Source organism: Rhodoferax koreense (assembly GCF_001955695.1).
GTDB lineage: Bacteria > Pseudomonadota > Gammaproteobacteria > Burkholderiales > Burkholderiaceae_C > Rhodoferax_B > Rhodoferax_B koreensis.
Genome location: NZ_CP019236.1, coordinates 2,364,587 through 2,589,380, shown reverse-complemented (window position 1 = coordinate 2,589,380; position 224,794 = coordinate 2,364,587). Strand labels below are relative to the sequence as shown.

Below are 224,794 nucleotides of genomic sequence, written 5' to 3'. Positions count from 1 at the left end.
TAATGTAGCAAGCAGAACCTTTTCGATCGGCCGGCTGCGGCTGTAACCAACTGTGCACCGTGGTGGCCCCGACCCTCGCCGTGGATTGGTGCAGCCCGATCTTGAATGCACCAGCTGCCACACCGAAATGGGCGATATCGGTGCATCAATCTTGTATATCAGTTGGCACATTTTCTGCATGGCAGTGGGCATGAGCAGCGCCGCCGAGATCAGTGAACGCATCGTTGAAGCCGTGATGGCGCAAAAGCTGGCGCCCGGCGCCCGCCTGGGCGAGCAGCCGCTGGCGATGCTGTTCGACTGCAGCCGCACCGTGGTGCGCGAGGCGCTCACCCGGCTGGCCGCGCGGGGCATCGTGACGGTGAGCGCGCGCCGTGGCTGGTACGTGATCGAACCCTCGCAGGAAGAAGCCCGCGAGGCCTTCGAGGCCCGCCGCGTCATCGAGACCGGGCTGATCCGCAACCTGCCGGGCATCGGCAAACCGGCGCTCAAACGCCTCAAGCAACATCTGGCGCGCGAGAAGGCGGCGCTGGCCAGCGACGACATCGGCACGCGCAGCTTCCTGCTCGGCGACTTCCACGTCTGCCTGGCCGAATGCCTGGGCAACAACCTCCTGGCCGACACGCTGCGCGACTTCACCGCGCGCACCACGCTGATCGCGATGCTCTACCAGTCGTCGCACAACGCCGCGCAGTCTTGCGAAGACCACGTGCAGATCGTCGCCGCACTCGAACGCGGCGACATGGCGCTGGCCGAGCAACTCATGTCGGCGCACATCGGCACGGTGCACGACGCGCTGCGCCTGCCGGTGAGCGCCGACCCGCTGGCGCACCTGCGCGACGCGCTGGCACCTGTGGGGAAAAAGGCCGCCGATGCGGCGCGACCCAAACGCCTCGCCCCGGCCAAAGCCGGTGCCACCCATCCATCACCCGAAGACCCATCCACTTACCTAGGAGCCCTGTTATGAAATTCACCAAGCGCCAATTCACCACCGGCCTGGCCGCCGTCGCCCTGCTGGCCGGCGTCGCCGCCTCCGCGCACGCGCAGACCGCGCTCGACGACGTGATGAAGGCCAAGAAGATCGTCATCGCCATTCCCACCGACTTCCCGCCCTACGGCTTCGTCGGCACCGACATGGCGCCCCAGGGCCTGGACGTGGACATGGCCAAATACATCGCCACCAAGCTCGGCGTGGCCATCGAGCTCGCCCCGGTGACCAGCGCCAACCGCGTGGCCTACCTGCAGACCAAGAAGGCCGACCTGGTGATCTCCACGCTCGGCAAGAACCCCGAGCGCGAGAAGGTGATCGACTTCACCGCCGCCTACTCGCCTTTCTTCCAGGCCGTGTTCGCGCCCAAGAGCATGAACATCAAGAGCTTCGCCGACCTGGCCGGCAAGACCGTCGGCGTGACGCGCGGCGCGATCGAAGACCAGGAGCTGACCAAGCTCGCGCCGCCCACGGCCGACATCAAGCGTTTCGAAGACAACAACGTGACCGTGTCGTCCTTCGTCTCGGGCCAGGTGCAGCTGATCGCCACCGGCGCCTCCGTCGCCGGCAACATGATGGCGAAGAACCCGCAACTCAACACCGAATACAAGCTGCTGCTCAAGGATTCGCCGAACTTCATCGGCGTGGCCAAAGGCGAAGACAAGCTGCGCGCCAAGGTCAACGAAATCATCGCCGAAGGCAAGAAGAGCGGCGACCTGGACAAGCTGGCCGTGAAGTGGCTGGGACGTCCGGCGGGCGATCTTCCGCAGTAACTTGCGTGGCTCCCTCGTCGGCCGGGCGGGGGAGCAAGTCAACCCAACCGAAACCAACGCACCCATGAGAATCCAACTCGATTTCTGGTCCGTCCTCAGCCAGTGGCCGCTGCTGGTCAAGGGCGTGGTCTGGACCCTCGCGCTCACGCTGATTGCCACGCTCATCGGCGTGGCCTTCGGCATCGCCTGCGCCTGGGTGCGCAGCCAGAACACGCGTGCGCCGGTGTGGCTGCAATGGGTGGTGGGCACCTATGTGGAGCTGATCCGCAACACGCCGTTCATCGTGCAGCTGTTCTTCATCTTCTTCGGCCTGCCGGCCGCGGGGGTGAAGCTGACACCCGAAGTCGCCTCCATCATCGCGATGGTGATCAACCTCGGCGCCTACTCCACCGAGATCATCCGCGCCGGCATCGACGCCACGCCCAAGGGCCAGATCGAGGCGGCGGCCAGCCTGGCCATGGACCGCATGCAGACCTTCACCCGCGTGATCCTGCCGCCGGCGCTGAAGAAGGTATGGCCCTCGCTGGTGAGCCAGATCATCATCGTGATGCTCGGCTCGGCGGTCTGCGGGCAGATCTCGACGCAGGAGTTGAGTTACGCGGCCAACCTGATCCAGAGCCGCAACTTCCGCGCCTTCGAGGCCTTCATCATCGCCACGCTGATCTACCTGTCGCTGTCGGTCGGCGTGCGCCGGCTGCTGAACTGGCTGGGTCCCCGTTTCCTGTTCGGTCGCTGAAGGACTCACCATGGTTGAATTCTCCGTCTGGGACATCCTGCGCAACCTGCTGGGCGCGGCGCAGTGGACCGTCTACCTCTCGCTGATCGCCTTCGTCGGCGGCGGCATCGTCGGCATGCTGCTGCTGGTCCTGCGGCTGTCCAAGCTGCGCGGCGCCGACACCTTCGTCGGCGGCTACGTCCAGCTGTTCCAGGGCACGCCCTTGCTGATGCAGCTCTTCCTCGCCTACTTCGGCATCGCGCTGTTCGGCGTCAACACCTCGGCCTGGGTCGCGGCGTCGGTGGCGCTCACGCTCTACACCAGCGCCTTCCTCACCGAGATCTGGCGCGGCTGCGTGGCGGCGATTCCCAAGGGCCAGTGGGAAGCCTCGAGCAGCCTCGCGCTTACCTTCGGCGAACAACTGCGCCACATCGTGCTGCCGCAGGCCGTGAAGATCGCCATCCCGCCCACCGTGGGTTTCCTGGTGCAGGTGATCAAGGGCACGGCGCTGGCCTCGGTGATCGGCTTCATCGAGCTCACCAAGGCCGGCACCATGATCTCCAACGCCACCTTCAAGCCTTTCGTGGTCTACAGCTGCGTGGCGCTGATGTACTTCGTCCTGTGCTTCCCGGTCAGTCTCTATGCGAAATCGCTCGAAAGGAAAATGAATGCCGTCCGCCGCTAACCCCACGACGCCCACGACCGCCATGAAGCCCTCCATCGTCGAGATCAACGGGCTGCGCAAATCCTTCGGCACGAACGAGGTGCTCAAGGGCATCGACCTGCATGTCCAGCCGGGCGAGGTGATCGCCATCATCGGCAAGAGCGGCTCGGGCAAGAGCACGCTGCTGCGCTGCATCAACGGGCTCGAAGTGTTCCAGGCCGGCACGCTGTCGGTGGACAGCAAGCCGCTGCTGCACGACAACGCGCAGGCCATGCGCGCGCTGCGCCAGCGCGTGGGCATGATCTTCCAGGGCTTCAACCTGTTCCCGCACCTCACCGTGGGCAAGAATGTGATGCTCGCGCCCAAGCTCGTGAAGCAGCAGGCCGAGGCGCCCGGCATCGCGCAGGCGAAGAAGCTGTTGACGCGCGTGGGCCTGGCCGAGAAGTTCGACGCCTGGCCGGATCAGCTCTCGGGCGGCCAGCAACAGCGCGTGGCGATTGCCCGCGCGCTGGCCATGGAGCCGGCCGTGCTGCTCTGCGACGAGATCACCTCGGCACTCGACCCCGAACTGGTGGGTGAAGTGCTGCGCGTGGTGGAAAGCCTGGCCGAGGAAGGCATGACGCTCCTGATGGTCACGCACGAGATGAGCTTCGCGCGCAAGGTGAGCGACCGCGTGATCTTCATGCACCAGGGCCGGGTGCACGAGATGGGGCCGCCGAACGAACTGTTCGGCAATCCGCAGACGCCCGAGCTGAAGCAGTTCCTGTCGTCGCTGCACGACTGAGGGCACCGCTCCAGCCGGGCGCCGAAGCGCCTACTTGGCGCAGGCCTTGCCGGTGGCGGGATGGTCGCCATGCGCCTTGGCATCGGCCTCGGTCATGTACTCGCCCTGCTTGGTCTTGCCATAGAACTTGCTGCCTTCGCAATGGTAGGCCTTGGACTTCTCGTTGACCCAGACCTTGCCGTTGCCGCCACCGGCCGCCGCCACGGTCGGCATCGCGGCTGGCGCCTTCTTCGTCGCGCTGGCGGCAGGCTTGGCGGCCGAGTCCGCTGGCGCGGTGCTGGCCGCGGAAGCGGTGGCCGACGCGGTGGCGGCGGGGGTTGCGGGGGTTGCGGGGGTGGCCGCAAAGCCTGCACCTGCAAGGCAGAGACCCAGGGTGATCGCCAGTGCGCGGATGTTGTTTTTCATGGAAAGCCTCGGTAGATGATCGGTTGAAGAACTCAAGCGCCGATGTGGACGCTTGAGCTCCTCAACGACCCGCTCGCTTGGCCAGAAGACCGCTTTACCGCAGGTTCATCCTTCTTTACCCGCTCGAAGGATGATGGCGCCGCGGCGCCCGTGTCGTTAAGATGTCCAGTGCCACCCGTACGCTGTGCGTCGAGCGGCCCATGGGGAGCTTCATGGCCGACATCTTTCTGAGCTACAACGAGACCGACCGCGCCATCGCGCACCGCCTGGCGCAGGCCCTGCAGTCCGTCGGCTGGTCGGTGTGGTGGGACCGGCGCATTCCCGCGGGCGAGACCTGGCGTGGCGTGCTCGGACGCGAACTGCAGACGATGCGCTGCATGGTGGTCATCTGGTCGGCCAGGTCGGTCCAGAGCGAATGGGTCTGCGAGGAGGCGGCCGAAGGCCGGCAGTCGGGCAAGCTGGTGCCGGTGATGATCGATGCCGTGCGCCCGCCAGCGGGCTTTCGCGAGGTGCAGGCGGCGGACCTGATCGGCTGGGACGGCGCAGCCGACTTCCCCGGCCTGCGGCAACTCGTCGACGACATCGCGCGGCTGCTGGGCCGGCCCGCGCAAGCGGGCTCCTTGCCGCCGACCGCGCCGGAGCCCTTGCCGAGACGCTGGAAGTGGCCGGCTGCGGGTGCGGCACTGCTGGCCGTCATCGCCATCGTTCTTGCCTTCGCGCACTGGCAGGACCGCCGCGCCGGCACGCAGCCCATGCCGGCATCCCCCGTCGTGGAGACGGTGCCGGTGCCGCGGCCGTCCGACCGCCACGCCGGTGCCGCGGCCACACCAGCCTCCACACCCACCGTCACGCCCGCCGTCACGCCCGCCCCCGCCGCGGAGACCGCCACGGCGACACGGGTACCGGCACCGACACCGGCGCCCGCCAAGCCGGGTGGCCCGCTGGTGAAGAAAGCCGCGGGAAGCAACCCGCGATGCGCCGCGCTGCTCGAACGCCAGCAGCTCGGCGAAACCCTTCCGGCGTCCGCCAGGCTGTTTCTGCAGCAGGAGTGTTGACCATGTCCAAATTGCCAAACTGGTGGCTGCTCGCCGCGGCGCTGCTGGCGACCGGCTGCGCCACGCCGCCACCCGGCACGATGACCCCGGCCACCGCTGCGGCCCCCGCGCCCGCTGCCGCGGCCACCGCAGCACCCCCCACCGCGCCGCCCCCCGTGCTGCCCTACGACGAAGCCGTGCTCAACGCCGCCACCGCCCTGCTCAAAGGCGCGCCCGCGCTGCCTGCCGGCACGGCGCGCCAGGCCGTGGTCATCGACCCGCTGATCGACGGCATGAGCGGTGCGCAGACGGCGGCCACACGCTCCATGGGCGAACGCCTGGCCGGGCTGATCCAGGCGCAGTACCCGCAGTTCGAAGTGCTGCCGTTTTCCGCGGCCAACGTGGCGCGCAACCCGCTCGTGCTGATCGGCACCTTTACGGGCGTGAACGCCCAGCGCCAGACCGCGGGCATGCGCGAGGCCTACCGCATCTGCTTCGCGCTGGCCGACCTCAAGACCGGCAAGCTGGTGAGCAAGGGCCTGGCCTTCGCGCGACCGGAAGGCGTGGACGCGACGCCGGTGGCCACCTTCCGCGACGCGCCGGCGTGGACCGAGGACCCGGCCACGCTCGGCTACATCCGCACCTGCCAGGGCACCCGCGCGGGCGACCCGATCAACCCGCTGTATGCCGGGCGCATCGTCGCCGCCGCCCTGGTGGCCGAGGCCATCGACGCCTACGACGCGGGCCGCTGGCAGGAGTCGCTCGATCTCTACACCAGCGCGCAGCGCAGCTCGGCCGGCGACCAGTTTCGCGTCTACAACGGCCTGTACCTGGCCAACTGGAAGCTCGGCCGGCGCGAACGTGCCGAAGCGGCGTTCAACCAGATCGTCGACTACGGCCTGGCGCACCAGCGGCTCGGCGTGAAGTTCCTGTTCCGGCCCGGCTCGACGGCCTTCGTCGCCGACCCGCGCCTCTCCGGCCCCTACCCTTTATGGCTGCGCGCCATTGCGACGCGCGCCGCGGCCACGGCGGGCACGCCCGGCACGCCGAACGGCGCGAGCTGCCTCGAGGTCACCGGCCACACCAGCGCCTCGGGGCCCGAGCCGCTGAACGAACGGCTGTCGCTGCTGCGCGCGGAATACGTGAAGTCGCAGCTCGAGGCGAACGCGCCGACCCTGGCCCGGCGCGCGATCGCCAGTGGCGCCGGCTCGCGGCAGACGCTGGTCGGCACCGGCCGCGACGACGCCTCGGACGCGATCGATCGCCGCGTGGAATTCAAGGTCATCGGCTGCTGAAACCGGGCAGGCCTTAACATCGCATCCTGTTTCACCCAACCGGAACCACGCGTGCATTCAGCCCCACATACCGCCGCCAGCCAGTGGCAGGCCCTGTTCGACGGCCTGGGCGCGCTGCGGGCGCTGCCGGAAGGCACGGCCACGTTCTGCCACGCGGCGCGCGGCTACCAGGCCTTGTTCGACGCCCTGCCCCCGCGTTTCGCCGAAGTGCTGCTGGGCCAGCTCGACCGCCTGGAATCGAGCGCGCTGTTCAGCGAGGAAAGCTGTTCGTTCAGCCAGAAGGACCTGCACGACAACATCGCGCTGTGGCTCGAGAAGGCCCGCCAGGAACTCGACCGCAAGACTACTGGATAGAGCCGGCCACCACGTTGATGCTGAGGGCCAGCACCAGCATGTTGAAGCCGAACGACAGCACGCTGTGCACCAGCGTGATGCGCCGCATCTCGCGCGAGGTGACCTGCACGTCGGAGACCTGCGAGGTCATGCCGACGACGAAAGAGTAGTACAGGAAGTCGAAATAGTCCGGGTCGAGCTTGCCTGGGAAATCCAGCCCCGCGCCGGCCACCTTGTTGTTCAGTTCTTCCTGGTAGTAGCGGTGCGCATAACGGAAGGCGAAGGTGGTCTGGATCAGCAGCCACGACAGCGCCACCGCCGCCATCGACAGGCTGATGTGCCAGGCGCGCTGCGATTCCTTGAGATCCTTGCTGTTCTGCAGCAGCATCACGATCGCCGCCACGCTGGCCAGGCCGGCCAGCACCAGCACGAAAAACAGCAGCGGGCTCGACTGGTCCTGCTGCCGCGCACGCTCGCGGGTCCGCTCGGCGTCGAAGGTCTCGGCCAGCCACCAGGCCAGGATCAGGTACACGCTGACCGCCAGGCACCAGGCCATCAGGCCGCGCAGCTCGCCCGACAGCGGCAGCGGCACCGCCGCAGAGCCCAGCCCGACGACGACGCCATACACCACGCGCTGCGGGCCGGTGGTCTCCGAAAAATGTTTGCGCATGGGGATCCACCCGCTGCGGTCCATAACGGACCCCGCGGCTATTTGCTGTCGGCCTTGGTGTCGGTGAAGCGGCCGTAGCTCTGCAGCCGGTCGTAGCGCCGGTCGAGCAGTTCCTTGACCTTGAGGTCGCTCAACTGGCGCAGCGCGTCGTTGAGTGCGCGTTTGAGGAAGGCCGCCATCTGCTTGTGGTCGCGGTGCGCGCCGCCCACCGGCTCATTGACGATCTTGTCGATCAGGCCCAGCGCCTTGAGCCGGTGCGCCGTGATGTTCAGCGCATCGGCGGCTTCCTGAGCCTTGTCGGAGGTCTTCCACAAGATGGAGGCACAACCTTCGGGGCTGATCACCGAATAGATGGAGTACTGCAGCATCACCACTTGGTCGGCCACCGAAATCGCCAGCGCGCCGCCGGAGCCGCCTTCGCCGATGATGGTGGTGATGATCGGCACTTCGAGCTGCGCCATCTCGAAGATGTTGCGCCCGATGGCCTCCGATTGCCCACGTTCCTCGGCATCGATGCCGGGATAGGCGCCGGGCGTGTCGACGAAGGTGAACACCGGCAGCTGGAACTTCTCGGCGAGCTTCATCAGGCGCAGCGCCTTGCGGTAGCCCTCGGGCTTGCTCATGCCGAAGTTGCGCAGGCCACGCTCCTTGGTGTCGCGGCCCTTCTGGTGGCCCAGCACCATGCAGGCCGTGCCGTTGAAGCGCGCCAGGCCGCCGACGATGGAAAGATCGTCGGCGAAGTGGCGGTCACCGTGCAGCTCGACGAAGTCGGTGAACAGCTCGTTCACGTAGTCGAGCGTGTACGGCCGCTCGGGGTGGCGCGCGATCTTGGTGATCTGCCACGGCGTGAGGTCGCTGTAGATGTCCTTGGTGAGCTGGTGGCTCTTCTTGCTGAGCTGGTCGATCTCTTCCGAGATGTCCACGGCGGACTCGTTCTGCACGTAGCGCAGCTCTTCGATCTTGGTTTCCAGATCGGATATGGGTTGCTCGAAGTCGAGGAAAGTTCTTTTCGCCAACGTCATTCTCCTGGTGGGGGCGGGCCGCTCGGCCGGTGTTGCACGGTGCCTGCGGTCGGGCCGATACGGTTAAACGGATGCGCTCAGACGGAGACCGGCAAGGGCTCGAGAGAGCGCCAAATATACCAAGTTGCCACGCTGCAATAGGGGGCCCAGGCGGCCGCGACTTCCCGTGCGTCGCTGCGGCTGACCGGGTCGCCCGAAAAATAGTTGTGGCTGATGCCGTTGATCAGGCCCAGGTCGTCCAGCGGCAGCACGTTGGGCCGCATCATGTGGAAGATCAGGAACATCTCGGCCGTCCAGCGGCCGATGCCGCGGATGGCCACCAGCTCGGCGATGATGGCCTCGTCGTCCATCTCCTCCCAGGCCGTCACATGCGCCGAGCCGGAATGGAAATGCAGTGCCAGGTCGACGAGGTATTCGACCTTGCGGGCCGACAGGCCGGCCGCACGCATGTCGTCGACCTTGAGCTTCAAGACGTGGGCCGGTGCCATTTCGCGCGGCAAGCGCACGAAGCGCTCCCACATGGCCTGGGCCGATTTGACCGAGATCTGCTGGCCGACGATGCTACGCGCCAGCGTGGTGAACGCGTCGCCGCGGGTCTTGAGGCAGGCGTCGCCGAACTGGGGGATCAGCCGGCGCATGACGCGGTCCTTCTTCACCAGGTGCTTGCACGCATCGACCCAGTAAGGCGGCGTGTAGACCTGGACGACGGATTCCGGCGCTGCTATCTTTTTAGCAGCAGCCATCGCACGTCCGATCTGCGGCAGCGGCATAAAAAGCCATGAATCCCGTCATGGTGCGGCCTCCCAGCTGGTGCCGGTGGGACCGTCCTTGAGCACGATGCCGCTGGCCAGCAGGTCCTGGCGGATGCGGTCGGCCTCGGCGAAGTTCTTCGCCGCCTTGGCCGCCGCGCGCTCAAGGATCAGCGCCTGGATGGCCGCGTCGTCGAGCGCCACGCCAGCCTGCAGGAACAGCGTCGCGTCGCCCTGCAGGATGCCGAGCGTGCCGCCGAGCGCCTTGAGCAGGCCGGCCAGTTCGGCCGAACGTGTGCGGTTGATCTCCGAAGCCAGGTCGAACAACACGGCGATCGCGCCAGGCGTGCCGAAGTCCTCGTCCATCGCGGCCTTGAAACGTGCGGCGAAAGGCTCGGTCCAGTCGATGGCCGCAAGCGCGGCGGGCTTGACCAGGTCCAGCGCGGTATAGAGCCGCTTCAACGCGCCGCGCGCGTCGTCCAGATGCGCATCGCTGTAGTTCAACGCGCTGCGGTAGTGTGTGCGCACCAGGAAGAAACGCAGCGTCTCGGCGTCGTACTGCTTGAGCACTTCGCGGATGGTGAAGAAGTTGCCCAGGCTCTTGGACATCTTCTCGTTGTCGATCTGCACGAAGCCGTTGTGCACCCAGAAACGCGCGAGCGGCCGGCCCGAGGCGCCCTCGCTCTGCGCGATTTCGTTCTCGTGGTGCGGGAACTGCAGGTCGACGCCGCCGCCGTGGATGTCGAAGCTCTCGCCCAGCGTCTGGCAGCTCATGGCCGAACATTCGATGTGCCAGCCCGGCCGGCCGGCGCCGAAGTCGCTGTCCCACCTGGCTTCGGGCGGTTCGCCGGGCTTGGCCGATTTCCACAGCACGAAATCGAGCGGGTCTTCCTTGCCGTCGAGCACGGCCACGCGTTCGCCGGCGCGCAGCTCGTCGAGCGACTTGCCCGAGAGCTTGCCGTAGCCGGGGAACTTGCGCACGGCATAGTTCACGTCGCCATTGGTCGAGCGGTAGGCCAGGCCTTTGTGTTCGAGCGTGCCGATCATCTTCAGCATCTGCGGCACGTATTCGGTGGCGCGCGGCTCGATGGTCGGCGGCTCGATGCCGAGCGCGCCGATGTCCTGGTGCATGGCCGCGGTCATCTCGTCGGTGAGCGCACGGATGGTGATGCCCCGCTCGAACGCCCGCTTGATGATCTTGTCGTCGATGTCGGTGATGTTGCGCACGTAGGTCACGCGCAGACCGCTCGCCCTGAGCCAGCGCTGCACCACGTCGAAGGCCATCATCATGCGGGCGTGGCCCACATGACACAGGTCATAGATCGTCATGCCGCAGACGTACATCCGCGCATGGCCGGCTTCGATCGGGGAAAAGGGCTCCAGTGCACGCGACAGCGTGTTGTAAATGCGCAAGCTCATGAATATGGAAATGGCCGAAGCTCGCTCGACGAGGCGTGTCGGCGCGCGGGCTGCGGCGGTGTCTTTTTCGGTCTGGGGATCGGGCTGGAAGTTGGGGGTGGCATCGTGCCGGAGCGTCCTGCGCGGGCCCGGTCGGGCCAGACCCCTCGGCTACAATCCCCGCAGTATATAGCCCTTGAACGGCACCGTCCCAGCCCTTTGCATGCGCCGTGCAGGGGCCTGTCTTTGCACCCGACCGAGAGCGATATGAAGCAAGTCACGAAGCAAGTCACTCAGCAAGTCACGCACCAAGCCACCCGCGACGCCAGCCCGCGCAGCCTGTGGCGCTTCGCCGCATCGGCCGCCATGTGCACCTCCGCGCTGTTCGCAGCGGCGGCCCACGCCGACGACTACGGCGACGTGAGCCAGCTGATCCGCAGCGGCAAATACGCCGAAGCGCTGGCCAAGGCCGATGTCTACCTGGCCGCCAAGCCCAAGGACCCGCAGATGCGCTTCCTCAAGGGCGTGGTGTTCACGGAATCGGGCAAGACCGACGACGCCATCGCCACGCTTTCGGCGCTGACCCAGGAATTTCCCGAGCTGCCCGAGCCGTACAACAACCTGGCCGCGCTTTATGCCAGCCAGAACCAGTACGACAAGGCCCGCACCGCGCTCGAGATGGCGGTGAAGCTCAATCCGGCCTATGCCACGGCCCATGAAAACCTGGGCGACGTCTACGCCAAGCTGGCCAGCCAGTCCTACGCCAAATCGCTGCAACTCAACCCCAACAACCCGCAGGCCACGCAGAAGGTCGCCGCGCTGCGCGACATGCTCGCGCCACAGACCAAGGCCAAGGCCGCAGCCAAGCCAGCCGCCAAATAACCAGCGCCCTCCAGGACGCGGCAGCCTCGATAACCCCGCCGCCAACGCGGGCTACATCGCCGGCCGGCGGCGCCGGTGGGTGCGCCGTTTGTTACCCTCGCAGCTTTTTTGCACCGACCAACATGTTTCCACGCACCCCGTTTTCCACCGTCCGCCGCGGCCTGCTGGTGGCCGGCCTGATGGCGTCCAGCGTCCTTGCGCAGGCCGCCGACGCCCCCCGCGTGAAGTTCGCCACCACCGCCGGCGACTTCGTGGTCGAGCTCTATCCCGACAAGGCGCCGAAGACGGTCGAGAACTTCCTGCAGTACGTGCGCGACAAGCACTACGACGGCACGATCTTCCACCGCGTGATCGGCAACTTCATGGTGCAGGGCGGCGGCTTCGACGCCAACTACAAGGAAAAGGCCACGCGCGCGCCCGTGGTGCACGAAGGCCGCGAGGCCCTGGCCAAGGGCGGCGACAAGAATGTCGTCGGCACCATCGCCATGGCGCGCACCAGCGACCCGCAGTCGGCCACGGCGCAGTTCTTCATCAACGTGGCCGACAACGCCTTCCTCAACCCGACCGTCATCCCGCCCGGCGACCCGGTGCCGAAGTTCGAATACCAGGGCCGCATCTACGAGAACACGCCGCGCGCGCAACTCGTGAACGCACCGCAGCTGTTCGGCTACACCGTGTTCGGCAAGGTCGTCAGCGGCATGGATGTGGTGAATAAAATCAAGGCCACGCCGACCGGCGCGGGCGGCCCGTTCCCGACCGACGTTCCCAAGACCCCCATCATCATCAACTCCGCCACCCTGGTGAAATAAATCATGAGCAATCCCAAAGTCGAACTCCACATCGCCAGCTACGGCGTCATCACCCTTGAACTCGACGAAGAAAAGGCGCCCAAATCCGTGGCCAACTTTCTGAGCTACGTGAAGAAGGGCCACTACGACAACACCATCTTCCACCGCGTGATCCCCGGCTTCATGGTGCAGGGCGGCGGCTTCGAGCCGGGCATGAAACAAAAGCCCAGCGATGCGCCGATCAGCAACGAAGCCAACAACGGCCTGAAGAACAACAACTACACCGTGGCCATGGCACGCACGAACGACCCGCATTCGGCCACGGCGCAGTTCTTCATCAACGTCGCCGACAACAGCTTCCTGAACCACACCGCCATCTCCGCCCAAGGCTGGGGCTATGCGGTGTTCGGCAAGGTCGTCGCCGGCACGGAAGTCGTCGACAAGATCAAGGCCGTGAAGACCGGCCGCAAGGGCTTCCACGACGACGTGCCGAACGACGACGTCGTGATCGAGAAAGCCGTCGCCATCTGAACACCCCCAGGTTGCGCACTTCGTGTCGCGCCCACCCCCTTGCAGGGGGCAACACCTGCGGCCCGGCAAAGCCGGTTCCGCGGTGTTCTGGTGAAGACAGTGATGTCAAACGACTGACGTGAACAGCCCACCCCCATCGACCGTGCCCCCTATCGCGGAGCTTGAGGCTCCTGCGACCTGGCGCACGGTCGATTTCATTTCGGACCTGCACCTGCATGCTTCCGAGCCCGAAACCTTCGCGGCCTGGCGACGCTACCTCGACGAGACCCCGGCCGACGCGGTGTTCATGCTCGGCGACCTGTTCGAGGTCTGGGTCGGCGACGATGCCGCCGATGTGCCGGGTTTCGAGGCCGACTGCCTGGACGTCCTGCGTCAGGTGTCGGCAAGGCGCGCCCTGTTCTTCCTGCATGGCAACCGCGACTTCCTGGTCGGCCCGCGCAGCATGGCCGCCGCTGGTGTGCACCTGCTCGACGACCCGGTGGCGATCGAACTGTTCGGACAACGCTGGCTGTTGAGCCATGGCGATGCGCTGTGCCTCGACGACATCGCATACCAGAAATTCAGGCGCGAGGTGCGCAGCCCGGCCTGGCAGCAAAACGTGCTGGCGCAGCCGCTGGCCGCGCGCCAACAGCTCGCGCGCAGCATTCGCGGCGAGAGCGAGGCGCGCAAGCGCAGCGAAGCGACCTATGCCGATGTCGACACGCCGGCCGCACGCGCCTGGCTGCAGGCCGCGGGTGCGCGCACGCTGATCCACGGCCACACGCACCGCCCCGCCGAGCACGATCTTGGCCACGGCCTTCGGCGCATCGTGCTGACCGATTGGGACCTGGCCGCCACGCCGCCGCGAGCCGAGGTGCTGCGGCTCACCGCCGCCGGCATGCAGCGGCTCCCGCTGGCCTGAGCCATGTGGTCCTGGTTGAAAGCGCTCGCGGGTGCACCGCTCAAGCGTGACGCTGCCTTGGTTCCGGACGATCTCTGGCAGGCTCTGTTGATAAGCCTGCCTTTCATCGCGGCGCTGAACGAAGCCGAGCGCGCCGACCTGCGCGGCCTGGCGGCCGACTTCCTCGCCGACAAGGAGTTCCAGGGCGCGGGCGGCCTCGTGATCACCGACGCCATGGCCTTGTCGATCGCGGCCCAGGCCTGCCTGCCACTGCTGCATCTGGGTCCGCCCCCCGCCAGGCCGCGCGCCGACAGGCTGGCCTGGTATGCCGATTTCGTCGGCATCGTGGTGCATCCCGGCGAAGTAGTGGCGCGGCGTGAAGCCGTCGACGACGCGACCGGCGTGGTCCACCAATACGACGAAGTGCTCAGCGGCGAAGCCATGGACGGCGGGCCGGTGATGCTCAGCTGGGACGAGGTGGCCCGCGCGGGCGACGCCATGGCCCAGGGCACGAACGTGGTGATCCACGAGTTCGTGCACAAGATCGTGATGCAAGGCCCACACTTCGAGCATGCGCCCGGCGGTTGCCCGCCCCTGCCCAAGGATTTTCTCGGCACGGATTCGGCGCGCGCCGCGGTGGACGCATGGTTCGCGGTGTTGCAGCCGGCCTTCGACGGGTTCCGCGAAAAGGTCATCATCGCCGAACGTTTCGGCGGCGCGCCAACCTGGCTCGACCCCTATGGTGCGGAATCGATCGATGAGTTCTTTCCAGTGGCCTGCGAGGCCTACTTCGTGAACCGCGCCCGGTTCGAGCAGTCGTTCCCGGCTTTGATGCCGATCTTCGACGGTTTCTTCAGGCAGGCTGGAGGATGATCTCGAACCGCGCCTGGTCCAGGTAACGGTTGGGGCCGAAGGCCGCCGTCACCGCGGCCGATTCCGCCGCCTGCCATTGCGTGAGAATCTCGCGCTCCGCATCAGACAGGGCTTCCGGCGCGGGATCGTCGCCATGCATGGCCACGATGCGCAGGTAGGCGCGGTAGATCGGCGCCACGAGCGCCGCGTCGCCGAGACCTTCCTCCAGCGCCTGGCGGAAACGCTGCTCGGCCTCGCGCCGCTGCAGGGGAGAGGCGGCATCGCCGCCATCGGTATCGCCAGTTTCGAGCCGGAGGGTGTAGGTCATGGAGGCGAGGACTTTATCAGGCCGCGCACGCCTCCTCGAGCACCGGCGGGACGAAGATGCCGGTGGTGCGGTCCCATACCGGTTCGGGGCCGAAACGCGCCGCCAGGAAATCGAGCAATGCACGCATGCTCGCGGGCTGGTGCCGGCGCGACACATAGACCCCGTAGACACCGAGCGGGCGTGGCCGCCACTCCGGCAGGATCTCCACCAGTTCGCCGCTGCGCAGCAAGGACGCGACCGCGTAGTCGGGCTGCACCGACAGCCCTCCTCCCGCGCGCACGGCCTGCAGCAGCACGGTGGCTTCGTTGGCGCTGAAGTTGCCCGACACCTGAACCGAAGTCTCGACGCCGTGGCGGGAGAAATTCCACTGGCTTTTCTCGAAGCGCGAATACGTCAGGCAATTGTGGCGCGCCAGGTCTTCCACGGTCTGCGGTATTTCACGCGTGGCCAGGTACTTGGGCGAGGCGCAGACCACCGAGCGGCAGGTCGACAACTTGCGCGAGATGAAACTCGGATCGAGTTCCGCCGTGACCAGAATGGCCAGGTCGATGCGGTCCTCGACCAGGTTGACCGGCCGGTCCCCGAGGCTCAGGTCCACGCGGGTGCGCGGGTATTTGGCAAGGTAGTCCACGAGTGCCGCGCTGAGATGGGCCTGGCCGAACGAGACGCTGGCCGCGACGCGGAGCTGGCCGTGCGGCTCCGTGTCGTTCTGACCGACGATCTGCTCCACATCGTTGACCATCTCCAGCAGCTGGCGGCTGCGCGCCATGCAGGCTTCGCCGGCCTCCGTCAACGACAGCCGACGGGTCGAGCGCAACAGCAACCGGGTCTTCAGCCAACGCTCGAGCTCGGCGATATGGCGCGTCACCATCGCACGCGACATGCCCAGGGTGTCCGCCGCCGCCGTGAAGCTACCGCGTGTTACCACTTCGCTGAACACACGCATGGCTGAAATTCGGTCCATATCAATCCTCAGTTGTCTTTAATCAATACAAATAAAGTCGTTTCCCGTGTGAATTGGAGCATAAAACATAAAAATGAGGCAACCCGAATGTGCACAAAATCTTTTTGCAAAGACAAGCTGCATTCAACTTGACAGGTAAATCAAAGCGAATTTCGCTGTTTCACTTGTCTTTTGTAACGCATACACACTGTCAAGTACTGCAACGGTATTCAGTCGAACGGCACCTTGCGGCGTGCCGCCTTCGCATCCGCGCGTTGGCTCTTCCCTTCCAGCCTGCGCTGCCGGCTGCCGTAGGTCGGCTTGGTGGCCCGGCGCGTCTTCACCGGCAAGGCGACCTGGTTCACCACCTCCTGCAAACGCTCGAAGGCATCCGCCAGATTGAGTTCACGGCTGCGGTGCCTTTGCGCCTTGATCACCAGCACGCCTTCGGCGGTGATGCGTTTGTCGCGCAGCGCCAGCAGCCGCTGCTTCACTTCGTCAGGCAGGGAGGACGCCGGAATGTGGAAGCGCAGGTGCACCGCGCTGGACACCTTGTTGACGTTCTGGCCCCCTGCGCCCTGAGAACGCACGGCGGTGATTTCCACCTCGGCGGAACGGACTAAAAGTAAACGAATGTCAGACATGCAACGCCATCATGCCTGTGTGGCGCTGACACCATAGCGCCGGCCCCATTCGGGTAAGTCCCGATAGGTCAGACAGGCCAGACGAGCGATGGCGCGACCGCCTGGTGCCGAGCCGACTCGGTGGGCGCCGGTGCGCCGGGCCCGGCCACCCCATGCCGTGCATCCAGAAGCGACCGCAGCGACGCCACCTGGCTGCGCGTCAGACCGGCCGAATGTTCGACGAGCTGTGGGTTGAACCAGGTCGCCACGGCGTCGGCCGGCAGGCTGGTGCGCACGGCATCGAGGTTGGCCAGCATGCGCTGTGTGTCGATGCGCAGACCTGACAGGGCCTGGGCCATGGCACGGGCACTGCCGTGGGCCGACATCACCAGCTGCGGCCATTCGGCCAGTTCCACCTGCCAATGGCCGAGCGCCCGCTCGTGTTCCTGGGTCATTGCCTGCATCAGGGCGGCGACCCGCTGCGGTGCGCGCTGGGCGGCCGCCAGGGCCACCATCGCCCCAACCGGATTGCGCTTGTGCGGCATGGCTGAAGAGCCACCGCGGCCGGGCTCATGGGCCTCGCCGAGTTCCGCGATCTCGAACTGCGCCATCAAGGCCATGTCGCGCGCCATCTTGCCCAGGCTGCCCACCAGCAGGCCGAATTCGCAACCCAGCGCCACCCACTCGTCGCGTTGCGTCTGCCAGTGGCCCAGCGGCGCACGCAGGCCGAGATCTTCCGCCATCAGCCGTGCCACTTCCGGCCCGTGGCCCTGCATCTCGGCCAAGGTGCCGACGGCACCGCCGAGCTGCAGTTGCAGCGCCTGTTCGGCGACCTGGCGCATGCGCTGGCGGCTGCGCACCAGCGGGGCGGCCCAGCCGGCGCATTTGAGTCCGAAGCTGATGACCGAAGCCGGTTGCATCAGCGTGCGCGCCAGCATCGGGGTCGCCGCATGACGTTCGGCCAGGTCGAGCAGCGAATGGATGCAATGCTCCACATCGGCGGAGATCAGGTTCAGCGCCTCGCGCGTGACCAGCGCCATGGCCGTGTCCACCACGTCCTGGCTGATGCAGCCGAAATGCGTGTGCGCCACCGCGGCCGGGTTGAACAGCCCGACCGCGTCCTGCAGGCTGCGCACCAGCGGCACGGCAATGCTGCCGGCGCGCCCGCTGTCGCGAACGAGTTTCGGCACATCGAACAGCTCGACCTTGCACGAGCCGATGATGGACTTGGCCGCACTTTCGGGAATGAGCCCGGTGCGGGCCTGCGCGCGCGCCAGCGCCGCCTCGAAGCGCAGCATGGCGGCCACGAACCGGCGGTCGCCGAAGGCTTCCTGCACCTCCAGCGTCGACAGAAAACCTTCGAAGATGGAACTCATCGCAACCGCCGAGCCGCGATCAGGCCGCGCTTCGGTTCTTCAGCCGCATCTTGTTGGGCAGCGGCACGGAGCGGCGCAACACATCTTCGCCGAGCCACAACGCCGAGCGGCGCGCACGCTGCGCGACCACCGGCAACGGAATCTGCTGGTAGTCGTCATTGAACACCTCGAAGCTGTAGTCGCCGCGGTAGCCGAGTTCATGCAGCTTGCGCACCAGCTGGGCCAGCGCCTCGCTGTGCACGCCCTCGCCGGGGAAGACGCGGAAATGGCGCGCGGTGGCGATCTTCTCTTCGGTCGAGCGCACCTCGTTCCACATGAAGTCGGCGAGCTGCACCAGGAAGATCTTGTTGGTGTCGAGCATCTCGAGCTCTTCCATCGGCGTCTGCGTGGCCAGCAGGTGGAAGGAGTCGAAACCCAGGCCGAGATTGGGCGCATCGGCGCGGCACACGACTTCCCAGGCGGTGGTGAACTCGTTGATGGTGCGCCCCCAGGACAGGCCTTCGTAGGCCACGCGGATGTTGAGCGGCACGGCCAGCATGGCCAGCTTGCGCAGGTCCCGCGCGATCTGGTCGAGGTCGGTGGTGGCATGGGTCGAGGTGCTCGAGCACACCAGCAGCAGCCTGCAGTCCAGCATGTGGCACATCTCGAGCATGGCCTTGGCGATGTCGATCTTGTAGTCGTGCAGATGGCCCGACAGTCCTTCGAAGTCCCGCAGCACCTGGAAGCCGGTGACGCGCAGGCCGCTGCTGCGCACGGCGGCCACAGCCGCCTCGATGCCGTCCGCATGGCCGACGATGTCGCGCGCCGACAGCATGATCTGCGTGAAGCCGGCCTCGCGCACCGCCTTGAGCTTGGCCTCCAGCGGGCCCGCCAGCGAGATGGTGTCCATCCCGAAATCGTCGATGTTGCCTTCGGTGTGGTTCATGGCTGCGTTCATGCTGGCGTTCAATCAGGCCACCGGGCGCTTGTCGTGCACGAGCTCGAACATCACGCCGCCCATGTAGGAACGCGTGAGCGCACCGCGGCTTTCGGCCTGGGCGCTCTTGGATTCGACAAACTCCACACCGCGCTTGCGCAGTTCGGCCACCGTGGCGGGCACGTCGGGCGTGCCCAGGCCGATGCGCTGCAGGCATTCGTCGTCTTCCACGTCGAGCACACCCGGCTCGGGTTCGATGAGCTGCAGGTAGAAGGTGTTGCACGGGCTGCGCAGGATCCGGCCCTTGGGCAGGATGCCGAAACGCTCCGTCCCCGGCAGCATGGTGAAGCCGAACAGCTCCTGGTAGAACTCGGTCCAGTCGTCGGCCCGGTCGTTGCCGATGTACTGCACCACGCCGAAGAAATGCAGGCCGGCCACCGCGGGCGGGCGCTGGTCCACCGTCGGGATCGGTGTGAAGTCCACGTCGTAGATCGAGAATTCCTTGTAACGGTCGACGAAATAGATGCGGCTCGTGCCCACGCCATGGATGGCCGGAATGTTGAGTTCCATCACCTCGACCCGCGCCGGCACGGCCCAGGCGCCGCGGTCGAGCGCGCGGCGGTAGGCGGCAGCCGCATCGCGCACGCGCAGCGCCATGGCCACGATCACCGGCTTCTCGGTCAGCGCCGAACTGTCGCCCTGGCCGCGGTAGGCGCCCTGGTCGCCGGAATGCGCGTTGACGATCACGTTGATGTCGCCCTGGCGGTACAGCAGCACCTCGCGCGAACGATGGCGCGCCACCGGGCGGAAGCCCATCGTCTCCAGCACCTGGCCCAGCGCCTGCGGCTTGGAAGTAGCGTATTCGATGAACTCGACGCCTTCCAGTCCCAGGGGATTGGGGGCGTCGGCAATCGACTCGCGGTCCACCAGCGATGGTTGGCTGAACTGTGTTCCTGACGACATGGGGGCCTCTCGTACGAAATTGGAAAATCAGATTGTCGCGGTTGCGCTGGCCGCCGGCGCCGAGGTGGTGTGGGCACCACCCAGGAACAGCCGCTCGATGTGCGGATCGGCCAGCAACTCGCTGGCCGGGCGCTGCAACACCAGGCGACCCGATTCCAGCGCGATCGCCTCGTCCGAAATCTTAAGCGCACTCTTCACGTTCTGCTCGACCATCAGCACCGTGGTGCCGGCGTCCGCCAGTTTGCGCAGCAGCTTGAAGACGTCCTGCACCACGATCGGCGACAGGCCGATGGACGGCTCGTCGATCAGGATCACCTTGGGCCTGAGCAGCAACGCGCGGCCGATCTCCAGCTGCTTCTGCTCGCCGCCCGACAGTGCCGAGGCCATCGAGTGCATGCGTTCCTTCACGCGCGGGAAGAAGTTCAGCACCTCGGGAATGCGTTCGTGCGTGGTCTTCATGCCCAGCGTGATGCCGCCGAGTTCCAGGTTCTGGAACACGGTGAGCTGGCCGAACAGGTTGCGGCCCTGCGGCACGAAGGCGATGCCCTTGGCCAGCAATTCCTTCTGCGAGGCGCCGCCGACGTCCTCGCCATCCAGCAGCACCTTGCCCTGGCGCGGCTTGAGAAGGCCGAACAGCGTCTTCAGCACCGTCGACTTGCCCGCCCCGTTGGGCCCGAGCAGCAGCGTGATCGAGCCGCGCCGCGCCTTGAACGACAGGTTGTTCAGGATCATGAAATCCTTGTAGCCCGCGACGACGTCGTTGAATTCGATGCAGGTGTCGTGTGGCATGGAAGTATTCGTCATCATCAATTCCCCAGGTAGGCGTCCAGCACCTGTTTGTTGCCGCGGATCTCGGCCGGCGTGCCGATGGCCATCACCTGGCCTTCGACCATCACCATGATGCGGTGGCACAGGTCCATCACGAAGTCCATGTTGTGCTCGATCACCACGAAGCTGCTCTTCTTCGCACCCTGCTGCTGGTTCAGCTGCTTGAGCAGCGTGGAGATGCCACCCACCAGGCTCGGGTTCACGCCCGCGCAGGGTTCGTCCAGCAGCACCAGGGCGGGCTGGCTCATGAAGGCCATGGCGATGTCGACCAGCTTCTGCTGGCCGTAGCTCAGTTCGCCGGCCTTCTTGTCGGCCACGTGGCGGATGCGGAACTGGTCGATCAGCGCATCGGCTTTGGCGCCCAGGCCCGAATCGCTCGGCGCGAACATGCGGCCGAACATCGTGCCCTGGTGCTCTTGCGCGGCCACCAGCAGGTTGTCGCGCACCGTCATCTTGCCGAACACCTGCAGCGTCTGGAAAGTACGGCCGACGCCGCGGCGGTTGAGCTCCAGCGGACCGAGCCGGCTCACGTCTTCGCCGTTGAGCTCGATGCTGCCGCTGTCGGGCTTGATCTGGCCCAGCATGCTGTTGAACAGCGTGGTCTTGCCCGAGCCGTTGGGGCCGATCACGCCGAAGATTTCTCCGGGCATGACTTCGAAGGAAACCCCGCCGACGGCCTGGATCGCGCCGTAGGCTTTCTTGAGGTTGTTGACTTTCAGCAGTGGCGCGCTCATGCGGCTTCTCCTGGTTGGACTTCACGTGGTTTGGCCGTTTGTGCCTGTTGGGCGGCCAGGCCGCTGGCCTGGCGCGCGGCGCTGGCTTCCTTGGCGAGGCGGCGGGCGCGCAGGCGTTCGGGGATGCTCAGCAGGCCATCAGGCAGCCAGATCATCAACAGCACCACGGCCGCGCCGAAGATGAACAGGTACCAGGCCTGGGCGAAACGCAGCCATTCGGGCAGCAGGACACCCACGGCCGAGCCGATCACCGGGCCGAGGAAATAACCCGGCCCGCCGACCACCACCATCAGGTACATCATGATCGACGCGGCCACGGTGAACGGCGCCGGTTCGATGAACTGCACCAGGCTGGCGAACAAGGCGCCGGCGATGCCCGCGTAGACCGCGCCGATGGCAAAGCTCAGCAGCGTGTAGGTGCGGATGTCCACGCCCAGGCTTTCGGCCCGGATCGGGTTGTCGCGCAGCGCGGTGAAGGCCTTGCCCCAGGGCGATCGCAGCAGCGCCGCCAGCAGCAGCGCCAGGATCACCGTCACGCCCAGCACGAAGTAGTAGTAAGGCAGGTTGCCTTCGAGCGAATAGCCGAACAGGCCAGGCCGCGCGATGTTGTTGATGCCGAAGGTGCCGCCGGTAAGCCATTCCTCGTTGCGCATCACCAGCCAGACCGCGGTGTTGAAGCCCAGGGTGGCGAAAGCCAGGTAGATGGTCTGCACGCGCAGGGCCGGAAAGCCGAGGATGACGCCGAGCACGAAGCACATCAGCGCCGCGGCCGGCAGGCCGATCCAGAAGCTGATGCCGGCCTTCATGAGGATGGCCACGGTGTAGGCGCCGATGCCGAAGAACGCCGCCTGGCCGAGCGATTTCTGCCCGGCGTAACCCACGGTGAGGTTCAGCCCCATGGTGGCGATGATGAACACCAGCCAGGTGGTGAGCAGGTAGATGCCGTAGTTCTTGAGGAAGTTGGGCACGATCAGCAGCAACAGTGCGCTGACCAGGGAGATGATGAGGGTTGATTTCTTCATGGTGTTGTCTCTGTGCGGGCCAGCCCGTTCAGACCTTTCTTTCCACTTTTTTGCCCAGGAGCCCTTGCGGCTTGAACAGGATCACGACCATGAAGATCACCAGCGCCACCGCGTCCTTGTAGGCCGGCGAGATGTAGGCCGCGGCGAGGTTCTCGCACACGCCCACGATCAGGCCACCGAGCAGCGCACCGCGCGAGTTGTTGAAGCCACCGATGATGGCTGCGAAGAAGGCCTTGGTGCCCAGCGACTCGCCCATGTCGAACTTGGCCAGATAGGTGGGCGTGACCAGCATCGCCGCCGCCACCGCCAGCACGGCGTTGATGGCGAAGGTGTAGAAGATCATGCGCGGCACGTTGATGCCCAGCACCGAGGCGCTCTCGGTGTTCTGCGCCACGGCCTGCATCGCGCGGCCGGTCACGGTCTTGGCGATGAAGGCCTGGGTGATCAGCACCAGCACCAGCGCGAAGGCGAAGGTACCCAGGTCGGCCATGGTGATGGTCACGCCGGCGATGTTGAACAGCTTGTCCGGGAACAGGCTGGGGAAGGGATGGGCCTCGGCGCTGAAGCCGGCGCGCACGCCGTTGCGCATGGCGATCGACAGCCCGATGGTGGCCACCACGATCGGCATCATCCCGTACTTGAACAGCGGATCGACCAGGCCGCGCTTGAACAGCCAGCCCAGCACGATCACGGCCAGCACCACGCTCAGCGCGAAGCTCACCAGGATGGGCGCGCCCATGTTCATGAAGGCCAGCATCATGAACGCCGGCAGCATCACGAACTCGCCCTGCGCGAAGTTGATGGTGCCGCTGGCCTGCCACAGCAGGGTGAAGCCCAGTGCGGCCAGCGCATAGATGGCCCCGGTGGAGAGGCCGCTGAAGAAGAGTTGGAGAAAGTCGGTCATGGTGTGCTGGCTCGCATGGCGTTCACTGAAATGGTCGGTCGGGACGTGAGTGCACATGCGGCACGCACGGGACCGTGGATACGGGAAACATGGCGGGCGGCAAATCAGGCCACCCGCCGGTCCGCCAAAGACTTATTTCGCGCCGAGCGGAGGCACGACGGCGGTGACTTCCTGCTTGCCGTTCTTCACTTCGACGATGAAGCTGTCGCGGTCCAGGTCACCCTTTTCGTTGAAGGTGACGTCCATCAGCACGCCGGGCTGCTGCGCCGCGGTGACCTTGAGCGTATGCATGGCATTGGCCACGGCCTTGCGGTCGAACTTGCCGGCCTTTTCGATGGCCGCCTTCAGGATGTACATGCCGGAGTAGCCCTTCATACCGTTGTGGTCGGAGATGGTCTTGTATTCCTTCTCGTACTTGGCGCGGAAGGCGCGCACTGCGGGCAGCGGCGCGTCCACGGTGAGACCGACGTGGCCGATGGCGCCGTTGGCCGCCTCGCCCGCGAGCTCGATCACCTTCTGGCCGGTCAGCGTGGTTTCGCCGACGACGGGCTTGGTCCAGCCCTGCTTGCGCAATTCGCGCAGCAGGCGGGCCGACTCTTCCTCGTTGGTATAGGCGAAGATGCCGTCCGGATTGAGTTGCTTGGCCTTGAGCACGGCGGCGGAGAAGTCGATCTGGCCGGAATCCGTGGAGATTTCGCCCAACACCTTGGTGGCCGACGGCGCCAGCGCCTTCTTCACCGAGTCCAGGCCGCCCTTGCCGAAGTCGTTGTTCACGTAAATGATCGCGATGGTCTTGAGCTTCATGGTGTCGCTCATGTAGCGCGCCACCTTGGGCATGGCCGTGTCCTGCGTGAAGCTGGTGCGGAAGATGTACGGATTGCCCTGCTGCGTGATCGAGGCCGCTTCGCCGCCGGTGAAGTTCGGGATCTCGGCGCGGCGGCTCTCGGCCATGCTGACCATGATCGAGCCGGAGAACACCGGGCCGAAGATGGCGAACACGTCCTGGTCCACGGCCTTCTGCGTCAGGCCCTTGGCCACGCCGGGGTTGCTCTGCGTGTCGTTGGACGAATAGTCGATCTTCTTGCCGAGGATGCCGCCGGCGGCGTTGATTTCCTTCACCGCAAGCATCGCGCCGTTGTTGAAGAAGGTGCCCGACGTGGTGCCGGGACCGGACAGTTCGACGATGCCGGCGATCTTCACGGTTTGTTGTGCAAAACCGGTCAGCGCGCTTGCGGCCAGCGCGCAAGCAGCTATCAATTTAAAAGCAAAGCGTTTTTGCATGGAAGGTCTCCTCAGGGTGGTGAAAAAGTAGGCGGCTTGGCGGATGAAACAGGGGATCAGGCGATCAGGGGCGCTTGATCTCGCCGGCCAATTCGGCGGGATAAATCGATTCGCGGATGAAGGTCGCATCGCGCTTGACCCGCGCCGCGGCATCCGAAAGTCCGAAGAATTCGAGGTACAGGTCGGCCTGCTGGATCATCATCTCGAAACCCGGCTGGGCGTTGAGCCCGCGGGCACGACCGGCCCGCACCCAGGGTGTGGGCTGGTTCTTCATCAGGATGTCCATCATCGCGGCATGCGGCTCGACACGGGCCGCATCGCAGGGCATGGCGTCGGTGGTCTTCAGCCCGAGTGGCGTGGCGTTGATGACCAGGTCGTAACCTGCAGGGTCGTTGCTGGCCGCGGCACTGACGCGCGTGCTGTGGCCGGACAGGCGTTGCGCGAGTTCCTGCGCCTTGCCGGGTGTCGGGTCATAGAAGGCCAGTTCGCTGGCAGCGCCCAGGGCGACCTGCGAGCCGGCGCCGACCAGCGAGGCCCCGATCGCCGCCGCGCCGCCACCCGCGCCGAGCACGAGCACACGCCGGCCGGCATAGACCATGCCGAAATAGTTGAGCGAGGACACCAGCCCCTCGCCGTCGAAAAGGTCCCCTTCGAGTTCGCCTTCGGCGTTCAGGCGTAGCGCGTTCACGGCGCCGGCCACCTGGGCCAGCGGGCCGCAACGCGCGAGCAGCGGCATCACCACCGACTTGTGCGGGATCGTGAGCAGCAAGCCCTTGATGTTGCGCCCGGTGAACACGGTCTTCACGAACGCCGTCACGTCGGCAATGGCCACATGCGCCGGCACTACCACCGCGTTCATGCCCAGGGCGGCGAAGATCAGGTTGAAAGACTCGGGCGCACGCACCTGCTCCACCGGATCACCGAGGATCATGTAGACATCGGTGCGTCCGTCTACCGGGAAAATCTTGGCGGGTGCGGTGCTCATCATTTGATCGCTGATCGGTCATTTAGCTGGTCTGGGGCTGGACTTTAGCCATCCGATACAAATTGACAAAGGATATTCCGAAGGTTTCGTTCGATAATCGATCATATGCGTTCGATAATCGAACGAAGCCGGGGTAACCACCAACTTTCCCCACCCCGCCTGCTGGCAAGAATCCTTCCCATGCTTCCCACTTCCACCAACCCCGCGCTGGACAAACGCGACTGGATCGCCGGCCTCGAGAAGGGCCTGTCCATCATCGAGGCCTTCGACGACGCCAACCCCCGCCTCACGGCCAGCCAGACCGGCCAGCGTTGCGGCATGACCCGCACGGCTGCGCGGCGCTACCTGCTGACGCTGGCCCACCTCGGCTACGTGGCCACCGACGGCAAGCTGTTCTGGCTCACCCCGCGCGTGCTGCGCCTGGGCCAGTCCTACCTTGAATCGGCACGGCTGCCGCGCATCGTCCAGCCGTTTTTGCAGCGTGTCACCGCCGGCACGCAGGAGAACGCCTATGTTTCGGTGCTCGACGGCGACGAGATCGTCTACATCGCCAGGAACGGCGCCAACCGGGCGATGAACACCGGCTACGTGCTCGGCGCCCGCGTGCAGGCCGAGGTCACGGCCTCCGGCCTGCTGCTGCTGGCCCAGCGCGAACCCGAATGGATCGAACAATGGCTGGCCAGCCACACGCTGAAGGCCTTCACCGCCCACACCATCGTCAGCAAGGAGCGGCTGGCGCTGGAACTCGCGCGCATCCGCGCCCAGGGCTGGTCGCTGTCGGAGCAGCAGATGGAGCTGGGTACGCGCGGCATCGCCGTGGGACTGCGCGACCGCCATGGCGATCTGCTCGGCGCGCTGAACGTGACCATGCCGATGGGGCATGAAGCCAGCGAGGATGCGGTGGCGCGGGTGTTGCCGGTGCTCAGGGAAACGGCGCAAGCAATGCGGCAATTGATCTGACGATCCGTCGAAAGTGTCCGGTTCGCCGGTGGCGTGGATAAAAATGCCGCGGTTTTGCTGGCCATAATCGCCGCCATGCCCAGCCCCATCCGCCTCCTGCTCTTCTCCAGCCTCTTCCCCAGCAGCCAGCGCCCGATCCACGGCATCTTCGTCGAGACCCGGCTGCGCGAACTCATGAAGACTGGCCAGGTCGAGGCCAGGGTGGTGGCGCCGGTGCCGTGGTTCCCGTCCACATCGCCGCGTTTCGGTGACTACGCGCTGTTCGCGGCCACGCCGCGTTTCGAGCAACGCAACGGGCTGGAGGTGCACCACCCGCGCTACCTGCTCGCGCCCAAGGTCGGGATGAGCACTGCGCCCTACACCATGGCGCTCGGCGCGCTGGGCACCATCCGCAAACTGCAGCGCGAAGGCTTCGACTTCGACCTCATCGACGCGCACTACTACTACCCCGACGGCGTGGCCGCCGGGCTGCTGGCGAAATGGCTGGGCAAGCCCTTCGTGGTCACGGCGCGCGGCACCGACCTGAACCTGATTCCCGACTACGCCGTGCCGCGCAAGCTCATCCTCGACACGGCCAGAAAGGCCAGCGCTTCGATCGGCGTGGCGAAGGCGCTGATGGACACGCTGCGCGATCTCGGCGGCGAGCCGGAAAAACTCAACACGCTGCGCAACGGCGTGGACCTCGAACGTTTTGCACCGGAGCCGCGCGACGTGGCACGCCAGCGGCTGGGTCTGCCGGTGGACGGACGCCTGCTGCTGTCGGTCGGTCACCTCGTGGAACGCAAGGGCCACCACATCGCCGTGGGCGCCCTGCCCCTGCTGCCGGCCGACGTCCGGCTCGTGATCGCCGGCTCGGGCGAGGAACGCGGCACACTCGAGCGGCAGGCGCAGAAACTCGGCGTGGCCGACCGTGTACGGTTCGCGGGCGTGGTGCCGCAGACCGAGCTCAAATGGTGGTATGCCGCCGCCGATGCCTTGACACTGTGCTCGAGCCGCGAAGGCTGGGCCAACGTGCTGCTCGAAGCCATGGCCTGCGGCACGCCGGTGATTGCCACCAACATCTGGGGCACGCCGGAAGTGGTGAGCACGCCGGACGCCGGTGTGCTCATGCCCGCGCGCAGCGCCGACGGCCTGGCCCAGGGCTGGGCCGCGCTGTTCGCGAATTACCCGGCGCGGGAAGCCACGCGTCGGCATGCGGAGAGTTTCTCCTGGGAGGCCACCACCCAGGGCCAGCTCGACCTGTTCAGGTCCATTCTCTCCACGCGCGCCGCCGCCTGAGACCGGTCCCTAACACGCCGTGCGGGCACGGCCCTTGCATCGATGGATGGGTCAACCCTTTCTCCATCCAAGGACCCGCCCGTGAACATCTCCAAACGCCATTTCGCCCTGTGTCTTGCGTCGGCCGCCTTGCTCGCGGCCGGTGGCGCGCAGGCGCAGAGCGCACTCGACAACGTGTTGAAGACCAAGACGATCCGCATCGCCATCCCCACCGACTACCCGCCCTACGGTTCGGTCGACAAGAACATGGTGCCGCAAGGCCTGGACATCGACATGGCCCAGCTGATCGGCGCCAGACTCGGCGTGAAGGTCGAGCTGCTGCCCGTCACCAGCGCCAACCGCATCCCCTACCTGCAGACCCACAAGGCCGACCTGGTGATCTCCACGCTCGGCAAGAACGCGGAGCGCGAGAAGGTCATCGACTTCACCTCGGCCTATGCCCCGTTCTTCCAGGGCGTGTTCGGCCCGAAGAGCATGAGCATCAAGAGCTTCGCCGACCTGGCCGGCAAGACCGTGGCCACCACGCGCGGCGCGATGGAGGACCAGGAACTCGCCAAGGTGGCGCCAGCCTCGCTCGAGTACCGCCGCTTCGAGGACAACAGTGCCACCATCGCCGCCTTCGTGGCCGGCCAGACCCAGACCATCGCCGCCAGCGGCGCCGTGGCGGCCGAGATGATCGCCAAGAACCCGCAGATCAATGCGGAATTCAAGCTGCTGCTGAAAGACAGCCCGTGTTTCGTCGGCGTGTCCAAGGGCGAGGACGCCCTGAAAGCCAAGGTCAACGAAATCATCGCCGGCGCGAAGAAGGATGGCACGCTCGATGCGATGTCGAAGAAGTGGCTCGGCAAGGTCGCCGGGGACCTGCCGGTTTGATTGGCGCACTCCCAGCTTGGCTGACTTCGCGCAGCCGCCACTCCCTTCGACAAGCTCGGGACAGGCTCCCCGTCTACTCGATGCTGACAAATGAGTCGGGCTGCGGAAATTTTCCCTGCATCCATTCCGGGTTGAGCTGCAGCGCGGCCAGCACGTCCTCGGGCAGGGTTTCCAGCATCTCGGGGCCGGCGGGCGGCATCTCGGCCAGCAGCATCGAGAGGTGGACGATGGCGCCGAGCCGGTTGAACGGCTTGGCCGCGAGCGGATCGGCCGCGGTGTCGAGCGCACGCACGATCTCGGGCGGGAAATTCCAGCGCCGCGCGAGCTCGGCCGTGATCTGGCCTTCGTTGAAGCCGATGACCTGTTTCTCGCGCTCCCAGCGCCCGCCGGGGCGGTGCGGCATCTTCTCGATTTCGACCAGGCTGGCGGGCTGGGCCTGGGCGATGATCAGCTCGCCCAGCCGCACCATCATGGCGGCCAGCCACGCCTGGCTGCCGTCGATGCCGACATGGCCAGCCAACCATTGCGCATAACCCGCGCTCACCATGCAGCTGCGCCAGAATTCGACACGGCTCAGCCCCTCGATCTCGGGAAAGGCATCGCCGAGCGACGCCGCCAGCCCGAGCGTGCGCACCCGGCCCATGCCGACCAGCGCGATGGCGTCGTTCAGCGAGCCCACGCTGCGGCTCAAGCCAAAGCTCGCACTGTTGGCCAGGCGCAGCAGCTTGGCGGTCAAGACCGCGTCCCTGGCGATGATGGCGGCCACCTCCGGCCCGTCGGCCTGTTCGTCGTTGAGCGTGCGGATCAGCGCATGCGCCACCTCCGACATCACGGGCAGCTTGACCGATTGGAAGAATACGGCGATGTCTGGCATGTCGGGTCCTTTCTGGAGTCTCGGGAAACAACGCGGGGCGAAAGCGGTGCGGAAACACCGCGATTCAACACGGCGCCAACGCGATAAGTTGGCTCGATTCGATCCCATTCTGAACGATTGAGCAGAAAGTCGGCGACCCGTCCCCAAGGTCGCCAGGGTTGGCGATTGGTTACCATGCAAGTCGCGCGCCAAGCCGGCAGATTCCGCTCCACCGAAGCCGCCGCGGCGACCCCATCCATCCGAGGAAACCTGCTTTGATTTCAGCGCTCATTTTCGATTGCGACGGCACCCTGGTCGACAGCGAGGACATTGGCATCGCCGCCATGCACGCCCATGCCCTGCCCTACGGCCTGACGCTCACGCTGGACGACGTCGCCACCGACTTCCGCGGCAAGAGCATGGCCCGCAACGTGGCCGAACTCGCGCGGCATTCCGCCCGGCCTTTTCCCGACGACTTCACCGCCACCGCGCGCGAGGCCATGGCCCATCGCTTTCGCCGTGAGCTCAAGCCCATGCCCGGCGCACTCGAATTCATCGCGCGCCTCGAACTGCCCTTTTGCGTGGCCACCAACGGCCCGCGCGACAAGACCGAGTTGACCCTGGGCCTGACCGGCCTGCTGCCGTACTTCGAGGGCCGGATCTACTGCGCCTACGAAGTCGGCCACTTCAAGCCCGAGCCGCAGCTGTTCCTGCAGGCCGCGGCCGGACTCGGCGTGGCGCCGGAACACTGCGCGGTGGTGGAAGACAGCGTGCCCGGCATCCAGGCCGGGCTGGCCGCCGGGATGCAGGTGTTTTCGCTGTGCCACCCGGAGACGATTCCGCCGGCGCTGGCGGGCAGGATCACGCAGATCTCGGGGGTGTCGGACCTGAAGGATTTTCTGGGCTGAGGCCGGCCGGAAAAACAGCCGTGAACACCACGTACGGTTCGGCATAGCTGTAGCTCAGCGTGCCGCCGTGGCCTTCGAGCACCTGGTGCGCGATGTACAGCCCGAGGCCCAGGCCCTTGCGCGCGTCCAGTGCGTCGGGCGACTTGCGCTTGAACGGCAGGAACATGTTGGCGGCGAGGGTTTCGTCCAGCGCCTGCCCGGTGTTGCTGACTTCCAGCACCACCATGCCGCCGCGTTCGTGCAACTCGACCAGCACTGGCTCGCCCGGCACGCCATAGCGGCTGGCATTGCTCAGCAGCTTGGCGACGACCTGGCCGATGCGTTCGCCGTCGACCAGCGCCATGAGCTTGCGGGGCATGATCGGCTGGATCTCCATGCCGGGATGGCTGCGGCGGTTTTCAACGAGCATGCCTTCGAGCAGTTTCACCAGATCGACCGGCTGCTTGTTGAAGCTCAGGCCCACCCCGCCGTGCATGCGCGACATGTCGAGCACCTGGGTGACCAAGCGCTGCATGCGGCTGCTCGACGACTGCAGACGCCGGCTGATCTGGCGGTCACCGCTCTCGCCGAGCAGCGTCGCGGTGTCTGCGATCGATTGCAGCGGGTCGCGCAGGTCATGCCCGAGCATCGCCATGAGTTGCGCTCGCGCGCGGCGCAGCTCCGCCATGTGGGCCGCGTCGGCGCGCATCAGTTCGTCCAGCAGCTTCTGCGCGCTATCGATTTCGGTGGCGCTCCAGGGCACGGCCTTGCCGCGCACCGTCTCGCGCCACAGCTCGAACGAGCCGCGCGGTGTGAGGCGCGGGCCCAGCGGACCAATGCGGTATTCCTTCTCGGGCTTGCCTCCCCAATGGATGGTCTCGATCTGCTCCTTGCGCAGCAGCACCAGCCAACTCGGTACTTCCTCGCCGAAAGGCAGCGCGAGCAGCCCGGTCCAGTTCTCCATCTGCAGCGCCAGCGGCTCGGGCATGCCGGCGAGGGAATCCATGTGCAGCAGCCGGCCCGGTATGGCGCCGCTGTCGTTGAGCCACTGCACCAGGGCCGCCGCAACGGGTTGCGCGACGCCACCGAACACCTGGACGTTGCCGCCCTGCGCCAGCAGCAGGCCGGGCGCGTTCAGCGCTGCGCACAAGGCATCGGCCTCGCCCGACAGCGCCTCGATCAGGTCGTCGGCGTGCAGGACACGTTCCACCACGCGCGAGCGCAGGCTCGCGGCCTGGTCGGTCAGCACCGCCTGCTCCTTGGCCAGCGCGCCCTGCAGGTTGGAGGCCAGGATCTGGGCCAGCACGTCACAGGCCATGCGCACCGTGTAGGAGACGCGGCGCGGCTGCATGTGGTGACAGGCGAGCATGCCCCAGAGGCGGCCGCCGATCACGATGGACACGCTCATCGACGCCGCCACGCCCATGTTGCCCAGGTATTCGATGTGGACCGGCGACACGCTGCGCAGCACGCCGTGGCTCATGTCCACCGAAGGGGCATCCGGCCGAGCGCGAGTGACCGGCACCGGACTGGCGCCCACGTCGGCGATCAGCCGCAGCGTGTTGATCACATACAGCCGGCGCGCCTGGGCCGGGATGTCGCTGGCCGGATACCGACGGCCCAGGAAAAGATCGAGCCCGGGTCGCACCGTTTCGGCCACCACATCGCCGCTTTCGTCGTGACGGAAGCGGTAGGCCATCACCCGGTCGAAACCGGTCAGGCTGGCCACCTGCTCCACCGCCGTCGACAACAGCCCCTCGATGCTGTGCTGGCGCTTGAGTTTTTCCATCGCACGGTGCGCGGTGAACGCGAAGCTGGGGGCGGTCGGCTCGGAGCCCAGCCGGCTTTCGAATTCGCAGATCAGGCCGCTCTCCGTGCGGTGCGCCACCACATCGAAGTCGCCGTGCACGCTGTGGATCTCGGTGGCATGCGGAATCACGTCGCCGTCGGCCGCCGACTCACGCGTGCGCTGCAGCAATTCGTGCAGTCCTTCGAATTCGGTGAAATGCGCATGCGACAACATCTCGCCGAGCGCAGGCAGGCCGCCGCCGCCCAGCATGGCCGCGGCGTTGTCGCTGCGATGCGTGAGCACGCCCGCATGATCGAAGGCAAACAACACCCCGTGCGGTTGAATGTGGGCCGGTGTGTGGATCGGCTCGCGGTCGCAGTTTTCCAAAGTCACCGCGTCGAACGGCACCGAGGGGGACTTCACGGGTTCATCCATCACAGGCACCCCGCATCTTCGAAGCGCCGCACCAGCAGCTCGAACGCCGCCACCGCACCGCGACAGGCAGAGCGGCGCTCGCCAGGGGAGACCAGTTGCCCGCGCAAGAGCGCGAGCGTCTCGGGCCAGGGTCGTCCCGTCTCTCCGCGCAGCCGCAGATAGCGCAGGGGATGCGGTGCGAGTCGGGAGTGCAGCCGCCGGTAGAGCACCAACCCGCCAAGCCGGGAACCCTCCAGCACATATGTCGCGCCCCAGCAGAAGGCCGCACTGCCATCGTCGGCGAGCCGCATCGGCGTGGTATCGATCGGCGCCAGCGCTGGTGCGGACAGGGTTGGGCCGTCGTCGATATCCTGCTGCGCCAAGGCCAGGCCCGACAGGTCGCAATCGGTGCGCGTCAGCCACGGGACCAAAGCGCACTGCCAGTCACGCATCACCATGAGGTGTCTCACGTAGTCGGCCAGATCGGCGTGTTCACGCGCCAGCGGAAGGTCGCGGTCGAGCCGATCGTGCAGGCTGCGGGTGGCCGTTCGCAGTTCCTCCACCGCCCCTGCAGATTCAGGAGTCGTCAAGCAGGGCACGGGCAAAGAAATCGTCGTTGGCAAGAAAAGTCCGGAAAGCAAAACTAGTTGAACACCGATCTTACCGATTGACCGCCTTCGCTCGAATGTCTTTTGACATAGCGCCGCCGACACATCCGAGTTCCGGCGGGTCGGGCTCCTACAACAAAACGGGAAAGCGGCGACCGACAAGGTCATGCGATGAAGACGAGAATCATGTTGTCACAACACACATCCAGCAAGGAAACAGGAAGATGACTCCATCGCCACGTTTGCGGCCCGCCATGCGAGGCTTTGCACCCACCGTCCGCATTGGCATGATGGCCCTGGCCGCGTTGGCCGCGGGCTACAGCGGCGCGGCCAGTGCCGAACCGCAATCGGTTTCGGTTTACGTGGAAGCGGGCCAGAGCGCGAAAAGCGATGGCCGTGACACGACCGTCGGCACGATCGGCCTGCGCATACCCACGCCGGCCACGTTCTGGGGCGGCAGCGTCTCCCTGGCCGTCGATGCCTATTTGAGCCAGTGGAAAACCGACGCCTTCGCCAACAACGAAACCCGCTTCACCCAGGTCGGACTGGTGCCGATGTTCCGCTACCGCCCCGACGCAGGCCAGTCGCCGTGGTTCGTCGAAGGCGGTATCGGTGTGTCCTACTTGGACGGCACCTACCATCGGGGCAACCAGGCCTTCGGCTCGCGCTGGAATTTCAGCGACCACCTCGGCGTCGGCCGCAGCTTCGGGGCCGATCGGCGCCAAGAGCTCGGCGTCTACCTGAAACATGTCTCCAACGCCGGCCTGGAAGGCCCGAACCCGGGCGAAACCTTCTACCAGTTGCGTTACAGCTACCGTTTCTGAGTCTGCGTTCCGACATCGGCTCATACGCGGCCGGTGGCGTGCAAAATCGGCGGTATCCACTCGCCGACCGACCATGCCGCCTCGCATCACAGTCCAGGAATTCGGCCGCCTTCCGGGCGGCCGCGTCGTTTCCGAATACACGCTCGACAACGGCCGAGGTTTGCGCCTGAGCGCCATGCAGTACGGCGGCATCGTGACCGAGCTGCAGGTGCCGGACCGCGAAGGCCGCAACGGCAACGTGGTGCTCGGCTTGCCCAGCCTAGTCGACTACCTGGAGCGCAACCCGCATTTCGGCACCATCGTCGGCCGCTACGGCAACCGCATCGCGGGCGGCCGTTTCCAGCTCGACGGCGAGACCTTCCAGCTGCCGTTGAACGACGGGCCCAACGCACTGCACGGCGGCCCACGCGGCTTCGGCGCCCAGTGGTGGGACATCGCGCCCGTCGAGGCCGACGCCGATGGCCGCATCGGGCTGGAACTCACGCGCACCAGCGCCGACGGCGAGGAAGCCTATCCCGGCCGCCTCGGCCTCACCGTGCGCTACAGCCTGGGGTTGGACCAGAGCTGGCGCATCGACTACCGCGCCGAGACCGACCGGCCCACGGTGCTCAACCTCACGCACCACGACTACTTCAACCTCGCCGGCGGCGGATCGGTCCTGGACCACGAGCTCCAGCTTTTCGCCGGCCGCTACACCCCGGTGGACGCGACGCTGATCCCCACCGGCATCGCCGACGTGGCGGGCACGCCCTTCGACTTTCGCCAGCCCAGGCGGATCGGCGAGCGCATCCGCGAGCCGCACGAGCAACTCGTGCGCGCACGCGGCTACGACCACAACTGGGTGCTCGACCGAACGGCGGGTGATGCCGGCCTGGCGCGGGCCGCACGGCTTTCGCATGCCGCGTCGGGCCGGGTCATGGAGGTATTCACCACCGAGCCCGGCGTGCAGTTCTATTCAGGCAACTTCCTCGACGGCACGCTGGTGGGCCGCTCGGGCCAGGCCGTGCGCCAGGGCGATGGCCTGTGCCTGGAAACGCAGCATTTCCCGGACTCCCCGAACCGGCCCGAATTTCCTTCCACGGTGCTGCGCCCGGGCCAGGTATTCGAGAGCAGCACCGTGCACCGGTTCAGCACCTGCTGACATCCCGGCGGGCGCCCCACCATTTTTTCAGCCCGCGAAACGCGACGCGGCGAGGCCGGGGCTGTCAACGCGCACGGCGAACAAGCCGCCGGCCAACGGCTCGGCCGCGCGCTGCGCCGGCGTGAGGCCGCTGGCGGCGCTGGTGATGAACAGCGTGCACAGGTCGGCGCCGCCAAACGCGCAGTTGGTGATGTGGCGGGTCGGCAGCGCCACGCGGCAGAGTTCGGCCGCGCTCAGCGGGTCGTGGCAGCTCACGCAGGCGCCGCCCCAATGCGCGATCCAGATGCGGCCGGCGGCATCGGTGGTCATGCCGTCGGGCAGGCCGTCGCCCTCGGCCAGACGCAGCCACTGCCGCCTGTTCGACAGCGTGCCGCTGGCCGCGTCGAAATCGTAGGCCAGGACCTGCCCGCCCACGGTGTCGTTGAGGTAGAGGGTGCCACCGTCGGCCGACCAGGTCGGCCCGTTGGTCACGGCAATGCCGTGTTCGTGGCGGCTGCAGCGGCCGTCGGCATCGTAGCGGTAGAGCGCGCCGCTGGGCGCCTCGCACGCAAAGTCCATGGTGCCGCCCCAGAAGCGGCCCTGCCCATCGCACTTGCCATCGTTGAAGCGGTTGCCGGGTTGGTCGGCTTCGGGCTGGTGCAGGTAGCGCGGGGCAGCGTCTGGCAAGTCCGGATCGAACAGCGCGAAGCCGCGCCGCAGTGTCACGAGCAGGCCCGGCCCGGCCTCGCGCTCAGCCACGGCCGAGATTTCCTCGTCGAAGGCCCAGCGCTGGCGAGCGCCATCCGGGGTCCAGCGGTACAGCCGCTTCTCGAGGATGTCCACCCAGTACAGCGCCTGTCGGCGTACCGACCAGAGAGCGCCCTCACCCAGCGTCGCGCTCGCGGGCCAGAGGCACTCGGGCGCGCAGAGGATGCAGGGTGCGGGTAATCGCTGCGGCGCGGCGGCGGGATGGTTCATGGCATGTCTCCGGAAGGCCCCACGGTCGCTGGCTTGGCCACGCGGGCGCTTGACTCGGCGCATCGTATCAGGGCATATTGATATAAGAAATACAAAATTTTCTTATTGACTAATATTAATATTGCAATACATCCATCTCAACGGAGACCAACTTGAACCCCAACCGCCCCCCTCTTTCCCAGAACTCCGTCCACCCCAGCCTGCGCGACCGCACGGTGTTCATCACCGGCGGCGGCAGCGGCATCGGCGCGGCGATCGTCTCGGCCTTCGCGGCGCAAGGGTCGCGCGTGGCTTTCATCGACATCGCCGAGGAAGCCAGCCGCCGGCTCGCGCAGCAGCTCGTCGAGGCCGGGCATCCCAAGCCCTGGTGGCGCCCCTGCGACGTGCGCGACATCGGCGCACTGCAGGCCACCATCCGCGACGCGGCGGCCGAACTCGGCGACTTCGCGGTGCTGGTCAACAACGTGGCCAGCGACGACCGCCACACGCTCGAATCGGTCACGCCGGCCTACTATGACGAACGCATGGCGATCAACGAGCGCCCGGCGCTGTTCGCGATCCAGTCGGTGGTGCCGGGCATGCAGCGCCTGGGTTTCGGCGCCGTGGTCAACCTCGGCTCCACCGGCTGGCAGGGCAAGGGCTCGGGCTACCCGTGCTACGCCATCGCGAAGTCGTCGGTCAACGGCCTCACGCGCGGCTTGGCCAAGAGCCTCGGCCAGGACCGCATCCGCATCAACACCGTGTCGCCGGGCTGGGTGATGACGGAACGCCAGGTCAAGCTGTGGCTGGATGCCAAGGGCGAGGAGGACCTCCAGCGCAACCAGTGCCTGCCCGACAAGCTGATGCCCGAGGACATCGCGCGCATGGTGCTGTTCCTGGCCTCGGACGACGGCGCCATGTGCACGGCGCAGGAGTTCACGGTGGACGCCGGCTGGGTGTGAGGCGCGGCTTGCCAGGGTCGCATCAGTCCGCGGTGTCCAGCCGCCGGTTGTAGATCGACAGGCTGGCCGTCTTCAGCGCCTTCATCATCACCTTGGCGGCGGGCGAGAGCAGCCGGTCGGTCCGCGTGATGATGCCGAACGCGTCCATGTGGCACGGCATCTCCAGCGGCAGCAGCGCCACGATGCCGTGGGCCGCGTAGTAGCGCGCAACGTCGCTGGCCAGCACCGCGATCATGTCGCTCTGCTGCAGCATGCGGGTGATGAAGAGCAGCGCCGAGGTCTCGACCGTGTCGATCGGCGGCGCCAGGCCCTCCTGCTGGAACATCAGGTCGAAACGGTGGCGCAGCACGCTGCCCGACGGCGGCACGATCCAGCCCGCACCGACCACGTCGCGCAGCGTCAGGCCCGACATGCCCAGCATCGGATGGCCGGGCCGCACCAGCGCACACACCGGCTCCTCGGTCAGCGCCTCGTAACGCAATTGCGATTTGTCGTGCTCGGCGAACAGCCGCGCCACCAGGATGTCGAGCTTGCCCTGTTCCATGCGCTCCAGCAGCACGGGACTGGTCTCGATTTCCAGCGACACCCGCAGGTTGGGCTGCTCACGCTTGACCATGGCCACGGCCGACGGCAGCAGCACGAGGCCAGGCGAGGTGATCGCGCCCACGTTCACCTGGCCGAAGCTGCCGGCCTTGAGCGCCGTCAGTTCGTCGTGCGCCTGGTTCAGCGCGCCCAGCGCCACTCGCGCATGGCGGATCATGGTCTCGCCGTACCAGGTCGGCCGCATGCCGCGCGGCAGGCGCTCGAACAGCGGCACCTCGAGCACATCTTCCAGGTCCTTGAGCAGCTTGGAGGCGGCCGGTTGCGTCATGTTGAGCACCTGGGCCGCGCGGTGGATGTTGCCCTCTTCGGCCAAAGCAACCAGCAACAGGAGTTGACGTGTTTTCAGCCGGGCACGGATGAACCAGTGCATGTAGGTCGTCATGGGGTTTTCCAGAATCCTTCGATTGATATCTATTTTGTCGAAAAAATGATTGGATTGATATCAAATTCATTTCTAGACTGGGATCATTCCAAAAAGAGACAGGGCCAGCGCGCGGTGAAACACGGCGAGATTCAACAGAACGTTCGGCAATACATCAACGGCCGCTGGGAAACCGGCGCGACGACGGGTGTGAGCGTGAACCCGTCCGACACCAGCGAGGTCGTGGCCGAATACGCGCGCGGCGACCGTCATCAGGCCGAGCTCGCCATCCGCGCCGCGGCCGCCGCCCTGCCCCATTGGGCGCGCAGCACGCCCCAGCGCCGTGCCGACGTGCTCGACCAGATCGGCAACGAAATCATCCGCCGCAAGGACGCGCTGGGCCTGCTGCTGGCGCGCGAGGAGGGCAAGCCGATGCCCGAGGCCGTGAAGGAAGCCGAGCGTGCGGGCCAGATCTTCCGGTTCTATGCCGGCGAGGCGCTGCGCCACGGCCGGGGTGAAGGGGCAGTCGGTGCAAGCGGTGTCGGCCTGCCTTCGCTGCACGCCGGCGTGCAGGTCGACGTGTCGTTCGAACCCGTGGGCGTGGTCGGCTTGATCACGCCGTGGAACTTTCCCCTCGCGATTCCCGCCGCCCGGATCGCGCCAGCGCTGGCCTACGGCAACACCGTGGTCTTCAAGCCGGCCGAGCTGGTGCCGGCCTGCGGCTGGGCGCTGGCCGAGATCATCAGCCGCGCCGCCCTGCCCGCAGGCACTTTCAACCTGGTGATGGGCAGCGGGCGGGAGATCGGCCAGGCCCTGGCCGGCAGCGCCCAGGTGGATGCCATCAGCTTCACCGGTTCGGCGGCGGCCGGCGCGCAACTGCAACAGGCGGCCACACGCCGCACGCGGCTGCAGCTGGAGACGGGCGGCAAGAACGCGCTGGTGGTGCTGGCCGACGCCGATCTCGAGCGGGCGGTGGATTGCGCCGTGCAGGGTGCCTACTTCTCGGCGGGCCAGCGCAGCACCGCGTCGAGCCGGCTGATCGTCGAAGCCAAGGTACACGACGCCTTCGTCGGCCGGCTGCGCCAGCGGCTCGGCCAGCTGTCGATCGGCCATGCGCTCGAGCCCGGCACCGACATCGGGCCGGTGGCCGACGGCGCCCAGCTCGAACGCAACCTCGAAACCGTGGCCCAGGCGCGCGAGGACGGCGCCGAGCACGTCTGGGGTGGCGAGCGCATGGCGCGGCCGAGCCCGGGGCACTACATGCGTCCGGCGCTGTTCCTGGCCCGCCCCTCCCACCGCATTGCGCGCGAGGAAACCTTCGGCCCGATCGCCTGTGTGCTGCGCGCCGAAGACTACGAGGACGCGCTGGCCCTGGCCAACGAATCCCCCCTCGGCCTGTGCGCCGGCATCTGCACGAATTCGCTGAAGCACGCGATGCATTTCCGCCGCCATGCCGAAGTCGGCATGACCATGGTCAACCTGCCGACCGCCGGTGCGGACGACCACACCGCCTTTGGCGGCCACCGCCGCCTGGGTGGCGCCAGGCGCGAGCCGGGGCGCCGCGCCTCCGACTTCTATGCCACCGTCAAGACCGGCTACATGCAGGCCTGAATCGCCCCTCCCCAAAACACTTCATCCACAACAGAAGGAGACCGAAATGAACACCAACCTGAACCGACGCCAACTCGGCGCCGCCATGGCCGCCGCCTCCCTGGCCGGCCTGTTGCCGGCCCACGTGCTGGCGCAGAAGAAGATCGTGCTGGGTTTCGCCCAGGTCGGCGCCGAAAGCGAATGGCGCACCGCCAACACCGAGTCGATCAAATCGGCCGCCAAGGACGCCGGCATCGAGCTCAAGTTCTCCGACGCGCAGCAGAAGCAGGAAAACCAGATCAAGGCCATCCGTTCCTACATCGCCCAGAAGGTGGACGTGATCGCGTTCTCGCCGGTGGTCGAGTCGGGCTGGGAAACCGTGTTGCGCGAAGCCAAGGCGGCGAAGATCCCGGTGGTGCTGACCGACCGTGCCGTCAACACCAAGGACGACACGCTCTACGTGACCTTCATGGGCTCGGACTTCGTCGAGGAAGGCCGCAAGGCCGGCCGCTGGCTCGTCGACAAGATGAAGGACAACAAGGGCGAGGTGAACATCGTGGAACTGCAGGGCACGGTGGGCTCGGCCCCGGCGATCGACCGCAAGAAGGGTTTCGAGGAAATCATCAAGGCCGACCCGAAGTTCAAGATCATCCGTTCGCAGACCGGCGACTTCACGCGCGCCAAGGGCAAGGAGGTGATGGAAGCCTTCCTCAAGGCCGAAGGCAAGAAGATCAACGTGCTGTATGCGCACAACGACGACATGGCCATCGGCGCCATCCAGGCCATCGAGGAAGCCGGCATGAAGCCGGCCAAGGACATCACGATCATCTCGGTGGACGGGGTCAAGGGCGCCTTCGAGGCCATGATGGCCGGCAAGCTCAACGTCACCGTCGAATGCAGCCCGCTGCTCGGGCCGCAGCTCATGAGCGCGGTCAAGGACATCAAGGCCGGCAAGGCGCTGCCCAAGCGCATCATCACCGAAGAGGGCATCTTCCCCATGGAAGTGGCCGCCGCCGAATTCCCCAAGCGCAAGTACTGATGTTGTCCCCTTCCCTCGCCCTCGGCCATCTCCCGGAGACCCTTTCCATGAAACGCACCCTGCTTAAATCCGCGCTCGCCAGCCTGGCCCTGGCCGCACTCGGCGTCGCGCCGCTCGCCCATGCCCAGGACAAGGGCACCATCGGCATTTCCATGCCCACCAAATCCTCGGCCCGCTGGATCGCCGACGGCGACAACATGGTCAAGGTGCTGAAGGAGCGCGGCTACAAGACCGACCTGCAATACGCCGACGACGACATCCCCAACCAACTCGCGCAGATCGAGAACATGGTCACCAAGGGCGTGAAGGTGCTGGTGATCGCCTCCATCGACGGCACCACGCTGTCCAAGGTGCTGCAGAACGCAGCCGACAAGGGCATCAAGGTGATCGCCTACGACCGGCTGATCAAGGGTTCGAAGAACGTGGACTACTACGCCACCTTCGACAACTTCCAGGTCGGCGTGCTGCAGGCCAGCACGATCGTGGACAAGCTCGGTCTCAAGCAAGGCAAGGGCCCGTTCAACATCGAACTCTTCGGCGGCTCGCCGGACGACAACAACGCCTTCTTCTTCTACGACGGCGCGATGAGCGTGCTCAAGCCCTACATCGACAGCGGCAAGCTGGTGGTGCGCAGCAAGCAGATGGGCATGGAAAAGGTGGGTACCCTGCGCTGGGATGGCGCCACGGCGCAGGCGCGCATGGACAACCTGCTGTCGGCCTTCTACACCAAGGACAAGGTCGATGCCGTGCTGTCGCCCTACGACGGCATCTCCATCGGCATCCTGTCCTCGCTCAAGGGCGTGGGCTACTGCACCAAGGCCCAGCCCTGCCCCGTGGTGAGCGGCCAGGACGCGGAAGTGCCCTCCATCAAGTCCATCCTGCGCGGCGAGCAGTACTCGACCATCTTCAAGGACACGCGCGAGCTGGCCAAGGTCACCGCCAACATGGTGGACGCGGAACTCTCGGGCAAGAAGCCCGAGGTCAACGACACCAAGACCTACAACAACGGCATCAAGGTGGTACCGGCCTACCTGCTCAAGCCGGTGGCCGTGGACGCTTCGAACTGGCAGCCGATCCTGATCGGCAGCGGCTACTACAAAGAATCGCAGATCAAGTGAATTGCCCCCCAGGTCGCGCACTTCGTGTCGCTCCCACCCCCTTGCAGGGGGCAACACCAGCGGCCTGGCAGAGCCAGTTCCGCGGTGTTTCTGGAAGTAGACCGCAGACCCCTTTCGTTACCTGAATGAACCGAGGAATATCGTTGGACACCATCCTGGAGATGCACGACATCCGCAAGACCTTCCCCGGCGTGGTGGCGCTGAACAAGGTGAACCTGCGGGTGCGTGCGGGTGAAATCCATGCGCTGGTGGGCGAGAACGGCGCGGGCAAGTCGACGCTGATGAAAGTGCTGTCGGGCGTGTACCCGCACGGCGAATACAGTGGCGAAATCCACTACCTCGGGCAGGCGCAGCGCTTCGGTGGCATCCACGACAGCGAACGGCAGGGCATCATCATCATCCACCAGGAGTTGGCCCTGGTGCCGCTGCTGTCGATCGCCGAGAACATCTTCCTCGGCAACGAGACCGCGCGCCATGGCGTGATCGACTGGATGGAGGCGCACAGCCAGACCCAGGCCTTGCTGAAGAAGGTCGGGTTGAAGGAATCGCCCGACACGCTCATCACCAACATCGGCGTGGGCAAGCAGCAACTGGTGGAGATCGCCAAGGCGCTGTCGAAGAAGGTGAAGCTGCTGATCCTCGACGAGCCCACGGCCAGCCTGAACGAAACCGACAGCGACGCGTTGTTGATGCTGCTGCTGGAACTCAAGGCCCAGGGCATCGCCTGCATCCTGATCTCGCACAAGCTCAACGAGATTGCCAAGGTGGCCGACGCCATCACCATCCTGCGCGATGGCAGCACGGTGGAGACGCTGGACTGCCGCGCGCAGGCCATCAGCGAAGACCGCGTGATCCGCGGCATGGTGGGCCGCGACATGGCCGACCGTTACCCGAAGCGCACGCCGCAGATCGGCGAGACGGTGTTCGAGCTGCGCGGCTGGCGCGCCTTCCATCCGCAGCACGCCGAGCGCGAAGTCGTCAAGGGCATCGACCTCACGGTCCGGCGCGGCGAGATCGTCGGTATCGCCGGACTCATGGGCGCGGGCCGCACCGAGCTGGCGATGAGCGTCTTCGGCCGATCATGGGGCCAGCGCATCAGCGGCCAGGCCCTGCTGCACGGCCAGGAAATCGACGTCTCCACGGTGCAGAAAGCCGTGGCCCACGGCCTGGCCTATGTGACGGAAGACCGCAAGGGCAACGGCCTGGTCCTGAGCGAAGACATTCAGTGGAACACCTCGCTGGCGAACCTGCCCGGCGTGTCCCACCGGGGTGTGATCGACGATGGCCGCGAGTTCGCGGTGGCCGAGGGCTTCCGCAAGAAGATGCGCACGCGCTGCTCCGGCGTGGACCAGAAGGTGGTCAACCTTTCCGGCGGCAACCAGCAGAAGGTGGTGCTGAGCAAATGGCTGTTCACCAACCCCGAGGTGCTGATCCTGGACGAACCCACCCGCGGCATCGACGTGGGGGCGAAGTTCGAGATCTACACGCTGATCGCGCAGCTGGCCGCCGAAGGCAAGTGCGTGATCGTGATCTCGTCGGAGATGCCGGAGCTGCTGGGCCTGTCGGACCGCATTTATGTGATGAACGAAGGGCGCTTCGTGGCCGAGATGCCGGTCGCCGACGCCAGCCAGGAAAAGATCATGCGCGCCATCGTCGGCGCCAAGTGAACCAGAACCTCGATCCATGGACACCACAACAACCAATCCTGCGGCGCCTGCCGCGTCCGCCGCGCCCTCCGGCCTGAGCTTCGTCAAGAGCAACCTGCGCGAATACGGCATGCTGCTGTCGCTGGTGGCGATCATGGGCTTCTTCCAGTTCATGACCGACGGCACGCTGATGCAGCCGCTGAACCTGACCAATCTGGTGCTGCAGAACAGCTACATCGTCATCATGGCGCTGGGCATGCTGCTGGTGATCGTGGCCGGCCACATCGACCTGTCGGTCGGCTCCATCGTCGGCTTCATCGGCGCGGTGGCGGCCGTGCTGATGGTCAACTACAACTGGCACTACCTGCCCACCGCCATCGTCTGCCTGGCCGCCGGCGGACTGATCGGCGCCATGCAGGGCTACTTCATCGCCTTCTTCCGCATTCCGTCCTTCATCGTCACCCTGGCGGGCATGCTGGTGTTCCGCGGCCTGGCGCTGGCATTGCTGCAAGGCCAATCGATCGGGCCGTTCCCCGACACCTTCCAGATGCTCAGCTCGGGCTTCATCCCGGACCTGTTCGGCTCGGACGGCCTGCGCCTGACCTCGCTGCTGCTCGGCGTGCTGGTGGCCCTGGCCCTGGTGGTGGCCGGCATCCGCAACCGTGCGAACCAGCAGCGACACGGGGTGACCGGCGAGCCCACGGCCTTCTTCTGGGGCAAGATGGTGATCTTCTCGGCCCTGCTGATCACCTTCAGCTACCTGCTGGCCTCCTACAAGGGCCTGCCCAATGTGCTGATCGTGATGGCGCTGCTGATCGCGGTGTTCGACTTCGTCACCAGCCGCACCACGCTGGGCCGCCGCGTCTATGCCCTGGGCGGCAACGAAAAGGCCGCCAAGCTGTCCGGCATCAAGACCGAGCGCCTGGCCTTCTACACCTTCATCAACATGGGCGTGCTGGCCGCGCTGGCCGGGCTCGTCTTCGCCGCGCGGCTCAACACGGCCACGCCCAAGGGCGGGCTGGGTTTCGAGCTGGACGTGATCGCCGCCTGCTTCATCGGCGGCGCCTCGGCCTCCGGCGGCGTGGGCAAGGTGATGGGTGCCGTCATCGGCGCCTTCATCATGGGCGTGATGAACAACGGCATGTCCATCATGGGCATCGGCATCGACTACCAGCAGATCATCAAGGGCCTGGTGCTGCTGGCCGCCGTGTTCGTGGACGTCTACAACAAGCGCAAGGCATGAGTTCCACCGCCGCCCGGCCCATGCTGGAACTCACGGGCATCCACAAGTCTTTCGCCGGTATTCCGGTGCTGCAGGATGTGCAGCTGCGGCTCTACCCCGGCGAGATCCACGCGCTCATGGGGCAGAACGGCGCGGGCAAGTCCACGCTGATCAAGGTGCTGACGGGCGTGCTCGCCTCCAGTGGCGGCGAGATGCGGCTCGATGGCCAGGCCATCCGCCCCGGGTCGCCGCTCGAGGCGCAGCAGCTCGGCATCAGCACGGTATACCAGGAGGTCAACCTCTGCCCCAACCTGTCGGTGGCCGAGAACGTATTCGCCGGTCGTTACCCACGCTGCGGTCTTGCGCAAGGCTATCGCATCGACTGGGCGGCGGTGAACCGCCAGGCCGCTGAACTGCTCGCGCGCATCGGCCTGGACATCGATGTGACACGTCAACTCGCGACCTATCCGGTGGCCGTGCAGCAGCTGGTGGCGATCGCACGCGCGCTGGGTGTGTCGGCCAAGGTGCTGATCCTCGACGAGCCGACTTCCAGCCTCGACGACGAGGAGGTGAACAAGCTGTTCGAGGTGCTGCGCCGGCTGCGCGCCGAAGGCCTGGCCATCGTCTTCGTCACCCATTTCCTGAACCAGGTCTATGCGGTGTCGGACCGCATCACGGTGCTGCGCAATGGCCAGTGGGTCGGCGAATGGCGCGCCAGCGAACTCGGCGCACCGGCGCTGATCGCAGCGATGCTGGGCCGCGAACTGGCGGCGCAGTCGGCCCGGCCGGCAGCCCTGCCCAAATTCGACGACACGGCCAACGCCCTGCTGCAGACCGAGGGCCTGGCCCAGGCCGGCCAGCTGCAGCCGCTGGATCTGCGTGTGCGCGCGGGCGAGATCGTCGGCCTGGCCGGCCTGCTGGGCGCGGGCCGCACGGAGATCGCGCGGCTGCTGTTCGGCATGGAGGCGCCCGACCGCGGCGTGATCCGGATCGACGGCCAGACGGTGCGCTTCGCGAGTCCCGCCGATGCGATCCGCCACGGCCTCGCCTTGTGCCCGGAGGAACGCAAGACCGACGGCATCGTCGCCGAGCTCTCGGTGCGCGAGAACATCGCGCTCGCCCTGCAGGCACGCATGGGCACGCGGCGTTTCCTGTCGCATGCCGAGCAGACGGCGCTGGCCGAGCGTTTCGTCGCCGCGCTGGGCATCAAGACCGCCAGCATCGAGACACCGATCGGCCTGCTCTCCGGCGGCAACCAGCAAAAGGCCATGATCGCGCGCTGGCTCGCCACCGAGCCGCGGCTGCTGATCCTCGACGAGCCGACCCGCGGCATCGACGTCGCGGCCAAGCAGGAGATCATGGAGCAGATCCTGCGCCTGGCCCAGGCCGGCATGGCGGTGATCTTCATCTCGTCCGAGATGAGCGAGGTGGTGCGCGTGGCCCACCGCATCGTGGTGCTGCGGGATCGCCAGAAGGTGGGCGAGCTGCCGGGCGGCTCGACCGAGGACGAGGTCTTCGACATGATTGCAGCGGCATGAACCCGACCAACGGCAACCCGCTGGCGCGGGCGATGCGCCACCGCCTCACCTGGCCCCTCATCACGCTGCTGTCGCTGCTGGTCCTCAACACCGCCTTCAACACGAGCTTCCTGCACATCGAATGGCGCGATGGCCACCTCTACGGCAGCCTGATCGACATCCTGAACCGCGCCGCACCGCTGGTGCTGGTGTCGCTGGGCATGACGCTGGTGATCGCCACGCGCGGCATCGACATCTCGGTGGGCGCGGTGGTGGCCATTGCCGCGGCCACGGCGGCCTGGATGATCGGCGGCGCGGTATCGGGCAACGTGAGCCGCTTCCCGTTGCCGCTGGCCATTGTTGCGGCGCTGGTCATTGCGCTCGTCTGCGGCCTGTGGAACGGCCTGCTGGTGGCCCGTGTGGGGATGCAGCCCATCATCGCCACGCTGATCCTGATGGTGGCCGGCCGCGGCATCGCGCAGCTCATCACCAACGGGCAGATCATCACCATCTACTACAAGCCGTATTTCTTCCTCGGCAGCGGCTCGCTGCTCGGCCTGCCGTTTTCGCTGTTCATCGTGGCCGGCGTGTTCGCGCTGCTCTACCTGGCGATCACGCGCACGGCACTCGGCCTGTTCATCCAGGCGGTCGGCATCAACCCCACGGCGGCCCGCGTGGCCGGTGTGCAATCGCGGCGGCTGGTGCTGGGCGCCTATGCATTCTGCGGCCTGTGCGCGGGCATTGCCGGTCTGCTGATCAGTTCCAACGTGAAAAGCGCCGACGGCAACAACGCCGGCCAACTGCTGGAGCTCGACGCCATCCTGGCCGTGACGCTGGGTGGCACCGCACTCACCGGCGGGCGCTTCAGCCTGGTCGGCAGCGTGATCGGCGCCCTCATCATCCAGACCCTCACCTACGCCATCTATTCGCTCGGCGTGCCCCCCGAGATCAACCTCGTGGTGAAGGCGGTGGTGGTGTTCGTGGTGATGTTGATGCAGTCGCCGGAATTCCGCGCCGAGCTGCGGTCTCTGGTGCAGCGGCCTGCGCCTGAGGGAGCGAAAGCATGAGCGCCGTGATCGAAGCCGCGCCGTCGCCCCAACCCGCTTCCTCACACGCGAAAGGGGGCCAAAGGCTGAACCCCAAATACCTGCCGCTCACGGCCACCATCTCGCTGTTCGTGCTGATGGCCACGCTGGGCTCGGTGGCCTACGACGGCTTCTTCTCCGCGCAGGTGTTCCTGAACCTGCTGATCGACAACGCCTTCCTCATCGTCGTCGCGGTGGGCATGACCTTCGTGATCCTCTCGGGCGGCATCGACCTCTCGGTCGGCTCGGTGATCGCGCTCACCACCATGGTCTCGGCGGCGCTGGTCGAGAAACACGGCTGGAGCCCGGCGCTGGTGATCCCGCTGGTGCTGGTCATGGGCACGGCCTTCGGGGCCTTCATGGGTCTCCTGATCGAGCGCTTCCGGCTGCAGCCCTTCATCGTCACGCTGGCCGGCATGTTCCTGGCGCGCGGCCTGTGTTACCTCATCAGCATCGACTCGATCAGCATCACCAACGATTTCTACAACGCCGTCTCCCAGGGCCGCATTCCCATCTGGGGCGAGGCCTCGCTGTCGATCAGCGCGGTGATCGCCATCGCGGTGGTGCTCGCCGCGGTGTTCATCGCGCACTGCACGCCCTTCGGCCGCGCGGTCTACGCCATCGGCGGCAGCGAACAGTCGGCCATGCTGATGGGCCTGCCGGTGCGCCGCACGCTGATCGGCGTCTACACGCTGTCGGGCTTCTGCTCGGCGCTGGCCGGCGTGATCTTCACCTTCTACATGCTCTCCGGCTACGGCTTGCATGCCGTCGGCCTGGAGCTCGACGCCATCGCCGCGGTGGTGATCGGCGGCACGCTGCTCACCGGCGGCGTGGGCTACGTGGCCGGCACGCTGTTCGGCGTGCTGATGCTGGGCCTGATCCAGACGCTGATCTCCTTCGACGGCTCGCTGAGTTCGTGGTGGACCCGCATCGTGGTCGGCGCCCTGCTCTTCGTGTTCTGCCTGCTGCAACGTTTCTTCACCTCGCGTGCCCCGCGCCGCTGACCCCTTTTCCCCATAACAGGCCAACCCCAGGAGACCAGATGAAAACTTTCCCGATCCACCGCGCCCCCCGGCGTGCCTTTGTCCGCGGCATCGGCCTGGCGGCGCTGTCGCTGGCGGCGATGCCGTCCTTCGCCGCCGACTATCCGACGCGCCCGGTGGAACTGGTGGTGGCGGCCTCCCCTGGTGGCGGCACGGACGTCCTGGCGCGTGCCTTCGCCGACGCCGCGCGCAAGTATTTCCCGCAGCCCATCATCGTCGTCAACCGGCCCGGCGCCTCGAGCGCCATCGGTTTCGCCGATGTGGCCAACGCCAAGCCCGACGGCTACAAGCTCGGCGTGATGAGCGTGAACCTGGTGATCCTGCCGGCGCTCGGGCTGATGAAGGTCAACGCCGAAGACTTCATCCCCGTGGCGCAGCTCAACATCGACCCTTCGGCCATCACCGTGCGCGCCGACTCGCCATGGAAAACGATCGAGGAATTCCTGGCCGACGCAAAGAAGCGGCCCGGCGGCATGCAGGTCGGCAACGGCGGCGTGGGCGACGTCTGGCATGTCGCCGCCGTGGCCCTGGAAGACCGCACGGGTGTGCAGCTCAACCACGTGCCTTTCCAGGGTGGTGCTCCCGCCGTGGCCAGCCTGCTCGGCGGCCATGTGGACGCGATCACCGTCAGCCCCGGAGAGGTGGCGCAGCACGTGCTGGCGGGCAAGCTGCGGGTGCTGGCCGTCATGTCGGAGCAGCGTCTGCCCGGGGCCTACACCAACACCCCAACGCTCAAGGAACGCAACATCGACCTGTCGATCGGCGCGTGGCGCGGACTGGCCCTGCCGAAGAACACGCCGCCCGAGATCGTGCAGACCCTGCGCACCGCCGCCAAGGCCGCCGCCGCCGATCCGACGTACCGCGAAATCCTCGCCAAGGCCAACCTGGGCGAGGCCTATCTCGATGCCGACGGCTTCAAAGGCGTGATCGAACACGACCGCACGTCGCTGAAGAAGGTGCTCGACAAACTGGCCATCCAGAAGTAATCCCATGAACGATCAACCCCCAAAACTCCGCTCCGCCGCCTGGTTCGGCACGGCCGACAAGAACGGCTTCATGTACCGCAGCTGGATGAAGAACCAGGGCCTGCCCGACCACCTGTTCGACGGCCGGCCGGTGATCGGCATCTGCAACACCTGGAGCGAGCTCACGCCGTGCAACGCCCACTTCCGCAAGATCGCCGAACACGTGAAGCGCGGCATCTTTGAAGCGGGCGGCTTTCCGGTCGAGTTCCCGGTGTTTTCCAACGGCGAATCCAACCTGCGGCCCACGGCCATGCTCACGCGCAACCTGGCCAGCATGGACGTGGAAGAAGCCATTCGCGGCAACCCGATCGACGGCGTGGTGCTGCTCACCGGCTGCGACAAGACCACGCCCGCGCTGCTGATGGGCGCGGCCAGCTGCAACGTGCCGGCCATCGTGGTCACGGGCGGGCCGATGCTCAACGGCAAGCTCGAGGGCAAGGACATTGGCTCGGGCACGGCGGTGTGGCGCCTGCACGAATCTTTGAAGGCCGGTGAGATCGACGAACACCAGTTCTTCGCGGCCGAAGCCGGCATGTCGCGTTCGGCCGGTACCTGCAACACCATGGGCACGGCCTCCACCATGGCCTGCATGGCCGAGGCGCTGGGGACCTCGCTGCCGCACAACGCCGCGATTCCCGCCGTGGACGCGCGGCGCTACGTGCTGGCCCACATGTCTGGCAAACGCGCGGTGGAGATGGTGCGCGAAGGGCTCACGTTGTCGAAGATCCTCACGCGCGAGGCTTTCGAAAACGCCATCCGCGTGAATGCCGCCATCGGCGGCTCGACCAATGCGGTGATCCACCTCAAGGCCATCGCCGGCCGCATCGGCGTGCCGCTGGAGTTGGAGGACTGGACCCGCATCGGGCGCGGCACACCGACCCTGGTCGACCTGCAGCCTTCGGGCCGGTTCCTCATGGAGGAGTTCTACTACGCCGGCGGCCTGCCCGCCGTGCTGCGCCGGCTTGGCGAAAACGGCCTGCTGCCACACCCGGGTGCGCTCACAGCCAACGGCCGCTCGCTGTGGGACAACGTGCGCGAAGCCCCGCAGTACAACGACGAGGTGATCCGCCCGCTCGACAAACCGCTCGTGGCCGACGGCGGCATGTGCATCCTGCGCGGCAACCTCGCGCCACGCGGCGCGGTGCTCAAGCCCTCGGCCGCCACGCCGGAACTGCTGCAGCACCGCGGCCGCGCCGTGGTGTTCGAAAACCTGGAGCATTACAAGGAACGCATCGTCGATGAAAACCTCGACATCGACGCCAGCTGCGTCATGGTGATGAAGAACTGCGGCCCCAAGGGCTACCCCGGCATGGCCGAGGTCGGCAACATGGGCCTGCCGCCCAAGCTGCTGCGCCAGGGGATCAAGGACATGGTGCGCATCTCGGACGCGCGCATGAGCGGCACGGCCTACGGCACGGTGGTGCTGCACGTGGCGCCCGAAGCGGCGGCCGGCGGCCCGCTGGCCGCCGTGCGCGACGGCGACTTCATCGAGCTCGACTGCGCGGGCGGCCGCCTGCACCTGGACATTTCCGATGCCGAACTCGCGGCGCGCCTGGCCGAACTGGCCGCACAGCCCAAAGGCATGCCCGGAGGCTACCAGCGCCTGTATGTGGACCACGTGCTGCAGGCCGATGAAGGCTGCGACTTCGACTTCCTGGTCGGCTGCCGCGGCGCGGGAGTGCCAAGGCACTCCCATTGATAGGCTCACCCCAGGTTGCGCACTTCGTGTCGCGCCGACCCCCTTGCAGGGGGCAACACCTGCAGCCCGGCCAAGCCGGTTCTGCGGTGTTCTGGAAGAGGCGTTTTTTGATTCTTTTTTTTATTCCTAGAGGTTGCCAATGTCTATTCCCAACAAGTCGAATCCGCGTTACCAGGGCTTGTTCCCGGTTGTACCTACCACCTTCACCGAAAGCGGCGAACTCGACCTCGCCAGCCAGAAGCGTTGCGTCGACTTCATGATCGACGCCGGCTCCAACGGCCTGTGCATCCTGGCCAATTTCTCCGAGCAGTTCCTGCTGGCCGACGACGAACGCGAAGTCCTGACAAAAACCATTCTGGAACACGTGGCCGGCCGTGTGCCGGTGATCGTCACCACCACGCATTTCAGCAGCAAGGTGTCCGCCGAGCGCAGCCGCCGCGCGCAGGACATGGGCGCGGCCATGCTGATGCTGATGCCGCCGTACCATGGCGCCACCTTTCGCGTCGGCGAGCCGCAGATCCAGGCCTTCTACCAGCGGGTGTCCGACGCGGTGGACATCCCGATCATGGTGCAGGACGCGCCGGCCGCCGGCACGCCGATGTCCGCCGCCTTCCTGGCCAAGATGGCCACCGAGATCGAACACCTGGCCTACTTCAAGATCGAAACCGCCGGCGCGGCCAACAAGATCCGCGAACTCATCCGCCTGGGCGGCGACGCGATCGAAGGCCCGTGGGATGGCGAGGAAGCCATCACCCTGTTCCCCGACCTCGAGGCCGGCGCGACGGGCTCCATGACCGGCGGCGGTTTTCCCGACGGCATCCGCCCCATCCTCGACGCCTACCGCGAAGGCCGGCGCGACGACGCGATCAAAGGCTACGAAAAATGGCTGCCGCTGATCAACATCGAGAACCGCCAATGCGGCCCGCTCGCGGCCAAGTCGCTGATGGCCGAGGGCGGCATCATCGCCTGCGAGGCGCCGCGCCACCCGTTCCCGCCGATGAACCCGGCCAGCCGCGCGCTGTTGATCGAGACGGCCGGGCGGCTCGACGCACTCGCGCTGCGCTGGGCGCGCTGAAGCCCACCGGCCGCTAGCGCGATTCGAGCCGCCGCCCGAGTTCCTCCAGGGCCTCGGCCGCCAGGCTGGCGATCTGCGCCGACCAGGCATCTCGCGGCGGACCGGCCGGGGCCAGCACGGCCAGCCGGCTCTTGTCGCGCGCCATCTGCAACGGGCGAAACACTACCGCGCCGCCGGCCACGCTGTCCAATGTGGAAAGCGACGAAGGCACGATGGCCACGCCCAGGCCCGAGGCTACCAGTGCCAGCACACTGACGAACTGGCCGGCCTCGCAGCGGATGTCGGGCGTGAAGCCTGCTTCCTGGCACAGGGCCACGGTGCGGTCGAAATAGTCGGCCATCCGGTGCCGCGCGAAACCGACGAACGGTGCTTGAGCGGCCAGGGCCAACGGCATGGGCGATCGGCTGGCGGCAAGCGGATGCCCCGCCGGCAGCGCGATGGCGTAGGGGTCGTCGATCACGGCCACCGTCTCCAGCGGCACGGCACCGGCGCCGGGTCGCGCAAAACCCAGGTCCAGCTCGTCGTCGCGCAGCGCCAGTTGCTGCTTCGAGGTGATCATTTCACGGGCTTCCACACGTGCGTCCAGCCCGGCCTCGTGCAGGCGGCGCAGGAAACCGGGCAACACCGAATGGATCGCCGACGGCACCAGCCCGATGCGCAGGCTGGCGCGCGCACCCGCCTGCCGTTCCCGCGCGCGCTGCCCGGCCTGCTGGCTGCGCGCGAGGATGGCCCGTGCGTCTTCCAGGAACGACACCCCCGCCTCGGTGAGACGCACGCCGCGCGGCATTCGCACGAACAGCGGCACGCCGACCTCATCCTCCAGTTGTTTCAGCTGCGCCGACAGCGGCGGCTGCGCCATGAACAGCTTTTCGGAGGCGCGGGTGATGCTGCCGAGCTCGGCGGTGGCGACGAAATAACGCAGGTGGCGCAGTTCCATGAAACTCCTGTCGATCCATATTCCATGAATATGTCATTCAGACCAAATCAGTCTTTTACAGTATGGCACGCCGCCGCGACACTGCGGCCATTCCACCACGCCGCCACATCGCGCACCACCCATGTTGTCCCTTCGCAAAATCCAGCCCGGCCACGGCCTCAACCTCACCGAAACCACGCCGCCACCCGCGCCCGGCCCCGACGAGGTGCTGCTGCGCGTGTTGGCCGCCGGCGTCTGCGGCACCGACCTGCACATCGACGAATGGACCACGAGCTACCACTTTCTGGCGTCGGCGCTGCCGGTCACGGTGGGCCATGAATTCAGCGGCGAACTGGCGCAGCTCGGCAGCGACGTGCAGGGCCTGCAGCCTGGCCAACTGGTGACCGTGCGCCCTTCCGTGACCTGCGGTGTCTGCGCGGCCTGCAGCGCCGGCCAGCCGGACGGCTGCGTGACGCGGCGCGGCATCGGCGTGACACGCGATGGCGGCTTTGCACCCTGGACGCTGGTGCCCGCGCGCAACTGCGTGCCGATCCCCATGGGCGTGGACCCGGAGGTGGCGGCCATGACCGAGCCATTGACGGTGAGCCATGAAGCCGTGCGCACCGGTGGCGTGTCGCCGGGCGACCGCGTGCTGGTGCTCGGCCCGGGCAACATCGGCCAGGGCATTGCGCTGTTTGCCCGCGCGGCCGGTGCCAGCCAGGTGGTGGTGGCCGGCCACGGCGACGCCGCGCGACTGGAGGTGCTGCGCCGCATGGGGTTCACCGACCTGATCGACTTCGCCGAGACCGGGATGGAGGCCGGCCTCGCGCCGTACCTGGCGAACGACGCCGGGGGGCCGTTCGACGTGGTGATCGAGGCCACGGGCGCGGCGGCGGTGATCGCCCCCGCGCTGGCGGCGTTGAAGCCCCACGGCGTGCTCGTGATCACCGGCATCCATGCGGCCCCGGTGCCGATCGACCTGACGGCGCTGGTGCGCAGACACCAGCAGTTGCGCGGCTCCTACCGCGCGCCGGAATCCGACTGGCCGGTGGTGGTAGCCTTCATGCAGGCCCACCACGCCCTCTTGCGCCACATGATCACGCACCGCCTGCCGCTGGCCGAGGCCTATGAAGGTTTCGCGCTGTCGCGCAACAAGAGCGCGACCAAGGTGATGGTGCTGCCGAATGGGGAAGCCGCCGCATGCGCCTGACGACACGCCGGCCAGCGGCCTTCCTGGCGCTGTGGAACGGCATCGCCTCGCCCGCGCTGCAGCCCGAATACGAGGCCTGGCACACCTTCGAACACGTGCCCGAACGGGTCGGCCTGCCCGGCTTCATCGAGGCGCGCCGCTACCGCGCCTGGTCCGTCGACGACGCCGGCGCGCCGCTGTATTTCACCTGCTACTGGCTCGACGACCTGGCCGCGCTCGACTCGCCCGCCTACCGCGAGGTGTTCGCCACGCCCACGCCATGGTCGGCCCGCATGCGCACCCAGCTGCGCGCCTTCTTTCGCCAACCCTGCCGCCTGGCCGGCAGCCACGGCACTTCCACGGCGAGCCAGCTGTGCACGCTGCGCCTGCACGGCGATCCGCAGGCCATCGCGTCGCTGTTGTCGGCCGAGCTCCAGCGGCTGGTCGACGCGGCCCAGGTGGTCAGCGCGCAATGGGGCATGGCGGCACCGCCCGGGTTCGAGATTCCGATCGCCAACAGCGGCCCCGCATCGGCCACCCCACCCGGCGCCGAGCCAGGCACCGAGGCCGTGGTGATGCTGCAGGGCTTCGACCGCGCACCGCTGGCCGCCAGCGCCGCCGCGCTGGTCCAGGCGCTGGCGGCCGTGACCACGCTGCCGGAGCCGCCCGGCTTCTTCGAGTTGCTGAGCCAGGTTCGCCAGGACGAACTGGCCCATCCCCTGACCACGCGGCAGCCAGCGCTGATGCCGCTTTTCCATTCGTTCCATTCCGGAGACAAACCATGACGCGATGCCATCCCCCACGCCGCAGCTTGCTGGCAACCGGCCTGACGATCAGCCTGACATTCGGCCTGGCCTTCGCCGCCGGCGGCGCTTCGGCCCAGGCCTGGCCGAGCAGGCCGCTGCGCCTCATCGTCGGCTACCCCGCCGGCTCCTCGCCCGACATGCAGGCCCGCCTGCTGGCCGAGCCGCTGGGCCGCGCGCTCGGCCAGCCGGTGGTGGTGGAGAACAAACCCGGCGCCAGCGGCAACATCGGCGCCGATGCGCTGGCCAAGGCCGACGACGGCCACACCATCGGCGTGATCGGCAACGGCCCGCTGACCAGTTCCAAATTCCTCTACGCCAAACTGCCCTACGACCCGCTGAAGGACTTCGCGCCCATCGCCACCATCGGCAGCGCGCCGCTGGTGTGGGTGGCCGTCAAGCCGGCCAAGCCGCAGACGCCGGCGGAGTTCGTGAAGGCCGCACAGGCCGAAGGCGGCAAGCTGGCCTATGGCTCGATCGGCGCCGGCTCGGGCAGCCAGCTCGCCATGGAACTCATCAAGGAAAGCCTGAAGATCGACCCGCTGCACGTGCCTTTCGCCGGCGGCCCGGCCATCCTCAACGCCATGCTCGGCGGCCAGGTGCAGATGACGCTGCTGCCCAATTCCACGGTGGCGCCGATGGTGCAGTCCGGCAAGCTGCAGGCGATCGCCGTCACCTCGTCCGCGCGCAGCCCGCTCGCCCCCGAACTGCCTTCGATGACCGAACTCGGCGCCAAGGGCGTCAACATCGAGGTGTGGAACGCGGTGATGGCGCCGGCGAAGATGCCGGCCGCCAACCAGGCGCGGCTGAACACCGAACTTGCCAAGATCCTGCACACGCCGGCGATCGAACAAAAGCTGTTCGCGCAGGGCTGGAAGGTGGAAGACACCAGCCCGGCGGCGCTGGCGCGGCGCATCCAGAGCGACACGGCGCTGTACGGCGATCTGATCGAGAAGAAGGGCATCAAGCTCGAATAGTGCCGCCGCTACGGTTTTGCTAGCTGCTCGCGCAGATTCTGTCTGCGCTGGCGGCATTTTTTATTGAAGACCCAAGGACCTGAGCCGGCGTCAGCATGGCCTGCAGCAGCCAGGTGCCGGCCTGGCCCAGCGGGCGCTGGCGCGACCAGACGGCGTCCACCGGCACGCGGCGCGGCCAGCCGCGGGCATCGAGTTCGTGCAGCTTGTCCAGCGCAAAGTGGTTCACCATCCAGCGCGGCACGGCGGCCCAGCCGAAGCCGAGCACGGCCATCTCCAGCAGCATCAGGTAACTCGGCGCGGACCAGACACGCCGGGCTGCGGCGGGTGCGCCCGGGCCGGGCGCCTCTTCGTACAGCGCGAGCCGCAGTTCGCGGTGGGCGGCCAGCGTCTCCGGGCCGATGTCGGTGAGTGCCGCCAGCGGATGGGTCTTGGCCACGAACAGCGTGATCTCCGACTGCTCGGCAATGGTCTCCGCGCCGATGTCGGGCGGATATGAAGGCTGGGCCGCGACGACGCCGATCTGCGCGCGGCCGCGCTGCACCAGCGACACCAGGTCGCCGTGTTCGGCGATCAGGGCCTCGAATTCGAGGTCGGGGAAACGCTGCTCGAAAGCCGCCAGGGTTTCCTCGAAAAGATCGGACTGGTAGGTGTCGGACCAGACCACGCTGAGCTTGGCCTCCAGCCCGCCGGCCAGGCGGCTGGCGGCGCGGTCGAGCCGGTCGCTCGCGGCCAGGATCTCCTGCACCTGGGCGAGCGCGACACGCCCCGCATCGGTGAGGGTGGGCTTGCGGCTGCTGCGGTCGAACAGCACCAGGCCGAGGTCGATCTCCAGGTTGGCGATGGCGCTGCTCACCGTCGACTGCCTCTTGCCGAGCCGGCGGGCGGCGGCGGAAAACGAGCCCAGCGTGGCGGCCTCGACGAAAGCGACCAGGGCTTCGGGGGAATGGCGCATGGCGGTTTTCTATCGTATTTATAGATGGTTACTGACTTTAAACCATCCAGAATAACGATGAAAATCAACACATGACCTCCGCAAAAAACACCGACGCCCTGCACAAATCCGTGAAGGAGCGCTTCCTCCAGGCCTTGCTGTTCGAAATGATCGCCGTGGTGCTCTGCGCCGCCGCGGGCGCCTGGCTGCTGGGTTATTCCCTGGTGCACATGGGCGCGCTCACGGTGATGATCTCCACCATCGCCATGTTGTGGAACATGGCATTCAACGCCTTGTTCGACCGCGCGCAGTTGAAGTTCGGCTTCGAGCGCGGCGTGGTGGCGCGGGTGGTGCAAGCCGGGCTGTTCGAGATCGGCCTGATCATCGCCATCGTACCGCTGGCCGCCTGGTGGCTGGGCATCAGCCTGTGGGATGCCTTCGTGCTGGACATCGGCATCGCGCTGTTCTTCCTGCCCTACACCTTCGCCTACAACTGGGTCTACGACACGCTGCGCGCGCGCCTGATGGCGCGGCGCTCCGCATCCTGCGCCGCGGCCTGAGCACGCCTATTTGAGCTGCACCGCACCCGAGACGGTGACCTGCACCGTGGCCTTGCCGGCCTCGGCGGGCACGGCGGCGTCGCTGGCCATCTTGGCTTCCATGGCCATCATGCGGGGCCGCGGCATGCCGCCCTGGTCGTTGGCGTTGACGGACACTTCGCGCAGCGTGTAGCCGGTGAAGCCGAAGCCCTTGGCGATCTCGTCGGCACGGGTCTTGAAGCTGGCGATGGCCATGGCCTGGGCCTCGGTCTCCACCTGGGCACGCTGCTCGCGGCTCAAGTCGAAGCCGACCTGGCCGAGCGTCAAGGTCTGGATCTTGCCGGCCGCGGTGGTGATGCGGGCGAAGTCCTTGCCCTCCAGAATCAGGCTGGTCGTGCCTTGCCAGCCGTTGATCTTGCCGTCCTTGCCGTAGCGCGGGTAGAGGCTAAAGTTGCCGGTGCGCACGTCCATCTGGCCGGGCTGGGCCGTCTTCTTGGCTTCCGTCAACGCCGCATCGAGCGCCTGCTTGAGCTGGCCCTGCACACCCGCCGCGTCGTTGCCGTCACGCGTGGTGTTCAGCGCGATGGTCAACAGGTCCTGCTGCACCTCGACGCTGCCGCTGGCGCTGAGCTGCACCACGTTCTGCGGCACCGGTAAGGTTTGGGAGAAAGAAGCCGTGGTTGCCGCGAGTACTGCGCCTGCAGCTATTAATTTAAGAGCGGTTTGGGAAGGAAATTTCAAAATCGAAACCTTTCGTAGGGATGAGGAAAACGCCGCCCTAGCCTACCCGCATTCGGGGGATGGACCGCGCCAAGCCCCTGCAACGTGGCGTGCCGCACCGCTGCCGACTTCGCCAAAGTGAAGCCGCACCTGGACGGTGCAAGAGCTGTAACAGTGTGTCAAGTCGGGGCGCGATCGGCGCGATTCGCTTGTTACATGTTGCAGAATCGGCCTTGTTACAAATTACCGGCACCCCAAAATGAACCAGACCGCAACCCGTCCCGACAAGATCCTGGTGGTGGACGACGACTCCCGCATCCGTGATCTGCTGCGCCGCTACCTGATGCAGGAGGGCTTCGAAGTCATGCTCGCGGAAGACGGCAAGGCCCTGTCGCGCATCATGCTGCGCGACACCGCCGACCTGATCGTGCTCGACCTGATGATGCCCGGTGAAGACGGCCTGTCGATCTGCCGCCGCCTGCGCGCCGCCAACGACCGCACCCCCATCATCATGCTCACCGCCAAGGGGGAGGACATCGACCGCATCGTCGGCCTGGAAGTCGGCGCCGACGACTACCTCGGCAAGCCCTTCAACCCGCGCGAACTGCTGGCCCGCATCCACGCCGTGCTGCGCCGCCGGCCGGTGAAGGAAGCGCCAGGCGCCCCGTCCATCGACAACGAGATCATCACCTTCGGCCCCTTCGCCTTCGACCTCGGCTCGCGCACGCTGAACCGCAACGGCGAGGAACTGCCGCTGACCACCGGCGAATTCGCCATGCTCAAGGCGCTGGTGCGCCACCCGCGCCAGCCGTTGTCGCGCGAGAAACTCGCCCTGCTCGCGCGTGGCCGCGAGTTCGAACCCTTCGACCGCAGCCTGGACGTGCAGGTCTCGCGCCTGCGCAAGCTGGTCGAGGTGGATGCCGCCGCGCCGCGTTATATCCAGACCGTCTGGGGTGTGGGCTACGTGTTCGTGCCCGATGGCGCGAACTGATTCCGCGGCCACGCTCGGTTCGGGCCCCTCCACCGCCGCAAAACGCCAGCAGGGCCGCATGAGCTCCCATCCCGACCTCTACGACGCCACGGCACCGGCGCCGCTGCAGCCGCACGTGCCGAAGTCGCACCTGTCGCGGCAACTGGTGGTGGTGAGCCTGTTCTGGCGCACCTTCTTCCTGCTGGCGCTGCTGCTGATGGGCAGCATGATGGCCTGGCTGCTGACGTTGCGCGCGCTCGAATTCACGCCGCGCGCGATCCAGACCACGCAGCAGATCGCCTCTCTGGTGAACCTGAGCCGCGCCGCGCTGGTGCATTCCGACGGCATCGGCCGCATCTCGTTGATCAAGACCATGGCCGACCAGGAGGGCGTGCGCATCCTGCCGCGCGAGCCCACCGACAAGTACCTGCCCTACGACGACGACGCGCTCAGCGAACGCATTTCCGACGAGTTGACCAGCCTGCTCGGCCCGGGCACGCTGGTGGCGCGCAGCGTCAACGGCAAGCCCGGCCTGTGGGTGGGCTTCGACATCAACGGCGACCCGAACTGGCTGCACATGGACCGGGAGCGTTTCAACCCGGCCGGCGGCAAGACCTGGCTGATCTGGCTGCTGACCACGGGCGCCCTGTCGATGGCGGGTGCGGCGCTGATCGCCCGGCTCATCAACCGGCCGCTGAAGCAGCTGTCCTTTGCTACCAGCCGCGTGCGCGAGGGCGATTTCGACGCCAGCCACCTGGACGAGCGCGGCGTGACCGGCGAGATCCGCGAGGTCAACATCGGCTTCAACCGCATGGCGCAGAAGCTCGCCAAGATCGAGCAGGACCGCGTCGTGATGCTGGCCGGCATCTCGCACGACCTGCGCACGCCGCTGGCCCGGCTGCGGCTGGAAACCGAGATGAGCGTGGCCGACAACGACGCGCGCGAACACATGGTGGCCGACATCGCCCAGCTCGACGGCATCATCGACAAGTTCCTCGACTACGCGCGGCCCGACCACGTGCAGTTGAAGCCCGTGTCGTTGAACCAGGTGATCGAGGCCAACCTGTATGCGCTGCGCGACCACGAGGACATCCAGATCCAGGTCAGCCTGGCCGACAACATGATGGTGATGGCCGACGAGGTCGAACTGGCACGCGTGATCGCCAACCTGCTGGAGAACGCGCGCCGCTACGGCAAGTCGGCCGACACCGGCGTGGCCATGGTCGACATCGCCGGCAAGGTACGCGACCAGTGGGTGCTGCTCAAGGTGCGCGACCACGGCCAGGGTGTGGACCCCGAGCAGCTGGCGAATCTGTCGAAGCCGTTCTTCCGCGGGGATGCGGCACGTACGGCGGCGTCCGGCGCGGGACTGGGGTTGTCGATCGTGGAGAAGACGATCCAGCGCATGGGGGGGGAGTTCGAGTTGGCGAACACCTCGAGCGGTGGCCTGGCTGCGCACATCAAGCTGCAGCGGGCGCCGTCGAAATAGGCTTTGCCGGTGTCAGCCGGCAGGCCCTTCGACAGGCTCAGGGCGAACGGATCTACAACACCGTTCCTCCTGAGCCTGTCGAACCACAACACCGTTCGTGCTGAGCCTGTCGAAGCATTTTGCCAACCCATCTGGCAAGTCCCGTTCATGCTGAGCCTGTCCGAGCACTTTGCCAATTCACCCCGCAAACACCGTTCGTGCTGAGCCTGTCGAAGCACCCACCATCTGCTCAATACAACAGCACCACCGCCCGCGCCTCCATCGCCCGCCCTTCGCCCACCGGCCCCATCTTCTCCGCCGTCTTGGCCTTGACGTTCACCTGCGACGGCAGCAGGCCCAGCGCCTGGGCGATGCCGGTGCGCATCGCCGGGATGTGCGGCATGAGTTTCGGGGCCTGGGCGATCACGGTGCTGTCGATGTTGCCGATCTGGTAGCCCTGCACCTGCACCAGCCGCGCGGCCTCGACCAAGAGCAGCATCGAATCGGCGCCCTTGAACCTGGCATCGGTGTCCGAGAAGTGGGTGCCGATGTCGCCGAGCGCCGCCGCGCCGAGCAGGGCGTCGGTGATGGCGTGCAGCAGCACGTCGGCGTCCGAATGGCCGAGCAGGCCCAGGTGGTACGGAATCTCGACGCCGCCGATGATGAGCTTGCGCCCGGCCACCAGGGCATGCGTGTCCCAGCCCTCTCCGATTCTGAATCTCATGGTGCGATGCTCCGGCGGGGTTTCTGGCGGCTTTCGAGCACGGCTTCGGCCAGCGCGAAATCCTCGGGATAGGTGACCTTGAAATTCTGCGCGCTGCCGCGCACCAGCCGCGGCGCCAGGCCCATGGCCTCGATGGCGCTGGCTTCGTCGGTGACCTCGTCCGCGGCGTTCTGCAGCGCCTGGCTCAGCAGGCCGATGCGGAACATCTGCGGCGTCTGCGCCAGCCACTTGCCCGCGCGCGGCAAGGTGGCGGCGACGCGGCCGGCGGCGGCGCCCTCGCCTTCGCTCTTCAAGGTGTCGGGCAGCGGCAGGGCCAGCAGGCCGCCGACGGCGTCGGCTTCGCAGGCGTCGATGAGCGCGTCGATCTGCGCGGGTGTGACCAGGCAACGCGCGGCGTCGTGCACCAGCACCCAGTCGTGGCCGCGCGCGCCGTGCTCGAACAGGTCGTGCAGGCCGTTGGCCACGCTCTCGGCCCGCGTGGCGCCGCCGCAGGCCGAAACCGCATAGGGCGAACTCTGGTGCTCGAAGAAATCGTCGCCGGGCGCCACCACCACCAGCAGGTCGGCGATGCGCTCCACGCTGGCAAAGGCTGCGAGCGTGTGCATCACCATCGGCTGGCCGGCGACCGGCTGGTATTGCTTGGGAACGGCGGCGGCGGCGCCTGCCGCGATGGCCCGGCTTCCGACGCCGGCACAGGGGATCAAGGCAAAGAAACGGGGTGGAGAAAGGGGAACGGGAGCACTTGGAGGACTGGACATCGTCCCCCATTCTAAAATCGACCGATCACCACACCCCCCACCTTCCAGGTTGGGGGGTTTCGTGTTTTCCAGCGCAAACCCACAGGCCTTATGGATCTACCCAAACTGAACCCCGGCAAACGCTTCACCCTGCCCCGCCCGCCGGGCTCGGCCGACGCCCTGCTGCTGGCGCAGCTGGCGCTGCGCGAGAAGGCGGGCCACCGGCTCACGGCCATCGTCACCGCCGACGCCACCGACGCGCAGCGGCTCATGGACGAGCTGGTGTTCTTCCAGCCGACGCTGCGCTGCGCGCTGTTCCCCGACTGGGAAACCCTGCCCTACGACACCTTCTCGCCGCACCAGGACCTGATCAGCGAACGCCTGGCCACACTCTGGCGCATCAGCCAACGGGACAAGGAAACCGGTGCCGACGTGGTCATCGTGCCGGCCACCACGGCGCTGTACCGCCTCGCGCCGCCCAGCTTCCTGGCCGGCTACACCTTCCATTTCAAGGTCAAGCAGAAGCTCGACGAGGCCAAACTCAAGGCCCAGCTCACGCTGGCCGGCTACAACCACGTGTCGCAGGTGGTCAGCCCCGGCGAATACGCGGTGCGCGGCGGCCTGATCGACCTGTTCCCGATGGGCTCGCCCGTGCCCTACCGCGTCGACCTGTTCGACGACGAAATCGACAGCATCCGCACCTTCGACCCGGACAGCCAGCGCAGCCTGTACCCCGTGCCCGAAGTGCGCCTGCTGCCCGGCCGCGAGTTCCCGATGGACGACGACGCGCGCGCCAAGTTCCGCAACCGCTGGCGCGAACTGCTCGAAGGCGACCCGACCAAGAGCCGCATCTACAAGGACATGGGCAACGGTGTGGCCACCGCCGGCATCGAGTACTACCTGCCGCTGTTCTTCGAATCCACGGCGACCGTCTTCGACTACCTCGGTGCCGACGCCACGGTGGTGCTGCACGGCGACCTGGAGCCGGCCTTCCAGCGTTTCTGGCAGGACACGAAAGACCGTTACCGCCTGGTGCAGGGCGATCCGGAACGGCCGGTGCTGCCGCCGGAAGTGCTCTTCCTCGGTGCCGAGCAGTTCTACGGCGCGGCCAATGCCCATCCGCAACTGGTGCTGCGCCAGGCACCCGGCGGCGAGGCAGGCGCGGTCTCCGACTACGCCGAATTCGAAATCCTGCCCGAGCTGACAGTGGTGCGCGGTGCCGAAGACCCGCTCTCGCGCCTCAAGGCCCACATCCGCCAGACACCGCACCGGCTGCTGCTGCTGGCCGAAAGCGACGGCCGGCGCGAGAGCCTGCTCGACTTCCTGCGCGCGAGCCAGCTGAGCCCACCCGCCTTCGACTCGCTGGCCGAATTCCAGAGCGGCGACGAGAAGATCGGCATCGCCACGGCCGCGCTGACCACCGGCTTCGGCTGGGTGGAGACCGGTATCGAATTCGTCACCGAGACCGAACTCTTCGCCGCCGGCCCGACCACGCGCCGGCGCCGCAAGCAGGAACAGGTCAGCGACGTCGAATCGCTGATCAAGGACCTGAGCGAGCTCAACCTCGGCGACCCGGTGGTGCATTCGGCGCACGGCATCGGCCGGTATCGCGGCCTGGTCAACCTCGACCTCGGGCAGGGGAAAAATGCAGACGGTACGCCGCAGATGCAGGAATTCCTGCACCTCGAATACGCCGACAAGGCCACGCTGTACGTGCCGGTGAGCCAGCTGCAGCAGATCAGCCGCTACACCGGCGTCTCCGCCGACGAGGCCCCGTTGCACCGCCTGGGCAGCGGTCAGTGGGAAAAGGCCAAGCGCCGCGCCGCGGAGCAGGTGCGCGACTCGGCGGCCGAACTGCTCAACATCTACGCGCGGCGCGCCGCGCGCGAAGGCCATGCGTTCCGTTATTCGCCCAACGACTACGAGACCTTCGCCAACGACTTCGGCTTCGAGGAAACCGCCGACCAGCGCGGCGCGATCCATGCCGTGATCCAGGACATGATCAGCCCGCGGCCGATGGACCGCCTGGTCTGCGGCGACGTGGGCTTCGGCAAGACCGAGGTCGCGCTGCGCGCGGCCTTCATCGCCGTGACCGGCGGCAAGCAGGTGGCCTTCCTCGCGCCGACCACGCTGCTGGCCGAGCAGCACTACCAGACGCTGACCGACCGCTTCAGCAAGTGGCCGGTGAAGATCGCCGAGATGAGCCGCTTCCGCTCGGGCAAGGAAATCACCGCCGCACTCAAGGGCGTGGCCGACGGCAGCGTGGACATCGTCGTCGGCACACACAAGCTGTTGAGCCAGGACACGCATTTCAAGAACCTCGGCCTGCTCATCATCGACGAGGAACACCGCTTCGGCGTGCGCCATAAGGAGCAGATGAAGGCCCTGCGCGCCGAGGTCGACGTGCTCACGCTCACTGCCACGCCGATCCCGCGCACGCTGGGCATGGCGCTCGAAGGCCTGCGCGATCTCTCGGTCATCGCCACCGCGCCACAACGCCGGCTGGCCATCAAGACCTTCGTGCGCAGCGAAAGCAACGGCGTGATCCGCGAAGCCGTGCTGCGCGAGTTGAAGCGCGGCGGCCAGGTGTACTTCCTGCACAACGAGGTCGAAACCATCGAGAACCGGCGCCAGAAGCTGGAGGAACTGCTGCCCGAGGCCCGCATCGGCGTGGCCCACGGCCAGATGCCCGAGCGGCAACTCGAGGCGGTGATGCGCGACTTCATCGCCCAGCGCTTCAACCTGCTGCTGTGCTCGACCATCATCGAGACCGGCATCGACGTGCCGACGGCCAACACCATCGTCATGGCGCGGGCCGACAAGTTCGGCCTGGCGCAGCTGCACCAACTGCGCGGCCGCGTGGGCCGCAGCCACCACCAGGCCTATGCCTACCTGATGGTGCCCGACATCGAAGGCCTGACCAAGCAGGCCCAGCAGCGCCTGGACGCGATCCAGCAAATGGAGGAACTGGGCTCGGGCTTCTACCTCGCCATGCACGACCTGGAGATCCGCGGCGCGGGCGAAGTGCTCGGCGAGAACCAGAGCGGCAACATGCTGGAGGTCGGCTTCCAGCTCTACAACGAGATGCTCAACGAGGCGGTGCGCTGCCTGAAGGCCGGCATCGAACCCGACCTGCTGAGCCCGCTGAACGCCACCACCGAGATCAACCTGCACGCCCCGGCGCTGCTGCCGGACGACTACTGCGGCGACGTGCACCTGCGCCTGTCGTTCTACAAGAAGCTGGCGACGGCCAGGACCACCGACCAGATCGACGGCCTGCTGGAGGAGATCGTCGACCGCTTCGGCAAGCTGCCGCCCCAGGCGCAGACACTGATTGACGTGCACCGGCTGCGCGTGATCGCCCGGCCCTATGGCGTGGTGAAGGTGGACGCCGCGCCCGGCATCATCCACATCACCTTCAAGCCGAACCCGCCGTTCGAGCCGATCCGCATCATCGAACTGATCCAGAAGAACAAGTACATCAAGCTTGCCGGGAACGACAAGCTGCGCATCGAACGTGCACTGCCCGACCCGAAGGACCGGGCGCAGATGGTGCGTGACGTATTACGCAGCCTCGGCGCGGTGAAACAGGCGCAGGCCGAGGGCATGGGACAAAATCCTTGACCTTCGGAGGTTTTTCATGCGTCTTCCAGTGAAATGCAAGCCGATCGCCGCGCTCGGGGCCGCCGCCGGGTTGGTGGTGGCGCTGCTGTCGACCCCAGCCGGCGCCCAGCCCTCCGCTGGCAGGGCCGAGATCTCGGAGATGTCCGAGATGGCCGCGGAAGAGGATGCAGCACCGGCCGATCGCGCGCCCGAAGCCGCCGCGAAGGAAGACCTCGAAACCCGGGTGCAGGCCTTGCGCCAGCAACTCACGGCCGCCCAGGATGGCGAGACGCGCTACCGCGTGTACAGCGAACTCATCAGTGCCTACGCCCGCGGCGCGCGCATTCCCGAGTCGCTGAAGGTGCGCGACGATCTGCTCGAGGATGCGAGTATCTCGCCGGGCCGCCGGTCGTTGGCCGCATCCTCGCTGGCGGTGAGCTACGCGCTGATCGGCGACTATCCGAAAAGCCAGCGCGCGGTGCAGCGCGCCAAGCAACTGGCCAAAGACACCCCGGCCGAGGAATACGAGAAACTGAACAGCGACCCGTCCTACACCTTCCTGCAGGCCGAAGCCGAGATCGCCCGGCGCGCAACCGGCCGCCACGACATCGCGCTGTCCAAGACGCGCGAACGCTCGGAGCTGGCCTGGGCCAATTTCAACGACCCCGCGCTCAGCCCGAAACGCCACCAGGCGGCCGCCAACGAACTGCTCAACAACGTGCAGGTGCACGTGCTGCTGCTGGTGCAGAACAACCGCCGCGAGGAGGCGCTGAGCTACATCCGGGGCATCCAGCAGCGCGTGGCCACGCGCCCGGACCTGTATGCCACGCCCTACCAATTGGCCAGCCTGAACACCGCGCTGGCGATCGCGCTGTGTTCGCACGACGACTACGATGCGGCGCTGGCGGCGGTGGACGCCGGTATTGCCGGCTACCTGAAGGCCGGCGCGCAGGAGCATGAGGTGGCGCTGGGCGTCTCGCGCCGGCTGCGGCTGATGATCGCGCTGGCGATGGGCCGCATCGGCGACTACCAGGACGATGCGGACCGGCTGCAGCGCGCGCGTGCAGCCAACGTGGTGCTGAATGGCAGCTTCGCGGGCGTGGAAGCCGATTCCCTGTTCATGGCCTCGCGCGGCCAGTGGGCCGACGCGTCGGACCGCGTCGGTGTGGTGGTGGCGTCCAATCTCAAGCGCCGGGGTTCGGACAATGCCTTCTACAAGTACCAGGTCGCGATGCAGATGCTGTACCAGTTGAACGACCCGGCGGCACCCGTGTCCGAGGCGGCGATGGCGCGTTTCGTGTCGCGACTGGCCAGCACCGGCGACGACTGGGTGGACGCCAACTACCGCGGTTCGTATGTGGAAGACGGCGCGCTGGCCAAGATCCTGGACACGCTGCTGCCCGGTTCCGGGCAGGCTCCGTCGCCAAGCGCGGCCGCGCTGGCCTTCCGCGTCGCCGAACTGCTGCGCACCAGTGCGTCGCAAGGTGCGCTCGCCGATGGCGCGGCCCGGCTGGCAGCGAGCGACCCCAAGCTGCGCGATCTCGTCGAGCAGGAGCAGCAGTTGCGCTTCGAGGAGTCGACGAGCCGGCGCGCGTTCAACGTCGCCACCGACCGGCTCGAGCGGTTGGCGAAACAGGAGAAGGTGGACGAGAAGCAGCAAAAGCGCCGCGAGGCCGAGCAGGCTGAAAAACAGAAGAGCTTTGCCGCCAGCACCGCCCGGCTGGTCGAACTGCGCCGCCAGATCGCCGCGGCGTTTCCGGTCTACCGCGAACTGATCAGTCCGAGCATCCCGAGCGCCGCCACGCTGGGTGCGGCGCTGCGCCCAGGCGAGGCCTATGTCAACTTCTACGCCGGCCCGCAGAGCGCCTACGCCTTCGTGGTCCAGCCCGGCGGCGGCCTGCAGGCCCTGCGCATCGCCACCTCGCGCGCCGAGGCCCGCAAGGCCATCGCCGCGCTGCGCGCGCCGTTCGACGCCGGCCGGCCGCCGGAGAAGGACAACGACCTGGCCGGCTTCGACCTCGCGGCCAGCCATGCCGTGTACCGGACCTGGCTGGCCCCGCTGGCGCAGCCGCTGCGCGGGGCGCGCACGGTCTACATCGCGGCCGGCGGTGTACTGAGCAACGTGCCGTGGAACGTGCTGGTCACGCAGCCCGCCACGAAGCTCGATCAGGCCAGTTGGTGGATCGGCCAGGCCACGCCGGTGCTGATGCCCAGCGCATCCTCCCTGATGCTGGCGCGCGGGCATGGCCCGTCCCGGGCGAAGCTGCCGTTCACGGCCTTCGCCGACCCGAGTTTCGACGGACGCGACACCCCGGCGGCCGCCCCGGCCACCAGCCGCGTGGTGCGCCAGAACGCCTTGCCGGTCGAACCTGGACTGCGCCCGGCGCTCGACTACCGCCGCATCCGGCCGTTGCCTGAAACAATGGACGAAGTCCAGGCCATCGGCAACGCGCTCGGCGCCGATGCGGCCAGCGTGTTGCGCGGCACCAGCGCCTCGCGCAGCCAGGTGATGCGGCAGAACCTGGTCGACACCCGCGTCGTCGCCTTCGCCACGCACGGCCTGCTGCCCGGCGAGGTGCCCGGCATGCCCAAGGCCGGCCTGGCGATGTCCTACGAGGGACAGGGCCTGGCCGATTCGGTGCTGACGATCGACGACATCGTCGGCCTGCGGCTCGATGCCGACATGGTGCTGCTGTCGGCCTGCAACACCGGTTACGCCAGCGGCGCGGCCGGCGACTCGATGGCCGCCCTGCTGCGCGGCTTCTTCGCGTCCGGCGCCCGCACGCTCATGGCCACGCAATGGGCGGTGGAATCGCAATCGGCCAAGGACCTGACGGTACAGACCTTCCGGACCTTGGCGCAGGACCCCGCGCTCGGCAAGGCGCAGGCCCTGGCGGCGAGCCAGCGCGAGATGTCGGCCGGCAAGTTCGGTGCGCTGTACCGCCATCCGTACTTCTGGGCGCCGTATTTCCTCGCCGGTGACGGCGCCCGCTGATGCACCGCCCTGCGAATTTTTTCAACTTTACTTCCTTACTTCCCGATTCTTCACCCATGTCCAACAGCCCTTCAAGCCACCAAGCCGAAGCCATCGAATTCGCACCCGGCCTCGTGATCCAGAACATCCGTCCCCCGCTGTCGATGCGCGACTTCAAGCTCATCGCGTTCGACATGGATTCGACACTGATCAATATCGAATGTGTCGATGAAATTGCCGATGCCGCGGGCCGAAAGGCCGAGGTCTCGGCCATCACCGAAGCGGCGATGCGCGGCGAGATCAGCGACTACAAGGAAAGCCTGCGCCGCCGTGTGGCGCTGCTCAAGGGCGTGAGCGTGGCCAGCATGGAACAGGTGCTGCGCGAGCGGCTGCAACTCAATCCCGGCGCGAAGCGGCTCGTTGCGGCCTGCCAGGCCGCGGGCATGAAGGTCCTGCTGGTGAGTGGCGGCTTCACCTTCTTCACCGACCATGTGCGCGACCTGCTGAAGATCGACTTCACCCGTTCCAACGTGCTGGAGATCGAGGACGGCCTGCTGACCGGCCGCATGGTCGACCAGCCCTGGGGCGACATCTGCGACGGCGATGAAAAGCGCAGGATGCTGTTGGAAACCTGCGACAGACTGGGCATTGCGCCGAGCCAGGCGATCGCCATGGGCGACGGTGCCAACGATCTGCCGATGATGGCCGTGGCCGGTCTTTCGGTGGCCTACCACGCCAAGCCACGGGTGCGCGAGAAGGCCATGATAGCGATCAATGCAGGTGGGCTCGATCGCGTTTTGGATGTCCTGCACTAACAGCGGAGAATTCGTTTCGCATGTCAACACGGAAGGCCTATGATCGTTGATAAGGGTGAAATAGCCGATTAAGAGGCGAGCCTGCACAGACCGTATTGTTTCCTTCACCAGGAGAGAGTCATGTCCATTTTCACGCGCTACCAAAGCCGCTTCGAGGCGGCCCAGGAAGAAGAAATGTCGATCCAGGAATACCTGGACTTGTGCAAGAAGGATGCCTCGGCCTATGCCAGCGTGGCCGAACGCATGCTGATGGCGATCGGCGAGCCCGAGATGGTGGACACGCGCACCGATCCGCGCATGTCGCGCATCTTCGCCAACAAGATGATCAAGATTTACCCGGCCTTCCGGGACCTCTACGGCATGGAGGAAGTGATCGAGAGCATCGTTTCCTACTTCCGCCATGCCGCCCAGGGCCTGGAGGAAAAGAAGCAGATCCTGTACCTGCTCGGGCCAGTGGGCGGCGGCAAGTCATCGTTGGCTGAAAAACTGAAACACCTGATCGAGCGCGTGCCGTTCTACGCGATCAAGGGCTCCCCGGTGCACGAGTCGCCGCTGGGCCTGTTCAGGCCGGAGGAAGACGCCAAGCTGCTCGAGGACGACTACAACATCCCGCGCCGCTACCTCAACACCATCATGAGCCCATGGGCCGTGAAGCGGCTGCAGGAGTTCGGCGGCGACATCACCAAGTTCCGCGTGGTCAAGCTGCGCCCGTCGGTGCTGTCGCAGATCGCCGTCTCCAAGACCGAGCCCGGCGACGAGAACAACCAGGACATCTCGGCGCTGGTCGGCAAGATCGACATCCGCAAGCTCGAGACCTATTCGCAGGACGACCCGGACGCGTATTCGTATTCCGGCGGCCTGTGCCTGGCCAACCGCGGCGTGCTGGAATTCGTGGAAATGTTCAAGGCGCCGATCAAGGTGCTGCACCCGCTGCTCACGGCCACGCAGGAAGGCAACTACAAGGGCACGGAAGGTTTCGGCGCCATTCCGTTCGATGGGCTGATCCTCGCCCACTCGAACGAATCGGAATGGCAGGCCTTCAAGAACAACCGCAACAACGAGGCCTTTCTCGACCGGATCTACATCGTCAAGGTGCCCTACTCGCTGCGCGTGTCCGACGAGATCCACATCTACGAGAAACTCGTCACCAACTCCTCTCTGGCCAACGCGCCCTGCGCGCCCGACACGTTGCGCATGCTGGCGCAATTCTCGGTGCTCTCGCGGCTGAAGGCGCCTGAGAATTCGAGCATCTTTTCGAAGATGCGCGTCTATGACGGGGAGAACCTGAAGGACACCGACCCCAAGGCCAAGAGCTACCAGGAATACCGCGACTTCGCCGGCGTGGATGAAGGCATGAACGGGCTGTCGACCCGCTTCGCGTTCAAGATCCTGTCGCGTGTTTTCAACTTCGACCACCGCGAGGTGGCGGCCAATCCGGTGCACCTCATGTACGTGCTCGAGCAGCAGATCGAACAGGAGCAGTTCGCGCCCGAGGTCGAGGAAAAATACCTGCGCTCGATCAAGGAATTCCTGTCGCCGCGGTATGCCGAATTCATCGGCAAGGAAATCCAGACCTCGTACCTCGAGAGTTATTCGGAATACGGCCAGAACATCTTCGACCGTTACGTCGTCTATGCCGACTTCTGGATCCAGGACCAGGAATACCGCGACCCGAACACGGGCGAAATACTCGACCGCAGCGCGCTCAACGACGAACTCGAGAAGATCGAGAAGCCGGCCGGCATTTCGAACCCGAAGGACTTCCGCAACGAAGTCGTCAACTTCGTGCTGCGCGCACGCGCCCGGCAGGACGGCAAGAACCCGAGCTGGACCTCCTACGAGAAGCTGCGCGCGGTGATCGAGAAGAAGATGTTCTCCAACACCGAGGAACTGCTGCCGGTGATTTCCTTCAACACCAAGGCCAGCAACGAAGAGCAGAAGAAGCACCAGGACTTCGTGAACCGCATGATCTCCAAGGGCTATACCGAGAAGCAGGTACGCCTGTTGTGCGAATGGTATCTGCGGGTCAGAAAATCCTCTTGAGACCATCTCGAGGCTATCGCAGGCAACACGGGAGTTTGAATGACCGTACGCATCGTCGACCGGCGGTTTGACAGCAAGAACAAGAGCTCGGTCAACCGCAGCCGATTCATCCAGCGCTTCAAGGGCCAGATCCGCCGGGCCGTGTCCGACGCCATCAACAAGCGCGGCGTGCGCGATCTGGACAACGGCGAGAAGATCGGCATTCCCGGCAAGGACATCAACGAGCCGCAGTTCGAGCACGGCCGTGGCGGCGTGTGGGAAACCGTGCGCCCCGGCAACGACCGCTTCAACCGCGGCGACCAGGTCGACCGGCCGCCCAGCGGGGGCGGTGGCGGCAGTGGCAAGGGTCAGGCCGCGCAGGACGGCGAAGGGCTCGACGAGTTCGTCTTCACGCTGTCCAAGGACGAGTTCCTCGACATCTTCTTCGACGAGATGGCGCTGCCCAACCTTGTGAAGCAGCAGCTCGCCCGCATCGACCAGTACCGGCGCATCCGTGCGGGCTTCGTGCAGACCGGCGTGCCGACGAACATCAACCTCGGCCGCACCATGCGCGGCGCGGCCGGCCGGCGGATCGCCATCGGCGGGCCCTACGCGGCGCAACTGCGTGCGCTGGAGGCCGAACTCAAGGCGTTGCGCGAGACGCTGCCGGCCGAGGCGTTCGACAGCTCCGAGGAAGCCGAGCGCCTGCGCCGCGAGATCGCCAAGGTGCGCGCCAAGATCGAGGCCATGCCTTTCGTCGACACCTTCGACCTGCGCTACAACAACCGCGTCAAGATCCCGCAGCCGACCACGCAGGCGGTGATGTTCTGCCTGCTCGACGTCTCAGGCTCGATGGACGAGGAGCGCAAGAGCATCGCCAAGCGCTTCTTCATGCTGCTGTACCTGTTCCTCAACCGCAACTACGAGCGCATCGAGGTGGTATTCATCCGCCACCACACGGTGGCCTCGGAAGTGGACGAGGACGACTTCTTCACCTCGCGCGAGACCGGCGGCACGGTGGTGTCGAGCGCCCTCACGCTGATGCACGAGATCATCACCGCGCGCTACCCGAGCAACGCCTGGAACATCTACGGCGCGCAGGCGTCGGACGGCGACAACTGGCACGACGATTCCCCGAAGTGCCGCGCCTTGCTGGAGGGCTCGATCCTGCCGCTGACGCAATATTTCGCCTACATCGAGATCACCGACGGCCCGCCGCAGAACCTGTGGGAAGAATACGCGCGGCTGCAGGAAGAGAAATCGGGCCGCTTCGCGATGCAGCGCATCGCCAACGTGGCGGACATCTACCCGGTGTTCCGTGAACTCTTCAAGAAAAAGCAGGCGTAGCCGGCCGCGCGCCTCAACCACGACAGGAGGCTCCCCATGTCAGCCCTCATGAAAACCCCGGTGAAACAGCTGCCAGCCGGCTCGGAATGGACCTTCGAGGCGATCGAGGAATACGACGAGGCCATCGGCAAGGTCGCCGCGCGCTACAAGCTCGACTGCTATCCGCACCAGCTGGAAGTCATCAGCGCCGAGCAGATGATGGACGCCTATGCCTCGATCGGCATGCCCGTCTACTACCACCACTGGTCTTTCGGCAAGCACTTCCTCGCCACGGAGAACCGCTACAAGCGTGGCCAGATGGGCCTGGCCTACGAGATCGTGATCAATTCCGACCCGTGCATCGCCTACCTGATGGACGAGAACACCTTGCCGATGCAGGCCCTGGTGATCGCGCACGCGGCCTACGGCCACAACTCCTTCTTCAAGGGCAATCACCTGTTCCGGCAATGGACGAGCGCCGACGCCATCGTCGACTACCTGGTGTTCGCCAAGAACTACATCGCCCAGTGTGAAGAACGCTACGGCGTGGAGGCCGTGGAGCGGCTGCTCGATGCCTGCCATGCCTTGACCAACGTCGGCGTGGACCGCTACAAGCGTTCGCCACAGCTTTCGCTGGAGAAGGAAACCCTGCGCCAGAAGGAGCGCGAGGAATACCTGCAGGCCCAGGTCAACGACCTCTGGCGCACCCTGCCGCCCAAGGCCGAGGCCGAAGAGCGCGAAGTCGAAAAACGCTTTCCTCCGGAACCGGAGGAAAACCTGCTGTATTTCATGGAGAAGAACGCGCCGCTGCTCGACCCCTGGCAGCGCGAGGTGGTGCGGATCGTGCGCAAGATCGGCCAGTATTTCTACCCGCAGCGCCAGACCCAGGTGATGAACGAAGGCTGGGCCACCTACTGGCACTACACCCTGCTCAACACGCTGTACGACGAGGGCCAACTGAACGACGGCTTCATGCTGGAGTTTTTGCAGTCGCACACCAACGTGGTCTACCAGCCGCCGTACAACAGTCCGTATTTCTCGGGCATCAACCCGTATGCGCTGGGCTTTGCGATGTGGCGAGACATCCGGCGCATCTGCGAGGAACCCACCGACGAAGACCGGGCCTGGTTTCCCGATATCGCCGGCTCCAATTGGCGCGAGACCTTCGACTTCGCGATGCAGAACTTCAAGGACGAGAGCTTCGTCGCGCAATACCTGTCGCCCAGGTTGATGCGCGAATTCCGGCTGTTCTCCGTGCTCGACGACGACTCGCGCGCCAAGCTGGAGATCGAAGTCATCCACGACGACAACGGCTACCGCGAACTGCGCCACCAGCTGTCCGAACAATACGACCTGGGCAGCCGCGAGCCCAACATCCAGGTCTGGAACGTGGACCTGCGCGGCGACCGCTCGCTCACCCTGCGCCATTTCGCGCACCAGCGCCGCCCGCTCGGCGATTCTGCCGCCACCATGCTGGAACACATTGCCTACCTCTGGGGCTTCACCGTGCGACTCGAACGCGAGAACGCACAGGGCCAGATGGAGCTTGTGGCCGAACACAAGAACGAGAAGCGCAAGCGGGCGGCCTCCACGAACCGCCCCTGAGACGGGATCGACATCCCGGGTAGGCACGCGATCAGGCGTGCCCCAGCGTTGCAGGCGTGGCTGCGGCGACTCATCGGTTTAGACGATGCGCCATCGCGCGCGCTCCCCTACCGTGACGACTCGCTCACCGTAACCCACACCTTCAACATGACAGAAACGACAACCCCCACCATGCAGGCCAAGCTCGCAGGAAGCGATCACCGTGGCGACCCCCTCGCCGACGCCGTCATCCAGGAATTCGATGAAAATCCGGCGCTCGATCGCGCATTGATCGACCGCGGCATCCGCAACGGGCGGGCCTCGCTGGCGACCTGTCCTTCGGCACTCGAAGCGTTGCTGCGCAGTGCGGAGTCACCGCCTCCATCGGCGGACACGGAAAGCGTTGGCCGCGGCTGCGCCGCGTGGCTGACCATTCCGGCCTTCTGGCTGACGGTCGCGCTTGGGCCCGGATCGCTGGCCCATACCTACCGGTCGCCGGCGATCGCCAAGGTGCTGATGAATACGCGCAACCTCAAGGAACGGACCGCCAGACGGCTGGCCGAAACGTCGGCATGGAGCCACCAGGTGGTACGTCCAGACGGACTGCGGCCCGGCGCTGCTGGCTACGTCCATACGCTGCAGGTGCGACTGCTTCATGCAAGGGTGCGGGCGGCGACACTGCGCGCACACCCCGGCGCCACGGGCGCCAGCGTGCCTATCAGCCAACTCGATCTGCTTCGCACCTGGCTCGATTTCACGGTCGTCCCGTTCCAGGCCCTCGAACGGCTTGGGCTCGGATTTTCCGAGGCCGACCTTTCCGATCTCTATGCGCTCTGGCGAACCATCGCCGGCCTGCTCGGCATCGAACCCGCGCTCTACGGCGCGATCGGCAACCAGACCGACGCCGCCTGCCTGCTCGAGGCCATCGACAGCACCCTGCCTGCGCCCGACAAGGATTCGAGGATGCTCACCTTCAGCATGCTGGAGGCTTCCGGGCAATTGCTGGCGCCGGCGCTGGACGTGCCGTGCGAAGTGTCGATCGGCCTCATGCACGCCTTCTGCCGCCATATTCATGGATCCGACGTCGCCGATACACTGGGGGTTCAGACTTCCTGGACCCGGGCCCTGCTGCCGGCCCTGATCGACGCCAACCGGTACCGACGCCAGCAGGAATCAGGCTCCGAAGAGCTCCGTCGTCAACGCATCCAGGTGACCTTGCAGGAATTCGACGCGGCAGACGCCGCCATCGCCGGCGAGACCACCTACCAAGCCAGCGTGCGAGATCCCTCACCGGCGTCTTTGCCGGTCACGCCGCTGCAGATCGGCTCCGTCCCGCCGGGCTGAGGGTCAGCGCCTGCGGGCGGCCGGAACAGGCCCGTCCAGCGGAAAGTCCACGCAACCGATCTGGCGCGACATGTCCCGGCTCGCATCGCGCAGCATGGCCACGATCTCGGGCTCGCGCGCCTCGTCGTAGCGGAACGTAGGAAAGGAAATGCTGATCGCGGCAACCGCCTGGTTCAGGCGGTCGAAGATCGGCATGCCCAGGCAGCGGATGTGATCGTCAAATTCCTCGCGATCCTCGCCGAAGCCCTGCTCGCGGGTGCGGTTCAGCTCTTCGATGAAGCGAGACTTGCTGGTGATGGTCTTCTCGCGGTAGCGCTTGAAGTCGACGCCTTGCAGCAGGTGTTCGCGTTGCTGGTCGCTTTCCCAGGCCAGCAGCACCTTGCCGATGGCCGTGCAGTGAATGGGCGCGCGCTTGCCCACCTTGGAGTACATGCCCAGCATGTGGCGCGAATCCACCTTGTGCACGTAGATGATGTCGCTGTCGATCAGCATGCCCAGGTGGATCGTCTCGCCCGTCTGGTCGGACAGCGCATGCATGTGCGGCTTGGCAAGTTCGATGATGTCGGGATACACCGGGGCCTTGGCGCCGAGTTCGAACAGCTTCATGGTGAGGCCGTAACGTTCGCTGTCGGCCTCCTGGCGCACGTAGCCCAGGCTGCGCATGGTCTGCAGGAAGCGGTAGACGGTGGCCTTGGGCATGGCCAGCCGCATCGAAAGTTCGGAGACGCCGGTTTCGCTGCGGTCCGCAAGCGACTGCAGGATGGCGAATACCTTCAAGACGGCCGCCACGGATTCCGGCTGCTTCGAGTCTGGAAAATCATCGTCCATGGTGTTCGATTCGTACGAGAAGTGTTGCAACGCGCACCATTATCCCCGTTGCATCTGCCGTGCGACCGGCGCACTGGATCGAGCGCCGAATTCGGCCGCGCTGCCTCACAGCCGGCCCGCACCCGCCGATGCCCGCACACTGCGCGCCACCTCCCCTGTCGGCTCCACCACACCGTGCAGCCACGGCGTCCACCCGACCTCACCGTCCACGCTGACACCCGGGTTCGCGTCCCGCAGCCCGGCCAGCAGATCGACCGGCTGGCCGTTCAACAGGCTGCCGCGGTCACGGAACGCGCTGCCCTTCCACAGCTTCGTCAGCGCCTTCGTTCCGACGCCAGGGGGCGTCTCCCAGGCGTTGTTTTCGCTGAAGATCCGCGACCTGAAGCCGATTCCGATCGAATAGCCGTGCGCATAGGGCTGGGCCGTACGCACCACGTACAGGTTGTTGTACAGGTGCACCTGGCCGTAACGCACGCGCGGCGAGCGTTCTTTGGTGTATTCCCACAGGTTGTGGTGAAAACTCACCTTGAGCTGACCTTCGTCGTCGGTTTGGCCGTCGCTCGAACCGACCAGGCTGGTCTTGTCGTGTTCCTTGAAATGGTTGTACGACACGGTGACGAAACTCGACTGCAGCGTGATGTCGAGCAGGCCATCGTGGTGCTGCATCGGCCGGCCGAACGCGGTCTGCGCGGTATTGTCGGGCCGGGTGCCGTCGCCAAAGCTGCAGTGGTCGATCCAGACGTGCCTGGCCCCCCTGAGCGAGACGTTGTCGTATTCGGAGTTCCACTCACCGCCCGCATTGTCCTTCGGGTCCCAGGCGGGGAAATGGTCGAAGGCGTCCGCGAAGCGGAGGTTGCGGATGATGATGTTCTCCACCTTGCTCAACAGCAGCATCCCGTTCACGATGCTGGCGTCGGCGCCCACGCCGATCAGCGTGGTGTTCGACGGCACCGTAACGACCACGCGGGCGGCCTGGTTGCGTGCCGAGCGCAGGCGCGCGTCCTCCAGCGGGCCTGCCGGCGGCTGCCGGCCCCAGGTGGCCGGGTCGTAGGCCTGGAAGTAGGCGTCCCAGCTGAAGGCCGGGTCTCGGAAGGCCTCGAAACCGATGGATCGGTTCGCGTCGTCCACGCTGAGGTCGATGGCGCCATGCACACGCACGATCCTGGGCTCGCTGGCCGCGTCGCCATCGGCCCGCCCGAGGGCCGCGACCAGTTCGGCGCGGTTGCGTACGTCGAAGACCCGGTCGGGCCGGGCGCGGGCGCCGCCGGTCGTGCCTGTGCCGTCGGCGGCCCAGCCGTCTTTGGACACGAGTGCCTGGCGGGCCGGATCGATTCCACCGGCCTGGCCGCCACCCGGGCCGCCAGCGGCGCAACCGGCCAGCGCAACGACGCAGGTGATGGCGGCCAGGCAGGCCGTGCGTCTGGAAAAACGAGTGTTCATGGTCATCGCGATGCGCTCAGAGATCGGCCAGGTACAGCGCGGGCTCGCCGTCCCGGTCCGAGGTGTAGAGCACCTGCCGTTCATCGGGCGTGAACGAGGGATGGGGATGGGTGACCTGCCGGTTGCCTTTGTAGACCGCCCAGCTGCTGTCGTGCCGCGCGATGCGGCGCGTGGTGCCGGCCTTCAGGTCGAAGAGGTGCAGATAGGGGTCGCTTTCGATGCGGTGGCTGCCTGGGTCGGCCACGTCCACCGGCGTGTTCGCACCGTCGCCCACGAGCAGGCTGCCGTCGTGGTTGCTCATCAGATGCGAGCACGGCGGCATCTGCATGAGGCGGCGGTTCTCCAGCGTGACCGGGTCGAGCGAACAGATCCACCGCTCGCGCTGGCCCTGCAGGTAGGAGACGTAGACCATTGCCGAGCCATCTGGCACCCAGAATTCATGCGTGCAGCTCTCACCCGGCAGGTGTTCCTTCGCACAGCGCACATTGCGCCCGTCCTCGTCGACGAACCACATCCGCGCGTCCACCAGGTCGTGGTTGCCCTCGTGGCAGAAGGCCACGGTATGGTCGTCGAACGGCCGGTACTGCGGATGGCCGAGCCACAGGTTGTTCTCGTGCACCACGTCGCGCTCGCCGGTGCGCAGGTCGATGCGGATCAGCCGGCAGCGCGGCTTCGCATGGAACATCTCGCGAAACTTCTGCCAGTCGGTCAGCGGGAACCAGTCTGTTGCGGCGATTTCGATGCCCACCATCTTGGTGCAGGCGGTGTTGGCGACCCAGGTGCCATAACCTACCCAGTCCGGCGGCACGGTGTAGACCACCTCCTCCGCGAGCGTGTCGAGCGACAACCGGATCAACTGGCGTTCGGCACGCACGAAGTAGAGAAACCGATCGTCCGGGCTCAGGAAGCCGCCGAAGGTGTTTTCCTCGGCCTGGTCGGTCAACTGCACGGCAGTCTGCGAAGCCAGGTCCAGCAGGTGGTAGTTCCAGTGCGGACCGAACTGCCCGCCGAAAAGCAGCCGGGCACCGTCGTTCGTGAAACACTTCTGGTAGAAATAGGTGCGGTGACAGGTCACGTCCACAGGTGTCAGCCGCGTGACGCGCGCGCCGGTGTCGCGGTCATGGGTGCTGGCGAATTCGAACCGGCGGTTGGTGTGCTTGCTCATGCTGTCGGGAACTGTGATGCGAAATGGTGGTGCGAAACGATCGTGAACGGATGAATGGCTACTTGATGCGTTTGAGCAGGCTGTTGCCCTCGTCCAGCAGGCGACGCGCGGCCTCCTGGTCGCTGACCTTGCCGTAGGCGACCGCCTCGAACACCTCGCGCACGAATTTCTGGAAGCGCGCGTGTTCGAACAGCGGCGAAGGCAGGTCGATCTGTCCCGCATCCTTCTTGGCCTTGATCTGCAGGTGCGCCTTGAGCTCGATGCCCTGCAGCGTGTTGGCCTTGACCAGCGCGCGGAACTGGCTGTCCGCCGAAGGCACGCCGCGCGTGAGGCCCAGGATGGCGCCGGCCTCCGGATCGGTGGTCATGAAGTTCATGAACTTGGCCACCATCTCGGGGTTCCTGGTCTTCTTGCCACCGGCGAACATCAGCGAGGGCCGGCCGAAAATGCCCGAATTCCTGGCGCCTGGCAATGTGAGGAACTCGCCGATGTCCAGCTTCTGGTTCTTGTCGAGCGTGCTCGCGCGCAGGCCCAGCACCGAGTCCCAGGTGTAGTTGCCCGCCCAGTTGCCCACCACCCAGTCCTGCTGCTGCTCGGTGGGTTTCTCGGCGCCGCCCAGCCCCGTGCGCACGGGCAGCGGCACACCCACGTGGTTGCTCGAAAAGCGCTTGTACGCCTGGATCCATTCGAGCAGCGCGGCTTCGCTCATGGCCACGCTCGGGGCGCTGGGGTTGACGTACGGCGTGCCGAACTTCTGGTAGACGTAGCTGTGCGCCAGCAGCAGGGTGTCGTACGGGTCGATGTCGATCGCGTAACCGTTGTCGCCCACCTTCTTCTGGAACACCGGGCCCGCGGCCAGCAGGTCGTCCCAGGTCGCCGGCATGGCCAGGCCGACGCGCTCATAGGCGGCGCGGTTCCACACGAAGACCCGCGCCGTGTACGACACCGGCAGGGCGTTGAGCTTGCCGTTCACCGTGCCCATCTTGATGTCGTTGTCGGCGAACTGGTTCAGCGCGATGAGGCTGCGGTATTTGCCGAGGTCGAGGAAGCCTTCGCCTGTCTTGGAGAACTGCGACACCCAGGCCCAGTTGACCTGCATGATGTCGGGCTCGGAGCCGCCCGCGATCTGCGTCGACAGCCGCTCCAGATAGCCCTGGAAGCCCATGTACTCGGCCTTGATCTTCACGCCCGGGTTCTTCGCTTCGAAGGCGGCGATGGCCTTGAGCGTCGCGTCATGGCGGTTGCCGCCGCCCCACCACGAGAAACGCAGCGTGGTCGTGGGTTCCTGTGCGCGCACCAGCGCCGGGGACAAAGCGGTCATGGCCAATGCGGCGGTGGCCAGCAGGCCGTCTCTTCTTTTCATGGGGTCTCCTTGGGGGTCTGAAGGGGTGGATAGCGGGCGGCGGTCGTCAGAGCAGCAGGTTGGCGCCACTCTCGTTGTCGAAGGCGTGGCAAAGGCCCATCTGGAAGCCGAAGCCGTGCGGTTCGCCACGCGACTTGTCCTGCACGCCGCACAGCTGGTCGGCCGGAACGCGGCTTGTGAACGGCACGCCGCCGATGTCGAAGTGCACGAAGACTTCGCTGCCCATGTTCTCCACCAGGCGCAGCGTGCCTTGCACCAGCGTGACCGGTGCATCCTTCGACATGCCCGCGGTGATCTGCTCGGGGCGGATGCCGAGCCTGACCGTCTTGCCCAGGTGCGGCCGCAGCTTGCTGACCTTGGCCTCCGGTACGGGCAAGGTCGCGCCGCCCACCAGCAACGCCACGCCCGTGCCATGGCTGACGACGGTGGCCTCGCGCAGGTTCATCTCGGGCGATCCGATGAAGCCCGCGACGAACGCATTGGCGGGCCGCTCATAAAGCGCCGTCGGCGAATCGACTTGCTGGATCGTGCCTTCCTTCAGCACGCAGATGCGCTCGCCCATGGTCATGGCCTCGGTCTGGTCGTGGGTCACGTAGACCACGGTGGACGGGTGGCCCTTTTCGCGCAGCGTGCTGTGCAGCTCGGTGATGCGCACGCGCATCGAGGCACGCAGCTTGGCGTCCAGGTTGGACAGGGGTTCGTCGAACAGGAAGACCTCGGGCTTCTTCACGATCGCGCGGCCCACGGCCACACGCTGAGCCTGTCCGCCGGTGAGTTGCTTGGGATAGCGATCGAGCAGCTTCTCCAGCTCCAGCAATCGCGCGGCCTCCTTTACCCGGGCATCGACTTCGCCCTTCTTGAGGCCCGACAGCTTCAGGCCGAAGGCCAGGTTGTCATAGACCTTCATGTGGGGATACAGCGCGTAGTTCTGGAACACCATGGCGATGCCACGCTGCTTGGGCGCGAGGTTGTTCACCACCTTCCTGCCGATGTGCAGTTCGCCGCCGCTGATGGTCTCCAAGCCCGCGATCATGCGCAGCACCGTGCTCTTGGCGCAGCCGGAGGGGCCGACGAACACCATGAATTCGCCGTCTCGGATGTCCAGATCGATGCCGTGCACCGCCTTGAAGCCGTTGGGATAGATCTTCTCGATTTTCTTGAGGCTGAGTTGTGCCATTCTTGTCTCCGATTAACCTTTGATGCCGCTGGAAGAGGCACCCTCGATGAAATGGCGCTGGGCCAGGAAAAACACGACGATGGAAGGCACGAGCGCGACCACCGAGATGGCGATGACGCTGGCCCATTCGACTTCCTCGGTGGCGCCGATGCTCATCTTCAAGGCAAGGGAGACCGGGTATTTCTCCACTGACGAGAGGTAGATGAGGGGCCCCATGAAGTCGTTCATGGTCCAGATGAACTGGAACACGACCACCGAGATGATGGCGGGCTTGAGCAGCGGCACGATGATGTACCAGAGCAACTGCACCGGGTTGCAGCCGTCGATCTGCGCGGCCTCCTCCATGTCGCGTGGTATGCCGCGCAGGAACTGCACCAGCAGGAACACGAAGAAGGTGTCGGTGGCGAAGGCCGAGGGCACGATCAGCGGCAGGTAGGTATCGAGCCAGCCGAGCTCCTTGAACATCAGGTACTGCGGCAGCCGCAGGATGATGGTGGGCAGCATCATCGTGCCGACCATGATGCCGAACAGGATCTTCTTGCCATGGAACTCGAAGCGCGCGAAGGCGTAGGCCACCAACACGCAGGAGATCACGGTGACGATGATGCGCGGAATGATGATGGCGAAGGAGTTCAGGAAGTAGGTGGCGAAGGTGTACTCCGACGTGGTCTTCCAGCCCTTGGCATAGGAGCCGAGGTTGAACTTCGAAGGCCAGAAGCCGATCTCGGTGAAGATCTCGGAGTTCGACTTGAAGGACGAGCCCACCAGCCACAGCATCGGGTACAGCATCACCAGGAACACCGCGCCCAACAGCACGTAGCGGATGGCCGCGTTGATGCGTTCGCGGCGAACGGTCCGGCGTGCCTCGTGGTCGGACACCACGGCGCCCGCGGTATTCAGGATCGCGCTCATTTCTTGTCCTTTTCGCCGGAATAGAAAACCCAGTACTTCGAGCTCCAGAAGGAGATCGCGCTCAGCGACACCACCATCGCGAACATCACCCACGACAGCGCGCTGCCGTAGCCCAGGTTGAAGAAGCGGAAGCTCTGGTCGTAGATGTAGAGCGACAGCAGATAGGTGGAATGCAGCGGGCCGCCCTCGGTGACCATGTAGGGACCGTTGAATTCCTGGAAGGCGTTCACCGTCTGCATGATCAGGTTGAAGAAGATCACCGGCGTGATCAGCGGGATCGTGATGCGCAGGAACTGCTGCCATTTCGAGGCGCCGTCGATCTCGGCCGCCTCGTACAGCGAGGTCGGCACGTTCTGCAGCGCCGCGAGAAAGATCACCATCGCCGAGCCGAACTGCCAGACGTTGAGCAGCACGATGGTCCACATCGCGTAGTGCTCGTCGGCCAGCCACTGGATCGGCTCGATGCCGATCCGCGACAGCGCCATGTTCACCAGGCCGTTCTGCGAGAAGATGAAGCGCCACAGCACCGACACCGCGATCGAGCCGCCCAGGATGGACGGCAGGTAATACGCCGAGCGGAAGAAGTTGATGCCGCGCAGCTTGAAGTTCAGCACGTGGGCAATGAACAGCGCAAACGCCAGGCGCAGCGGCACGGTCAGCGCCACGAAGGCCAGCGTCACGCTGAGCGACTTGTGGAACAGCGGGTCGGCCACCAACTCCTTGTAGTTTTCCAGGCCGATGTATTCGGGCGGGTTGATGATGTCGTACTGGGTCAGGCTCAGGGCCAGGCTCATGACGAAGGGAAATAGCTTGAAGCCGAGCACTCCCAGGAAAAAGGGAAGCACGAATATGAAGCCGATCTTCTTGTTCTCGTACATGCGAGGAACTCCGGTGAAACGGGCGTGGGGCCCGGCATGGGATGCCTGCCCGCACACAGGCGCGGACAGGTTGTCTCCGGCGCCCAAGCGCGCCTGGTTTTTTCGTTCTGGAGGCCGTGCGCCCTAGCGGGCGAGCCAGCCGCCGTCGACAGCCACGGTGTAGCCGTTGACGTAGTCGGACGCGCTGGAGGCGAGGAACACCACCGGGCCACCCAGATCTTCCGGCGTACCCCAGCGGCCTGCGGGAATGCGCTCCAGGATCGAAGAATTGCGGCCCTCGTCGGCACGCAACGCGGCGGTGTTGTTGGTCGCCATGTACCCCGGCGCGATCGCGTTGACGTTGATGCCGCGCGCCGCCCACTCGTTGGCCATCAGGCGAGTCACGCCGACCACCGCGCTCTTGGAGGCCGTGTACGACGGCACCCGCACGCCCCCCTGGAACGACAGCATCGAGGCCACGTTGATGATCTTGCCGCCCGTGCCCTGCGCGACGAACTGGCGCGCCACGGCCTGCGAGAAGAAGAACACCGCCTTGGCGTTGATGCTCATCACGTCGTCCCAGTCCTTCTCGCTGAACTTCAGCGCATCCTCGCGGCGGATGATGCCGGCGTTGTTGACCAGGATGTCGATCTGCCCGGAGACGGAGACGGCCTTCTTCACCAGGCCTTCGATGCAGCCGGTGTCGGCGAGGTTGGCGCGCAGGTCGAGGAAGTTGCGGCCGAGCGCCTGCACCTGCCGGATGGTTTCGGCGGGCTCCACCACGTTGACGCCGACGATGTCGGCGCCGGCCTGGGCGAGCGCCCGCGCCATGCCCTGGCCGAGGCCCGTGTCGCAACCGGTGACGATGGCGACCTTGCCGCCGAGATTGAATTGATCGAGGATCATGAAGGTGATTTCCTTGCCTGGTGGGGGGCCTGTCAGCGCAGCGCCGTCATCGGTACGTGGTCCATGTCCTTGAAGACCTGGTTCTCGCCCACCATGCCCCAGATGAACGTGTAGGCCTGCGTGCCCACGCCCGAGTGCAGCGACCAACTCGGACTGATCACGGCCTGCTCGTTGCGCACCACGATGTGGCGGGTCTCCTGCGGCTGGCCCATCATGTGGAACACCACGCCGTTGGTGTCCATGCCGAAATAGAAGTACACCTCCATGCGCCGCTCATGCGTGTGACAGGGCATGGTGTTCCACAGGCTGCCCTCCTCGAGCTGGGTCATGCCCATCAGCAACTGACAGGTGGGCAGCACGTCGGGCACGATGAACTTGTGGATCGTGCGGCGGTTGCTGCTGCGGGCGTCGCCGAGGGTCTCGGGCGAGGCTTCGGCCAGCGTGATCTTCCTGTGCGGATAGGCGGTGTGCGCGGGCGCCGAGTTGAAGTAGAGCTTGGCCGGCTGGGTGGCATCCACGCTGAGGAACTCGATCTCCTTGGCACCCTGGCCGATGTACAGCGCCTCGCGCGCCGCCACCTCGAAACGCCGGCCATCGACCCGCACCACGGCGTCGCCGCCGATGTTGATCAGGCCCAGCTCGCGCCGCTGCAGGAAAAAGTCGGTTCCGGTGTGCCGGCCGAGCGCGGTGGCGAAGGTCACCGGTTTGGACACCGGCATGACGCCGCCGACGATGATCCGGTCGATGTGGCTGTAGGTCAGCGTAACGGTGTCGGGCACGAAGATGCCTTCGACCAGGAACTGCTGGCGCAAGCCGGCGGTGTCCAGCGTTCGCGCATGGTCGCTGTGGATGGGTTGGCGGATTTCCATGGGTCTCCTGTTGATGATGGATCTCTGGTCTGTCTTTCGTATACGACGTGGCCGCACGCATACTTAAAATTAGCAACACAAATTAATGAACCGTCGTTTCATTTATTTAGGTTAGGCGATATAGTACACAAAAACCAGGTTCCAAACCGATTTTTTGAATACGAAACAACAAGCTACATTTTTTGTGCACGAAGGGGGAGACCATGAGCACCTATTACGATGACGCCGCCACGCCCTGGACCGAACTGGGCGGCGGCATCCGCCGCAAGATCGTTGGCCACACGCCGCACCTGATGTCCGTGCTGGTGCAGTTCGATCGCCATGCGGTCGGCGTACCCCATGCCCACGACGCGCATGACCAGATCGCCTACGTGGTGGCCGGCGCGTTCGAGGTCGAGGTGGCCGGTGTCAAACGCACGCTGCGCGCGGGTGACGCCTTTCTCGCCCCGCGGCACCACACGCATGGCGTGATCGCGCTCGAGGCCGGCAGCACGCTGCTCGACCAGTTCTCTCCGCGCCGCGACGACTACCTTTGACCCCCCAGGGTGCGGCCGCACCGCGGTTGCGCCCTGCCCCCGATCCCTGACGGCGTTGCCCGCCGCCGGGTGCTGCTGACGCACCTGCCGTGCGCCCAGCCTGTTTCTGCACGCCCTTCGCAGCGTTTCCCTCAACCCTTTGCTCCGGCCTCGCCATGCCATCGAGGTGGCCGCTGGAGCACCCGCGTCGAAGGCACCGCACGAGCGGGCCTTCGTGCGCCCCACTGGAGACACGATGAAAAGACTCAAAACCGCGTTCCTGCCGGCTTCTGCGGTGCTGCTGGCCACCAGCGCACTCGCCCAGTCCTCGTTGACGCTGTCGGGCCGGGTCGACCTCGGCCTGCTGCACGCGCCAACCGACCTGGCGAAAGGCACCGACAGCAGCAACCAGGTTGCCGAAAGCTCGAACGGCCGGCTCAACCTTTCCGGACGGGAAGACCTGGGCAGCGGGCTCAGCGCCTTCTTCATGATGGAGGCACGCTTCAACGCCGACACCGGCGCCATCACCGACCAGGCGGCCTTCTTCAAGGACAAGTCCTGGGTCGGCCTGGCCAGCAAGGACTGGGGCGAAGTGAAGATGGGCCGCCTGCACTCGCCGCAGTACGGCATCGGCACGGCCGGGCGCTACGAGGCCTTCATCGGCGACAGCTACGCCTCGATGGGTACGCGCGGCGCGCGCTCGGCGAACCAGTGGAACAACTCGGTCTACTACACGACGCCCACCGTGGGCGGCTTCCATGCCGGTGTGATCAAGCGCTTCGGCGAAGGCGTCTCGGCCAACGGCGTCGGTGGCCATCTGGTCTATGCCGACGGGCCGCTGTCGCTGGCCTATTCCTACCAGAAGGAACAGGACACCACGATCCCGACGATCTTCAGCGCCATCAAGACCCACACCCTGGGCGGCTTCTACGACTTCGGCGTGGTGAAGTTCGTCGGCACCTACGCGCGCTCCAGCGGCGTGAACACGGCCCACACCGGCTCCGAGGTAGTCTGGACGGCGGGCGCGCGCGTGCCCCTGGGGCCGGGAGAGTTCCGCACGTCGTACCGCGTGATGGACGACACCAACCGCAAGGCCACCGGCGACGCCTCGGGCGACCAGGACTCCCGGCGCTTTTCCGTCGGCTATGCCTGGTACCTGAGCAAGCTGACGTCGATCAACCTCTCGCTGGTGCGTGAACGGCAGAAGCGCTATTCCGCCAGCGGCGCAACCACTGTCGACAACGCCGGCAATGGCGCCGAAGCGGCGCTGCGCGTGATGTTCTAGAGGCGGGCCTTCGCGTCATTGGCAACGGCGGTCGCCCAAGCCGCCGTTGCTACGCATTTCATAGCTCATCACGCAGGCAGTACCTGCGCAAACTGCCGATTTCTTTAAGAATCTTTCACTCGATTCCGAGGTCCAGTTTCGACACCAGTGCGCGGCTGTGGTCATTCATGCCGAGAACCTCCACCTTGCTGCCATGTTTGCGCAGCCGCTGGCAGATCTTGTCCAGCGCCGTGACCGCGGTGATGTCCCAGAAATGCGCCTGGCTCAGGTCGATGGTGACAAGCCTGCCCTCCACCTCACGCACGTCGAAAGCGTCGACCAGCAGGTCCGCGGAAGCAAAGAAGACCTGTCCTGAAATCCGGTAGGTCAGCGTTTCATCCCCCGTCCGCGTGACGGTCAGCAGTCGTGAGACCTTGAACGTGAAGAACACCCCGCTGAGCACGACGCCGACGGCCACACCGGCGGCCAGGTTGTCCGTCGCGACCGTCACGGCGACGGTGGCCAGCATGACCAGGCTGGAAAGCTTGGGGTGCCGCAGCATCGCCCTGGCGGAGCCCCAATCCAGGGTCGATGCAGACACCATCACCATGATCGCCACCAGCGCGGCCACCGGCACCTGCGCCACCCAGGGCTTCAGCAGCACCATCAGCACCAGCAGGAAAGCGCCCGCGAACAGGGTCGACAACCGGCCTCGGCCGCCGTAGCGCACATTGCTCACGGTCTGGCCGATCATGCCGCAGCCGGCGATGCCGCCGAACAGGCTGGCCGCGACATTGGCCAGGCCGAGGCCGCTGCACTCCCGGTTCTTGGCGCTGGGTGTGTCGGTCAGTTCGTCCACCACGCTGGCCGTCATCAGCGACTCGAGCAGCCCGACCATCGCAATGGCAAAGGCCGGAAGCGCGACGAGCCGCAGCGTTTCCATCGAAAACGGAACGGACGGCAAGGCGAAAGCCGGCAAGGCATCGGGCAGCAAGCCCAGGTCGGCCACCGTCTTCAACGGCAGTTGCAACCACCGGCCCACGAGCGTCAGCACCACGATGCAGACCAGGGGCGAAGGCACGGCGGTGGTGATCCGAGGCAGTCCATAGATGACCACCAGCCCCAGCGCGACCATCACCCAGGTGGCGCCGTTGGCCCCGATGAGGTGCGGCATCTGTGCGGAGAAAATCAGGATCGCCAGCGCGTTGACGAAGCCGGTGCGCACCGAGCCCGACACGAAGCGCAGCAGAACGCCGAGCTTGAGCCAACCGAACAGGATCTGCATCGCGCCCGCCAGCAAACCGGCCGCGAACAGATACGGCACGCCGTGCGCCTGCACCAGTGGCGCCGCCACCAAGGCGACCGAGCCTGCCGCGGCCGAAACCATGGCCGGCCTTCCTCCGGCGAAGGCGATCACGATGCTGATGACGAAGGACGCAAACAGCCCCACGGCTGGGTCGACCCCGGCGACGAAAGAAAAGGCGATGACTTCGGGGATGAGGGCGAAGGTGGCCACGGCGCCGGCCATGAGTTCGCGCGGAATGCTCGGCGCCCATTGGGCCCGAAAGAAATGCAGATGTTTGGACATGGGAAAGCGAGCCCTGCAGGGCGCTTGAAAAAGCGTGAACGTACGGGTCATGGCACTTTCCATGCCCAGGAAAAGCGGCGTTCGTGCTCTTTTTAAGGCGGCGTCAGGCGGGAGCAGCCAGACTGCCGGCTGCAGGCGTCCCGCGCGATGCGGGCGAGCGTAAAGCTTTGGAAGCGCGCCACCCTGCCTGTGCCGCAGGCAAGGTCCGGATGGCTGCGGCTACACAAGGTCATGCGCCGAATTGTAACGAGGCCCGGCGGCAGGCCGCCGCGCGGGACCTCGCCATCTCGGCATCAGGCGCCGACGTAGGCCGTCTTCACCGTGGTGAAGAACTCCTGCGCATAACGGCCCTGCTCGCGCGAGCCGAAGCTCGAGCCCTTGCGGCCGCCGAACGGCACGTGGTAGTCCACGCCGGCGGTCGGCAGGTTGACCATCACCATGCCGGCCTGGCTGTGGCGCTTGAAGTGGGCCGCGTACTTGAGGCTGGTGGTGGCGATGCCGGCGGACAGGCCGAACGGCGTGTTGTTCGACTCGGCCAGCGCCTCTTCGTAACCCTTCACGCGGATGATGCTGGCCACGGGGCCGAACACCTCCTCGCGGTTGATGCGCATCTCGGCGGTGGTGTCGGTCAGCAGCGCGGGCTGCATGTAGAAACCGTCGGTGGCGAGCTTCAGGCGGTCGCCGCCGGCCACCAGCGTGGCGCCTTCCTTCTGGCCGATGGCCACGTAGTCCAGATCCTGCTCAAGCTGCGACAGCGAGGACACCGGGCCGATGTCGATGCCGGCGGCCAGCGCGTCGCCGATCTTCAGCGTGGCCATGCGGGCCTTCACGGCTTCGACGAACTGGGCGTAGATGCCGTCGGTGACGATCAGGCGGCTCGAGGCCGTGCAGCGCTGGCCGGTCGAGAAGAACGCGCTCTGCACGCTGAGCTCCACGGCCTGCTTCAGGTCGGCGTCGTCCAGGATGATCTGCGGGTTCTTGCCGCCCATCTCGAGCTGCACCTTCTTCAGGTTCACCGCGCATTGCTGGGCGATGCGTGCGCCCACGCTTTGCGAGCCGGTGAAGCTGATGGCGTCGATGCCGGGGTGGTTGACCAGCGGGTCGCCGATCACCGAGCCGCGGCCCATCACCAGGTTGAACACGCCCGCGGGAATGCCGCTGCGGCTGATGATGTCGGCCAGCGCCCAGGCGCATCCGGGCACGAGGTCGGCGGGCTTCAACACCACGCAGTTGCCGTAGGCCAGGGCCGGGGCGATCTTCCACGAGGGAATGGCGATGGGGAAGTTCCACGGCGTGATCAGGCCGATCACACCCACGGGTTCGCGCGTGATCTCGACCGTGACGCCCGAGCGCACCGAAGGCACGACTTCACCGGTCAGGCGCAGGCATTCGCCGGCGAAGAACTTGAAGATGTTGCCGGCGCGCGTGACTTCGCCAATGCCTTCGGGCTTGGTCTTGCCTTCTTCCCGGGCCAGCAGCGTGCCGAGCTCTTCGCGGCGCGCCAGGATTTCGGTGCCGATCTTGTCCAGCGCGTCGTGGCGCGCCTGGATGTTGCCGGTAGACCAGGCGGGGAACGCAGCACGCGCGGCGGCCACGGCGGCGTCGAGCTGGGCCGCGTCGGCCTGGGTGTAGTCGCCGATCACGTCGGCCAGGTTCGAGGGATTGACGTTGGGCGCGTACTTGGCGCCGGCAACCCATTCGCCGTTGATCAGGTTGTCGAATTTTTGCGTGGTCATGTTGGGGTGTCCTGGTTGGGGGGAAGGCACGGGAAGTGAAGCGATGGTAGCGCAACCATCAAACGCCTTCGTCCCCGCCCTCCCCAAAGGGCTGGCGGGGACGCATCGGCGAGCGGTCAGCCCTGCGCTTACTGCGGGCCGAGCTTCTTGATCAGCGCGGCCAGTTCTTCCATCTCGTTGGGCTTGAGGTCGGTCAACGGCGCGCGCACCGGGCCGCCATCATGGCCGACGATCTTCGCGCCGGCCTTGATGATGCTCACGCCGTAGCCTTCGACGCGGTTGCGGATGTTGAGGTAAGGCATGAAGAATTCCTTGAGCAGCTTGTGCTGCGTCGGCAGGTCGTCGGCGGCCACGGCCTTGTAGAAGTCCATCGCGGTCTTCGGGATGAAGTTGAACACGGCCGACGAATACACCGGCGTGCCCAGCGCCTTGTAGGCGGCGGCATAGACCTCGGCCGTGGGCAGGCCGCCCAGGTAGGCGAAGCGGTCGCCCATCTTCATGAAGATGGAGGACATGGTCTCGATGTTGCCCACGCCGTCCTTGAAGCCGACCAGGTTGGGGCAGCGCTCGGCCAGGATGGCCAGGGAGTTGGGCGTGAGCTTGGTGCGGTCACGGTTGTAGACGATGACGCCGAACTTCACGCTCTTGCAGACCTGTGCCACGTGCTCGATCAGGCCTTCCTGGCCGGCTTCGGTCAGGTAGTGCGGCAGCAGCAGGATGCCGTGGGCGCCCAGGCGCTCGGCTTCCTGCGCGTGGGCGATGGCGGTGCGGGTCGGGCCGCCGGCGCCGGCAATGATCGGCACCTTGCCGCGGCAGGTGTCCACGGCGGTCTTGATGACCTGGCTGTATTCCGCGCCGGCCAGCGAGAAGTATTCGCCCGTGCCGCCGGCGGCGAACAGCGCGCTCGCGCCGTAGGGCGCCAGCCATTCCAGGCGTTCGATGTAGGTCTTCGGACGGAATTCGCCCTGTTCGTCGAAGTCGGTGATGGGGAAGGACAGCAGGCCGGAGCCCATGATGGATTTGAGTTCTTGAGGATTCATGGTTTGCTAACGGATGAAATGGATGAAGGGTGGGTGGAAGAACGGAAGGCATGCGCCTCGCTTGTGGCGAAGCGCCGCCTTCAGTCGAGTTTGATGTTGGCGTCGGTCACGACTTTCGCCCAGCGCGCTCGTTCGCGGTTGAAAAACTGGTCCTGCTCGGCAGCCTGCATCGTCACGACCTCGGCGCCCTGCCCCGTGAGGCGCGAGCGGATGTCGGCGCTGCGCACGATCTTGATGAGTTCGGCATTGAGCCGGGCGACGATGGCCGGCGCCGTGCCGTTGGCCACCAGCACGCCCTGCCAGGTGCCGGATTCGAAATCGGCCAGCCCCTGCTCGGCCAGCGTGGGCACGTCGCCGACCAGCGGCATGCGTGTCTTCTTGGAAATCGCCAGCACCTTGAGCTTGCCGCTCTGCACGTGCGGCAGCGTGGCGAGCATGCCGTTCATGAGCACCTGCGTCTGGCCGCCCATCGTGTCCTGGATGGCCTGCACACCGCCCTTGTAGGGCACATAGACCCACTTGGCGCCGCTGGCGCGCTCCACGGCCACGCCGGCCAGGTGCGGCGCGCTGCCCATGGCGGTCACCGCGAAGTTGAGGTCTGTCGTCTTCGACAGGGCCACCAGTTCCTTGAAGGTGTTGGCCTTGACCGACGGATGCACCACTAGCATGTGCGGCGAATAGGCCAGCATGGTCACACCGCGCAGGTCCTTGCTCGGGTCGAACGGCAGCTTGGTGTAGACCGAAGGGCTGATGGCCAGCGCGCCCACGTCGCACAGCAGCAGCGTATGACCATCGGGGGCGGACTTGGCGACGAAATCCGCACCGAGGTTGCCGTTGGCACCGGCGCGGTTTTCCACGAGCACCGTCTGTTTGAGCGCTTCGGCCAGCGGTTGGCTGATCGCGCGGGCGATGATGTCCGACGAACCGCCGGGCGGGTACGGCACGATCAGCTTGATGGGTTTGCTGGGCCAGGCCTGGGCCATGGCCGGCATGCCGGTGGCGGCCAGCGCGCCCGAGGCCAGCAGCATCTTCCTGCGATTCAGTGTCATGGTATTTCTCCTGGTGCCGGTTACTTGAACAGATTGGGAAGCCACAGCGAGAACGCGGGCACATAAGTCACGAGCATCAGGCAGGCGGTCAGTGCGCCATAGAAGGGCAGGATCGATTTCATCACCTGCCCGACCGATATCTCGCCGATGGCGCAGCCCACGAATTGCGTGACCCCCACCGGGGGCGTGTTCAGGCCGAGCGCGCAGTTGATCAGCATCACGATACCGAACTGCACCGGGTCCATGCCGAACTGCGCCGCGATCGGCAGGAAGATCGGCGTGCAGATCAGGATGGTGGCGGCCATGTCCAGGAAAGTGCCCAGCACGAACAGCAGCACGTTGATCATCAGGAAGATCACCCACGGCGTGGCGGAAACCGAGGTCATCAGCGCGCCGGTCTTCTGCGGCACCTCATACAGCGCCATGAAGTAGCCGAAGGCCGAGGAGATGCCGATCAGCAGCAGCACGACGCCGGTCGTCTTGCAGGCTTTGGCACAGGCCTTGAGGAAGTGCTGCCACGACAGCGAGCGGTACACCAGCACCGTGACGATCAGCGCCCACAGCACGGCCGTGGCGGCCGACTCGGTGGCGGTGAAGACACCGGACAGGATGCCCGCCAGGATGATCACCACGATCAGCAGGCCGGGCAGCGAACCCAGGAAGGCCTTGAAGACTTCCTTCCAGCCCGGGAACTTGCCGCGCGTGGGGTAGCCGCGCTTCACCGCCACGTAGTACGCGGCGATGAGGTTGCAGATGGTGAGGATCAGCGCCGGAATCACGCCGGCCAGGATCAGGCTGAACACGCTGACGGAGGCGATGCCGGTGGTGGCCAGCGCGAAGATGATCAGGTTGTGCGAGGTCGGCATCAGCGCGCCCACCAACGCCGCGTGGGTGGTCACGTTGACGGCGTAGTCGGCGTCGTAGCCTTCCTTCTTCATCAGCGGGATCATCACCGAGCCCATCGCCGACACGTCGGCCAGCGGCGAGCCGGCGACGCCGCCGAACAAGGTGCAGCCGATCACGTTGCTCATGCCCAGGCCGCCGCGCACGTGGCCGACCAGGCTGTTGGCGAAGCGCACGATGCGGTCGGCGATGCCGCCGTAGAGCATCAGTTCGCCGGCGAACACGAAGAACGGGATCGCCAGGAACGAGAACACCTGCATGCCGCCGACCATCTTCTGGAAGACGATGGCGATGGGCATGCCCGAGAACAGCACGGTGCAGACCGAAGCCAGCCCGATCGAGAAGGCCACCGGCACCCCTAGCACCAGCAGCAGCGCGAAACTCAAAGAGAGAACAGTCAATTCCATGGTGATTACTTTCGGACGGTACCAGTCAGTACCAGGATGGAACGACGTCTTCCCCGCGCACGAGCGCCAGGATGTGTTCGATGGAGAACAGCACGATCAACACGCCGGCGATCACCAGCGACAGATAGTCGATGCCCACGGGCAGGTGCAGCATGGGATCGAGCTCGTCCCACTTCAGGCGGGTCCACAGGATGCCGCTCTGGACCATGATGCCGCCGAACAGCGCCACCAGCAGGTGGATCAGGATCTCCAGCTTCAGCCGCATGGCCTCGGGCAGCAGCGACACCAGCGACTCCAGGCCGATGTGGCCGGCATCGCGCACGCCCACGGCCACGCCGAGCGCCGTGACGTACAGCACCAGCTGCAGCGCCAGCGCCTCGGCCCAGGTCGGCGTGTCGTTGAAGACATAACGGCCGATCACCTGGACCTGGACGCTGACGATGATGCCGAGCAGGCCGAAGATCGCCAGCACCAGGCTGGTCTTGCTCAGCAGGCCGCACAGGCGCGAGTAGAAATGGCGAGCCGGCGGGCGCTCGTGCTCGGGGTCGACGCCTGGCGCGACCGGGCTCAGGGCCGCGGTCGAGGCGGCGGACGAAGCCGAGGTGTAGGGTGCACTCATGGGATTCCTGGAAACGACGCGCGAAGCCCGGCCGGCCGATATCGGGATACCGGCCGGGGCTTCATGCCGCCATGGGTCTTACTTGGTATCCTGAACGGCCTTCACCAGGCGCTGCAGGTCGGGCGTGGTGATGAACTTGGCGTACACCGGCGCCATCGCGGTCTTGAACGAGGCCTTGTCCACGTCGGTCACGATCTGCGCGCCGGCCTTGGTCACGATGTCCAGCGCCTTGGCTTCCTGTTCATCCCACTTCTGGCGCTGGAACGTCACCGATTCCTTGGCCGCGGCGCGGAACATGGCCTGGTCGGCCGGCGACAGCTTGTCGAAGATGGCCTTGGACATGACCAGCATCTCCGGCGCCATCGAGTGCTCGGTGCGCGAATACACCTTCACCGCCTCGTAGTGCTGGAAACCCTCGTACGAAGGAATGTTGTTCTCCGCGGCGTCGATCAGGCCGGTCTTCAGCGCCGTCAGGACTTCGCCGGTGGGCATCGGCGTGGCGTTCGCGCCCATCGCGCCAACCAGCGACACCCACAGCTCGGACTGCTGCACGCGGATCTTCAGGCCCTTGGCGTCGGCGATGCTGCGCACCGGCTTCTTGGCGTAGATCGAGCGCGCGCCGCTGTCGTAGAACGCCAGCCCAACCAGGCCCTGGCTCTCGCAGCCCTTGAGGATTTCCTCGCCGATCGGGCCGTCGAGCGACTTGCGCATGTGGGCGATCGAGTCGAACAGGAACGGCATGGTCGGCACCAGGCTCTTGGGGCAGATGGAGTTCAGCGAGCTGATGTTGACGCGGTTCAATTCGAGCGCACCGATCTTCACCTGGTCCAGCGTTTCCTTTTCCGAACCCAGCGCGCTCTTGTTGAACACCTTGATCGAATACTTGCCGCCGCTCTGCTTGGCCAGCACCTGGCTCATGTGCTTGACCGCGGCCACGGTGGGATATTCATCGCTGTTGTGCACGTCGGCCGAGCGGAACTCGACGGCGTGGGCCGAAACGCACAGGCCGGCGAGCAGGCTGGCCGCGACGGCAACCGAGCGGAAAGAAGAACGGCGGATGGATTGCATGGTTTGTCTCCTGAAAGGATGTTGGAAAAATGGAAAGCTGAAAGAGAACCGGGAAAACAACTACTTCGGGAACCGCGAAAACACCGGCTCGGGCAAGCCCCGTACACCCGGCTTCAGGGCGAACACCGCCCCGTTGAGCCCCGGCGCATCCGCGGCCACCGTGGCCGGCAGGATGGACGTGACGTACAACACATCGAGATCGGCGCCGCCGAAGGCACACATCGCGGGCTTGGCCACCGGCACGTCGAGCGAAGCCACGAGGCGGCCGCTCGGGTCGAAGCGGTGCACCTTGCCGGCGTCGTTGCCACAGATCCAGTAATGGCCCTCGGCGTCCACGGCCGCACCGTCGGGCCGGCCGGGCAGTGACGTCATGTCGACAAACTCGCGGGGATTGGCCAGCGTGGCCGCCGCGCCGTCGAAATCGAAAGCCCAGATGCGTTGCACGCTGGGGTGCGAATCCGAGAGGTACGCGGTCCGACCGTCGGGGCTGAAACCCAGCCCGTTGGGCGTGATGAGGGCCTCGACCTTGGGCGCGCTCAGGCCGTTCTCATCGAGGCAATACAGCGCGCCCAGCGGCGAGGCCAGCCCCATGTTCATGACCATCGTGCCGATCCAGAAACGGCCCTGCGCGTCGCAGCGGCCGTCGTTGAAGCGCATGCCCGGCGCGGGGTGCACGATCTTTGCCAGGCAGCGCAGCGCGACCTCGGACGACGGCAGCAGCGTGACTGCGTACACCCCCGTCTCCATGGCGGCGATGAGCTCGTCGCCGCCCGCCTTCGCGCTGAGGGCGATGCAGCCCACGCGCTCGGGCACGCGCCAGCTCTGCAGCGTCTCGCTGGCTGGATCCCAGCGGCGGATCAGCTGGCCTTCGATGTCGACCCAGTACAGCGCCTGGCTGCGCACGTCCCAGACCGGGGACTCACCGACGCGATCCCGGCTCGTGCCGACGGTGGGAACAGCGTTCATTTAATACGGACCCTGCACGACGAAGCCGCCACCGTGGGTGGTGTGCGCGGGGTTGTTCAGGTCGGGCGCCGCGGTCTGCGCGTAGATTTCCTCGCGGAACTGGTCGGAGCTGTCCTGCGGCACGTAGCCCACATGCTTGGCGCCGCTGTTGTCCCACCAGGTCACGGCGTTGTTGGACATGCCGAAGATGATGCTGTGGTTCAGCACCGGCGTGGTGAGGCAGGCGGTGATCAGGCGGTGCAGGTCGCCGTAGCTCAGCCAGGTGGCGAGCATGCGGCGATCGACCGGCTTGGGGAACGAGGAGCCGATGCGCACGCAGGCGGTTTCGATGCCATAACGCTCGAAGTAGAACTTCGACAGATCCTCGCCGAAGGCCTTGCTCACGCCGTAGAAACTGTCGGGCCGCGGCGGTGCGTCGATGCCGATGGTCTCACCCTGGCTGTAGTAGCCCACCACGTGGTTGGAGCTGGCGAACACGATGCGCTTCACGCCGTGCTTGCGCGCGGCTTCGTACAGATGGAACAGGCCGAGGATGTTGGCCTGCACGATGGGCAGATAGGGGCCATCGACCGACACGCCGCCCAGGTGGACGATGGCGTCCACGCCCTGCACCATCGCATCGACCGCGTCAGCGTCGGCCAGATCGGCCAGCATCACTTCCTCACCCGCACGGGCCGGACCGAAGTCGGCCCTGTCGGACAGCCGCAGCGTGGTGCAGTTCTGCTTCAGGCTTTCGCGCAGCACCTTGCCCAGGCCACCGGCAGCACCGGTGAGGAGGATTTTTTCGTGCAGTTTGATGGTCATTTCTTGTTCTCTCGGAATGGCTTGCAAAGACGGTTCGCTGGCAACAGCGCACGTACAGGCAGCGTGCCCTGGCTTCGACTGTTGCAATAGTTATATGTTGTCTGATGACTGTTAATTTTCCAAATTACCGCTTTCGGTGTCAAGCGCTTTGTGGTCAAACGAGGGCAAACCCTAGGCCGAAATCATGACTTCTCGCCCTTGACAACCCCTGAATTACGCCAACTTCACCCAGAAATTCCCGGCGAATTTGCATCGACGCACTTTCCACTAGGGTTAACCCTTTAAGCTTTGCGGCGATTTCAGTTGTAGGATGACTGATGAAGAAACGATGCGCCGTGAAGGCGCAATTTTTTTCATCCCTATCGCTCACCAATCCATACATAACAGGAGCAAACATGAAAAACCCCAGCCGCATCCTCTTGAGCCTCGTCGCGGCCGCAGCCTTCTGCGCCGTCAGCGGCCAGGCATACGCCCGCAACTTCCGCTCCGCGGACGTGCATTCCAAGGACTTCCCCACCAACATGGCAGTGAAGTTCATGGGCGACGAACTCAGCAAGGAAACCGGAGGCAAGGACAACATCAAGGTGTTCGGCGACAGCGCGCTGGGCTCCGAGAAGGACACGGTCGAACAGGTCAAGATCGGCGCCATCGACATGGTGCGCGTGAGCCTGGCCTCGTTCAACGGCATCGTCCCCGAGTCGATGATTCCTTCGTTCCCGTTCATCTTCCGTGACCTGGCCCACTTCCGCAAAGCCATCTACGGCGCCGAAGGCGACAAGATCCTGGCCGCGTTCGACAAGGCGGGCTTCGTCGGCCTGGCGATGTACGAGAGCGGTTCGCGTTCGATGTACGCCAAGAAGCCGATCAAGACCGTGGCCGACATGAAGGGCCTGAAGATCCGCGTGCAGCCGTCCGACCTGGCCGTGGCCATGGTCACGGCCATGGGCGCCTCGCCCGCGCCGATGCCGATGGCCGAGGTCTACTCCGGCCTGAAGACCGGCCTGGTGGACGCCGCCGAAAACAACATTCCCTCGTACGAGGAAGCCAAGCACTACGAGTCGGCCGGCGTGTTCTCCGAAACCATGCACGTGATGACGCCGGAAGTGGTGGTGTTTTCCAAGAAGGTGTGGGACACGCTGACACCGGCCGAGCAGGTCGCGCTGCGCAAGTCGGCGAAGGCGTCGGTGGCTTATTACGTCACGCTGTGGGACGCCAAGGAGAAGGAAGCGAAAGCGGCGGTGCTGAAGGGCGGCGCCAAGATCGTTCCGGCCTCGGAAATCGACAAGGCCAGCTTCGTGACCGCGGAGAAACCGGTCTGGGACAAGTTCGCCACCACGCCTGAACTCAAGGCGCTGGTGCAAGAGGTCGTCAACGTCAAGTAAGACGGTTTCACCGCCGTCCAGCAGTCCACCGCTTGCGTGGCCCGGGCTCCTGCCGCGGGCCACGCAAGCCATGCTGCGTGGCGATGTCACAGCGAGAAGCAAGCTCCATGGACCTCTTCAATTCAATCAACGCGCGGCTGTCCGAGTGGGCCCTGCGCGCCGCCAGCGTCTGCCTGGCCGCACTGGGCATCGTCGTGATCTACGGCGTGGTCATGCGCTACGCCTTCAATGACGCGCCGCCGTATGTCGAGCAGGTCGCCCTGCTGCTGGTGATCTCGGTGGCGATGTTCGGCGCCGCCGCAGGCGTGCACGACGCCGGGCACATCGGCCTGGACTCGGTGGTCAAGCTGCTGCCGGCCAAGGGCCAGTTCTGGTGCCTGTTCGTGGTGGAACTGCTGACCATCGCATTTGCCGCCATCGTGCTGTGGGGCTGCGAGCACATGGCCACGTCCACGCGCCACGACACCATCCCCACGCTGGGCATCTCCGAAGCCTGGCGCTACGTGCCGCCGATGATCGCGGGCGTCCTCATCATCCTCTTCTCCGTCAAGCACATGCTGGCGCTATTCACCAAGAAGGCTGCCGCCTGATCATGGAACTCGCCGTACTTTCCCTGAGCTTCGTGCTCTTCCTCGCGCTCGGCGTGCCGGTGGCTTTCGCCATCGGCCTGAGCTGCCTGGCCACCTTCGCGGTCGAAGGCCTGCCGCTGGCCACCGCCATGCAGATGATGGTCTCGGGCATGAACGTGTTTTCGTTCCTGGCCATTCCGTTTTTCATCTTCTCCGGTGAACTGATGCTGCACGGCGGCATCGCCGACAAGATCCTCGACTTCGCGCGCAGCATGGTCGGCCACATGAAGGGCGGGCTGGGCCTGGCCAACGTGATGGCCAGCACGCTGTTCGGCGGGGTTTCGGGCTCGCCGATCGCCGACACCTCGGCCATGGGCGGCGTGATGATCCCGATCATGAAGCGCGAAGGCTACAGCGCCGACTACGCCGTGAACGTGACCACGCACGCCTCGCTCACCGGCGCGTTGATGCCGACCTCGCACAACATGATCATCTACGCCTTCGCGGCCCAGGCCGCAGCCGGCACCATCGATGGCCACGTGATCCGCGGCGTGTCGATCGGCGACCTGATGTTCGCCGGCCTGGTCCCGGTGTTCTGGATCATGGTCTGCATGCTGATCGCCGCCTACTGGCAAGCCGTGCGCAACGGCTTCCCCAAGCGCGCGGATGGTTCGTCCATGCTCGAACGTTTCCCCGGCTGGAAGGCCGTGCTCACGACCTTCATCGCCGCCATTCCAGGCTTGATGGTGATCGTGGTGATCCTGGGCTGCGTGATGGGCGGCGTGACCACGGCGACGGAGGCCGCCGCGATCGCGGTGGCCTATTCGCTGTTCCTGACGGCCGTGATCTACCGCACCATGAGCAAGGACAAGCTGATCAAGTCGCTGAAGAAGGCCTCCAAGACGACCGGCGTGATCCTGCTGCTGATCGGCGTGTCGAACATGCTGCGCTGGCAGATGGCCTACCTGGAGATTCCGGACGCGATCGAAGCCGCGCTGCTGCACGCCACGCAGACACCATGGTTGATGCTGCTGTACATCAACATCATCCAGATCTTCCTGGGCATCTTCCTGGACATGGCCGCGCACATCCTCATCACCACCCCGCTGTTCCTGCCGCTGGCCATGCAGATGGGTGTGGGCCCGGTGCAGTTCGGCATGATGCTGCTGCTCAACTGCGCCCTCGGCCTGGTGCATCCACCCGTGGGGACCGTTCAGTTCGTCGGGTGCGCGATCGGCGACATATCGATCGGCGAGGCCACCAAGACCGCGTGGCCATACTATCTGGCCATCTGGATCGCGATCAATCTCGTCACCTACGTGCCGGCCTTCTCGACCTGGCTGCCGTCGATCATCACCGGCCATCCGGTGTTCTAGTCGGCCCACCGGTACAGGCACGAAGTCCCAGCATGGCCACCCCGCCGGCTGGGACTTTTCAATTTCCGGGCGCCTTGCATCTGGACATTTGCGTTGCCTTTGCTAAAGTAAACGGCTACTGGACACATCAGTCGTACGTCGTCATATAAGAAAAACCGTCATTTCGAGACTCACACCCGATGGAATCCAGAACCCCTCACACGCCAGCCTCGTCCGGTACACCGACTGTGGCGACGCCGCCACCGGCCGCCAGCGACGGCCTCGCGCAGCGTGCACGCCGTCCGCGCGGCCTGGTCTCGGAAATCGTCGACCACCTCGCCTCGAGCATCCGCCAGGGCCAGCTGAACCAGGGCGACAAGCTGCCTACCGAGGCGGAGATCATGGCCCGTTTCGACGTCAGCCGCACGGTGGTGCGCGAAGCCATCTCCAAGTTGCAGGCATCCGGCCTCGTCGAGACGCGGCACGGCATCGGCACCTTCGTGATCGCCCCACCCGAGGCCGGCAACTTCAAGATCGCCCCCGAGGACTTCGCCACCGTGGCCGACGTCATCGCCCTGCTCGAACTGCGCATCAGCCTCGAGACCGAAGCCGCCGGCCTGGCCGCACAACGCCGCACGGACGCCAATCTGCAGCAGCTCGAACTCGCGCTCAAGGGTTTCCAGGATGCCATCCTGAACGACCAAGACGCGGTGCCGTCCGACTTCCAGTTCCACATGGAGGTCGCGCGCTCCACCGGCAACCAGCATTTCGCCGACCTCATGACCTACCTGGGCACGATGATCATTCCGCGCACCCGGGTCAACACGCTGCAAAACGCCCCCGAGGGCCGGCTCGCCTACCTGCAACGCGTGCACGGCGAACACGAGAGCATCTTCGCCGCGATCCGCCAGCAGGACTCGGAATCCGCGCGCGCCGCGATGCGCACCCACCTGTCCAACAGCCGCGAGCGGCTGCGCAAGAGCCAGTCGCCCGAGACCGCGCTGAAGGACTGACGCCCAGTCCCGAAGAACCGCGCGATGGACCGGGCCGTCCAGGGTTTTCCCTGGAGAAAATTGGTGGCATTGGTTGTACGATGACTGATCAATGTGGCACTAAAGGCCTCCGCCTTCGGTGCCGTCCTGCGAATTCGTCTTTCGCAATCTCCCTTTGTTGAAGAAAGTTCAGGCCATGGAAGACATCAAAGGCAAGGTCGCGCTCGTCACCGGCGCCAGTACCGGCATCGGCGCCGCCGTGGCCAAGGCACTGGGCGCACGCGGCGCCAAGGTCGTGGTGCATTACAACCAGTCGGAAGCCCCGGCCCAGGCCGTGGTGGCCGAGATCAAGGCCGCCGGCGGCCACGCCGTGGCGGTCCAGGCCGATGTGCGCGACAGCGCGGCCATCACCGCCTGCGTGGCGGCCAGCGTGCAGGCCTTCGGCCGCATCGACATCCTGGTGAACAACGCCGGCAGCCTCGTCAAGCGCGCGCCGATCGCCGAATTCACCGACGCGCTGTTCGACGAGATCCTGCACATCAACGCCCGCTCGGTGCTGGCGTTCTGCCGCGAGGTGGTGCCGCAGATGCGCGCCCAGGGCGGCGGCGGCAACATCATCAACGTGACCTCCGTGGCCGCGCGCAACGGTGGCGGCCCCGGCGCCTACCTCTACGCCGGCGCCAAGGGTTTCGTGAGCACGGCCACCCACGGCCTGGCCAAGGAACTGGCGCCCGATCGCATCCGCGTGAATGCGGTCGCACCGGGTGTGATCCTCACGCCGTTCCAGGACCGTTTCTCGACGCCGCAGATGCTCGAGACCTTCAAGAACAGCATCCCGATGGGGCGGCTCGGCACGAGCGAGGAATGCGTGGGTGCGTTCCTGTTCCTGGCGTCGGAGCAGCTCTCGGGCTATGTCACCGGCCAGATCATCGAAGTCAACGGCGGCCAATACATGCCTTGAATAGGCACACCCCAGGTTGCGTGCACTTCGTGTCACGCGCCCACCCCTTGCAGGGGCAACACCTGTGGCCCGGCAGAGCCGGTTCCACGGTGTTCTGGAAGGGATGGCCTGAGCCGTCGGGCAGGCCGCCAACGGTTTTATTTCAACAACCAGGGAAAATCATGAACATCACCAAAAACAAAATCGCCGGGCTGTTCGCCGTTGCGGCGCTCGCCTTCGTCATGGCCGCGCCTGCCTCCGCGCAGACCAAGTTCCCCGAGCACCAGATCGAGCTCGTCGTGCCCTACCAGCCCGGTGGCGGCACCGACGGGCTGGCGCGGGCGTTCGCGGATGCGAGCCGCAAGTACATCGATCAGCCGATCGTCGTGATGAACCGGCCCGGCGCGGGCGGTGCCATCGGCTGGCAGGAGGTGCTCAATTCCAAGGCGGACGGCTACAAGCTGGCGGTGCTCACGGTGGAGCTGCTGACCTTGCCCCACCTGGGCCTGGCCAAATTCAAGTACGACGATTTCCAGCCGATCGCGCAGCTCAACTCGGACCCGGCCGCGATCACGGTGAAGTCGGATGCGCCCTGGAATTCCATCGAGGAATTCCTCGCCGCGGCCAAGAAGGATCCGGGTTCGGTGCGCGTGGGCAACTCGGGCAACGGCTCGATCTGGCACCTGGCCGCCGCCGCGCTCGAAGACAAGACCGGCACCAAGTTCAACCACATCCCGTACCAGGGCGCGGCACCGGCCGTGCTGTCGCTGCTCGGCGGTCACATCGAGGCCGTGGCGGTGAGCCCCGCCGAGGTCGCCACCCACGTGCAGGGCGGCAAGCTCAAGGTGCTGATGGTCATGGCCGACAAGCGCCTCAAGGGCTTCGAGAAGGTGCCGACGGCCAAGGAGCGCGGCATCGACCTGGCCATCGGCACCTGGCGTGGCCTCGGCGCGCCGAAGAATACGCCACCCGAAGTCATGGCGAAGCTGCGCGAGATCACCGCCAAGACGGCCAATGAACAGTCGCTGCGCGACGTGATGGACAAGCAAAACCTGGGCTTCGTCTACACCGACGGCGCGGTGTTCAAGGACACGCTGGCGAAGGACAACGTGTATTTCGGTGAGCTGATCACGAAACTGAATATCAAGCCGTAGGGAGCCGACCCCGCTTCGACAGGCTCAGCCGTCCTTCGACGAGCTCAGGACGAACGATAAATACGGTTTAGGACGAACGGTAAACACGGCTCGGGAAGAACGGTAACGAGAGATCAGGATGAACCAGAACCCGGGCTCAGGGTGTACGGTAACCAAGACTCAGGGTAAACCGTAGCCAGGGCTCAGGGAGGTGGACCGTAACAAGGGCACGGGGCTCTGGACGAATGGCCCCCCCGTTCGCACTGAGCCTGTCGAAGTGCCTGTTTCATACGAGCAGATTTACCAGGAGACACACAACATGCAACGCCGCACCCTCATTCACACCGCCATCACGACCCTTGGCACGGCCGCCCTGCCCTCGCTATCGTTCGCCCAGTCCAACTGGCCGACCGGCAAAGCCATCACCTACCTGGTGCCGTTTCCCGCCGGCGGCACCACCGACGTGCTGGGCCGGCTCATCGCGCAGCAGCTCGGCACCGCGCTCGGCACCTCGGTGATCATCGACAACCGCGGCGGCGCGGGCGGCAGCGTCGGCTCGGAGATCGCCTCGCGCGCGGCACCGGACGGTTTCACCATGCTCGGCGGCACGATCAGCTCGCACGCCATCAACGTCAGCCTGTACCCGAAGATCGGCTACGACCCGATCAAGTCGTTCGCACCCGTGACGCTGATCGGCACCAACCCGGTGGTGCTGGTGGTGAACCAGGCCAGCCCCTACAAAACGCTGAAGGACGTAATCGAGGCCAGCAAGGCCAAGGCGTCCTCGGGCGGCCTGTCGTCGGCCTCGGCCGGCACCGGCACCTCGCAACACCTGGCGCTCGAGCTCATGGCCTACAAGTCGGGCGTGAAGTTCACGCACATTCCGTACAAGGGCTCGGGACCGGCGATCCAGGACGTGATCGGCGGCCAGGTCGAGATGATGTTCGACACCACCGTGGTCGCCGGCCCGCACATCCAGAGCGGCAAGCTGCGCGCCATCGCCGTGACCTCGGCCAAGCGCCTGGCCTCGCTGCCCAACGTGCCGACGGTGGCCGAGTCCGGCGTGCCCGGCCTGCAGGACTTCGCCGTCGAATCCTGGCAGGCCATCTTCGTGCCGGCCGGCACGCCGCAGCCGGTGGTCGACCGCCTGCACAACGAGATCCGCGCCATCCTCGCCAAGCCCGAGATGCAGGAGAAGATGAAGGGCTTCGGCATGGAGCCGGCCGACATGACGACCGCGCAGATCGCGGCCTTCCAGAAGAGCGAAGTCGAGAAATGGGCGCAGGTCATCAAGGCGGCGAACATCAAGCCGGATTGACCGGCCGCTGCCGGGCATTCCTCTCGAGGCCGCCAGCGTGCGGCCTTTTTTGCGTCCGGTCGACCGGTGGCCTCGATCGACGTCAGGGTAAACGAGTACACCTGACGTAGCATCATTCAGTACACTGAATCACTCATTCAGCACACTGAATGCTTACTTCACTCAACCTCACCGGAGCCCCCCGATGTTCCCCAAAAACGCCTGGTACGTGGCCTGCATGGCCGACGAGATCGACGAAAAGCCGCTCGGTCGCAAGATCTGCAACGAGTCGGTCGTGCTCTACCGCAACGCCGCCAACCAGCCGGTCGCGCTGGAGAACTTCTGCCCGCACCGCGGCGCGCCGCTGTCGCTGGGCAAGGTGGTGGACGGCAACCTGGTCTGCGGCTACCACGGCCTGGAGATGGGCTGCGATGGCAAGACCGTGGCCATGCCGGGCCAGCGCGTGCGCGGCTTCCCGCCGATCAAGAGCTTCCCGGTGATCGAACGCTACGGCTTCGTCTGGATCTGGCCCGGCGACGGCACGCCCACGCCGCTGCACCATCTGGCCTGGGCCGAAAGCCCGGACTGGGCCTACGGTGGCGGCCTGTACCACATCCACTGCGATTACCGGCTGATGGTCGACAACCTGATGGACCTCACGCACGAAACCTATGTGCATGCGAGCAGCATCGGCCAGAAGGAAATCGACGAGGCGCCGGTGAGCACCAAGACCAACGGCGACGAGGTCGTCACCAGCCGTTTCATGGAGAACGTGAAGGCGCCACCGTTCTGGCGCATGGCGCTGCGCGGCAACGGCCTGCCCGACGACCAGCCGGTGGACCGCTGGCAGATCTGCCGCTTCACGCCGCCAAGCCACGTGATGATCGAAGTCGGTGTGGCGCTGGCCGGCAAGGGCGGCTACGACGCCCCCGCGGAACACAAGGCCTCGAGCATCGTGGTCGACTTCATCACGCCCGAGACCGAGACCTCCATCCACTACTTCTGGGGCATGGCGCGCAACTTCAAGCCGCAGGACAAGGCCCTCACCGCCACCATCCGCGAAGGCCAGGGCAAGATCTTCGCCGAGGACATGGAGATGCTGGAGTTGCAGCAGCGCAACCTGCTCGCCCATCCGGAACGCAAGCTGCTGATGCTTAACATCGACGCGGGCGGCGTGCAGTCGCGCCGCATCATCGACCGGCTCATCGCGGCCGAGTCTGCGGTCGAAAGCCCGGCGACGGTGGCCGCATGACGGTTGACACCATCACCGTGCGCGTGGCGCGCAAGACGGCCGAGGCCGAGGGCATCGCGCGCGTCGAACTCGTCGCCGTCGACGGCCAGACGCTGCCGCCCTTCACCGCCGGCGCCCACCTCGACGTGCACCTGCCCGGCGGCATCGTGCGCCAGTATTCGCTGTGCAACGACCCGCGCGAGCGGCACCGCTACGTGCTCGGCGTGTTGCGCGACGCCGGCTCGCGCGGCGGCTCGCTGGCCGTGCACGACGCGGTGGCCGAGGGCCATCTGCTGCAGATCAGCCTGCCGAAGAACCACTTCGAACTCGCCAAGGGCGCGACCGAACACCTGCTGTTCGCCGGCGGCATCGGCATCACGCCGATGCTGGCCATGGCCCAGCGCCTCGGCGCCGACGCGGCCACGGCCGAACCTTTCACACTGCACTACTGCACACGCTCGAAATCGACCACGGCCTTCCTGGCGCACCTCGCGTCGCTGCCGTTCGCGGCGCAGGTGGCCCACCACTTCGACGACGGCCAGCCCGAACAGAAGCTCGACCTCGCGGCCACGCTCGGCAAGCCGCGCGACGGCGTGCACCTCTACGTCTGTGGTCCCACGGGATTCATGGACTGGGTGCTCGGCACGGCGCGCGCGGCCGGCTGGCCCGAGACGCAGCTCCACTACGAATTCTTCGCCGGCAAGCCCGTGGACCTCGCCGACGCGGGCAGCTTCGAAGTGAAGATCGCCAGCACCGGCCAGATCATTCCGATCGCCAAGGACCAGACCGTTGTGCAGGTGCTCGCGCTGTGCGGCATCGAGATCCAGACCTCGTGTGAACAGGGCGTCTGCGGCACCTGCATCACCCGGGTGCTCGAAGGCCGGCCGGAGCACAAGGACATGTACCTCACCGAGGAGGAACAGGCGGCGAACGACCAGTTCACGCCGTGCTGCTCGCGCTCGCTGTCGCCCATGCTGGTGCTTGATCTATAAACACGGCTTTCTCACCCACTCCCGACGCCGACATGCCGGACACCGCCGCCCCCGCCATCCGCCTTCACGACCAGCCGGGTCACCTGATCCGGCGCGCGCAACAGATCGCCGTGTCGGTGTTCTACGACACGCTGGGGCGCGACGTCACGCCGGTGCAATATGCGATCCTCAAATGCCTGGCCGACAAGCCCGGCATCGACCAGGTGACGCTCGCGCAGGAAGTGGCGCTCGACACCTCGTCCACCGCCTCCATCGCGGTGCGGCTCGAAACCAAGGGCTGGATCGTGCGCCATCAGGTGGGGCGCGGCCAGCGCAGCCTGGAGCTCACCGAGGAAGGCCGCGAAACCTTGAGCCGCCTCGATGACAAGATGCCCGAGATGCAGCACACGTTGCTGCAAGGGTTCTCTGAGGAAGACCGAGAAACCTTCATGCGCCTGCTGCAGCAGTTCGCCGACATGAACAACGACAAGAGCCGGGCGCCCCTGCGGCCCGGCGGTGGTGGGTCAGCCGAGGGATGAAGCCGACGCGCTGCCCGAAATAAAAGATGTTGTTGCCAGCACCGCGGCCGAGGGTCCCGCCGTCACCTGGACAGGTTGCGCTGCGCGGGCGCGCTGCATCGCCATGTCGCACGCACGTTGCTGGTCTCCCCAACTGGCGCGCCGACTTTGCACATTGGCCTGCCATTGCGACCCGAACATCGTGATGTACCAAGAACGCGAAGAGGAGCCGAGCGGTGCCCCCGCGATCGACGATGCAGCAATCGGTTGCCAATACATGGACAAAATTCACCGCCCTCACGCGCGTTGGTGTTCGCTGCGGCTAAGGGCAGGTGCGTTCATCAATCGAGCGACAGCCGCCTGATCGAGATGTCATGGCTAAACCATGCGTTGTAAGACGTTGTCTCGCCGAACCAGAAGATGCCACAACGCCGCGAGGATGTGCATGCCGATGACATAGTAAAAAGCGTCCCCGATGAATTCGTGCAGATGAATCAATGACTTTGCGAGCTCCGGTTGGGCCACTGCAAACGATGGAATCGACCATTCCGTCAAAGGCATGCCAATCCCCCGTCCCGAAACCAGCCGGGACGCGACGCCGAGCACCGGTTGCACGATCAGAAACATGAAAAGTGCGAGATGAGCGGTTTTGGAGGCCAATCGCGAAGCCGGGCCGAGTGCGGGGAGGATGGGCGGCGCCTCTTGTCGCAGACGGACCAGGATGCGAGGGACCGTTATGAGGAGGACCACGATCCCGATGAGGTAATGCGACTCGACGGCAAGCAGCCGTTCAGCGGAGCCGCGTTCGAGGAACTTCCGGGCGTTGATCGAAATGTACGCAAGGAACACCAGCACCACTGTCACCCAATGCGCGTAGCGAAGGAAAGTGGAATAACGTGACGTACCGGGAATGAAATCGGAGGTGCTCATGAGAGTGCCGTTAAGTGTTCATAGAGAATGGTGGCGCCAATGCCAACCAGGACGACGCCGCCGATGGCCTCAGCCCAGCGTCCGGCAAACTTGCCGAGCACGCGGCCGACCATGACGCCGATGGTCACCATGGCGAAGGTAGCGAACCCGATGGACAGCGCAATCGGCCAGATGCTTACGTTCAAAAATGCCAAACCCACGCCAACCGCCATCGCATCGATACTGGTGGCGAATCCTGTAACGGCCAGCAGCCAGAACGAATGCCGTTGAGGTTTTTCTTCCTCGGTTTCGGATGAATGCTTCATGGCAGACCAGACCATGCGGACCCCGAGGACGCCCAGCAGCGTGAACGCAATCCAGTGATCCCAGCCTTCCACGAAATCGGCTGCGGCATACCCGAGCCACCAACCGACCACCGGGGTCAGGGTCTCGATGCAGCCGAAGATCAATCCGGTTCGTAAGGCCTCGGTCCAACGCGGATTTTCGAGGGCGGTGCCCTTGCCGACCGCGGCGGCGAAGGCGTCCGTGGACATGGCCAACGCCAGTAAGACGATTGAAATCAAACTCATGTGGGGATTTTCTCGGTCGGGCGAGGACAGAGGCACGCCGTCACGGCCCGATCTTTGTCGTGCTGGCATGCCACTGGTCTCGCCAACCTGAGCGGTTGCTGGCGCCACGGAAGCTGGTGCTCACCGAGTATGTTGACGTCAGCGCCTCTGTATCAGAGGCCGGCTACTCCCCAAGGGTAGTAGCAGTATATCTCGCAGCCCAGCCCCCGCCAGGCCGCGCGTCCTGCTGGTTGTCTCGACCCCACATCAAGGCGTCGCTCAAGCCAGCTGTTCGATCACCTCGATGGCTCGATGGCCGCCTTTCTTACCGCCCTCACCGCGTGCGCCTTCGCTTGCTTCGCGGGCCAATTCTTCCTTCACCTCAATGGCTGGATGACCACCCCTTTTGCCACCTTCTCCGCGAGGACCTTCGCTCTTTTCGCGAGCCAGCTCTTCTTTCAAATCAATGGCCGGATGGCCGCCCCGCTTACCACCTTCTCCACGTGCGCCTTCGCTCGCTTCGCGTGCCAGTGGCTGGTCCATCACCAAGGTGGCGCTGGCGGATTGGGTAAACGCTGCGCCGGCGAGCAATGCGCTGAGCAGGATGGCAACTTTGGTAGAACTAGGCATGGTGTATCTCCATTAAAAGTTTGACGTTACTGGGCAAGTGAACCTCTCTCGGTTGACAGTTGACGGAAGCAGCCGCTGGGGCCGCTTCCGCTGTTGTTCACTTGATTGCAGTTTGTCTGCCGGGGCGGGCAATAGCCACCGACCGTCGTCGCGATTTGGGTCGGGCCATGGTCGCTAAATGTTCAGACCTTGGTCCCGACCTGTCCAGTTGTTCTGCCACATTCCGCCCCGGGGTGGTAGTCTGAAGGCGGAGGTTCATCTTGCTTGTTTTCGCCCGTTCCAGCCTGTCGCGCCAGTTCCTGTTGATCAGCTTTCCGGTGTTGCTCGCCGGCATGCTTGTAATCGGTTACCTGATTGGCAACCAGGTCGAGGAGAACGTCGCTGAAAGCATGGGCGGCGTGAGCGGGCTCTACGTGGACAGCTTCGTCGCGCCTCACGTGCAATCTCTCCTGACGGCACAAGAACTGAGCGAGGCTGAACAGCGCGCCTTGGGCAAGCTGCTGACAGAGACCCAACTCGGCAAGCGCATCGTGGCGTTCAAGGTGTGGCGCCGAGACGGGCGTATCCTGTACAGCGCCGATGCATCGCAGATCGGCAAATTTTTTCCGCTGGGTGAGGGTTTGACTGAAGCGCTGGCTGGCCGTGTGCACTCAGAGATCAGCAAGCTCTCAGCGGAAGAAAACGCGTTGGAAGTGCGCAAGTTCAGCCGGCTGGTCGAGACCTACGTTCCGATCCATGCGGCTGGCGTGGGCAAGGTGATTGCAGTGGCTGAGTTCTATCAGCCGGTGGACGAGGTGATGCACGCCTCGGCTGCCGCGCAGCGCGAGAGCTGGCTGGTGGTCGGCGTCACCACCCTCGTGATGTTCCTGCTGCTGTTTGTGTTGGTACGCAGAGGCAGCCAGACGATTGAACATCAGCGCCGGGAACTCCATGAAAAGATCAGCCAGCTCATCGCCCTCAACAGCCAGAATGAATTGCTGCACGACCGCGTGCGCCGGGCAGCAGCCAGTACCACGGCCCTGAACGAAACCTATCTTCGGCGCATCTCGGCCGACCTGCATGATGGGCCTGGCCAAGATTTGGGTTTTGCCCTGATGCGTTTTGAAACGGTCACAGAGGAACTTTTCAATTTTCCCGCCTCGGTTGACGGGCCCGGGTTTGCTGACGAGACCTTACGCCCAATCCGCGCTGCGATTGCTTCCGCGTTGGCCGATTTGCGTTTGATTTGCAACGGCTTGCAATTGCCCGAACTTGAACCATTGACCCTGGGCGAGATCGCAGCCCGGGCGGTGCGGGACTTCGAGAGCAAGACCGGCGTCAAGGTAGCGGTGCGGACGGGCGAGCTGGGGCGTGTCGCTTCGCTACCGGTCAAGATTGCCCTGTACCGTCTGCTGCAAGAGGCACTGGCGAATGGCTTTCGCCATGCCGGTGGCAAGGGGCAGCGCGTCGAGCTGAAGCTCGAAGGCGCCCGGCTGGAAGTGGTGATTGGCGACAACGGACCTGGGTTCGACCCTCAGGCCGCCGTTCGCGAAGGACAACTGGGTTTGAGAGGGATGCGCGAACGGGTAGAGGTCTTGGGTGGGACATTCGGTACGCTGAGTCGCTCGACGCAAGGTACCGTGATTCGCGTCAGTTTGCCATTGGTGGTTCCGGAGATGAAATATGACTGAACGGATACGTGTTCTCGTTGTCGATGACCATCCCTTGTTCAGGCAAGGCGTGGTGCATTCGCTCGGCACTGACCCTGGCCTGCTGGTGGTCGGCGAGACCGACTCGGGTGAAGAAGCGCTAAAACTCGCGCAAGAACTGCTTCCCGACGTCGTGCTGCTCGACATCAGCATGCCAGGCTGGAATGGCTTGATGACGGCGGAACGGATCACGACGGCCTGTCCTGTGGTCAACATCGTGATGCTGACGGTGTCCGAGGAGAAAGACAAATTGATTGCTGCCTTCAAGGCCGGCGCAAGAGCCTATGTGCTCAAGGGCGTCTCGGCGCGCGAACTGACGCAGGTTGTGCGAACCGCTGCCAGCGGGGAAGTTTATGTGTCGCCGTCGTTGGCGGCTGAAATGCTGGTGACCCTGACTCAAAGCAAGGCGCCCGACCCGCTGCAGGAACTGACCGACCGCGAGCGCGAAATCCTTGGCCTGATCGGCTCCGGCCTGACCAATCGGGAAATTGGCGAACGCATCTTTCTGTCCGAGAAGACCATCAAGCACTATGTCACCAACATCCTGCAAAAGTTGCAGGTTCGCAGCCGGGTGGAAGCCGCACTTTTAGCCGCCCAGCACAAGCGCACCGAGAGGTGAAATTGAGCAGATGGCTTCGATGCCAGCGAACCTGAACAGTACCCGCTGCCCCGGGCTCGTCCGCCGCGCAAATTTTCGGGGAAAGGCCAGCTCGAGGAACCTAGCCTCTGCGCGGCCGGACTTTTCTGGAAGGTGCGTTTGTAGCTTGACCCCACACCTCCTCACTCCTCGCTCGTCCACTCCACCTGCACGCCCAGGCTGCGCAGGTTTTCGACGAAGCCCGGATGCGCGCGCCGGATGGGCGTGGCATTACGGATCTCGGAGCGGCCGTCGATGCTGGCGGCGACCATGAACAGCGCGATCGCCACGCGGATGATGTAGGGGCTTTCCACCACCGCCGGGCTCAGCGGCTGGCCGCCGAAGGTGATGAGCCGGTGCGGGTCGGACGAGAACACGTGGGCGCCGAACTTCGACAACTCGCCGGTCCAGCCGAGCGCGCCGTCGTAGACCTTGTTCCAGAACATGGCATTGCCCTGCGCGCGCACGCCGAGCGCGATGAAGATGGGCAGCAGATCGGCCGGGAAATACGGCCAGGGCGCGGCTTCCACCTTGGTCAACACATTGCGGGTGAACGGCGTTTCCACCTTCAGGCCATGGGCCGGGTCGGCCAGTCTGGCGTGCGACCAGCCGTCTTCGTGGCTGATGTTCACGCCGAACTTGGCGAAAGTGCGGTCGATCAGCGGGAAGTTCTCTGGCGCGCTGTTGCGCACCACCACGTCGCCACCGGTGATCGCGCCCAGCGCCAGGAAGGTGGTGATCTCGTGGAAGTCCTCGTCGAAGCGGAACTCGCCGCCCGTGAGCGGCCGGCCGCCGTGCACGGTGAGCCGCGAAGTGCCGATGCCTTCGATGGACACGCCGATCATGGCCATGAAACGGCAGAACTCCTGCACATGCGGCTCACAGGCGGCGTTGGTTAGCGTCGAGGTGCCATCGGCGGTGGCGGCGCACAACACGAAGTTTTCGGTGGTGGTGACGGACGCGTAGTCGAGCCAGTGTTTGGCGGGCGTGAGTCGGCCTGGACAGTGCACGAGCAGCGAACCTTCGGTGCGCTCGACCTCACCGCCGAAACGGCGGAACACGTCGACATGCGGGTCGATCTCGCGCACGCCCAGGGTGCAGCCCTTGACGTTGTCCTCGAGCCGGGCGACACCGAACCGCGCGAGCAGCGGCGGCACCAGCATGATCGAGGAGCGCATCTCCTCGGGTAGCCGATGGCGTGCGGCATCGAAAACGGTTTCACGGTGGTGCAGTTCCAGCGTGCCGGTGGCGTGGTCCATGTGCACCTCGCTGCCGAGGGTGCGAAAGATGTCGAGGATCTTGCGCACGTCGGTGATGTCGGGCACGCCGAGCAGGCGCAGCGGCTCGTTGGTCAGCAGTGTGGCGCAGAGCACCGGCAACACGGCGTTTTTGTTGGCCGAGGGAATGATGCGGCCGTTGAGTGGCGTGCCGCCGTGGACGACGAGGTTGGACATGAACGAAGCTGAGCCGTGAACAAAGAGGACTGGCCGCCATTGTCCACCTGCGGGCCAGCCGGGGCTAGCTCGGCGTTGCGCCCAGCAGCCGCATCGCGTTGCCTTTCAAGATCCCCGGCATCACCTCGGGCTTGAAGCCGGCTTCCTCGAAATCCTTCATCCAGCGCTCGGGCGTGATCAGCGGGTAGTCGGAGCCGAACAAAACACGGTCCTTGAGCAGCGTGTTGGCGTATTGCACCAGCTGCTTCGGAAAGTACTTCGGCGACCAACCGCTCAGGTCGATCCACACATTCGGCTTGTGCGTGGCCACGGACAGCGCTTCGTCCTGCCACGGAAAACTCGGGTGCGCCATCACGATCTGCATGTCGGGGAAGTCGATGGCCACGTCGTCCAGGTGCATCGGGTTGCTGTACTCCAGGCGCAGGCCGCCGCCGCAGCGCATGCCGCTGCCGATGCCGCTGTGGCCGGTGTGGAAGATCGCCGGCAGCTTGTGCGCGTTGATGACTTCGTAGATCGGCCAGGCCATGCGGTCGTAGGGATGGTAGCCCTGCACCGTGGGATGGAACTTGAAGCCCTTGACGCCGTGCTCCTTGATGAGCCGCTCGGCCTCGCGGGCGCCCATCTTCCCCTTGTGCGGATCGATGCTGGCGAACGCCATCATCATGTCGCTGTTGGCCTGCGCGGCTTCGGCGATCTCTTCATTGGGAATGCGGCGGCGGCCGAGTTGCGTCTCGGCGTCCACCGTGAACATCACCAGGCCGATCTTGCGTTCGCGGTAATAGGTCACCGTCTCGGCGATGGTCGGGCGGCGGCTGTTCTTGAAGTACTTGTCGGCCGCGCGGTCGAACTCCTCGCCGTAGTTGTCGAAGGGGTTCCAGCAACTTACCTCGGCGTGGGTGTGGATGTCGATCGCGATGAGGTTGTCAAAGTCCATGAATGTCTCCGTGTGCTTGCAGTGTGAGCGCGATCCGGGCGTTGCGGCGTCTAGGGTAAACACCGACCAAAACACATCTGCGATCGCTTGAACTAGTTATATTCAATAACCATAATCGATCCAATTCGGAAAATCAACCCATGACCCAAAACCGTTTCAAAGACATCCAACTCGACATCACCGGCGACGACCAGGAGGTCGCCGTGGTGCGCCTCACGCGCGGCGCAAAGCGCAACGCGTTGTCCGACGGCCTGGTGCTCGCGCTGCGCGACATCTTCGAGCAGTTGCCCTCCAGCGTGCGCGCCGCGGTGATCGACGGCGAGGGCCCGCACTTCTGCGCCGGCCTCGACCTCAGCGAACTCCAGTCGCGCGACGCCGGTGCCGGACTGCAGCATTCGCGCATGTGGCATGCCGCACTCGAACGCGTGCAGTACGGCCCGGTGCCGGTGGTGGCGGCGCTGCACGGCGCAGTGGTCGGCGGCGGCCTGGAACTGGCCAGCGCCTGCCACATCCGCGTGGCCGATGAATCGACTTTCTATGCCCTGCCCGAAGGCTCGCGCGGTATCTTCGTCGGCGGCGGCGGCGCGGTGCGCATCCCCCGGCTGATCGGTGCGGCGCGCATGGCCGACATGATGCTCACCGGCCGCGTCTACAACGCGCAGGACGGCGAACGCATCGGCCTGGCGCAATACCTCGTGCCCGCCGGCACGGCCTTCGACAAGGCCGTCGAACTCGCCAAGCGCATCGCGCAGAACGCGCCGCTGACCAACTACGCGCTGATCCACGCGCTGCCGCGCATCGCCGAGCAACCGGCCGACCAGGGCTACATGACCGAGGCGCTGATGGCGGCCATTGCCCAGAGCGCGCCTGAGGCGAAGAACCGGCTGGCCGACTTCCTCGAAGGCCGCGCGGAAAAGGTCAAGAAGAGCTGATCCGCCGCTTCACCGCCCATCGCCCACACGCCACCGCGTCGAGCCCCAAACAATGAACGAGACAAAACCGACCGCCGCCCCCCGCTACCGAGCGATGAATTTCGGCGTGACCCGCGTCAACCTGCGCGAGGGCGCGGACGGTGTGCGTTACCTGCAGGCCGATTTGCCGCTGGGCGCCTGCGCGCGGCGCGTGACCGATTTCCTGGTGCACTGGGCGGAAGTCCAACCCACACATCCTTTTCTGGCACGACGCGAACAATTACCCGGCGGCGGCACCGGTGACTGGCAACACCTGAGTTATGCCGAAGCGCTGACCGCGGCACGCAGCATCGGCGAGGCACTGCTCGACCGCGGCCTGAGCGCCGAGCGGCCGGTGATCGTCCTCAGCGAAAACAGCATCGAACATGGGCTGATCGCGCTCGGTTGCCTCTATGCCGGCATTCCCTATTGCCCGGTCACGCCAGCCTACGCCACAGCCAGCCAGGACTACGACAAGCTGCGCCACGTGGTCGCCACGCTCACGCCCGGCCTGGTCTACGCCACCGACGGCGCACGCTTCGGCAAGGCCTTGCTGGCCACGCTCGATGACAACGTGGAGGTGGTGCTGGGCCAAGGCCGCATCGAAGGCCGCGCCACCACGCGGTTCGCCGATCTGCGCGACACCGTGGCCACGGAAAAGGTCGACGCCGCCATGCACGCCATACGGCCCGACACCATTGCCAAGTTCCTGTTCACCAGCGGCTCCACCAAGCTGCCCAAGCCGGTGATCAACACGCAGCGCATGTGGTGCGCCAACCTGCAGCAGATCGCGCAGTCGCTGCCGGTGTTCAACGAAGCCGCGCCGGTGTTCGTCGACTGGCTGCCGTGGAACCACACCTTCGGCAGCAACCACAATTTCGGCATCACGCTGCGCCACGGCGGCACGCTCTACATCGACGACGGCAAACCCACGGCCGCGGGCATCGCCGAGACGCTGCGCAACCTGCGCGAGATCGCACCCACGGTGTATTTCAACGTGCCCACCGGCTTCGAGATGATCGCCGAGGCGATGAAGACCGATGCGGTGTTGCGCAGGAACCTGCTGTCGAAGCTGCGCATGTTCTTCTATTCCGGCGCCGGCCTCTCGCAGCCGGTGTGGGACAGCCTGCATGCCACCGAGGAAGCAGAACTCGGCGAGCGCATCTACATGGCCACCGGGCTGGGCATGACCGAATCGGCGCCATCGGCCATGTTCGTCAACAGCGCCGACGTGCGCGCCGGCGACATCGGCGTGCCGGTGCCGGGCATGACGCTCAAGCTCGTCGAGGTGGACGGCAAGACCGAGGTGCGCTACCGCGGCCCCAACGTCACGCCCGGCTACTGGCGCTCGGAGCAGGCCACGCGCGAGGCCTTCGACGAGGAAGGTTTCCTGCGCACCGGCGACGCCGTGCAGTGGATCAACGCCGACGACATCCACCGCGGCCTGAAATTCGACGGCCGCATCGCCGAAGACTTCAAGCTCTCGACCGGTACCTTCGTGAGCGTGGGCCCGATGCGCGCGAAGATCGTGGTGGCCGGCGCGCCCTACATCCAGGACGCGGTGCTCACCGGCATCAACAGGAAGGAGGTCGGCGCGCTGATCTTCCCTTCGCCCGCCTGCCGCGAAGTCAGCGGCCTGGGCCCCGACGCCAGCATGGCCGAGGTGCTGGCCAGCGCGCCGGTGCAGCAGCGCATGCAGGCCATCCTCGACGAACTGGCCCGCGCATCCACCGGCAGCGCCAGCCGCGTGGCGCGCGCACTGCTGATGGCCGAGCCGCCGTCCGCCGAGAAGGGCGAGGTCACCGACAAAGGCTCGATCAACCAGCGTGCCGTCCTCAAGCACCGCGCGGCACTCGTCGATGCGCTGCACGACGGCACGGCTGCCAACATCCTGCAACCTCAAGCCTGAAGGCGCGCTACATGCAAATCCAAGGACAAACCGCACTCGTCACCGGCGGCGCATCGGGCCTCGGCGAAGCCACGGCGCGCGAACTCGCGCGGCTCGGCGCCAAGGTGGTGGTGCTCGACCGCAACCAGGCGCTGGCCGAGAAGGTGGCGGCCGAGATCGGCGGCGTCGCCTGCGCCTGCGACATCACCGACACCGCCAGCGTGAACGCGGCGTTGGACCAAGCCGAGGGCGCCGTCGGCCAGGCGCGCATCCTGATGAACGTGGCCGGCATCGGCGGCGCCAAGCGCCTGGTCGGCAAGGACGGCAGCCCCGCGCCGCTCGAAGACTTCGCGCGGGTGGTCGGCGTGAACCTGGTCGGCAGCTACAACATGAGCCGGCTGTTCGCCGCGCGTTGCGCCAAGCTCGATCCGCTGGAAGGCGGCGAGCGCGGCGTGATGGTGTTCACCGCCTCGGTGGCGGCCTTCGACGGCCAGATCGGCCAGCAGGCCTACAGCGCATCGAAGGGCGGCCTGGTGGGCATGACGCTGCCGATGGCGCGCGACCTGGCGCAACACGGCATCCGCGTGTGCACCGTGGCGCCAGGGCTGTTCGCCACCCCGCTGCTCCTCGAACTGCCCGAAGCCGTGCAGCAGTCCTTGGCCGCATCGATCCCGTTTCCGCCGCGGCTCGGCAAGCCTTCGGAATTCGCCGAACTGGCCTGCCACATCGTCACCAACGGCCACCTGAACGGCGAAGTGATCCGGCTGGACGGTGCGCTTCGAATGGCACCTCGGTGAGGTACGCATGAACCTGCCAAGACCACCCTGACCCCCGATTGAACCGCCGGCGCCGAGCGCGCCGCCGCGAACCGCGTGCCCCGGCACTGCCGCGCCTGCTGTGAACAGAGGCGCGGGCCATGAAAAAACCCGACACCTGCAAGACCGCCTTTTACGCGGTGTGGCGGCGTGTTGCCCCAAAACCCCGAACGAGGAACGAGGAGACACCATGAACAAACAACACTTCCCCCGCTGGACCGCCGCACTGCTCGGCGCAGCCGCCCTGTCAGCCCAGGTTTGCGCCCATGCGCAGGGCGCGCCGGCCTCCGCCGTCACCCTGTACGGCATCATCGATGCCGGCATCGAAGTGGTCAACAAGGTCAACGGCGTGGGCAGCATCCAGCGCATGCCGAGCAACACCGGCATGATGCCGTCGCGGGTCGGCATGCGCGGCACGGAAGACCTGGGCGGCGGCCTGCGCGGCGTCTTCACGCTGGAGATGGGCTTCGCGCCCGACACCGGTGTTTCGGGCCAGGGCGGTCGGCTGTTCGGCCGCCAATCCTTCGTCGGCCTGGCCGGCCCGTGGGGCAGCGTGACGCTCGGGCGCCAGTATTCGATGCTGTTCTGGTCGGTGCTCGATTCCGACCTGATCGGCCCGGCCATCTACGCACTCGGTTCGCTTGACCCCTACATCCCCAACGCGCGCGCCGACAACAGCGTGGCCTACCGCGGCACGTTCGGCGGCTGGAACCTCGGCGCCGGCTACAGCTTCGGCCGCGACACGGTGAATGCCGGACCGAGCCCGGTCGGCACCAACTGCCCCGGCGAAAGCGGCACCGACGCCCAGGCCTGCCGCCAATGGTCGGCCATGGCCAAGTACGACACCCCGGGCTGGGGCGTCTCGCTCGGCTACGACAGCCAGCGCGGCCGCACCACCACCGGCGCCACCGACGTGGTGTTCGGCAACCTCAACAGCAGCAGCAAGAAGGACAACCGCCTCGCGCTCGGCGGCTACGTCAAGCTCGGCGACACCAAGATCGCCGGCGGCCTGCTGCGGCGCGACAACGACGGCGACACGGTCAAGCCGAAAAGCGACATCTGGTACATCGGCGCCTCGTACCCGATCACACCGGCGCTGACGGTGGAAGGCCAGTACCTGAACCAGCGCTACAAGAATGTCGACGACCGCGACGCGACCATGTACGTGGCTCGCGTGGTCTACAGCCTGTCGAAGCGCACCACCGTCTACAGCCAGGTCGGCCACATCCGCAACGACCGCCTCTCGGCCGTGTCCGTCAGCGGCGGTGCCGCCGGCAGCAACCCGGCCGCGGGCTCGTCGCAGAGCGGCGTGAATTTCGGCATCCGCCACACGTTCTGACCCCAAACAAATAAGCATCAGACCTTGCTTCAGCGCAATACCCACTTGCGCTGACGGCTATCGATACAGGAGCAAAACCCATGAACCACCGTCGCCACTTCATCCAAACCTTGGGCAGCGCCGCCGCGCTGGCCGCGCTGTCGCCGCTGGCCGCCCGCGCGCAGGGCCTGCCGCTGGACCAGGTCAAGATCTACTACGGCTTCCCCGCCGGCAGCGCGGGCGACAGCGTGGCGCGCCGCGTGGCCGAAAAAATCGGCGGCACGGCCTACACGCGCAACCCCGGCTATGTGGAGAACAAGCCCGGCGCGGGTGGCCGCATCGCCGTGGAAAGCCTGAAGGTCGCGCCGCCGGACGGCTCGGTGCTCACGCTGGCGCCGGTGTCGGCGCTGTCCGTCTACCCGTACATCTACCCCAAGCTCAGCTACAAGCCCGCCGACGTGGTGCCGGTGTCGATCGGTGCCATCATGTTCCACGGCCTGGCCGTCGGCCCGCTGGTGCCCGCCAGCGTGACCACGCTGCCCGAGTTCCTGGCCTGGGCCAAGGCCAACCCCGACAAGGCCAGCTACGGCACGCCGGGCGCGGGCTCGATGCCGCACCTGCTCGGCGCGCTGCTGGGCATGCGCTCCGGCGTGGAACTCAAGCACGTGCCCTACCGCGGCACGGTACCCAGCATCACCGACCTGGTAGGCGGCCAGATCGCCGCGGCCATGAACCCGAGCGGCGACTACCTGCAGTACATGAAGGCCGGCCGCGTGCGGGTGCTGGCCACCTCGGGCAAGAAGCGTTCGCCCTACCTGCCCGATGTGCCGACCTTCACCGAACTCGGCTACCCGGACGTGACGTCCGAGGAATGGTTCGGCTTCTATGCCCCGGCCAAGACGCCCGCCGCCACCCTGGCCAGCGCCAACGCCGCCATCAACCAGGCCCTGAAGGACAAGAGCGTCATCGACGCGTTGGCACTGGTCGGCCTGGTGGCCCACGGCACGACCGCGCAGGACATGGCGGCCGACCAGCAGGCGGAATATGAACGCTGGGGCCCGCTGGTGAAACAGATCGGTTTCACGGCTGAATCCTGACGCACCACCCATCCCGTTCGCCCTGAGCTTGTCGAAGGGCATTCCGATCATCCTGAGCCCGTCGAAGGGCCTGAGCCTGTCGAAGGGCTCCGCGATACCACCATGTCCTACCGTCCCCACCCTGCCGACACCGGCTTCCTGCTGTTCGACGTGCTGCACGCCCCGCGTCAGCTGGCGGCGCTCGAGGGCCTCGCCGATGCCGACCAGCCCCTGATGGCACAGGTGCTGGAGGAAGCCGGCAAGTTCGTCGCCGAGGTGGTGGCGCCCTTGAACCGCCAGGGCGACGAGGTCGGCTGCCGCTGGGAAGCCGGCACGGTCACCACACCGCCCGGCTTCCGCGAAGCGTACCGCGCCTTCGTGGCGGCCGGCTGGCCCGCGCTGGCCTGCGCAGAAGCGGATGGCGGCCAAGGACTGCCCTGGGTGCTGGAAGGTGTGCTGTACGAGTGGCTCAGCGCGGCCAACCACGGCTGGACCATGGCCCCCGGCTTGCTGCATGGCGCCTACGAATGCCTGAAGCACCATGGCAGCGACGCACTCAAGGCGTGTTATCTCGGGCAGATCGCCAGCGGCGAATCGCTGGCCACCATGTGCCTCACCGAGCCGCAGGCCGGCAGCGACCTCGGGCTGGTGCGCACCCAGGCCGTGCCGACGGACGTCGACACCGAACACCGCATCAGCGGCACGAAGATTTTCATCTCGGGCGGCGAACACGACCTCACCGACAACATCCTGCACCTGGTGCTGGCCCGCCTGCCCGGTGCGCCGGCCGGACCGAAGGGCCTGTCGCTGTTCCTGGTGCCCAAGATCCTGCCGGACGGCCGCCGCAACGGCGTGGCCTGCGAACGCATCGAGGAAAAGATGGGCCTGCATGGCAGCCCGACCTGCGTGATGCGATTCGACGCGGCCACGGGCTGGCCGATCGGCGCCCCTGGCGCCGGCCTGAACGCCATGTTCGTGATGATGAACGCGGCCCGGCTGCACGTGGCGCTGCAGGGCATCGGCCTGCTCGACGCGGCCTGGCAGAAGGCTGACGCGTATGCGCACGAACGGCGGCAGATGCGTGCGCCGGGCCTGCCACCGGCATCGCGCGGCAACGCGTCCGCCGACCTTCTCGTCGAGCATCCGGCCATGCGCCGTCTCCTCGACGTGCAGCGCGCCTGGATCGACGGCGGCCGGCTGCTGGCCTACCGCACCGGCCTGCTGCTCGACGCGGCGCGGCACCATCCCGACAGCCGCCGCCGCGACGAGGCCCAGCGCTGGTGCAGCCTGGTCACGCCGGTGCTCAAGGCCGCCTGGACGCAGCAGGCCTTCCTCGGCGCGAGCGAATGCCTGCAGGTGTTCGGCGGCCACGGCTACGTGCGCGAGTGGGGCATCGAGCAGATCGTGCGCGACGCGCGGGTCAGCATGATCTACGAAGGCACGAACGAGATCCAGGCGATCGACCTGCTGCTGCGCAAGGTCCTGCCCGATGGCGGCCAGGCGCTCGGCGCCTTGCTGGTCGACCTGCGCCCCGCGCTCGATGCCGGCCGGGATTTCGATGCCGAGGTGCTGCGCCGCCTGGCCGAGCTGCGCTACCTCACCACCACGCTGTGCGCGGCCTGCACCGCCGAGGCGGCCGACCCCGCCCTGCCCCATGCCGTGGCCGACGACTACCTGCGCGCGGTGGCCCTGGTGCTGCTGGGCTGGGCGTGGGCGCAGATCGCGGCGAAGTCCGCCGCCGAAGACCCGCGCTGGCAGGCGCCGGCCCTGGCCTTCCGAACCCGGGTGCTGCCCGAACTCGACATGCGCCTGGCGCTCATCCGCCAGCGGATGGCCGCACCCCGCCATGCCGCCACGACCTGAATTTCCCAAACTCAGACATCCCGTTCACCACCAAGAAAGAGGAGACATGAAGATGCACCGCAACCCACCCCGGCCCTGGGCCAAACTTGCGCTGGCGGCCACGCTGCCCACCGCGCTGCTGGCCGCCTGCGGCGGCTCGGACGGGCCACCGCCCCTGCCCCAGCTTTCGGCCGCCGTGCCGGCCAGCCTGCTGTCCTGCAGCGACCTGGCCAGCAAGATCAGCTTTCCCAATACCCGGATCACCGCCGCCACCGACGTGGCCGCCGGCACGCTGACGGTGGCCGGCCAGCCCGTCGGCGCGCACTGCCGGGTGACCGGGCGCATGTACGAGCGCGTCGGCCCGATCGACGGCGTGAGCTATGCCATCGGCTTCGAGATGCGGTTGCCACGCAACTGGAACGGCCGCTTCTTCTACCAGGCCAACGGCGGCATCGACGGCAGCGTGGTCACGGCCACGGGCGCCGTCAACGGCGGCAGCGGGCCGACCAATGCGCTGAACATGGGCTTCGCCGTGATCAGCTCCGACGCCGGCCATGCGGCCTCGCAGGGCCCGTTCTTCGGTATCGATCCGCAGGCCCGGCTCGACTACGGCTACCAGGCCGTGGCCAAGCTCACGCCGATGGCCAAGAGCGCCATCCAGACCGCCTATGGCAAGGCGCCCGACCGCTCCTACTTCGGCGGCTGCTCCAACGGCGGGCGCCACGCCATGGTGGCGGCCGCCCGGTATGCCGACCAGTACGACGGCTTTCTCGTCGGCGACCCGGGCTTTCGCCTGCCGCTGGCGGCCATCGCCAACATGGCCGGTGCGCAGAAATACGCCGCCCTGGCCACCACGCCGGGCGACCTCTCCACAGGCTTCACCACCGCCGAGCGCAAGCTGGTGTCGGACGCGGTGCTCGGCAAGTGCGACGCACTCGATGGCGCGACCGACGGCCTGGTGCAGGACACCGGCGCCTGCCAGGCCGCCTTCAACCTCGACCGCGACGTGCCCACCTGCACCGGCGCGCGCAACGGCAGTTGCCTGAGCGCCGCGCAGAAGACCGCCATCGGCGGCCTGTTCGCGGGCGCGCGCAATGCCGCGGGCAACAGGTTCTACGCCAGCTTCCCGTACGACAACGGGCTGTCGCCCAACGGCTGGGGCGTGTGGAAGTTCAGCAACTCGCTCAACCTGGATTCCGGTGGCGCGGGCATCATCTGGCCGGTGCCGCCGGAAGACCCGGCCACCTTCAACGGCCCGAACTTCACGCTGACCGCCAACATCGACACGCTGCTCGCGCGCGTGGCGGCCACCAATGCGGTCTACACCGAATCGGCCCTGTCGTTCATGCTGCCGCCCAACCCGAGCGAGCTTTCCAAGCTGAAGAACCGCGGCGCGAAGATGATGGTCTACCACGGCACGGCCGACCCGATCTTCTCGAGCGACGACACCACGGCCTGGTACGACACGCTGCGTGGGAACAACGGCGGCGACGCCGGCAACTTCTCGCGCTTCTACCGCGTGCCCGGCATGAACCACTGCTCCGGCGGACCGGCCACCGACCAGTTCGACATGCTGACACCGCTGGTCAACTGGGTCGAGCAGGGCCAGGCGCCCGACAGCGTGGTGGCCAACGCACGCGGCGCCGGCAATGCCGTGGCCGTGAATGCCGACCTCCCCGCCACCTGGTCGGCCACGCGCAGCCGGCCGCTGTGCGCCTATCCGAAGGTGGCGCGCTACAAGGGAACGGGCGACATCGAAAGCGCGGCCAGCTTCAGCTGCCAGTAGCGCAACGCCGCCGGGCATGGCGGCACAATCCCGCCATGCCTGCCATTTCGCACACGCCCCCGCCAACCCCGCCGCTCGCCGCCGTCGAGACGGTGGACACCAGTTTTCTCGAAACCCTGATGGGCTACAACGCCCGCCGTGCCTCGCTGACCATCGTCGAACATTTCATGCGGCGCATGGCCGTGTATGAATTGCGCATCGTCGATTTCTCGGTGCTGTCGCTGATCTCGCGCAACCCGGGCATCACCTCGCGCCAGCTGTGCGGCACGCTCGGCGTGCTGCCGCCCAACCTGGTGGCCATCATCGGCGCACTGGAGAAACGCGAGCTGATCGAGCGGCTGCCGCACCCCAGCGACCGCCGCGCCACCGGCCTGCACCTGAGCCCGGCTGGCCAGGCACTGGTGGCGCAGGCCGAGGTCACGGCCGCCGAGCTCGAGGAAGAGGCCACGGCGCGGCTGACCGCCACCGAGCGCAAGACGCTGATGCGCCTGCTGCAGAAGATTTACCGTTGACCTGCACCCCCAGGTTGCCGCCGCAGCATCGTACGCATGGGTTACGCCAACTGCTATGAAACTAGTAGCAGAATGAAAATTGCGATATAGTCGCCGATCGTCCACGCGGCCCGGGCCGCCGGACGCGGGGAACACGGGCCGAGCCCTTCCAAATCAAACAACGCATCGAGGAGAGCACGTCATGGGTTCCAAGGAAAATGTCGCCATCCACCAGCTACTGGCGCTGCTGGAAGCACGCTACGCACTGCGCGTGTTGTGGTCGCTGCGCGACGGGCATCCGCAGACCTTCCGCCTGCTGCAGGACAGCGTGGGCGGCATCACGCCGAACACGCTCAACACTCGCATCAAGGAACTGCGTGAGGCCGAGCTGCTGACGCACGGCAGCGACGGCTACATCCTCACGCCTTCGGGCACGGACCTGCTCAAGCGCCTGAACGACCTGCAGGCCTTCGCCGGCAAATGGGTCGTGGCCCAGGCGAAGAAGAACGCGGCCAAGGCGGCCGAGAAACCGGCGGAGCCAGCCGTGAGCAAAGCGGCGCAGCCGCCGGCGCAGGCATCCGAGTAACCGGCCTGGCCGCCCGCCCGGCAGACGAAGCCACCGAGGACAGGCCCGCCTGTCCTTTTTTCATGGCGGCGGCACCTGCTGGCATAATTCAGCGGCTTTTTCAGAACTTTCCCGCCTCGAGCGCACGTCCGCCGAGCGCTTCCAGCTATTAATTGCATAGCAAACAAAACCGTTTCACCAAGGAATCCACATGACCACCACCCCTTCCGGCCTGCAGTATGAAGACACCAAAGTCGGCGACGGCGCCGAGGCCGCCAAAGGCCAGAGCGTGACGGTGCACTACACCGGCTGGCTCTACAACGACGGCGTGCAGGGCGCCAAGTTCGACTCCAGCAAGGACCGCAACGACCCGTTCGTGTTTTCGCTGGGCGCGGGCATGGTCATCAAGGGCTGGGACGAAGGCGTGGCCGGCATGAAGGTGGGCGGCTCGCGCACCCTGATCATCCCCGCCGCGCTCGGTTATGGCGCGCGCGGCGCCGGCGGCGTGATTCCGCCGAACGCGACGCTGAAGTTCGACGTCGACCTGCTCGCCGTCAAGTGAACGCGGAAGGCGTCCCGCGGGAACGCCTTCGTATCGCCAGAAATGCGTACAGCCCCTTGAAAAACCATGGGGCTGGCCCCAGCTTTCGCCGTTAGCGTTACAACTTTTCGACCACATCCGATCACGAGCATGTCCGAACACACACCCAACCCCTACCAGCAGCAGCCTCTGAGCGGCGCCCCGAGCCCCGAAGAACTCGAAGCAGCCCAGGCCGCCAACGACGTAGAAGCCCTGGCACAGGCGCAGGCCGAGCTCGCCGCGCTCAAGGCCAAGAGCGCCGATCTGGCCGACCAGTTCCTGCGCGCCAAGGCCGATGCCGAGAACGCCCGCCGCCGCGCCGAGGAAGAAGTCTCCAAGGCCCGCAAGTACGGCGTGGAAAGCTTCGCCGAAAGCCTGCTGCCGGTGGCCGACAGCCTGGAAGCCGGCCTGGCCATCAAGGACGGCAGCATCGAGCAGATCCGCGAGGGCGCCGAAGCCACGCTACGCCAGTTGAAGAGCGCGCTCGAACGCAACAAGGTCATCGCCATCGACCCGGCACCGGGCACCAAGTTCGATCCGCACCAGCACCAGGCCATCAGCGTGGTGCCCGCCGAACAGGAAGCCAACACCGTGGTGACCGTGCTGCAAAAGGGTTACCTGATTTCCGAACGCGTGCTGCGGCCCGCGCTGGTCACGGTCAGCGCGCCGAAATAAGGCAAAACGGCCGGCAAAAGCGGGCTGCAGGTCCAAAACAGGCAAAAAAGCGGCGCAACCGGGCCTTGAATCCGCAGAAGTTATCCACACGTTGAACACATGGGTTGCCAAGGCAGGCGCCCAATCAATTTTTCAAAAATAGCAGGAGTAGCAAATGGGAAGAATCATCGGTATCGACTTGGGCACGACCAACAGCTGTGTGTCCGTGATGGAGGGCAACACGCCCAAGGTCATCGAGAACTCGGAAGGCGCGCGCACCACGCCGTCGATCGTGGCGTACCAGGAAGACGGTGAAGTGCTGGTGGGCGCCAGCGCCAAGCGCCAGGCCGTGACCAACCCGAAGAACACGCTGTATGCCGTCAAGCGCCTGATCGGCCGCAAGTTCACCGAGAAGGAAGTGCAGAAGGACATCGACCTGATGCCCTACAAGATCGTGGCCGCCGACAATGGCGATGCCTGGGTCGAAGTGCGCGGCACCAAGATTTCCGCCCAGCAGGTCAGCGCCGACATCCTGCGCAAGATGAAGAAGACCGCCGAAGACTACCTCGGCGAAGCCGTCACCGAAGCCGTCATCACCGTGCCGGCGTATTTCAACGACGCCCAGCGCCAGGCCACCAAGGACGCCGGCCGCATCGCCGGCCTCGACGTCAAGCGCATCATCAACGAGCCCACCGCCGCGGCCCTGGCCTTCGGCCTGGACAAGCAGGAAAAAGGCGACCGCAAGATCGCGGTGTATGACCTGGGCGGCGGCACGTTCGACGTGTCCATCATCGAGATCGCCGACGTCGATGGCGAGAAGCAGTTCGAAGTGCTGTCCACCAACGGCGACACCTTCCTGGGCGGCGAAGACTTCGACCAGCGCATCATCGACTACATCATCGCCGAGTTCAAGAAGGAACAAGGCGTCGACCTGTCCAAGGACGTGCTGGCCCTGCAGCGCCTGAAGGAAGCCGCCGAAAAGGCCAAGATCGAACTCTCGAACAGCGCCTCGACCGACATCAACCTTCCCTACGTGACGGCCGATGCATCCGGTCCGAAGCACCTGAACATCAAGCTCAGCCGCGCCAAGCTCGAAGCCCTGGTGGAAGAGCTGATCGAACGCACCATCGCCCCTTGCCGCACCGCGATCAAGGACGCCGGCGTGTCGGTGGCCGACATCCATGACGTGATCCTGGTCGGCGGCATGACCCGCATGCCCAAGGTGCAGGACAAGGTCAAGGAATTCTTCGGCCGCGATCCGCGCAAGGACGTGAACCCCGACGAAGCCGTGGCCGTCGGCGCCGCCATCCAGGGCCAGGTGCTCTCCGGCGACCGCAAGGACGTGCTGCTGCTCGACGTCACCCCGCTCTCCCTGGGCATCGAAACCCTGGGCGGCGTGATGACCAAGATGATCACCAAGAACACCACGATTCCGACGAAGTTCGCGCAGACCTTCTCCACCGCCGACGACAACCAGCCGGCCGTGACCATCAAGGTGTTCCAGGGTGAGCGCGAGATCGCCTCGGCCAACAAGCTGTTGGGCGAATTCAACCTCGAAGGCATTCCGCCGGCCGCACGCGGCACGCCGCAGATCGAAGTGTCGTTCGACATCGACGCCAACGGCATCCTGCACGTCGGCGCGAAGGACAAGGGCACGGGCAAGGAAAACAAGATCACCATCAAGGCCAATTCCGGCTTGTCGGAAGAGGAAATCCAGAAGATGGTGAAGGACGCCGAACTCAATGCGGCCGACGACAAGAAGAAGCTCGAGCTGGTGCAGGCCCGCAACCAGGGCGAAGCCAACGTGCACAGCGTCAAGAAGAACCTGACCGAATACGGCGACAAGATCGACGCCGGCGAGAAGACCGCCATCGAAGCCGCGATCAAGGACCTGGAAGAAGCCCTCAAGGGTGACGACAAGGCTGCGATCGAAGCCAAGAACACGGCGCTGCAGACCGTGAGCCAGAAGCTCGGCGAGAAGATGTACGCCGACATGCAAGCCAAGGCTGCGGCCGAAGGCGGTGCCCCGGGCGCCGGCCCGTCCGGTGCAGGCTCTGCGGGTGGCCAGGCTGGCACGGAGTCTGCTGGTGGTGCACAAGCGCATGGTGCCGCCGACGACAACGTGGTGGACGCCGAGGTCAAGGAAGTCAAGAAGGGCTGAGCCCGGGACCACGCCCTCGTCGCCGCGTTGGAGCACCTCGGGTGCTTCAACGCGGCGTTTGTGTTCCAACCTGCCCCTGCTAAACCATGTCCAAAAGAGACTATTACGAAATCCTCGGTGTTCCCAAGAATGCCGGCGAGGAAGAAATCAAGAAGGCTTATCGCAAGCTGGCGATGAAGCACCACCCCGACCGCAACCAGGGTGACGCGGCCAAAGTGGCGGAAGAGAAGTTCAAGGACGCCAAGGAGGCGTACGAGATGTTGTCGGACCCGCAGAAACGCGCGGCCTACGACCAGTACGGCCATGCGGGCGTCGATCCGAACATGCGCGGCGGCCCGGGCCAGGAAGGTTTCGGCGGCTTCGCCGAAGCCTTCGGCGACATCTTCGGCGACATGTTCGGCCAGGCACGCGGCGGTGCGCGCGGCGGCCGCCAGGTGTTCCGCGGCAGCGACCTGAGCTACGCGATGGAGATCACGCTCGAGGAAGCCGCGCGCGGCAAGGATGCGCAGATCCGCATCCCCACCTGGGACAGCTGCGACGTCTGCCACGGCACCGGCGCCAAGCCCGGCACCCAGGCCAAGACCTGCACGACCTGCTCGGGCGCGGGCACGGTGCAGATGCGCCAGGGCTTCTTCAGCGTGCAGCAGACCTGTCCCACCTGCCGCGGCGCGGGCAAGATCATTCCCGAGCCCTGCGTCGCGTGCGCAGGCCAGGGCAAGATCAAGAAGCAGAAGACGCTGGAGGTGAAGATCCCCGCCGGCATCGACGACGGCATGCGCATCAGGAGCGTCGGCAACGGCGAACCCGGCTCGAATGGCGGCCCCTCGGGCGACCTGTACATCGAGATCCGCCTGAAGAAGCACGACATCTTCGAGCGCGATGGCGGCGACCTGCACTGCTCGGTGCCGGTGAGCTTCATCACCGCCGCCCTGGGCGGCGAGATCGAAGTGCCGACGCTGGCCGGCAAGGCGGCCATCGACATCCCCGAAGGCACCCAGGCCGGCAAGCAGTTCCGCCTGCGCGGCAAGGGCATCAAAGGCGTGCGCGACAGCTACCCCGGCGACCTGTACTGCCACATCACGGTGGAAACGCCAGTGAAGCTGACGGAGCACCAGCGCAAGCTGATGCGCGAGCTGGAAGAGTCGCTGAAAAAAGGCGGTGGGAAACACTCGCCGACGGGCGAGAGCTGGACGGATCGCTTGAAGAAGTTTTTCAGCGCCTGAGAAGCTGAACGGCGCTGAAGCTGGATTGAAAAATCCCGACTCCTTGGAAAAGGAGCCGGGATTTTTTGATGGAGGCACCGGTCGAATTTGGAAGCACCGGACGTAGCATCGGTGTCGATACATTCATTCGACAAATCAACGATGCATACAGTATTTTTCAAATCATTGTTTCTTGCGGTTATCGCCGCAGGCTTGTCCGCGTGTCAGACGAAGCCGCCATCGCCTGCCACCGCGGTAGCGCTGCCTCCGATTGTCTCAGTCACCCTCAAGGACGGCAAACGCATTCCCAACGGCCGAAGCGACTCCGCATCGCCATATTGGAGACCGCCGATGCGAGTCGCCAGCGATCCGAAATACGGCTTCGCCAAAGAATCGGCGATCCGAGTCGGGCCACGCTCGAGCGCAGTCTTCCACATCCAGTACCTCAATGCGCTGCGAGGGCCCAACGGCGAACCCATCACTTACGAACGACTGGGTGCGTGCTGTGACTTCCAGACCGCCAATTCGCCGTTTGCAGGTGGTGGACTACTCGACATCTATCGCGTTCGCGTCGACGGTACGAGCGAGGATGTTTTTCTCTTCGTCAACATGTATGACCCCGGACCGCCGGAATTGCCAGCCGGATTCACGCAGCGCAAATGAGGAGGCCCAAGCTCGGTCACCCGGTGTCTACGCACGCGTGACGAAAAGATTCTTCCTTTAATCATTTACATCGCTCAGAGACGCCATGTCCCGTAACATCGAAATCAAGGCAGCGGTTTCAGACGCTGCGGCGCTCATGGCGAAGGCCGCGAGCCTGGCAACGTCCGGCCCGACGATGATTGCCCAGGACGACACGTTCTTCGGATGCGAAAACGGCCGTCTGAAACTTCGTGCATTTGCCGATGGCAGCGGCGAACTCATCTTCTACCGCAGGGCCAATGCCGATGGACCCAAGACATCCTTTTACGACCTTGCGCCCACCCCAGATGCCGACCAGTTGCGCCACACACTTTCATTGGCGTACGGTGTAGCGGGTCGGGTGATCAAGAACCGAACGCTGTACTTAGTTGGGCGTACCCGGGTGCACATCGACCATGTTCAAGGACTCGGCGATTTCATGGAGCTTGAAGTGGTATTGCGCGAGGACGAGGCTGAAATTGCTGGTATTCAAGAAGCGCACCATTTGATGACCGCCCTCGGCATCAGCCGCGCCGATCTGGTGGACAAAGCCTACGTGGACCTCTTGCCTGCGAACCCGCGCGCGGAGAAACGGTAGGCGGCCACCGACGCACATCGGCGACTCTTCCCGATACACCGGCGCCGCACCGGGCTCAATACTCCGCCATCACATTACTGGAGGACCACCATGTCATTCGCACTCTACATGCTCGGTTTCGCGCTCTTTCTCGGCGGCGTGGTCTGGGCTGCCGTCGTGGCCGGCGTGCCGCACCTCTACATCGGCATCGGCACCCTGATCCTGCTGGGCATCGGCATCTTCAGCGCGGTGTCCAAGACCCGGGCCAAAGACCCGTCCTGAACGGACTGTCGTCCCGCGCAAACCCGGCCGCTTCTTCGGAGGCGGTCGGGTTTTTCTTCGCATGGATGCCGCTTTCGGGTAGGAAATGCCGGCCCGGTGTCGATCTGGCATGCCGCCGTTCGTCGTGGTGACAGGAAGTCCAGCCCGGCCTTCCAGCAACCCATGCGGAGACTCCCATGCAAAACAAACCTGTCGGCTGGTTCGAAATCTACGTGCAGGACCTGCCACGCGCCAAGGCCTTCTACGAGAAGGTCTTCGCCTTCCAGCTCGAACCACTGGAAAGCCCTGACCCATCGATCGAACTCATCGCCTTCCCCGGCCCGATGGACGACAGCCATGGCTGTTCGGGTGCGTTAGTGAAGATGCAGGGCGGACCGTCCGGCGGAGGCAGCAGCGTGATTGTCTACTTCATGTGCCAGGACTGCGCGGTTGAAGCCGGCCGGGTCGCCGCTGCGGGCGGACAGGTCTCCAAACCGAAGTTCGCCATCGGCAAATACGGCTTCGCGGCCCTCGTGGTGGATACCGAAGGCAACATGATCGGGCTGCACTCGATGCAGTGAGATTGCAACTGGATATACGCAATGAGTAGAATACCAGAACCTCAACGCGTATATTCATGCCATGCAACAACAGGACTTCCTGCGCGACGCCATGCGCCGCCTCAATCTCACCCGCGATGCATTTTCGGAGCGGCTGGGTGTGCGACGCCGCGCGCTCGACACCTGGCTGCTGCCGGAGGCATCGGCCGAGTCGCGCAGCATGCCGGACATGGTGAGCAAGTTCGTCGGCGAGATCCTGCAAAACGCGCCCCGCGGCGCATCGGCGGCCGGTGGCGGCGTGGACGACCGGCCGCTGGCGCAGCGCATGGCCGCCGACGGGAGGCCGCACCTGCTCTCCGTGGCCCAGTTCGACCGCGACGGCCTGGAGGACCTGTTCCGCGTGGCCGACACCATGCAGCCCATTGCGCGCCGCCAGAAAGTGACGCGGGTGCTCGAAGGCGCGGTGCTCGGCAGCCTGTTCTTCGAGGCCAGCACGCGCACACGCGTGAGTTTCGGCGCGGCCTTCTGTCGGCTGGGCGGCACGGTGTGCGACACCACGGGCTTTACCTTTTCGTCGATGGCCAAGGGTGAGTCGATCTACGACACCAGCCGCGTCATGAGCGGTTATGTCGATGCGCTGGTGGTGCGCCACCCCGAGCAGGGCTCGGTGGCCGAATTCGCGCGGGCCACCAACATCCCGGTAATCAACGCGGGCGACGGCCCGGGCGAACACCCGAGCCAGGCCATTCTCGACATCTACACCATCCAGCGCGAATTCTCGCGGCTCGGCAAACTGGTGGACGGCACCCATGTGGCGATGGTGGGCGACCTGAAGTACGGCCGCACGGTGCATTCGCTGATCCGGCTGCTCGCGCTCTACCGCGGCCTGAAGTTCACGCTGATCGCCCCGCCGTCGCTCGAGATGCCGGCCTACCTGCTCGACCTGGTGGCCCGCAACGGCCATGTGGTGGAGCAGACGCCATCGCTGGAGCAAGGCCTGCGCGGCGCCGACGTGGTTTACGCCACGCGCATCCAGAAGGAACGTTTCCAGGGCGAGGAAATCGAGGGCTACACGCCGGAGTTCCAGGTCGGCAAGGCCCTGGTCGATGCGGTCTGCAAACCGGACACCATCCTCATGCATCCGCTGCCGCGCGACGGCCGGCCCGGTGCGAACGACCTCAGCACCGACCTGAACCACGACCCGCGGCTGGCGATCTTCCGGCAGACCGACAACGGCATCGCGGTGCGCATGGCGCTGTTCGCCGTGTTGATGGGGGTCGAGGGCCAGGTGGCGCGGTCGATGCGCGATGCCGCCTGGCGTTCCCCCCGGCACGTCGGGCCGGACGATGCCGAGTTCGACGAGCTCTGACGCCCGTCAGCAGCAGCGCCCCACCCGGCCCTTGCCGCCGTAGCGCGCCTCCTGCCGCTCTCGGAAAAATTCCTCGTAGCTCATCACCGGCGCATCCGGGTGCCGGCTGCGCTGGTGCGCGGCATAGGTGTCGTAGTTGGGCACGCCGACCATCAGCCGTGCGGTCTGGCCCAGGTACTTGCCCACGGCGGAAAGCTGATCGAGCATCTCGCCTCCCTTCAGGCCGTGGCCATGCTGCCGCTGGCTTCGCGCGTGGTCGGCTTGGCGCTGCGGCGCGCCACCAGGCAGGCCCGGGTGCCGAAGGCCACGATGCTGACCACGACGAACATGAAGAACACACACAGGCCGGCGTCGAGGTAGTCGTTGAAGACGATGCGGTGCATCTGCTCCAGCGACTTGGCCGGCGCGAGCAGCTGGCCCTGGTCGATGGCGGCCTGGTACTTGTTCGCATGCGCCAGGAAGCCGACCTTGGGGCTGGCATCGAACACCTTGAGCCAGCCGGCGGTCATGGTGCAGGCCAGCAGCCAGGCGGTCGGCAGCAGCGTGACCCAGGCGAAACGCTCGCGCTTCATCTTGAACAGCACCACGGTGGCCAGCGTCAGCGCCACACCGGCCAGCATCTGGTTGGAGATGCCGAACAGCGGCCACAGCGTGTTGATGCCGCCCAGCGGATCGACCACGCCCTGGTACAGGAAGTAGCCCCAGGCTGCGACGCACAGGCCGGTGGCCAGGCCGTTGCTGATCCACGAGTCCGTCTTCTTCAGCGATGGCACGAAGGTACCAAGCAAATCCTGCAGCATGAAGCGGCCGGCACGCGTGCCCGCGTCCACCGCGGTCAGGATGAACAGCGCTTCGAACAGGATGGCGAAGTGGTACCAGAAACCCATCATGGCCTTGCCGCCGAACATGTGCGAGAAGATCTGCGCCATGCCCACGGCCAGCGTGGGGGCGCCGCCGGCGCGAGAGATGATGCTGGTTTCGCCCACGTCTTTCGCGGTCTGGATCAGCATGTCGGGCGTGACACTGAAACCCCATTGCGAGATGACCTGTGCCGCGCTCTCGGCCGTGGGGCCGAGCACGGCCAGCGGGCTGTTCATCGCGAAGTAGACGCCGGGCTCGATGATGGACGCCGCCACCAGCGCCATGATGGCCACGAAGGATTCGACCAGCATCGCGCCGTAGCCGATGAAGCGCGCGTGTTTTTCGTTCTCCAGCAGCTTCGGCGTGGTGCCCGAGGAGATCAGCGCATGGAAGCCCGACACCGCGCCGCAGGCGATGGTGATGAACAGGAAGGGGAACAGCGTGCCGGCCCACACCGGCCCGCTACCGTCGACGAAACGCGTCACGGCCGGCATCTTCAGGTCGGGCGCGATGAAGACGATGCCGATGGCCAGCGCCAGGATGGCGCCGATCTTCAGGAAGGTCGACAGGTAGTCGCGCGGCGCCAGCAGCAGCCACACCGGCAGCACCGAGGCGATGAAGCCGTAGCCGATCAGCATCCAGGTGAGTTGCTTGCCGTCGAAGGTGAACAGCGGTGCCCAGGTCTCGCTGGCCGCCACCTGGCCGCCGACGACGATGGAGGCGATCAGCAGCACGAAGCCGATGACCGACACCTCGCCGATCTTGCCGGGCCGGATGTAGCGCGTGTAGATGCCCATGAACAGCGCCAGCGGAATCGTCGCGCCCACGGTGAAGGTGCCCCAGGGGCTGTCGGCCAGGGCCTTGACCACGATCAGCGCCAGCACGGCCAGGATGATCACCATGATCATGAAGGTGCCGAACAGCGCGATCACGCCCGGGATCGGTCCGAGCTCGGACTTGATCAGGTCGCCGAGCGAGCGGCCGTCGCGCCGGGTGGAGATGAACAGCACCAGGAAGTCCTGCACCGCGCCGGCGAACACCACGCCGGCCAGGATCCACAACATGCCTGGCAGGTAACCCATCTGCGCGGCCAGTACCGGGCCGACCAGCGGACCGGCGCCCGCGATGGCGGCGAAGTGGTGGCCGAACAGCACGTACTTGTTGGTCGGCACGTAGTCCAGCCCGTCGTTGTGGCGCATGGCCGGCGTGGCGCGCTTCGCGTCGAGCGAGACCACCTTGTCGGCGATGAACAGGCTGTAGTAGCGGTAGGCGATGAGGTAGACGGCGAGTGCTGCCACCACCACCCACAGGGCGTTGACGGTTTCGCCGCGATGCAGCGCGATGGTGGCGAGGGCGCCGGCGCCGGTCAGCGCGACCAGGGCCCACACGCCGTGGCGGGTGATTTTTTGGGTCAGGGTTTGCATGGTCTCTTCGTTGTCGTGGTGGGTGAAGCTGCGCGTTTCGAGTATCGAAACCGGCCCGCCCCGGCGCATCGGTGTGCTTGCGGGGCGTGAAGGCGTGTGATTACGTAATGGTTTTCCCTGGGTTGTTGGCCCCGGGCCGCAATGCGCCAGAATCAAAGCATGGCTGAACAAGGTGTGCGCTTGCGTTTGCGGTCGATGGTGCTGTTGCTGGCGGTGGTGCCGCTGCTGCTGGCCATCGGCGCGGTGGTGTGGGTGATCCGCCAGCAGTCCGCGCAACTGGCCGAGGCGCAGATGGCGGCGATGCAGCCGATCCTGCTGCAGGCGCGCAAGGACGAACTCCAGCATTTCGTGCAGGTCGGCCGGCGCGCCGTCTCCCACCTGTACGAGAAGACCGGCCACGACCCGGCCGCGCGCCGCGAGGCGCTGGAACTGCTGCGGCGCATGGACTTCGGCAACGACAACTACTTCTTCGTCTACGACCTGCAGGGCAACAGCCTGATGCATCCGCGCCTGAACGAGATCGAGGGCCGCAGCCAATGGGACCGGCGCGACAGCAATGGCGCGGCCATGATCCAGCAACTGGTGCGCCAGGCGCAGGCCGGCGGTGGCTTCGTCGACTACATGTGGAACCGCCCCTCCACCGGCCGCGAGGAACGCAAGCTGGGCTACGTGGAACTCGTGCCGGAATGGGGCTGGGTGATCGGCACCGGCCTGTACCTCGACCACCTGCAGGAGGCGCAGGCGCTGATCAGCCGCTCCAGCGCGGAGGCGGTGCGCCTGACACGCAACCAGGTGCTGTTCATCGCCTCGGCCGCGCTGCTGCTGGTGGCCGCCGGCGGCCTGGCACTGAACCTGTACGAACAACGCGCCGCCGATGGCAAGCTGCGCGCCATGGCGCAAAAGGTGGTGCGATCGCAGGAGGACGAACGCTCGCGCGTGGCGCGCGAACTGCACGACGGCATCAGCCAGTTGCTGCTGTCGGTGAAGTTTGTCTGTGAATCAGCGCTGCTGCAGATGGAGCGCGGCAACCCGCAGGCCGCCGACACCCTGCGCAACGGCGTCGGCCTGGTGCAGGGCGTGATGCGCGACGTGCGGCGCATCTCGCACGGCCTGCGCCCCACCCTGCTCGACGATCTGGGCCTGGCCAGCGCCATCGACCAGACCGCCGGCGAGTTCGGTGCGCGCACCGGCGTCGAGGTGAAGACCCAGGTGGACCTGCTGCCGCGCATGCCCGAGGCTGTGGCCACCGCCATGTTCCGCGTCGCGCAGGAAGCCTTGGGCAACGTGGAAAAACATGCGGGGGCGCGCCATGTGTGGCTGCAACTGCTGCATGGCAACGCCGGCCTCACGCTGCGACTGCGCGACGATGGCCGCGGCTTCGACGTGCCGGCCGCCTTGCGCGAGGTGCGCGCGGGCCTGGGCCTCACCAACATGCGCGAACGCATCGAAATGCTCGGCGGCCGCTTCGTGATCGAATCGGCGCCGGGCGCAACCCAGCTGACCGTCTGGCTGCCACCCGCCGCCCTCAAGCCGTGACCACCAATACCCCACCCATCCGCCTGCTGATCGTCGACGACCACCCGGTCGTGCGGCACAGCCTGATCAGCCTGCTGGCCGCCTTCGCGCTGCCGATCGAAGTCGTCGCCGAGGCGCGCAACGCCGAGGAAGCGCTGGCGCAGGCCGACGTGCACCAGCCCGACATCGTGCTCACCGACCTGCAGATGAAGCCCACCAGCGGCATCGAGCTGATCCGCCAACTGAGCGAGCGCCAGCCCGCGATCCGTTATGTCGTCTTCACCGCGTCCACGCAGGAAGAACACATGCTGCAGGCCTTCGATGTCGGTGCGCAGGGCTTCGTGGTCAAGGAATCCGAAGCCGCCGAACTGGTGCAGGCCATCGAGGCCGTGATGCGTGGCGCCACGCACTATCCCGCCGGACTCAAGCGTGCGCTCGACCGGCGCCAGCAGCAGCCCGCGCTCACCGCACGCGAATCCGAAGTGCTGGCCTTCGTCGCCCAGGGCCTGACCAGCAAGGAGATCGCACGCCAACTGGGCATCGACCCGCGCACGGTGGACGCGCACCGCGCCAACATCCGCCAGCGCTTCGGACTGGACAGCAGTGCGGCCCTCCTGCGCTTCGCACTGGAGCACAGCGCCAGCCGGAAATGATGCGGCACGGTTGGCGCCATAATTGACGTTTACGTCAACGTCAACTTAGCGATCTTGCTTCAATGCAGGACAACCCAGCCCGTTCGCACTGAGCTTGTCGAAGTGCCTGCTTGCTGCAGCCAAGGGCTTCGACAGGCTCAGCTCGAACGGGACTTTGTTTGTCCTGAATTTTGGAAGATTCAACACAACACCAGGAGCAACATATGGACATTGCAGGCAAGGTTTTCATCGTCACCGGTGGCGCATCCGGATTGGGCGAAGGCACGGCGCGCATGCTGGCCGCCAGCGGCGCCACGGTGGTGATCGCCGACATGCAGGCCGACAAGGGCGAGGCCGTCGCGCGCGAGATCGGCGGAGCCTTCGTGCGCTGCGACGTCAGCCAGGAGGCCGACGGCCAGGCCGTGGTGGCCAAGGCGGTCTCGCTGGGCAAACTCATGGGCCTGGTCAACTGCGCCGGCATCGCGCCGGCCGAGAAGACCGTGGGCAAGAACGGGGCGCATGGGCTGGCGCTGTTCGGCAAGACCGTCACCGTGAACCTGATCGGCAGCTTCAACATGATTCGCCTGGCTGCCGAAGCCATGGCGAAGAACGAGCCCGAGGCGACGGGCGAACGCGGCGTGTTGATCTCCACCGCCTCGGTGGCGGCCTACGACGGCCAGATCGGCCAGGCGGCCTATGCCGCGTCCAAGGGCGGCGTGGTCGGCATGACCTTGCCGATCGCACGCGACCTGGCGCGCTCGGGCATCCGCAACATGACGATTGCGCCGGGCATCTTCGGCACGCCGATGCTGTTCGGCATGCCGCAGGAAGTGCAGGATGCGCTCGCCGCGAACGTGCCCTTCCCGTCGCGCCTGGGCACGCCGCAGGACTATGCGAAGCTGGCCAAGCACATCATCGAGAACGACATGCTCAACGGCGAAGTCATCCGCCTCGACGGCGCGATCCGCCTGGCGCCGCGCTGATCATCGCACCGTCCGGGCTGAGCCTGTCGTGCTTCGACGAGCGCAGGATGGCCGGGAACGGAGGGTCCTTCGACAGGCTCAGGGCGAACGGCGTGGCGCCTCCCCAAAAGCAAAAGGCCTGCAAAAGCAGGCCCCTTGATTGTTGTAGCGCCGTTCCGCCTACACGCCCGCGAGCCGCGCCTTGCGCTCGCTCATGTGCTTGAACAAGCGTGGCAGGATCAGCACGGCCAGCACGATGACCACCAGGGTGATCGACATCGGGCGCTGGAAGAACACCGCTGCGCTGCCCTCACCGATCGACATGGCGTTGCGCAGCTGGGCTTCGGCCAGCGGGCCGAGGATCATGCCGACCACCACCGGTGCGGTCGGGAAGTCGAAGCGGCGCATCACCACGCCCAGCAGGCCGATGGCGTACAACAGGAACAGGTCGAAAGCGCTCTGGCGCATGCCGTAGGCACCGACGGTGGCGAAGATCAGGATGCCGGCGTAGAGCTGCGGCTTGGGGATCTTCAGCAGCTTGACCCACAGGCCGACCATCGGCAGGTTCAGCACCAAGAGCATCACGTTGCCGATGTAGAGCGAGGCGATCAGCGCCCACACCAGCGCGGCCGAACTGGTGAACAGCTGCGGGCCCGGCTGGATGCCGTAGTTCTGGAACGCGCCGAGCAGGATGGCCGTGGTGTTGCTGGTCGGAATGCCGAGCGTGAGCAGCGGGATCAGCGCGGCCGTCACGGTGGCGTTGTTCGCGGCCTCGGGGCCGGCCACGCCTTCGATGGCGCCGGTGGTGCCGAATTCGGCCTTGTCCTTCGGGTCCTTGACGAGCTTCTTCTCGACCGCATAGCTCAGAAAGGTCGGGATCTCCGTGCCGCCGGCCGGGATGCAGCCGAACGGCGTGCCAATCACCGTGCCGCGCAGCCAGGCCGGAACGGAGCGCTTCCAGTCACGCGCGCTCATGTGCACGCGGCTGAGCTTGTTCTGGCCTTCGACGACCCGGCCTTCGTAGAGCACCGCGTACAGCACCTCGGCCACCGCGAACAGGCCCACGGCCACCAGCACGATCTCGATGCCGTCGAGCAGCTCCGGTACGCCGCCGGTGTAGCGGCCCTGGCCGGAGATCTGGTCGAGCCCGACACAGCCGGCGGCCAGGCCGATGAACAGCGCGGTCATGCCGCGCAGCGTGCTCTTGCCCAGCACCGCACTCACCGTGGTGAAGGCCAGCAACATCAGCAGGAAGTATTCGGGCGGGCCGAGCTTCACGGCGAATTCCGCCACCATGGGCGCGAACATCGTGACCACCACGGTGGCGATGGTGCCCGCCACGAACGAGCCGATGGCCGCCGTGGCCAGCGCCGCGCCCGCACGCCCGCTCTTGGCCATCTTGTTGCCTTCCATGGCCGTGACCATGCTGGCCGTCTCCCCGGGCGTGTTCAGCAGGATGGACGTGGTCGAGCCGCCGTACATGGCGCCGTAGTAGATGCCCGAGAAGAAGATCATCGAGGCGGTGATGTCGACTTTGGCGGTGATCGGCAACAGCATGGCCACCGCAGTGGCGGGGCCGATGCCAGGCAACACGCCGACGGCCGTGCCGAGCGCGCAGCCCACCAGGCACCACAACAGGTTGACGGGGGTGATCGCGGCGGCGAAGCCGGTCATCAGTGCGTTGAAGATTTCCATGTCAGAGCCACCCGCTGTTGGTCAAGCCAGGCAAATTGATTGCAAGGAATTGCGTGAACATCCAGAACACCGGCGCGGCGATCAACACACCGGCGATGGTGTCGACGATCCACACGCGCGGCGCACCGCAGGCCTGGCCCGCGGCACGGCGCAGGCCCTGCACGGCGAGCACATAACACAGGGTGCAACTCAGGATGAAGCCGAGCGTGGTGATCAACGCGGCGTTGAGCAGCAGGCCGGCCGAGACCCAGACGAAGCCCGGCCAGTACGCGTGTTCCGCACCCGATGGCGCGTCGAGTTCGCGAAAGCCGCCGCTGCGCGCCTCCCAGAGGATGAACAGGCCGCAGATGGTCAGCACGACCGAGATCAACCACGGCAGGAAATTGGGGCCGACGCCGCCGTAGCCGGCCTCGGAAGAGATGCTGATGGCGCCAAAGCCGAGCGCCAGCCCGGTCAGCAGCACACCGATGCCGACAAGGGTCTGTGGCCAGACGGCATTGGTTTCTGGGGTAGTTGTCATGATTATGTCCAGCAAGACGAAAGGTACTTCGACAGGCTCAGCACGTGGTTGCAGAAGTGCCGGCATCCATTCCAGAACGACTGCGGAACCGGCTTCGCCGGGCCGCAGGTTGCGCCCCCTGCAGGGGGAGGAGCTACACGAAGCGAGCGACTTGGGGGCGAGCCCAGTTCCTCAGATCATTCCGGACTTGACCATGATGGCGCGCAGGCTGGCGAAATCGTCGTCGACGAACTTGGCGAAGGCATCGCCGGTCAGCACGGCCGGGGTCCAGTCGTTTTTCTTCACGGCCTCGGCCCAGGCCGGCGACTTGAGCGCGGTCAGCAGCATGTCGGTCAGCGCCTTCTTCTGCGCATCGGTGATGCCGGGCGCGCCGTACACGCCGCGCCAGTTGCCGATCACCACGTCGATGCCCTGCTCCTTCAGCGTGGGCACGTTGATGCCCGGCAGGCGCTGCTCGGAGGTGACGGCGATGGCCTTCATCTTGCCCGCGGCGATGTATTCGGCGAATTCACTGTAGCCGCTGCCGCCGATGGTGACGTTGCCGCCCAGGATGGCCGCCGTGGCTTCGCCGCCGCCGCGGAAGGCCACGTAGTTGATCTTCGAAGGATCGGCGCCGACCTTCTGCGCGATCATGGCCGCGGCCACGTGTTCGGTGGAGCCGCGCGAACCGCCGCCCCACTTGACGCTGCCCGGGTCCTTCTTCAGCTGTGCCACGACCTCGGCCATGTTCTTGAACGGCGAATTCGACGGCAGCACGAAGACGTTGTATTCGCTGGTGATGCGCGCGATCGGCGTGGCCTGCGACAGGCTCACCGGCGGCTTGCCGGTGATGATGCCGCCGAGCATGACGGCGCCCATGACCATCATGGCATTGGGATCGCCTTTGGAGCCGTTGACGAACTGGGCCAGGCCCAGCGCGCCGGCCGCGCCGCCCTTGTTGTCGTAGGTGACGGTGTCGGCCACCTTGGACTCGGTGAGCGCCTTGCCCAGCGCGCGGCCGGTCGTGTCCCAGCCGCCGCCCGGATTGGCCGGGATCATCATCTTCACGTTGGCACCGGCGGCGCGGGCCGACATCGGCAGCGCGCCGGCCGCGGCCAGGGCCGCCAGGGATTTGAGGAAGGTATCGCGACGCATGGGATCAGTCTCCTGTTTGAAAGCAACCTGTCGATCATGCCGACGGTGGCTGTCAAACGGCTGTCGGAACGCATTAGGGGAAATGCTAATGTCGCGGCCGAGGACCCCACCATGAAATTGCTGCTTGTCGAAGACGATCCCGCCATGCAAACCACGCTGCAACGCGCCCTGAGCCGGCGCGGCTTCGCCGTGCAGGCCTGTGGCGACGGCCGCGTGGCCCTGCAGAGCTGGCTGGACGCGCCGCCCGACGTGGTCATGCTCGACCTGTCGCTGCCGGGCATGGACGGCCTGCAGGTGCTCGATGCGGCACGCCGGCAAGGCCTGCGCACCCCGGTGCTGATCCTCACCGCGCGCGGCACGGTGGGCGACCGCATCCTCGGCCTGAACGCCGGCGCCGACGACTACCTGCCCAAGCCTTTCGACCTGGAAGAACTCGAAGCGCGGCTGCGCGCCCTGGTGCGGCGCAGCACGAGCCTGGCACTGGAGGCCGAGACGCTGCCGGGCCCAAGCGCTTTGCTGGTGGGCGAACTGCGCTGCGAAAAAGATAGCGGCGCCATCTACTTCCGCGACCAGGTCCTGGAACTCAGCCCGCGCGAGCTGGCGCTGCTGCAGACGCTGATGGCCAAGCCCGGCCATGCGGTCACCAAGGAACGGCTTTTCGAACTGGTGTTCCCCGGCGAGCAGGACGTGCAGTACGAGGCCATCGAGGTGGTGGTCTACCGGCTGCGCAAGAAGCTCGCCCACACCGGCGTCACGCTGATGACGCTACGCGGCCTCGGCTATCTGCTGAAGGCCAATGAATGAAGCAAGGCCGGGCCCGTATCGGCGGCGTGCGCCGGCGCGATGGTTCTTCCGGCCAGGTCGAGGCCTTGTCACTGCGGCGCTACCTGCTGCTGGGCATCCTGGTGCCGGTGATCCTGTTCGTCGGCATCAATGCCTTCAGCGTGTACGAGCAGGCCAAGCGCGCGGTCGACATCGCCTACGACCGCTCGCTGCTGGCCTCGGCCAAATCGATCGGCGAGCAGCTCGACGTGACCGGCTACGACAAGCTCTCGGTGCTGCGCGCCACCGTGCCCTACGCCGCGCTCGAAGCCTTCGAGGCCGACAACGAAAGCCGCATGTACTACCGCGTGTCCAGTCTCGACGGGGAGATGGTCTCGGGCTTTGCCGAGCTGCCGTTCTGGCGCGGCCGCATTCCGCAGCAACCGGCCTATTCGGCGCTGGTTGACTTCTACAACGGCGAGTTCCGCGGCGAGCCGGTGCGCGTGGCCGTACTGCTGCAGCCGGTGGCCAGCGCCAACGGCCGCGGCATGGCCGTGGTGCAGGTGGCCGAGACGCTGGCGCTGCGCCAGACGCTGGCCCGGCAGATCCTGCTCGACACGCTGTGGCGCCAGGCGGCACTGGTGCTGCTGATCGCGCTGGTGGTGGTGATCGTGGTGCAGCGCGCCACCAGGCCGGTGCGCCGCCTCAGCGAGGAACTGCAGAGCCGCGCCGAGGGCGACCTGACCCGCCTCGCCGCGCGCGACGCGCCGCGTGAACTGCTGCCGCTGGTGGACGCCACCAACGACGTGATGCAGCGGCTGCAGCGCCTGCTCGACCACCAGAAGCGCTTCGTGCGGGACGCCGCCCACCAGTTGCGCACACCGCTTGCCGTGCTCAAGACCCAGGTGCAGTCGGCCCTGCGCGACGATGTGGCGCCACGCCAGGCGCTCTCGGAGATCAACGACACCGTGGACCGCGCCACGGCCCTGGCCAACCAGATGCTGAACCTGGCCAAGGTCGAGCAACTGCGCCTGCAGGCCGACGCGCCGGTGCTGGACTGGTCGGCCGTGGTGCGCGAAGTGGCCATCGATCTTTCGCCGCTGCTGGCCGAGAAGGACATCGATTTCGAGATCGCCACCCGGCCCGCGCCGGTGCGCGCCCACGACTGGATGCTGCGCGAACTCGCGCGCAACCTGATCCACAACGCGATCAAGCACACGCCGCAAGGCGGCCTGCTGTCGGTGGACGTGGGTGCCGATGGCGACGGCGTCGGCCTGGCCGTTACCGACAGCGGGCCCGGCATCACGGCCGAGCTGGCCCAGCGCCTGTTCCAGCCGTTTTCGGCGGGCGACGTGCGCCACGGCTCCGGCCTGGGCCTGGCCATCTGTTTCGAGATCGTGCAGGCGCTGGGCGGCCGCATCGCGCTCGACAACCGCGAAGACCATGGCCGCATCGCGGGCCTGCAGGCGCGGGTTGACCTGCCCGCGCCGGCGATCGGTCAGAATCAGCCCTGATGGAAAAAATCAGAATCGACAAATGGCTCTGGGCCGCGCGCTTCTACAAGACCCGCACCCTGGCCACCGAGGAGATCGGCAAGGGCCGGGTCCAGGTGAATGGACAGGACGTGAAGCCGGCGCGCGAGGTGCATGCGGGTGAACTCGTCACACTGCGCCAGGGCCCGAGCATCCGCACCGTGACGGTTCGCGGCATCAGCGGCTCGCGCGGACCGGCGCCGGTGGCGCAGGCGCTCTACGAGGAAACGCCTGACAGCCTGGCCGCCCGCACCAAAGCCGCCGAGCAACGCCGGCTGGCGCCAGAGCCCGCGCTCAGCATCGACCGCGGCCGGCCCACCAAGCGCCAGCGGCGCGAGTTGGACAACGCCGGCGACCCGTGGGGCCAGCGCTGGAGCGCGTCGATCAAGGATTGAGGCGTCGGCCGACCTGCGGTTCGCCGTTCTCCACTTCGCCACTTCCCCGCTCCGCGCGGACGGCGATGAATGCGGTCATTGGCCCACCATGTTGCCCGGCACGACCCACTGGTCGAACTGCTCTCCCGTCACATGTCCCGAGGCCACGGCCGCCTCGCGCAGGCTGCTACCTTCCTTGTGCGCCTTCTTCGCAATGAATGCGGCCTTGTCGTAGCCGATGTGGGTGTTGAGCGCCGTCACCAGCATCAGCGAGCGGTCCACCAGTTCGGTGATGCGCTCACGGTTGGGCTCGATGCCGACGGCGCAGTGGTCGTTGAAGCTCACCATGCCGTCGGCCAGCAGGCGCACGCTCTGCAGGAAGTTGTGCGCCACCATGGGGCGGAACACGTTGAGCTCGAAATTGCCCGAGGCACCGCCGAAGTTGATGGCCACGTCGTTGCCGAAGACCTGCGCGGCCAGCATGGTGACGGCCTCGCTCTGCGTCGGGTTGACCTTGCCGGGCATGATCGAAGAGCCGGGCTCGTTCTCGGGAATGCTGAGTTCGCCGATGCCGCTGCGCGGGCCGCTGGCGAGCCAGCGCACGTCGTTGGCGATCTTCATCATGCTGGCGGCCAGCGTCTTCAGGGCGCCGTGGGCGTGCACCAGCGCATCGCAGCTGGCCAAGGCCTCGAACTTGTTCGGCGCGGTGACGAAAGGCAGGCCGGTCAGGCGCGCGAGTTCGGCCGCGGCCTGTTCGGCATACCCTTTGGGCGCGTTCAGGCCGGTGCCCACGGCGGTGCCGCCGAGTGCCAGCTCGCACAGATGCGGCAAGGCCGCGCGCACATGTTTTTCGCCGTGGTCAAGTTGGGCCACGTAGCCCGAGAATTCCTGGCCCAGCGTGAGCGGCGTGGCATCCTGCAGGTGGGTACGGCCGATCTTCACGATGCCGTCGAAATCTTTGGCCTTCTGCGCCAGCGTGCCGCGCAGCTTGGCGATCGCCGGCAGTAGCCGGTTGGTCAGTGCCTCGACCGCGGCGACGTGCATGGCGGTGGGAAACACGTCGTTGCTCGACTGGCTGCGGTTGACGTCGTCGTTCGGATGCACCAGCCGGCCTTCGCCGCGTTCGCCGCCGAGCAACTCACTCGCGCGGTTGGCCAGCACCTCGTTGACGTTCATGTTGCTCTGCGTGCCCGAGCCGGTCTGCCACACCACCAGGGGGAATTCGGTCGGATGCTGGCCGGCGATGACTTCGTCGGCCGCGTCGACGATGGCCTGGGTCTTCTTCGCATCCTGCAGGCCCAGCGCCCGGTTGACCACGGCGGAAGCGCGTTTCACCTGGGCCAGCGCCTTGATGATCTCGCGCGGCTGCCGTTCGCCGGAGATGTCGAAGTTCTGCAGCGAGCGCTGCGTCTGCGCGCCCCACAGCTGGTGGGCCGGGACTTCGATCGGGCCGAAGGTGTCGCGCTCGACGCGGGTGTTCGTACGGGTGGTCATGGAATGTGCCTGCTTCTGAGTGAGCCGCAAATAATAGCAATTCTCAACTTCGCCCGGTCCGCACCGCGGGAAAGCCCATGCTGCGGGCGCGCCGCGCGAAATCGGCGCCCGCTGACCCGAAATCGTGCCCGTCGGATACGACAATACGCCCACTCCAATCCAACCTGAGACCCTTCCCATGCAACTCATCCACAGGATCGCCGCTTCGCTCGGCTTCGTCGCCATCGCCCTCGGCACCGCCGGCAGTGCACAGGCGCAGAACAAGGAGCTGATCGTCGGCTCCAGCGCCACCTACCGGCCGTTCGCCTACGAAAGCCCGACCAAGGAGATCGTCGGCTACGACGTGGACATCATCAAGGCCGTGGCGCAGAAGGCCGGCCTGTCGATCAAGATCGTCAACACGCCCTTCACCGGCATCTTCGCGGCGCTGAACAACGGCGACGTGGACCTGGTCATCTCGGGCGTGACGATCAACGACAAGCGCAAGCAGTCCTATGACTTCACCATGCCTTACTTCGAGGCCCGCCAGCTGATCGCGGTGCCGCAGACCAGCACCGCCAAGTCGCTGAAGGACCTGGCCGGCAAGAAGATCGGCGTGGTCACCGGCAGCAGCGGCGACGACACCGCGTCGCGCGAATTCGGCAAGACGAACCCCGACATCCGCCGCTTCGAAAGCACGCCGGTGGTGATTGCCGAACTGGCCAACAGCGGCCTGGATGCCGCCATCGGCGACAACGGCGTGATCGCCTTCCGCGTGCAGGAACACAAGCAGTTGAAGACGGTGAACGACCCGGCCTTCCCCAAGGAATATTTCGGCATCGTGGTCAAGCAGGGCAACAAGGCGCTGCTGGACAAGCTGAACGCCGGGCTGGCCGCCATCAAGGCCGACGGCAGCTATGCCGCCATCTACAAGAAGTGGTTCCAGGGCGACGCGCCCGTGTTGCCGGCGCAATAACGGCGCAATGGAACCCATCCTCTGGTTCGGCTGGTTCCGCGCCGACATCATTGCGGAATACGCCGAGCTGTTCTGGCGCGGCCTGCAGATGACCATCGCGGTCACGTTGATCTGCATCGTCCAGGGCACCTGCCTGGGCCTGGCGATCGGCATGGCGCGGGTGGCCGAGGCACGCCACGCACCGGCACGCCAGCTCTGCAAATACCTGCTGCGCTGGCCTTCCACGGTCTACGTGAGCTTCTTCCGCGGCACGCCGCTGTTCGTGCAGATCCTGCTGATCCACTTCGCGGTGCTGCCGCTGTTCATCAACCCGGCGGACGGCCTGCTGATCTCGGGCGATACCGCGCGCAGCATCAAGCAGAACTACGGCGCCTTTGTCTCGGGCATCGTGGCGCTCACCCTGAACGCCGGCGCCTACATCTCCGAGATCTTCCGCGCCGGCATCCAGTCCATCGACAAGGGCCAGGTGGAGGCGTCGCGCTCGCTGGGCATGTCGTTTCGCCGCACCATGTTCCACGTGGTGCTGCCGCAGGCGTTTCGCCGCATGCTGCCGCCGCTGGGCAACAACGCCATCTCCCTGCTGAAGGACTCGTCGCTGATCTCCGCCATCGGCCTGGCCGAGCTGGCCTATGCCGCGCGCACCGTGGCCGGCGCCTATTCGCGTTACTGGGAGCCGTACCTGACCATTTCCCTGATGTACTGGATGCTGACGCTGGGCCTGGCCTACGGCATCAAAAAACTGGAGACCCGTTATGGCCGTGGTGATTCGCGTTGAAGGCCTGACCAAGCGGTTCGGCGCCGCGCCGGTGTTGCGCGGCATCGACTGCGAGATCGACGCCTCCGAAGTGGTGTGCGTGATCGGTCCGTCCGGCTCGGGCAAGAGCACCTTCCTGCGCTGCCTGAACGCGCTGGAAGAGGCATCCGGCGGCACGGTGCTGGTCAACGGTGTGTCGGTGCTTGATCCCAAGACCGACATCGACGCCTTGCGCGCCGAAATCGGCATGGTGTTCCAGCGCTTCAACCTGTTTCCGCACAAGACCGTGCTGGAGAACATTACCCTCGCGCCGAGCAAGGTGCGCAAGCTCGGCGACGCCGAGGCGCGCGCGCGTGCCAGCGCACTGCTGTCGAAGGTGGGCCTGCTCGACAAGATCGACGCCTACCCCAACCAGCTCTCCGGCGGCCAGCAGCAGCGCGTGGCGATCGCCCGCGCGCTCGCCATGCAACCGCGCATCATGCTGTTCGACGAGCCGACTTCCGCGCTCGATCCGGAAATGGTGGGAGAGGTGCTAGCCGTGATGCAGGCGCTGGCGGAGGAAGGCATGACGATGGTGGTCGTCACCCACGAGATGGGCTTCGCGCGGCAGGTGGCCGACCGCGTGCTGTTCCTGGACGAAGGCCTGGTGGTCGAGCAGGGCACGCCAAGCGCGCTGTTCGACAGCCCGAAGGAAGAACGCACGCGCCGCTTCCTGAGCAAGATCCTGTAGCCAGGGGTCAGCCGCCTTTAGCAGACCGTGCGAGCGACCGGGGCAACGAGCGCGCATGGCCCGGGGCGACGTCGGCCGCGGCATCCAGCCGGAAGCGCGACACCGCCACCACCAACTGCTGCGCCTGGTCATTCAGGCTGGAGGCCGCCGCAGCGGTTTGCGCCGCCACGCTCCACGCGCTGCACGCTTTCCATGATCAAGGCCTGGATCTGTTTCGCCGCCTCCGCGCTGCGCTGGGCCAGACTGCGCACTTCGCTGGCCACGACGGCACGGCCACGCCCCTGCTCGCCGGCTCACGCTGCCTCCACCGCAGCATTCAGTGCGAGGATGTTCGTCTGGAAGGCGATGCCGTCGATGACACCGATGATGTCGGCAATCTGTGTGGAGCTCTCGTCGATCTCGCGCATCGTGGCAACCACCTGTTGCACCACTTCACCGCCGCGTGCTGCCATGGCCGACGCCTCGGTCGCGAGCAGATTGCCTTCTCGTGCGCTGTCGGCGTTGTGCTGCACCGTGCCACCCAGTTCTTCCATCGAGGCCGCGGTCTGCTGCAGCGCGCTGGCTTGCGATTCGGTGCGCGCGCTGAGGTCGTTGTTGGCCGTCGCGATCTCTGCCGAGGCCAGCGACACCGGTCCGACACCGGCCCTGACCGACAGCACCAGTTCGCGCAACCCCTGCTGCATGGTATGCATCGAACGCAGCATCTGTCCGGCCTCGTCCTGTCCTTCGGCCACCACCGCCTGGCTCAGGTCGGCCTCTGCGATCAGGTTCGCGGAAGCGACTGCCGCGGAGACCGGGCGAACGATCGAAAGCGAGTCCGCGACGCAAGCAAGATGCCGGCAGCCAGACACACCAGGCCGAGGCAGATCACCCGGCGCACGGCCTCCGAGATCTGGCTTTGAACGGCGGCACCACGGTCGCGGGCTTGCCGGCGCTGCGACTCGTTCAAGGCGTCGACATGGCCTTGCAGCCCGTCGATGGCCGGCAGGGGTTCCATCTTCAACGTCTGCGCGGCGGTATCGCGCTGTCCTTCACCCAACTGCTGCGCCACGCGGGTGAACGAAGCTACGTAGCGGCCGCGCGCGGCCTTCAGTTCCGCAAGCACGGCCTTGTCCGCGTCGGAATCGACCAGCCGATCGAGTTCGTTCAGCGCGTCGGTGATGGTGGCCTTGTTCTGGTCGATGACGCCCAGGATGCGGCTCCTTTCTTCCGGCGTGGTCACGAAGAAGAGTTCCATGGTCCGGCGCGCATTGGCGCGCGTCGTGCCATTGATCGGCGCAGCCGCCTCGGCCGCACCCAGGCCCGATTCACGATGTCGTCGGTGTTCGCGCCCGCCCTCCTCATGTCGCTGATGGAAACCAGCACAATGCCGCCCAATAGCCGCAGAATCAGCCCAAAGGCCAGCCTCAACCGGGTGCCGACGCGGATGTTGGTGAAAGAGAAGGTCATAACGCTCCAAGAAGTAGGCCGGCGAGACATCGGTTGGCGCCGATGGGGTCACAAAACAAGAAAGGCGTGCCCAGCCTGCCTCCGTCCGAACGGGGGAAACTTGGGAACGCCTTTGTTCATCAGATCGGCGTCCCCTCACGACAGTGCCGATGGCCACCCATGCGGGATGGCCAATGCACCACCATCGATCGGCCGTTGCTTCGGCACGTGCGAAAACAGGCAACCGGCACCATGGAGGGGCTGCGGTCAATCGAGCTTGAAGCCGTCCACCACCGTCTGCAGCTCCTGCGTCTGCACCGCCAGCGCCGTGGCCGCCGATGCCGCCTCCTCCACCAGCGCCGCGTTCTGCTGCGTGGCCGATTCCATCTGCACCACGGCCTGGTTCACGTGTTCGATGCCCTGGCTCTGCTGTGCGGTCGCGTCGGAAATCTCGCCGAGCATGGCGCTGACGCCCTGCACCGAATGCACGATGTCGTGCATGGTGCGCCCGGCCTGCTCGACCAGCGTTGAGCCACTTTCCACCTGCTGAACCGAATCGCCGATCAGGCCCTTGATCTCCTTCGCGGCATCCGCGCTGCGCTGGGCCAGGCTGCGGACCTCGGCGGCGACCACGGCGAAGCCACGGCCCTGCTCGCCGGCGCGCGCGGCTTCGACCGCGGCGTTCAGCGCCAGGATGTTGGTCTGGAAGGCGATGCCTTCGATGACTTCGATGATGTCGACGATGCGCCTGGAGCTGGCGCTGATGGCGGTCATCGTCGACACCACCTCGCCCACCACCGCGCCGCCGCGTTCGGCCACGCCTGCGGCATTGACCGCCAGCCCGCTGGCCGAGCGCGCGCGGTCCGCCGTCTGCTTCACCGTGGCGGTGAGTTGCTCCATGCTCGAGGCGGTCTGTTCCAGCGCGTGCGCCTGCGCCTCGGTGCGCTGCGACAGGTTCGTGTTGCCCGCGGCGATGTCCTTCGAGGCGACGGTGATGGTGTCGGTCGACGACTTGATGCGGCCGACCACGTCGGTCAGTGTGTCCTCCATGGTGCCCAGCGCGGCCAGCAGCCGGCCGAATTCGCCGCCGCGTTCGGTGGCGAAGTCCTGGCTCAGGTCGCCGGCGGCCACCGTCTCGGCGATATAGATGGCCTCGTCGAGCGGGTGCACGATGCTGCGCACCAGGCCGTAGACGAACAGCGCGCAGGTCAGCAGCGCCAGAGCGCCGATGGCCAGCATCTCGAGACGCGCGGCCGAGATGCGGTCCTCCTCGAGCCGGATGCGGTCTGCGGCGAGGCGTTTTTCCAGGCTGGCAAACGCCGTCGCATGGCCCTGCAACGTGGTCAGCGCGGGCAAGGTTTCAGCGAGCATCGCCTTCGCCGCGGCATCGCGGCCGTCGGCCTGCGACAGGCGCTGCCCCAGCCTGGTCAGCGAAGCGTCATACGCGGCATGCGCCGCCCTCAGCTGGCCGTACAGCGCCTTCTCGGGCTCGGACATCGGCGCGCTCGACAGCAGACCCATGGCGTCGTCCAGCGCCCTGCGTTCGGTGGGCAGACCGGCCGGGCCAGCCGAAGCCTCGGGGCCAAGCAACTGGCCCATCACCCGCTCGGAGGCCATCCGGCTGGCGCCGGCGATGGCACTGGCCGCATCGGCCTTGGCCCAGTTCTGCTCCACGATTTCGCGCTGCGCGTCGTCCAGGCTCGCCAGGCGGGTCAGGCCGATCGCGATGAGCATCGCCATGAGCAGGAACATGCAACCGAAGCCCGCGCTCAGCCGTGTGCTGACCTTCAGATTGGCAAATGACATGACGGAAACGTCTCCTGTTGATTCTTAGTTACAAAATGATTCAGTCGATTATGCAGTGTCGTATGCGCATCTGCACACAAGAACGGTCGCATCCGCAATCGAATTGGCCGGAAGGCGGCATGCCCCGGCGATAATTAGGGGTTTTCCATCACAAAACTCCACGACGAACCATGACCACGTACATCAAGCAGGAAGATCTGATCGAATCGGTCGCAGCGGCGCTGCAGTACATCAGCTACTACCATCCCACCGACTACATCGCCCACCTGGCCCGTGCCTATGCGCGCGAGCAGAGCCCGGCGGCCAAGGACGCGATCGCGCAGATCCTGACCAACAGCAAGATGAGCGCGACCGGACAACGGCCGATCTGCCAGGACACCGGCATCGTCAACGTGTTCCTGAAAGTGGGCATGGACGTGCGTTTCGACGGCTTCAGCGCCGGCCTGGAAGACACGATCAACGAAGGCGTGCGCCGCGGCTACAACCATCCGGACAACACGCTGCGTGCATCGGTGGTGGCCGACCCCGAATTCGACCGCAAGAACACCAAGGACAACACGCCCGCGGTGATCTTCACGCAGATCGTGCCCGGCGACAAACTGGACATCACCGTGGCGGCCAAGGGCGGCGGCAGCGAGAACAAGAGCAAGATGATCATGCTCAACCCCGGCGACTCCGTGGTCGACTGGGTGCTCAAGACCGTGCCCACCATGGGCGCCGGTTGGTGCCCGCCGGGCATGCTCGGCATCGGCATCGGCGGCACGGCCGAGAAGGCGGTGCTGCTGGCCAAGGAAAGCCTGATGGACGACCTCGACATGTACGAGCTACAGGCCAAGTCGTCGCGTGGCGAGAAGCTGGACCGCGTCGAAGAGATGCGGCTCGAGCTGTACCACAAGGTCAATGCCCTGGGCATCGGCGCGCAGGGCCTGGGCGGCCTGACCACCGTGCTCGACGTGAAGATCAAGATGTACCCCACACATGCCGCGAGCAAGCCTGTGGCCATGATCCCGAACTGCGCGGCCACGCGTCACGCGCACTTCGTGATGGATGGCTCCGGCCCGGTCTACCTCGACCCGCCGAGCCTGGACCTGTGGCCCAACGTGAACTGGACGCCCGACTACAACAAGAGCCGGCGCGTCGACCTCGACAGCCTGACCAAGGCCGAGGTGGCGAGCTGGAAGCCGGGTGACACGCTGCTGCTGAACGGCAAGATGCTCACCGGCCGCGATGCCGCGCACAAGCGCATCAAGGACATGCTGGCCAAGGGCGAGAAGCTGCCGGTGGACTTCACCAACCGCGTGATCTACTACGTCGGACCGGTCGACCCCGTGAAGGACGAGGCCGTCGGCCCGGCCGGCCCGACCACCGCCACCCGCATGGACGGCTTCACCGAGATGATGCTGGCCGAGACCGGCCTGATCTCGATGATCGGCAAGTCCGAGCGCGGCCCGGTGGCCATCGAGGCCATCAAGAAGCACAAGAGCGCGTATCTGATGGCCGTGGGCGGCGCCGCCTACCTGGTCAGCAAGGCCATCAAGAAGGCCAAGGTGGTGGGCTTCGCCGACCTCGGCATGGAAGCCATCTACGAGTTCGACGTGGTGGACATGCCGGTCACCGTGGCGGTGGACGCGGGCGGCACCAGCGCCCACAACACCGGCCCGGCCGAATGGAAGCAGCGCATCGCCACCGGCGAGTTCAAGGGCATCGAGCTGGCCTCGGCCTGAACCCGGCGAAACCGCCGAGCCACCGTCATGCAGCCCATTGGCATCTTCGACAGCGGCATCGGCGGACTGAGCGTGCTGCGCGCCTTGCGCGACGAACTGCCGCGCGAAGACATGGTCTACCTCGCCGACAGCGCCCACGCGCCCTATGGCGAACGTGCGGAAGCCTTCGTGGTGCAGCGAGCCCTGTCGGTGGCGAACCGGCTGCGGCTGCAGCACGGCATCAAGGCACTGGTGGTGGCCTGCAACACCGCCACGGCCGCGGCGATCCACGCGCTGCGTGCCGCCCATCCGGACCTGCCCATCGTCGGCATGGAGCCGGCGCTGAAACCGGCCGCCCGCCAGAGCCGCACGCGACGCATCGGCGTCATGGCCACCCGCGGCACGCTGGCCAGCACCCGTTTCCAGATCCTGCTGGACTCGCTCGCCGGCGAGGCCGAATTCGTGCTGCAGGCCTGCGACGGCCTGGCGCAGGCGATCGAGACGGATGACCCGCGCCGGACCGCCGAACTCTGCACGCAACATGCCGCCGCGATGGGCCGCTTCGGCACACAGGCCGGCGAGATCGACACGCTGGTGCTGGGTTGCACGCACTATCCCTTCGCCCGCGCGCACCTGGAGAAGCTGCTTGGCCACGAGGTGCACCTGATCGACACCGGTGCGCCCGTCGCCAGGCAGACCCGCAACCTGCTGCAGGCGCACGGCGCGCTGGCCCAGCCGCCGCGCGAGGCCGGCGCGCTGGTGCTGCTGAGCACCGGCGACGGGGCACGGCTTCACGCCGCCGCCCGTCGCTGGCTCGGAATCGACGGTGAGGTGGCAGCGACCTGAGGCTCATCAGACCGCGTCGGCGCGCAGGCGCGGTGGGCCATGCAGCGGCGTCGCCCTTGAAGCGGGCCACCACGACGGCGCCGAAGCGACCATGCGGATCGCGGCCGACCGGGGTGCACGGGCCGTGCGCAATGGCTGCCGCCCTGGACCGCTCATTAAAATCCTGCGCAAGAAAGCCGCCGCTCCGCCCTGTGTGGACACCCGACCGCCATGCAGAAGAACACCCTACAGCACAAGTTTCCAACCCGATTTTTCTCCGCGGAAAAAGTGCTCATCGCCAGCGGTGGGGTGGGCGTGGCGGCGATCCTGGTCATCGTCGGCCTGCTGCTGTCCACGCTGCGCGACGACGCCACCCTGGCCGCCCAGCGGTCGGCCTCCAACCTGATCCAGCTGATCGAGGCGGACATCCGCCGCAACACCGAGCTGTACGACCTGGCGATCCAGGGCGTCATCGCCGCCGAAAAAATCCCGCGAGCGCCCGACCTGCCGCCCGAGACCGAGCACGCCCTGAAATTCGCGCGCGTGGCCACGACCCGCTTCATGGGCGGCCTGCTGCGCCTGAACGCCACGGGCGACGTGATCGCGGACTCCGCCTATCCGGTGCCGCGCCAGCGCAACTTCGCGGATCGCGACTACTTTCTCAAACACCGGAACGACACCGACCTGGGCTTGCAGATCGGCCGCCCGATCAGGGGCCGCATGAACGACCAGGACTGGCGCATCACCTTCAGCCGCCGGGTGTCCGATACCAAGGGCCGTTTCGACGGCATCATCGTCGGCGGCATGCGCGTGGCCTATTTCGACCAGCTGTTCGCGCCGCTGCAGATCGGCGCCAAGGGGGCGATCAATCTCCTGCGCACAGACGGCATCCTGATGGCACGCCGCGGCCCGAGCGGCGAGCCGGTGCCGGTGGGGCAGGACTTCAGCCAGTACCCCAATTTCCAGCGCATTCTGCGAGAGGGCGAAGGCAGTTTCCTGGGACAGTCGAACCTGGACCGACAGGGGCGGTTCTATACGTTTGCGCGGCTGGGCGACCTGCCCTTGATCCTCGTCGTGGCGCTGTCGGCCGACGAAGCCTATGCCCAATGGAGCCGTGCCGCCACGGTGATCGGCGCCATGACCCTGGCCTTGTGCCTGGGTGTGATCGGCGTGGTCTGGCTGATGTTGCGCGAGTTGCAGCAGCGGCGCGCCAACGAAAGGAAGCTGACGGCGCTGTCATTGACAGACGGGTTGACCGGCCTGGCCAACCGCCGCCATCTGGACGAGGTGCTGGAGAGTCAGAGCCGGCTTTCGGCCCGCAACACGGCGCCGCTGTCGCTGCTGATGATCGACGTCGATCACTTCAAGGCGTTCAACGACCGTTATGGTCACCGCAGCGGCGATCTGGTGCTGTCGCGGCTTGCACGCGTCATCCAGGGCGTGCTGCATCGCCCTTGCGACCTGGCGGCACGTTATGGCGGTGAAGAGTTTGCGGTAGTGCTGCCGGACACCGATGCCCAGGGTGCGATGCAGGTGGCCGAGGGCATCCGCGCCGCCGTCGAGGCGCATCCAGCCGGCGCCCCGGGCGAGACGTCGAATACCGTCAGCATCGGCGTGGCCTCACGCATCCTGGCGCAGGAGATCAGCATCGATCAATTCGTCAAGGAAGCGGACGATGCACTGTATGCCGCCAAGCGCGCGGGCCGCAACCGCGTGGCGATGGCCGGCCCTGCGTAACGCCCGGCGCCTCGGCGCTCAGTGCAGGTGACGCGGTCGGCGTCCGCCGCCGTGGCCCGAGCCGCCTGGGCCGCCAGAACCGCCGGGGCCGCGCGGGGGCTTGCCGAGTTCGAGCGAGTTCACCAGCGTCTCGAAGCGCTGGGCGAACAGCTTGTCGATCTCGGAGACCACGCCGCCGAGCTCGGCACCATCGAAGTGGCGCTCCATCATGTTGATCACGTCCTGCACCAGCAGGTCGCGCTGGGCCTGCATGATGGCCGCGGGCGTGGGGCCGACGAACAGCATCAGGAAGTCGTCGCGCGACTCCTCGTCGCCTTCCTCGTCGTCCTCATCGAAGTCGGCGTCGTAGAAGGTGACCTCGATCGGCGCGCCCTGGGCCGCGAGTTCGTTGAGCATCATGCACATCTCGTCGAGCGACTGCTTGAAGTCCTCGTCGCCAGGGACGGTCCAGCACATCTGCAGCGTGTGCTCGGGCGCATCGAACTTGATGCCCGGCTCTTCCTCGTAGGAACTCTGGGCGCCGTCGGCCAGGGAGCGTGCCCCGGCGTATTTCCACAGCGGCTTGAGGGCGTCCTGGATCTGTTCGAAAGTCACGTCCGCGCGCAAAAGCACCTGGCCGTGCACATGAATCTCAAAGGGGGCGTTGTAGCGTGCCATGTTCAGATATTAGGCGCTTTTGGGTGGGTTGGACATCCGCGCCCCAGAAGCTTTACAGGTGGTGCCTCGAACCGGGGTCGAACCGGTACGCCCCCTCACGGGTAAGCGGCGGATTTTAAGTCCGCTGTGTCTACCAATTTCACCATCGAGGCGTCGTGCGCAAAGGCGCAGCATAACAATCAAAAAAACAGCCCCGGCAACGCGTTGGTCGACGGGGCTGTTGAGTCTGGAGGCGCGACCCGGAGTCGAACCGGGCTAGACGGATTTGCAATCCGTTACATAACCGCTTTGTTATCGCGCCGGAATTTTCCGAAAGCTCCGGAAATATCTTCCTTCACCCTTCAAGAAAAAAGGGAAGCTTGCGGCTTCCCTTTTCTGTATCTGGAGCGGGAGAAGAGTCTCGAACTCTCGACCTCAACCTTGGCAAGGTTGCGCTCTACCAACTGAGCTACTCCCGCATTTCAAGCCTCGAATTATAGCACTTTATTTTCGTTGGAATCCAGTGCCACCATCCTTCGGCGCTGATCCGAACCCACTTCAATGAAGTACCGATTCGAACCTTTGCCGCAGCCTTTGGTGTGCCGCGGCAAGCCTCAGATTATAGCCCACTTTTTGAGCCGATCGACCCCATCTGCCAGACGCTGCACATCCCTGGATGCAAAGCACCAACGCAGCCAGCCCTGGGCTTCGGGTGCAAAGGCGTTGCCTGGCGCGAGCCCGAGACCGGCCTCCACCACCAGCCGTTTGGCCGTGACGAGAGAGTCGTCGTGCCCCGCAAGCTTGAAGAACGCATACATGCCGCCCTTGGCCGGTGCGACCTGTACGCCCGGCAACGCCTGCAGCAGCGGCACCAGCGTGTCCCTGCAGGTCTTGAGATGGGCCACCACACGCGGCGTGACTTCGAGCGTGCGTTCGAGCGCCACGATGCCCGCGCGCTGCGTGAACACGCTGGCGCAGGAGGTGTTGAACTCGATGAGTTTGCCCATGTCGTGGGTCATGGCCGCGGGCATCACCAGCCAGCCCAGGCGCCAGCCCGTCATCAGGAAGCTCTTCGAGAAGCTGTGCACCACCACCAGCCGATCATCGGGCGTGGTCACGTCGAGGAAACTCGGCGCGCAGCCGTTTGCGGTGGGCTCGTAATAGAGGCGTTCGTAGACTTCGTCGGACAGGATCCACGTGCCGGTGGTGCGGCAATGGTCCACGATGGCCTGCTGCTCCTCGCGCGTGAGCGTCCAGCCCGTGGGATTGTTAGGCGCGTTGATGATCAGCAGCTTGGTGTTGGACGTCACCGCTTCGAGCAGCTGGTCCATGTCGAGCGCCCAGGCGCCCTGCGCGGCGCCGCTGGTGACGGGCCGCAGCGGCACGCAACGCAGCCGCGCGCTCATGATGACCGGCTGCGCCGTGAGGTTGGGCCAGACGGGCGTGACGGCCACGACCTCGTCGCCCGGGTTCACCAGCATCTGGATTGCCAGCATCAGGGCGTTCACGCCGCCCGAGGTGATGGCGATGCGTTCGGCACCGATGGCCGCATGGTGGGCACTCATGTAGGTGGCGACGGCCTGGCGCAGCTCGGGCATCCCGAGGTTGTGCGAATAGAAGGTCTCGCCTCTTTGCAGCGAATCGATGGCGGCCTGGCGGATGAAATCGGGCGTGACCTCGTCGCTTTCGCCGAACCAGAAAGGCAACACGTCACTGCGCCCGATGCCGGCATTGGCGACTTCACGGATCTTGGATTCTTCGAGGTTCTGGATGGCTTGGCGCATGGTGGGGATCGGAGTAGAAACGAGGGGCTGAACGGTCGTGCTGGAGCCCTGGATCGTAACGGACGATGCAGGTCGGGTCCGATTCCCGGTTCAGCCTTGCTCAGAGAGGAGATGCCATGCGCCCCACCCTTGCCGCCCTGATGGTCTGCGCCCTGCTGGCCAATGCCGCGAACGCCGCCGACGCCGGCGTGAAAAAAGAAAAGCCCGCCGCCGCGAAAACCGTGAAGGCAAAGAAGCCCGGCGGCAAGGCGCCGAAGTTCATCAAGGGCGGCGAGGAGAGCACGGCCGAACGCGACAGGCGCCTGCTGCGCGAATGCAAGGGCCGCGCGAATGCAGGCGCCTGCCTGGGCTACACGGGTTGAGCGTCAGGCCGGTCGCACCATCTTGCAGGTGGAAGGTTGCTCGGCCCGCGAGGCGCTGATCTGCTTGATCACGCGAAAGCCGTAGCCCGAGCCCTCGACGTCGAACTTCACGCCAGGCGCACCTTGCCGGTCCATCACGGCCACCACCAGCGGCTGCTGGAACTGGTGGTCCGCGGCCCGCATGTGGCCGGTCTGCCCGCCCAGGCTCACCTGCGCCCGCTCGAGCTGCGCGGCAACGGCCACCGCGTCGAGGCTCGCGGCCTTCTCGATGGACTGCGCCAACGCTTCGATCAGCAGCTGCATGCGCATGTGCACGTAGTCGTCGGCCGGTTTCGGGAACCGCTGGCGGAACGACTGGTAGAAACCTTCGCTGGCCGTGCCGGGCACGTTGGGCAGCCAGTCCGCCACCGCGACGACCTTGCCCAGGCCCGCGTCGCCGATGGCGGCGGGTGCGCCGAGCGCGTTGCCGTAGAACGTGTAGAACTTGCCTTCGAACCCGACTTCCTTCGCGGCCTTGACCAGCAGCGTGAGGTCGTTGCCCCAGTTGCCGGTGATCACGGCCTGCGCGCCGCTGGCCTTGATCTTGGTGGCGTACGGCAGGAAATCCTTCACCCGGCCCAGTGGATGCAGCTCGTCGCCGACGATCTTCACATCGGGCCGTTGCGCCGCGAGTTGCACCTTCGCCTCCCGCAGCACGGCCTGCCCGAAGCTGTAGTCCTGCCCCAGCAGGTAGACGCTGGAGATCGCCTGGTCCTCCTTGATCACTTCCATCAACGCGGCCATGCGCATGTCGGCATGGGCATCGAAACGGAAATGCCAATAGCTGCATTTCTCGTTGGTCAGGATCGGATCGGTGGCCGAGTAGTTGAGGAAGATCACGCGCCTGGCCGGCTCGCGTTCGTTGTGCTTGTTGATGGCGTCGATCAGCGCCGCGGCGGTGGCCGAGTTGTTGCCCTGCACCACGAAGCGCGCGCCGTCGTCGATGGCCGCGCGCAGCGCCGATAGCGCCTCTTCGTTCTGGCCCTTGTTGTCGTATTTGTCGAGCACGAGCGGCCTGCTGCCGCCGCTCGATGCGGGCAGCTTCACCCCGCCGCGCGCATTCACGCGTTCCACGGCCCAATAGAGGTTGCGAAAGACGGCTTCGCCGGTGTTGGCGAACGGGCCGCTCATGCTTTCGATCATGGCGATCCTGATCGGCGCGCCAGCGACCTGGGCGCGGGCCAAAGCCGGGGCAGATAACACCGCAACCAGGGATTTCAAGACCTGCCGACGAAACTTAAACATGGGAAAATTCTCTTGAAAAACAACGGGCTGGGCACAGATAGGTTCCATGCGGCGATCGCTGTGAAAGCCGCGCAGTGTACAAGGACCAACACCATGTTTTTCGCTTCCACCTCGCCAGCGCTGATCCGCCGTTCCGCCCACGTGAATGCGCTGCGCTCGCTCGATCGCCTGCTCGACGAACAACTCGCCGCCCCGCGCCAGCGGAGCTACCAGCTCACCCAGGACGAACAGTCCTACACCCTGAGCTTCGACGTGCCCGGTATCGCCAAGGAACAGCTGTCCATCGGCATCGAAGGCAGCGTGGTCCGCATCGAGAGCCAGCCCGATGCGCCGCGCAAGTACAAGGCCGCCTATGAACTGCCGCAGGACATCGATGTCTCGGCCAGCGACGCCAAGCTCGAAAACGGCGTGCTGACCCTGAAGCTGGCCAAGAAGGCGCCCGTCTCCAACGTGGCGCAACTCGCCATCAACTGAGCACGGCTTCCCAACGCCGAGCCGGATGACCGTCAGGCCATCCGGCTTTTTTTACGTGCTCAGGTTGCCAGAACCAATTGGTCCAGCGGCCAGCGCGGCTTGACGTCGAAGGCGTAGGCGCAGTTCGCCTGCTCGATGCCCGATTGCAGCCGCATCGCGCCGGCCATGGCGATCATCGCGCCGTTGTCGGTGCACAGGTGCAGCTCGGGGTAATGCACACGCACGCCGGCCTTGGCGCACGCGGCGTTCAGCTGGCCGCGCAACGCGCGGTTGGCGCCCACGCCGCCGGCCACCACCAGGCGGCGCAGGCCGGTCTGCCGGAGCGCCGTCATCGATTTCTTCATCAGCACTTCGACGATGGCGGCCTCGGTGCTCGCGGCCAGGTCGGCCTTGCGGGCTTCGAGCTGGTCGCCGAGCTTGTTGGCCTGTGTCATCACCGCCGTCTTCAGCCCGGCGAAGGAGAAATCCAGGTTGCCGCTGTGCAGCAGCGGACGCGGCAGCTTGAAGGCCGCGGCATCGCCCTGCTCGGCCAGCCGCGCGAGCGCGGGCCCGCCCGGGTAGCCCAGGCCCAGCAGCTTGGCCGACTTGTCGAAGGCTTCGCCGGCCGCGTCGTCGATGGTCTCGCCGAGCATGGTGTAGCGGCCCACGCCGTCCACCTGCATCAATTGCGTGTGCCCGCCCGACACCAGCAGCGCGACGAACGGGAACTCCGGTGGATCGGCGCTCAGGAAAGGTGACAGCAGGTGGCCTTCGAGGTGATGCAGGCCCAGCACAGGCCGATCCAGTGCCGCGCCGAGCGCACAGGCGACGCCCGCCCCCACCAGCAGCGCGCCGGCCAGGCCCGGCCCGCGCGTGTAGGCCACGATGTCGACCTCCGAAAGACCCCGCCCGGTTTCGGCCAGCACCTGTTCGGTGAGCGGCAGGACGCGGCGGATGTGGTCGCGGCTGGCGAGTTCCGGCACCACGCCACCATAGGCCTGGTGCATCTCGATCTGGCTGTGCAGGGCGTGCCCCAGCAGCACGGGCAGCGCCGCGCCGTCGGCATGCACCAAGGCCACGCCCGTTTCGTCGCACGAAGATTCGATTCCCAATACCAGCACGGCAAGCCTTTCAGTCGAAGCCAGGCAGTGTAGGTGAGCACGGCTTCCCGACGCGGTGCCGGGGACACCAACGCCCGCGAGAGGCGACCGGATTGGTGCGCTGCACAACAACAGTGCCGCGGGCCCAGCCGCCCCGTCCCTTTAGGGAAAATCCTGCTGCAGTGCCCATCAAATCTGCGAATGTTGCTATGACATCAGTAGCAAATCAGCCAAGTCAACACCCGGCACAGGCCTTGCTTAGATAGAGCAAGACCGACGAAGGTCGTCGCACCGGTGGCCCAAAGGCGGGCCACCTGTCGACTCGGACAAAGGCGTCCCCAACCCGCATGGGCCGCTGCAGAAAGTTCTGCAGCACCAGCGTGGAGGGACGCCTTTTTGTTTTTCCAGCCCACTCTAGTTGACGAGGATGCCACCGATGACCGATCTCCTGAAAACCAGCCTGCGCCGCCGCACCGTCCTGCAGGCCGCCACCGTCGCCGCTGTCGGACTCACACCCGCGCTGCGCGCCGCGGTATACGCCCAGGGCTCCGACAAGCCGGAGAAGGAAGAGGTGAAGATCGGCTTCATTCCGCTCACCGATTGCGCGAGCGTGGTGATGGCCTCGGTGCTCGGCTTCGACAAGAAATACGGCGTGAAGATCGTGCCGAGCAAGGAGGCCAGTTGGGCCGGCGTGCGCGACAAGCTGGTCAACGGCGAGCTCGACATGTCGCACGTGCTGTACGGCCTGGTCTACGGCGTGCACGTGGGTGTGGGCGGCCCGAAGAAAGACATGGCGGTGCTGATGGGCCTGAACCGCAACGGCCAGGCCATCACCCTGTCGAAAGCACTCGCCGACAAGGGCGCGGTGGACGGCCCGTCGCTGGCCAAGCTGATGGCCAAGGAGAAACGCGAATACACCTTCGCCGGCACCTTCCCGACCAGCACCCACACCATGTGGCTCAATTACTGGATGGCGGCCTCGGGCATCAACCCCGTGACCGACGCCAAGGTCATCGTCGTGCCGCCGCCGCAGATGGTGGCCAATATGCGCGTGGGCAACATGGACGGCTTCTGCGTCGGCGAGCCCTGGAACCAGCGCGCCATCATCGACAAGATCGGCGTCACCGCCATCACCACGCAGGACATCTGGAAGGACCACCCCGAGAAGGTGCTCGGCACCACCGCCGACTTCGTCAAGAAGCACCCCAACACCTGCCGCGCCGTGATGATGGCCGTGATGGAGGCCGGCAAGTGGATCGACGCCAACCTGCAGAACAAGGCCAGGATGGCCGACGTGGTGGCCGAGAAGAGCTACATCAACACCAGCGCCGACGCCATCAACCAGCGCATCCTCGGCCGCTATGAAAACGGCATGGGCAAGACCTGGGACGACCCCAACCACATGAAGTTCTTCGACGACGGCGCGGTCAACTTCCCCTACCTCAGCGACGGCATGTGGTTCCTCACCCAGCACAAGCGCTGGGGCCTGCTGAAGGAGCACCCGGACTACCTGGCCGTGGCCAAGCAGATCAACCAGATCGACCTCTACAAGGACGTGGCCGGCGCGATGAAGGTCAGCCTGCCGAAAGACCCGATGCGCAGCAGCAAGCTGCTCGACGGCGTGGTCTGGGACGGCAAGGACCCGAAGAAATACGCCGACGGTTTCAAGCTGCACGCCTAGAAAGCATGGATCAATCTACTGCGCGGACCGATCTCGCATTTGCGGTCCTCGCCGTACGCGCGTACGGCTCCGGTCCTCAACGCGACCTCGGCCCGCTCGCTACGATTTCTCCACGCTTTCTAGCTCCGTTCCTATCAACGATTCATCTTTCAAACTGGAGCTAGCCATGGTCAGTGCCGTTTTCCATTCGCCGCTCGGCATCCCGTTCGACGCACAGGTCGACTCTCCTGCAGAGCTGCGTGCCGGGACGTCCCCCACCGCGACGCCTGCCGCCACGCACGCGAGCGCCCCGATCGCAACGGCTTCGCCGCCAGCACGCGCCAAGCCGCCCTTCGACTGGAGCGGCCTTTGGATGAAGGTGTTTCCACCGGTGCTCGGCCTGGCCCTGCTGATCGGCGTGTGGCAGATGGTGGCGAGCACCAGCACCAGCAACTTCCCCACGCCCTGGGCCACGTTCCAGCAGGCGCTGGACGTGTTCAAGGACCCGTTCTACCGCAAGGGCCCGAACGACCAGGGCGTGGGCTGGAACATCCTGAGTTCGCTGCAGCGCGTGGCGCTCGGCTTCGGCCTGGCGGCCGTCGTCGGCATTCCGGCGGGCTTCGCCATCGGTCGCTTCGAGTTCCTGAGCCGCATGTTCAATCCGCTCATCAGCCTGCTGCGGCCGGTGTCGCCGCTGGCCTGGCTGCCGATCGGCCTGCTCGTCTTCAAGGGCGCGAACCCGGCCGCCATCTGGACCATCTTCATCTGCTCGATCTGGCCGATGGTGATCAACACCGCGGTGGGCGTGCAGCGCGTGCCGCAGGACTACATGAACGTCGCCAAGGTGCTGAACCTCTCCGAATGGAAGATCCTCACCAAGATCCTGTTTCCCGCCGTGCTGCCCTACATGCTCACCGGCGTGCGGCTGGCGGTGGGCACGGCGTGGCTGGTGATCGTCGCCGCCGAGATGCTGACCGGCGGCGTGGGCATCGGCTTCTGGGTCTGGGACGAGTGGAACAACCTCAACGTGAAGAACATCATCATCGCCATCTTTGTGATCGGCATCGTCGGGCTGCTGCTCGAATACGCACTGATCAAGCTGGCCACGGCGTTTACTTTTGAAGAGGTGAAGTCATGAGCGCAGCGCAGAACCGCTTCAAGCAAGCTCGCACCGCAGTGCGAAGCACGGAGGTTTCCAAATGAGCTCAGGATTGACCAGCAAGTACATAGAGATCCACCAGGTCGAGCAGACCTTCAAGACGGCCAAGGGTTCGTTCCCCGCGCTGCGCGACATCAACCTCAGCGTGGCGCGTGGCGAATTCGTGGCGTTGATCGGCCATTCGGGCTGCGGCAAATCCACGCTGCTGAACCTCATCGCCGGGCTGACCTTGCCCACGCACGGCACGCTGATCTGCGCCAACAAGGAGATCAAGGGCCCCGACCCCGAACGCGGCGTGGTGTTCCAGAACCATTCGCTGCTGCCCTGGCTCACCTGTTTCGAAAACATCTACCTGGCCGTGGAACGCGTGTTCGGCGCGGCCGAGACCAAGGCGCAGCTCATGGCCCGCACCGATGCGGCGCTGGCCCTGGTCGGCCTGACCGCCGCCGCGCAGAAGCGGCCCGGCGAAATCTCGGGCGGCATGAAACAGCGCGTGGGCATCGCCCGCGCGCTCAGCATCGAGCCCAAGGTGCTGCTGATGGACGAACCCTTCGGCGCGCTCGACGCGTTGACGCGCGCCAAGCTGCAGGACGAACTGCTGGCCATCGTGCAGAAGACCAAAAGCACGGTAGTGATGGTGACGCACGACGTGGACGAAGCCGTGCTGCTGTCCGACAAGATCGTGATGATGACCAATGGGCCGGCTGCCACCATCGGCGAAGTGCTGCAGGTGGACCTGCCCCGCCCGCGCGACCGCATCGCACTGGCCGAAGACGCCGACTACGCGCACTACCGCAAGGCGGTGATCGACTTCCTCTACACGCGCCAGGCGCATGTCGAAAAGCTGACGGCCTGAAAGCTACTGCGGAGATTTCAAAGCACCTCCGTTCGGGCTGAGCTTGTCGAAGCCTTGACTACGGGCAACAGGCACTTCGACAAGCTCAGTGCGAACGGGTGGGTGGGTGTGCGCGCGCGATAGGACGCGCGCAATTGGCAAATCTACTTCGCCCCGGCCTTGCCGCCCTGGCGCGCCAGGTGCACCTGGTGCAGCGTGATCTTGCGCACTTCGGCCTGGCTGGTTTCGATGTGGGCGCGCAGCAGCATGGCGGCCTGGTCGCCGCGCTTGTGCTGCACGGCCTTGAGGATCTTGATGTGTTCCTCGTAGGTGGCGTCGATGCGCGGCTGCTGCGTGAAGTCGAGCCGGCGGATGATGCGGATGCGCTCTGTCACGTCGCGGTGCACGCGCGCCATCTCCGCGTTGCCGGCGGCGGCCACGATGGCGCAGTGGAAGTTCTCGTCCCATTCCGCCACCTGCGCCATGTCGCTGCTGCGCGCGGCCGGCGCCACCAGCCAGATCGCGGCCAGCGCGTCGAGCATGGGATGGTCGACCCGTACCGCGTCCTCGCACAACCGGCGGATGGCCGTGGTCTCCAGCACCATGCGCAGGTCGTAGAGCTGCTCGAACTGGTCGAAGTCGAAGGGCAGCACACGCCAGCCGCTGCGAAACAGCACCTCGACGAAACCCTCCTGCTGCAACCGGAACAGCGCCTGGCGCACCGGCGTGCGCGAGACGCCGAGGCGTTCGCTGATCTCGTTCTCGGTGAAGCGGTCGCCGGGCACGAGCTTGAAGTCGGCCACATCGCGCTTGAGCTGGGCGTACACCTCGTCGGCGCGCGAACGGAAGACGGGAATGTCGGCGACAGGTGAATTCTTGGAAACGGTATTGGGCATGGAGACGGCGCGACGAAACAGCGGAACGGGCCCCTACCTTAACCTGAATGCAGCGCCGCCAGCACGGCCGAGCTCGGCGCCGTCCAGCCGACGATGGCGCCCTGCGCACGGATCATCTCCAGCGCCGCGGCCTTGAAGTGCGGGAAGTAGCTCTCGGTGCAGTCTTCGAGCAGCAGGCAATCGTAGCCGCGGTCATTGGCCTCGCGCATGCTGGTCTGGACGCACACCTCAGTGGTCACGCCGCCGAACAGCAGGTGGGTGATGCCGCGCGCCTGCAGTGTCTCGTGCAGCCCGGTGGCATAGAAGGCGCCCTTGCCGGGCTTGTCGATCACCAGTTCGCCATCCACCGGCGCGAGCGCCTCGATGATCTGGTTGCCCGGCTCGCCCATCACCAGGATGCGGCCCATCGGCCCCGCGTCGCCGATGCGCAGCGTCGGGTTGCCGCGGTCGCGCTTCGCGGGCGGGCAGTCCGACAGGTCCGGCCGGTGCGCCTCGCGCGTGTGCACCACCAGGCCGCCAGCCGCGCGCCAGGCTTCGAGCATGGCCCGGGCGGCCGGCACGATGGCTTCGAGCAGCGACACATCGTTGCCCAGCGTCTCGCCGAAGCCGCCGGGCTCGATGAAGTCGCGCTGCATGTCGATCAGCACAAGCGCGGTGTGCGCCACGTCGAAGCGGTAGGGGAAGGGTGTGGCGTCGATCTGCATGAAAGTACTTTCGTTCAATGGCCGCCGCCCATGAAGGCGCCGAGTTCGTGGCGGTCCGCGGTCGCGGCCAGGGTCTCATGAACCACGCGCCCTTCGCTCATCACCACGATGCGGTCGGAGAGCTCCAGCAGTTCGTCGAGGTCTTCGCTGATCAGCAACACGGCGCCGCCCTGGTCACGCACCTTCAGGATGCGCGAATGGATTTCGGCCACGGCAGCGAAGTCCAGGCCGAACACCGGGTTGGCCGCGATCAGCACGTTGATGTCGCCGGCCAGTTCGCGCGCCAGCACGGCGCGCTGCACATTGCCGCCCGAAAGGCTCTTGATGGGCGCGCCCTCGCCTTGGGTTTTCACCCCGTATTCGGCGATCCATTCGCGCGCCCGGCTGCGCCAGGCGGGGAAGTTCAACAGGCCACCAAGCCTGGGGTTTGCCAGCGGCGGCTGGTCGAAGTCGCGCAGCGCCATGTTCTCGGCCACGCTGAGGTCGCCCACGCAGGCGTTGCGCAGCGGCTCCTCGGGCAGGCTGCGCACCTTGAGGCGGCGGTTCTCCTCGCGCGTGGCGTTGTAGGACTCGCCCATCACGCGGACCTGGCCGGACAGGCGTGCGCGCTGGCCCACCAGCGCTTCGACGAGTTCGCGTTGGCCGTTGCCGGAAACACCGGCCACGCCCAGCACCTCGCCGGGCTTCACGGCCAGGCTCATGTCGTGCAGGGCCAGCGTGCCGCGGTCGCCCTGGGCCTTGAGGTTGTCGACCTGCAGCGCGTAGCTCGATCCATTTGCTACCTTTTTAATAGCTTCTTGCGCATTATTCATAGGCGCTGGAGGCCCATTTGGCATTGAATCTTCGGCCAGAACCAGTTCTGGCGGCGGTGCGGCGCCCTCGCCCATCATGGCCGCGGCCAGGCGCTGCGGATCGGTGTCGGCCACCCGGGTGTGGTGCACGGCCTTGCCACGGCGCAGCACGGTGACGGCGTCGGCATAGGCCATCACCTCGCGGAACTTGTGCGTGATGATCAGCACCGTGCACTGGCCACTCCTGGCGAAGTCGCGCACGTGGCCGAGCACTTCGTCGGCCTCCTGCGGCGTGAGGACGGAAGTCGGTTCGTCGAGGATCAGCAGGCGCGGCTTCAGGTAGAGCTGCTTCAGCAGTTCGAGCTTCTGCTTCTCGCCGGCCGCGAGTTCGGCGGGCCGCACGTCGAGATCGAGGCTGAACGGTGTGGTGGCGAGGAAGGCCTCGAGTTCCACGCGCTTGGCCTTCCAGTCGATGAGTGCCGGTGTCTTGCCGCCGGCCAGCAGCAGGTTCTCGGCCACCGTCATGCCCGGCGCGAGCGTGAAGTGCTGGTAGACCATGCCGATGCCGAGCGCGCGCGCCACGATGGGGTTGGCAATGTCCTGCTCGCGGCCGTCGATCAGCACGCTGCCCTCCTCCGCGCGCTGGAAGCCCGCCACGCATTTCACCAGCGTGCTCTTGCCCGCGCCGTTCTCGCCGAGCAAGGCATGCACCGTGCCGGGCTCGACCCGCATGGTCACGCTGTCCATCGCGGTGAAGCTGCCGAAGCGCTTGGTGAGCTGGTAGGTGTCGAGCGCGAGTGCGCCCGTGCCGGCGGGCAGGCCGCCGATGGCGTCAGGGGAAAGTGCGGCCATGCGGGGACTCCATCAGTTGATCGCTAGATATCCGTTCGGACTGAGCTCGTCGAAGCCGCGTCTCCGAAGCAGGTCCTTCGACAGGCTCAGGACGAACGGGGGAAAAGGGGCCGGCCTGCCCACCCCCTCTCCGTTCGGGCTGAGCCTGTCGAAGCCATGCCTCCGAAGCAGGTCCTTCGACAGGCTCAGGACGAACGGGGGAAAAGGGGCCGGCCTGCCCACCCTTCTCCGTTCGGGCTGAGCCTGTCGAAGCCATGCCTCCGAAGCAGGTCCTTCGACAAGCTCAGGACGAACGGGGGGAAAGGGGCCGGCCTGCCCACCCTCTCTCCGTTCGGGCTGAGCCTGTCGAAGCCTCGCCTCCGAAGCAGGTCCTTCGACAGGCTCAGGACGAACGGGGGGAAAGGCGACAAGCTCAGGACGAGCGGGGGTGGGACGGACGGCGGTCATGATCACGTCCTGCTCCCCAAGGCAGCCAGCAGCGCGTCCGAGGTCGCATGTGCGCCAAACACGCCGCCCTGCATGGTGATCATCTTCAACGCGGCCAGGTGGTTGCCGTGGTCGGTGGCGGCCGTGCAGTCGGACAGCAGCAGGCATTCGAAGCCACGGTCGTTGGCGTCGCGCATGGTGGTGTGCACACACACGTCGGTGGTGATGCCGGCCAGGATCAGGTTCTCGATGCCGCGCGTGCGCAGGATGAGTTCGAGGTCGGTGGCGTAGAAAGAGCCCTTGCCGGGCTTGTCGATCACCACCTCGCCCTCGATCGGTGCGAGTTCGGGAATGATGTTCCAGCCCGGTTCACCGCGGACCAGGATGCGGCCACACGGCCCGTCGTCGCCGATGCCCACGCCGCCCGCGCCGATCTGCCGCGATCGCCAGCGCTTGTTGGGCGGCAGGTCGGCAAGGTCGGGCCGGTGCCCTTCACGCGTGTGGATGATGGTGAAGCCCAAGGGCCGCATCACTTCGAACAAGCGCTTGATCGGCACGATCGGCGCCTGCACGAGCGACAGGTCGTAGCCCATCACGTCCACGTAACCGCCCTTGCCGCAGAAGTCGGTCTGCATGTCGATGACGATGAGGGCGGTGTTGTCGGGGCGCAGGTCGCCGTTGTAGGGCCAGGCGTAGGGATCTGCGGTCACGAAGCGGGTCGGTGTGTCCATAGGGAGGTTCAGCGTGTCGATGAAAGTTCGCCCGGGCTGCCCACCACCACGGTGCCGGGCCTGCAGGTGATCACCAGGATCAGCAGCGTGAGCACATAGGGCACGGTGTTGAACAGGTGGTAGCCCCAACCCACACCGATGCTCTGCAAGGCCGGGCCGAGGGCGCCGGCACCGCCGAAGAGCAGGGCCGCGCCCACGCAGCGCAGCGGGCTCCAGCGCGCGAAGATCACCAGCGCCACGGCGATCAGGCCCTGGCCGCTGGAGATGCCTTCGTTCCAGCTGCCGGGGTAGAACAGCGTGAGCGATGCGCCGCCGAGCCCGGCGATGAAGCCTCCCGCCGCGGTCGACGCGATGCGGATGCCCGACACCGAATAACCCAACGCCCGCGTCGCATTGGCCGAGTCGCCCGCCATGCGGATCAGCAGGCCGGCCCGCGTGTGCGCAAAGGCCCACCACATGAGGACAGCCAGCACGATGCCCACCGGCAGCAGGGCATTCACCTGCAGCGCCGAGCGCACGACCGGGTTGTCGCTCCAGTTGCCCAGCGGGATGGATGGAAGCTGCACGGCCTGCGGCTGGATCAGGGCCTTGCCGAAGTAGAACGCCAGCCCGGTGCCGAGCAGCATCAGCGCGATGCCGGTGGCCACGTCGTTCACGCCATCGAGCGAACACAAGACGCCGTGCAGCGCCGCGAGCAAGGCTCCGACGCAGGCGCCGAGCAACACGCCAGCCCAGGGCGAGCCGGTGAGATAGGAGCCGCCGAAAGCGGCCATGGCCGACAGCACCAGCACACCCTCAAGGCCGAGGTTGATGCGGCCCGACTTCTCCGTAAGGCATTCGCCGAGGCTCACGAACAGGAAGGGCACGCCCACGCGCAGCGCGCCGCCGCCGATGCCGGCGGCCAGCGCGATCCATTGGTCGGCGGTCATGATGGCAACCCTTTGTGCATGGTGCCGGGCACCGCGGCCGGCGGGCGCGGCGCGGCCCACTTGGCGAGCGATGCCTTGATGTCGGTGTGGCGCAGCGCCTCGCTGGCCAGGATCAGCACGAAGGCGATACCTTGCAGCACCAGCACCGAAGCGTCCGGCAGGCCCAGCCGGCGCTGCAGCAAGCTGCCCGCCGCGCCGAAGCCGCCGAACAGGATCGCCACCGGAACCACCGCGACGGGCGAGTGCCGCGCGATGAAGGACACCAGGATGCCCGCGTAGCCGTAGGAAGCGATCAGCGACGCGTTGGCATTGGTGTGCACGGCCGCCACCTCCACCGCGCCGGCCAGGCCAGCGCAGGCGCCGCCGAGGCCGCAGGCGGCAAGGATCAATCGGTTCGCGGGCAGGCCCACGAGTTGCGCGGTGCGCGGGTTGCCGCCGACCACGCGGATCGAAAAGCCCGAGGCCGTGGCGCGCAGCCACAGACCCAGCCCCAGGCAGGCGATCACACCGAGCACCAGGCCCCAATGCACGTCGCTGCCGGCGATGCCGCCGATGCGGATGCCTTCGGACAAAGACAGCGTGGAAGGTTTGTTCAGGCTCGCCGGGTCACGCAGCAGGCCCTCGACCAGATGCTTGAAGATGCCGATGGCGATGTAGGCCAGGAGCAGGCTGCTGATGGTCTCGTTGATGCCTCGGAACTGGCGCAGCCAGCCCGCCAGCATGATCCACAGCGCACCCGCGAGCGCGCCCGCGGCGCAGACCATGATGGTGCCGACGATGTTGTCGGGCAGCGGCATCACATAGGGCATGGCCGCGCAGGCCAGGCCGCCGAGCACCAGCGCGCCCTCGCCGCCGATGATGACCAGGCCGGCGCGCGCCGGCAGCGCCACGCACAGCGCGGTCAGCATCAGCGGTGCGGCGCGCTGCAAGGTGTTCTGCCACGAGAACCAGTCGCCGAACGCGCCCTTGAACAGGGTCGCCCAGACCTCCACCGGGCTCACACCGGCGAACCACACGAGGATGCCGAAGATGCCGAGTGCGGCGGTAATGGCCAGCACCGGCAGCGCGATTTCTTTCACGGGGATGCGCATGGGCATTTCCTTTGAACGTCCAGCACTTCGACAAGCTCAGTGCGAACGGATAATTTCTCCCGTTCGTCCTGAGCCTGTCGAAGGACCGGCTCAGGCGAACGAGCGCGCAATCAGAAACTACCGTTCACACCCTCGACCAGGTAGTTCATCTTCTCGAGCTCGATGTCCGTCTGCTTGAACACCTTGCCCGCGGCGATCACTTCCTTGCCCTTGTTGTCCTTGAGCGGGCCCTTGAAGATGTCGAAGCTGCCGGCCACCATCTTGGCCTTCGTGTCGTCGGCCTGCTTCTTGGCGGCGTCCGTCACCATGGCGCCGTAGGCCGACATCTTCACGTAGCCTTCCTTCAGGCCGCCGCGCAGGAAGTTGGGGTGCGGCTTGCCGGTCTGCGCGGCTTCGATGATGGTCTTGTAGGCGGTGAGCCAGTTCCACTCGGCACCGGTGAGGTAGGCATTCGGCGCGAGCTTGGCCTGGCTGGCGTGGTAGCCGCAGACCATCTTGCCGCGCTTGGCCGCCGTCTCGACGATGACCTTCGGGCCGTCCACGTGCATGGTGAACACGTCGCAGCCCTGGTCGGCCAGGCTGTTGGTGGCCTCGGCTTCCTTCACGGCCATCGACCAGTCGCCGGTGAAGATCACGCTGCAGGTGATGCCAGGCTTGACGGAGCGCGCGCCCATGGTGAAGGCGTTGATGTTGCGCAGCACCTGCGGGATCGGCTTGGCCGCGACGAAGGCGATCTTGCCGCTCTTGCTCATGTGGCCGGCGATCACGCCGTTGAGGAACTGGCATTCGTCGATGTAGCCGAAGAAGCTGCCCGCGTTCTTGGGCATGCCCTCGCTCCACATGCCGCCGCAATGCGAGAAACGCACGTCGGGGTTCTTGGGCGCGAGTGCCAGGATGTGCGGATCGAAATAGCCGAACGAGGTGGGGAACAGCAGCTTGGCGCCGTCCTGCTTGATCATGCCGGTCATGGTCTTCTGCACGGCCGCCGTCTCTGGCACGTTCTCTTCCTCGACCACCTTGATGCCGGCCATCTTCTTGACCTCGGCCGCGGCCTGGGCATGGGCCTGGTTGTAGCCGTAGTCGTCACGCGGGCCGACGTAGATCACACCGACCGTCAAGGGCGCCTGGGCCCGGGCAAGGCCTTGCCAGCCACCGAGCGTGCCAGCGGCGCCGAGTGCGGCCAGGGTTTTGAGGGAATCGCGGCGATGGGGGTTGTGCTGGCTCATGGTGTTCTCCGGGTCAAAGGATCAGGTGTGGATCGGGTATGGATCGCGTGAATGGGTGGATCAAAACGGTGCGAATGGGCAACTTCAATCTTGGATACAAGTCAGGACGCAAATTCTGTGCCTGCGGTTCCGGGGCTTCACGGCATCAGGCTCACGTGCGCAGCGACGACCTTCCAGCCCTTTTCGGTGCGCAACCAGGTCTGGCTCTGCCGGCCCATCTTGCTGCTGCCTTCGCGCTGGAACTCGATGTTGGTGGTGGCGAAGTCGTAGCCGTAGGTGGTGATGACGGTCTTGAGCACGGTGCGCGCCAGGCCCTGCGCCGGCCGGGCGGCGCGGAACGCCTGGATCGCCTCGAAGCCGTAGAGGTTCTCGCCCGTGCCGTAGCGCAGCGTGTGCGGGCTGTTCCAGAACAGGGCGTCGAGCACCTCGACCTTGTTGTTCACCAGGGCGTCTTCGTACTGCGCGAAGACGGCGCTGACTTCGGCATGGACCTTGGGCAGGTTGGTGGCGTGGATCATCGTCGGGGCCTTTCAGAAAAACGTGCAGGGGCCGACCGGCGCACGCACCACGCCGGCGGCTTCGAGGCTTGCCGCCACGCGCAGCACCAGGTCTTCGCGCCAGGGCGCGCCGATGACCTGCACGCCGATCGGCAGGCCGGGCAATCTGGGATCGGCACCCCACACCGGCACCGCGCACACCGGCAGGCCGATGCACGAGATCGGCTGCGTCAGCAAGCCCATGCTCGGGCGCAGCGGCAGCCTGCGGCCGTTGATCTCGAAGCTCTCGGTGCCGATGGGTGTGGCCGCGCACGGCGTGGCCGGCGCAAGCAGGATGTCGAAGTGTTCGAACACACGCGCCACGGCCTCCGCATAGGCGCGCCGCACGCGCTGCGCCCGTGCCACCCAGGCCGCGGGCAACATCGCACCGGCAAGGAAGCGGTCGCGCGACAGCGGTTCGAAATCGTTGGGACGGCGGCGCAAATTGGCCAGGTGCAAGGCGCCAGCCTCGGCGTTGGTGATGAGAAAGGCCGCGGCGCGGCCGGCCTCGACCAGCGGCAGCTCCACCCGCTCGACGGCCGACAAGGCCTCGGCGACCCGATGCACCGCGGCCAATGCCGCCGACTGCGCATTGCGCTCGAAGTAGCCGCCGAGCACACCGATGCGCAGGCCCTGCGTGCCGAGGCCGAGCTGCGCCACGGTGGGCTCGATCGCGCCTTGCGCGGCACCGGGGTCATAACCTTCGGCGGCCGTGCCCGCGCCGGCTTCCGGTCCCTGCATCGCGTCGTAGCTCAGCGCCAGGTCGCGCGCGGAACGCGCGAACGGGCCAAGATGGTCCAGGCTCGAGATGAACGGGAAACTGCCGGTGCGCGGCAACCGGCCGAAGGTCGGCTTCAGGCCGAAGATGCCGCACAGCGAAGACGGCACGCGGATCGAGCCATTGGTGTCGGAGCCCAGCGTGATCGCCACCTGCCCTGCCGCCACGGCCGCGCCCGATCCACCCGACGAACCGCCAGCGATGCGCGACAGGTCGTGCGGATTGCGCACCGGGCCCTCATGGCTGTTCTCGGTGGTGAAGCCGTAGGCGTATTCGTCCATGTTCAGGCCGCCCACCAGTACCGCGCCGGCCGCTTCCATGCGCTGCACCAGCACGCCATCGGCCGTGGCCGGTGCGCTGTCGCGTTCGATCTTCGAGCCGGCCAGGGTGCGGATGCCGGCGATGTCGAACAGGTTCTTCACCGCGAACGGCACGCCGAGCAAGGGCCGTTCGCGCAGCGGGCCCGATGGTGCGGCGGCCAGCTGCGCATCGAGCTCGGCGGCCCGCTTCAAGGCACGTTCGCGCACCACGTCGGTGAAGGCGTTGACCTGGCCGTCGGTCGCGGCGATGCGGGCCAAGCTGGCCTGGACCAACGCCGTGGCGCTGAGCCGGCCGCTGCGCACGGCCTCGGCCATGGCGGCACCGTCCATGGTGAACAGTTCGTCCGTGGCGCTCATGCTTCACCTTCGCGCGGTGAAATCGGCGTGAAGTGCACGGCCGCCTCGTGATGCGGTTCGAGCGGCACTGCATCGACCAGCGCCGCCATGTCCGCCGCGAGCCCGAAGTAACGCAGCACGCCGGGGCGGTGGGCGGTTTCGATGGTCAGGTCAAGCAGCGCCGAAGCGGCATCGACATAGGCCTCGATCTGCGCCGGACTCATCGGCGCACCTCGCGTTGGAAGATCTCCAGGCTGAGTTTCTTGGCGCTGATGAAACTCGGGGCCGACAAGGTGTCCACCGTGCGTGGCCGCGGGTCGTTGTACGGCAGGATCTCAGCCACGCGCGTCGGCCGCTTGGTCAGCAGCAGCACCTCGTCCGCCAGGTACACCGCCTCCTCCAGGTCGTGCGAGACCAGCAGCATGGTGGTGCCGGTCTGCATGAAAACTTCCTGCAGCTTCTCGCGGATGAACAGCGTCATCTCGAAATCGAGCGCGGAGAACGGCTCATCGAGGAACAGCACCTCGGGCCCGGGGGCCAGCGCGCGCATGATGGACGCCGTCTGCTGCTGCCCGCCAGAGAGCTCGTAGGGAAAACGGTTCAGATCGAACTTCACGTCGAACGAGGCCACGAGTTCGGCCATGCGCCGATCCACCTCGGCCTTGCTGCGGCCTTCGAGCTTGAGCGGATAGGCGATGTTGTCGATGGTGCGCATCCACGGGAACATGGCCTCGCGGTAGTTCTGGAACACGTAGCCGATCTTGGTGTCCTTGAGGCTCTTGCCGTCGAACAGGATCTGCCCCGCGTCGATCGGGATCAGCCCGGCGATCATGTTGATCAGCGTGCTCTTGCCGCAGCCGTTGGGGCCGAACACCGACACGATCTTGTGCTTCGGGATGTCGAGGTTGAAGTCCTCGTACAGCGGCCAGCCCGCGAAGTATTTGGTGAGTCCACGGATGGTGATGTGGGTGCCGGCCGGGCCAGGCTGGTAGGGGCGTACCGGGACGTCGGCGTACACCGGGCCGTTTAAGACAGCAGACATATCAAAGCTCCTTGATGCAACAAGTCAACATCGGCGCCGGCAGATCAGCCATTCCAGGGACACCGCGGAACTGGCTTTGCCAGGCCGCAGGTGTCGCCCCCTGCATGGGGGTTGGTGGCCACACGAAGTCAGCAAGCCTGGGGGTGTTCAATCCTTTCATCGTCCGCTCCAATGCACGATTTTTCGTTCCGCGATCAGGAACAGGATATTGAGGGCGTAACCCAGCGCACCGGCCGCGAGGATGGCCGCGTACATGCTCTTCACGTTGAGCACCTGCTGCGCATCGATGATGCGGTGACCCAGGCCGTTGTCGGAGCCGATGAACATCTCGGCCACGATCACGATCACCAGGGCCATCGACACGGCGGAGCGCAGGCCGACGAAGGTGGGCTGCAGGCTCTCCCAGATCAGCACGTCCTTGAAGATCTGCCAGCGCGAGGCGCCCATCACCCGTGCCGCCATTACGCGCTGCTTGCGCGCGTTGATCACGCCATAGGCGCTGTTGAAGATCACGATGAGGAAGGCGCCGAAGGCGGCGATGGCCACCTTGTTGATGTCCGACACGCCGAAGATCAGCAGGAACAGCGGAATCAGCGCCGACGAAGGCGTGGAGCGGAAGAAGTCGATCAGGAATTCCACGCTGCGGTAGGCCCGCTCGTTGCTGCCGAGCAGCACACCGAGCGGCACGCCGACCACGCCGGCGATGACGAAGGCTTCGAGCGTGCGCATCACGGTGACGCCGAAGTCGAGCAGCAGCGGGCCACCGGCCAGGCCGGTGACCAGCGCCGTTACCGTGTCGAAGGGCGTGGGCAGCAGGATCGGCTTGATGAAGCCGAGCCGCACCACCAGGTCCCAGATGATGAACAGCGCGATCGGCCCGATGACAGGCAGGAAGCGGTCCCACACCGGGGGCTTCGGCGCGGCGGATGCGGCCTTGGCGGGTGGCGCCCAGGCGCCCGGGGTTGTCGTGGTGTCGGCCATGGTGACAGCCTCAGGCCTTGTAGATCAGGCCATCGACCACGACCTTCTTCTCGAAGATGCCCTTCTCCGTGAACAGGTCGTAGAACTTCTGGAAGTAGGCCAGGTCGCTGGGCTTGAACTCGCTGTAAAGCATGTAGGAGGCCAGCGGCACCTCGGCCGTGAGCGGGCCTTCGATGGCGGTGTAGCCTTTCATGAACTGGCGCGCCTCTTCGGGCTTGGTGCGCACGAGCTCGATGCCCCTGGCGTAGGCGGCGATGAACTTCTTCGCCACTTCAGGGTTCTTCTTGATGAACTCGGTGGTGAGGCTGGCCGCGCCGCCGTGCCACGGCGCCATGGCGTCACCCAGGATGTATTTGGCCACCACGCCGGCTTCGATCACCCGCGTGGTGCCGTTCATGCGGCCGATGGTGCCGGTGGGCTCGAGCGTGTAGCACGCGTCGACCTGGCCCGCGACGAGCGAGGCGATGTGCTGGCCGATGGGCAGCTCGCTCACCGTGGCCCCCGTGGCGCCGGCGCGCTCCAGCATGGTCTTGCACAGCGTGACGTTCTGGATGCCGGGGCCGGACGCGACCTTCTTGCCCTTGAGGTCGACCATGGTCTTGATGGGGCTGTCCTTCGCGGTGATGAACTCGTCGAGCACGTACTTGGCGTTGCTCGGGTTGGTGGCGAAGATCTTGAACAGGCCGGGCTGGGCGATCTCGCCGATGGCCAGGTTGGCCGCGCCCGTGCCATTGGAGCTGCCGTCGGAGCGGCCCGACAGCATGGCTTCCATCACCTGCTGCGCGCCGGCGAACTTGAGCGCCTCCACCTCGAGGCCGGCCTCCTTGAAGTAGCCCTTCTCGATCGCCGCGAAGAACGGCAGGCCCGCAGCCACCGGCCAGTAGCCGACGCGGATCTTCGGGCCGGCCTGCGCCCGCACGATGGCCGGCGCGCCGATCAGACCCAGCGCCGCTGAAGCGCCCGTGGCTTGCAGGATGCGGCGTCGCGATGCGCTGCGCGGGGGGGTGGTATCGACTGGTTTCATGAAAGCTCCTGCAAAAATGGAAAACAAAAGAACCGGGTCACTTGGCCTGTAGCGAGGCGATGTACGCGCGCCAGCCACCGAACTCACTGACGTCCCGTGCGCCGGCCAGCGCCAGCGGCTCGCAGATGAAGCCCTGCACGCTGCTGCCGTCGGCCAGGCTCAGCGTGCCGATGCCCAGCGGATGCGGGATCAGCGCGACGAAGCTGCCGTACAGCGCGGCCGGCATGCGCCAGACCTCGACGGCGATGCGGCTGCCCTGTCCCGGCGCCACGCGCAGCAGGCCGGGCTTGGGCGGCACGGTGTTCGGCAAGGCATAGAGCCGGTAGTCGGGCGCGGTTTCGGTCGTGCGTTCGAGCGAGGCGCCGCGTTCGGTGAGCTGGCCGTTCAGCGGCATGCCCGAGAGATGGGCGCCGACCACGGCCACACGGATCATGGGCACCTCGCTCGCGGCCTTGATGCCGGCGATCGGCTGCGCCGGCGGCAAGGCTTCACCTGTAGCGCCCTGCGTCAGCCCGGTCGAATGGTGATAACGCTGGCCGAGGTCGGCCAACTGCCAGTCGCTGCCGCAGGGGCCGATGAAGGTGATGCCGAACGGCAGGCCATCGGGCCGCATCGTGCTCGGCACCGAGATGGCGGCGTAGTCGAGCAGGTTCACGAAATTGGTGTAGGCGCCGAGGTTGCGGTTCAGCGCCACCGGGTCGGCCTGCATCGCGGCCACGGTGTAGTGCGTGGGCGCGGTGGGCACGAGCAGCACGTCGATGTCCCGCCACATGGCCGCGGCCTGCTGGCCGTAGCCGCGCAGGGCCGTCTGGGCTTCGCACAGGTCGGCCGCGCTGTAGGCCTGGCCATCGGCAAGGATGCCGCGCACCGGCTCCACCACCGCATCGGCATGGGCGTCGAAGAAGCTGCGCACCGCCGCGTAGCGCTCGGCCACGAGGGCGCTTTCATACAGCAGTGCGGCGGCGCTGGCCAGCGGCGTGTAGTCGATCGTGACCCGGATGCCACCCATGGCTTCGAGCCGCGCGATGGATTCGGCGAACGCAGCTTCCGCCGCCCGGTCGCCGAAGAACGCCAGCGTAGACGGCACGCCGAAACGGAATGCAGCCGGCCAGGCGGTATCGGCCAGGTGCAGTCCCCGCGAATAGGGATCGCGCGGGTCGTAGCCCATCGCCACGTGCAACACCCGCGCCGCCACGTCCACGGTGCGCGCGAAGATCGACACGCAGTCCGCGCTCTGCGCGGCCGGCACGACGCCGCACGCACTCAGCAGGCCCTTGGACGGCTTGATGCCGACGATGTTGTTCAGGCCGGCCGGCACGCGGCCCGAGCCGGCCGTGTCCGTGCCCAGCGCGAAGTCCACCTGCCCGCTGGCCACCACATAGGCCGAACCGGAACTCGAGCCGCCCGACACATAGGCCGGATCGAAGGCGTTCGGCACCGGGCCGTACGGCGAACGCGTGCCGTTCAGGCCACACGCGAACTGGTCGAGGTTGGTCTTGCCGTGCAGCGCCGCACCGGCTTCGAGCAGTTTCTGCACCACGCTGGCGTGCGCCGTGGGCTGGTAGGCGAAGGCCGGGCACGCGGCCGTGGTGGGGAAACCGGCGGCGTCGATGTTGTCCTTGACCGCGAAGGCCAGGCCGGACAAGGCACCGGCCTCGCCCAGCGCGACAGGCTTGTCCGAACGGGTGATCCAGGCGTTGGCCGGGTCGGCCAGGGCGGCTGCGCGGCCCATGTCGGAAAAAGTTTTTTCTTGCACCACTTTAAGGCATCCTAACTTGTGTACAAGTTGAGATGCAAGCGCCGTGCCAGTTGATCGCTTCCGGTGTTCTGTGGCGCGTGTTGGCGCCGTGGCCGCCCGGCCGGGCGGTGCTGAGCGGCCGGGAGGAAGGCGCCGCTACCCCAGCCGGGTTCCGCTCGGCCTTACCTCGTAAAGGATCTGGCTATCGCACGATGCGCAGCCAGGCCACGTCAGCCCTGCGCCGGCGCCACCGAAGCGCCCTGGATGCCGTGCCGTTGCAGTGCTTCGGCGACGAAGCCGCTCGCCTTCATGTCTTCGACGAATCGGCGCAACACCGATGCCGCCGCCGCACCACGTCCCTTGGGCAGGCCCATCGCCTGCTGGATCACCATGAACCGCCCGGGCAGCAGACGAAGGCCGGGCACACGCTGCGCATCGGCCTCGAGCTGCTGCTTGACGCCAGCGGCGACTTCGGCGCCCAGTTCGAGGAAGCTGTCGACCACTTTGGGGGAACTCGGCGCACGCAGGATTTCCGCCTGCTTGAGCTCGCGCGTGAGGTAGAGGTCGTAAGCACTGCCCTTGCCCACCACCACGCGCTGGCCGGGCCGATCGACCTCGTCGTTGGCCTGCAGCGGCGATGCCTGCCTGACCAGGTAGGCCCCTTCGATGAGCACATACGGCGCGGTGAAGTCGATGCCGGCCCCACGCACCGGATCGACCGCGAAGAATCCGAAATCGGCCTGCGCCTGCGTCACGGCTTCCACCGATTTTCCGGCCGTATCGAACACCACCAGCTCAAGCTCGACACCGAGCAGGCGCGCGAAGCCACGGGCCAGATCGATGGAAACGCCGAACGGCTTGCCGTCCTGGCCGAGGTTCGCCAGGATGGGATTGCCCAGGTTGATGGACGCGCGCAGCGTACCGGTCGGGGCGAAGGTTTGGACGAGCTCAGCGTGAATGGACATGGTGCTTGGTGGCCGCCGGGCGGCGACGGAAATGATGGACCCGGCCCACGCATGTTGGACCGACAGACCCCGAGGATGCCGCAGGCAGGCGCTACAGTAAAGGGCCCGCCCCTGCGCCACCACGGAGCCCCACATGCCAGAACCGGAAATCCAGACCATCGCTACTCGCATCGCCTACCAGAACCCGTGGATGACGGTGCGTGAGGACCGGATCGTGCGCGCCAGCGGCGCCATCGGCCTCTACGGTGTGGTCGAGAAACCCGACTTCGCCCTCGTCGTGCCGGTGCAGGACGGCCGCATGCACCTGGTGCAGCAGTACCGCTACCCGGTCGGCGAACGTTTCTGGGAATTCCCCCAGGGCTCTACCACCGGTGGTGAGGTCGACCGCCAGGCCCAAGCCGCGACGGAGCTGCGCGAGGAAACCGGCTTCACCGCCGCCGAATGGCGTTACGCCGGCAACCTGTTCGCGGCCTACGGCTACACCAAGCAAGGTTTCGACGTCTACCTGGCGACGCAACTCACGCCGGGGCCGACCGAACTCGAATCGGAAGAAGAAGGCCTGATCTCACGGGACTTCAGCATCGACGAAGTCGAGCGCATGATCCTGGACGGCGTGATCCGCGACGGTTCGACGGTGGCGGCGTTTGGGTTGCTGCGGATGAAGGGATGGATCTGAGGCATGGCCGAACCCCTCGTCGCCCAATACGGACCCGATGTCCCCCAGGCCATCGCGCGCATGATCGCCAGCGTGCATCCACGCTTTCCCGTCGATGCCTTCCTGCACGACGCGTTAGCGGGCTACGACGCGTTGGCCCTGATGCCGCGTGGCCGGCATATCGCACGAGCCCTGCAGCGACACCTGCCGCCGGACTTTGGCGAGGCGCTGCGCATCCTGCTGGCCTCGGTCGACCAGCCGCACGGGCGCGCGCCGGGGCTGTCGCTGGCGTCTTTCCTTTTCCTGCCGCACACGGTGTTCGTGGCCGAATTCGGGCTCGACCATTTCGAGGCGTCGATGCAGGCGCAACACATGCTCACCCAACGCTTCACCGCCGAATTCAGCATCCGCCCTTTCCTGCAGCACCGGCCCGAAGCCACACTCGCCCGTCTGGCCGAGTGGACACGCGACCCGAGCGAACACGTTCGCCGACTGGTCTCCGAGGGTACGCGGCCACGGCTGCCCTGGGCGCCGCGCCTGCCGGCATTCCAGCGCGACCCGACCCCGGTGCTGGCGCTGCTGGAGCGGCTCAAGGACGACCCCGCGCTCTATGTGCGGCGCTCGGTGGCCAACAACCTGAACGACATCGGCAAGGACCATCCCGACGTGTTGACGGCCACCGCGCAGGACTGGCTGCAGGGCGCCACGCCCGAGCGGCGCTGGGTGGTGCAGCACGCGCTGCGTTCGGCGGTGAAACGGGGCGAGCCGGGCGCACTGGCGGCGCTGGGCTTCGGTGCGTCGGCCGAGGTGGCGATCGCCCGCCCCAGCGTGACGCCGCAGCAGGCATTGGTCGGCGGCACGCTCAGCATCGCTTTCGACGTGACCAACACCACCGCCGGGCCGCAGCGCGTGCTTGTGGACTTTGCGGTGCACTACGTCAAGGCCAACGGCCAGAGCCGCGCCAAGGTATTCAAACTCAAGACGCTCGATCTGGCCGCACACGAAACACAGCGCGTGGGCAAATCCATCTCACTTGCCGAGATGACGACGCGCAAGCACTATCCCGGCCTGCACCGGGTGGAGGCGATCCTCAATGGCCGCGCCGAAGAACTCGGTAGTTTCGAACTGAAGACGGCGTGATGGCTAAGCCAGCCTGAATCGGCTGATCACCTGCGCGAGCTGCGCCGCCTGCTGCTTCAGGCTGGCCGCGGCGGCGCTGCTTTCCTCCACCAGCGCCGCGTTCTGCTGGGTGACCTGGTCCAGTTGCGCCACCGACTGACCGACCTGGCCGATACCGGTGGTCTGCTCCGAGCTCGCGGCGCTGATCTCGTTGATCAGCACACTCACGCGCTGCACCTGGGCCACGATGTCCTGCATGGACTTGCCGGCGTCGGCCACCAGCGTGGTGCCCGCTTCCACATTGCCCACGCTCTCGCCGATCAGCGTCTTGATCTGCTTGGCCGCCTCGGCGCTGCGCTGCGCCAGGCCGCGCACCTCGCTGGCCACCACGGCGAAGCCGCGGCCCTGCTCCCCGGCGCGCGCGGCTTCCACCGCGGCGTTGAGCGCGAGGATGTTGGTCTGGAACGCGATGCCGTCGATCACGCCGATGATGTCGGCGATCTTGCGCGCGCTGCTGGTGATGTCGCCCATGGTGGCGACCACCCGGCCGACGACCACGCCGCCCTGGGCCGCGGCTTCGGAGGCACTGGCCGCCATCTGGCTGGCCTGGCGCGCGGTGTCCGCGTTCTGCCGCACGGTGGCGGTAAGCTGTTCCATCGAGGCCGCAGTCTGCTCCAGGCTGGCGGCCTGCGCTTCGGTGCGCTGGCTCAGGTCCACGCTGCCATTGGCGATTTCACTGGAGCCGGTGGCGATGCTTTCGCTGCTCTTGCGCACCGTGCCCACCAGTTGCACCAGGCTGTCGTTCATGGTCTTCAGCGCGCCCAGCAGTTCGGCAGTCTCCCCGGTGCCGGTGACTTCGATGCGCGACCCCAGATCGCCGGAGGCCACGGTGCGGGTGATGGCCACGGCACGGTCCAGCGGGCCGGTGATGCTGCGTCCGACGACGACACCGATCACGAACAGCAGCGCCGCCGACACCACCGCGGTGACCAGCATCGTGAGCCGCGCGGTGGCGGCCATGGACACGCTCTCGGCTTCGGTGGCCTTGACCTGGGCCTCGATCATTTCGCCCAGCGTCTCCATCTCGTCCTCGAGCGTCTTGAACGCCGCGCTGAAGCCCGTCATCTGCACATCGGCCGCGGCCGTGTCGCTGAAGGCCAGGCGCACCACCTGGCCGGCGCTGGCGACATAAGCGTCGAGTGCGGGGCGGAGCTTGACGATCGCGGCACCGACCTGCGGGTCGAGCGCCGTGGCGCGCAGATCTTCGAGGGATTGGCGGAACTGCTTCACGTGCTCGTCCAGCTCGGTCTGGACGGCCGCCTGCTCGGAGCTTTCCTTGCGGCTGCCGGCCAGCATGGCGCGCAGGGCGTCGCCGCGCAGCGCGTCGTGCATCATGTCGGCCTCCATCTGGTTCTTCAACGCCGAACTGGTCTCAGTCAGACGGTTCGAAGCTTCCGCGAGCTGCGTCACGGCCGCATAGCCGATGCCCCCCACGGCGAGCACGAATAGGAGCCCCAACAGGCTGAAGGCCAGCATCTTGTGGCGAATGGCAAGGTTCAAACGCATGGCGGCTTTCGGCTGATTACGAGCAGAAACACTCTACACGCAATGCAGGACATTTGGCACAGCCACGGTCCCGTTACGCTGATGAAATACCCTCAGCCCCTGTGACGGAAATCGGATCAGACTATTCCGTCTTGGCGCCAGCTTGAAACCACTGCCCGATCAGCGCACGCTCGGCCTCGGTGATGTTGGTGGCGTTGCCCATCGGCATGATCCTGGTCACCACGGCCTGCTGGTAGATCGCCTGGGCATGCAGCTTGACATTCGCCGGCGAGTCCAGCCGTACGTTCTTCATCTGCATCTGCGCGCCGTGGCACAGGTAGCAGCGCTGCTCCAGCACCTTCTGCAGCTCGGCGTAGCCCGGGCCGGCCGCCGCGGTGTTCGTGGCGCCCCCCGCGTTGGGCGTCGCCGACACCGCCACGGGCTGCGGCAGCGGCTTCATCCAGGCGACGGCGCCGGCGATCACGGCCACTCCGACCAGCGCATAGCCGATCGGGTTGCGGTTGCGACCGAGCTTCCAGCCGTGGCGCATGACGAAGAACTGGCGGATGGCCGCGCCGGCGAACATCATCACGATCAGCACCAGCCAGTTCTGCGGATGGCTGTAGGTGAAGCTGTAGTGGTTGCTGAGCATGGCGAACAGCACCGGCAGCGTGAAATACGTGTTGTGCACGCTGCGCTGCTTGCCACGTTGGCCGTGCACCGGGTCGACCGGCGTGCCGGCCTTGATCGAGGCGATGATCTTGCGCTGGCCGGGGATGATCCAGAAGAACACGTTGGCGCTCATGGTGGTGGCGATCATCGCGCCCACCAGCAGGAAGGCCGCGCGCCCGGCGAACCAGTGGCAGGCCAGCCACGCAGCGAAGCACACCAACAGGCCCACCAGCAGGCCGACGATGGCGTCGCCGTTGCGGCGCTTGCCGAACACCTGGCAGATCGCGTCGTACAACATCCAGAACACCACGAGGAAGGAAAGCGCCACGCCGATGGCCGCGCCCGGCGACCAGTTCATCAGCGAACGGTCGATCAGGTAGACGCTGGCGTTCCAGAGGTAGGAAACGGTGAACAGGCTGAAGCCGGTGATCCAGGTGGTGTAGCTTTCCCAGTAGAACCAGTGCAGGTGGCCGGGCAGCTTGGGCGGGGCGCCGGCGAACTTGACGGGGTGGTAGAAACCGCCGCCGTGCACGGCCCAGAGTTCGCCGCTCACGCCCTGGCGTTTGAGGTCGTCGTCTTCCGGCGGCGTGAGGCTGCTGTCGAGGAAGACAAAATAGAACGACGAGCCGACCCAGGCGATCGCGGTGATGACGTGGACCCAGCGCAGCAGCAGGTTGGCCCAGTCGAGGTAATAACTTTCCATCTCTCAACCTTTCGGGTGCCTGCGCGCCCGTCCGGGAGGACGTGTTCCATCGCGGCACATTTTTGATGTCCCAACCTGCTCACCACCGCGGGCGCTCTGAGCAGGCAATCGGCCGCGAACAAAAACCCGATCGCGTTGAGCGATGGAGCCTTGCGCCGCTGCGGCCTGTTGTATCGATTGTAAGAAGAGAAACAAGGCGGCTCACCGCCTTCGCGCTCTTCCCGTGCCTCCTCAGCCTTCGATTTGCAATAACTGTGCCGCCACCGCCACAGCGATCACCTCCGGTTCCTTGCCCCGGATACCGGGCACGCCGATCGGGCAGGTCACCCGGCCCAGTTCAGTGTCGGAAAAGCCGCGCTGGCGCAGCCGGCGCTGGAAGGTGGCCCATTTGGTGGCGCTGCCGATCAGGCCGATGTAGGGCAGATCGCCGCGGCTTCGCTGGCGCAGCAGGCAGGCGGCCACGATGTCCAGGTCTTCGGCGTGGCTGAAGCTCATGATCAATACCAGCGTGCCGGCGGCCAAGCCGGGCACGGCGGCCTGCACGGGATCGGAAGTTTCGCAAGCGACCTGGCCGGGCAGGCTTTCGGGGAAGATGCCGTCGCGGCTGTCGATCCAGGTCAGGCTGAAGGGCAGCGGTGCGAACACCTGGGCCAACGCGCTGCCCACGTGGCCGCCGCCGAACAACGCCACCGGCCGCATCGGGCGCTGCAGCCTTGCGCGCAGTCTCGCCACGTCGCCCACACCCACCGTCTCGAAACGCAGATGCACGACGCCGCCACAGCATTGCCCCAGACTGGGGCCGAGGGCATAACGCCTGGTTTCGCCGTCGGAGGCGGTGTCTCCGGCCAGCCGCGCCCGCGCTTCGGCGATGGCGTCGAACTCGAGGTGACCACCGCCAATGGTACCCACCATCGCGTCGGCGAATACGGCCATCCAGGTGCCGACACCGCGCGGCACCGAGCCTTGGGTAGACTCCACGCTCACCAGCACCGCCGGTGCGGCCACGGGGCCGGCCAGGCGACTCAGGAAATGCTCGATCCCATTCACAACAAGAAACCTCGGCAGCGTCGGCGCAACATCGCACCCTCGTTTTGTAAGGCAAAGTATGCCTTGCACCATGTCGAAGCAACCATGGAGGCCATTCGGCCAGCCACATGACCAAAACCAAGGACACGCCAGGCAGCTGGAAGATCCGCAGCCTGACACTCGGCTTCACCGCCGGCGCGGCCGCCATCCTGGCCGGCTGCTCGGGCGCACCCGCCCCTGCGCCGCCGGTGGCCACCCGGCCGCCCCCGGCCAGCAGCGGCCCGGCATCCGCCGCGCCGTCCGAGACGCGACCCGCCGCGCCCAAGGTGTCCAACGCCGCCAATCCGCGGGATTACCGGCGCGACGCGGCGCAACACCTGTACGACCAGAACGCCGACCGCATCTGGAAGGGCAAGCTGCAGCCCAACCTCTATGCCATCGGCACGCTGCAGGTCGAACTCGACCGCAACGGCCTGGTGACGCGGCTGCACTGGATGCGGGCGCCGAGCCATGCGCCCGAGGTGGTGAAGGAAATCGAACGCACCGTGCGCGAGGCAGCGCCGTTTCCCACGCCGTCGCGCATGGGCAAGGTCACCTATACCGAAACCTGGCTGTGGGACAAGAGCGGCAGGTTCCAGCTCGACACGCTGACCGAGGGCCAGCTCTAGACGCGTCGGGGCAGCCGGGGTCAGTCGGCGCTTTGCTCTTCGCCCACGCCTGCCTGCGCGGCCGGCCGGGACTGACGATGCCCCGGCTTGGCCAGGATCTCCACGTAGAACTGGTCCAGGCCCTGTTGCGCCAGCTGGTCGATCAGGCCGTTGATCTCGGCCAGGTGCGCCACGGCCGCGGTTTCCGGCGTGGCACCGAACCGGCAATCGAAATCGAGAAAGTCCACGCCTTCGGGCAGATCGCGTCGGCGCTCACGTTTGACGTACTTGCGGATTTCGTATTTGACCGCGTCCAGAACCCGGTCGCGGTTCTTGCCTTCGATGTTGAGTTGGAAAGTTTTCTTCATGGGCGATGGTAACTGCTGCCGCCGCTCAGATCGCCTGCCCCAGCCGCTTCACACCTTCCTCGATCTTCGCCACATCCGCCGTGGCGAAGCTGAGCCGCAAGGTGGCGTGGTCCGGGTCCTTGGCGTAGAACGGCGCGCCCGGCACGAAGGCCACGTTCTTCTCGATCGCGCGCTTGGCGAGTTCTGCACCGTCGGCCACCGTGCCGTTGGCACCCGTGAGCCGCGCCCAGAAGAACAGGCCGCCCTGCGGCTGCGTGAAGCTGATGGCATCGCCCAATTCGCGGCGCAGCGCATCGCCCATGGCCCTGGCGCGTTCGCCGTAGACCTTGCGCACGTTGGCCAGCGTGGCGGGCATGCGGCCGGCCTTGAGGTATTGCGCGGCCGTGGCCTGGGCGAAGGTACTGGTGTGGGCGTCGCTGAACTGCTTGCACATCGTGGCCTTGGCCAGCAGCTCGGCCGGAGCGATCATCCAGCCCACGCGCAGGCCGGGGCTCAGCACCTTGCTCAGGCTGCCGCAATGCGCGATGAAGTCGCGGCTGCCTGGCACGTCGGCGCTCAGCGACAGGATGCTCGGCGGCGGAGCGTCCCCGAAATACAGGTCGCCATAAGGGTCGTCCTCGACGATCAGCGTCTGGTATTTGACGGCCAGCTCGAGCACCTTCTTGCGCCGCGCCAGGCTCAGCATGGCGCCGCTGGGGTTGCCGAAGGTGGGGATCAGGTAGACGAACTTCGGTTTGTGCTCGGCGATCAACTGCTCGAGCCGGTCGGTATCGACGCCGTCGGCATCCACCGGCGCACTCACCAGGTCGGCACCGTACAGGCGGAAACACTGGATGGTGGCGAGGAAGGTCGGCCCTTCGACGATCACCTTGTCGCCCGGGTCGATCATGGTCTTGCCCAGCAGATCCAGCGCCTGCTGGCTACCGGTGGTGACGATCAGGTCTTCGGGCTTGAGCCCGGCCACGCCCTTGGTGCCCATGAACGACGCCAGTTGCTCGCGCAGCGGGTTGTAGCCCTCGGTGGCGCCGTATTGCAATGCGCCGCCGGCTTCGCTCGCCAGTGCCGCATTCACGGCTTCCTGGATGCCCGACACGTCGAACATCGCGCTGTCCGGAAAGCCGCCCGCGAAGCTGATGATGCCGGGCTTGCCCAGCAGCTTGAAGAGTTCGCGGATGGCGGAAGTTTCGACGTTGTTCAGGCGGTCGGCGAATGGCAGGGACATGATCAATTCTCGGTCTTGGAAAGAATGGCGACGATGTTAGCGCCTGCGGCTGCCGGCTTCAGGCCGTCCACGAAAACCTTCGGCACGAAACTCCTTAAAAGGCGTAATTTGAAATAACCCCATAAGGGGAGTAATATGGTTTAACTACCCCTAAGGCGTCATCCCATGTATCTCGCAGACTCACCCCAGCAGTTGCGGACCATTTTGCGTTCCCTCAGGCAGGCGCGTGGCATGACGCAGGCGCAGCTGGGCGAGCGCATCGGCGTGACGCAAAAGCGCATCGCCCGCATCGAGGCCGCACCCGAGAAAACCGCCTACGACCAGATCGCGCGCATCGTCACCGCGCTGGGCGGCCGGCTGGTGATCGACGAGCCGGCGCGCCATCGCGTGGCCGAGTCGGAACCTGACAGTTGGTAAGCAAAACCATGCAGACAATGCTTCCGCCATGGTGACGTTTCGCCGCCCCCGAAGCGATCCGCGCGATCACATGCTGGCGGTATGGACCAACGGCGAACATGTGGGCACCTGGTCGATGGTCAATGGCGAGCACCGCTTCCAGTATGACGAAGCCTGGCTGGCCTCGCCGGCCACACGCTGGCTGTCGCTGTCGCTACCGTTCACACCCGAAAACGTCGCCCACCGTGGCGCCGTGGTGCTCAACTTTTTCGAGAACCTGCTGCCCGACAGCGACGCTATCCGCCAACGCATGCAGGACCGGTTCGCCACCGGCAGCAACGCGCCCTTCGATCTGCTGGCTGCAGTCGGCCGCGACTGCGTGGGCGCGATTCAGCTACTGCCGCTGGGGCAGGCACCGGTCGGTTTCGACCGCATCGAGGCCAAGACCCTGCGTGACATTGGCGTCGAACAAGCCATCCACAACGCCGTGGCCGGCGGACGCGTACTCGGCCAGTTCGATGACGATGACTTCCGCTTCTCCATCGCCGGCGCACAGGAGAAAACAGCCCTGCTCTGGCATGAAGGCGCATGGTGCCGGCCGCTCGGCGCCACGCCGACGACGCACATCTTCAAGCTGCCGCTGGGCCTGGTGGGCAACATGCGCGCCGACATGCAGACCTCGGTCGAGAACGAATGGCTGTGTGCCCGGCTCATCGCGCAACTCGGCCTGCCGGTAGCCGACTGCGAAATCGCCCGTTTTGGCGAACAGAAGGTGCTGGTGGTGGAACGTTTCGACCGCATGCTGCTGCAACCGGCCGGCTCGCCGGCATGGATCGCCAGGCTGCCGCAGGAAGATTTTTGCCAGGCCCTGGGCGTGGCCGGCGCCATGAAATACGAGGCCGACGGCGGGCCGGGCATCCGTGCCGTCTTGCGCCAGTTGGACAACAGCAGCCGTGCCGACGCCGACAAGCTGGTCTTCATCCAGACTCAGCTCGCCTTCTGGCTCATGGCCGCCACCGATGGCCACGCGAAGAACTTCTCCATCTTCCTGGAACGCGGCGGCGGCTATCGCCTGACGCCGCTGTACGACGTGATCTCGGCCTGGCCGATCGTCGGCACCGGGCCGCGCCAGATCCACCCGCGCCGCGCCAAACTTGCGATGGCGCTGCGTGGCAAGAATACGCACTACCACCTGCACGAGATCCACACGCGCCACTGGCAGCAATTGGCGCTGCAAAGCGGTGTGCCCGGGGCCTTCGATCACATGGTGGCTCTGGTGCTGCAGGTGCCGGATGCGCTCGACCAGGTGGCGCAAACCTTGCCGAAAGACTTTCCGCCCGGCGTGTTCGAGGCTATCCGCCGCGGCATGCTGGCCCAGGCCGAGCTATTCGTGGACGAACTCGACTAGGCTATCGTCTCATCCCCAGAAGGAAACGACATGTCCATCGAAACCAAAACCCTGCCCGCCATGCACCTGGCCTACGTGCGCCACACCGGCCCCTACGGCAGCCCCGGCATCGCGCAGCAATGGGCCAGCTTCGGCGAATGGGCCACGGCCCAGGGGCTGATGACGCCGCGCCGCCGCATGCTCGGCATCAGCCTGGACAACCCGATGACCACGCCGCCGGCCCAGTGTCGCTACGACCTGTGCATCGAGGTGGATTCCGACTTCAAGCCCGAAGGCGGCATCGCCTTGCAGGATTTCCCCGGCGGCCGATACGCCTGCGTGCCATTCAAGGGCACGGCGCTGGCCATCGGCCCGGCGTGGATGCAGGTGTTTGCGCAGTGGCTGCCGCAAAGCGGCCTGCGGCCGACCGGCCAGCCGGCGTTCGAGTTCTACGACACCGACTTCGAATTCGACGCGCAGACCGGCGTGTTCAACTGCGAACTCTGCGTGCCGGTCTGATCAGAACCCTGCAGCCAGACCGTCACGCCGCGAATCACTGGCGACCAGGTACCCCTCGACCTTCGGATCGCCCATGCGCCAGATGAACTGGCCGGCGCCGAAGTCCTGGTAGGAATCGTTGATCACATCCATGCGGTGGCCGCGGTCGGCCAGGCCCTGCACCGTGGCCTTGGCCATGGCCGCTTCCACGTTGATCTCGAGCCCCGCATTGAAGCGCCAGCGCGGCGCGTCGCAAGCGGCCTGCGGGTTCTGGCCATAGTCGAGCATGCGCACCAGGGTCTGCATGTGGCCTTGCGGCTGCATGTTGCCGCCCATCACGCCGTAACTCATCACCGGCTGGCCGTCCTTGGTGAGGAAGGCCGGGATGATGGTGTGGAACGGCCGCTTGCCCGGCGCCACCAGGTTGGCGGTGTTCGGACCGGCCGGATCGGTGTTGAAGCCGTGGCCGCGGTTCTGCAGGCTGATGCCGAACTCGGGCTCGACACAACCGGAACCGAAGCCCATGTAGTTGCTCTGGATGAAGCTGACCATCATGCCGTTTTCGTCGGCAGCGGTCAGGTAGATGGTGCCGCCCTTGACCGGGTTGCCGGCGCCGAAATCCTGCGCACGCTTCATGTCGATGAGCCTGGCGCGCGAAGCGAGGTAGGCCGGGTCGAGCAGGCGCTCGGGCGGGAACTCCATCGCATAAGGGTCGGCCACATACCGGTAGACGTCGGCGAAGGCGAGTTTCATGGCCTCGATCTGCAGATGCTGCGAATCGACGCCGTCCACCGCATGGCTGGCCAAATCGAACTGCTCCAGGATACCGACGGCGATCAGCGCAGCGATGCCCTGGCCGTTCGGCGGGATCTCGTGCAGCGTGTGGCCACGGTAGTTCTGCGCCATCGGCTTCACCCATTCGGGCTTGAACGTGGCCAGGTCTTCCAGCGACAGCGCGCCGCCCTGCTCCTTGGCGAAACGCACCAGGGCCTCGGCGATCTCGCCGCGGTAGAAGGCTTCACCCTTGCTCTGCGCGATGGCCCGCAACGCACGCGCGGCGGCGGGAAAGCGGAACAGCTCGCCGACCTCGGGTGCACGGCCCCAAGGCAGAAAGGCTTCGGCGAAGCCGGCAACGGAGCGCAGTTCCGGCGTGGCCGCGGCCCATTTCTGCTGCACCACCGGCGGAATCAGGTAGCCCCGCTCGGCGATCTCGATCGCCGGCTCCATCAGGTCGGCGAAAGGCAGCTTGCCGAAACGCTCGCTCAGCGCCATCCAGCCAGCCACGGCACCCGGCACCGTCACGCTGTCGATGCCGCGCTTGGGCGGGGTCTTGGTGTCGGCGCCGTACTTGGTCTTGAAGTAGTCCGGCGTCCAGGCCTGGGGCGCGGTGCCGCTGGCGTTCAGGCCGTGCAGTTCCTTGCCATCCCACAGGATGCAGAAGGCGTCGCTGCCCAGGCCGTTGCTCACCGGCTCGGTCAGCGTGATGGTGGCCGCGGCGGCGATGGCCGCGTCGACCGCGCTGCCGCCCTTGTAGAGCATGCGCAGACCGGCCTGCGCCGCGAGTGGATGGGATGTCGACACCACGTTGCGCGCGAACACGGGGATGCGCACCGAAGGATAAGGATTGCTGAAGTTGAAGTTCATGGAATGCGCCCTGGTTTATTCGCCGGTGATCTTGCGTTCGACAATGATGGCACGCCACTTGGCCGCGTCGGCCGCAACCATCTGCGCCAGTTGCGCAGGTGTGCTGCCCACAGGCTCGATGCCGAGCCGCGCCAGCTTGTCCTTCACCTCCGGGTCGGCGAGCGACTGGTTCACCGCGGCGTTAACCCTGGCCACGATGTCGGCCGGCAGGGCCTTCGGGCCATACAGCCCGAACCAGGTGTTCGACTCGTAACCAGGCAACACCTCGGCAATGGCCGGCAGTTCGGGCGCCATGGCCGTGCGTTTGGCGGAGGTGACCGCCAGTGCGCGCAGCCGGCCCTCGCGCACATGCGGCAGGCCGGTGGGCAGCGAATCGAACAACACGTCGACCTTGCCGCTGACCAGATCGGGAATCGCCAGCGCCGTGCCCTTGTACGGGATGTGCACCATGAACACGCCGGCCTGCGACTTGAACAGTTCGGCCGTGAGCTGCACGATGGTGCCGGGCCCGCTGGAGGCGTAGTTCAGCTTGCCGGGGTTCTTCTTCGCATAGTCGATCCACTCCTTCAGCGTCTTGGCCGGGCTGCTGTTGGGCACCAGCATGATGCTCGGTGCATTGCCCACGTGGGAGATGGGCGTGAAGTCGCGCACCGTGTCGTATGGCAGCCGCGAGGTCAGCGCCGGGCCGATGGAATGGGTGCTGGAGGTAGCCAGCAGCAGGGTGTAGCCATCGGCGGGGGCCTTGGCCACCACGTCCGAGCCGATGGCGCCACCCGCGCCTGGGCGGTTTTCCACGACGATGGCGGTGCCGAGTTTCTCGCCGACCTTCTGCGACAACACGCGCGCGAAGATGTCGGTGGCGCCGCCCGCCGGGAACGGCACGACGAGGCGCACCGGCTTGTTCGGATAGGCCTGGGCCAGGGCCGCGCCCGTGCCACTCCCTGCGCCCGCCGCGATGACGGCGGAAATGATCAGCTTGCGCCTGGAAAACATGTTGGACTCTTTCAATGGTTCGGATCTCCGCCGGCTCGGGACCGGCGGCTGCAGACCTTCGATTATCGAAACCCTGCGCCGCCAGGGAAAGCGAATAATGCTTTACCATGAATAAAGAAAAACTTTATTGTCGATCCTTGCAATCCTATTTTTATTTGCCGTTCCGATGAGCAGCGTCCGCGTCCTGAAGACCTTCCTCGCGGTGGCTGCCGAAGGGTCGTTCGCCGGCGCGGCGCAGCGCGTGGCGCTCACCCAGGCGGCCGTCGGCCTGCAGATGCGCCAGCTGGAAGCCGAACTGCGCCGTGCGCTGTTCGAGCGCAGCGGCAAGACGGTGCGGCTCAACCAGGCCGGCCGCGAATTGCGACCCCAGGCCGAAAAACTGGTCGACCTGTTCGAGCAGATGCGCGAGCCGGAACATGCGCCGCGCGCCATGGAGGGCACGTTGCACGTCGGCGCGGTGGTTTCGGCGCTGCGCCCGCTGCTGCAGGCCACGCTCGCGCTCAAACGGCTCCATCCCGCCCTCGACCTGCACGTGAGCGCCGCCAAGTCCGGCGAACTGCTGGCGCGCGTGGGTGCGGGGGAATTGGACGCGGCCATCGCGGTGCACGAGCCCGGCGCCGACCGCATGCAGGCCGGACTGGCCTGGACCCCGCTGTACGCCGAGCCGATGGTGGTGCTGGCGGCCCGGCGCATGCCCGAGCAACCGATCCGCAGCCTGGTGCAGAGCCAACCCTTCATCCGCTTCGACCGCCAGGAACACACGGGCCAGCTCGTCGACCGAACCTTGCGCCGGCTGCGCGCGCGCCCGCAGGAGTTCCTGGAGCTCAACGCCATCGAGACCATCGTCGACCTGGTGCGCGCCGGCCTGGGCGTGACCATGGTGCCGCTGCTGCGCGACAACCGCTGGGCTGCCGATCCCAAGCTGCGCGTGCTCGACATCCCCGGCGCAGCCGAGGCGCGCCACATGGCCCTGGTGCAGCCCAGGACCAGCGGCAAGCGCAAGCTCATCGATGCGGTGGGCGCGGCGTTCCAGGGCAAGGCTCGCTCCGCCGGCAAGGCCGCACCTTAGACTCGCCGGGCAAGCCAAACCGACTGACCCATGAAAACCGCCGCGATCGAACCCTTCTTCGCCACCCTCCAGGCCGCGAATCCGCAACCCAACACCGAGCTGGAATACACCAGCGTCTTCGAACTGTTGGCCGCCGTGCTGCTGTCGGCGCAGGCCACCGACGTGGGCGTGAACAAGGCCACGCGCCGCCTGTACCCGGTGGCCAGCACGCCCCAGGCCATCCTCGACCTCGGGCTCGAAGGGTTGGAAGGCTTCATCAAGACCATCGGCCTGTACCGCAGCAAGGCCAGACACCTGATGCAGACCTGCCGCATCCTGGTCGACCAGCACGGCGGCGTGGTGCCGCGCACGCGAGAAGCGCTGGAAGCCCTGCCCGGCGTGGGCCGCAAGACGGCCAACGTGGTGCTCAACGTGGCGTTCGGCGAACCGACCATGGCGGTGGACACGCACATCTTCCGCGTTGGCAACCGCACCGGCCTCGCGCCAGGCAAGACGCCGCTGGCGGTGGAGTTGCAACTGCTCAAACGCGTTCCCAAAGCCTATCTGGTGGACGCCCACCACTGGCTGATCCTGCATGGGCGCTACATCTGCCAGGCGCGCAAGCCACGTTGCTGGGAATGCGCGGTGTCGCCGTATTGCGACTACAAGCCCAAGACGCCGGCGCCGGTGCCGGAGCGCCGTGGCGGATAGCGTTCGTCGAGCCAGCGCTCGAGCTGCTCGGCCGGCATGGGCCGCGCGAACAGATAACCCTGCACCACGGCGCAACTGCGGTCGTGCAGGAAATCGAACTGGCTCTGCGTCTCCACCCCTTCGGCAACCACGGTCAGCCCCAGGCCTTCACCGATGTGCATCACCGACTGGATCAAAGAACGCGCGGCCGGGCTGTCGTCGAGGTCCTGCACGAAGCTCTTGTCGAGCTTGAGCTCCTTCATCGGCAGGCGGTGCAGGTAACTCAGGCTCGAATAGCCGGTGCCGAAATCGTCGAGCGAGAGGTGCACGCCGAGCGAATGGACGGCATGGATGCTGGTCTGCACCCCTTCGGCGCTGTCGAGCATGGCGCGTTCGGTCATCTCCAGCGTCAGGCTGTCGGGGCTGAGGCCGTAGCTGCGCAGGCAGGCCGCCACGCGCACCGCCAGTCCGACATCCTGGAAGTTCTGGGCCGACAGGTTGACCGCCACGCGCGGCACCGCGATGCCACGGGAACGCCAATCGGCGAGCTGACGGCAGGCCTCGGTCAGCGCCCACTCGCCGAAGGCGCCGATCAGGCCGCATTCCTCGGCCAGCGGAATGAAGCGTTCGGGCGACACGTTGCCGAAGCGCGGATGGTGCCAGCGCGCGAGGGCCTCGACGCCGTACAGCGGCCGGCCCTCGCCGCAGAACATCTGCGGCTGGTAATGCAGGCAGAGTTGCCCGTCGCCCAGCGCCTCGCGCAGCGCCGACTCGAGCGCCACCCGCTCCTGCGCCACGCGGTTCATGCCATCGTTGAAGAAGCGCGAGCAGTTGCGCCCATCCACCTTGGCCTGGGCCATGGCCAGGTCGGCATGGCGCAGCAGCGTGTCCATGTCGGCACCATCCTCGGGGAACATGGCCACGCCGATGCTCGCGCCGGGGTTGACCACGCCGCCCTCGAGGGCGAACGGCGCGGCGATCGCATTGAGCAGCCGCTCGGCGGCCACGGCGGCGTGCTCCACCGAACAACTGGGCAGGATCGCGGCGAATTCGTCACCCGACAACCGCCCGACCAGGTCGATGCCGCGCACGCAGCGGGTGAGCCGCTCGCCGACCTCGCGCAGCAGCGCGTCGCCCGCGGCATGGCCCTGGCTGTCGTTGACGAGCTTGAAGCGGTCGAGGTCGATCACCAGGACCGCCAGCGTGGACACGGAAAGTGCCACTTCGTCGAGCTCACGCTCGGCCTGGCTGTACAGCATCTCACGGTTCGGCAGGCCGGTCAGGACGTCGTAGAAAGCCAGCTGGTGCAGGTGGGCGCGGGTCTTCTCGCGTTCCAGCGCCAGCGCGCACACCGGCGTGCACAGTTCGACCAGGCGCTGCTCGAACGCATCGGGATGGTGCGGCGCGCGGGAATAGAACACGAAGGCACCGAGCACCTCGCCGTTCTTGGCCTCGATGGGGCGGATCCAGCAGGCGGCCATGTCCAATTGCCGCAGCAGCAGCCGGTAAGGTGCGTCCAGCGCATCGTTCGCGCCGGGGTCGAGCAACAGGTCCTCGGGCACCGCGACGACGACGCGTTCCTCGCAGCAATGCAGCACCGCCTCCGGCGCGACGACGAGGTGCTGCAACCAGTCCGCATATTCCGCGGGCAGGCTGGGCGCGGCCAGCCCGCGCAGCCAGGTGCCGCTGCCGCCATGGGCCACATCGAGCACGGTGGCCGCCAGACCGGGTGCGATGCGTTCGATCTCGAGGCAGACCAGCGACATCACCTTGCCCAGCGACTGCTCGTGCAGCATGGCATCGAGCACCTTGTACTGCAGCACCTCGTGGATCTTGGCCAGCGTGATGTCCGACAGCACATACACCAGGTGCAGCAACCGGCCCGCGTCGTCGAACACCGGATTCACCAGTCCCGATACCCAAAGGGGGCGGCCCGCGCGCGTGTAGACCAGCACTTCGTTGTGGTGCCCACCCGGCGAGGGCACGCGGTGGTGGATCTCGTGGATCAGCGCCGGGTCCGTGTCGCGGCCGGCCAGCACGTCGATCAGGCGGTGGCCGATGACCTCCGCCTCGGTATATCCGAACATGCGCGTGAAGCCGGCATTGGCGAATTGCAGGCGCTGGTCAGGGCCGGCCAGCAGCATGGCACTGTCGCTCCCCAGTGCAAACAGCGACAGCAGGTGCGGCGCGATGGCGTGGTTGGCCAGGGCTGACGAGATCCGCCGCCGCGCAGCCTCGTCACCGGCGGTTGATGTTTCAGCTAGGTTAGGTGTCATGCGCCCGAAGGTCACCAGGTTTTCGCCGGCAGTTTAGCAGTCAAGCGTGTCAAAAGCAGCCTTCTGGCGCCTCGCGGAGCACCCGGTTACATCGCCAACTTCTAATGCGTGTCGCTTGCTTTTTGCGACACGCCGGCCGAAGCGAAACTGGCCATTTCGCGCAGCACGACGCAGGCCGATTGCAGCAGCGGCCAGGCCAGCGCCGCGGCCGAGCCTTCGCCCAGGCGCAGCCCCAGGTCCAGCAGCGGTGAAACGCCAAGGTGGCGCAACAGCGCGGCATGGCCCGCCTCGCCGGAGCGGTGGGAGAACACGCAACGCTGCAGCACGGCGGGCTCCAGCCGGTGGGCCACCAACACCACGGCGGTGGTGATGAAGCCGTCGACCACGATCACGCGGTTGGTGGCCGCCGCCTCGAGCACGGCGCCGAGCATCGTGGCCATCTCGAAGCCGCCGAAGGCCTGCAGCGCGGCCAGCGGTGTGGTGGCGGCCTCATGGCGCAACAGCACGGCGCGCAGCACCTGGGCCTTGCGTGCCACCGCCGCTGCATCGAGTCCGGTGCCGGAGCCGGTGCATTCGGCAATGTCCAGCCCGGTCAGCCTGGCCTGGAGCAGCGAAGCCGCCGAGGTGTTGCCGATGCCCATCTCGCCGAGCAGCAGCACATTGCCGGGCAGCCGCTGGACCAGCGCCCTGCCGTTGGCCATGGCCTGGGCGCACTGGGCGGCGCTCATCGCCTCCTCGACGAACGCATCGGCCGTGCCAGGCGCGATCTTGCAGACCACGAGGCCGGCGCGTTCCGCCGGGCCATCCGGCGGCAGGAAGTCGTGACGCACCCCGCAATCGGCCACCGTCAGCGCCAGGCCGTGCTGGCGCGCGAGCACGCTCACGCAGGCGCCGCCGGCGAGGAAGTTCTCCACCATCTGCCAGGTCACGTCGCTCGGGTAGGCCGAGACGCCGCGCGCGGCCAGGCCGTGGTCGCCGGCGAACACCACGAGCTGCGGCTGCTGCAGGCTGGGGGTCTCGGTCTGCAGGATCAGGCCGATCTGCAGGGCCAGCGCCTCGAGGACGCCGAGCGAGCCGACCGGCTTGGTCTTCTGGTCGAGCCGCTGCTGCAGCTTGGCCCGCAGATCGGCATTGGAAAGATCGGGCAACATGGGCGACAGCGAGTGGGTTGCGGTGACAGGGTTGGGCATGAATACTGCTTTCTTTGAAGGCGGCAATTATGAACGGCCGTGCCGCGCAAATGCCTTGCCTCAGACGATCCGACTAGGGCAAACACTTCCGGGAGCCACGCGCTGAAACACTAGAATCTGGCCACCTTCACTCTTGGTATACAAACTCGCATTTCTGCTGTATGCAGTCATTGCCTCAAGGAGCTCTATGAAAAAACTGATTTTGACGCTGGCGCTGACCGCCTTGACCGCCTCCGCCTTCGCCCAGGGCAAGGAACTCAAAGTCGCCATCGACCCGACCTACGAACCTTTCACCTTCAAGACCGCCGACGGCAAGCCCACCGGCTTCGACGTGGACATCGCCAACGCACTGTGCGAGCAAATCAAGCGCAAGTGCGTGTTCGTCGAACAGGTCTGGGACAGCATGATCCCCGGCCTGCAGGCGAAGAAGTACGACGCCATCATCAGCTCGATGTCGATCACCGAAGACCGCCTGAAGGTGGTGGACTTCACGGACAAGTACTACAACACGCCGAGCAAGATCGTCGTCAAGAACGACATCAAGTTCACCGACGTGAACTCGCTCAAGGGCAAGAAGATCGGCGTGCTCAAGGGCAGCACCCAGGAGAAATACGCCAATGGCGAGTTGAAGAAGGTCGGCGTCATCGTCACGCCCTATGAAGCCCAGGACCAGGTCTACCTCGACATCAAGGCCGGCCGCCTGGACGGCACCGTGGCCGACATCATCGAAGTCACCGGCGGCTTCCTGAGCAAGCCCGAAGGCAAGGACTACGTCGCGGTGGGCCCCGAACTGTTCATCCCCAAGTATTTCGGCGGCGGTGCCGGCGTGGCCATCCGCAAGGGCGACAAGGCCCTGAAGGACGAACTCAACGGCGCCATCAAGGCCATCCGCGCCAACGGCACCTACAAGACGCTGAACGACAAGTACTTCAAGATCGACGTCTACGGCAAATAAGCCGGGAGGCAAAGAAGGGGCCCGGCGGGTCCCTTCTGCTTCGCGAGAGATCGCGAGATCTCTCACCTCCTGACACCGCTTCGACACCTTCAATGCGTTCTTCCACGCAACCGGTAGCCTTCCCTTGACTGCATATTACTGGTCGATCCTGTACGGCGCATTGCTGACGATCGGCGTGTCGCTGGCCGCACTCGTGGTGTCGGTCGTGCTGGGCATGATCGGCGCACTCGCCAAGCTGTCCGACCGCGCCGTCTTCCGCGTGCCGGCCACGCTCTACACCACCGTCATCCGCGGCATCCCCGACCTGGTGCTGATGCTGCTGGTCTACTACGGCGGCACCATCGGCGTGAACAACCTGCTGGAGTTGGCCGGCAGCGAGGCCACGCTCGACCTGAACCCCTTCTTCGCCGGCGTGTTCACGCTCGGCTTCATCTACGGTGCCTACATGACCGAGACCTTCCGCGGCGCCATGCTGGCCATACCGCACGGGCAGATGGAAGCCGCCGCGGCCTACGGCATGTCGCCGCGCCAGGTGTTCCTGCGCATCACCGCGCCGCAGATGTTGCGCTACGCCCTGCCCGGCTTCACCAACAACTGGCTGGTGCTGATCAAGGCCACCGCGCTGGTGAGCCTGATCGGCCTGCAGGAAATGACCTATCTCGCCAAGCAGGCCAGCGCCGCCACGCGTTCGCCCTTCGCCTTTTTCCTGTTCACGGCCGGGCTGTTCCTGGTCTACACCTGGGTTTCGCTGATCGTGCTGCGCCGCCTGAACGCGCGCTACAGCCTCGGCACCAAGAGGGTAACGCTGTGAATGCGACCCCCACGCTCATCGCTTCGCGTATCGCTGCCCCCCGAGGGGGCGCTTCAATGCCTTCGGGCGGCCGGGCGGCATTGACATGAACTGGGAAGTCATCTTCACCCCCGACGGCCTGGCCATGTACGGCGAAGGCATCCTGACCACGCTCGGGCTGCTTTTCTCCTCGCTGGCCATCGGCGCGGTGCTGGCGCTGATCTTTGCGCTGGCGCTCACCGGGCCGAGTGTGCTGCTGCAGCGCATCGTCGGCGCCTACACCTTCGTGATCCGCGGCACGCCGCTCTTGATCCAGGTCTATCTCATCTACTACGGCCTGGCCCAGCTCGAATGGATCCAGGCGCGCTGGGACACCATCTGGCCCTGGACGCATTTCAAGGAGCCGTTCTTCTGCGCGCTGCTGGCCTTCAGCCTGAACACCGCCGGCTACACCGCCGAGATGCTAGCCGGCTCGATCCGCGAAACCCATGCCGGCGAAATCGAGGCCGCGCAGTCCTTCGGCATGAGCCGCGTGCAGATCATGTTGCGCGTGATCCTGCCCAGCGCCATGCGCCGCACGCTGCCGGCCTACAGCAACGAGGTGGTGATGATGCTGCAAAGCACCAGCCTGGCCAGTGCGGTGCCGGGCCTGCTCGACGTCACCGCCGCGGCCAGCCGCATCTATTCCGATTTCTACCTGCCTTTCGAGGCCTACCTGGCGGCCGCCGCCATCTACCTGGTGGCCACCTTCTGCCTGATCGGCTTCTTCCGCCTCGCGGAACGCCACTTCCTCGGCTACCTCGGTCCGCGCAAAGGCTGAGGCGCCGCTTTCACGCCCGACAACACACCATGCAGCGCATCGATCACCCTCTTCTGAGCCAGAGCCTGGGCAGCCAGAAGACCCTCACCAGTTTCCACTTCGGCCAGGCTGGCGCCCAGCCCAAGGTCTACCTCCAGGCCAGCCTGCATGCCGACGAGATCCCCGGCATGATGGCCGCCCACCACTTGCGTGCCTTGCTCGAAAAGGCCGATGCCGCGCAGCAGATCCAGGGCGAGGTGGTGCTGGTGCCGGTGGCCAACCCGATCGGCCTGGCGCAGCAACTCGACCACAAGCCCATGGGCCGCTTCGAGCTGGCCACCTCGGAAAACTTCAACCGCCACTACCCCGACTTGTGTGCCGCAGTGCTCCCCAAGGTGCGCGGCAAGCTCGGGCAGGACCCCGCGCAGAACGTGACGACCGTGCGCCAGGCCGTGGCCGAATACCTGCAGGCATGGCAGCCGAAGACCGAACTCGCCAGCCTGCGCAAGCGCCTGGTCAGCCTGTCCTTCGATGCCGACGTGGTGCTTGACCTGCATTGCGACTTCGAAGCGGCGCTGCACCTCTACACCGAAACGCCCTGCTGGCCGAAGATCGAACCCCTGGCCCGGCTGCTCGGCGCCGAGGCCGTGCTGCTGGCCAAGAATTCCGGGGGCCTGTCATTCGACGAAGGCCTCTCCGGCCACTGGTGGCAACTCGCCGAAGCGCTGGCAGACGAATTGCCCGAAGGCGCCCTGCCCCAGGCCACGGCCAGCGCCACCATCGAGTTGCGCGGCGAGGCCGACGTCACGCATGCGCTCGGCCAGAAGGACGCCCTGGCCTTGTTCGGCTATCTGCAGCACCTGGGCGTGGTCCAAGGCCCGGCGCCCACGATGCCGGCCCTGCCGTGCGCGGCGACACCGCTTTCCGGCTCGCAAACGGTGGAGACGCCCGTGCCGGGCATCGTGGTGTTCACTGCCGCCGTGGGCCAGCGGCTGGCGGTCGGCGACACGGTGGCCGAAGTCATCGACCCGATCAACAACACCGTGCACCTGGCCCGTGCGGAAGTGGCCGGCGTGCTGTACGCGCGCATTGCCCGGCGCTACGTGATGGCCGGCGAGAAACTCGGCAACATCGCCGGCAGCGTGCCCTTCCGCACCGGCAACCTGCTCAGCGCATGAGGCCATGCCCACCATGCCGACCTCCACCGCACCGACCGCACCGCCTCTGCCCGCCATGAACACCTCCGACCTGAAACTGCTCGCGGACAACATCCACAAACGCTTCGGCGCCAACGAGGTGCTCAAGGGCGTGTCGCTGCAGGCCCATGCGGGCGACGTGATCAGCATCATCGGCAGCTCGGGCTCGGGCAAGAGCACCTTCCTGCGCTGCCTGAACCTGCTCGAAAAGCCCAACCAGGGCCGCATCGTCGTGGCTGGCGAGGAGCTGCAGCTCACGCCGGGCAAGAACGGTGAACTCGTGCCGGTCGATGCGCGCCAATTGCAGCGCCTGCGCACCAAGCTGGCCATGGTGTTCCAGCATTTCAACCTGTGGGCGCACATGACGGTGCTGCAGAACATCATCGAGGCGCCGATGCACGTGCTGGGCATTGGCCGCGAGGAAGCCGTCGCCCGCGCGCGCAAGTACCTGGCGCTGGTCGACCTGAAGCAGAAGGAAGACGCCTATCCCGCCCATATGAGCGGCGGCCAACAGCAGCGCGTGGCCATCGCCCGTGCGCTGGCCATGGAGCCCGAGGTGATGTTGTTCGACGAACCCACCAGTGCACTGGACCCGGAACTCGTCTCCGAGGTGCTGAAGGTGATGCGCACGCTGGCGCTCGAAGGCCGCACCATGGTGGTGGTCACCCACGAAATGGGTTTCGCCCGCGAGGTGGCCAACCACCTGATCTTCCTGCACAAGGGCCTGATCGAGGAACAAGGCGTGCCGGCCGAGGTGCTGTCGCGGCCCAAGAGCGAACGGCTGGGGCAGTTCCTCTCGGGCAACCTGAAGTAGCGCCTAGGCGATCAGCGCCTGGAGCACACCCGGCGCGAAGTGCCGCTCCACATAGTCGGCCAGGCCGTCGAACACGGCGTCCAGCGTCGGCACCTGCCGACCGAACAGCGCCTGCAGCGCGGCCGGATCTTCGAACAGGCCGTGCAGGTACAGCCCCAGCACATTGCCGGCCGCATTACGCCAGGCCAGGCCATCTGGCATGGCGGCCACCGCCACGTCGCCGGCCCTGGCCATCGCCGCGTGCTGCTGCGTCTGGCCGTGGTGAATCTCATAACCGGCCACACGGACACCGGCCAGCCTGGCCCAGGGGGACCCGGGTGCCATCTGCGCCAGGTCGACCTCGAAGCGGGCCTCTGTGCGCCGCACGGTCTTCTCGCGTTCGAACTGCGTGACCAGAGGCAGCAGGCCCAGGCCGGGCGCATTGCCGTCGATGCCGTGCGTGTCGATCATGGCCTCGCCCAGCATCTGCAGGCCGCCGCAGACGCCGAGTACCGCGCCGCCCCGGGCGGCATGCGCACAGATGGCGCGGTCCAGCCCCTGCGCGCGCAGCCAGGCCAGGTCGCCGCTCGTGTGTTTCGAGCCGGGTAGCACCACCCAATCGGCACCGGCCAGCTCGGCCGGACTGCGCACCCATTTCAGCGCCACGCCGGGGACGTTCTTCAAGGGCTGGAATTCGTCGAGGTTGCTGATGCGCGGGTAGGCGACCACAGCCACGCTGGTGTGCAGCGCGGCACCGCCGTGGCCGGCCGTGCGATCGTCGAAGACGCCATCTTCCTCGGGCAGGCCATGCTGCCACCACATCGGCAGCGTGGCGACCGTGGGCACGCCCGTCAGGTCCTGCAGCATCTGCGGTGCAGGGGCGAGCAGCGCCGCATCGCCGCGGAACTTGTTGAGCACGAAGCCGCGGATCAGCGCACGCTCCTCCTGCGGCAGCAACGCCCAGGTGCCATACAGGTGCGCGAAGGCGCCGCCGCGGTCGATGTCGCTGACCAGCAGGCACCGCGCCCGGGCATGCAAGGCCACGCGCATGTTGACGATGTCGCTCGCATGCAGGTTGATCTCGGCCGGTGAACCCGCGCCCTCGATCACCACCACGTCGTGCTCGGCGATCAGTGCGTCGAGCGATGCCGCGATCGTCGGCCACACCTGGGCGCTGCGTTCGCGCCAGGCCATGCCCGTGAGCTCGGCGCTGACCCGGCCCAGCAGCACCACCTGGCTGTGCGTATCGCGCTCGGGCTTGAGCAACAGCGGATTCATCCGCACCGTGGGCGGCACCCGTGCGGCCAGGGCCTGGAAATATTGGGCGCTGCCGATTTCCGCCCCCACGTTCGCCCACTGCGTTGCGCTTCCTGCCCCCCGAGGGGGCTGCGCTTCGCCTTGGGACGGCCCGGCGGCGAAACCTTCGCCGCCATCTTCAAAGGCCACGACCCTGGCGTTGTTGCTCATGTTCTGCGCCTTGAACGGCGCCACGCGCAGGCCCTGGCGCGCGTACCAGCGGCACAGCGCCGTAGTGAGCCAGCTTTTGCCCGCGCCGCTGGTCGTGCCCAGCACCATCACGCAGACCGCGCTCATGGGCAACCACCGGGCCAGGGCGTCGTGGCACGGCCGGGTGAAACGGCCAAGTCATCGGAAGAAGATGGCCACGCAGGGCATGTTCGCGAAGGGATATCGGGATGGGGCATGCACCGAGCTTAGCGCGGCCGCCAGCCCTAGGGGAACACCCGCCCCAGGGCCGAGAGAAAACGCACACAATCGCGTTGGCAGCCATCCACACCGTTCGGCTTACACTTCGATACAGGCTACGCTTCATCGGGTCAAGGCAAGAACCAGGGGAATTTCGATGCAGGTCGTCACCCAAGCTCCGTCCGCAGGCATCGGCTTCGCCGATGCATTCGAACAGTTGGCCGACGCGGTCGTCGTGCTGGACGCGTGGCACACCGTCCGCTTCTTCAACGCCGCCGCCGAACGCCTGTGGGGCCTGTCCCGTGGCGAAGTGCTGGGCCGCCACGCGCGGCTGCTGCTGCCATCCGCGCTGCGGCAGGAGGATGGCTGCGATCTGGAGCGGCTGCTCGTGCGGAACCTGGCGCTCGATATCCAGCGCAGCGACGGCACCCTGCGGCAGGTGCTGTTCTCGATGACGCGTTCCGGCCCGCCCGAAGCCCCGCACTACACCGCGCTGGTCAAGGACGTCACGCAAGCCCGACTGAAGAACCACCCCATGCTGCAGATGGCGCGAGCCATCGACGCCAGCGACAACGCCATCATCGTGGCTGACCCAAACGGCAAGGTGGTGGCCATCAACGGTGGCGTGACCCGCATGCTGGGCTTCGACCTGGCCGACATGGTCGGGCGGCGCCCGGACCAGATACTCGCCGGGCCCCATACCGATCCGCACACGCTGAAGCTGCTGCGGGCCAACCTGCAATCCTATGTCGTAGCGCGCCAGGGGCTGGGCACCGAGCTGCTGATCTACACCAAGGCGTCGAAGCCGCTGTGGGTATCGGTGACGATGAACCCGGTGTTCGACGAAGCCGGGCAGCTGGTCAACGTGCTCGGCGTGCTCGCCGACATCACCTTCACCAAGATGCACGAGGTGCTGCAGAACAAGGTGCTGGCGGCCATGGTGCGCGAGGTGCCGGTGCGCGACGTCATGACGCTGCTGTGCCGCGAAGTCGAACGCATCGCGCCGGAGGTGATCGCCACGGTGCTGGCCATCGACGCGGAAAACCGCGTACGCCCGCTGGCCGCTCCCGGCCTGCCCGAATACGTGTCCCAGGCGCTGGATGGTGTCGCCATCGGGCCGAATGCGGGCTCCTGCGGCACGGCGGCCTGGCGCGGCGAAGCGGTGGCCGTGACCGACATCGCCACCGACCCGCTGTGGACCGACTACAAGGCGCTGATCCTGCCGCTCGGCTTGAAGGCCTGCTGGTCGAGCCCGATCCGCAGCGGCAGCGGCCAGGTGATGGGCACCTTTGCCTTCTATTTCCGGGAAAACCGCGGCCCCGACGCCTTCCACCTGCGCCTGGTGGATGTATGCGTGCACCTGTGCGCGCTGATGCTGGAGCGCGAGAAGGTGCGCACCCACATCCACAAACTGGTGTTTTTCGATACGCTGACCGGCCTGCCCAACCGCGCCACCCTGCATGCCAAGGCCGAGCGCGCGATCTACGAGGCCTCGCGCAGCGGCGCACCGCTGGCCCTGCTGCACCTGGACGTGGACCGCTTCAAGCAGATCAACGACAAGCACGGCCATGCGGTGGGGGATGCGCTGCTGCGTGAACTGGCGCGCCGCTTCAAGGAAATCGCGCGCGAGACGGACACCGTCGGCCGGCTGGGCAGCGACGAATTCGCGTTGCTGCTGCCGCATTGCAGCGCGCAGCAGGCCGCCAGCGTGGCCGAGCGGCTGTGCGAGGCCGCGCGGGAGCCGGTGCATGCGCTCGGCGCCGTCCTGCAGGCCGGTGCCAGCCTGGGCATCGCCATCTCGCCCGATGACGGCAGCGACGTGGACACCCTGATGCGGCACGCCGACACGGCCATGTACCAGGCCAAGACCAGCGGCAGAAGCGGTGCGAACGGTGGCGAAAACCGTGGCGCCAAGCAGGGCGACAGGAGCGGGCAAAGGAGCAGCTTTCGCTTCTTCAGCGCCGAGATGAACCGCGCCGCGGAAGAACGCGCCATGCTCGAGGCCGACCTGAAACTTGCGCTTCGCCACAACGGCCTGGCCCTGCACTACCAGCCCCAAGTCGATGCGGCGGGCCAGAAACTCCTCGGCCTGGAGGCCTTGCTGCGGTGGCAACATGCCAGCCTCGGCGCGGTGCCACCGACCCGGTTCGTGGCGCTGGCCGAGGAATGCGGGCTGATCGACGAACTCGGCCTCTGGGTGCTCGGACAGGCCTGCGGCCAACTTGCCGACTGGCGCCGGCGCGGCGTGCCCATACCGGGCATCGCCGTCAACCTGTCGGCGAGCAATTTCCAGAACGCCGAACTGCCGGCCCACGTGGCGCGGCTGCTGCAACAGCATGGGCTCGCGCCCCGCGACCTCACGCTGGAGATGACCGAGAGCGTGATGCTGGCGCCGGACCCGGCTGTGCTGGCCGGCATCCATGCCATCCACGCCCAGGGCGTGCACCTTTCGATGGACGATTTCGGCACCGGCTATTCGAGCCTGAGCTACCTGCACCGCCTGCCGATCAGCGAACTCAAGCTGGACCGCAGCTTCGTCCAGGACCTGGCGCACAGCGAGACCGCGCGCGCGTTGACCACCTCGGTGCTGCGCATCGGCGAAAGCCTGGCCTTGAACGTGGTGGCCGAAGGCGTGGAGACCGAAGCCCAGCGCCGCTTCCTCGCCGAGCGCGGCTGCCCCGCGCTGCAAGGCTACCTGTTTGCCCGGCCGCTACCGGCGGCCGATCTCGAAAACTGGGTCTTCGAACTGTCATCACGGTGAAACGCCAGCGCCAACGCTCCCACAACTTCGCACGGGCCAGCTATGGCCCGCGGGTGGTCGGGCTGGGTCTGGGCCTGCTCTCGGTGGCGGGCGTGCTCGCCACGCGCGAGACCCCATGGTGGGTCTGGGCCGGGCCGTTGTTGCACGGCCTGGTGTGGCCGCATCTGGCCTGGCTCTGGTCGCGGCACTGCACCGACAGCGTGCGCGCCGAGCGCCGCAACCTCGTCATCGACCACTTCTTCGGCGGCGTCTGGATCGCCACGATGGCTTTCAACGCCCTGCCCAGCGTCCTGATGCTCACGTTGATGGGCATGGACAGCATGATCGCCGGCGGCTGGCGCCAGTTTGCGCGCGGCATGCTGGCCCATGCGGCTGGTATGGCCGCCGGCATGCTGGTGTATGGCGCGCATTGGGCGCCCGAGTCGGACATGGTGCAGGTGCTGGCCTGCCTGCCGCTGTTGCTGCTGCACCCGATCTCGGTCGGCCAGATCACCTACCGCGCACTCACCAAGCTCAAGCGCCAGCGCGAGGAGCTGGCCCACCTGAGTCAGCACGACGGCCTGACCGGCCTCTACAACCGGCGCCACTGGGAACACATGGCGAGGATCGAATTCGCGCGGTTTCGCCGCTCGGGCGAAATCGCCACCCTGGTGCTGGTCGACCTCGACCACTTCAAGCGCGTCAACGACACGCTGGGCCATGCGGCGGGCGACACGGTGCTGCGTGGCTTCGCCGAACGCCTGCAGCAGACCCTGCGCAAGACCGACACACCGGGCCGTTACGGCGGCGAGGAATTCGGCATCCTGCTGCCCCATACCGGCCCGCGCGAGGCCAGCGAGCTGATGCAGCGCCTGCAGGCCGGCCTCAGCACCGATCCGCTGCTGCCGCAACGCGTGGTCACCGCCAGCTTCGGCGTGGCCGCGCTGACGCGGGACCTGCCCAACCACGAGGCCTGGATGCGGCTGGCCGACCAGATGCTGTACCGCGCCAAGGACCGCGGCCGCGACTGCGTGGTCACCGCCGGCGACAGCCGCCCCTCGCCGCTCGCGCCGGACGGCTCGCCCGCGCTGCGCCTGCGCGAGGACGCTTCGGTGATGCGGCGGGTGCTCGCCGGGCTGAACCTGGGCGACATCGGCGCCGCGCTGTTCGACCCTTCGGACCGGCTGGTCTGGGCCAACGCCATCTTCCTGAAACTGTATGACGTCTCCGCAGAGGCGCGCAGCTTCGCCGAGATCATGCGCCACTGCCATCGCCGGCAGGTGGGCCCGCGCATCGATGCCGAGGACATCGACGTCTGGCTCGCGGCCGCCGACGCCAAGCGGCGCAGCCGACCGCGCCGCAGCTTCAGCATCGACATGCTCGACGGCCGGTATTTCCGCGTGGAGGAGATGTCCTTCGACGACGGCTGGCTGCTCGACCTGTGGACCGAAATCAGTGCCGAGCAGGCACGTCTGACCGGGCTTACGCCGGTCTTGCCGGTGCCGCCGGTGGATGGCCCGCCGATCCCGCCGGCAACAGCGTAGCGTCCCATTGGCGCACCGCGCCCGCGAGCGCGTCCTGGCTCGCGGGCGGCAGCACTCCGAGCCGGAACTGGCCCGGCAGGCCGAACGAAGCCGTGTCGCGCAGCTTGATTTCGCGCTCGCGCAGGAAGCGCAGCAGCGCGCCGGCCGTCTGCGGCGATGCCGGCCGCGCCAGATGGAAGTTTGCATGGCTGGGCCGGCAGATCCAACCCATGGCTTCGCACAGCGCCACCTGGCGCAGTTTCCAGTCGCGCAGCGTGACCAGGCTGTCGGCCAGCCAGGCCTGCACGCCAGGCATGGTCCAGGCCTGCAGCAGGGCCGCACCGTGGGCCCCGACCGGCCAGCTCGGGCACAGCTGCTCCAGCGCTTGCACGGCATCTTCCGCGTCGTGCGGCGCGATCGCATAGGCGGCGCGTACGCCGGTCAGCCCCAGGGCCTTGTTCGGGGACCACAGCTGCCAGACGCGGTTCAGCCGCTCCAGCGGCAGGCCCAACGCACCGCTCAGGCGCAGCGGCTCGTAGGCGCGGTCCAGCACGCACACGGATTCGCCCAGGCCGATGGCCTCCATCTCGGGCTCGTCCTGGCCCAGCGGACTCGAAGGGTCGCAGGCCCAGAGCAGCTGGGCCTGGGCCGGCAGGGCCACGGACCGCAGCTGCCAGGCATGCGCCGCCTCGGCGTAGTCGCCGTAGCCGTGCCGCGGCAGCCAGACGCGGCGCCCGCCCTGCTGCACCACCCAGGCCGTCAGGCGGTAGATGAATTCGCTCGCACTGCCGGCCAGCAGCACCCGGCGCGCGGGCACGCGGTGCCAGGAGGCGAGCCGCTCGCGCAGGTCCGTGTAGAGCGGATCGGGGTAGTGGGCCGCGTCGGCAGCCCGCACCGCAGCCGCCGCCTCGGGGCAAGGCCCGCAGGCATTGCTGTTGGTCGAGAAATCGTGGGCCGCTGCGCCGCGCGCATCCGGCCCGCCATGCACCCGCGCGGGCTCGTACGTCCATGCATGCCGCTGAGTACGGCCAGTAGTGCTGACCGTCATGGCCGTGGTGTCTCTGTCATGTTGTTGTCGGAAGCATCAGAATCATCGCCGCACTGGAAAGCAAGACGTAAGCCAGCACCACGCGGCGGCACAGGGCCACGGCGCGCAAGGTATCGGCCGACCCGGGCGCACGGCCCCCGGCGTTGAGCGCATAGACGCCCGGCTTGCCTAGCCGCACGCCCAGCGCCAGCGCCATCGCCGCCATCGGCCAGCCGCTGTTGGGCGATGGCGTGTGCGCCGCTTCGGTGCGCAAGCCGCGCCATGGCGGCCGGCCGGCCAGCAGCAGCATCAGCACGCCGGCGAACCGGGCCGGCAGCCACGACAGCACATCGTCGGCCCGCGCGGCCCACTTGCCCGCCCATTCCCACACCCGGCCGCCACGTTCGCCGCGGTAGCCCCACATCGCATCGGCGGTGTTGGCGAAACGGTAGACGGCCGCGCCCGGCAACCCGCACAGCACGAACCAGAAGATCGGCGCCACCACCGAGTCATTGAGGTTCTCGGCCAGCGACTCGATCGCCGACTCCCGCACGGCGGCGGCGTCGAGTTGCGTCACGTCGCGGCTCACCAGGTGGCGCAGCCGCGCGCGGCCGGCGTCCAGCGATTCGGCCAACGCGGCTTCGACGGCCAGCACCTCGACGCGCAGCATGCGCCAGGCCAGCATGGGTTTGAGCACCAGGCCGAGCAGCAGGGCGGCGAACAGGGCGGGTGCCTGCAGCGCAAGGCTTTGCCAGGCCCAGGCAACACCAAAAACAATAGCAGCACCCGCAAGCCAGAAAAGCGCTCCGGCCATGAAATGCTTCAAATCTCGCTTGGGTGCGACGGCGTCGCTGGTTGGCGCGGCAAGCCGGCCCGCCCAGCCCAGGTAGCGGCCGATCCAGACCACGGGATGCAGCCGCGCCGGCGGCTCGCCAAACAGCATGTCGACCGCCATCGCGATCCACAACGCCGCGATGGCGACCCCGGCCGCCACGCCCTCTCCCCAGGCCGGGAACATCAGTCCTCGATGCCGCGCTGCGCGGGAATGCCGGCGTTGAAGGCGTGCTTGATCTTGGTCATTTCCGTGACCGTGTCGGCCATCTCCACGATCTCGGCCGGGCAGCGCCGGCCGGTGAGCATCACGTGCACGTGCTTCGGGCGATCGCGCAGCGTCTGCAGCACTTCGTCGAGCGCCAGCCAGCCGTAGATCAGCGGGTAGGTGATCTCGTCGAGCACCACCAGGAAGAACTCGCCCGACAAGATCGCCGCCCTCGCCTGCTGCCAGCCGTCGCGCGCGAGCTGGCCCGACTGTTCGAGGTCCTGGCTCTTCCAGCTGAACCCGTCGCCCAGGCCGATGATCGGCAGGCCGAGCTGCTCGAACATGCGGTGTTCGCCGAAGCGCGCGGTCGGCACCTTCATGAACTGGTAGATGCGCACCGGTTTGCCACGGCCGTGCGCGCGCAGCGCCAGGCCGAAGGCGGCGGTGCTCTTGCCCTTGCCCTCGCCGGTGTTGACGAGGATCAGGCCGCGGCGCTCGCCCTCGGGTTTCTCGTAGGGTTTGACGGTGGGTGGGGTCTCGATCTGCATGCGGATTTCAGGTAGGAGAGGAAAGAGGGGACATGGGCGAAACGAGGTGCGGCAAGGCCAGCCACTGGTCCTGCACGCGGTGTACCCGGATGCGCTGGTCGAACACCGCCTCGAGCGCGCGATGGGTGGCCGCGTCGCCGCACAGGCCCTGGTGCGTGATGCGGCCACCGGCCATCACCACCAGTTCGTCGGCGTGCAGCGCCACCGAGATCTCGTGCAGCACGCTAACCACGGTGGTGCCGCCGGCCACCAGCCGGCGCACGAGTTCCAACCAGTCGGCCTGGTGCGGTGGATCGAGGTTGGCCAGCGGCTCGTCCATCAGCAGCACCGGGGCCTGCACGGCCAGCACGCGGGCCAGCAGCACGCGCTGGCGTTCGCCGCCCGACAGCTGGCCCAACACACGATCGCGCCATGCCCAGGCCTGCGTGTCGCGCAGCGCCTGCTGCACTGCGGCATGGTCGGCCGCATTCGGTGCGGCCAGCCAGGCCTGGTGCGGCAAGCGGCCGAGCATGGCGACGTCGTACACACTCAGGTCTTCGGCCGAGCCTTCGTTCTGGCCGAGCCAGGCCATCTGCCGGGCGCGCTGGCGCGCAGGCAGATCGGCGAGAGACTGGCCCAGCAGATGCACGCTGCCGCCATGGTGGTCCCGGGGCAGCAGGCCCGCCAACGCCTTGAGCAGCGTCGACTTGCCCGCGCCGTTCGGGCCGACCACGCTGGTCCAGCGGCCGCGCGGCAGCGCCAGGTCGATGCCGTGCAGCACCTCGGCCTGGCCCAGCCGCGCGGTCAGGCCCCGCGCCTGCAGTGCGATCTTCATCGCGTGCCCCCGACCAGGCCACGCCGGTGCATCAGCCAGAGCAGGTAGCCGCCGCCGATCAGCGCGGTGAGCACGCCCACCGGCAGCTCCTGCGGCGCCAGCAGCCAGCGCGCCAGCAGATCGGCCAGCATCAGCAGTGCGCCGCCCATGGCTGCCGACAGCAGCAGCAGCGCGCCGTGCCTGGCGCGCACCAGCGGCCGCACCAGGTGCGGCGCGGCCAGGCCGACGAAGGCGATCAGGCCGGCGTGCGCCACCGCCGTGGCCGTGGCCAGCGCCAGCACCGCCACCAGCGCCGCGCGCAGGCCGGGCAGCATCAGGCCCAGGCTGGCCGCGGTCGACTCGCCGAGCGTGAGCCCGTCGAGCACCGGCGCGAGCAGGAAGGCAGCGACCAGGCAGATCAGCAAGACGGCCGCCATCAACGCCACCGCCTGCCAGCCGAGGAAACTCGTGCTGCCCAACGTGAAGCCCTGCATGGATTCGAGGATGCCGGGCGCGGCCACGGTGACCAGGTCCTTGGCCGCGCCGAGCACCACGCCGACGATCACGCCACCCAGCAGCAGCCGCAACGTGTGCTGCGCGCCGCGTGCCAGGGTCAGCGTGAGCATCACCGCCAGCACCGCGCCGACGAAGGCCGCCCCGGTGATGCCGAGCTGCAGCCACCAGCTTCCCGACATGGCCATGGCCTGCGGCCGGCCCATCATCAGCAAGGCCAGCGCCGCGCCGAGCGACGCGCCCGAGCCGCTGCCGAGCAGGTAGGGGTCGGCCAGTGGATTGCGGAACAGGCCCTGCGCCACCGCGCCGGCCAGACCGAGCAGCGCACCGGTGACCCACGCGCCAGCGGTGCGCGGCAGCCGGATGTCCCAGACGATCTGCCAGGCCACCGGGTCCTGCCGCATCGCCGCCAGGCTGTCCAGGCCGGTGCTGCCGATGGTGATGCCGAGCAGCAGCAGGACCAGCGCGAGCATGCCCAGGCCGGCACCGAGGCCGAGCGCGCGGCGCGTCTGTGACGGATGGACCAGGCGTGCCGCGACCATGTTCAAGGCGACTTCTCCGCCAGGCACCGCGCCATGATGCGGGCGGCCTCGGCCATGCGCGGGCCTGGGCGCACGAGGACGTCGGCCTCTTCGTTGTTGAACACGCAGATGTGCTGGCCGCGGATCGCGCGCATGCTGGCCCAGCCAGGGTACGGCGGCATGGCCTGCATGCTGCGGTTGCCGATCATGATCAGGTCCGGGTCGGCGCGCATCACGTATTCGGGATTGAGCCGCGGAAACGGCCCGAGCGCGGGCGGAATCACGTTGCGCGCGCCGAGCCGGGCCAGCGTCTCGCCGATGAACGAGGTCGAGCCCGCCGCATACGGCCCGCGGCTCACCTCGAAATACACACGCACGCCGCGCGCACGTGGCGGCAGCGACTGCGCGGCGGCCTGCACGCTGGCGTCGATCACGCGCCACAGGCGGTCCGCACCATCCGCGTCGGACACCTCGAGCAGGCGGCCCAGGGTTTCGAGCACGCGCCGCACGTCGGCGTGGCTTTTGGGTTCGAGCGCAAGCACCTTCAGGCCCAGCGCCTCGAGCCGGTCGCTGGCCCGTGAGGACGTGGCCAGCAGCACCACGTCCGGCTTGAGGGCGACGATGGCCTCGATGCCCGGATCGATGCCGCCGCCCACCTGCGGCAGGCTGCGCACGCTGGCGGGAAAGTTCGAATAACGGTCCACGCCGACGAGGCGTTGGCACTGGTTCAGGCCGCAGACGCTTTCGGTGAGCGAAGGCAGCAGGCTCACGATGCGTTGCGGCGATTGCGCGAAATGCACCTGGCGACCGCGCGCGTCGGTGATGTCGATGGCATGCGCCATGGTGGCGAGCATGGCCGTGGCGGCCAGCCACAGCCACGGCACCCAGCCGAAGCGCCGCATCATGGCGTGCCGCCCTTGAGCGCCAGCGGCAGGCCCGCGGCCATCAGGGTCACGTGGTCGCAGGCCCGGGCCATGGCCTGGTTGAGCTGCCCGAGCGCGTCGACGAAGGCGCGCACTTCGCGGCCCATGGGGATCACACCCAGACCGATCTCGTTGCTCACCAGCACCAGCGGGCCCGGTGCGGCCCGCACGGCATCGGCCAGCTGCGCGGATTCGCGGCCCGCGTCGCCGATGGCCGCGCCGGGGTCCGCCGGCATCAGCAGGTTGGTCAGCCACAGGCTCAGGCAATCGACGACCACCAGCGTGTCCGGTCGGCTCAGGCGCGTGATCGCGTGGGCCAAGGCGAGCGGTTCTTCCAACGTGGCCAGCCCCGGCGCGCGCGCGGCCCGGTCGACCCGGTGGCGCGCGATGCGTTCGGCCATCTCCGCGTCCCAGGCCTGCGCCGTGGCGACCAGCACCGCACGGTGGCCCGGCGCGGCTGCGAGCCACTGGCGTGCCGTCTCCTCGGCGCGCCGCGACTTGCCGCTTTTCTGGCCGCCGAGGATCAGTTCGCAGCGCATGGACTGTGCTTCAGGCATCGCGCATTGTGGCGCGGGCGGCGCCGAAAAAGTGAGCCACCAGCCGCGGGCTGGAAGGGAACCAGGCGTGGAAATAGCTCGCGCGCAGGCTGCCGGTCGCATACACCGCTTCGCCGTGCGCATCGCTGCCGGGCCGGGTGCTGCGTGCCATCGGGGCAAGCGGCGTTTCGCTCGTCGAATAGTGGAAGGTGTGGCCGCGTAGCACCTGGCCATCCAGTGCTAATTGCTGCTGCCCGAGCGCCGCCAGCCGCGCCTGCATGCGCACGGTGCCGGGTAGCAGGCCCCACATGGCATGGCTCGCGCCGTCCAGCGCATGGAGTGTTTCGAACAGCACCATCATGCCGCCGCATTCGGCCCAGACCGCCTGGCCGCGTGCCACGTGCCGGGCGAGATCGTCGCGCAGCGCGGTGTTGGCCGACAGCGCCGGCGCGTGCAGTTCGGGGTAGCCGCCGGGCAGCCAGACCGCGTCGCAGGGCGGCAGGCCGTCGCCGGCCAGCGGCGAGAAGAACACCAGCCGCGCGCCGAGCGCGCGCAGGCAGTCGAGGTTGGCGGCGTAGATGAAGCAGAACGCCGCATCGCGCGCCACAGCCACGGTCCGGCCACGCAACGGCTGCGCGGCCAGCGTGGTGTCCGGGGCCAGCGCCAGCGCCTGCGCGCCGAGGTCCACGTCCCAGGCGCGCAGGTCGTCACGCGTCATGCGGCCCAGCGGCGTCTCGGCCAGCGCATCGGCGGCTGCGTCGAGCCGCTCGGCGGCATCGGCGAGCTCGCCCGCGCCCACCAGGCCGAGGTGGCGTTCGGGCAGACTCAGCGCGCCGTTGCGCAGCAAGGCGCCGAGCCAGTTGGCGTCCGCACGCAGGCCGGCTTGCAGCAGCTCGGCGTGGCGCGCACCGGCCACGCGGTTGGCCAGCACACCGGCCCAGCGCAGGCCGGGCTGGAAATGCTGCAGGCCGAAGGCCAATGCGCCAAAGGTGCCGGCCATGGCCGAGGCGTCGATCACCGCCAGCACGGGCAGTGCGAAGCGCCGCGCCAGATCGGCCGCGCTGGGCGTGCCGTCGAACAGGCCCATCACGCCTTCGACGATGACCAGGTCGGCGGACCGGGCCGCAGCCCGCAGCCGGGCGGCGCAGTCGGCCTCGCCGGTCATCCACAGGTCGAGCTGGTGCACCGGTTCCGCGGCCTCGCCCGGCCTGATCGCGGCCAGGCTCAGCCAGAAAGGATCGAGAAAATCCGGTCCGCACTTGAACACCGCCACGCGCAGGCCGCGCCGCGTGTGCAGCCGCGCCAGCGCGGAGGCGACCGTGGTCTTGCCCTGGCCCGAGGCCGGCGCCGCGACGAGCACGGCCGGACAGCGCAAGGCCTCACCCATGGCGCATGCCTTTCAGCGCCAACGCGGTGCTCACTGCGGCGCCCATTTCAGGCCCACGTACAGACTGCGGCCTTCGTTGGCATAGGTGCGCGCCGTCTGGTAACTCTTGTCGCCCAGGTTGTTGAGCCGCGCGAGCAGGGTCAGGTCGCGCGTCACCTGCGTGTCGGCATACAGGTTGGCCACGCCGTAGCCGCCGAGCACGGCGGTGTTGGCCGCGTTGTCGAAGCGGCGCGCCGAGAGCTGGACTTCGGCACCGACGGTCCAACCGGCGACGCGGGTATCGGCACCGAACGCGGCGTGGCGGCGGGCACGGCGCGCCAGCTGGTGGTCGCTGTCGAGGTCGCGCGGGTCCTGCACGTCGATGGAGCCGCGCAGTGAGACGCCGGCCACGCTGTGGTTGGCCGTCAGCGTCACGCCCTTGTATTCCGCGCGGCCCACGCTGTCGTAGCAGCCGAAGGCCGAGGCACAGGCACCGGCGCCGCCGAACACGATGAGGTTCTTCACGCGGTTGCGGTAGGCCACCATGCCGACGCTGGTGGCGCCCTCGGTCCAGCGCAGGCCGGCTTCGACGTTGTGGCCGCTCTCGGGCTGCAGGCTGGCCTTGCCGTATTCGCTGAAGCGCTGGTAGAGCGTCGGTGCCCGGAAGGAATTGCCTGCCGACACGGTGGCGCGCCACTGCGGCGTGAGGGCGTAACCGTAGGCCGCGCTGCCGGTGGTCTTGCCGCCGAATTCGCTGTCGTGGTCGCGCCGCAGGTTGGCCTGTACGCTGTGTGGCCCGGCGGTGTAGCCGTAGCCCAGCGCCAGGCCGGTCTGCGCGCGCTCGCCGTCGATGGCCGGGGTGCCGGTGGGGTTCTGCAGCCGGTCTTCGCGGCGTTCGAGCGCGGCGGTGAACAGGTGGGCGCCGAGCCGGTATTCGTTCTGGAACAGGAAGTTGCGCAGCCGCGTCTCGGTGAGGTAGACCGACGGCGTGGTGCTGTATTGCGTGGTGGATTCGCTCAACTGCACGCGCGTCGCATAGCGGTCGGTCCATTTCGACAGCCAGGCCGCCCCGGCCGTGCGCAGCTGGTTGTGGTTGCGGTCGTCCGCCGTGAGGCTGCCGTCGTATTGCGAATTCAGGTTGCTGGCCAGCCAGGTGCCTTCGATGCGCTGGCGCGCGTCGATCTGCAGGCCGACCCGCGCGTTGCCCGAGGTGCGGCTGTAGCCGTCGTCGTCGGGGTTGGCGGTGGCGATCGGGCGGGCGTTGAAACCGTCGCTGCGCTCGTGCGAGATGCCGAGCGCGTAGTCGATCACCGGGCTGCCCTCGCCGCTCGTGGCGAAGCCGCCGCTGATGCCGGCCTCCGCCGTGCGCGTGCCGCGGCTGCCGAGACCGAGGCCCACCGTCGGCGCGGGCTTGCCCTCGCCCTTCCTGGTGAACAGCTGGATCACGCCGCCGATGGCGTCGGAGCCGTAGACCGCCGCGGCCGGGCCGCGCAGCACTTCGATGCGTTCGATTCGCGACAAAGGAATCTGCTCCCAGGGCGCGCCACCGGTGGCCTGCGAATCGATGCGGATGCCGTCGATGTAGACCGCGGTGAAACGCGATTCGGCACCGCGCAGGAACACACTGGTGGCATTGCCGGGGCCGCCGTTGCGCGTGATCTCGACACCGGGCAGGCGCGCCAGCACGTCGGCCACGCCGACGGCGCCGCTCTTTTCGATGGTGTCGCGGTCGACGATGGAGACGTCGGCCACCAGGTCGACCAGGTTCTGCTCGGTGCGCGTGGCGGTGACCACGGTTTCTTTCAGCGATTGGGCGGAAGCGAGCGAAGTGAAAGCAGCGGCCAGGGCCACAGGCAGGGCAGCCAGGCGCCAGGCGGAAACACAGTTTTTCATGAGATGCGTCGTACAAACAATACCCGCACCGGCTTCCCCGCCAGTGCTTGGGCGTAACGGCCGCACTGCCCGACGGATCGGAACGGCGCGGCCACCTTGTTGGCCGGTATCCGGGCTGACGGAAGACTCCCATCGCCTTCCCAGGTGCGTGTTCGAAGCACACCCAGTGGCTGATTGATGGCAGCGGAGCCGTGGCCGGAAAATGTCCGGAAAACGACTCGTCCGTTTGACCGTTGCGGGGGCAGCGCAGGCCAGGCGTCTGGCGACGCCCTCCTGCTTCCCGTTGAACTGCGGCCTGTGAACCAGTCCGCGAGCACCAACAGAGCCGATTTTAGAGCCTGTCGACCGTCGCAAGCCAGTGGGGAACCTACAATGTTGTTCTGTATGGCCCAACCCACCCAAATCGAACAGATCGCCGAGCGCACCGAACGCCTCCTGGTGCGCTACCACGAGCTGCAGCGCACGAATGCCTTGTTGTCCGAACAGGTGGCGCTGCTGGTCCATGAACGCGACTCCCTCAAATCCCGCCTCGGTGCCGCGCGTGCGCGCATCGACGCATTGCTCGAGCGCCTGCCCGAGGTCACCGCACCGCCGGTGGTGCGTCCGGCACCGCGCCAGGACACTTCACGATGAACCAGCTCGAAGTTCAGATCATGGGCCAGAGCTACCGCCTGGGCTGCCCCGAGGATGGTGCCGAACGGCTGCAGGCGGCCGTCGCCAAGGTGGACGCCGCCATGTGCGCGATCCGTGATGCCGGCAAGGTCAAGGCGCGCGACCGCATCGCCGTGCTGGCGGCGCTGAACCTGGCGTTCGACCTGTCCGATCGCGCACCCGCGCCCACCGTGGCGGCGCCGGCACCGGCGGTCGCCGCGTCGCCTCTGCCAGAAGGCAGCGACACGCAGCTGGGCTCGCTGCTGGCGCGACTCGACGAGGCGCTCGGCGACGACGGCCGGCTCATCTGAAGCTGTCAAACGGGTCTGCGCATGCCCGCACGCGGCACAGGCGTAAACCCCGGTAAATTTCCCGCGCGGCCCGCGCATGGGCCTACAATCGAGGCGTCTGCGAACCCGTCGGGCTTTATATTTCCTTGAACCAATGCTCATTGAGCCCGGGCTTGGAACATCCCCTGGTGAGCGTGATCATCTCGCGTCAGATGAACCCAACGTCAGGTTGACCTAGCCCACCTGAACCCCGGTTCAGGATGCCGGTCCGGTGGATCATTCGCAGACACCTATTTCCTTCGCCCAGGCGCCATCCAGCAAGCCGTCCGGGTGGCATCGCCGACTCGACAACAACGACAAGATGAGCCTGGACCCGACCCTGGTTTTCGAACTCGCGCTGCTGGGCCTGGGCTCCGGCTTCCTCGCCGGCCTGCTCGGCATCGGTGGCGGCATGCTGATGGTGCCGTTCATCACCTACCTGATGTCGGCACGCGGCGTGGCGCCTGACCTGGCCGTCAAGATGGCCATCGCCACCTCCATGGCCACCATCATGTTCACCTCCATCGCCAGCGTGCGTGCGCACCACCGGCGCGGTGCGGTGCGCTGGGACATCGTGCGCCGGCTGGCGCCGGGCATCGTGCTCGGCAGCATGCTGGGCAGCCTGGGTGTTTTCGCGCTGCTCAAGGGTTCGTCGCTGGCGATCTTCTTCGGGCTGTTCGTCGGCTTCTCGGCCACGCAGATGTTCCTCGACAAGAAGCCCGCCCCGACGCGGCAGATGCCGGGCACGGCGGGCCAGCTCGCGGCCGGCGGCTTCATCGGCTTCCTGTCCGGCCTGGTCGGAGCGGGCGGCGGCTTCATCAGCGTGCCGTTCATGACCTGGTGCAACGTCGCGATGCACAACGCGGTGGCCACGAGTGCGGCACTCGGCTTCCCGATCGCCGTGGCCAACGTGGTCGGCTACGTGGCCAGCGGCACCCGCGTGGCGGGTCTGCCCGCGGGCTCGCTGGGCTATGTGTGGCTGCCCGCGCTGGGCGTGATCGCGCTGTGCAGCGTCTTCACCGCCCCGCTCGGCGCCAGGGCCGCGCACGGGCTGCCAGTGAAGAAGCTCAAGCGCGTGTTCGCCAGCATCCTCTACCTGCTGGCGGCCTACATGCTCTGGAAAGGGCTGACGACCCGCTGAAGCTCAGGCCGCGCTGAGTGCGGCCTTCTCGCGCACAGCCTCGATGGTGCGCTCGAGTTCGTCGGCCGGCATGCCGGGGGCGCACAGGTAGCCCTGGTACTGGTCGCACTGCAGGTGTTGCAGCATGGCACGCTGGGGAATGGTTTCCACCCCCTCGGCGATGATGGTCAGCTTCATGGCCCGGCCGAGCTGGATGATGGCGCTGACGATGGCGTGGTCGTTCTCGTCCTCGGGCAGGCCGCTGATGAAGGAACGGTCGATCTTGAGCTTGTGGATCGGGAACTTCTTCAGGTAGGCCAGGCTGGAGTAGCCGGTTCCGAAATCGTCGATGGACAGCGTCACGCCGAGCGCGGCCAGCGCCTCGAGCCGGGCCAGCGCCTCGGCCGCGTCCTTCACCAGGATCGATTCGGTCAGTTCGAGCTCCAGCAACGCGGGCGCCAGCCCCTCGCTTTCCAGCACCGCCGCCACGCGCTCCACGAAGTCGCCCTGCTGGAACTGCAGCGCCGACACGTTCACCGACACCGCCGTCGGCCAGCCCATGCGTTGCCAGACCGCCGCCTGGCGCACGGCTTCGCCGAGCACCCAGGCCCCGATGGTGACGATGTAGCCGGTGTCCTCGGCCAGCGGGATGAAGTCCGCCGGCGACACATGGCCCAGGTCGGGGTCGAGCCAGCGGATCAGCGCCTCCACGCCCACCACTTGGCCGGTGCTCAGGCTCACCTGCGGCTGGTAATGCAGGCGGAACAGGCCGTTGTCCATCGCCAGGCGCATGGCGTGGTCCATCTTCATGCGCGACAGCATCTCCACGTTCATCTGCCGCTGGTAGAAGCGGAAATTGGCGCGGCCGCGTTCCTTCACGCGGTACATGGCGGTGTCGGCGCATTTGATGAGTTCGTCGAGCGTCACGCCGTCATTCGGGAACATGGCCACCCCAATGCTGCTGCTCACCGAGAAATGCATCTCCTCGACCAGGAAGGGCTGGGCCAGGCTTTCCAGGATCCGGCGCGCCACGGTTTCCGCCGCGGCCACGTCGGCCTGGTGCAGGTAGGCCACGAATTCGTCGCCGCCGAGCCGGCACAGGGTGTCGACCTGGCGCAGGCAGGCGGCGATGCGCCCGGCCACTTCCACCAAGACACGGTCGCCGAACACGTGGCCGAGCGAATCGTTGATGTTCTTGAAGCGGTCCAGGTCCATGAACAGCACGGCGAACTCGCCACCGTCGCGTTCGGCCTGGCGCAGTGCGAAGTCCACGCGCTGCCCCAGCAGCAGCCGGTTCGGCAGCCCGGTCAGCAGATCGGTGTAGGCCAGCTGTTCGATGCGGCGCTGCGCAGCCTTGCTTTCGGTTAGGTCCTTGAAGAAGCCGATGCTCTGGCGCACTTCACCCTGTTCGTCGCGCAGCACCACCCAGGACAGCTGTACCGGGCACAGGCTGGCATCGCCACGCGCGTGCAGCGCCTCGCCGTCCCAGTAGCCCTCACGGCTCCAGCGGCCCTGCACGCGTTCGAACAGCCCGGCCTCTTCCGCGTCGCAGAACAGTTCGGGCGCCAGACGGCCGAGCAACTGCTCCTGCGTGTAGCGCGTGAGCCGCACGCAGCCCGGGTTGACGGCGACGATGCGGTGGTCGGGGCCGGCGATGAAGATGGCGTCCAGGCTCGACTCGAACACCTTGGCGGCCAGCCGCAGGCCCGACTCCGCCTCGACGCGCTGCGTGATGTCGCGAAACGAATACACGCGGCCGATGGAACGGCCCTGGCTGTGCTGCGGCAGCGTCATGCGCTCGATCAGCCGGCCGGTGCGCAAGATCAGCACGTCGGTGCTTTCGCCCAGCGGGTTGACCGCGATCTGCGCCAGCCGCCGGCTGTAGCCCTCGGGATCGAGCATCAGCGAGGCCATGTGGCCGTGCAGCGCTTCGTCGTCGCGGCGCACCAGCATGGCCTCCGGCACGTCCCATAGTTCAGCGAAGCGGCGGTTGCACGCGGCGATGCCGCCGTCGAGGTTGCACACCAGGATGCCGTCGGCCGTGGCCTCCAGCGTGGCCTGCATCTCGGCGAGCACCAGTTCGAGTTCGTCCTCCATGTGGCGCTGCTGGCTGCGGTCGCGCATGCAGACCATGAAGACCTGCCCCTCCCCGTCGGCCTCCGCGCCGAGCTGCAGGGGGCTGATGCGCCGCTCGACCTGCAGCGTCTGGCCGTCGCCGCAGGGCATGCGGGTCTCGGAATGAATCGTCTGGTCGTGGCCGGCCGCGACGTCCTCCCAGAAGAAGATGTCTTCCGGCGACGCGGTGAGGTCGGTGACACGCCGGCCGATCAGCTCCTGCCGGGCCAGGCCGAGGAGTTGCACCGCGGCTTCGTTCACGGCGACGATATTGAGCGTGCTCCGCTCGACGATCCAGACCGCATCGAGGACACACTCGATCCACGGCCCCAGCGCGGCCCGCATCACGTGTGCTGCCCGGACCGGTCGGCGCCAGCTGCCCGTTCGTAGTAATAACAGACGCGCGGCCGCGGCGAGAGGTAGTCGAGCGCGGCACGCGGCAGTTGCGAAGGCTTCATGCTGCGCCGGATGCCCAGGGCCGGCGCGTCCTCGAGGTCGACGATCAGCGCCTCCTCGCGCGGCACGCTCACGTCGTGCACGATGACCCGCGGCTTGAGTGGCCGCGCCGAGTTCACCGAGACCACGATCGCAAAACCGTCGTTCGCCAGCTGCACCACCGAGCCCGGGGGGTACACCCCCATCATGCGGATGAACGCGCCCAGCGTGAGACTGTCGAAGCGCGGCTTCATCTGCGCGAAGATCAGCGACAGCGCCTCGTGCGGCGTGAGTGCGTTCACCAGCCGGGCCGGGTTGCACAGGTTGTCGTAGTGGTTGACCAGCGCCAGGATCTTGCTCGCGGCAAGCATCCGGTCGCCGCGCAACTGCGCCGGGAAACCCGAACCATCGACCATCTCGTGGTGCTGGGCGATCGCAGAGAGCACATCGGGCGGCAAATCCATGCGCTGGCCGATCTGCAGGCTGTGCTGCACGTGTTCGCGGTAGAACTGCAACTCGGAGTCCGAAAAGCCGGGATCGGCATACCGCATGCGCTCGGGCAACTGGCTCTTGCCGAGGTCGTGCACCAGCGCCGCCACGCCCAGCGCATGCAGTTCGCCCGTGGGCAGGCCGAGCGCCTTGCCGAGCAGGAGCGAGATCACCATCACATTGACCGGGTGCTCTGCACTGCGGTCGCCCATGGTCTCTGACAGCAGCCGGATGGCCGATTCGCCGTCGCCCAGGATGTCGTTGACACAGCCGCCCACCAGCGCCTGGCTCTGTTCGCGCGCGGCCGCCGGCTTGCTGCCGGCCTGTTCGGCGATGCGGCGGAACTGGCGCATGGCCTCGGTGAACCGACGCTCGCAGACCTGCAGGCTGCGTTGCTGGGCGTTGAGCTTCTCGCGGCGCTGGGCGCGCGCCTGCGCGACTTCGTCCAGGGGCGCCGCGGCCGTGGCCACTGGCGCCAGTTCATCCGCCACAGCCTCCGACGTAACGGCTGGAGACAGGCCGGCCGGTGCGTCACCGACTTGGAAGGCTTCGTGGGGCGTCACCGCTGCCGCGTCGCTCTGAGCGGGAAAATAACGCACCTGGCTCAGGCCGAGCGAGCGGATGGTATTGATCTGCTCTTCGGAGACGATGCGGAAACTGCCCTTGGGAAAGGGGTGGTCCATCCAGCCGAGATCGAGTTGTACGAACAGGCCGCGACGCAGCTGCGCGACATCAATCCACATCGACTGGTTATCTTGCATAGAGCTAAAACAATTTGTGCGCACAAAACATCGAAACATTATGACGCGGGAGAGTGACACATTGTTACTCCGTTCGTCATATCCACGACAGTCGGGCACGCATTTTTGCGAAGTCGCGGCGCGAACCGGCCTGGCAAGCGGTAGACGCTTGACACTTATCAACCCACGGGTGTATGCCCTCGCCTATGCTGGGCCTTCAATCGAAGAATTTCAAAGGAGATGGATCATGTACAAACGCATCCTGGTCGCCACCGATGGCTCCGAGCTTTCCCAGAAGGCGGTGGACAACGCGCTGACGCTGGCCTCCCAGCTCAATGCCGAGGTGGTGGCGCTGAAGGTGGTGCCCCATTACCCGCAGAG

213 protein-coding genes, 3 tRNA genes, 1 pseudogene and 1 riboswitch (1 of these 218 only partly in view) are annotated in these 224,794 nt (G+C 66.4%); of the genes and pseudogenes, 112 read left to right on the top strand and 105 right to left on the bottom strand.

Annotated elements, in window-relative coordinates; all coding sequences use genetic code 11:
* Positions 1–190 precede the first annotated feature (190 nt).
* The 5 genes from RD110_RS12265 (at position 191) to RD110_RS12245 (ending at position 3,921) form a co-directional block, all read left to right on the top strand.
* Positions 191–964, top strand: a complete 774-nt coding sequence (locus RD110_RS12265; RefSeq protein ID WP_076204859.1) for a GntR family transcriptional regulator — start codon at positions 191–193, stop codon at positions 962–964.
* Complete coding sequence (locus RD110_RS12260) at positions 961–1,758, top strand: transporter substrate-binding domain-containing protein (protein ID WP_076199755.1); 798 nt, start codon at positions 961–963, stop codon at positions 1,756–1,758. Before RD110_RS12265 ends, RD110_RS12260 begins: the two co-directional genes overlap by 4 nt.
* A gap of 64 nt (positions 1,759–1,822) precedes the next feature.
* Positions 1,823–2,494 carry an amino acid ABC transporter permease gene (locus RD110_RS12255; protein ID WP_076199754.1) on the top strand — a complete coding sequence of 224 codons (672 nt, stop codon included), beginning with the start codon at positions 1,823–1,825 and terminating at the stop codon, positions 2,492–2,494.
* Positions 2,495–2,504: 10 nt separating this feature from the next.
* Positions 2,505–3,158 (top strand): amino acid ABC transporter permease, encoded by a 654-nt coding sequence (locus RD110_RS12250; RefSeq protein WP_076199753.1) that lies wholly within the window; start codon positions 2,505–2,507, stop codon positions 3,156–3,158.
* Positions 3,142–3,921, top strand: a complete 780-nt coding sequence (locus RD110_RS12245) for an amino acid ABC transporter ATP-binding protein (protein WP_076199752.1) — start codon at positions 3,142–3,144, stop codon at positions 3,919–3,921. Before RD110_RS12250 ends, RD110_RS12245 begins: the two co-directional genes overlap by 17 nt.
* Before the next feature lie 30 nt (positions 3,922–3,951).
* Here the strand turns inward: RD110_RS12245 and RD110_RS12240 are convergent, their stop codons facing one another.
* A complete protein-coding gene (locus tag RD110_RS12240) occupies positions 3,952–4,326 on the bottom strand; it encodes a hypothetical protein (RefSeq protein ID WP_076199751.1) in 375 nt (124 codons plus the stop codon).
* 161 nt (positions 4,327–4,487) lie between these two features.
* Between RD110_RS12240 and RD110_RS12235 the strand changes: the two genes are divergently transcribed.
* The 3 genes from RD110_RS12235 to RD110_RS12225 are packed head-to-tail and all read left to right on the top strand — an operon-like array spanning position 4,488 to position 7,009.
* Positions 4,488–5,381, top strand: a complete 894-nt coding sequence (locus RD110_RS12235; protein ID WP_083686239.1) for a toll/interleukin-1 receptor domain-containing protein — start codon at positions 4,488–4,490, stop codon at positions 5,379–5,381.
* Between the two features lie 2 nt (positions 5,382–5,383).
* Positions 5,384–6,655: an OmpA family protein gene (locus RD110_RS12230; protein WP_076199749.1), complete on the top strand. Its 1,272-nt coding sequence runs from the start codon at positions 5,384–5,386 to the stop codon at positions 6,653–6,655.
* A 51-nt stretch (positions 6,656–6,706) separates the two neighbouring features.
* Positions 6,707–7,009, top strand: coding sequence for a hypothetical protein (locus tag RD110_RS12225; RefSeq protein WP_076199748.1), 303 nt, complete (start codon positions 6,707–6,709; stop codon positions 7,007–7,009).
* On the opposite strand, the gene RD110_RS12220 is transcribed toward RD110_RS12225, so the two are convergent.
* The 4 genes from RD110_RS12220 to cysS form a co-directional block, all read right to left on the bottom strand.
* Entirely contained in the window at positions 6,999–7,658 is a 660-nt protein-coding gene (locus RD110_RS12220; protein WP_076199747.1) for a DUF1345 domain-containing protein, read from the bottom strand. The genes RD110_RS12225 and RD110_RS12220 overlap by 11 nt on opposite strands.
* 38 nt (positions 7,659–7,696) lie before the next feature.
* Entirely contained in the window at positions 7,697–8,674 is a 978-nt protein-coding gene (locus RD110_RS12215) for an acetyl-CoA carboxylase carboxyltransferase subunit alpha (RefSeq protein ID WP_076199746.1), read from the bottom strand.
* A gap of 83 nt (positions 8,675–8,757) precedes the next feature.
* Complete coding sequence (locus RD110_RS12210; RefSeq protein ID WP_076204857.1) at positions 8,758–9,423, bottom strand: DNA-3-methyladenine glycosylase family protein; 666 nt, start codon at positions 9,421–9,423, stop codon at positions 8,758–8,760.
* A 45-nt stretch (positions 9,424–9,468) separates the two neighbouring features.
* Positions 9,469–10,848 carry a cysteine--tRNA ligase gene (gene cysS, locus RD110_RS12205; RefSeq protein WP_076199745.1) on the bottom strand — a complete coding sequence of 460 codons (1,380 nt, stop codon included), beginning with the start codon at positions 10,846–10,848 and terminating at the stop codon, positions 9,469–9,471.
* A 246-nt stretch (positions 10,849–11,094) separates the two neighbouring features.
* Here cysS and RD110_RS12200 point away from each other — a divergent pair, with 246 nt between their 5' ends.
* The 5 genes from RD110_RS12200 (at position 11,095) to RD110_RS12180 (ending at position 14,781) form a co-directional block, all read left to right on the top strand.
* Positions 11,095–11,709 (top strand): tetratricopeptide repeat protein, encoded by a 615-nt coding sequence (locus RD110_RS12200; protein ID WP_239467224.1) that lies wholly within the window; start codon positions 11,095–11,097, stop codon positions 11,707–11,709.
* Positions 11,710–11,831: 122 nt separating this feature from the next.
* The gene (locus tag RD110_RS12195; protein ID WP_076199744.1) at positions 11,832–12,518 is read left to right on the top strand and encodes a peptidylprolyl isomerase; all 687 of its coding nucleotides are present in this window, start codon (positions 11,832–11,834) and stop codon (positions 12,516–12,518) included.
* 3 nt (positions 12,519–12,521) lie between these two features.
* On the top strand, positions 12,522–13,028 hold the full coding sequence (locus tag RD110_RS12190) for a peptidylprolyl isomerase (protein WP_076199743.1): 507 nt from the start codon (positions 12,522–12,524) through the stop codon (positions 13,026–13,028).
* Positions 13,029–13,170: 142 nt separating this feature from the next.
* Complete coding sequence (locus tag RD110_RS12185; RefSeq protein WP_076199742.1) at positions 13,171–13,929, top strand: UDP-2,3-diacylglucosamine diphosphatase; 759 nt, start codon at positions 13,171–13,173, stop codon at positions 13,927–13,929.
* Positions 13,930–13,932: 3 nt separating this feature from the next.
* Entirely contained in the window at positions 13,933–14,781 is an 849-nt protein-coding gene (locus tag RD110_RS12180) for a M90 family metallopeptidase (protein ID WP_076199741.1), read from the top strand.
* Here RD110_RS12180 and RD110_RS12175 read toward each other — a convergent pair.
* The 12 genes from RD110_RS12175 to RD110_RS12120 form a co-directional block, all read right to left on the bottom strand.
* Positions 14,762–15,088, bottom strand: coding sequence for a hypothetical protein (locus RD110_RS12175; RefSeq protein ID WP_076199740.1), 327 nt, complete (start codon positions 15,086–15,088; stop codon positions 14,762–14,764). The genes RD110_RS12180 and RD110_RS12175 overlap by 20 nt on opposite strands.
* Before the next feature lie 16 nt (positions 15,089–15,104).
* On the bottom strand, positions 15,105–16,052 hold the full coding sequence (locus tag RD110_RS12170; protein WP_076199739.1) for a LysR family transcriptional regulator: 948 nt from the start codon (positions 16,050–16,052) through the stop codon (positions 15,105–15,107).
* A gap of 209 nt (positions 16,053–16,261) precedes the next feature.
* Entirely contained in the window at positions 16,262–16,675 is a 414-nt protein-coding gene (gene arfB, locus RD110_RS12165; RefSeq protein ID WP_076199738.1) for an alternative ribosome rescue aminoacyl-tRNA hydrolase ArfB, read from the bottom strand.
* A gap of 68 nt (positions 16,676–16,743) precedes the next feature.
* Positions 16,744–18,030, bottom strand: coding sequence for a lyase family protein (locus RD110_RS12160; protein ID WP_083686238.1), 1,287 nt, complete (start codon positions 18,028–18,030; stop codon positions 16,744–16,746).
* A 19-nt stretch (positions 18,031–18,049) separates the two neighbouring features.
* Positions 18,050–18,955, bottom strand: coding sequence for a sugar phosphate isomerase/epimerase family protein (locus tag RD110_RS12155; RefSeq protein WP_076204851.1), 906 nt, complete (start codon positions 18,953–18,955; stop codon positions 18,050–18,052).
* A 24-nt stretch (positions 18,956–18,979) separates the two neighbouring features.
* Positions 18,980–19,909 (bottom strand): VOC family protein, encoded by a 930-nt coding sequence (locus RD110_RS12150; protein ID WP_076199737.1) that lies wholly within the window; start codon positions 19,907–19,909, stop codon positions 18,980–18,982.
* Positions 19,910–19,936: 27 nt separating this feature from the next.
* Positions 19,937–20,698 carry an ABC transporter ATP-binding protein gene (locus RD110_RS12145; protein ID WP_076204849.1) on the bottom strand — a complete coding sequence of 254 codons (762 nt, stop codon included), beginning with the start codon at positions 20,696–20,698 and terminating at the stop codon, positions 19,937–19,939.
* Between the two features lie 17 nt (positions 20,699–20,715).
* On the bottom strand, positions 20,716–21,471 hold the full coding sequence (locus RD110_RS12140; RefSeq protein WP_076199736.1) for an ABC transporter ATP-binding protein: 756 nt from the start codon (positions 21,469–21,471) through the stop codon (positions 20,716–20,718).
* The gene (locus RD110_RS12135) at positions 21,468–22,493 is read right to left on the bottom strand and encodes a branched-chain amino acid ABC transporter permease (RefSeq protein ID WP_076199735.1); all 1,026 of its coding nucleotides are present in this window, start codon (positions 22,491–22,493) and stop codon (positions 21,468–21,470) included. Before RD110_RS12135 ends, RD110_RS12140 begins: the two co-directional genes overlap by 4 nt.
* 28 nt (positions 22,494–22,521) lie before the next feature.
* On the bottom strand, positions 22,522–23,397 hold the full coding sequence (locus RD110_RS12130; RefSeq protein WP_076199734.1) for a branched-chain amino acid ABC transporter permease: 876 nt from the start codon (positions 23,395–23,397) through the stop codon (positions 22,522–22,524).
* 132 nt (positions 23,398–23,529) lie between these two features.
* A complete protein-coding gene (locus RD110_RS12125) occupies positions 23,530–24,678 on the bottom strand; it encodes an ABC transporter substrate-binding protein (protein WP_076199733.1) in 1,149 nt (382 codons plus the stop codon).
* Positions 24,679–24,742: 64 nt separating this feature from the next.
* Positions 24,743–25,663: a shikimate dehydrogenase family protein gene (locus tag RD110_RS12120; protein WP_076204846.1), complete on the bottom strand. Its 921-nt coding sequence runs from the start codon at positions 25,661–25,663 to the stop codon at positions 24,743–24,745.
* A 180-nt stretch (positions 25,664–25,843) separates the two neighbouring features.
* On the opposite strand from RD110_RS12120, the gene RD110_RS12115 reads away from it, so the two are divergent.
* The 3 genes from RD110_RS12115 (at position 25,844) to RD110_RS12105 (ending at position 28,774) form a co-directional block, all read left to right on the top strand.
* Positions 25,844–26,623, top strand: coding sequence for an IclR family transcriptional regulator domain-containing protein (locus tag RD110_RS12115; RefSeq protein WP_076199732.1), 780 nt, complete (start codon positions 25,844–25,846; stop codon positions 26,621–26,623).
* Between the two features lie 75 nt (positions 26,624–26,698).
* Positions 26,699–27,901 (top strand): glycosyltransferase family 4 protein, encoded by a 1,203-nt coding sequence (locus tag RD110_RS12110; RefSeq protein WP_083686237.1) that lies wholly within the window; start codon positions 26,699–26,701, stop codon positions 27,899–27,901.
* A 42-nt stretch (positions 27,902–27,943) separates the two neighbouring features.
* On the top strand, positions 27,944–28,774 hold the full coding sequence (locus tag RD110_RS12105; protein ID WP_076199731.1) for a transporter substrate-binding domain-containing protein: 831 nt from the start codon (positions 27,944–27,946) through the stop codon (positions 28,772–28,774).
* A 73-nt stretch (positions 28,775–28,847) separates the two neighbouring features.
* Here the strand turns inward: RD110_RS12105 and RD110_RS12100 are convergent, their stop codons facing one another.
* Positions 28,848–29,648, bottom strand: coding sequence for an HDOD domain-containing protein (locus RD110_RS12100; RefSeq protein ID WP_076199730.1), 801 nt, complete (start codon positions 29,646–29,648; stop codon positions 28,848–28,850).
* A gap of 254 nt (positions 29,649–29,902) precedes the next feature.
* On the opposite strand from RD110_RS12100, the gene RD110_RS12095 reads away from it, so the two are divergent.
* Complete coding sequence (locus RD110_RS12095) at positions 29,903–30,535, top strand: HAD family hydrolase (RefSeq protein ID WP_083686236.1); 633 nt, start codon at positions 29,903–29,905, stop codon at positions 30,533–30,535.
* On the opposite strand, the gene RD110_RS12090 is transcribed toward RD110_RS12095, so the two are convergent.
* On the bottom strand, positions 30,489–32,726 hold the full coding sequence (locus RD110_RS12090) for an ATP-binding protein (RefSeq protein WP_239467222.1): 2,238 nt from the start codon (positions 32,724–32,726) through the stop codon (positions 30,489–30,491). The two genes, RD110_RS12095 and RD110_RS12090, sit on opposite strands and share 47 nt — an antisense overlap.
* Before the next feature lie 11 nt (positions 32,727–32,737).
* Complete coding sequence (locus tag RD110_RS12085; protein ID WP_076199728.1) at positions 32,738–33,307, bottom strand: biliverdin-producing heme oxygenase; 570 nt, start codon at positions 33,305–33,307, stop codon at positions 32,738–32,740.
* Between the two features lie 305 nt (positions 33,308–33,612).
* Here RD110_RS12085 and RD110_RS12080 point away from each other — a divergent pair, with 305 nt between their 5' ends.
* Together RD110_RS12080 and RD110_RS12075 are read left to right on the top strand one after the other, a co-directional pair.
* Positions 33,613–34,149 (top strand): acyloxyacyl hydrolase, encoded by a 537-nt coding sequence (locus tag RD110_RS12080; protein ID WP_162277355.1) that lies wholly within the window; start codon positions 33,613–33,615, stop codon positions 34,147–34,149.
* A gap of 73 nt (positions 34,150–34,222) precedes the next feature.
* Positions 34,223–35,290 (top strand): aldose epimerase family protein, encoded by a 1,068-nt coding sequence (locus RD110_RS12075; RefSeq protein ID WP_076199726.1) that lies wholly within the window; start codon positions 34,223–34,225, stop codon positions 35,288–35,290.
* A gap of 27 nt (positions 35,291–35,317) precedes the next feature.
* Here the strand turns inward: RD110_RS12075 and RD110_RS12070 are convergent, their stop codons facing one another.
* Entirely contained in the window at positions 35,318–36,247 is a 930-nt protein-coding gene (locus RD110_RS12070; protein ID WP_076199725.1) for an SMP-30/gluconolactonase/LRE family protein, read from the bottom strand.
* A gap of 152 nt (positions 36,248–36,399) precedes the next feature.
* On the opposite strand from RD110_RS12070, the gene RD110_RS12065 reads away from it, so the two are divergent.
* Positions 36,400–37,188 (top strand): SDR family NAD(P)-dependent oxidoreductase, encoded by a 789-nt coding sequence (locus tag RD110_RS12065; RefSeq protein WP_204250057.1) that lies wholly within the window; start codon positions 36,400–36,402, stop codon positions 37,186–37,188.
* Positions 37,189–37,210: 22 nt separating this feature from the next.
* On the opposite strand, the gene RD110_RS12060 is transcribed toward RD110_RS12065, so the two are convergent.
* Positions 37,211–38,173, bottom strand: coding sequence for a LysR family transcriptional regulator (locus tag RD110_RS12060; RefSeq protein WP_076199723.1), 963 nt, complete (start codon positions 38,171–38,173; stop codon positions 37,211–37,213).
* A 114-nt stretch (positions 38,174–38,287) separates the two neighbouring features.
* Between RD110_RS12060 and RD110_RS12055 the strand changes: the two genes are divergently transcribed.
* From RD110_RS12055 to RD110_RS12005, 11 genes are all read left to right on the top strand, one after another.
* Complete coding sequence (locus tag RD110_RS12055) at positions 38,288–39,763, top strand: aldehyde dehydrogenase family protein (RefSeq protein WP_076199722.1); 1,476 nt, start codon at positions 38,288–38,290, stop codon at positions 39,761–39,763.
* 46 nt (positions 39,764–39,809) lie between these two features.
* Positions 39,810–40,781, top strand: coding sequence for an ABC transporter substrate-binding protein (locus RD110_RS12050; RefSeq protein WP_076199721.1), 972 nt, complete (start codon positions 39,810–39,812; stop codon positions 40,779–40,781).
* Between the two features lie 47 nt (positions 40,782–40,828).
* Positions 40,829–41,899: a multiple monosaccharide ABC transporter substrate-binding protein gene (chvE, locus tag RD110_RS12045; RefSeq protein ID WP_076199720.1), complete on the top strand. Its 1,071-nt coding sequence runs from the start codon at positions 40,829–40,831 to the stop codon at positions 41,897–41,899.
* 161 nt (positions 41,900–42,060) lie between these two features.
* Complete coding sequence (gene mmsA / locus RD110_RS12040; protein ID WP_239467276.1) at positions 42,061–43,566, top strand: multiple monosaccharide ABC transporter ATP-binding protein; 1,506 nt, start codon at positions 42,061–42,063, stop codon at positions 43,564–43,566.
* A gap of 16 nt (positions 43,567–43,582) precedes the next feature.
* Positions 43,583–44,788: a multiple monosaccharide ABC transporter permease gene (mmsB, locus tag RD110_RS12035; protein WP_076199718.1), complete on the top strand. Its 1,206-nt coding sequence runs from the start codon at positions 43,583–43,585 to the stop codon at positions 44,786–44,788.
* Positions 44,785–46,305, top strand: a complete 1,521-nt coding sequence (locus RD110_RS12030) for a sugar ABC transporter ATP-binding protein (RefSeq protein ID WP_076199717.1) — start codon at positions 44,785–44,787, stop codon at positions 46,303–46,305. Before mmsB ends, RD110_RS12030 begins: the two co-directional genes overlap by 4 nt.
* Positions 46,302–47,351, top strand: coding sequence for an ABC transporter permease (locus tag RD110_RS12025; RefSeq protein WP_076199716.1), 1,050 nt, complete (start codon positions 46,302–46,304; stop codon positions 47,349–47,351). The genes RD110_RS12030 and RD110_RS12025 overlap by 4 nt, the downstream gene beginning before the upstream one ends.
* Positions 47,348–48,373 carry a galactofuranose ABC transporter, permease protein YjfF gene (yjfF, locus tag RD110_RS12020; RefSeq protein WP_076199715.1) on the top strand — a complete coding sequence of 342 codons (1,026 nt, stop codon included), beginning with the start codon at positions 47,348–47,350 and terminating at the stop codon, positions 48,371–48,373. The genes RD110_RS12025 and yjfF overlap by 4 nt, the downstream gene beginning before the upstream one ends.
* A 38-nt stretch (positions 48,374–48,411) precedes the next feature.
* Positions 48,412–49,398, top strand: a complete 987-nt coding sequence (locus RD110_RS12015) for a Bug family tripartite tricarboxylate transporter substrate binding protein (protein ID WP_076199714.1) — start codon at positions 48,412–48,414, stop codon at positions 49,396–49,398.
* A 4-nt stretch (positions 49,399–49,402) separates the two neighbouring features.
* A complete protein-coding gene (locus RD110_RS12010) occupies positions 49,403–51,136 on the top strand; it encodes an IlvD/Edd family dehydratase (RefSeq protein WP_076199713.1) in 1,734 nt (577 codons plus the stop codon).
* Positions 51,137–51,275: 139 nt separating this feature from the next.
* Complete coding sequence (locus RD110_RS12005) at positions 51,276–52,211, top strand: dihydrodipicolinate synthase family protein (RefSeq protein WP_076199712.1); 936 nt, start codon at positions 51,276–51,278, stop codon at positions 52,209–52,211.
* A gap of 13 nt (positions 52,212–52,224) precedes the next feature.
* On the opposite strand, the gene RD110_RS12000 is transcribed toward RD110_RS12005, so the two are convergent.
* Positions 52,225–53,148, bottom strand: a complete 924-nt coding sequence (locus tag RD110_RS12000; RefSeq protein ID WP_076199711.1) for a LysR substrate-binding domain-containing protein — start codon at positions 53,146–53,148, stop codon at positions 52,225–52,227.
* A 121-nt stretch (positions 53,149–53,269) separates the two neighbouring features.
* On the opposite strand from RD110_RS12000, the gene RD110_RS11995 reads away from it, so the two are divergent.
* Genes RD110_RS11995 through RD110_RS11985 form a run of 3 tightly spaced genes read left to right on the top strand, consistent with a single transcriptional unit; the run spans position 53,270 to position 56,096 of the window.
* Positions 53,270–54,337, top strand: a complete 1,068-nt coding sequence (locus RD110_RS11995) for a zinc-dependent alcohol dehydrogenase (protein WP_076199710.1) — start codon at positions 53,270–53,272, stop codon at positions 54,335–54,337.
* Positions 54,328–55,101, top strand: coding sequence for a DUF4286 family protein (locus RD110_RS11990; protein WP_076199709.1), 774 nt, complete (start codon positions 54,328–54,330; stop codon positions 55,099–55,101). The genes RD110_RS11995 and RD110_RS11990 overlap by 10 nt, the downstream gene beginning before the upstream one ends.
* Complete coding sequence (locus tag RD110_RS11985) at positions 55,098–56,096, top strand: Bug family tripartite tricarboxylate transporter substrate binding protein (RefSeq protein ID WP_076199708.1); 999 nt, start codon at positions 55,098–55,100, stop codon at positions 56,094–56,096. The genes RD110_RS11990 and RD110_RS11985 overlap by 4 nt, the downstream gene beginning before the upstream one ends.
* Positions 56,097–56,115: 19 nt before the next feature.
* Here RD110_RS11985 and RD110_RS11980 read toward each other — a convergent pair whose 3' ends face one another.
* A complete protein-coding gene (locus tag RD110_RS11980; RefSeq protein WP_083686233.1) occupies positions 56,116–57,048 on the bottom strand; it encodes a LysR family transcriptional regulator in 933 nt (310 codons plus the stop codon).
* A 71-nt stretch (positions 57,049–57,119) separates the two neighbouring features.
* Between RD110_RS11980 and RD110_RS11975 the strand changes: the two genes are divergently transcribed.
* Positions 57,120–57,587, top strand: coding sequence for a multidrug/biocide efflux PACE transporter (locus tag RD110_RS11975; RefSeq protein WP_076199707.1), 468 nt, complete (start codon positions 57,120–57,122; stop codon positions 57,585–57,587).
* Between the two features lie 6 nt (positions 57,588–57,593).
* On the opposite strand, the gene RD110_RS11970 is transcribed toward RD110_RS11975, so the two are convergent.
* Positions 57,594–58,307 (bottom strand): SIMPL domain-containing protein, encoded by a 714-nt coding sequence (locus RD110_RS11970; RefSeq protein WP_076199706.1) that lies wholly within the window; start codon positions 58,305–58,307, stop codon positions 57,594–57,596.
* Between the two features lie 238 nt (positions 58,308–58,545).
* Between RD110_RS11970 and ompR the strand changes: the two genes are divergently transcribed.
* Both ompR and RD110_RS11960 read left to right on the top strand, forming a co-directional pair.
* On the top strand, positions 58,546–59,277 hold the full coding sequence (ompR, locus tag RD110_RS11965) for an osmolarity response regulator transcription factor OmpR (RefSeq protein ID WP_076199705.1): 732 nt from the start codon (positions 58,546–58,548) through the stop codon (positions 59,275–59,277).
* Between the two features lie 58 nt (positions 59,278–59,335).
* Positions 59,336–60,745 carry an ATP-binding protein gene (locus RD110_RS11960; RefSeq protein ID WP_083686663.1) on the top strand — a complete coding sequence of 470 codons (1,410 nt, stop codon included), beginning with the start codon at positions 59,336–59,338 and terminating at the stop codon, positions 60,743–60,745.
* A gap of 229 nt (positions 60,746–60,974) precedes the next feature.
* On the opposite strand, the gene ispF is transcribed toward RD110_RS11960, so the two are convergent.
* Both ispF and ispD read right to left on the bottom strand, forming a co-directional pair.
* Positions 60,975–61,448, bottom strand: coding sequence for a 2-C-methyl-D-erythritol 2,4-cyclodiphosphate synthase (gene ispF / locus RD110_RS11955; RefSeq protein ID WP_076199704.1), 474 nt, complete (start codon positions 61,446–61,448; stop codon positions 60,975–60,977).
* A complete protein-coding gene (gene ispD, locus RD110_RS11950) occupies positions 61,445–62,206 on the bottom strand; it encodes a 2-C-methyl-D-erythritol 4-phosphate cytidylyltransferase (RefSeq protein WP_076199703.1) in 762 nt (253 codons plus the stop codon). The genes ispF and ispD overlap by 4 nt, the downstream gene beginning before the upstream one ends.
* 90 nt (positions 62,207–62,296) lie before the next feature.
* On the opposite strand from ispD, the gene mfd reads away from it, so the two are divergent.
* The 7 genes from mfd (at position 62,297) to RD110_RS11915 (ending at position 75,853) form a co-directional block, all read left to right on the top strand.
* Positions 62,297–65,809, top strand: coding sequence for a transcription-repair coupling factor (gene mfd / locus RD110_RS11945; RefSeq protein ID WP_076199702.1), 3,513 nt, complete (start codon positions 62,297–62,299; stop codon positions 65,807–65,809).
* Between the two features lie 16 nt (positions 65,810–65,825).
* A complete protein-coding gene (locus tag RD110_RS11940) occupies positions 65,826–68,783 on the top strand; it encodes a CHAT domain-containing protein (protein ID WP_157900165.1) in 2,958 nt (985 codons plus the stop codon).
* A 56-nt stretch (positions 68,784–68,839) separates the two neighbouring features.
* Entirely contained in the window at positions 68,840–69,577 is a 738-nt protein-coding gene (gene serB / locus RD110_RS11935; protein ID WP_076199700.1) for a phosphoserine phosphatase SerB, read from the top strand.
* A 120-nt stretch (positions 69,578–69,697) separates the two neighbouring features.
* A complete protein-coding gene (locus tag RD110_RS11930; protein ID WP_076199699.1) occupies positions 69,698–71,620 on the top strand; it encodes a PrkA family serine protein kinase in 1,923 nt (640 codons plus the stop codon).
* Positions 71,621–71,659: 39 nt separating this feature from the next.
* Positions 71,660–72,946, top strand: coding sequence for a YeaH/YhbH family protein (locus RD110_RS28565; protein WP_076199698.1), 1,287 nt, complete (start codon positions 71,660–71,662; stop codon positions 72,944–72,946).
* A 36-nt stretch (positions 72,947–72,982) separates the two neighbouring features.
* Entirely contained in the window at positions 72,983–74,530 is a 1,548-nt protein-coding gene (locus tag RD110_RS28560; protein WP_157900164.1) for a SpoVR family protein, read from the top strand.
* Positions 74,531–74,701: 171 nt separating this feature from the next.
* Positions 74,702–75,853, top strand: coding sequence for an oxygenase MpaB family protein (locus RD110_RS11915; RefSeq protein WP_076199696.1), 1,152 nt, complete (start codon positions 74,702–74,704; stop codon positions 75,851–75,853).
* A gap of 3 nt (positions 75,854–75,856) precedes the next feature.
* On the opposite strand, the gene kdgR is transcribed toward RD110_RS11915, so the two are convergent.
* The 9 genes from kdgR to kduI form a co-directional block, all read right to left on the bottom strand.
* The gene (gene kdgR / locus RD110_RS11910; RefSeq protein WP_076199695.1) at positions 75,857–76,681 is read right to left on the bottom strand and encodes a DNA-binding transcriptional regulator KdgR; all 825 of its coding nucleotides are present in this window, start codon (positions 76,679–76,681) and stop codon (positions 75,857–75,859) included.
* Between the two features lie 105 nt (positions 76,682–76,786).
* Positions 76,787–78,121 carry a pectate lyase family protein gene (locus RD110_RS11905; protein ID WP_076204839.1) on the bottom strand — a complete coding sequence of 445 codons (1,335 nt, stop codon included), beginning with the start codon at positions 78,119–78,121 and terminating at the stop codon, positions 76,787–76,789.
* A gap of 16 nt (positions 78,122–78,137) precedes the next feature.
* Complete coding sequence (locus tag RD110_RS11900) at positions 78,138–79,286, bottom strand: oligogalacturonate lyase family protein (protein WP_076199694.1); 1,149 nt, start codon at positions 79,284–79,286, stop codon at positions 78,138–78,140.
* Positions 79,287–79,344: 58 nt separating this feature from the next.
* Complete coding sequence (locus tag RD110_RS11895) at positions 79,345–80,649, bottom strand: ABC transporter substrate-binding protein (RefSeq protein WP_083686230.1); 1,305 nt, start codon at positions 80,647–80,649, stop codon at positions 79,345–79,347.
* Positions 80,650–80,695: 46 nt separating this feature from the next.
* Entirely contained in the window at positions 80,696–81,826 is a 1,131-nt protein-coding gene (locus tag RD110_RS11890) for an ABC transporter ATP-binding protein (protein ID WP_076199692.1), read from the bottom strand.
* Positions 81,827–81,838: 12 nt separating this feature from the next.
* On the bottom strand, positions 81,839–82,738 hold the full coding sequence (locus tag RD110_RS11885; RefSeq protein WP_076199691.1) for a carbohydrate ABC transporter permease: 900 nt from the start codon (positions 82,736–82,738) through the stop codon (positions 81,839–81,841).
* On the bottom strand, positions 82,735–83,616 hold the full coding sequence (locus RD110_RS11880; RefSeq protein WP_076199690.1) for a carbohydrate ABC transporter permease: 882 nt from the start codon (positions 83,614–83,616) through the stop codon (positions 82,735–82,737). Before RD110_RS11880 ends, RD110_RS11885 begins: the two co-directional genes overlap by 4 nt.
* A 123-nt stretch (positions 83,617–83,739) precedes the next feature.
* The gene (kduD, locus tag RD110_RS11875; protein ID WP_076199689.1) at positions 83,740–84,501 is read right to left on the bottom strand and encodes a 2-dehydro-3-deoxy-D-gluconate 5-dehydrogenase KduD; all 762 of its coding nucleotides are present in this window, start codon (positions 84,499–84,501) and stop codon (positions 83,740–83,742) included.
* A 32-nt stretch (positions 84,502–84,533) separates the two neighbouring features.
* Complete coding sequence (gene kduI / locus RD110_RS11870; protein WP_076199688.1) at positions 84,534–85,370, bottom strand: 5-dehydro-4-deoxy-D-glucuronate isomerase; 837 nt, start codon at positions 85,368–85,370, stop codon at positions 84,534–84,536.
* Positions 85,371–85,573: 203 nt separating this feature from the next.
* Here kduI and RD110_RS11865 point away from each other — a divergent pair, with 203 nt between their 5' ends.
* Positions 85,574–85,906: a cupin domain-containing protein gene (locus tag RD110_RS11865; RefSeq protein ID WP_076199687.1), complete on the top strand. Its 333-nt coding sequence runs from the start codon at positions 85,574–85,576 to the stop codon at positions 85,904–85,906.
* A gap of 235 nt (positions 85,907–86,141) precedes the next feature.
* The gene (locus RD110_RS11860; RefSeq protein WP_076199686.1) at positions 86,142–87,170 is read left to right on the top strand and encodes a porin; all 1,029 of its coding nucleotides are present in this window, start codon (positions 86,142–86,144) and stop codon (positions 87,168–87,170) included.
* 115 nt (positions 87,171–87,285) lie between these two features.
* On the opposite strand, the gene RD110_RS11855 is transcribed toward RD110_RS11860, so the two are convergent.
* The 10 genes from RD110_RS11855 to RD110_RS27975 all read right to left on the bottom strand — a co-directional run bounded on the left by RD110_RS11855 (position 87,286) and on the right by RD110_RS27975 (position 97,726).
* Complete coding sequence (locus RD110_RS11855) at positions 87,286–88,737, bottom strand: SulP family inorganic anion transporter (protein WP_204250056.1); 1,452 nt, start codon at positions 88,735–88,737, stop codon at positions 87,286–87,288.
* Between the two features lie 293 nt (positions 88,738–89,030).
* Positions 89,031–90,473, bottom strand: coding sequence for an aldehyde dehydrogenase family protein (locus RD110_RS11850; RefSeq protein ID WP_076199685.1), 1,443 nt, complete (start codon positions 90,471–90,473; stop codon positions 89,031–89,033).
* 128 nt (positions 90,474–90,601) lie between these two features.
* Positions 90,602–91,513, bottom strand: a complete 912-nt coding sequence (gene kdgD / locus RD110_RS11845; protein ID WP_076199684.1) for a 5-dehydro-4-deoxyglucarate dehydratase — start codon at positions 91,511–91,513, stop codon at positions 90,602–90,604.
* Positions 91,514–91,593: 80 nt separating this feature from the next.
* The gene (locus tag RD110_RS11840) at positions 91,594–92,562 is read right to left on the bottom strand and encodes a Bug family tripartite tricarboxylate transporter substrate binding protein (RefSeq protein ID WP_076199683.1); all 969 of its coding nucleotides are present in this window, start codon (positions 92,560–92,562) and stop codon (positions 91,594–91,596) included.
* A 20-nt stretch (positions 92,563–92,582) separates the two neighbouring features.
* Positions 92,583–93,872, bottom strand: coding sequence for a TRAP transporter large permease (locus RD110_RS11835; RefSeq protein ID WP_076199682.1), 1,290 nt, complete (start codon positions 93,870–93,872; stop codon positions 92,583–92,585).
* A gap of 25 nt (positions 93,873–93,897) precedes the next feature.
* A complete protein-coding gene (locus RD110_RS11830; protein ID WP_083686228.1) occupies positions 93,898–94,491 on the bottom strand; it encodes a TRAP transporter small permease in 594 nt (197 codons plus the stop codon).
* Positions 94,492–94,569: 78 nt separating this feature from the next.
* Positions 94,570–95,559, bottom strand: a complete 990-nt coding sequence (locus RD110_RS11825; protein ID WP_076199681.1) for a TRAP transporter substrate-binding protein — start codon at positions 95,557–95,559, stop codon at positions 94,570–94,572.
* A 60-nt stretch (positions 95,560–95,619) separates the two neighbouring features.
* Positions 95,620–96,525 carry an SMP-30/gluconolactonase/LRE family protein gene (locus RD110_RS11820; protein WP_076199680.1) on the bottom strand — a complete coding sequence of 302 codons (906 nt, stop codon included), beginning with the start codon at positions 96,523–96,525 and terminating at the stop codon, positions 95,620–95,622.
* Positions 96,526–97,329, bottom strand: a complete 804-nt coding sequence (locus tag RD110_RS11815) for an NAD-dependent epimerase/dehydratase family protein (protein WP_076199679.1) — start codon at positions 97,327–97,329, stop codon at positions 96,526–96,528.
* Positions 97,330–97,483: 154 nt separating this feature from the next.
* Positions 97,484–97,726, bottom strand: a complete 243-nt coding sequence (locus RD110_RS27975) for a hypothetical protein (RefSeq protein WP_157900163.1) — start codon at positions 97,724–97,726, stop codon at positions 97,484–97,486.
* Between RD110_RS27975 and RD110_RS11810 the strand changes: the two genes are divergently transcribed.
* The 10 genes from RD110_RS11810 (at position 97,725) to RD110_RS11765 (ending at position 107,738) form a co-directional block, all read left to right on the top strand.
* On the top strand, positions 97,725–98,711 hold the full coding sequence (locus tag RD110_RS11810) for a TRAP transporter substrate-binding protein (protein WP_076199678.1): 987 nt from the start codon (positions 97,725–97,727) through the stop codon (positions 98,709–98,711). The genes RD110_RS27975 and RD110_RS11810 overlap by 2 nt on opposite strands.
* Before the next feature lie 107 nt (positions 98,712–98,818).
* The gene (locus tag RD110_RS11805; RefSeq protein WP_076199677.1) at positions 98,819–99,301 is read left to right on the top strand and encodes a TRAP transporter small permease; all 483 of its coding nucleotides are present in this window, start codon (positions 98,819–98,821) and stop codon (positions 99,299–99,301) included.
* A 2-nt stretch (positions 99,302–99,303) separates the two neighbouring features.
* Entirely contained in the window at positions 99,304–100,656 is a 1,353-nt protein-coding gene (locus RD110_RS11800; RefSeq protein ID WP_076199676.1) for a TRAP transporter large permease, read from the top strand.
* Between the two features lie 179 nt (positions 100,657–100,835).
* A complete protein-coding gene (locus RD110_RS11795; RefSeq protein ID WP_083686227.1) occupies positions 100,836–101,648 on the top strand; it encodes a FadR/GntR family transcriptional regulator in 813 nt (270 codons plus the stop codon).
* A 175-nt stretch (positions 101,649–101,823) separates the two neighbouring features.
* Positions 101,824–102,588, top strand: coding sequence for an SDR family NAD(P)-dependent oxidoreductase (locus tag RD110_RS11790; RefSeq protein ID WP_076199674.1), 765 nt, complete (start codon positions 101,824–101,826; stop codon positions 102,586–102,588).
* A gap of 161 nt (positions 102,589–102,749) precedes the next feature.
* Positions 102,750–103,721, top strand: a complete 972-nt coding sequence (locus RD110_RS11785; protein ID WP_076199673.1) for a Bug family tripartite tricarboxylate transporter substrate binding protein — start codon at positions 102,750–102,752, stop codon at positions 103,719–103,721.
* 298 nt (positions 103,722–104,019) lie between these two features.
* Positions 104,020–105,018, top strand: coding sequence for a Bug family tripartite tricarboxylate transporter substrate binding protein (locus tag RD110_RS11780; protein WP_076199671.1), 999 nt, complete (start codon positions 104,020–104,022; stop codon positions 105,016–105,018).
* A 184-nt stretch (positions 105,019–105,202) separates the two neighbouring features.
* Positions 105,203–106,249 (top strand): aromatic ring-hydroxylating dioxygenase subunit alpha, encoded by a 1,047-nt coding sequence (locus RD110_RS11775; RefSeq protein ID WP_076199669.1) that lies wholly within the window; start codon positions 105,203–105,205, stop codon positions 106,247–106,249.
* A complete protein-coding gene (locus tag RD110_RS11770) occupies positions 106,246–107,220 on the top strand; it encodes a PDR/VanB family oxidoreductase (protein WP_076199667.1) in 975 nt (324 codons plus the stop codon). The genes RD110_RS11775 and RD110_RS11770 overlap by 4 nt, the downstream gene beginning before the upstream one ends.
* A 32-nt stretch (positions 107,221–107,252) precedes the next feature.
* Positions 107,253–107,738 (top strand): MarR family winged helix-turn-helix transcriptional regulator, encoded by a 486-nt coding sequence (locus RD110_RS11765; protein ID WP_076199665.1) that lies wholly within the window; start codon positions 107,253–107,255, stop codon positions 107,736–107,738.
* On the opposite strand, the gene RD110_RS27970 is transcribed toward RD110_RS11765, so the two are convergent.
* From RD110_RS27970 to RD110_RS27965, 4 genes are all read right to left on the bottom strand, one after another.
* Positions 107,724–107,996, bottom strand: coding sequence for a hypothetical protein (locus tag RD110_RS27970; RefSeq protein WP_157900162.1), 273 nt, complete (start codon positions 107,994–107,996; stop codon positions 107,724–107,726). The two genes, RD110_RS11765 and RD110_RS27970, sit on opposite strands and share 15 nt — an antisense overlap.
* A gap of 99 nt (positions 107,997–108,095) precedes the next feature.
* The gene (locus RD110_RS11760) at positions 108,096–108,647 is read right to left on the bottom strand and encodes a cytochrome b (RefSeq protein ID WP_076199663.1); all 552 of its coding nucleotides are present in this window, start codon (positions 108,645–108,647) and stop codon (positions 108,096–108,098) included.
* Positions 108,644–109,216 (bottom strand): manganese efflux pump MntP, encoded by a 573-nt coding sequence (mntP, locus tag RD110_RS11755; protein ID WP_076199661.1) that lies wholly within the window; start codon positions 109,214–109,216, stop codon positions 108,644–108,646. Before mntP ends, RD110_RS11760 begins: the two co-directional genes overlap by 4 nt.
* A 258-nt stretch (positions 109,217–109,474) precedes the next feature.
* A complete protein-coding gene (locus tag RD110_RS27965) occupies positions 109,475–109,825 on the bottom strand; it encodes a hypothetical protein (RefSeq protein ID WP_157900161.1) in 351 nt (116 codons plus the stop codon).
* 260 nt (positions 109,826–110,085) lie between these two features.
* Here RD110_RS27965 and RD110_RS11745 point away from each other — a divergent pair, with 260 nt between their 5' ends.
* Positions 110,086–111,495 carry a sensor histidine kinase gene (locus RD110_RS11745; protein WP_083686226.1) on the top strand — a complete coding sequence of 470 codons (1,410 nt, stop codon included), beginning with the start codon at positions 110,086–110,088 and terminating at the stop codon, positions 111,493–111,495.
* A complete protein-coding gene (locus tag RD110_RS11740) occupies positions 111,488–112,132 on the top strand; it encodes a response regulator (protein ID WP_076199655.1) in 645 nt (214 codons plus the stop codon). Before RD110_RS11745 ends, RD110_RS11740 begins: the two co-directional genes overlap by 8 nt.
* A gap of 161 nt (positions 112,133–112,293) precedes the next feature.
* On the opposite strand, the gene RD110_RS11735 is transcribed toward RD110_RS11740, so the two are convergent.
* Both RD110_RS11735 and RD110_RS11730 read right to left on the bottom strand, forming a co-directional pair.
* On the bottom strand, positions 112,294–113,604 hold the full coding sequence (locus tag RD110_RS11735) for a UDP-N-acetylglucosamine 1-carboxyvinyltransferase (RefSeq protein ID WP_076199653.1): 1,311 nt from the start codon (positions 113,602–113,604) through the stop codon (positions 112,294–112,296).
* Positions 113,605–113,668: 64 nt separating this feature from the next.
* Positions 113,669–114,538 (bottom strand): amidohydrolase family protein, encoded by an 870-nt coding sequence (locus tag RD110_RS11730; protein WP_076199651.1) that lies wholly within the window; start codon positions 114,536–114,538, stop codon positions 113,669–113,671.
* A 140-nt stretch (positions 114,539–114,678) separates the two neighbouring features.
* On the opposite strand from RD110_RS11730, the gene RD110_RS11725 reads away from it, so the two are divergent.
* From RD110_RS11725 to RD110_RS11645, 18 genes are all read left to right on the top strand, one after another.
* Positions 114,679–115,470: a crotonase/enoyl-CoA hydratase family protein gene (locus RD110_RS11725; RefSeq protein ID WP_076199649.1), complete on the top strand. Its 792-nt coding sequence runs from the start codon at positions 114,679–114,681 to the stop codon at positions 115,468–115,470.
* Between the two features lie 52 nt (positions 115,471–115,522).
* Positions 115,523–117,397 (top strand): feruloyl-CoA synthase, encoded by a 1,875-nt coding sequence (locus RD110_RS11720; protein WP_076199647.1) that lies wholly within the window; start codon positions 115,523–115,525, stop codon positions 117,395–117,397.
* An 11-nt stretch (positions 117,398–117,408) separates the two neighbouring features.
* Positions 117,409–118,173, top strand: a complete 765-nt coding sequence (locus RD110_RS11715) for an SDR family NAD(P)-dependent oxidoreductase (RefSeq protein WP_076199645.1) — start codon at positions 117,409–117,411, stop codon at positions 118,171–118,173.
* A 208-nt stretch (positions 118,174–118,381) separates the two neighbouring features.
* Positions 118,382–119,530, top strand: a complete 1,149-nt coding sequence (locus RD110_RS11710) for a porin (protein WP_076199643.1) — start codon at positions 118,382–118,384, stop codon at positions 119,528–119,530.
* An 80-nt stretch (positions 119,531–119,610) separates the two neighbouring features.
* Positions 119,611–120,606, top strand: coding sequence for a Bug family tripartite tricarboxylate transporter substrate binding protein (locus RD110_RS11705; RefSeq protein ID WP_076199641.1), 996 nt, complete (start codon positions 119,611–119,613; stop codon positions 120,604–120,606).
* A gap of 102 nt (positions 120,607–120,708) precedes the next feature.
* Positions 120,709–122,448, top strand: a complete 1,740-nt coding sequence (locus RD110_RS11700) for an acyl-CoA dehydrogenase family protein (protein ID WP_076199639.1) — start codon at positions 120,709–120,711, stop codon at positions 122,446–122,448.
* A 52-nt stretch (positions 122,449–122,500) separates the two neighbouring features.
* The gene (locus tag RD110_RS11695; protein ID WP_239467221.1) at positions 122,501–124,213 is read left to right on the top strand and encodes a tannase/feruloyl esterase family alpha/beta hydrolase; all 1,713 of its coding nucleotides are present in this window, start codon (positions 122,501–122,503) and stop codon (positions 124,211–124,213) included.
* Positions 124,214–124,248: 35 nt separating this feature from the next.
* Complete coding sequence (locus RD110_RS11690; protein WP_076199635.1) at positions 124,249–124,725, top strand: MarR family winged helix-turn-helix transcriptional regulator; 477 nt, start codon at positions 124,249–124,251, stop codon at positions 124,723–124,725.
* Between the two features lie 181 nt (positions 124,726–124,906).
* Positions 124,907–125,290 (top strand): winged helix-turn-helix transcriptional regulator, encoded by a 384-nt coding sequence (locus RD110_RS11685; RefSeq protein WP_076199633.1) that lies wholly within the window; start codon positions 124,907–124,909, stop codon positions 125,288–125,290.
* Between the two features lie 190 nt (positions 125,291–125,480).
* Positions 125,481–125,831 carry an FKBP-type peptidyl-prolyl cis-trans isomerase gene (locus tag RD110_RS11680; RefSeq protein ID WP_076199631.1) on the top strand — a complete coding sequence of 117 codons (351 nt, stop codon included), beginning with the start codon at positions 125,481–125,483 and terminating at the stop codon, positions 125,829–125,831.
* 129 nt (positions 125,832–125,960) lie between these two features.
* A complete protein-coding gene (gene grpE, locus RD110_RS11675) occupies positions 125,961–126,524 on the top strand; it encodes a nucleotide exchange factor GrpE (RefSeq protein WP_076199629.1) in 564 nt (187 codons plus the stop codon).
* Positions 126,525–126,678: 154 nt separating this feature from the next.
* Positions 126,679–128,664 carry a molecular chaperone DnaK gene (dnaK, locus tag RD110_RS11670; protein ID WP_076199627.1) on the top strand — a complete coding sequence of 662 codons (1,986 nt, stop codon included), beginning with the start codon at positions 126,679–126,681 and terminating at the stop codon, positions 128,662–128,664.
* A gap of 86 nt (positions 128,665–128,750) precedes the next feature.
* Complete coding sequence (dnaJ, locus tag RD110_RS11665) at positions 128,751–129,887, top strand: molecular chaperone DnaJ (protein ID WP_076199625.1); 1,137 nt, start codon at positions 128,751–128,753, stop codon at positions 129,885–129,887.
* Between the two features lie 141 nt (positions 129,888–130,028).
* Entirely contained in the window at positions 130,029–130,529 is a 501-nt protein-coding gene (locus RD110_RS27960; protein ID WP_157900160.1) for a hypothetical protein, read from the top strand.
* 85 nt (positions 130,530–130,614) lie between these two features.
* Positions 130,615–131,145 (top strand): class IV adenylate cyclase, encoded by a 531-nt coding sequence (locus tag RD110_RS11655; protein WP_076199621.1) that lies wholly within the window; start codon positions 130,615–130,617, stop codon positions 131,143–131,145.
* A gap of 90 nt (positions 131,146–131,235) precedes the next feature.
* Positions 131,236–131,406 (top strand): hypothetical protein, encoded by a 171-nt coding sequence (locus tag RD110_RS28340; protein ID WP_204250055.1) that lies wholly within the window; start codon positions 131,236–131,238, stop codon positions 131,404–131,406.
* A 176-nt stretch (positions 131,407–131,582) separates the two neighbouring features.
* The gene (locus RD110_RS11650) at positions 131,583–131,966 is read left to right on the top strand and encodes a VOC family protein (protein WP_076199619.1); all 384 of its coding nucleotides are present in this window, start codon (positions 131,583–131,585) and stop codon (positions 131,964–131,966) included.
* 61 nt (positions 131,967–132,027) lie between these two features.
* On the top strand, positions 132,028–133,314 hold the full coding sequence (locus RD110_RS11645) for an aspartate carbamoyltransferase (protein WP_076199617.1): 1,287 nt from the start codon (positions 132,028–132,030) through the stop codon (positions 133,312–133,314).
* Between the two features lie 6 nt (positions 133,315–133,320).
* On the opposite strand, the gene RD110_RS11640 is transcribed toward RD110_RS11645, so the two are convergent.
* A complete protein-coding gene (locus tag RD110_RS11640; RefSeq protein ID WP_076199615.1) occupies positions 133,321–133,521 on the bottom strand; it encodes a YbdD/YjiX family protein in 201 nt (66 codons plus the stop codon).
* Between the two features lie 11 nt (positions 133,522–133,532).
* Positions 133,533–135,599, bottom strand: coding sequence for a carbon starvation CstA family protein (locus RD110_RS11635; RefSeq protein ID WP_076204831.1), 2,067 nt, complete (start codon positions 135,597–135,599; stop codon positions 133,533–133,535).
* Positions 135,600–135,758: 159 nt separating this feature from the next.
* Between RD110_RS11635 and RD110_RS11630 the strand changes: the two genes are divergently transcribed.
* The 3 genes from RD110_RS11630 (at position 135,759) to RD110_RS11620 (ending at position 138,729) form a co-directional block, all read left to right on the top strand.
* On the top strand, positions 135,759–137,135 hold the full coding sequence (locus RD110_RS11630) for a cache domain-containing protein (RefSeq protein ID WP_204250054.1): 1,377 nt from the start codon (positions 135,759–135,761) through the stop codon (positions 137,133–137,135).
* On the top strand, positions 137,132–137,767 hold the full coding sequence (locus RD110_RS11625) for a response regulator transcription factor (protein WP_076199613.1): 636 nt from the start codon (positions 137,132–137,134) through the stop codon (positions 137,765–137,767). Before RD110_RS11630 ends, RD110_RS11625 begins: the two co-directional genes overlap by 4 nt.
* Positions 137,768–137,970: 203 nt before the next feature.
* The gene (locus tag RD110_RS11620; protein WP_076199611.1) at positions 137,971–138,729 is read left to right on the top strand and encodes a 3-hydroxyacyl-CoA dehydrogenase; all 759 of its coding nucleotides are present in this window, start codon (positions 137,971–137,973) and stop codon (positions 138,727–138,729) included.
* A gap of 159 nt (positions 138,730–138,888) precedes the next feature.
* Here RD110_RS11620 and RD110_RS11615 read toward each other — a convergent pair whose 3' ends face one another.
* The 3 genes from RD110_RS11615 to RD110_RS11605 form a co-directional block, all read right to left on the bottom strand.
* Positions 138,889–140,403, bottom strand: a complete 1,515-nt coding sequence (locus RD110_RS11615) for a tripartite tricarboxylate transporter permease (protein ID WP_076199609.1) — start codon at positions 140,401–140,403, stop codon at positions 138,889–138,891.
* Between the two features lies 1 nt (position 140,404).
* Positions 140,405–140,923, bottom strand: a complete 519-nt coding sequence (locus RD110_RS11610; protein WP_076199607.1) for a tripartite tricarboxylate transporter TctB family protein — start codon at positions 140,921–140,923, stop codon at positions 140,405–140,407.
* A gap of 171 nt (positions 140,924–141,094) precedes the next feature.
* Entirely contained in the window at positions 141,095–142,057 is a 963-nt protein-coding gene (locus RD110_RS11605) for a tripartite tricarboxylate transporter substrate binding protein (protein ID WP_076199605.1), read from the bottom strand.
* 111 nt (positions 142,058–142,168) lie between these two features.
* On the opposite strand from RD110_RS11605, the gene RD110_RS11600 reads away from it, so the two are divergent.
* From RD110_RS11600 to RD110_RS11590, 3 genes are read left to right on the top strand one after another with little or no spacing between them, the layout of a single operon-like run.
* A complete protein-coding gene (locus tag RD110_RS11600; protein ID WP_076199603.1) occupies positions 142,169–142,861 on the top strand; it encodes a response regulator in 693 nt (230 codons plus the stop codon).
* Complete coding sequence (locus RD110_RS11595; protein WP_083686222.1) at positions 142,858–144,333, top strand: sensor histidine kinase; 1,476 nt, start codon at positions 142,858–142,860, stop codon at positions 144,331–144,333. The genes RD110_RS11600 and RD110_RS11595 overlap by 4 nt, the downstream gene beginning before the upstream one ends.
* Positions 144,333–144,746: an RNA-binding S4 domain-containing protein gene (locus tag RD110_RS11590; protein WP_076199601.1), complete on the top strand. Its 414-nt coding sequence runs from the start codon at positions 144,333–144,335 to the stop codon at positions 144,744–144,746. The genes RD110_RS11595 and RD110_RS11590 overlap by 1 nt, the downstream gene beginning before the upstream one ends.
* A 75-nt stretch (positions 144,747–144,821) precedes the next feature.
* Here RD110_RS11590 and fumC read toward each other — a convergent pair whose 3' ends face one another.
* Positions 144,822–146,219, bottom strand: a complete 1,398-nt coding sequence (gene fumC / locus RD110_RS11585) for a class II fumarate hydratase (protein WP_076199599.1) — start codon at positions 146,217–146,219, stop codon at positions 144,822–144,824.
* Positions 146,220–146,397: 178 nt separating this feature from the next.
* Between fumC and RD110_RS11580 the strand changes: the two genes are divergently transcribed.
* Genes RD110_RS11580 through RD110_RS11570 form a run of 3 tightly spaced genes read left to right on the top strand, consistent with a single transcriptional unit; the run spans position 146,398 to position 148,658 of the window.
* A complete protein-coding gene (locus RD110_RS11580; protein WP_076199597.1) occupies positions 146,398–147,174 on the top strand; it encodes a basic amino acid ABC transporter substrate-binding protein in 777 nt (258 codons plus the stop codon).
* A gap of 7 nt (positions 147,175–147,181) precedes the next feature.
* Positions 147,182–147,949, top strand: a complete 768-nt coding sequence (locus tag RD110_RS11575) for an amino acid ABC transporter permease (protein WP_076199595.1) — start codon at positions 147,182–147,184, stop codon at positions 147,947–147,949.
* Positions 147,936–148,658, top strand: a complete 723-nt coding sequence (locus tag RD110_RS11570; protein WP_076204827.1) for an amino acid ABC transporter ATP-binding protein — start codon at positions 147,936–147,938, stop codon at positions 148,656–148,658. The genes RD110_RS11575 and RD110_RS11570 overlap by 14 nt, the downstream gene beginning before the upstream one ends.
* 164 nt (positions 148,659–148,822) lie before the next feature.
* On the opposite strand, the pseudogene RD110_RS27455 reads toward RD110_RS11570, so the two are convergent.
* The 4 genes and pseudogenes from RD110_RS27455 to RD110_RS11550 all read right to left on the bottom strand — a co-directional run.
* Positions 148,823–149,467: pseudogene (locus RD110_RS27455) on the bottom strand (methyl-accepting chemotaxis protein); the annotation flags it as partial.
* Positions 149,422–149,895 (bottom strand): MCP four helix bundle domain-containing protein, encoded by a 474-nt coding sequence (locus RD110_RS27450; RefSeq protein ID WP_083686221.1) that lies wholly within the window; start codon positions 149,893–149,895, stop codon positions 149,422–149,424. The pseudogene RD110_RS27455 and the gene RD110_RS27450, both read right to left, overlap by 46 nt.
* Positions 149,877–150,107 carry an MCP four helix bundle domain-containing protein gene (locus tag RD110_RS28555; RefSeq protein ID WP_239467220.1) on the bottom strand — a complete coding sequence of 77 codons (231 nt, stop codon included), beginning with the start codon at positions 150,105–150,107 and terminating at the stop codon, positions 149,877–149,879. Before RD110_RS28555 ends, RD110_RS27450 begins: the two co-directional genes overlap by 19 nt.
* Before the next feature lie 246 nt (positions 150,108–150,353).
* Positions 150,354–151,892, bottom strand: coding sequence for a methyl-accepting chemotaxis protein (locus RD110_RS11550; protein WP_076199589.1), 1,539 nt, complete (start codon positions 151,890–151,892; stop codon positions 150,354–150,356).
* A 170-nt stretch (positions 151,893–152,062) separates the two neighbouring features.
* Between RD110_RS11550 and RD110_RS11545 the strand changes: the two genes are divergently transcribed.
* The 3 genes from RD110_RS11545 to RD110_RS11535 all read left to right on the top strand — a co-directional run bounded on the left by RD110_RS11545 (position 152,063) and on the right by RD110_RS11535 (position 156,157).
* A complete protein-coding gene (locus RD110_RS11545) occupies positions 152,063–153,616 on the top strand; it encodes a fumarate hydratase (RefSeq protein ID WP_076199587.1) in 1,554 nt (517 codons plus the stop codon).
* 27 nt (positions 153,617–153,643) lie between these two features.
* A complete protein-coding gene (gene murI / locus RD110_RS11540) occupies positions 153,644–154,441 on the top strand; it encodes a glutamate racemase (protein ID WP_076199585.1) in 798 nt (265 codons plus the stop codon).
* Positions 154,442–154,651: 210 nt separating this feature from the next.
* Positions 154,652–156,157 (top strand): sensor domain-containing diguanylate cyclase, encoded by a 1,506-nt coding sequence (locus RD110_RS11535; protein WP_076199583.1) that lies wholly within the window; start codon positions 154,652–154,654, stop codon positions 156,155–156,157.
* Between the two features lie 18 nt (positions 156,158–156,175).
* Here RD110_RS11535 and RD110_RS11530 read toward each other — a convergent pair whose 3' ends face one another.
* The 5 genes from RD110_RS11530 to RD110_RS11510 form a co-directional block, all read right to left on the bottom strand.
* On the bottom strand, positions 156,176–156,814 hold the full coding sequence (locus tag RD110_RS11530) for a DUF6806 family protein (RefSeq protein ID WP_076199581.1): 639 nt from the start codon (positions 156,812–156,814) through the stop codon (positions 156,176–156,178).
* A gap of 59 nt (positions 156,815–156,873) precedes the next feature.
* Positions 156,874–156,966 (bottom strand) — tRNA-Leu (locus RD110_RS11525).
* Between the two features lie 75 nt (positions 156,967–157,041).
* Positions 157,042–157,115, bottom strand: a tRNA-Cys gene (locus tag RD110_RS11520).
* Positions 157,116–157,196: 81 nt separating this feature from the next.
* Positions 157,197–157,272, bottom strand: a tRNA-Gly gene (locus tag RD110_RS11515).
* A 135-nt stretch (positions 157,273–157,407) separates the two neighbouring features.
* Positions 157,408–158,577 carry a pyridoxal phosphate-dependent aminotransferase gene (locus RD110_RS11510; protein ID WP_076199578.1) on the bottom strand — a complete coding sequence of 390 codons (1,170 nt, stop codon included), beginning with the start codon at positions 158,575–158,577 and terminating at the stop codon, positions 157,408–157,410.
* Between the two features lie 116 nt (positions 158,578–158,693).
* Between RD110_RS11510 and RD110_RS11505 the strand changes: the two genes are divergently transcribed.
* The gene (locus tag RD110_RS11505) at positions 158,694–158,939 is read left to right on the top strand and encodes a hypothetical protein (RefSeq protein ID WP_076199576.1); all 246 of its coding nucleotides are present in this window, start codon (positions 158,694–158,696) and stop codon (positions 158,937–158,939) included.
* 3 nt (positions 158,940–158,942) lie between these two features.
* Here the strand turns inward: RD110_RS11505 and RD110_RS11500 are convergent, their stop codons facing one another.
* On the bottom strand, positions 158,943–160,223 hold the full coding sequence (locus RD110_RS11500; RefSeq protein ID WP_076199574.1) for a branched-chain amino acid ABC transporter substrate-binding protein: 1,281 nt from the start codon (positions 160,221–160,223) through the stop codon (positions 158,943–158,945).
* 93 nt (positions 160,224–160,316) lie between these two features.
* Here RD110_RS11500 and RD110_RS11495 point away from each other — a divergent pair, with 93 nt between their 5' ends.
* Positions 160,317–160,697: an Hsp20/alpha crystallin family protein gene (locus tag RD110_RS11495; RefSeq protein ID WP_076199572.1), complete on the top strand. Its 381-nt coding sequence runs from the start codon at positions 160,317–160,319 to the stop codon at positions 160,695–160,697.
* A 59-nt stretch (positions 160,698–160,756) separates the two neighbouring features.
* Here the strand turns inward: RD110_RS11495 and tsaD are convergent, their stop codons facing one another.
* Positions 160,757–161,797 carry a tRNA (adenosine(37)-N6)-threonylcarbamoyltransferase complex transferase subunit TsaD gene (gene tsaD / locus RD110_RS11490; protein ID WP_204250053.1) on the bottom strand — a complete coding sequence of 347 codons (1,041 nt, stop codon included), beginning with the start codon at positions 161,795–161,797 and terminating at the stop codon, positions 160,757–160,759.
* A 415-nt stretch (positions 161,798–162,212) separates the two neighbouring features.
* On the opposite strand from tsaD, the gene RD110_RS11485 reads away from it, so the two are divergent.
* The 3 genes from RD110_RS11485 (at position 162,213) to RD110_RS11475 (ending at position 165,451) form a co-directional block, all read left to right on the top strand.
* Entirely contained in the window at positions 162,213–163,457 is a 1,245-nt protein-coding gene (locus RD110_RS11485; protein ID WP_076204823.1) for a CmpA/NrtA family ABC transporter substrate-binding protein, read from the top strand.
* Positions 163,458–163,623: 166 nt separating this feature from the next.
* Positions 163,624–164,574, top strand: a complete 951-nt coding sequence (gene ntrB / locus RD110_RS11480) for a nitrate ABC transporter permease (protein ID WP_076199570.1) — start codon at positions 163,624–163,626, stop codon at positions 164,572–164,574.
* A 61-nt stretch (positions 164,575–164,635) separates the two neighbouring features.
* Positions 164,636–165,451, top strand: a complete 816-nt coding sequence (locus RD110_RS11475; protein ID WP_076199568.1) for an ABC transporter ATP-binding protein — start codon at positions 164,636–164,638, stop codon at positions 165,449–165,451.
* A gap of 143 nt (positions 165,452–165,594) precedes the next feature.
* Here the strand turns inward: RD110_RS11475 and RD110_RS11470 are convergent, their stop codons facing one another.
* The 15 genes from RD110_RS11470 to RD110_RS11395 form a co-directional block, all read right to left on the bottom strand.
* A complete protein-coding gene (locus RD110_RS11470; protein WP_076199566.1) occupies positions 165,595–166,326 on the bottom strand; it encodes a GntR family transcriptional regulator in 732 nt (243 codons plus the stop codon).
* A 38-nt stretch (positions 166,327–166,364) separates the two neighbouring features.
* A complete protein-coding gene (locus RD110_RS11465) occupies positions 166,365–167,030 on the bottom strand; it encodes a cysteine hydrolase family protein (RefSeq protein ID WP_076199564.1) in 666 nt (221 codons plus the stop codon).
* A gap of 14 nt (positions 167,031–167,044) precedes the next feature.
* Positions 167,045–168,673: an ABC transporter ATP-binding protein gene (locus RD110_RS11460; RefSeq protein WP_076199562.1), complete on the bottom strand. Its 1,629-nt coding sequence runs from the start codon at positions 168,671–168,673 to the stop codon at positions 167,045–167,047.
* Between the two features lie 449 nt (positions 168,674–169,122).
* Positions 169,123–169,830 (bottom strand): biuret amidohydrolase, encoded by a 708-nt coding sequence (biuH, locus tag RD110_RS11450; protein WP_076199558.1) that lies wholly within the window; start codon positions 169,828–169,830, stop codon positions 169,123–169,125.
* Positions 169,831–169,838: 8 nt separating this feature from the next.
* Positions 169,839–170,759 (bottom strand): ABC transporter permease, encoded by a 921-nt coding sequence (locus RD110_RS11445; protein WP_076204822.1) that lies wholly within the window; start codon positions 170,757–170,759, stop codon positions 169,839–169,841.
* Positions 170,756–171,850 carry an ABC transporter permease gene (locus RD110_RS11440; RefSeq protein ID WP_076204821.1) on the bottom strand — a complete coding sequence of 365 codons (1,095 nt, stop codon included), beginning with the start codon at positions 171,848–171,850 and terminating at the stop codon, positions 170,756–170,758. Before RD110_RS11440 ends, RD110_RS11445 begins: the two co-directional genes overlap by 4 nt.
* Before the next feature lie 110 nt (positions 171,851–171,960).
* Positions 171,961–173,076 (bottom strand): BMP family ABC transporter substrate-binding protein, encoded by a 1,116-nt coding sequence (locus RD110_RS11435; RefSeq protein ID WP_076199556.1) that lies wholly within the window; start codon positions 173,074–173,076, stop codon positions 171,961–171,963.
* A 137-nt stretch (positions 173,077–173,213) separates the two neighbouring features.
* Positions 173,214–173,594, bottom strand: a complete 381-nt coding sequence (gene hpxZ, locus RD110_RS11430) for an oxalurate catabolism protein HpxZ (protein WP_076199554.1) — start codon at positions 173,592–173,594, stop codon at positions 173,214–173,216.
* Between the two features lie 12 nt (positions 173,595–173,606).
* On the bottom strand, positions 173,607–175,067 hold the full coding sequence (locus RD110_RS11425; RefSeq protein WP_076199552.1) for an AtzE family amidohydrolase: 1,461 nt from the start codon (positions 175,065–175,067) through the stop codon (positions 173,607–173,609).
* The gene (locus RD110_RS11420) at positions 175,064–175,270 is read right to left on the bottom strand and encodes a DUF4089 domain-containing protein (protein ID WP_076199550.1); all 207 of its coding nucleotides are present in this window, start codon (positions 175,268–175,270) and stop codon (positions 175,064–175,066) included. The genes RD110_RS11425 and RD110_RS11420 overlap by 4 nt, the downstream gene beginning before the upstream one ends.
* Entirely contained in the window at positions 175,267–176,088 is an 822-nt protein-coding gene (locus tag RD110_RS11415; protein ID WP_076199548.1) for an ABC transporter ATP-binding protein, read from the bottom strand. Before RD110_RS11415 ends, RD110_RS11420 begins: the two co-directional genes overlap by 4 nt.
* 156 nt (positions 176,089–176,244) lie before the next feature.
* Positions 176,245–177,069 carry an ABC transporter permease gene (locus RD110_RS11410; protein WP_076199546.1) on the bottom strand — a complete coding sequence of 275 codons (825 nt, stop codon included), beginning with the start codon at positions 177,067–177,069 and terminating at the stop codon, positions 176,245–176,247.
* 10 nt (positions 177,070–177,079) lie between these two features.
* Entirely contained in the window at positions 177,080–178,093 is a 1,014-nt protein-coding gene (locus RD110_RS11405) for an ABC transporter substrate-binding protein (RefSeq protein WP_076199544.1), read from the bottom strand.
* Positions 178,094–178,130: 37 nt separating this feature from the next.
* Positions 178,131–179,849, bottom strand: a complete 1,719-nt coding sequence (atzF, locus tag RD110_RS11400) for an allophanate hydrolase (protein WP_275425871.1) — start codon at positions 179,847–179,849, stop codon at positions 178,131–178,133.
* Between the two features lie 212 nt (positions 179,850–180,061).
* A complete protein-coding gene (locus tag RD110_RS11395; protein WP_076199540.1) occupies positions 180,062–180,796 on the bottom strand; it encodes an ABC transporter substrate-binding protein in 735 nt (244 codons plus the stop codon).
* 133 nt (positions 180,797–180,929) lie between these two features.
* Between RD110_RS11395 and RD110_RS11390 the strand changes: the two genes are divergently transcribed.
* Both RD110_RS11390 and RD110_RS11385 read left to right on the top strand, forming a co-directional pair.
* On the top strand, positions 180,930–181,472 hold the full coding sequence (locus RD110_RS11390) for an NUDIX domain-containing protein (RefSeq protein WP_076199538.1): 543 nt from the start codon (positions 180,930–180,932) through the stop codon (positions 181,470–181,472).
* Positions 181,473–181,475: 3 nt separating this feature from the next.
* Positions 181,476–182,591: a DNA alkylation repair protein gene (locus RD110_RS11385; RefSeq protein ID WP_076199536.1), complete on the top strand. Its 1,116-nt coding sequence runs from the start codon at positions 181,476–181,478 to the stop codon at positions 182,589–182,591.
* A 3-nt stretch (positions 182,592–182,594) separates the two neighbouring features.
* On the opposite strand, the gene RD110_RS28840 is transcribed toward RD110_RS11385, so the two are convergent.
* The 3 genes from RD110_RS28840 to xdhC all read right to left on the bottom strand — a co-directional run bounded on the left by RD110_RS28840 (position 182,595) and on the right by xdhC (position 186,537).
* Positions 182,595–184,136 (bottom strand): methyl-accepting chemotaxis protein, encoded by a 1,542-nt coding sequence (locus RD110_RS28840; protein ID WP_076199534.1) that lies wholly within the window; start codon positions 184,134–184,136, stop codon positions 182,595–182,597.
* 121 nt (positions 184,137–184,257) lie between these two features.
* Positions 184,258–185,490, bottom strand: coding sequence for a urate hydroxylase PuuD (locus RD110_RS11375; protein ID WP_076199532.1), 1,233 nt, complete (start codon positions 185,488–185,490; stop codon positions 184,258–184,260).
* A 231-nt stretch (positions 185,491–185,721) separates the two neighbouring features.
* Positions 185,722–186,537, bottom strand: a complete 816-nt coding sequence (gene xdhC / locus RD110_RS11370; protein WP_076199530.1) for a xanthine dehydrogenase accessory protein XdhC — start codon at positions 186,535–186,537, stop codon at positions 185,722–185,724.
* A 107-nt stretch (positions 186,538–186,644) separates the two neighbouring features.
* Here xdhC and RD110_RS11365 point away from each other — a divergent pair, with 107 nt between their 5' ends.
* Positions 186,645–187,184 carry a hypothetical protein gene (locus RD110_RS11365; RefSeq protein WP_239467219.1) on the top strand — a complete coding sequence of 180 codons (540 nt, stop codon included), beginning with the start codon at positions 186,645–186,647 and terminating at the stop codon, positions 187,182–187,184.
* Between the two features lie 20 nt (positions 187,185–187,204).
* On the opposite strand, the gene RD110_RS11360 is transcribed toward RD110_RS11365, so the two are convergent.
* Entirely contained in the window at positions 187,205–187,531 is a 327-nt protein-coding gene (locus RD110_RS11360; protein ID WP_076199528.1) for a DUF6172 family protein, read from the bottom strand.
* A gap of 25 nt (positions 187,532–187,556) precedes the next feature.
* Complete coding sequence (locus tag RD110_RS11355) at positions 187,557–188,747, bottom strand: aminotransferase-like domain-containing protein (protein WP_076204818.1); 1,191 nt, start codon at positions 188,745–188,747, stop codon at positions 187,557–187,559.
* Positions 188,748–188,918: 171 nt separating this feature from the next.
* Between RD110_RS11355 and RD110_RS11350 the strand changes: the two genes are divergently transcribed.
* Genes RD110_RS11350 through RD110_RS11340 form a run of 3 tightly spaced genes read left to right on the top strand, consistent with a single transcriptional unit; the run spans position 188,919 to position 191,055 of the window.
* Positions 188,919–189,170, top strand: coding sequence for a helix-turn-helix transcriptional regulator (locus RD110_RS11350; protein WP_076199526.1), 252 nt, complete (start codon positions 188,919–188,921; stop codon positions 189,168–189,170).
* A 28-nt stretch (positions 189,171–189,198) separates the two neighbouring features.
* Positions 189,199–190,557, top strand: a complete 1,359-nt coding sequence (locus tag RD110_RS11345; protein ID WP_076199524.1) for a type II toxin-antitoxin system HipA family toxin — start codon at positions 189,199–189,201, stop codon at positions 190,555–190,557.
* 30 nt (positions 190,558–190,587) lie between these two features.
* The gene (locus RD110_RS11340; RefSeq protein ID WP_076199522.1) at positions 190,588–191,055 is read left to right on the top strand and encodes an AraC family transcriptional regulator; all 468 of its coding nucleotides are present in this window, start codon (positions 190,588–190,590) and stop codon (positions 191,053–191,055) included.
* Here RD110_RS11340 and RD110_RS11335 read toward each other — a convergent pair whose 3' ends face one another.
* The gene (locus RD110_RS11335; protein ID WP_076199520.1) at positions 191,056–192,678 is read right to left on the bottom strand and encodes a gamma-glutamyltransferase family protein; all 1,623 of its coding nucleotides are present in this window, start codon (positions 192,676–192,678) and stop codon (positions 191,056–191,058) included.
* A 15-nt stretch (positions 192,679–192,693) separates the two neighbouring features.
* Positions 192,694–193,671, bottom strand: a complete 978-nt coding sequence (locus tag RD110_RS11330; protein WP_076199518.1) for a Bug family tripartite tricarboxylate transporter substrate binding protein — start codon at positions 193,669–193,671, stop codon at positions 192,694–192,696.
* A gap of 166 nt (positions 193,672–193,837) precedes the next feature.
* Here RD110_RS11330 and RD110_RS11325 point away from each other — a divergent pair, with 166 nt between their 5' ends.
* Together RD110_RS11325 and nth are read left to right on the top strand one after the other, a co-directional pair.
* Positions 193,838–194,740 (top strand): LysR family transcriptional regulator, encoded by a 903-nt coding sequence (locus tag RD110_RS11325; protein WP_076199516.1) that lies wholly within the window; start codon positions 193,838–193,840, stop codon positions 194,738–194,740.
* Between the two features lie 30 nt (positions 194,741–194,770).
* Positions 194,771–195,430, top strand: a complete 660-nt coding sequence (gene nth, locus RD110_RS11320; RefSeq protein ID WP_076199514.1) for an endonuclease III — start codon at positions 194,771–194,773, stop codon at positions 195,428–195,430.
* On the opposite strand, the gene RD110_RS11315 is transcribed toward nth, so the two are convergent.
* Together RD110_RS11315 and cobT are read right to left on the bottom strand one after the other, a co-directional pair.
* Positions 195,382–197,685 carry a sensor domain-containing protein gene (locus tag RD110_RS11315; RefSeq protein ID WP_083686218.1) on the bottom strand — a complete coding sequence of 768 codons (2,304 nt, stop codon included), beginning with the start codon at positions 197,683–197,685 and terminating at the stop codon, positions 195,382–195,384. The genes nth and RD110_RS11315 overlap by 49 nt on opposite strands.
* A 101-nt stretch (positions 197,686–197,786) precedes the next feature.
* Positions 197,787–198,875, bottom strand: coding sequence for a nicotinate-nucleotide--dimethylbenzimidazole phosphoribosyltransferase (cobT, locus tag RD110_RS11310; protein WP_076199510.1), 1,089 nt, complete (start codon positions 198,873–198,875; stop codon positions 197,787–197,789).
* A gap of 187 nt (positions 198,876–199,062) precedes the next feature.
* Here cobT and RD110_RS11305 point away from each other — a divergent pair, with 187 nt between their 5' ends.
* The 5 genes from RD110_RS11305 (at position 199,063) to RD110_RS11285 (ending at position 203,429) form a co-directional block, all read left to right on the top strand.
* Positions 199,063–199,830, top strand: a complete 768-nt coding sequence (locus RD110_RS11305) for an ABC transporter substrate-binding protein (protein ID WP_076199508.1) — start codon at positions 199,063–199,065, stop codon at positions 199,828–199,830.
* Between the two features lie 124 nt (positions 199,831–199,954).
* Complete coding sequence (locus RD110_RS11300) at positions 199,955–200,641, top strand: ABC transporter permease (RefSeq protein WP_076199506.1); 687 nt, start codon at positions 199,955–199,957, stop codon at positions 200,639–200,641.
* An 85-nt stretch (positions 200,642–200,726) separates the two neighbouring features.
* Entirely contained in the window at positions 200,727–201,440 is a 714-nt protein-coding gene (locus RD110_RS11295; RefSeq protein ID WP_076199504.1) for an ABC transporter permease, read from the top strand.
* A gap of 29 nt (positions 201,441–201,469) precedes the next feature.
* Positions 201,470–202,597 carry a succinylglutamate desuccinylase/aspartoacylase family protein gene (locus RD110_RS11290; RefSeq protein ID WP_076199502.1) on the top strand — a complete coding sequence of 376 codons (1,128 nt, stop codon included), beginning with the start codon at positions 201,470–201,472 and terminating at the stop codon, positions 202,595–202,597.
* 55 nt (positions 202,598–202,652) lie between these two features.
* Complete coding sequence (locus RD110_RS11285) at positions 202,653–203,429, top strand: ABC transporter ATP-binding protein (RefSeq protein WP_076204816.1); 777 nt, start codon at positions 202,653–202,655, stop codon at positions 203,427–203,429.
* A gap of 3 nt (positions 203,430–203,432) precedes the next feature.
* Here RD110_RS11285 and RD110_RS11280 read toward each other — a convergent pair whose 3' ends face one another.
* Positions 203,433–205,001, bottom strand: coding sequence for a cobyric acid synthase (locus tag RD110_RS11280; protein WP_076199500.1), 1,569 nt, complete (start codon positions 204,999–205,001; stop codon positions 203,433–203,435).
* 268 nt (positions 205,002–205,269) lie between these two features.
* Between RD110_RS11280 and RD110_RS11275 the strand changes: the two genes are divergently transcribed.
* Both RD110_RS11275 and RD110_RS11270 read left to right on the top strand, forming a co-directional pair.
* On the top strand, positions 205,270–207,873 hold the full coding sequence (locus RD110_RS11275) for an EAL domain-containing protein (protein WP_076199498.1): 2,604 nt from the start codon (positions 205,270–205,272) through the stop codon (positions 207,871–207,873).
* Positions 207,870–209,396, top strand: a complete 1,527-nt coding sequence (locus tag RD110_RS11270; RefSeq protein ID WP_076199496.1) for a diguanylate cyclase — start codon at positions 207,870–207,872, stop codon at positions 209,394–209,396. The genes RD110_RS11275 and RD110_RS11270 overlap by 4 nt, the downstream gene beginning before the upstream one ends.
* On the opposite strand, the gene RD110_RS11265 is transcribed toward RD110_RS11270, so the two are convergent.
* The 9 genes from RD110_RS11265 to RD110_RS11225 are packed head-to-tail and all read right to left on the bottom strand — an operon-like array spanning position 209,335 to position 218,534.
* Positions 209,335–210,423, bottom strand: a complete 1,089-nt coding sequence (locus RD110_RS11265) for an aminotransferase class I/II-fold pyridoxal phosphate-dependent enzyme (RefSeq protein ID WP_076199494.1) — start codon at positions 210,421–210,423, stop codon at positions 209,335–209,337. The two genes, RD110_RS11270 and RD110_RS11265, sit on opposite strands and share 62 nt — an antisense overlap.
* 16 nt (positions 210,424–210,439) lie before the next feature.
* Positions 210,440–211,420 carry an adenosylcobinamide-phosphate synthase CbiB gene (cbiB, locus tag RD110_RS11260; protein WP_076199492.1) on the bottom strand — a complete coding sequence of 327 codons (981 nt, stop codon included), beginning with the start codon at positions 211,418–211,420 and terminating at the stop codon, positions 210,440–210,442.
* Positions 211,420–211,989: a cob(I)yrinic acid a,c-diamide adenosyltransferase gene (gene cobO, locus RD110_RS11255; RefSeq protein WP_076199491.1), complete on the bottom strand. Its 570-nt coding sequence runs from the start codon at positions 211,987–211,989 to the stop codon at positions 211,420–211,422. Before cobO ends, cbiB begins: the two co-directional genes overlap by 1 nt.
* 7 nt (positions 211,990–211,996) lie before the next feature.
* A complete protein-coding gene (locus tag RD110_RS11250) occupies positions 211,997–212,803 on the bottom strand; it encodes an ABC transporter ATP-binding protein (protein WP_076199489.1) in 807 nt (268 codons plus the stop codon).
* Positions 212,800–213,837 (bottom strand): FecCD family ABC transporter permease, encoded by a 1,038-nt coding sequence (locus RD110_RS11245; RefSeq protein ID WP_076199487.1) that lies wholly within the window; start codon positions 213,835–213,837, stop codon positions 212,800–212,802. Before RD110_RS11245 ends, RD110_RS11250 begins: the two co-directional genes overlap by 4 nt.
* Positions 213,838–213,839: 2 nt before the next feature.
* Positions 213,840–214,670 carry an ABC transporter substrate-binding protein gene (locus RD110_RS11240; RefSeq protein ID WP_076204814.1) on the bottom strand — a complete coding sequence of 277 codons (831 nt, stop codon included), beginning with the start codon at positions 214,668–214,670 and terminating at the stop codon, positions 213,840–213,842.
* A gap of 47 nt (positions 214,671–214,717) precedes the next feature.
* Positions 214,718–215,296 carry a bifunctional adenosylcobinamide kinase/adenosylcobinamide-phosphate guanylyltransferase gene (locus RD110_RS11235; protein WP_076199485.1) on the bottom strand — a complete coding sequence of 193 codons (579 nt, stop codon included), beginning with the start codon at positions 215,294–215,296 and terminating at the stop codon, positions 214,718–214,720.
* Complete coding sequence (locus RD110_RS11230; protein WP_076199483.1) at positions 215,289–216,662, bottom strand: cobyrinic acid a,c-diamide synthase CobB; 1,374 nt, start codon at positions 216,660–216,662, stop codon at positions 215,289–215,291. Before RD110_RS11230 ends, RD110_RS11235 begins: the two co-directional genes overlap by 8 nt.
* 30 nt (positions 216,663–216,692) lie before the next feature.
* Positions 216,693–218,534: a TonB-dependent receptor domain-containing protein gene (locus RD110_RS11225; protein ID WP_076199481.1), complete on the bottom strand. Its 1,842-nt coding sequence runs from the start codon at positions 218,532–218,534 to the stop codon at positions 216,693–216,695.
* Positions 218,535–218,618: 84 nt separating this feature from the next.
* Positions 218,619–218,870: riboswitch (cobalamin riboswitch) on the bottom strand.
* Between the two features lie 48 nt (positions 218,871–218,918).
* Here RD110_RS11225 and RD110_RS11220 point away from each other — a divergent pair.
* The 3 genes from RD110_RS11220 to RD110_RS11210 all read left to right on the top strand — a co-directional run bounded on the left by RD110_RS11220 (position 218,919) and on the right by RD110_RS11210 (position 220,655).
* Complete coding sequence (locus RD110_RS11220) at positions 218,919–219,167, top strand: DUF904 domain-containing protein (protein WP_076199479.1); 249 nt, start codon at positions 218,919–218,921, stop codon at positions 219,165–219,167.
* Positions 219,164–219,496 (top strand): cell division protein ZapA, encoded by a 333-nt coding sequence (locus tag RD110_RS11215; protein WP_076199477.1) that lies wholly within the window; start codon positions 219,164–219,166, stop codon positions 219,494–219,496. The genes RD110_RS11220 and RD110_RS11215 overlap by 4 nt, the downstream gene beginning before the upstream one ends.
* A 340-nt stretch (positions 219,497–219,836) precedes the next feature.
* Positions 219,837–220,655: a sulfite exporter TauE/SafE family protein gene (locus RD110_RS11210; protein WP_076199475.1), complete on the top strand. Its 819-nt coding sequence runs from the start codon at positions 219,837–219,839 to the stop codon at positions 220,653–220,655.
* Positions 220,656–220,658: 3 nt separating this feature from the next.
* On the opposite strand, the gene RD110_RS11205 is transcribed toward RD110_RS11210, so the two are convergent.
* Positions 220,659–223,094 carry a sensor domain-containing protein gene (locus RD110_RS11205; RefSeq protein ID WP_076199473.1) on the bottom strand — a complete coding sequence of 812 codons (2,436 nt, stop codon included), beginning with the start codon at positions 223,092–223,094 and terminating at the stop codon, positions 220,659–220,661.
* On the bottom strand, positions 223,094–224,416 hold the full coding sequence (locus RD110_RS11200) for a cyclic di-GMP phosphodiesterase (protein WP_239467218.1): 1,323 nt from the start codon (positions 224,414–224,416) through the stop codon (positions 223,094–223,096). The genes RD110_RS11205 and RD110_RS11200 overlap by 1 nt, the downstream gene beginning before the upstream one ends.
* Before the next feature lie 244 nt (positions 224,417–224,660).
* Here RD110_RS11200 and RD110_RS11195 point away from each other — a divergent pair, with 244 nt between their 5' ends.
* Positions 224,661–224,794: the start of a universal stress protein gene (locus RD110_RS11195; RefSeq protein WP_076199469.1), read on the top strand. The gene runs 310 nt beyond the window's last position; only the first 134 of its 444 coding nucleotides appear in the window; its start codon is at positions 224,661–224,663; the stop codon falls past the right edge of the window.

Bases quoted from the DNA above. Each gene is read 5' to 3' on its own strand.
- RD110_RS12120 (WP_076204846.1), bottom strand. From the start codon at position 25,663: ATGAGCACCGCACCCGCCAAGATTTTCCCGGTAGACGGACGCACCGAT.
- RD110_RS27970 (WP_157900162.1), bottom strand. From the start codon at position 107,996: ATGTATTGGCAACCGATTGCTGCATCGTCGATCGCGGGGGCACCGCTC.
- RD110_RS11635 (WP_076204831.1), bottom strand. From the start codon at position 135,599: ATGCAAACCCTGACCCAAAAAATCACCCGCCACGGCGTGTGGGCCCTG.
- RD110_RS12005 (WP_076199712.1), top strand. From the start codon at position 51,276: ATGTCTATTCCCAACAAGTCGAATCCGCGTTACCAGGGCTTGTTCCCG.
- RD110_RS11785 (WP_076199673.1), top strand. From the start codon at position 102,750: ATGAACATCACCAAAAACAAAATCGCCGGGCTGTTCGCCGTTGCGGCG.
- RD110_RS11375 (WP_076199532.1), bottom strand. From the start codon at position 185,490: ATGGAAAGTTATTACCTCGACTGGGCCAACCTGCTGCTGCGCTGGGTC.
- nth (WP_076199514.1), top strand. From the start codon at position 194,771: ATGAAAACCGCCGCGATCGAACCCTTCTTCGCCACCCTCCAGGCCGCG.
- RD110_RS11825 (WP_076199681.1), bottom strand. From the start codon at position 95,559: ATGCAATCCATCCGCCGTTCTTCTTTCCGCTCGGTTGCCGTCGCGGCC.
- kduD (WP_076199689.1), bottom strand. From the start codon at position 84,501: ATGATCCTCGATCAATTCAATCTCGGCGGCAAGGTCGCCATCGTCACC.
- RD110_RS12125 (WP_076199733.1), bottom strand. From the start codon at position 24,678: ATGCAAAAACGCTTTGCTTTTAAATTGATAGCTGCTTGCGCGCTGGCC.
- RD110_RS11895 (WP_083686230.1), bottom strand. From the start codon at position 80,649: ATGAAAAGAAGAGACGGCCTGCTGGCCACCGCCGCATTGGCCATGACC.
- RD110_RS11655 (WP_076199621.1), top strand. From the start codon at position 130,615: ATGTCCCGTAACATCGAAATCAAGGCAGCGGTTTCAGACGCTGCGGCG.
- RD110_RS11880 (WP_076199690.1), bottom strand. From the start codon at position 83,616: ATGTACGAGAACAAGAAGATCGGCTTCATATTCGTGCTTCCCTTTTTC.
- RD110_RS11985 (WP_076199708.1), top strand. From the start codon at position 55,098: ATGACGCGATGCCATCCCCCACGCCGCAGCTTGCTGGCAACCGGCCTG.
- RD110_RS11860 (WP_076199686.1), top strand. From the start codon at position 86,142: ATGAAAAGACTCAAAACCGCGTTCCTGCCGGCTTCTGCGGTGCTGCTG.
- RD110_RS11435 (WP_076199556.1), bottom strand. From the start codon at position 173,076: ATGAGCCAGCACAACCCCCATCGCCGCGATTCCCTCAAAACCCTGGCC.
- RD110_RS11690 (WP_076199635.1), top strand. From the start codon at position 124,249: ATGCCTGCCATTTCGCACACGCCCCCGCCAACCCCGCCGCTCGCCGCC.
- RD110_RS11960 (WP_083686663.1), top strand. From the start codon at position 59,336: ATGAGCTCCCATCCCGACCTCTACGACGCCACGGCACCGGCGCCGCTG.
- RD110_RS11725 (WP_076199649.1), top strand. From the start codon at position 114,679: ATGACCCAAAACCGTTTCAAAGACATCCAACTCGACATCACCGGCGAC.
- RD110_RS11900 (WP_076199694.1), bottom strand. From the start codon at position 79,286: ATGAGCAAGCACACCAACCGCCGGTTCGAATTCGCCAGCACCCATGAC.
- RD110_RS11810 (WP_076199678.1), top strand. From the start codon at position 97,725: ATGAAAAACCCCAGCCGCATCCTCTTGAGCCTCGTCGCGGCCGCAGCC.
- RD110_RS11460 (WP_076199562.1), bottom strand. From the start codon at position 168,673: ATGGCCGCACTTTCCCCTGACGCCATCGGCGGCCTGCCCGCCGGCACG.
- mmsA (WP_239467276.1), top strand. From the start codon at position 42,061: ATGCACGACATCCGCAAGACCTTCCCCGGCGTGGTGGCGCTGAACAAG.
- RD110_RS12155 (WP_076204851.1), bottom strand. From the start codon at position 18,955: ATGAACCACACCGAAGGCAACATCGACGATTTCGGGATGGACACCATC.
- RD110_RS11275 (WP_076199498.1), top strand. From the start codon at position 205,270: ATGCAGGTCGTCACCCAAGCTCCGTCCGCAGGCATCGGCTTCGCCGAT.
- RD110_RS11620 (WP_076199611.1), top strand. From the start codon at position 137,971: ATGGACATTGCAGGCAAGGTTTTCATCGTCACCGGTGGCGCATCCGGA.
- RD110_RS27975 (WP_157900163.1), bottom strand. From the start codon at position 97,726: ATGTTTGCTCCTGTTATGTATGGATTGGTGAGCGATAGGGATGAAAAA.
- dnaJ (WP_076199625.1), top strand. From the start codon at position 128,751: ATGTCCAAAAGAGACTATTACGAAATCCTCGGTGTTCCCAAGAATGCC.
- RD110_RS12170 (WP_076199739.1), bottom strand. From the start codon at position 16,052: ATGGACCGAATTTCAGCCATGCGTGTGTTCAGCGAAGTGGTAACACGC.
- RD110_RS12060 (WP_076199723.1), bottom strand. From the start codon at position 38,173: ATGACGACCTACATGCACTGGTTCATCCGTGCCCGGCTGAAAACACGT.
- RD110_RS11595 (WP_083686222.1), top strand. From the start codon at position 142,858: ATGAAGCAAGGCCGGGCCCGTATCGGCGGCGTGCGCCGGCGCGATGGT.
- RD110_RS11855 (WP_204250056.1), bottom strand. From the start codon at position 88,737: ATGTCCAAACATCTGCATTTCTTTCGGGCCCAATGGGCGCCGAGCATT.
- RD110_RS12175 (WP_076199740.1), bottom strand. From the start codon at position 15,088: ATGACCTACACCCTCCGGCTCGAAACTGGCGATACCGATGGCGGCGAT.
- RD110_RS12190 (WP_076199743.1), top strand. From the start codon at position 12,522: ATGAGCAATCCCAAAGTCGAACTCCACATCGCCAGCTACGGCGTCATC.
- RD110_RS11415 (WP_076199548.1), bottom strand. From the start codon at position 176,088: ATGTCTGCTGTCTTAAACGGCCCGGTGTACGCCGACGTCCCGGTACGC.
- RD110_RS11830 (WP_083686228.1), bottom strand. From the start codon at position 94,491: ATGAGTGCACCCTACACCTCGGCTTCGTCCGCCGCCTCGACCGCGGCC.
- RD110_RS12070 (WP_076199725.1), bottom strand. From the start codon at position 36,247: ATGAACCATCCCGCCGCCGCGCCGCAGCGATTACCCGCACCCTGCATC.
- RD110_RS11835 (WP_076199682.1), bottom strand. From the start codon at position 93,872: ATGGAATTGACTGTTCTCTCTTTGAGTTTCGCGCTGCTGCTGGTGCTA.
- RD110_RS27450 (WP_083686221.1), bottom strand. From the start codon at position 149,895: ATGGAACTCTTCTTCGTGACCACGCCGGAAGAAAGGAGCCGCATCCTG.
- RD110_RS11325 (WP_076199516.1), top strand. From the start codon at position 193,838: ATGAGCAGCGTCCGCGTCCTGAAGACCTTCCTCGCGGTGGCTGCCGAA.
- RD110_RS11315 (WP_083686218.1), bottom strand. From the start codon at position 197,685: ATGACACCTAACCTAGCTGAAACATCAACCGCCGGTGACGAGGCTGCG.
- RD110_RS12075 (WP_076199726.1), top strand. From the start codon at position 34,223: ATGCCGCCTCGCATCACAGTCCAGGAATTCGGCCGCCTTCCGGGCGGC.
- RD110_RS12245 (WP_076199752.1), top strand. From the start codon at position 3,142: ATGCCGTCCGCCGCTAACCCCACGACGCCCACGACCGCCATGAAGCCC.
- RD110_RS11405 (WP_076199544.1), bottom strand. From the start codon at position 178,093: ATGAAACCAGTCGATACCACCCCCCCGCGCAGCGCATCGCGACGCCGC.
- RD110_RS11330 (WP_076199518.1), bottom strand. From the start codon at position 193,671: ATGTTTTCCAGGCGCAAGCTGATCATTTCCGCCGTCATCGCGGCGGGC.
- RD110_RS28560 (WP_157900164.1), top strand. From the start codon at position 72,983: ATGTCAGCCCTCATGAAAACCCCGGTGAAACAGCTGCCAGCCGGCTCG.
- RD110_RS12150 (WP_076199737.1), bottom strand. From the start codon at position 19,909: ATGTCGTCAGGAACACAGTTCAGCCAACCATCGCTGGTGGACCGCGAG.
- RD110_RS11645 (WP_076199617.1), top strand. From the start codon at position 132,028: ATGCAACAACAGGACTTCCTGCGCGACGCCATGCGCCGCCTCAATCTC.
- RD110_RS11385 (WP_076199536.1), top strand. From the start codon at position 181,476: ATGGCCGAACCCCTCGTCGCCCAATACGGACCCGATGTCCCCCAGGCC.
- RD110_RS11470 (WP_076199566.1), bottom strand. From the start codon at position 166,326: ATGCCCAATACCGTTTCCAAGAATTCACCTGTCGCCGACATTCCCGTC.
- RD110_RS11250 (WP_076199489.1), bottom strand. From the start codon at position 212,803: ATGAAGATCGCACTGCAGGCGCGGGGCCTGACCGCGCGGCTGGGCCAG.
- RD110_RS12160 (WP_083686238.1), bottom strand. From the start codon at position 18,030: ATGAGTTCCATCTTCGAAGGTTTTCTGTCGACGCTGGAGGTGCAGGAA.
- RD110_RS11865 (WP_076199687.1), top strand. From the start codon at position 85,574: ATGAGCACCTATTACGATGACGCCGCCACGCCCTGGACCGAACTGGGC.
- RD110_RS12000 (WP_076199711.1), bottom strand. From the start codon at position 53,148: ATGGAACTGCGCCACCTGCGTTATTTCGTCGCCACCGCCGAGCTCGGC.
- RD110_RS12195 (WP_076199744.1), top strand. From the start codon at position 11,832: ATGTTTCCACGCACCCCGTTTTCCACCGTCCGCCGCGGCCTGCTGGTG.
- dnaK (WP_076199627.1), top strand. From the start codon at position 126,679: ATGGGAAGAATCATCGGTATCGACTTGGGCACGACCAACAGCTGTGTG.
- chvE (WP_076199720.1), top strand. From the start codon at position 40,829: ATGAAACGCACCCTGCTTAAATCCGCGCTCGCCAGCCTGGCCCTGGCC.
- RD110_RS11795 (WP_083686227.1), top strand. From the start codon at position 100,836: ATGGAATCCAGAACCCCTCACACGCCAGCCTCGTCCGGTACACCGACT.
- RD110_RS11840 (WP_076199683.1), bottom strand. From the start codon at position 92,562: ATGACACTGAATCGCAGGAAGATGCTGCTGGCCTCGGGCGCGCTGGCC.
- RD110_RS12230 (WP_076199749.1), top strand. From the start codon at position 5,384: ATGTCCAAATTGCCAAACTGGTGGCTGCTCGCCGCGGCGCTGCTGGCG.
- RD110_RS11390 (WP_076199538.1), top strand. From the start codon at position 180,930: ATGCCAGAACCGGAAATCCAGACCATCGCTACTCGCATCGCCTACCAG.
- RD110_RS11230 (WP_076199483.1), bottom strand. From the start codon at position 216,662: ATGGGTGAGGCCTTGCGCTGTCCGGCCGTGCTCGTCGCGGCGCCGGCC.
- RD110_RS11820 (WP_076199680.1), bottom strand. From the start codon at position 96,525: ATGAACGCTGTTCCCACCGTCGGCACGAGCCGGGATCGCGTCGGTGAG.
- RD110_RS11765 (WP_076199665.1), top strand. From the start codon at position 107,253: ATGCCGGACACCGCCGCCCCCGCCATCCGCCTTCACGACCAGCCGGGT.
- RD110_RS12080 (WP_162277355.1), top strand. From the start codon at position 33,613: ATGATGGCCCTGGCCGCGTTGGCCGCGGGCTACAGCGGCGCGGCCAGT.
- RD110_RS12015 (WP_076199714.1), top strand. From the start codon at position 48,412: ATGAAAACTTTCCCGATCCACCGCGCCCCCCGGCGTGCCTTTGTCCGC.
- RD110_RS11545 (WP_076199587.1), top strand. From the start codon at position 152,063: ATGACCACGTACATCAAGCAGGAAGATCTGATCGAATCGGTCGCAGCG.
- cysS (WP_076199745.1), bottom strand. From the start codon at position 10,848: ATGAGCTTGCGCATTTACAACACGCTGTCGCGTGCACTGGAGCCCTTT.
- RD110_RS11850 (WP_076199685.1), bottom strand. From the start codon at position 90,473: ATGACCACGCAAAAATTCGACAACCTGATCAACGGCGAATGGGTTGCC.
- RD110_RS11770 (WP_076199667.1), top strand. From the start codon at position 106,246: ATGACGGTTGACACCATCACCGTGCGCGTGGCGCGCAAGACGGCCGAG.
- RD110_RS27960 (WP_157900160.1), top strand. From the start codon at position 130,029: ATGCATACAGTATTTTTCAAATCATTGTTTCTTGCGGTTATCGCCGCA.
- RD110_RS11240 (WP_076204814.1), bottom strand. From the start codon at position 214,670: ATGCTCGCCACCATGGCGCATGCCATCGACATCACCGACGCGCGCGGT.
- RD110_RS12050 (WP_076199721.1), top strand. From the start codon at position 39,810: ATGAACACCAACCTGAACCGACGCCAACTCGGCGCCGCCATGGCCGCC.
- RD110_RS12265 (WP_076204859.1), top strand. From the start codon at position 191: ATGAGCAGCGCCGCCGAGATCAGTGAACGCATCGTTGAAGCCGTGATG.
- cbiB (WP_076199492.1), bottom strand. From the start codon at position 211,420: ATGTTCCCGGCCTGGGGAGAGGGCGTGGCGGCCGGGGTCGCCATCGCG.
- RD110_RS11680 (WP_076199631.1), top strand. From the start codon at position 125,481: ATGACCACCACCCCTTCCGGCCTGCAGTATGAAGACACCAAAGTCGGC.
- yjfF (WP_076199715.1), top strand. From the start codon at position 47,348: ATGAGCGCCGTGATCGAAGCCGCGCCGTCGCCCCAACCCGCTTCCTCA.
- RD110_RS12235 (WP_083686239.1), top strand. From the start codon at position 4,488: ATGTCCAGTGCCACCCGTACGCTGTGCGTCGAGCGGCCCATGGGGAGC.
- RD110_RS11265 (WP_076199494.1), bottom strand. From the start codon at position 210,423: ATGACGGTCAGCACTACTGGCCGTACTCAGCGGCATGCATGGACGTAC.
- RD110_RS11995 (WP_076199710.1), top strand. From the start codon at position 53,270: ATGTTGTCCCTTCGCAAAATCCAGCCCGGCCACGGCCTCAACCTCACC.
- kduI (WP_076199688.1), bottom strand. From the start codon at position 85,370: ATGGAAATCCGCCAACCCATCCACAGCGACCATGCGCGAACGCTGGAC.
- arfB (WP_076199738.1), bottom strand. From the start codon at position 16,675: ATGTCTGACATTCGTTTACTTTTAGTCCGTTCCGCCGAGGTGGAAATC.
- RD110_RS11815 (WP_076199679.1), bottom strand. From the start codon at position 97,329: ATGACCATCAAACTGCACGAAAAAATCCTCCTCACCGGTGCTGCCGGT.
- RD110_RS28840 (WP_076199534.1), bottom strand. From the start codon at position 184,136: ATGCGTTTGAACCTTGCCATTCGCCACAAGATGCTGGCCTTCAGCCTG.
- RD110_RS12025 (WP_076199716.1), top strand. From the start codon at position 46,302: ATGAACCCGACCAACGGCAACCCGCTGGCGCGGGCGATGCGCCACCGC.
- RD110_RS12220 (WP_076199747.1), bottom strand. From the start codon at position 7,658: ATGCGCAAACATTTTTCGGAGACCACCGGCCCGCAGCGCGTGGTGTAT.
- RD110_RS28565 (WP_076199698.1), top strand. From the start codon at position 71,660: ATGACCGTACGCATCGTCGACCGGCGGTTTGACAGCAAGAACAAGAGC.
- RD110_RS11290 (WP_076199502.1), top strand. From the start codon at position 201,470: ATGCAGCGCATCGATCACCCTCTTCTGAGCCAGAGCCTGGGCAGCCAG.
- RD110_RS11940 (WP_157900165.1), top strand. From the start codon at position 65,826: ATGCGTCTTCCAGTGAAATGCAAGCCGATCGCCGCGCTCGGGGCCGCC.
- RD110_RS11210 (WP_076199475.1), top strand. From the start codon at position 219,837: ATGAGCCTGGACCCGACCCTGGTTTTCGAACTCGCGCTGCTGGGCCTG.
- RD110_RS11510 (WP_076199578.1), bottom strand. From the start codon at position 158,577: ATGCGCCAAGCCATCCAGAACCTCGAAGAATCCAAGATCCGTGAAGTC.
- ntrB (WP_076199570.1), top strand. From the start codon at position 163,624: ATGGTCAGTGCCGTTTTCCATTCGCCGCTCGGCATCCCGTTCGACGCA.
- RD110_RS11760 (WP_076199663.1), bottom strand. From the start codon at position 108,647: ATGAGCACCTCCGATTTCATTCCCGGTACGTCACGTTATTCCACTTTC.
- cobO (WP_076199491.1), bottom strand. From the start codon at position 211,989: ATGCAGATCGAGACCCCACCCACCGTCAAACCCTACGAGAAACCCGAG.
- hpxZ (WP_076199554.1), bottom strand. From the start codon at position 173,594: ATGATCCACGCCACCAACCTGCCCAAGGTCCATGCCGAAGTCAGCGCC.
- RD110_RS12105 (WP_076199731.1), top strand. From the start codon at position 27,944: ATGGATGGGTCAACCCTTTCTCCATCCAAGGACCCGCCCGTGAACATC.
- RD110_RS11705 (WP_076199641.1), top strand. From the start codon at position 119,611: ATGAACCACCGTCGCCACTTCATCCAAACCTTGGGCAGCGCCGCCGCG.
- RD110_RS12200 (WP_239467224.1), top strand. From the start codon at position 11,095: ATGAAGCAAGTCACGAAGCAAGTCACTCAGCAAGTCACGCACCAAGCC.
- RD110_RS11395 (WP_076199540.1), bottom strand. From the start codon at position 180,796: ATGTCCATTCACGCTGAGCTCGTCCAAACCTTCGCCCCGACCGGTACG.
- RD110_RS11445 (WP_076204822.1), bottom strand. From the start codon at position 170,759: ATGACCGCCGACCAATGGATCGCGCTGGCCGCCGGCATCGGCGGCGGC.
- fumC (WP_076199599.1), bottom strand. From the start codon at position 146,219: ATGACCACCCGTACGAACACCCGCGTCGAGCGCGACACCTTCGGCCCG.
- mmsB (WP_076199718.1), top strand. From the start codon at position 43,583: ATGGACACCACAACAACCAATCCTGCGGCGCCTGCCGCGTCCGCCGCG.
- RD110_RS11975 (WP_076199707.1), top strand. From the start codon at position 57,120: ATGACCTCCGCAAAAAACACCGACGCCCTGCACAAATCCGTGAAGGAG.
- mfd (WP_076199702.1), top strand. From the start codon at position 62,297: ATGGATCTACCCAAACTGAACCCCGGCAAACGCTTCACCCTGCCCCGC.
- RD110_RS11235 (WP_076199485.1), bottom strand. From the start codon at position 215,296: ATGCCTGAAGCACAGTCCATGCGCTGCGAACTGATCCTCGGCGGCCAG.
- RD110_RS12135 (WP_076199735.1), bottom strand. From the start codon at position 22,493: ATGAAGAAATCAACCCTCATCATCTCCCTGGTCAGCGCACTGTTGCTG.
- RD110_RS11890 (WP_076199692.1), bottom strand. From the start codon at position 81,826: ATGGCACAACTCAGCCTCAAGAAAATCGAGAAGATCTATCCCAACGGC.
- RD110_RS11535 (WP_076199583.1), top strand. From the start codon at position 154,652: ATGCAGAAGAACACCCTACAGCACAAGTTTCCAACCCGATTTTTCTCC.
- RD110_RS11340 (WP_076199522.1), top strand. From the start codon at position 190,588: ATGTCCATCGAAACCAAAACCCTGCCCGCCATGCACCTGGCCTACGTG.
- RD110_RS11590 (WP_076199601.1), top strand. From the start codon at position 144,333: ATGGAAAAAATCAGAATCGACAAATGGCTCTGGGCCGCGCGCTTCTAC.
- RD110_RS11285 (WP_076204816.1), top strand. From the start codon at position 202,653: ATGAACACCTCCGACCTGAAACTGCTCGCGGACAACATCCACAAACGC.
- RD110_RS12255 (WP_076199754.1), top strand. From the start codon at position 1,823: ATGAGAATCCAACTCGATTTCTGGTCCGTCCTCAGCCAGTGGCCGCTG.
- RD110_RS11500 (WP_076199574.1), bottom strand. From the start codon at position 160,223: ATGTTTAAGTTTCGTCGGCAGGTCTTGAAATCCCTGGTTGCGGTGTTA.
- RD110_RS11465 (WP_076199564.1), bottom strand. From the start codon at position 167,030: ATGCAGATCGACGCCACACCCTTCCCCTACCGCTTCGACGTGGCGCAC.
- RD110_RS12130 (WP_076199734.1), bottom strand. From the start codon at position 23,397: ATGACCGACTTTCTCCAACTCTTCTTCAGCGGCCTCTCCACCGGGGCC.
- RD110_RS11505 (WP_076199576.1), top strand. From the start codon at position 158,694: ATGCGCCCCACCCTTGCCGCCCTGATGGTCTGCGCCCTGCTGGCCAAT.
- RD110_RS11410 (WP_076199546.1), bottom strand. From the start codon at position 177,069: ATGGCCGACACCACGACAACCCCGGGCGCCTGGGCGCCACCCGCCAAG.
- RD110_RS11225 (WP_076199481.1), bottom strand. From the start codon at position 218,534: ATGAAAAACTGTGTTTCCGCCTGGCGCCTGGCTGCCCTGCCTGTGGCC.
- serB (WP_076199700.1), top strand. From the start codon at position 68,840: ATGTCCAACAGCCCTTCAAGCCACCAAGCCGAAGCCATCGAATTCGCA.
- RD110_RS11605 (WP_076199605.1), bottom strand. From the start codon at position 142,057: ATGCGTCGCGATACCTTCCTCAAATCCCTGGCGGCCCTGGCCGCGGCC.
- RD110_RS11280 (WP_076199500.1), bottom strand. From the start codon at position 205,001: ATGAGCGCGGTCTGCGTGATGGTGCTGGGCACGACCAGCGGCGCGGGC.
- RD110_RS12210 (WP_076204857.1), bottom strand. From the start codon at position 9,423: ATGGCTGCTGCTAAAAAGATAGCAGCGCCGGAATCCGTCGTCCAGGTC.
- RD110_RS12100 (WP_076199730.1), bottom strand. From the start codon at position 29,648: ATGCCAGACATCGCCGTATTCTTCCAATCGGTCAAGCTGCCCGTGATG.
- RD110_RS27965 (WP_157900161.1), bottom strand. From the start codon at position 109,825: ATGCCTAGTTCTACCAAAGTTGCCATCCTGCTCAGCGCATTGCTCGCC.
- ispD (WP_076199703.1), bottom strand. From the start codon at position 62,206: ATGTCCAGTCCTCCAAGTGCTCCCGTTCCCCTTTCTCCACCCCGTTTC.
- RD110_RS11485 (WP_076204823.1), top strand. From the start codon at position 162,213: ATGACCGATCTCCTGAAAACCAGCCTGCGCCGCCGCACCGTCCTGCAG.
- RD110_RS11610 (WP_076199607.1), bottom strand. From the start codon at position 140,923: ATGACAACTACCCCAGAAACCAATGCCGTCTGGCCACAGACCCTTGTC.
- RD110_RS11475 (WP_076199568.1), top strand. From the start codon at position 164,636: ATGAGCTCAGGATTGACCAGCAAGTACATAGAGATCCACCAGGTCGAG.
- RD110_RS12145 (WP_076204849.1), bottom strand. From the start codon at position 20,698: ATGCCACACGACACCTGCATCGAATTCAACGACGTCGTCGCGGGCTAC.
- RD110_RS11980 (WP_083686233.1), bottom strand. From the start codon at position 57,048: ATGCGCCATTCCCCCGAAGCCCTGGTCGCTTTCGTCGAGGCCGCCACG.
- RD110_RS11205 (WP_076199473.1), bottom strand. From the start codon at position 223,094: ATGCGGGCCGCGCTGGGGCCGTGGATCGAGTGTGTCCTCGATGCGGTC.
- cobT (WP_076199510.1), bottom strand. From the start codon at position 198,875: ATGCCCAACCCTGTCACCGCAACCCACTCGCTGTCGCCCATGTTGCCC.
- RD110_RS11335 (WP_076199520.1), bottom strand. From the start codon at position 192,678: ATGAACTTCAACTTCAGCAATCCTTATCCTTCGGTGCGCATCCCCGTG.
- RD110_RS11905 (WP_076204839.1), bottom strand. From the start codon at position 78,121: ATGAACACTCGTTTTTCCAGACGCACGGCCTGCCTGGCCGCCATCACC.
- RD110_RS11360 (WP_076199528.1), bottom strand. From the start codon at position 187,531: ATGAAGAAAACTTTCCAACTCAACATCGAAGGCAAGAACCGCGACCGG.
- RD110_RS12240 (WP_076199751.1), bottom strand. From the start codon at position 4,326: ATGAAAAACAACATCCGCGCACTGGCGATCACCCTGGGTCTCTGCCTT.
- kdgR (WP_076199695.1), bottom strand. From the start codon at position 76,681: ATGGACGATGATTTTCCAGACTCGAAGCAGCCGGAATCCGTGGCGGCC.
- RD110_RS11220 (WP_076199479.1), top strand. From the start codon at position 218,919: ATGGCCCAACCCACCCAAATCGAACAGATCGCCGAGCGCACCGAACGC.
- RD110_RS12250 (WP_076199753.1), top strand. From the start codon at position 2,505: ATGGTTGAATTCTCCGTCTGGGACATCCTGCGCAACCTGCTGGGCGCG.
- RD110_RS28340 (WP_204250055.1), top strand. From the start codon at position 131,236: ATGTCATTCGCACTCTACATGCTCGGTTTCGCGCTCTTTCTCGGCGGC.
- RD110_RS11800 (WP_076199676.1), top strand. From the start codon at position 99,304: ATGGAACTCGCCGTACTTTCCCTGAGCTTCGTGCTCTTCCTCGCGCTC.
- RD110_RS12140 (WP_076199736.1), bottom strand. From the start codon at position 21,471: ATGAGCGCGCCACTGCTGAAAGTCAACAACCTCAAGAAAGCCTACGGC.
- ispF (WP_076199704.1), bottom strand. From the start codon at position 61,448: ATGAGATTCAGAATCGGAGAGGGCTGGGACACGCATGCCCTGGTGGCC.
- RD110_RS11615 (WP_076199609.1), bottom strand. From the start codon at position 140,403: ATGGAAATCTTCAACGCACTGATGACCGGCTTCGCCGCCGCGATCACC.
- grpE (WP_076199629.1), top strand. From the start codon at position 125,961: ATGTCCGAACACACACCCAACCCCTACCAGCAGCAGCCTCTGAGCGGC.
- RD110_RS11530 (WP_076199581.1), bottom strand. From the start codon at position 156,814: ATGGCACGCTACAACGCCCCCTTTGAGATTCATGTGCACGGCCAGGTG.
- kdgD (WP_076199684.1), bottom strand. From the start codon at position 91,513: ATGAATCCTCAAGAACTCAAATCCATCATGGGCTCCGGCCTGCTGTCC.
- RD110_RS11215 (WP_076199477.1), top strand. From the start codon at position 219,164: ATGAACCAGCTCGAAGTTCAGATCATGGGCCAGAGCTACCGCCTGGGC.
- RD110_RS11885 (WP_076199691.1), bottom strand. From the start codon at position 82,738: ATGAGCGCGATCCTGAATACCGCGGGCGCCGTGGTGTCCGACCACGAG.
- RD110_RS11495 (WP_076199572.1), top strand. From the start codon at position 160,317: ATGTTTTTCGCTTCCACCTCGCCAGCGCTGATCCGCCGTTCCGCCCAC.
- RD110_RS11735 (WP_076199653.1), bottom strand. From the start codon at position 113,604: ATGTCCAACCTCGTCGTCCACGGCGGCACGCCACTCAACGGCCGCATC.
- RD110_RS11805 (WP_076199677.1), top strand. From the start codon at position 98,819: ATGGACCTCTTCAATTCAATCAACGCGCGGCTGTCCGAGTGGGCCCTG.
- RD110_RS11630 (WP_204250054.1), top strand. From the start codon at position 135,759: ATGGCTGAACAAGGTGTGCGCTTGCGTTTGCGGTCGATGGTGCTGTTG.
- RD110_RS11420 (WP_076199550.1), bottom strand. From the start codon at position 175,270: ATGAGTCCGGCGCAGATCGAGGCCTATGTCGATGCCGCTTCGGCGCTG.
- RD110_RS11305 (WP_076199508.1), top strand. From the start codon at position 199,063: ATGAAAAAACTGATTTTGACGCTGGCGCTGACCGCCTTGACCGCCTCC.
- RD110_RS11345 (WP_076199524.1), top strand. From the start codon at position 189,199: ATGGTGACGTTTCGCCGCCCCCGAAGCGATCCGCGCGATCACATGCTG.
- RD110_RS12030 (WP_076199717.1), top strand. From the start codon at position 44,785: ATGAGTTCCACCGCCGCCCGGCCCATGCTGGAACTCACGGGCATCCAC.
- RD110_RS11295 (WP_076199504.1), top strand. From the start codon at position 200,727: ATGAACTGGGAAGTCATCTTCACCCCCGACGGCCTGGCCATGTACGGC.
- RD110_RS12260 (WP_076199755.1), top strand. From the start codon at position 961: ATGAAATTCACCAAGCGCCAATTCACCACCGGCCTGGCCGCCGTCGCC.
- RD110_RS11775 (WP_076199669.1), top strand. From the start codon at position 105,203: ATGTTCCCCAAAAACGCCTGGTACGTGGCCTGCATGGCCGACGAGATC.
- RD110_RS11915 (WP_076199696.1), top strand. From the start codon at position 74,702: ATGCAGGCCAAGCTCGCAGGAAGCGATCACCGTGGCGACCCCCTCGCC.
- RD110_RS11550 (WP_076199589.1), bottom strand. From the start codon at position 151,892: ATGTCATTTGCCAATCTGAAGGTCAGCACACGGCTGAGCGCGGGCTTC.
- RD110_RS11720 (WP_076199647.1), top strand. From the start codon at position 115,523: ATGAACGAGACAAAACCGACCGCCGCCCCCCGCTACCGAGCGATGAAT.
- mntP (WP_076199661.1), bottom strand. From the start codon at position 109,216: ATGAGTTTGATTTCAATCGTCTTACTGGCGTTGGCCATGTCCACGGAC.
- ompR (WP_076199705.1), top strand. From the start codon at position 58,546: ATGAACCAGACCGCAACCCGTCCCGACAAGATCCTGGTGGTGGACGAC.
- RD110_RS11780 (WP_076199671.1), top strand. From the start codon at position 104,020: ATGCAACGCCGCACCCTCATTCACACCGCCATCACGACCCTTGGCACG.
- RD110_RS11700 (WP_076199639.1), top strand. From the start codon at position 120,709: ATGTCCTACCGTCCCCACCCTGCCGACACCGGCTTCCTGCTGTTCGAC.
- RD110_RS11350 (WP_076199526.1), top strand. From the start codon at position 188,919: ATGTATCTCGCAGACTCACCCCAGCAGTTGCGGACCATTTTGCGTTCC.
- RD110_RS11440 (WP_076204821.1), bottom strand. From the start codon at position 171,850: ATGCGCATCCCCGTGAAAGAAATCGCGCTGCCGGTGCTGGCCATTACC.
- murI (WP_076199585.1), top strand. From the start codon at position 153,644: ATGCAGCCCATTGGCATCTTCGACAGCGGCATCGGCGGACTGAGCGTG.
- RD110_RS11650 (WP_076199619.1), top strand. From the start codon at position 131,583: ATGCAAAACAAACCTGTCGGCTGGTTCGAAATCTACGTGCAGGACCTG.
- RD110_RS11730 (WP_076199651.1), bottom strand. From the start codon at position 114,538: ATGGACTTTGACAACCTCATCGCGATCGACATCCACACCCACGCCGAG.
- biuH (WP_076199558.1), bottom strand. From the start codon at position 169,830: ATGGACACACCGACCCGCTTCGTGACCGCAGATCCCTACGCCTGGCCC.
- RD110_RS11200 (WP_239467218.1), bottom strand. From the start codon at position 224,416: ATGTGGATTGATGTCGCGCAGCTGCGTCGCGGCCTGTTCGTACAACTC.
- RD110_RS11365 (WP_239467219.1), top strand. From the start codon at position 186,645: ATGACCAAAACCAAGGACACGCCAGGCAGCTGGAAGATCCGCAGCCTG.
- RD110_RS11715 (WP_076199645.1), top strand. From the start codon at position 117,409: ATGCAAATCCAAGGACAAACCGCACTCGTCACCGGCGGCGCATCGGGC.
- RD110_RS11790 (WP_076199674.1), top strand. From the start codon at position 101,824: ATGGAAGACATCAAAGGCAAGGTCGCGCTCGTCACCGGCGCCAGTACC.
- RD110_RS11245 (WP_076199487.1), bottom strand. From the start codon at position 213,837: ATGGTCGCGGCACGCCTGGTCCATCCGTCACAGACGCGCCGCGCGCTC.
- RD110_RS12010 (WP_076199713.1), top strand. From the start codon at position 49,403: ATGAACGATCAACCCCCAAAACTCCGCTCCGCCGCCTGGTTCGGCACG.
- RD110_RS11425 (WP_076199552.1), bottom strand. From the start codon at position 175,067: ATGAGCGCCACGGACGAACTGTTCACCATGGACGGTGCCGCCATGGCC.
- RD110_RS11575 (WP_076199595.1), top strand. From the start codon at position 147,182: ATGGAACCCATCCTCTGGTTCGGCTGGTTCCGCGCCGACATCATTGCG.
- RD110_RS11640 (WP_076199615.1), bottom strand. From the start codon at position 133,521: ATGCTCGATCAGCTTTCCGCCGTGGGCAAGTACCTGGGCCAGACCGCA.
- RD110_RS28555 (WP_239467220.1), bottom strand. From the start codon at position 150,107: ATGACCTTCTCTTTCACCAACATCCGCGTCGGCACCCGGTTGAGGCTG.
- RD110_RS11600 (WP_076199603.1), top strand. From the start codon at position 142,169: ATGAAATTGCTGCTTGTCGAAGACGATCCCGCCATGCAAACCACGCTG.
- RD110_RS11930 (WP_076199699.1), top strand. From the start codon at position 69,698: ATGTCCATTTTCACGCGCTACCAAAGCCGCTTCGAGGCGGCCCAGGAA.
- RD110_RS12115 (WP_076199732.1), top strand. From the start codon at position 25,844: ATGCTTCCCACTTCCACCAACCCCGCGCTGGACAAACGCGACTGGATC.
- RD110_RS12180 (WP_076199741.1), top strand. From the start codon at position 13,933: ATGTGGTCCTGGTTGAAAGCGCTCGCGGGTGCACCGCTCAAGCGTGAC.
- RD110_RS12110 (WP_083686237.1), top strand. From the start codon at position 26,699: ATGCCCAGCCCCATCCGCCTCCTGCTCTTCTCCAGCCTCTTCCCCAGC.
- RD110_RS11695 (WP_239467221.1), top strand. From the start codon at position 122,501: ATGCACCGCAACCCACCCCGGCCCTGGGCCAAACTTGCGCTGGCGGCC.
- RD110_RS11580 (WP_076199597.1), top strand. From the start codon at position 146,398: ATGCAACTCATCCACAGGATCGCCGCTTCGCTCGGCTTCGTCGCCATC.
- RD110_RS11740 (WP_076199655.1), top strand. From the start codon at position 111,488: ATGACTGAACGGATACGTGTTCTCGTTGTCGATGACCATCCCTTGTTC.
- RD110_RS11990 (WP_076199709.1), top strand. From the start codon at position 54,328: ATGCGCCTGACGACACGCCGGCCAGCGGCCTTCCTGGCGCTGTGGAAC.
- RD110_RS11685 (WP_076199633.1), top strand. From the start codon at position 124,907: ATGGGTTCCAAGGAAAATGTCGCCATCCACCAGCTACTGGCGCTGCTG.
- RD110_RS11710 (WP_076199643.1), top strand. From the start codon at position 118,382: ATGAACAAACAACACTTCCCCCGCTGGACCGCCGCACTGCTCGGCGCA.